Annotated in this window: 207 protein-coding genes and 10 pseudogenes (1 of these 217 running past the window's edge); 167 read left to right on the forward strand and 50 right to left on the reverse strand. The window is 44.3% G+C overall.

Annotated elements, in window-relative coordinates; translation table 11 throughout:
* The 12 genes from minC to BLV33_RS24735 form a co-directional block, all read left to right on the forward strand.
* On the forward strand, positions 1-273 hold the final stretch of the coding sequence (gene minC, locus BLV33_RS24680; protein ID WP_090797938.1) for a septum site-determining protein MinC. Its footprint begins 381 nt before the window's first position; the window shows 273 of its 654 coding nt (coding positions 382-654); its start codon lies off the left edge, out of view; the stop codon is at positions 271-273.
* A gap of 50 nt (positions 274-323) precedes the next feature.
* Positions 324-1,118, forward strand: a complete 795-nt coding sequence (gene minD / locus BLV33_RS24685; RefSeq protein WP_090797940.1) for a septum site-determining protein MinD — start codon at positions 324-326, stop codon at positions 1,116-1,118.
* A gap of 6 nt (positions 1,119-1,124) precedes the next feature.
* Positions 1,125-2,273: an FtsW/RodA/SpoVE family cell cycle protein gene (locus BLV33_RS24690; protein ID WP_090797941.1), complete on the forward strand. Its 1,149-nt coding sequence runs from the start codon at positions 1,125-1,127 to the stop codon at positions 2,271-2,273.
* 132 nt (positions 2,274-2,405) lie between these two features.
* Positions 2,406-3,185 carry a M23 family metallopeptidase gene (locus tag BLV33_RS24695; protein ID WP_090797943.1) on the forward strand — a complete coding sequence of 260 codons (780 nt, stop codon included), beginning with the start codon at positions 2,406-2,408 and terminating at the stop codon, positions 3,183-3,185.
* Positions 3,178-4,053, forward strand: a complete 876-nt coding sequence (locus tag BLV33_RS24700; protein ID WP_090797944.1) for a M50 family metallopeptidase — start codon at positions 3,178-3,180, stop codon at positions 4,051-4,053. The genes BLV33_RS24695 and BLV33_RS24700 overlap by 8 nt, the downstream gene beginning before the upstream one ends.
* Positions 4,054-4,074: 21 nt before the next feature.
* Entirely contained in the window at positions 4,075-5,241 is a 1,167-nt protein-coding gene (locus tag BLV33_RS24705) for an Rne/Rng family ribonuclease (protein ID WP_090797946.1), read from the forward strand.
* A gap of 220 nt (positions 5,242-5,461) precedes the next feature.
* Complete coding sequence (gene rplU / locus BLV33_RS24710) at positions 5,462-5,773, forward strand: 50S ribosomal protein L21 (RefSeq protein WP_090797948.1); 312 nt, start codon at positions 5,462-5,464, stop codon at positions 5,771-5,773.
* A gap of 9 nt (positions 5,774-5,782) precedes the next feature.
* Complete coding sequence (locus BLV33_RS24715; RefSeq protein WP_090797949.1) at positions 5,783-6,136, forward strand: ribosomal-processing cysteine protease Prp; 354 nt, start codon at positions 5,783-5,785, stop codon at positions 6,134-6,136.
* Between the two features lie 4 nt (positions 6,137-6,140).
* Positions 6,141-6,452 (forward strand): 50S ribosomal protein L27, encoded by a 312-nt coding sequence (gene rpmA / locus BLV33_RS24720; protein ID WP_090797950.1) that lies wholly within the window; start codon positions 6,141-6,143, stop codon positions 6,450-6,452.
* Between the two features lie 126 nt (positions 6,453-6,578).
* A complete protein-coding gene (locus tag BLV33_RS24725; RefSeq protein WP_171909288.1) occupies positions 6,579-7,334 on the forward strand; it encodes a Spo0B domain-containing protein in 756 nt (251 codons plus the stop codon).
* A gap of 12 nt (positions 7,335-7,346) precedes the next feature.
* On the forward strand, positions 7,347-8,648 hold the full coding sequence (obgE, locus tag BLV33_RS24730; RefSeq protein WP_090797953.1) for a GTPase ObgE: 1,302 nt from the start codon (positions 7,347-7,349) through the stop codon (positions 8,646-8,648).
* A 240-nt stretch (positions 8,649-8,888) separates the two neighbouring features.
* The gene (locus BLV33_RS24735) at positions 8,889-9,962 is read left to right on the forward strand and encodes an anthranilate phosphoribosyltransferase (RefSeq protein ID WP_090797955.1); all 1,074 of its coding nucleotides are present in this window, start codon (positions 8,889-8,891) and stop codon (positions 9,960-9,962) included.
* Positions 9,963-10,128: 166 nt separating this feature from the next.
* Here the strand turns inward: BLV33_RS24735 and BLV33_RS24740 are convergent, their stop codons facing one another.
* A complete protein-coding gene (locus BLV33_RS24740; protein WP_253187160.1) occupies positions 10,129-10,488 on the reverse strand; it encodes an NUDIX hydrolase in 360 nt (119 codons plus the stop codon).
* Between the two features lie 258 nt (positions 10,489-10,746).
* Here BLV33_RS24740 and BLV33_RS24745 point away from each other — a divergent pair, with 258 nt between their 5' ends.
* The 5 genes from BLV33_RS24745 (at position 10,747) to BLV33_RS24765 (ending at position 16,140) form a co-directional block, all read left to right on the forward strand.
* Positions 10,747-11,199 (forward strand): ACT domain-containing protein, encoded by a 453-nt coding sequence (locus BLV33_RS24745; RefSeq protein WP_090799196.1) that lies wholly within the window; start codon positions 10,747-10,749, stop codon positions 11,197-11,199.
* A gap of 34 nt (positions 11,200-11,233) precedes the next feature.
* Positions 11,234-12,520: a homoserine dehydrogenase gene (locus BLV33_RS24750; RefSeq protein WP_090797957.1), complete on the forward strand. Its 1,287-nt coding sequence runs from the start codon at positions 11,234-11,236 to the stop codon at positions 12,518-12,520.
* Between the two features lie 88 nt (positions 12,521-12,608).
* Positions 12,609-13,613 carry a homoserine kinase gene (gene thrB, locus BLV33_RS24755; protein ID WP_090797958.1) on the forward strand — a complete coding sequence of 335 codons (1,005 nt, stop codon included), beginning with the start codon at positions 12,609-12,611 and terminating at the stop codon, positions 13,611-13,613.
* Entirely contained in the window at positions 13,610-14,476 is an 867-nt protein-coding gene (gene pheA / locus BLV33_RS24760; RefSeq protein WP_090797960.1) for a prephenate dehydratase, read from the forward strand. The genes thrB and pheA overlap by 4 nt, the downstream gene beginning before the upstream one ends.
* A gap of 293 nt (positions 14,477-14,769) precedes the next feature.
* Positions 14,770-16,140 carry a LysM peptidoglycan-binding domain-containing protein gene (locus BLV33_RS24765; protein ID WP_090797962.1) on the forward strand — a complete coding sequence of 457 codons (1,371 nt, stop codon included), beginning with the start codon at positions 14,770-14,772 and terminating at the stop codon, positions 16,138-16,140.
* Positions 16,141-16,216: 76 nt separating this feature from the next.
* Here BLV33_RS24765 and sigW read toward each other — a convergent pair whose 3' ends face one another.
* Complete coding sequence (gene sigW / locus BLV33_RS24770; protein ID WP_090797963.1) at positions 16,217-16,828, reverse strand: RNA polymerase sigma factor SigW; 612 nt, start codon at positions 16,826-16,828, stop codon at positions 16,217-16,219.
* Between the two features lie 212 nt (positions 16,829-17,040).
* On the opposite strand from sigW, the gene BLV33_RS24775 reads away from it, so the two are divergent.
* The 8 genes from BLV33_RS24775 to yajC all read left to right on the forward strand — a co-directional run bounded on the left by BLV33_RS24775 (position 17,041) and on the right by yajC (position 24,797).
* Positions 17,041-17,670 (forward strand): BofC C-terminal domain-containing protein, encoded by a 630-nt coding sequence (locus BLV33_RS24775; protein ID WP_171909289.1) that lies wholly within the window; start codon positions 17,041-17,043, stop codon positions 17,668-17,670.
* Between the two features lie 144 nt (positions 17,671-17,814).
* Positions 17,815-18,318 (forward strand): crossover junction endodeoxyribonuclease RuvC, encoded by a 504-nt coding sequence (ruvC, locus tag BLV33_RS24780; protein ID WP_090799198.1) that lies wholly within the window; start codon positions 17,815-17,817, stop codon positions 18,316-18,318.
* The gene (ruvA, locus tag BLV33_RS24785; RefSeq protein WP_090797966.1) at positions 18,315-18,938 is read left to right on the forward strand and encodes a Holliday junction branch migration protein RuvA; all 624 of its coding nucleotides are present in this window, start codon (positions 18,315-18,317) and stop codon (positions 18,936-18,938) included. The genes ruvC and ruvA overlap by 4 nt, the downstream gene beginning before the upstream one ends.
* 12 nt (positions 18,939-18,950) lie before the next feature.
* Positions 18,951-19,958 (forward strand): Holliday junction branch migration DNA helicase RuvB, encoded by a 1,008-nt coding sequence (gene ruvB, locus BLV33_RS24790; protein WP_090797968.1) that lies wholly within the window; start codon positions 18,951-18,953, stop codon positions 19,956-19,958.
* A gap of 131 nt (positions 19,959-20,089) precedes the next feature.
* Complete coding sequence (locus BLV33_RS24795; protein WP_171909290.1) at positions 20,090-22,222, forward strand: SpoIID/LytB domain-containing protein; 2,133 nt, start codon at positions 20,090-20,092, stop codon at positions 22,220-22,222.
* A gap of 9 nt (positions 22,223-22,231) precedes the next feature.
* Positions 22,232-23,320, forward strand: coding sequence for a tRNA preQ1(34) S-adenosylmethionine ribosyltransferase-isomerase QueA (queA, locus tag BLV33_RS24800; protein ID WP_090797971.1), 1,089 nt, complete (start codon positions 22,232-22,234; stop codon positions 23,318-23,320).
* Positions 23,321-23,336: 16 nt separating this feature from the next.
* Complete coding sequence (tgt, locus tag BLV33_RS24805; protein WP_090797972.1) at positions 23,337-24,476, forward strand: tRNA guanosine(34) transglycosylase Tgt; 1,140 nt, start codon at positions 23,337-23,339, stop codon at positions 24,474-24,476.
* Between the two features lie 15 nt (positions 24,477-24,491).
* Complete coding sequence (gene yajC / locus BLV33_RS24810) at positions 24,492-24,797, forward strand: preprotein translocase subunit YajC (protein ID WP_090797974.1); 306 nt, start codon at positions 24,492-24,494, stop codon at positions 24,795-24,797.
* A 96-nt stretch (positions 24,798-24,893) separates the two neighbouring features.
* Here the strand turns inward: yajC and BLV33_RS24815 are convergent, their stop codons facing one another.
* Positions 24,894-25,289 (reverse strand): TIGR04086 family membrane protein, encoded by a 396-nt coding sequence (locus BLV33_RS24815; RefSeq protein WP_253187161.1) that lies wholly within the window; start codon positions 25,287-25,289, stop codon positions 24,894-24,896.
* Positions 25,290-25,379: 90 nt separating this feature from the next.
* Here BLV33_RS24815 and BLV33_RS24820 point away from each other — a divergent pair, with 90 nt between their 5' ends.
* Positions 25,380-26,702, forward strand: a complete 1,323-nt coding sequence (locus tag BLV33_RS24820; RefSeq protein ID WP_171909291.1) for an ArsB/NhaD family transporter — start codon at positions 25,380-25,382, stop codon at positions 26,700-26,702.
* Positions 26,703-26,795: 93 nt separating this feature from the next.
* Positions 26,796-27,443 carry a DUF421 domain-containing protein gene (locus BLV33_RS24825; RefSeq protein ID WP_090797977.1) on the forward strand — a complete coding sequence of 216 codons (648 nt, stop codon included), beginning with the start codon at positions 26,796-26,798 and terminating at the stop codon, positions 27,441-27,443.
* Here the strand turns inward: BLV33_RS24825 and spoVB are convergent.
* On the reverse strand, positions 27,407-28,984 hold the full coding sequence (gene spoVB / locus BLV33_RS24830) for a stage V sporulation protein B (protein ID WP_090797978.1): 1,578 nt from the start codon (positions 28,982-28,984) through the stop codon (positions 27,407-27,409). The two genes, BLV33_RS24825 and spoVB, sit on opposite strands and share 37 nt — an antisense overlap.
* 156 nt (positions 28,985-29,140) lie before the next feature.
* Here spoVB and BLV33_RS24835 point away from each other — a divergent pair, with 156 nt between their 5' ends.
* The 10 genes from BLV33_RS24835 (at position 29,141) to BLV33_RS24880 (ending at position 41,809) form a co-directional block, all read left to right on the forward strand.
* Entirely contained in the window at positions 29,141-29,470 is a 330-nt protein-coding gene (locus BLV33_RS24835; protein ID WP_171909292.1) for a post-transcriptional regulator, read from the forward strand.
* A gap of 215 nt (positions 29,471-29,685) precedes the next feature.
* Positions 29,686-30,939 (forward strand): protein translocase subunit SecD, encoded by a 1,254-nt coding sequence (gene secD, locus BLV33_RS24840; RefSeq protein WP_090797982.1) that lies wholly within the window; start codon positions 29,686-29,688, stop codon positions 30,937-30,939.
* The gene (gene secF / locus BLV33_RS24845; protein ID WP_090797983.1) at positions 30,929-31,861 is read left to right on the forward strand and encodes a protein translocase subunit SecF; all 933 of its coding nucleotides are present in this window, start codon (positions 30,929-30,931) and stop codon (positions 31,859-31,861) included. Before secD ends, secF begins: the two co-directional genes overlap by 11 nt.
* A gap of 3 nt (positions 31,862-31,864) precedes the next feature.
* The gene (locus tag BLV33_RS24850) at positions 31,865-32,827 is read left to right on the forward strand and encodes a cation diffusion facilitator family transporter (protein ID WP_366414837.1); all 963 of its coding nucleotides are present in this window, start codon (positions 31,865-31,867) and stop codon (positions 32,825-32,827) included.
* A 29-nt stretch (positions 32,828-32,856) separates the two neighbouring features.
* Entirely contained in the window at positions 32,857-35,301 is a 2,445-nt protein-coding gene (gene recJ, locus BLV33_RS24855) for a single-stranded-DNA-specific exonuclease RecJ (RefSeq protein WP_090797987.1), read from the forward strand.
* The gene (locus BLV33_RS24860) at positions 35,298-35,810 is read left to right on the forward strand and encodes an adenine phosphoribosyltransferase (RefSeq protein ID WP_090797988.1); all 513 of its coding nucleotides are present in this window, start codon (positions 35,298-35,300) and stop codon (positions 35,808-35,810) included. Before recJ ends, BLV33_RS24860 begins: the two co-directional genes overlap by 4 nt.
* 1,041 nt (positions 35,811-36,851) lie before the next feature.
* Entirely contained in the window at positions 36,852-39,032 is a 2,181-nt protein-coding gene (locus BLV33_RS24870) for a RelA/SpoT family protein (protein ID WP_090797992.1), read from the forward strand.
* Positions 39,033-39,047: 15 nt separating this feature from the next.
* Complete coding sequence (gene dtd, locus BLV33_RS24875; protein ID WP_090797994.1) at positions 39,048-39,488, forward strand: D-aminoacyl-tRNA deacylase; 441 nt, start codon at positions 39,048-39,050, stop codon at positions 39,486-39,488.
* A 63-nt stretch (positions 39,489-39,551) separates the two neighbouring features.
* On the forward strand, positions 39,552-39,725 hold the full coding sequence (locus BLV33_RS29540) for a hypothetical protein (protein ID WP_171909293.1): 174 nt from the start codon (positions 39,552-39,554) through the stop codon (positions 39,723-39,725).
* 128 nt (positions 39,726-39,853) lie between these two features.
* Entirely contained in the window at positions 39,854-41,809 is a 1,956-nt protein-coding gene (locus BLV33_RS24880) for an FAD-dependent oxidoreductase (protein ID WP_253187162.1), read from the forward strand.
* An 87-nt stretch (positions 41,810-41,896) separates the two neighbouring features.
* Here BLV33_RS24880 and BLV33_RS24885 read toward each other — a convergent pair whose 3' ends face one another.
* Positions 41,897-42,145, reverse strand: a complete 249-nt coding sequence (locus tag BLV33_RS24885) for a hypothetical protein (RefSeq protein ID WP_090797996.1) — start codon at positions 42,143-42,145, stop codon at positions 41,897-41,899.
* Between the two features lie 303 nt (positions 42,146-42,448).
* Here BLV33_RS24885 and BLV33_RS24890 point away from each other — a divergent pair, with 303 nt between their 5' ends.
* The 5 genes from BLV33_RS24890 (at position 42,449) to BLV33_RS24910 (ending at position 48,655) form a co-directional block, all read left to right on the forward strand.
* Positions 42,449-42,754: a winged helix-turn-helix transcriptional regulator gene (locus BLV33_RS24890; RefSeq protein WP_090797998.1), complete on the forward strand. Its 306-nt coding sequence runs from the start codon at positions 42,449-42,451 to the stop codon at positions 42,752-42,754.
* 450 nt (positions 42,755-43,204) lie between these two features.
* Positions 43,205-44,455, forward strand: a complete 1,251-nt coding sequence (gene hisS / locus BLV33_RS24895) for a histidine--tRNA ligase (RefSeq protein WP_090798000.1) — start codon at positions 43,205-43,207, stop codon at positions 44,453-44,455.
* A gap of 53 nt (positions 44,456-44,508) precedes the next feature.
* Positions 44,509-46,290 (forward strand): aspartate--tRNA ligase, encoded by a 1,782-nt coding sequence (gene aspS / locus BLV33_RS24900; RefSeq protein ID WP_090798002.1) that lies wholly within the window; start codon positions 44,509-44,511, stop codon positions 46,288-46,290.
* Between the two features lie 126 nt (positions 46,291-46,416).
* Positions 46,417-47,163, forward strand: a complete 747-nt coding sequence (locus tag BLV33_RS24905) for a tRNA threonylcarbamoyladenosine dehydratase (protein WP_090798003.1) — start codon at positions 46,417-46,419, stop codon at positions 47,161-47,163.
* 238 nt (positions 47,164-47,401) lie between these two features.
* Positions 47,402-48,655: a replication-associated recombination protein A gene (locus BLV33_RS24910; RefSeq protein WP_090798005.1), complete on the forward strand. Its 1,254-nt coding sequence runs from the start codon at positions 47,402-47,404 to the stop codon at positions 48,653-48,655.
* Between the two features lie 18 nt (positions 48,656-48,673).
* Here the strand turns inward: BLV33_RS24910 and BLV33_RS24915 are convergent, their stop codons facing one another.
* Positions 48,674-49,360 carry an AlkZ-related protein gene (locus BLV33_RS24915; RefSeq protein WP_090798006.1) on the reverse strand — a complete coding sequence of 229 codons (687 nt, stop codon included), beginning with the start codon at positions 49,358-49,360 and terminating at the stop codon, positions 48,674-48,676.
* A complete protein-coding gene (gene mnmA, locus BLV33_RS24920; protein ID WP_090798008.1) occupies positions 49,338-50,465 on the reverse strand; it encodes a tRNA 2-thiouridine(34) synthase MnmA in 1,128 nt (375 codons plus the stop codon). The genes BLV33_RS24915 and mnmA overlap by 23 nt, the downstream gene beginning before the upstream one ends.
* A 169-nt stretch (positions 50,466-50,634) precedes the next feature.
* Here mnmA and BLV33_RS24925 point away from each other — a divergent pair, with 169 nt between their 5' ends.
* The 15 genes from BLV33_RS24925 to BLV33_RS24995 all read left to right on the forward strand — a co-directional run bounded on the left by BLV33_RS24925 (position 50,635) and on the right by BLV33_RS24995 (position 66,197).
* The gene (locus BLV33_RS24925) at positions 50,635-51,054 is read left to right on the forward strand and encodes a cysteine metabolism transcriptional regulator CymR (protein WP_090799202.1); all 420 of its coding nucleotides are present in this window, start codon (positions 50,635-50,637) and stop codon (positions 51,052-51,054) included.
* Positions 51,055-51,066: 12 nt separating this feature from the next.
* Complete coding sequence (locus BLV33_RS24930) at positions 51,067-52,206, forward strand: cysteine desulfurase family protein (RefSeq protein WP_090798011.1); 1,140 nt, start codon at positions 51,067-51,069, stop codon at positions 52,204-52,206.
* A gap of 76 nt (positions 52,207-52,282) precedes the next feature.
* Positions 52,283-52,486, forward strand: coding sequence for a hypothetical protein (locus BLV33_RS24935; RefSeq protein WP_090798013.1), 204 nt, complete (start codon positions 52,283-52,285; stop codon positions 52,484-52,486).
* Between the two features lie 154 nt (positions 52,487-52,640).
* Entirely contained in the window at positions 52,641-53,711 is a 1,071-nt protein-coding gene (locus BLV33_RS24940; protein ID WP_090798015.1) for an AI-2E family transporter, read from the forward strand.
* A 440-nt stretch (positions 53,712-54,151) separates the two neighbouring features.
* Positions 54,152-54,421 (forward strand): hypothetical protein, encoded by a 270-nt coding sequence (locus BLV33_RS24945; protein ID WP_090798017.1) that lies wholly within the window; start codon positions 54,152-54,154, stop codon positions 54,419-54,421.
* Positions 54,422-54,450: 29 nt separating this feature from the next.
* The gene (alaS, locus tag BLV33_RS24950) at positions 54,451-57,081 is read left to right on the forward strand and encodes an alanine--tRNA ligase (RefSeq protein ID WP_090798019.1); all 2,631 of its coding nucleotides are present in this window, start codon (positions 54,451-54,453) and stop codon (positions 57,079-57,081) included.
* Between the two features lie 85 nt (positions 57,082-57,166).
* The gene (locus BLV33_RS24955) at positions 57,167-57,427 is read left to right on the forward strand and encodes an IreB family regulatory phosphoprotein (protein WP_090798021.1); all 261 of its coding nucleotides are present in this window, start codon (positions 57,167-57,169) and stop codon (positions 57,425-57,427) included.
* Between the two features lie 17 nt (positions 57,428-57,444).
* Positions 57,445-57,861: a Holliday junction resolvase RuvX gene (gene ruvX, locus BLV33_RS24960; RefSeq protein ID WP_090798023.1), complete on the forward strand. Its 417-nt coding sequence runs from the start codon at positions 57,445-57,447 to the stop codon at positions 57,859-57,861.
* Between the two features lie 8 nt (positions 57,862-57,869).
* Positions 57,870-58,175 carry a DUF1292 domain-containing protein gene (locus tag BLV33_RS24965; protein WP_090798027.1) on the forward strand — a complete coding sequence of 102 codons (306 nt, stop codon included), beginning with the start codon at positions 57,870-57,872 and terminating at the stop codon, positions 58,173-58,175.
* Entirely contained in the window at positions 58,172-58,471 is a 300-nt protein-coding gene (locus BLV33_RS24970; protein WP_090798029.1) for a DUF1292 domain-containing protein, read from the forward strand. The genes BLV33_RS24965 and BLV33_RS24970 overlap by 4 nt, the downstream gene beginning before the upstream one ends.
* A gap of 58 nt (positions 58,472-58,529) precedes the next feature.
* On the forward strand, positions 58,530-59,627 hold the full coding sequence (mltG, locus tag BLV33_RS24975) for an endolytic transglycosylase MltG (protein WP_253187163.1): 1,098 nt from the start codon (positions 58,530-58,532) through the stop codon (positions 59,625-59,627).
* The gene (locus BLV33_RS24980; protein WP_090798031.1) at positions 59,624-60,553 is read left to right on the forward strand and encodes a peptidase U32 family protein; all 930 of its coding nucleotides are present in this window, start codon (positions 59,624-59,626) and stop codon (positions 60,551-60,553) included. The genes mltG and BLV33_RS24980 overlap by 4 nt, the downstream gene beginning before the upstream one ends.
* Before the next feature lie 30 nt (positions 60,554-60,583).
* Positions 60,584-61,870: a peptidase U32 family protein gene (locus BLV33_RS24985; protein ID WP_090798033.1), complete on the forward strand. Its 1,287-nt coding sequence runs from the start codon at positions 60,584-60,586 to the stop codon at positions 61,868-61,870.
* A gap of 129 nt (positions 61,871-61,999) precedes the next feature.
* Positions 62,000-64,168 (forward strand): methyl-accepting chemotaxis protein, encoded by a 2,169-nt coding sequence (locus BLV33_RS24990; protein ID WP_253187164.1) that lies wholly within the window; start codon positions 62,000-62,002, stop codon positions 64,166-64,168.
* Positions 64,169-64,397: 229 nt separating this feature from the next.
* Positions 64,398-66,197 carry a peptidoglycan D,D-transpeptidase FtsI family protein gene (locus tag BLV33_RS24995; protein ID WP_090798037.1) on the forward strand — a complete coding sequence of 600 codons (1,800 nt, stop codon included), beginning with the start codon at positions 64,398-64,400 and terminating at the stop codon, positions 66,195-66,197.
* Here BLV33_RS24995 and BLV33_RS25000 read toward each other — a convergent pair whose 3' ends face one another.
* Positions 66,198-67,268 carry an ATP-binding protein gene (locus BLV33_RS25000; protein WP_171909294.1) on the reverse strand — a complete coding sequence of 357 codons (1,071 nt, stop codon included), beginning with the start codon at positions 67,266-67,268 and terminating at the stop codon, positions 66,198-66,200. It lies immediately after the preceding gene.
* A gap of 324 nt (positions 67,269-67,592) precedes the next feature.
* On the opposite strand from BLV33_RS25000, the gene BLV33_RS25005 reads away from it, so the two are divergent.
* Entirely contained in the window at positions 67,593-68,417 is an 825-nt protein-coding gene (locus BLV33_RS25005; RefSeq protein WP_090798040.1) for a lipoate--protein ligase family protein, read from the forward strand.
* Here BLV33_RS25005 and BLV33_RS25010 read toward each other — a convergent pair.
* On the reverse strand, positions 68,414-69,142 hold the full coding sequence (locus tag BLV33_RS25010) for an alpha/beta hydrolase (RefSeq protein ID WP_090798042.1): 729 nt from the start codon (positions 69,140-69,142) through the stop codon (positions 68,414-68,416). The two genes, BLV33_RS25005 and BLV33_RS25010, sit on opposite strands and share 4 nt — an antisense overlap.
* A 235-nt stretch (positions 69,143-69,377) precedes the next feature.
* Here BLV33_RS25010 and pdhA point away from each other — a divergent pair, with 235 nt between their 5' ends.
* Genes pdhA through lpdA form a run of 4 tightly spaced genes read left to right on the forward strand, consistent with a single transcriptional unit; the run spans position 69,378 to position 74,315 of the window.
* On the forward strand, positions 69,378-70,460 hold the full coding sequence (pdhA, locus tag BLV33_RS25015; RefSeq protein ID WP_090798044.1) for a pyruvate dehydrogenase (acetyl-transferring) E1 component subunit alpha: 1,083 nt from the start codon (positions 69,378-69,380) through the stop codon (positions 70,458-70,460).
* A 38-nt stretch (positions 70,461-70,498) separates the two neighbouring features.
* The gene (locus BLV33_RS25020) at positions 70,499-71,479 is read left to right on the forward strand and encodes an alpha-ketoacid dehydrogenase subunit beta (RefSeq protein WP_090798045.1); all 981 of its coding nucleotides are present in this window, start codon (positions 70,499-70,501) and stop codon (positions 71,477-71,479) included.
* Between the two features lie 51 nt (positions 71,480-71,530).
* Positions 71,531-72,895 (forward strand): dihydrolipoamide acetyltransferase family protein, encoded by a 1,365-nt coding sequence (locus BLV33_RS25025; RefSeq protein WP_090798047.1) that lies wholly within the window; start codon positions 71,531-71,533, stop codon positions 72,893-72,895.
* 4 nt (positions 72,896-72,899) lie between these two features.
* Entirely contained in the window at positions 72,900-74,315 is a 1,416-nt protein-coding gene (gene lpdA / locus BLV33_RS25030; RefSeq protein WP_090798049.1) for a dihydrolipoyl dehydrogenase, read from the forward strand.
* A 64-nt stretch (positions 74,316-74,379) separates the two neighbouring features.
* On the opposite strand, the gene BLV33_RS25035 is transcribed toward lpdA, so the two are convergent.
* The 3 genes from BLV33_RS25035 to BLV33_RS25045 form a co-directional block, all read right to left on the reverse strand.
* Entirely contained in the window at positions 74,380-75,768 is a 1,389-nt protein-coding gene (locus tag BLV33_RS25035) for an ABC transporter substrate-binding protein (RefSeq protein ID WP_171909295.1), read from the reverse strand.
* A 75-nt stretch (positions 75,769-75,843) separates the two neighbouring features.
* A complete protein-coding gene (locus BLV33_RS25040; protein WP_090798050.1) occupies positions 75,844-76,665 on the reverse strand; it encodes a carbohydrate ABC transporter permease in 822 nt (273 codons plus the stop codon).
* A complete protein-coding gene (locus tag BLV33_RS25045) occupies positions 76,662-77,612 on the reverse strand; it encodes a carbohydrate ABC transporter permease (protein ID WP_090798052.1) in 951 nt (316 codons plus the stop codon). Before BLV33_RS25045 ends, BLV33_RS25040 begins: the two co-directional genes overlap by 4 nt.
* A 256-nt stretch (positions 77,613-77,868) precedes the next feature.
* Between BLV33_RS25045 and BLV33_RS25050 the strand changes: the two genes are divergently transcribed.
* Together BLV33_RS25050 and BLV33_RS25055 are read left to right on the forward strand one after the other, a co-directional pair.
* The gene (locus BLV33_RS25050; RefSeq protein ID WP_090798054.1) at positions 77,869-78,603 is read left to right on the forward strand and encodes a glycerophosphodiester phosphodiesterase; all 735 of its coding nucleotides are present in this window, start codon (positions 77,869-77,871) and stop codon (positions 78,601-78,603) included.
* Positions 78,604-78,988: 385 nt separating this feature from the next.
* On the forward strand, positions 78,989-79,405 hold the full coding sequence (locus tag BLV33_RS25055; protein WP_253187165.1) for a DMT family transporter: 417 nt from the start codon (positions 78,989-78,991) through the stop codon (positions 79,403-79,405).
* A 71-nt stretch (positions 79,406-79,476) separates the two neighbouring features.
* On the opposite strand, the gene sda is transcribed toward BLV33_RS25055, so the two are convergent.
* Both sda and BLV33_RS25065 read right to left on the reverse strand, forming a co-directional pair.
* The gene (gene sda, locus BLV33_RS25060; protein WP_090798056.1) at positions 79,477-79,674 is read right to left on the reverse strand and encodes a sporulation histidine kinase inhibitor Sda; all 198 of its coding nucleotides are present in this window, start codon (positions 79,672-79,674) and stop codon (positions 79,477-79,479) included.
* 96 nt (positions 79,675-79,770) lie between these two features.
* Positions 79,771-80,637 carry an AraC family transcriptional regulator gene (locus tag BLV33_RS25065; RefSeq protein ID WP_171909296.1) on the reverse strand — a complete coding sequence of 289 codons (867 nt, stop codon included), beginning with the start codon at positions 80,635-80,637 and terminating at the stop codon, positions 79,771-79,773.
* 283 nt (positions 80,638-80,920) lie between these two features.
* On the opposite strand from BLV33_RS25065, the gene BLV33_RS25070 reads away from it, so the two are divergent.
* The 6 genes from BLV33_RS25070 to BLV33_RS25095 all read left to right on the forward strand — a co-directional run bounded on the left by BLV33_RS25070 (position 80,921) and on the right by BLV33_RS25095 (position 88,416).
* Entirely contained in the window at positions 80,921-82,345 is a 1,425-nt protein-coding gene (locus BLV33_RS25070; protein ID WP_253187166.1) for a transposase, read from the forward strand.
* A 421-nt stretch (positions 82,346-82,766) separates the two neighbouring features.
* Positions 82,767-84,191, forward strand: a complete 1,425-nt coding sequence (locus BLV33_RS25075; protein ID WP_253187167.1) for a transposase — start codon at positions 82,767-82,769, stop codon at positions 84,189-84,191.
* Between the two features lie 253 nt (positions 84,192-84,444).
* Complete coding sequence (gene fucU, locus BLV33_RS25080; protein WP_090798059.1) at positions 84,445-84,873, forward strand: L-fucose mutarotase; 429 nt, start codon at positions 84,445-84,447, stop codon at positions 84,871-84,873.
* On the forward strand, positions 84,873-86,396 hold the full coding sequence (locus BLV33_RS25085; RefSeq protein WP_090798061.1) for a tagaturonate reductase: 1,524 nt from the start codon (positions 84,873-84,875) through the stop codon (positions 86,394-86,396). Before fucU ends, BLV33_RS25085 begins: the two co-directional genes overlap by 1 nt.
* A gap of 177 nt (positions 86,397-86,573) precedes the next feature.
* Complete coding sequence (locus BLV33_RS25090) at positions 86,574-87,590, forward strand: zinc-binding alcohol dehydrogenase family protein (RefSeq protein ID WP_090798062.1); 1,017 nt, start codon at positions 86,574-86,576, stop codon at positions 87,588-87,590.
* Between the two features lie 61 nt (positions 87,591-87,651).
* Positions 87,652-88,416, forward strand: a complete 765-nt coding sequence (locus BLV33_RS25095) for a TIM barrel protein (protein WP_090798064.1) — start codon at positions 87,652-87,654, stop codon at positions 88,414-88,416.
* Positions 88,417-88,962: 546 nt separating this feature from the next.
* Here BLV33_RS25095 and BLV33_RS25100 read toward each other — a convergent pair.
* Both BLV33_RS25100 and BLV33_RS25105 read right to left on the reverse strand, forming a co-directional pair.
* Entirely contained in the window at positions 88,963-89,913 is a 951-nt protein-coding gene (locus BLV33_RS25100) for an aldo/keto reductase (RefSeq protein ID WP_090798066.1), read from the reverse strand.
* 66 nt (positions 89,914-89,979) lie between these two features.
* Positions 89,980-90,987 (reverse strand): Gfo/Idh/MocA family protein, encoded by a 1,008-nt coding sequence (locus BLV33_RS25105; RefSeq protein WP_090798069.1) that lies wholly within the window; start codon positions 90,985-90,987, stop codon positions 89,980-89,982.
* 133 nt (positions 90,988-91,120) lie between these two features.
* Between BLV33_RS25105 and BLV33_RS25110 the strand changes: the two genes are divergently transcribed.
* Entirely contained in the window at positions 91,121-91,960 is an 840-nt protein-coding gene (locus tag BLV33_RS25110) for a helix-turn-helix transcriptional regulator (RefSeq protein WP_090798070.1), read from the forward strand.
* Here the strand turns inward: BLV33_RS25110 and BLV33_RS25115 are convergent, their stop codons facing one another.
* Both BLV33_RS25115 and BLV33_RS25120 read right to left on the reverse strand, forming a co-directional pair.
* A complete protein-coding gene (locus tag BLV33_RS25115; RefSeq protein ID WP_090798072.1) occupies positions 91,961-92,971 on the reverse strand; it encodes a Gfo/Idh/MocA family protein in 1,011 nt (336 codons plus the stop codon).
* A 90-nt stretch (positions 92,972-93,061) separates the two neighbouring features.
* Positions 93,062-93,901, reverse strand: coding sequence for a glycosyltransferase family 2 protein (locus BLV33_RS25120; RefSeq protein WP_090798073.1), 840 nt, complete (start codon positions 93,899-93,901; stop codon positions 93,062-93,064).
* Positions 93,902-94,023: 122 nt separating this feature from the next.
* On the opposite strand from BLV33_RS25120, the gene BLV33_RS25125 reads away from it, so the two are divergent.
* Together BLV33_RS25125 and BLV33_RS25130 are read left to right on the forward strand one after the other, a co-directional pair.
* Positions 94,024-96,483 (forward strand): hypothetical protein, encoded by a 2,460-nt coding sequence (locus tag BLV33_RS25125; RefSeq protein ID WP_139305821.1) that lies wholly within the window; start codon positions 94,024-94,026, stop codon positions 96,481-96,483.
* A gap of 88 nt (positions 96,484-96,571) precedes the next feature.
* Positions 96,572-97,657, forward strand: a complete 1,086-nt coding sequence (locus BLV33_RS25130; protein WP_090798076.1) for a lactonase family protein — start codon at positions 96,572-96,574, stop codon at positions 97,655-97,657.
* Between the two features lie 52 nt (positions 97,658-97,709).
* On the opposite strand, the gene BLV33_RS25135 is transcribed toward BLV33_RS25130, so the two are convergent.
* On the reverse strand, positions 97,710-98,693 hold the full coding sequence (locus BLV33_RS25135) for an aldo/keto reductase (RefSeq protein ID WP_090798078.1): 984 nt from the start codon (positions 98,691-98,693) through the stop codon (positions 97,710-97,712).
* Positions 98,694-98,824: 131 nt separating this feature from the next.
* Between BLV33_RS25135 and BLV33_RS25140 the strand changes: the two genes are divergently transcribed.
* Both BLV33_RS25140 and BLV33_RS30265 read left to right on the forward strand, forming a co-directional pair.
* Positions 98,825-99,991, forward strand: a complete 1,167-nt coding sequence (locus BLV33_RS25140) for a metallophosphoesterase (protein ID WP_090798079.1) — start codon at positions 98,825-98,827, stop codon at positions 99,989-99,991.
* 94 nt (positions 99,992-100,085) lie between these two features.
* A pseudogene (locus BLV33_RS30265) lies at positions 100,086-100,223 on the forward strand (class II aldolase/adducin family protein); the annotation flags it as partial.
* Positions 100,224-100,305: 82 nt separating this feature from the next.
* Here BLV33_RS30265 and BLV33_RS25150 read toward each other — a convergent pair.
* Together BLV33_RS25150 and BLV33_RS25155 are read right to left on the reverse strand one after the other, a co-directional pair.
* Positions 100,306-100,680, reverse strand: coding sequence for a hypothetical protein (locus tag BLV33_RS25150; protein ID WP_090798081.1), 375 nt, complete (start codon positions 100,678-100,680; stop codon positions 100,306-100,308).
* Positions 100,681-100,801: 121 nt separating this feature from the next.
* Complete coding sequence (locus BLV33_RS25155; protein ID WP_090798083.1) at positions 100,802-102,286, reverse strand: PAS domain-containing sensor histidine kinase; 1,485 nt, start codon at positions 102,284-102,286, stop codon at positions 100,802-100,804.
* Between the two features lie 183 nt (positions 102,287-102,469).
* Here BLV33_RS25155 and sigK (BLV33_RS25160) point away from each other — a divergent pair, with 183 nt between their 5' ends.
* From sigK (BLV33_RS25160) to BLV33_RS25210, 11 genes are all read left to right on the forward strand, one after another.
* The gene (gene sigK / locus BLV33_RS25160) at positions 102,470-103,171 is read left to right on the forward strand and encodes an RNA polymerase sporulation sigma factor SigK (protein ID WP_090798085.1); all 702 of its coding nucleotides are present in this window, start codon (positions 102,470-102,472) and stop codon (positions 103,169-103,171) included.
* A gap of 1,678 nt (positions 103,172-104,849) precedes the next feature.
* Positions 104,850-106,661 (forward strand): sensor histidine kinase, encoded by a 1,812-nt coding sequence (locus BLV33_RS25165; RefSeq protein WP_171909297.1) that lies wholly within the window; start codon positions 104,850-104,852, stop codon positions 106,659-106,661.
* A 4-nt stretch (positions 106,662-106,665) separates the two neighbouring features.
* Entirely contained in the window at positions 106,666-108,309 is a 1,644-nt protein-coding gene (locus BLV33_RS25170) for a response regulator (protein WP_090798089.1), read from the forward strand.
* 113 nt (positions 108,310-108,422) lie between these two features.
* A complete protein-coding gene (locus BLV33_RS25175; RefSeq protein ID WP_253187168.1) occupies positions 108,423-109,793 on the forward strand; it encodes an ABC transporter substrate-binding protein in 1,371 nt (456 codons plus the stop codon).
* Between the two features lie 77 nt (positions 109,794-109,870).
* Entirely contained in the window at positions 109,871-110,788 is a 918-nt protein-coding gene (locus tag BLV33_RS25180) for a carbohydrate ABC transporter permease (protein ID WP_090798091.1), read from the forward strand.
* 50 nt (positions 110,789-110,838) lie between these two features.
* Complete coding sequence (locus BLV33_RS25185) at positions 110,839-111,678, forward strand: carbohydrate ABC transporter permease (RefSeq protein ID WP_253187271.1); 840 nt, start codon at positions 110,839-110,841, stop codon at positions 111,676-111,678.
* A gap of 55 nt (positions 111,679-111,733) precedes the next feature.
* Complete coding sequence (locus tag BLV33_RS25190; protein ID WP_090798095.1) at positions 111,734-113,620, forward strand: beta-L-arabinofuranosidase domain-containing protein; 1,887 nt, start codon at positions 111,734-111,736, stop codon at positions 113,618-113,620.
* 100 nt (positions 113,621-113,720) lie between these two features.
* Positions 113,721-115,550, forward strand: coding sequence for a glycoside hydrolase family 127 protein (locus tag BLV33_RS25195; RefSeq protein WP_090798097.1), 1,830 nt, complete (start codon positions 113,721-113,723; stop codon positions 115,548-115,550).
* A gap of 251 nt (positions 115,551-115,801) precedes the next feature.
* Positions 115,802-117,031, forward strand: coding sequence for an IS701 family transposase (locus BLV33_RS25200; protein WP_090798099.1), 1,230 nt, complete (start codon positions 115,802-115,804; stop codon positions 117,029-117,031).
* Positions 117,032-117,561: 530 nt separating this feature from the next.
* Positions 117,562-118,521 (forward strand): ArsR/SmtB family transcription factor, encoded by a 960-nt coding sequence (locus BLV33_RS25205; RefSeq protein ID WP_366414838.1) that lies wholly within the window; start codon positions 117,562-117,564, stop codon positions 118,519-118,521.
* A gap of 271 nt (positions 118,522-118,792) precedes the next feature.
* On the forward strand, positions 118,793-120,553 hold the full coding sequence (locus BLV33_RS25210; protein WP_090798100.1) for a glycoside hydrolase family 2 protein: 1,761 nt from the start codon (positions 118,793-118,795) through the stop codon (positions 120,551-120,553).
* A gap of 291 nt (positions 120,554-120,844) precedes the next feature.
* Here BLV33_RS25210 and BLV33_RS25215 read toward each other — a convergent pair whose 3' ends face one another.
* Positions 120,845-121,033 carry a hypothetical protein gene (locus tag BLV33_RS25215; protein ID WP_090798102.1) on the reverse strand — a complete coding sequence of 63 codons (189 nt, stop codon included), beginning with the start codon at positions 121,031-121,033 and terminating at the stop codon, positions 120,845-120,847.
* A 235-nt stretch (positions 121,034-121,268) separates the two neighbouring features.
* On the opposite strand from BLV33_RS25215, the gene BLV33_RS25220 reads away from it, so the two are divergent.
* The 17 genes and pseudogenes from BLV33_RS25220 (at position 121,269) to sigK (BLV33_RS25300) (ending at position 141,272) form a co-directional block, all read left to right on the forward strand.
* The gene (locus BLV33_RS25220) at positions 121,269-122,585 is read left to right on the forward strand and encodes an ABC transporter substrate-binding protein (protein ID WP_090798104.1); all 1,317 of its coding nucleotides are present in this window, start codon (positions 121,269-121,271) and stop codon (positions 122,583-122,585) included.
* Between the two features lie 96 nt (positions 122,586-122,681).
* On the forward strand, positions 122,682-123,602 hold the full coding sequence (locus BLV33_RS25225) for a carbohydrate ABC transporter permease (protein ID WP_090798105.1): 921 nt from the start codon (positions 122,682-122,684) through the stop codon (positions 123,600-123,602).
* 12 nt (positions 123,603-123,614) lie between these two features.
* The gene (locus tag BLV33_RS25230; protein WP_090798106.1) at positions 123,615-124,427 is read left to right on the forward strand and encodes a carbohydrate ABC transporter permease; all 813 of its coding nucleotides are present in this window, start codon (positions 123,615-123,617) and stop codon (positions 124,425-124,427) included.
* 36 nt (positions 124,428-124,463) lie between these two features.
* The gene (locus tag BLV33_RS25235) at positions 124,464-126,308 is read left to right on the forward strand and encodes a cache domain-containing sensor histidine kinase (RefSeq protein WP_090798108.1); all 1,845 of its coding nucleotides are present in this window, start codon (positions 124,464-124,466) and stop codon (positions 126,306-126,308) included.
* Between the two features lie 10 nt (positions 126,309-126,318).
* On the forward strand, positions 126,319-127,908 hold the full coding sequence (locus BLV33_RS25240) for a response regulator (protein ID WP_090798109.1): 1,590 nt from the start codon (positions 126,319-126,321) through the stop codon (positions 127,906-127,908).
* A 102-nt stretch (positions 127,909-128,010) separates the two neighbouring features.
* Positions 128,011-129,276: an ABC transporter substrate-binding protein gene (locus BLV33_RS25245; protein ID WP_253187169.1), complete on the forward strand. Its 1,266-nt coding sequence runs from the start codon at positions 128,011-128,013 to the stop codon at positions 129,274-129,276.
* Positions 129,277-129,355: 79 nt separating this feature from the next.
* A complete protein-coding gene (locus tag BLV33_RS25250) occupies positions 129,356-130,369 on the forward strand; it encodes an aldose 1-epimerase (RefSeq protein WP_090798111.1) in 1,014 nt (337 codons plus the stop codon).
* A gap of 119 nt (positions 130,370-130,488) precedes the next feature.
* A pseudogene (locus tag BLV33_RS29010) lies at positions 130,489-130,578 on the forward strand (sigma factor-like helix-turn-helix DNA-binding protein); the annotation flags it as partial.
* Positions 130,579-130,796: 218 nt separating this feature from the next.
* Complete coding sequence (locus tag BLV33_RS25255; RefSeq protein WP_139305822.1) at positions 130,797-131,036, forward strand: hypothetical protein; 240 nt, start codon at positions 130,797-130,799, stop codon at positions 131,034-131,036.
* Positions 131,037-131,223: 187 nt separating this feature from the next.
* Positions 131,224-132,495: a sugar ABC transporter substrate-binding protein gene (locus BLV33_RS25260; RefSeq protein ID WP_090798114.1), complete on the forward strand. Its 1,272-nt coding sequence runs from the start codon at positions 131,224-131,226 to the stop codon at positions 132,493-132,495.
* A gap of 83 nt (positions 132,496-132,578) precedes the next feature.
* Positions 132,579-133,478 (forward strand): carbohydrate ABC transporter permease, encoded by a 900-nt coding sequence (locus BLV33_RS25265; protein WP_090798116.1) that lies wholly within the window; start codon positions 132,579-132,581, stop codon positions 133,476-133,478.
* Between the two features lie 2 nt (positions 133,479-133,480).
* Complete coding sequence (locus BLV33_RS25270; protein WP_090798118.1) at positions 133,481-134,320, forward strand: carbohydrate ABC transporter permease; 840 nt, start codon at positions 133,481-133,483, stop codon at positions 134,318-134,320.
* A 272-nt stretch (positions 134,321-134,592) separates the two neighbouring features.
* Positions 134,593-136,593 carry an RICIN domain-containing protein gene (locus BLV33_RS25275; protein ID WP_090798120.1) on the forward strand — a complete coding sequence of 667 codons (2,001 nt, stop codon included), beginning with the start codon at positions 134,593-134,595 and terminating at the stop codon, positions 136,591-136,593.
* 162 nt (positions 136,594-136,755) lie between these two features.
* Complete coding sequence (locus tag BLV33_RS25280) at positions 136,756-138,639, forward strand: cache domain-containing sensor histidine kinase (RefSeq protein ID WP_090798121.1); 1,884 nt, start codon at positions 136,756-136,758, stop codon at positions 138,637-138,639.
* A 44-nt stretch (positions 138,640-138,683) separates the two neighbouring features.
* A complete protein-coding gene (locus tag BLV33_RS25285) occupies positions 138,684-140,231 on the forward strand; it encodes a response regulator transcription factor (protein ID WP_090798123.1) in 1,548 nt (515 codons plus the stop codon).
* A pseudogene (locus tag BLV33_RS30270) lies at positions 140,232-140,677 on the forward strand (IS6 family transposase); the annotation flags it as partial.
* Positions 140,678-140,702: 25 nt separating this feature from the next.
* Entirely contained in the window at positions 140,703-141,272 is a 570-nt protein-coding gene (gene sigK, locus BLV33_RS25300; RefSeq protein ID WP_366414864.1) for an RNA polymerase sporulation sigma factor SigK, read from the forward strand.
* Between the two features lie 194 nt (positions 141,273-141,466).
* Here sigK (BLV33_RS25300) and BLV33_RS25305 read toward each other — a convergent pair whose 3' ends face one another.
* Positions 141,467-142,159 carry a site-specific integrase gene (locus BLV33_RS25305; protein WP_090798129.1) on the reverse strand — a complete coding sequence of 231 codons (693 nt, stop codon included), beginning with the start codon at positions 142,157-142,159 and terminating at the stop codon, positions 141,467-141,469.
* Positions 142,160-142,349: 190 nt separating this feature from the next.
* Here BLV33_RS25305 and BLV33_RS25310 point away from each other — a divergent pair, with 190 nt between their 5' ends.
* From BLV33_RS25310 to BLV33_RS25320, 3 genes are all read left to right on the forward strand, one after another.
* Positions 142,350-142,562, forward strand: coding sequence for an FAD-dependent monooxygenase (locus BLV33_RS25310; protein ID WP_253187170.1), 213 nt, complete (start codon positions 142,350-142,352; stop codon positions 142,560-142,562).
* A gap of 221 nt (positions 142,563-142,783) precedes the next feature.
* Positions 142,784-143,017 (forward strand): hypothetical protein, encoded by a 234-nt coding sequence (locus BLV33_RS29015; protein WP_139305823.1) that lies wholly within the window; start codon positions 142,784-142,786, stop codon positions 143,015-143,017.
* 343 nt (positions 143,018-143,360) lie between these two features.
* The gene (locus BLV33_RS25320) at positions 143,361-144,167 is read left to right on the forward strand and encodes a phosphosulfolactate synthase (protein WP_090798134.1); all 807 of its coding nucleotides are present in this window, start codon (positions 143,361-143,363) and stop codon (positions 144,165-144,167) included.
* 58 nt (positions 144,168-144,225) lie between these two features.
* On the opposite strand, the gene BLV33_RS25325 is transcribed toward BLV33_RS25320, so the two are convergent.
* The 4 genes and pseudogenes from BLV33_RS25325 to BLV33_RS25335 form a co-directional block, all read right to left on the reverse strand.
* Entirely contained in the window at positions 144,226-144,936 is a 711-nt protein-coding gene (locus BLV33_RS25325; RefSeq protein ID WP_253187171.1) for an IS6 family transposase, read from the reverse strand.
* Between the two features lie 39 nt (positions 144,937-144,975).
* Positions 144,976-145,350 (reverse strand): lyase family protein, encoded by a 375-nt coding sequence (locus tag BLV33_RS30915; protein WP_366414839.1) that lies wholly within the window; start codon positions 145,348-145,350, stop codon positions 144,976-144,978.
* A gap of 20 nt (positions 145,351-145,370) precedes the next feature.
* Positions 145,371-145,843: pseudogene (locus tag BLV33_RS30920) on the reverse strand (lyase family protein).
* Positions 145,844-146,007: 164 nt separating this feature from the next.
* A complete protein-coding gene (locus BLV33_RS25335) occupies positions 146,008-146,871 on the reverse strand; it encodes an alpha/beta fold hydrolase (RefSeq protein WP_090798137.1) in 864 nt (287 codons plus the stop codon).
* 742 nt (positions 146,872-147,613) lie between these two features.
* On the opposite strand from BLV33_RS25335, the gene BLV33_RS25340 reads away from it, so the two are divergent.
* Complete coding sequence (locus BLV33_RS25340) at positions 147,614-148,453, forward strand: alpha/beta hydrolase (protein ID WP_090798138.1); 840 nt, start codon at positions 147,614-147,616, stop codon at positions 148,451-148,453.
* A gap of 329 nt (positions 148,454-148,782) precedes the next feature.
* Here the strand turns inward: BLV33_RS25340 and BLV33_RS25345 are convergent, their stop codons facing one another.
* The 3 genes and pseudogenes from BLV33_RS25345 to BLV33_RS29545 all read right to left on the reverse strand — a co-directional run bounded on the left by BLV33_RS25345 (position 148,783) and on the right by BLV33_RS29545 (position 149,966).
* Positions 148,783-149,331, reverse strand: coding sequence for a GNAT family N-acetyltransferase (locus BLV33_RS25345; RefSeq protein ID WP_090798139.1), 549 nt, complete (start codon positions 149,329-149,331; stop codon positions 148,783-148,785).
* 41 nt (positions 149,332-149,372) lie between these two features.
* Positions 149,373-149,603 (reverse strand): annotated as a pseudogene (locus BLV33_RS25350) (IS1595 family transposase); the annotation flags it as partial.
* 195 nt (positions 149,604-149,798) lie between these two features.
* Positions 149,799-149,966 (reverse strand): hypothetical protein, encoded by a 168-nt coding sequence (locus BLV33_RS29545; RefSeq protein ID WP_171909298.1) that lies wholly within the window; start codon positions 149,964-149,966, stop codon positions 149,799-149,801.
* A 348-nt stretch (positions 149,967-150,314) separates the two neighbouring features.
* On the opposite strand from BLV33_RS29545, the gene BLV33_RS25355 reads away from it, so the two are divergent.
* Positions 150,315-150,500, forward strand: a complete 186-nt coding sequence (locus BLV33_RS25355) for a hypothetical protein (protein ID WP_090798141.1) — start codon at positions 150,315-150,317, stop codon at positions 150,498-150,500.
* Between the two features lie 401 nt (positions 150,501-150,901).
* Here BLV33_RS25355 and BLV33_RS29020 read toward each other — a convergent pair whose 3' ends face one another.
* The 4 genes from BLV33_RS29020 to BLV33_RS25375 all read right to left on the reverse strand — a co-directional run bounded on the left by BLV33_RS29020 (position 150,902) and on the right by BLV33_RS25375 (position 153,479).
* Complete coding sequence (locus BLV33_RS29020; protein ID WP_139305824.1) at positions 150,902-151,105, reverse strand: hypothetical protein; 204 nt, start codon at positions 151,103-151,105, stop codon at positions 150,902-150,904.
* A gap of 826 nt (positions 151,106-151,931) precedes the next feature.
* Positions 151,932-152,129, reverse strand: a complete 198-nt coding sequence (locus BLV33_RS25365) for a hypothetical protein (protein ID WP_139305825.1) — start codon at positions 152,127-152,129, stop codon at positions 151,932-151,934.
* A gap of 26 nt (positions 152,130-152,155) precedes the next feature.
* On the reverse strand, positions 152,156-153,178 hold the full coding sequence (locus tag BLV33_RS25370; RefSeq protein WP_216234822.1) for a transposase: 1,023 nt from the start codon (positions 153,176-153,178) through the stop codon (positions 152,156-152,158).
* 85 nt (positions 153,179-153,263) lie between these two features.
* Positions 153,264-153,479: a hypothetical protein gene (locus tag BLV33_RS25375; RefSeq protein WP_090798146.1), complete on the reverse strand. Its 216-nt coding sequence runs from the start codon at positions 153,477-153,479 to the stop codon at positions 153,264-153,266.
* A 421-nt stretch (positions 153,480-153,900) separates the two neighbouring features.
* Between BLV33_RS25375 and BLV33_RS25380 the strand changes: the two genes are divergently transcribed.
* The 5 genes from BLV33_RS25380 to BLV33_RS25400 all read left to right on the forward strand — a co-directional run bounded on the left by BLV33_RS25380 (position 153,901) and on the right by BLV33_RS25400 (position 157,305).
* A complete protein-coding gene (locus BLV33_RS25380; RefSeq protein ID WP_090798147.1) occupies positions 153,901-154,446 on the forward strand; it encodes a glutathione peroxidase in 546 nt (181 codons plus the stop codon).
* 81 nt (positions 154,447-154,527) lie between these two features.
* Positions 154,528-155,427 carry a DMT family transporter gene (locus BLV33_RS25385; protein WP_090798149.1) on the forward strand — a complete coding sequence of 300 codons (900 nt, stop codon included), beginning with the start codon at positions 154,528-154,530 and terminating at the stop codon, positions 155,425-155,427.
* A 332-nt stretch (positions 155,428-155,759) separates the two neighbouring features.
* Entirely contained in the window at positions 155,760-156,302 is a 543-nt protein-coding gene (locus BLV33_RS25390; RefSeq protein WP_090798150.1) for an HD domain-containing protein, read from the forward strand.
* A 176-nt stretch (positions 156,303-156,478) separates the two neighbouring features.
* Positions 156,479-156,919, forward strand: a complete 441-nt coding sequence (locus tag BLV33_RS25395) for an NUDIX domain-containing protein (protein ID WP_090798152.1) — start codon at positions 156,479-156,481, stop codon at positions 156,917-156,919.
* A 101-nt stretch (positions 156,920-157,020) separates the two neighbouring features.
* The gene (locus BLV33_RS25400) at positions 157,021-157,305 is read left to right on the forward strand and encodes a hypothetical protein (RefSeq protein ID WP_090798153.1); all 285 of its coding nucleotides are present in this window, start codon (positions 157,021-157,023) and stop codon (positions 157,303-157,305) included.
* Between the two features lie 494 nt (positions 157,306-157,799).
* On the opposite strand, the gene BLV33_RS25405 is transcribed toward BLV33_RS25400, so the two are convergent.
* Positions 157,800-158,672 carry an AraC family transcriptional regulator gene (locus BLV33_RS25405; RefSeq protein ID WP_090798155.1) on the reverse strand — a complete coding sequence of 291 codons (873 nt, stop codon included), beginning with the start codon at positions 158,670-158,672 and terminating at the stop codon, positions 157,800-157,802.
* 358 nt (positions 158,673-159,030) lie between these two features.
* Between BLV33_RS25405 and BLV33_RS25410 the strand changes: the two genes are divergently transcribed.
* Positions 159,031-159,630 (forward strand): DUF2087 domain-containing protein, encoded by a 600-nt coding sequence (locus tag BLV33_RS25410; protein WP_090798156.1) that lies wholly within the window; start codon positions 159,031-159,033, stop codon positions 159,628-159,630.
* A 230-nt stretch (positions 159,631-159,860) separates the two neighbouring features.
* On the opposite strand, the gene BLV33_RS25415 is transcribed toward BLV33_RS25410, so the two are convergent.
* Positions 159,861-160,379 (reverse strand): hypothetical protein, encoded by a 519-nt coding sequence (locus BLV33_RS25415; protein WP_090798158.1) that lies wholly within the window; start codon positions 160,377-160,379, stop codon positions 159,861-159,863.
* A 512-nt stretch (positions 160,380-160,891) separates the two neighbouring features.
* Positions 160,892-162,076, reverse strand: a complete 1,185-nt coding sequence (locus BLV33_RS25420; protein WP_090798159.1) for a cytochrome P450 — start codon at positions 162,074-162,076, stop codon at positions 160,892-160,894.
* Between the two features lie 265 nt (positions 162,077-162,341).
* Here BLV33_RS25420 and BLV33_RS29550 point away from each other — a divergent pair, with 265 nt between their 5' ends.
* The 5 genes and pseudogenes from BLV33_RS29550 to BLV33_RS30925 all read left to right on the forward strand — a co-directional run bounded on the left by BLV33_RS29550 (position 162,342) and on the right by BLV33_RS30925 (position 165,422).
* Positions 162,342-162,515, forward strand: coding sequence for a hypothetical protein (locus BLV33_RS29550; RefSeq protein ID WP_171909299.1), 174 nt, complete (start codon positions 162,342-162,344; stop codon positions 162,513-162,515).
* Between the two features lie 738 nt (positions 162,516-163,253).
* A pseudogene (locus BLV33_RS25425) lies at positions 163,254-163,616 on the forward strand (GNAT family N-acetyltransferase); the annotation flags it as partial.
* 457 nt (positions 163,617-164,073) lie between these two features.
* Positions 164,074-164,754, forward strand: a complete 681-nt coding sequence (locus BLV33_RS25430; RefSeq protein WP_090798162.1) for an SDR family NAD(P)-dependent oxidoreductase — start codon at positions 164,074-164,076, stop codon at positions 164,752-164,754.
* Positions 164,755-164,901: 147 nt separating this feature from the next.
* Positions 164,902-165,282 (forward strand): DinB family protein, encoded by a 381-nt coding sequence (locus tag BLV33_RS25435; protein WP_171909301.1) that lies wholly within the window; start codon positions 164,902-164,904, stop codon positions 165,280-165,282.
* Positions 165,255-165,422 (forward strand): hypothetical protein, encoded by a 168-nt coding sequence (locus BLV33_RS30925; protein WP_366414865.1) that lies wholly within the window; start codon positions 165,255-165,257, stop codon positions 165,420-165,422. The genes BLV33_RS25435 and BLV33_RS30925 overlap by 28 nt, the downstream gene beginning before the upstream one ends.
* A 176-nt stretch (positions 165,423-165,598) precedes the next feature.
* Here BLV33_RS30925 and BLV33_RS25440 read toward each other — a convergent pair whose 3' ends face one another.
* Positions 165,599-167,062 (reverse strand): IS1182 family transposase, encoded by a 1,464-nt coding sequence (locus BLV33_RS25440; RefSeq protein WP_090798601.1) that lies wholly within the window; start codon positions 167,060-167,062, stop codon positions 165,599-165,601.
* 819 nt (positions 167,063-167,881) lie between these two features.
* The gene (locus BLV33_RS25445; protein WP_090798164.1) at positions 167,882-168,412 is read right to left on the reverse strand and encodes a hypothetical protein; all 531 of its coding nucleotides are present in this window, start codon (positions 168,410-168,412) and stop codon (positions 167,882-167,884) included.
* Positions 168,413-168,814: 402 nt separating this feature from the next.
* Between BLV33_RS25445 and BLV33_RS25450 the strand changes: the two genes are divergently transcribed.
* The 4 genes from BLV33_RS25450 to BLV33_RS25465 all read left to right on the forward strand — a co-directional run bounded on the left by BLV33_RS25450 (position 168,815) and on the right by BLV33_RS25465 (position 172,320).
* On the forward strand, positions 168,815-169,321 hold the full coding sequence (locus tag BLV33_RS25450) for a GNAT family N-acetyltransferase (protein WP_090798166.1): 507 nt from the start codon (positions 168,815-168,817) through the stop codon (positions 169,319-169,321).
* A gap of 263 nt (positions 169,322-169,584) precedes the next feature.
* On the forward strand, positions 169,585-169,803 hold the full coding sequence (locus tag BLV33_RS25455) for a tautomerase family protein (RefSeq protein WP_090798167.1): 219 nt from the start codon (positions 169,585-169,587) through the stop codon (positions 169,801-169,803).
* A 180-nt stretch (positions 169,804-169,983) separates the two neighbouring features.
* Positions 169,984-171,267 carry an IS110 family RNA-guided transposase gene (locus BLV33_RS25460; protein WP_090795324.1) on the forward strand — a complete coding sequence of 428 codons (1,284 nt, stop codon included), beginning with the start codon at positions 169,984-169,986 and terminating at the stop codon, positions 171,265-171,267.
* A 471-nt stretch (positions 171,268-171,738) separates the two neighbouring features.
* Complete coding sequence (locus BLV33_RS25465) at positions 171,739-172,320, forward strand: nucleotidyltransferase family protein (protein WP_090798169.1); 582 nt, start codon at positions 171,739-171,741, stop codon at positions 172,318-172,320.
* A gap of 760 nt (positions 172,321-173,080) precedes the next feature.
* On the opposite strand, the gene BLV33_RS25470 is transcribed toward BLV33_RS25465, so the two are convergent.
* Positions 173,081-173,614 carry a TetR/AcrR family transcriptional regulator gene (locus BLV33_RS25470; RefSeq protein ID WP_090798171.1) on the reverse strand — a complete coding sequence of 178 codons (534 nt, stop codon included), beginning with the start codon at positions 173,612-173,614 and terminating at the stop codon, positions 173,081-173,083.
* A 98-nt stretch (positions 173,615-173,712) separates the two neighbouring features.
* Between BLV33_RS25470 and BLV33_RS25475 the strand changes: the two genes are divergently transcribed.
* Positions 173,713-174,810: a hypothetical protein gene (locus BLV33_RS25475; RefSeq protein ID WP_090798173.1), complete on the forward strand. Its 1,098-nt coding sequence runs from the start codon at positions 173,713-173,715 to the stop codon at positions 174,808-174,810.
* 1,236 nt (positions 174,811-176,046) lie between these two features.
* Here the strand turns inward: BLV33_RS25475 and BLV33_RS25485 are convergent.
* On the reverse strand, positions 176,047-176,652 hold the full coding sequence (locus BLV33_RS25485) for a TetR/AcrR family transcriptional regulator (RefSeq protein ID WP_090798177.1): 606 nt from the start codon (positions 176,650-176,652) through the stop codon (positions 176,047-176,049).
* A 287-nt stretch (positions 176,653-176,939) separates the two neighbouring features.
* Here BLV33_RS25485 and BLV33_RS25490 point away from each other — a divergent pair, with 287 nt between their 5' ends.
* The 9 genes and pseudogenes from BLV33_RS25490 to BLV33_RS25525 form a co-directional block, all read left to right on the forward strand.
* Positions 176,940-177,242 carry an alcohol dehydrogenase catalytic domain-containing protein gene (locus BLV33_RS25490; RefSeq protein WP_139305826.1) on the forward strand — a complete coding sequence of 101 codons (303 nt, stop codon included), beginning with the start codon at positions 176,940-176,942 and terminating at the stop codon, positions 177,240-177,242.
* A gap of 11 nt (positions 177,243-177,253) precedes the next feature.
* Positions 177,254-178,039 carry an enoyl-CoA hydratase-related protein gene (locus BLV33_RS25495; protein ID WP_090798179.1) on the forward strand — a complete coding sequence of 262 codons (786 nt, stop codon included), beginning with the start codon at positions 177,254-177,256 and terminating at the stop codon, positions 178,037-178,039.
* A 245-nt stretch (positions 178,040-178,284) separates the two neighbouring features.
* A complete protein-coding gene (gene acsA, locus BLV33_RS25500; RefSeq protein WP_090798181.1) occupies positions 178,285-180,003 on the forward strand; it encodes an acetate--CoA ligase in 1,719 nt (572 codons plus the stop codon).
* A 177-nt stretch (positions 180,004-180,180) separates the two neighbouring features.
* Positions 180,181-180,924 (forward strand): 3-oxoacyl-ACP reductase FabG, encoded by a 744-nt coding sequence (fabG, locus tag BLV33_RS25505; RefSeq protein ID WP_090798183.1) that lies wholly within the window; start codon positions 180,181-180,183, stop codon positions 180,922-180,924.
* A gap of 37 nt (positions 180,925-180,961) precedes the next feature.
* Positions 180,962-182,146 carry an acetyl-CoA C-acetyltransferase gene (locus BLV33_RS25510; protein ID WP_090798184.1) on the forward strand — a complete coding sequence of 395 codons (1,185 nt, stop codon included), beginning with the start codon at positions 180,962-180,964 and terminating at the stop codon, positions 182,144-182,146.
* Between the two features lie 433 nt (positions 182,147-182,579).
* On the forward strand, positions 182,580-182,747 hold the full coding sequence (locus BLV33_RS29555; protein WP_171909302.1) for a hypothetical protein: 168 nt from the start codon (positions 182,580-182,582) through the stop codon (positions 182,745-182,747).
* Positions 182,748-182,791: 44 nt separating this feature from the next.
* Positions 182,792-184,075, forward strand: a complete 1,284-nt coding sequence (aceA, locus tag BLV33_RS25515; RefSeq protein ID WP_090798185.1) for an isocitrate lyase — start codon at positions 182,792-182,794, stop codon at positions 184,073-184,075.
* Between the two features lie 364 nt (positions 184,076-184,439).
* On the forward strand, positions 184,440-185,774 hold the full coding sequence (locus tag BLV33_RS25520; protein ID WP_090798189.1) for a DRTGG domain-containing protein: 1,335 nt from the start codon (positions 184,440-184,442) through the stop codon (positions 185,772-185,774).
* 566 nt (positions 185,775-186,340) lie between these two features.
* Positions 186,341-187,042 (forward strand): annotated as a pseudogene (locus BLV33_RS25525) (TIM-barrel domain-containing protein); the annotation flags it as partial.
* 393 nt (positions 187,043-187,435) lie between these two features.
* Here BLV33_RS25525 and BLV33_RS29560 read toward each other — a convergent pair.
* On the reverse strand, positions 187,436-187,606 hold the full coding sequence (locus tag BLV33_RS29560) for a hypothetical protein (RefSeq protein WP_171909303.1): 171 nt from the start codon (positions 187,604-187,606) through the stop codon (positions 187,436-187,438).
* 564 nt (positions 187,607-188,170) lie between these two features.
* Between BLV33_RS29560 and sigK (BLV33_RS25535) the strand changes: the two genes are divergently transcribed.
* Positions 188,171-188,797, forward strand: a complete 627-nt coding sequence (gene sigK / locus BLV33_RS25535) for an RNA polymerase sporulation sigma factor SigK (RefSeq protein ID WP_253187173.1) — start codon at positions 188,171-188,173, stop codon at positions 188,795-188,797.
* Positions 188,798-189,042: 245 nt separating this feature from the next.
* Here the strand turns inward: sigK (BLV33_RS25535) and BLV33_RS25540 are convergent, their stop codons facing one another.
* Positions 189,043-189,519: a site-specific integrase gene (locus tag BLV33_RS25540; RefSeq protein ID WP_090798194.1), complete on the reverse strand. Its 477-nt coding sequence runs from the start codon at positions 189,517-189,519 to the stop codon at positions 189,043-189,045.
* A gap of 505 nt (positions 189,520-190,024) precedes the next feature.
* Between BLV33_RS25540 and BLV33_RS25550 the strand changes: the two genes are divergently transcribed.
* The 16 genes and pseudogenes from BLV33_RS25550 (at position 190,025) to BLV33_RS25625 (ending at position 207,724) form a co-directional block, all read left to right on the forward strand.
* The gene (locus BLV33_RS25550; protein WP_090798198.1) at positions 190,025-192,277 is read left to right on the forward strand and encodes a helix-turn-helix domain-containing protein; all 2,253 of its coding nucleotides are present in this window, start codon (positions 190,025-190,027) and stop codon (positions 192,275-192,277) included.
* Positions 192,278-192,535: 258 nt separating this feature from the next.
* Positions 192,536-193,507, forward strand: coding sequence for a Gfo/Idh/MocA family protein (locus BLV33_RS25555; protein WP_090798200.1), 972 nt, complete (start codon positions 192,536-192,538; stop codon positions 193,505-193,507).
* Between the two features lie 22 nt (positions 193,508-193,529).
* Positions 193,530-194,558, forward strand: a complete 1,029-nt coding sequence (locus BLV33_RS25560; RefSeq protein ID WP_090799217.1) for a Gfo/Idh/MocA family protein — start codon at positions 193,530-193,532, stop codon at positions 194,556-194,558.
* A gap of 22 nt (positions 194,559-194,580) precedes the next feature.
* On the forward strand, positions 194,581-195,483 hold the full coding sequence (locus tag BLV33_RS25565; RefSeq protein WP_090798202.1) for a Gfo/Idh/MocA family protein: 903 nt from the start codon (positions 194,581-194,583) through the stop codon (positions 195,481-195,483).
* Positions 195,484-195,532: 49 nt separating this feature from the next.
* A complete protein-coding gene (locus BLV33_RS25570) occupies positions 195,533-196,354 on the forward strand; it encodes a glucosamine-6-phosphate deaminase (protein WP_090799219.1) in 822 nt (273 codons plus the stop codon).
* A gap of 13 nt (positions 196,355-196,367) precedes the next feature.
* Positions 196,368-197,288 carry an ABC transporter permease gene (locus tag BLV33_RS25575; protein ID WP_090799221.1) on the forward strand — a complete coding sequence of 307 codons (921 nt, stop codon included), beginning with the start codon at positions 196,368-196,370 and terminating at the stop codon, positions 197,286-197,288.
* 11 nt (positions 197,289-197,299) lie between these two features.
* Positions 197,300-198,163, forward strand: a complete 864-nt coding sequence (locus BLV33_RS25580; protein WP_090798204.1) for a carbohydrate ABC transporter permease — start codon at positions 197,300-197,302, stop codon at positions 198,161-198,163.
* A 40-nt stretch (positions 198,164-198,203) separates the two neighbouring features.
* A complete protein-coding gene (locus BLV33_RS25585; protein WP_090798206.1) occupies positions 198,204-199,760 on the forward strand; it encodes an extracellular solute-binding protein in 1,557 nt (518 codons plus the stop codon).
* A gap of 106 nt (positions 199,761-199,866) precedes the next feature.
* Positions 199,867-200,883 (forward strand): NAD-dependent epimerase/dehydratase family protein, encoded by a 1,017-nt coding sequence (locus tag BLV33_RS25590; RefSeq protein WP_090798207.1) that lies wholly within the window; start codon positions 199,867-199,869, stop codon positions 200,881-200,883.
* A gap of 33 nt (positions 200,884-200,916) precedes the next feature.
* Positions 200,917-201,954: a dihydrodipicolinate synthase family protein gene (locus BLV33_RS25595; protein WP_253187174.1), complete on the forward strand. Its 1,038-nt coding sequence runs from the start codon at positions 200,917-200,919 to the stop codon at positions 201,952-201,954.
* A 36-nt stretch (positions 201,955-201,990) separates the two neighbouring features.
* A complete protein-coding gene (locus BLV33_RS25600) occupies positions 201,991-203,163 on the forward strand; it encodes an N-acetylglucosamine-6-phosphate deacetylase (RefSeq protein WP_090798210.1) in 1,173 nt (390 codons plus the stop codon).
* A gap of 11 nt (positions 203,164-203,174) precedes the next feature.
* Positions 203,175-204,596, forward strand: a complete 1,422-nt coding sequence (locus BLV33_RS25605) for an MFS transporter (protein WP_171909304.1) — start codon at positions 203,175-203,177, stop codon at positions 204,594-204,596.
* Positions 204,593-205,480 (forward strand): sugar phosphate isomerase/epimerase family protein, encoded by an 888-nt coding sequence (locus tag BLV33_RS25610; RefSeq protein WP_090798214.1) that lies wholly within the window; start codon positions 204,593-204,595, stop codon positions 205,478-205,480. Before BLV33_RS25605 ends, BLV33_RS25610 begins: the two co-directional genes overlap by 4 nt.
* Positions 205,481-206,054: 574 nt before the next feature.
* Positions 206,055-206,243: pseudogene (locus tag BLV33_RS25615) on the forward strand (DDE-type integrase/transposase/recombinase); the annotation flags it as partial.
* Between the two features lie 147 nt (positions 206,244-206,390).
* Entirely contained in the window at positions 206,391-207,146 is a 756-nt protein-coding gene (locus tag BLV33_RS25620; RefSeq protein ID WP_090798218.1) for a GntR family transcriptional regulator, read from the forward strand.
* Entirely contained in the window at positions 207,143-207,724 is a 582-nt protein-coding gene (locus BLV33_RS25625; RefSeq protein WP_171909305.1) for a M81 family metallopeptidase, read from the forward strand. Before BLV33_RS25620 ends, BLV33_RS25625 begins: the two co-directional genes overlap by 4 nt.
* 35 nt (positions 207,725-207,759) lie before the next feature.
* Here the strand turns inward: BLV33_RS25625 and BLV33_RS25630 are convergent, their stop codons facing one another.
* Positions 207,760-208,482, reverse strand: a complete 723-nt coding sequence (locus tag BLV33_RS25630) for an IS6 family transposase (RefSeq protein ID WP_090798222.1) — start codon at positions 208,480-208,482, stop codon at positions 207,760-207,762.
* Positions 208,483-208,611: 129 nt separating this feature from the next.
* Between BLV33_RS25630 and BLV33_RS25635 the strand changes: the two genes are divergently transcribed.
* The 5 genes from BLV33_RS25635 (at position 208,612) to BLV33_RS25650 (ending at position 212,614) form a co-directional block, all read left to right on the forward strand.
* A complete protein-coding gene (locus BLV33_RS25635) occupies positions 208,612-208,830 on the forward strand; it encodes an OmpL47-type beta-barrel domain-containing protein (RefSeq protein WP_090798223.1) in 219 nt (72 codons plus the stop codon).
* A gap of 40 nt (positions 208,831-208,870) precedes the next feature.
* Positions 208,871-209,020 carry a paeninodin family lasso peptide gene (locus BLV33_RS29025; RefSeq protein WP_139305827.1) on the forward strand — a complete coding sequence of 50 codons (150 nt, stop codon included), beginning with the start codon at positions 208,871-208,873 and terminating at the stop codon, positions 209,018-209,020.
* A gap of 269 nt (positions 209,021-209,289) precedes the next feature.
* Positions 209,290-210,573, forward strand: a complete 1,284-nt coding sequence (locus BLV33_RS25640; protein WP_090795324.1) for an IS110 family RNA-guided transposase — start codon at positions 209,290-209,292, stop codon at positions 210,571-210,573.
* A gap of 753 nt (positions 210,574-211,326) precedes the next feature.
* Positions 211,327-212,148 carry an undecaprenyl-diphosphate phosphatase gene (locus tag BLV33_RS25645; protein ID WP_090798225.1) on the forward strand — a complete coding sequence of 274 codons (822 nt, stop codon included), beginning with the start codon at positions 211,327-211,329 and terminating at the stop codon, positions 212,146-212,148.
* A 190-nt stretch (positions 212,149-212,338) separates the two neighbouring features.
* Positions 212,339-212,614 carry a hypothetical protein gene (locus tag BLV33_RS25650; RefSeq protein ID WP_090798227.1) on the forward strand — a complete coding sequence of 92 codons (276 nt, stop codon included), beginning with the start codon at positions 212,339-212,341 and terminating at the stop codon, positions 212,612-212,614.
* 115 nt (positions 212,615-212,729) lie between these two features.
* On the opposite strand, the gene ytaF (BLV33_RS25655) is transcribed toward BLV33_RS25650, so the two are convergent.
* The gene (gene ytaF / locus BLV33_RS25655; protein WP_090798228.1) at positions 212,730-213,344 is read right to left on the reverse strand and encodes a sporulation membrane protein YtaF; all 615 of its coding nucleotides are present in this window, start codon (positions 213,342-213,344) and stop codon (positions 212,730-212,732) included.
* Positions 213,345-213,475: 131 nt separating this feature from the next.
* Between ytaF (BLV33_RS25655) and BLV33_RS25660 the strand changes: the two genes are divergently transcribed.
* Together BLV33_RS25660 and BLV33_RS25665 are read left to right on the forward strand one after the other, a co-directional pair.
* Positions 213,476-214,126: a DUF1232 domain-containing protein gene (locus BLV33_RS25660; RefSeq protein WP_090798229.1), complete on the forward strand. Its 651-nt coding sequence runs from the start codon at positions 213,476-213,478 to the stop codon at positions 214,124-214,126.
* Positions 214,127-214,543: 417 nt separating this feature from the next.
* Positions 214,544-215,332, forward strand: coding sequence for an S-layer homology domain-containing protein (locus tag BLV33_RS25665; RefSeq protein WP_090798230.1), 789 nt, complete (start codon positions 214,544-214,546; stop codon positions 215,330-215,332).
* A 235-nt stretch (positions 215,333-215,567) separates the two neighbouring features.
* On the opposite strand, the gene ftsW is transcribed toward BLV33_RS25665, so the two are convergent.
* The 3 genes and pseudogenes from ftsW to BLV33_RS25680 all read right to left on the reverse strand — a co-directional run.
* The gene (gene ftsW, locus BLV33_RS25670) at positions 215,568-216,641 is read right to left on the reverse strand and encodes a putative lipid II flippase FtsW (protein ID WP_090798232.1); all 1,074 of its coding nucleotides are present in this window, start codon (positions 216,639-216,641) and stop codon (positions 215,568-215,570) included.
* Between the two features lie 40 nt (positions 216,642-216,681).
* Positions 216,682-217,797: an FtsW/RodA/SpoVE family cell cycle protein gene (locus BLV33_RS25675; protein ID WP_366414840.1), complete on the reverse strand. Its 1,116-nt coding sequence runs from the start codon at positions 217,795-217,797 to the stop codon at positions 216,682-216,684.
* 192 nt (positions 217,798-217,989) lie between these two features.
* Positions 217,990-218,222 (reverse strand): annotated as a pseudogene (locus BLV33_RS25680) (DDE-type integrase/transposase/recombinase); the annotation flags it as partial.
* 251 nt (positions 218,223-218,473) lie between these two features.
* Here BLV33_RS25680 and BLV33_RS25685 point away from each other — a divergent pair.
* The 3 genes from BLV33_RS25685 (at position 218,474) to BLV33_RS30275 (ending at position 223,186) form a co-directional block, all read left to right on the forward strand.
* A complete protein-coding gene (locus tag BLV33_RS25685; RefSeq protein ID WP_090798237.1) occupies positions 218,474-219,064 on the forward strand; it encodes a DUF1405 domain-containing protein in 591 nt (196 codons plus the stop codon).
* A gap of 380 nt (positions 219,065-219,444) precedes the next feature.
* Positions 219,445-222,624: an FG-GAP repeat domain-containing protein gene (locus tag BLV33_RS25690; protein WP_090798238.1), complete on the forward strand. Its 3,180-nt coding sequence runs from the start codon at positions 219,445-219,447 to the stop codon at positions 222,622-222,624.
* 379 nt (positions 222,625-223,003) lie between these two features.
* Entirely contained in the window at positions 223,004-223,186 is a 183-nt protein-coding gene (locus BLV33_RS30275; RefSeq protein ID WP_253187176.1) for a hypothetical protein, read from the forward strand.
* 395 nt (positions 223,187-223,581) lie between these two features.
* Here BLV33_RS30275 and ytaF (BLV33_RS25700) read toward each other — a convergent pair whose 3' ends face one another.
* The gene (gene ytaF / locus BLV33_RS25700) at positions 223,582-224,196 is read right to left on the reverse strand and encodes a sporulation membrane protein YtaF (RefSeq protein WP_090798240.1); all 615 of its coding nucleotides are present in this window, start codon (positions 224,194-224,196) and stop codon (positions 223,582-223,584) included.
* 484 nt (positions 224,197-224,680) lie between these two features.
* Positions 224,681-224,875, reverse strand: coding sequence for a hypothetical protein (locus BLV33_RS25705; protein ID WP_090798242.1), 195 nt, complete (start codon positions 224,873-224,875; stop codon positions 224,681-224,683).
* A 207-nt stretch (positions 224,876-225,082) separates the two neighbouring features.
* Here BLV33_RS25705 and BLV33_RS25710 point away from each other — a divergent pair, with 207 nt between their 5' ends.
* The 7 genes and pseudogenes from BLV33_RS25710 (at position 225,083) to BLV33_RS30290 (ending at position 230,526) form a co-directional block, all read left to right on the forward strand.
* Entirely contained in the window at positions 225,083-225,526 is a 444-nt protein-coding gene (locus tag BLV33_RS25710; protein WP_090798244.1) for a VanZ family protein, read from the forward strand.
* A gap of 482 nt (positions 225,527-226,008) precedes the next feature.
* On the forward strand, positions 226,009-226,842 hold the full coding sequence (locus BLV33_RS25715) for a hypothetical protein (RefSeq protein WP_253187177.1): 834 nt from the start codon (positions 226,009-226,011) through the stop codon (positions 226,840-226,842).
* Between the two features lie 191 nt (positions 226,843-227,033).
* A pseudogene (locus BLV33_RS30280) lies at positions 227,034-227,271 on the forward strand (Ku protein); the annotation flags it as partial.
* A gap of 109 nt (positions 227,272-227,380) precedes the next feature.
* Positions 227,381-227,896 (forward strand): ATP-binding protein, encoded by a 516-nt coding sequence (locus BLV33_RS25725; RefSeq protein WP_090798248.1) that lies wholly within the window; start codon positions 227,381-227,383, stop codon positions 227,894-227,896.
* A 1,218-nt stretch (positions 227,897-229,114) separates the two neighbouring features.
* A complete protein-coding gene (locus tag BLV33_RS25735; protein ID WP_090798252.1) occupies positions 229,115-229,612 on the forward strand; it encodes a DinB family protein in 498 nt (165 codons plus the stop codon).
* Positions 229,613-229,862: 250 nt separating this feature from the next.
* Entirely contained in the window at positions 229,863-230,135 is a 273-nt protein-coding gene (locus tag BLV33_RS30285) for a cyclase family protein (protein WP_253187178.1), read from the forward strand.
* Positions 230,122-230,526 carry a cyclase family protein gene (locus BLV33_RS30290; RefSeq protein ID WP_253187179.1) on the forward strand — a complete coding sequence of 135 codons (405 nt, stop codon included), beginning with the start codon at positions 230,122-230,124 and terminating at the stop codon, positions 230,524-230,526. The genes BLV33_RS30285 and BLV33_RS30290 overlap by 14 nt, the downstream gene beginning before the upstream one ends.
* Positions 230,527-230,686 lie beyond the last annotated feature (160 nt).

Here is a 230,686-nt window from a genome sequence, read left to right on the forward strand (position 1 = left end):
GGTGGAACGATTATTTGTACCGGCGATATCCATATCATGGGGTCGCTTCGCGGTATGGCTCATGCCGGATCGGATGGCGATGAAACAGCTATCATTGCAGCCTCGCATATGAGGCCTACCCAGCTCCGTATAGCAGGCGTGATCAGCCGTTCACCCGATGAGTGGGGGATCGGGGAAGCGTTCATGGAGTTTGCTTATATCAAGGATGGCAAAATGGAAATTGACAAGCTGAATCACATGCATCGATTATGGCCGGATCTGCCGCAAGCTTAAGAAGAGTTCGATATCCATTTAGCAAATAATAGATCTGGGAGTTGAAGAATGTGGGAGAGGCAATCGTAGTGACTTCGGGAAAAGGCGGCGTCGGCAAGACAACGACCTCGGCAAATTTGGGCACCGCACTGGCCCTGCTGGGCAAGAAGGTTTGCATGGTGGATACGGACATCGGACTCCGTAATCTAGATGTAGTGATGGGATTGGAGAACCGGATCATCTATGATCTGGTCGATGTGGCGGAAGGGCGCTGCCGTTTGCCGCAGGCGCTCATTAAGGACAAGCGCTTTGAAGAGCTGTATCTGCTGCCTGCCGCCCAAACCAAAGACAAGCATGCGGTTTCACCCGAGAGCGTCAGAACCATCATCCTGGAACTTAAAAATGATTTTGAATACGTCATTATCGATTGTCCGGCCGGGATTGAACAGGGGTTTAAAAACGCCGTTGCCGGAGCGGATAAAGCTATCGTCGTCACGACTCCCGAGAATGCTGCGGTTCGCGACGCGGACCGGATTATCGGCCTTCTGGAAAACGAAAAGATCCACTCTCCCAAGCTCATCATTAACCGGATTCGACCCAATATGATGAAAAAAGGCGAGATGCTGGATATTGATGAGATCTGTCAAGTATTGGCGATTGATCTGCTCGGTATTGTTCCCGATGACGAATACGTGATTAAAGCAGCCAATGCCGGAGAGCCGACGGTCATGAACCCAACCTCGCGTGCAGCTATTGCCTATCGAAATATCGCCAGACGCGTTCTGGGAGATACGGTGCCGCTCATGCAGCTGGAGGACAAAGTGGGATTTTTCAAAAAAATGAAAAAGTTTATCGGGATTGGGTGATGTCCCTTGTTAGCTAAACTGAAAAGAATCGACCTTTCGATAGTTATATTGCTGTTGATTTTAATGACAATCAGTATTCTTCTCGTACACAGCGCGACGCTGAACAGTCCTAGAATCAAAATTTCCATTCAAAAAAACGTAGTGATCTACTTAATCGGCTTCATTGGATTTATATTTATGAGCATGGTCGATTACAGGGCTTTGCTTAAAATTCATTTTTACGTTTATGTGGCCGGTATTATGATGCTAATAGGCGTATATTTCCTTGGAAAGGAAATTAATGGTGCCAAAGGCTGGTTTAGATTGGGCAATCTTGATTTCCAGCCTGCGGAGCTAATGAAGGTAATACTGATTGTTACAGTTGCCGCTTGGCTGTATAGACGACGAGGAGACAGGCTTGATTTTAAGACGGATATTGTTCCGGTTGGTTTTTTTGTACTCCTGCCTTTCGTGCTTGTTTTAATTCAACCGGACCTGGGCAATGCGATTATTTATTTGATTATTTTGCTCGGTATGGTTTGGATTGGCAATATTAAATACATGCACGTACTCATAGGATTGGTCATTGTTGTCGGCGGTTTCGAGTTGTTTCTATTTTTATATACTCATTACCATGATCAAATTAAAGCATTTTTGGATGCCAATAAATCAGGCCACTGGCTCGTTAGAATCGATACCTTCATGAATCCGCAGAACGCCTCAAAGGATGCAGCCTTCCAGGTGAATAACTCGATTCACGCCATTGGTTCCGGAGGTCTTGGCGGAGAAGGATACATGAAAGGTTCTTCCATCCAAAGCCTTTTCATTCCTTATGCTTATTCGGATTCAATCTTTGTTGTAGTCGGCGAAGAGTTCGGGTTTCGGGGAACGGCGATTTTGCTGCTGCTGTATTTTATCCTGATCTATCGGATGATTCAAATTTCACTTCAAAGCGCACAGATCAGCGGATCTTATATCGTAGCCGGAGTCGTTTCGATGTTTGTGTTTCAAATTTTCGAAAATGTCGGTATGCTCATTGGCATCATGCCGCTTACCGGGATTACTCTGCCTTTTATCAGCTATGGCGGTACCTCACTATTGATCAATATGTTGTCCTTGGGCTTGGTCATGAGTGTCAAGCTCCACCAGGAGCAAGATCCTTTTTCCATCGCTTGAAATTCAATCCCGAACCTGGCGACGCCAGGTTTTTTGTTGTTGCCCGACAGCCCAATCAGCCCTCGGGTACTATTCATCTGAATGGGGTCATAAGCTTAAGTATACAAGCTCTCTGCAGTGAAGGAGGACCCCATGGAATACAAAGACCCGACGCAGCATCAAAGGGTGAATCAACCTGAATATGACCCGGAATGGACACGCAAGATGGAGGATCCGGAATTCGCATGGCGTCAAAGATACAAACAGGATCGGTCCTTAAATGGAAGCGGATCGTACATGAATGAAAAAAAAGGGTTGTATCCGCCATCCTTGAAAGCAATCTGGATCAAGCTGCTGCTCAGCGCGCTGATATTTGCCGTGATCTGGGGAATGTTTCACATCAAACAACCCTGGGCCGATAAAGGACGCCAGCTCGTAGTGGCTTCACTTACGAAACCGATGGATGTTCAAGCCATCACGGCTTGGTATGCAAAGAAATTTGGCGATTCGCCTTCATTTATTCCAAGCTTTCGAAATCGGGAGGGCAATCCTGCTGTTAAAGCGAGCACGGAAAAAAGAACTTATTTCATTCCGGTTCAAGGTAAAATCCGGGAACCGTTTGATGCATCCCATTCGGGAATTCTACTGCAAACGCAGGCTGATGCTCCTGTGTACGCGCTTGATACGGGACAAGTTATATTCGCCGGTACAAAACAAGACACAGGATTTACCGTCATTATCCGGCATCCTTTGGGCTTGCAGTCTATGTATGGAAGGCTCAGTGAAAGCCGTGTAGAAGTCAATGACTGGATCAAAGGCGGAGAGCCTATCGGTAAAGTATCCAAGGAAGATGCCTCCGCAGGAAGCTTGTTCTTTGCCATGATCAAGGAAGGCCGCTTTATCAATCCCAGGGATGTGATCCCATTTGATTAGGTGGCGGGGAACCCTGTACCGATTTCATCCTTTATTTACGCTGGTCATGCTTTTCTCGGCATTGACCGGCTATTTGGTTGAAGCGCTCACGCTGTTTGGCATTGTTTTTATACATGAGATGGGTCATACTGCAGCTGCCATGGGGCTGGGATGGAAGGTACGGGAGGTCCAGCTGCTGCCGTTTGGCGGGGTTGCCGTCGTGGACGAGCTTGGAACCGTGCCTCTTCATGAAGAGCTTATCGTTGCTCTGGCAGGTCCCTTTCAACATGCGTGGATGATTTTGTTTGCGCTGCTTATGAAGATAGTGGCTCCTTCGAGCCTCGAATGGTGGAATTATTTTATCGAGGTTAATCTTATGATTGGGTTGTTTAATCTGCTCCCTGTGCTGCCGCTCGACGGAGGGCGAGTTTTGCAATGTCTGTTTGGTTATTTTATGTCCTATTACCGTTCCCTATGGTTAACCACTTGGCTTAGTTTGACACTTAGCGCGTTTGTTATAGGCTTTGCGATATATGGATGGTTCTCGAATCAACTTCCGCTTAACCTGCTTGTGATCGGCCTTTTCTTGTTGCTGTCCAACTGGTTTTCTTACCGTCAGCTGCCTTTTCTGTTTTTTCGGTTCTTGATGAGCCGTGGGCAAAGAGTGAGCCGGTTGATGATGAGAGGCACATTAGCCCAGCCGATTGTCGTAGCCAGGCAGCAGAAAATTTCAAATATTCTGAAGCTATTTATGCGCGAAAAATACCATCTCATCTATGTTATGAATGAAAAAGGGAGGATTCAGGCCATTCTGCCTGAGCAGCAGCTGGTTTCCGGTTTTTTGGACGGCAAGAAGCCAGGGAGTGCAGTTTCCGAGCTTTTCATGTAAAATAGGCCTTGAGGTGATCGCATGAAGCAGCTTATTGTACATGGCACGCCTGAGCTTACCCAAGCGGCTCTGTTGGATGACGGCCGGTTGGTTGAATGGGATTCTCAATATTCGCTGGATAACCAAAGAGCTGGAAGTATTTATATGGGGAAGATCACCAATGTGCTTCCCGGCATGCAGGCTGCTTTTGTGGATGTTGGATTAACCAAAAATGCATTTTTATATATAGATGATATCCTCCCCGTTAACCTGGACAAGCAGCCTAAGGTAAAGCCTTCGATCACAGAGCTGGCTGAAATCGGACAAATCCTTATGGTGCAGGTGTCAAAGGAGGCAGAGGGAACGAAGGGCGCAAGGGTGACCACCCATTTTTCTATCCCTGGCCGCTGGATCGTTTATATGCCCGGCGCCGATTATATTGCCATTTCCCGAAAAATTGAAGATGACCCTGAAAGGCAGCGGTTAAAACAAATCATGGGAAGCCTGCGTCGACCGGGTGAAGGTTTGATTGTTCGTACTGGAGCTCATGGACAAACGGAGGAAGCGTTTTGGCAGGATCTGCAGGATCTGCGTGAACAGTGGCAGTCCATTTTACATAAAAGCGACGAAACTTACGAGGGGCCAGCACAGATTTATCAAGATCTCGATTTGCTGCCAAGATTGGCTCGCGATGTCATTTCCGATGATGTAACCGAGGTATGGATTGATAACATCCGAATTTATGAAGAGTTAAAAAGCCTTATACGTGATCGAAGCCCGCAGTGGCAAGGCAAGATTTCTTTGTATGAGCATAAGATGCCTGTATTCGATCATTTCCGGATAACCGAAGAGTTAAACCGCTGCTTTCGGCGTAAAATCTGGCTTCCCAGCGGCGGCTATTTAGTTCTTGATCAAACTGAAGCTCTGACTGTCATTGATGTGAATACGGGGAAGTATACGGGTGAGGTCAATCTGGAGCAAACGGTATATGAGATCAATCGAGAGGCGGCTGAAGAAATCCCAAGACTGCTCCGACTTCGTAATATCCGCGGAATCATCATCGTTGATTTTATTGATATGGAACTGGAAACGAATCGAAGCTCGATCATGGATCTGATCACGAAAGCAGCATGGAAAGATCGATCCAAAACGGTTGTGGTCGGTTGGACCAAGCTGGGTCTTCTGGAGATGACACGCAAGCGAAAGTGATTCCATAAGGAAAATAAATGAATTGCAACTGAATTTGTTATTATGCTATAATATTCGGAGTGTGTTGTTTAGGCATGCTGTAACCGCACGAATCGGGTATAAGGAACAACCGAATAATTAGACAGTTATTATTCGGTTGTTCTTAAGTACATGAGAGCTGATTTTGTTCTTGCGTCACCTTGGATTAGGCGAGTCTGAGACATGAGGAGGTGCAACAAATATGTATGCAATCATTGAAACAGGTGGAAAACAGTACAAGGTTCAAGAGGGCGATGTGCTTTTTATCGAAAAATTGAACGCTGCTGAAGGTGATGTCGTTTCGTTTGACCGTGTGCTTGCCGTTTCCAAAGAAACCGGTTTAGTGGTAGGCGCTCCATTGGTATCCGGTGCTGCAGTTTCTGCCAAGGTCGAGAGACATGGCAAAGGTGCAAAAATCATCGTTTACAAATACAAAGCGAAAAAGAACTATCGCAAAAAGCAAGGACATCGTCAACCGTATACAAAAGTTGTTGTAGAGAAAATCAACGCGTAAGAGGCCGGTATGATTTATATAACCATAGAGCGTGTCTCGCGGAAAGATGCTCATATTCAGGCTTTTGTATCCGAAGGCCATGCAGAGTATGACGTTCCCGGCAAGGATTTAGTCTGCGCCGCAGTATCGGCCATAACGGTGGGTACGGTGAATTCCATTGAAGCGTTAACGGGTGTCGTGGCGATTTCCGAGATGAAGAAGGGGCTTTTGAATATTACCCTACCGGAGCTGCCTGAATCGGAGAAAGCCAAAGCAAGCCAAGTTCAATTGCTGCTGGAATCCATGGTCGTTATGCTGCAAACGATTCAAGAAAGCTACAGTGACTATATAACGATTGATACCATCTATAGTAAAGGAGGATGACCCCATGTTACAATTAGATCTTCAGTTATTCGCTTCCAAAAAGGGAGTGGGTTCCACCAAGAACGGACGTGACAGTGAATCTAAGCGCCTTGGCGCAAAGCGTGCCGATGGTGAAACCGTTAAAGCCGGAAGTATTCTATTTCGCCAACGCGGAACGAAAATTCACCCGGGCAACAACGTAGGCATCGGTAAAGATGACACGCTGTTCGCACTGGTCCAGGGCGTTGTGAAATTCGAACGTTGGGGACGCGATCGTAAGAAAGTGAGCGTCTACCCCGTTGATGCAGCTCCAGTTGCTGCAACCGTCGAAGTATAATGAATATCATCCCCGGCGATCGATAAGGTTGCTGGGGATTTTTGTTTCTTTTCGATGAACGAAACCCGGTAACATGCTATACTGGGAGGGTAGTTCAGTAATTGGTCGAAATGGAGAGACATGGAAATGAAACGAATGAACGGGTCGCAGGTCTATTTACTTGCTTTGCTGGTAATAGGCGCGGCGGGCATGATTAGTTCTGGAGCTTTGCCTGTAAGAACCGGTTTTGCGATTATTACGGCAGTGTGCGGCTATGTTTACCTCTCCATGGAAAGAAGCAGACTTGAAAAACAGCTTCGTCAGGAGCAGAAGCTGATGAAGCAAAGCCAAGATGTTCAATTGCTGCAGATTGTCAATCGGATCCGGCACGACATTATGAATGACATCCAAGTTTTGTTTGGATATATACAATTAAAGAAGTTTGATAATTTATCTTCGCAAATGGAGAATATAAGAGCGAGCTTTCATCGGGAAAGTCTTATTTCCAGACTGGGCATTCCTTCTCTGGTTGCTTATTTGTATGCATTTCGGGTTCATGTCAATAAGATGCAGCTGGAGGTTGGACTGGAGCAGGAGCTGTCTCTTCAGGACCTGCCAATCCGGGATGAGCTTATTTACATTTTGGTTCATGATACGATTGAACTGTTTCTTGCCTACTCCGATGCGGGTCAGGAGGAAGCGGGAGTGCTCAGCCTGGAGTTTGATGAAGGGAATGATCACTTGCTGCTGGATTTTGTATACCAAGGCAGCTATGATCAGGAAGGCTTGCAGCACGCGGTTCGCGAAAGATTTTTTCGTGATTCCGGTGATTTTCAGGTAGAGACGCATGATTTTCAGGAAAAAGAAGCGGCCCTTGCTTTGCGGCTGCCGTTTCGTACATAAAGAGGTGTTCGCATGTTTGTAGATAAGGCCAAGATCTATGTAAAAGGCGGGGATGGCGGCGATGGGATCGTTGCCTTCCGCAGGGAAAAATATGTGCCGGAGGGCGGACCTGCAGGCGGCGACGGCGGTAAAGGCGGCGACGTTATTTTTCGCGTCGACGAGGGCCTCAGGACGCTGATTGATTTTCGCTATCAGCGTCATTTTAAGGCGGACCGCGGTGTCAAGGGCCGCAACAAGAGCATGCATGGCGCGAATGCGGACGACATGGTGGTTCGCGTGCCGCCCGGCACGGTAGTGATCGACGATGATACCCAGGAAATCATCGCCGATCTCGTGCGCCACGGGCAGGAAGTGATCGTTGCCCGCGGGGGACGCGGGGGACGCGGGAATACGCGCTTCGCGACGGCCCACAATACCGCGCCGGAGATTGCCGAGAACGGCGAGGAGGGCGTCGAGCGCTGGGTTGTGCTCGAGCTGAAGGTGATGGCCGACGTCGGCTTGGTGGGCTTTCCTAGCGTGGGTAAATCCACGCTGCTCTCGGTCGTTTCCGCTGCGACGCCGAAGATTGCAGCGTATCATTTTACGACACTGGCCCCGAATCTCGGGGTCGTGGATCTGGGGGAGGGCCGCAGCTTTGTGATGGCGGACCTGCCGGGCTTGATTGAAGGGGCCCACGCCGGTGTGGGGCTTGGGCACGAGTTTTTGCGGCACGTGGAGCGGACGCGTCTGATTGTCCACGTTGTGGACATCTCCGCGGCCGACGGCCGTGACCCGTACGAGGATTTCCTCAAAATCAATGAGGAAATCAAGCTCTACAATGCGAAGCTGGAACAGCGGCCGCAGGTTGTGGTCGCGAACAAGATGGACATGCCGAGTGCCGGCGACCATCTGGCCATGTTCCGCGAGAGGCTGGCTGAGGACGGCCGCGAGGTGACGATTTACCCCATCTCGGCATTGACCCGTGAGGGGGTGCAGGAGCTCTTATACAAAGTGGCCGAGATGCTTGAGGCCATTCCGGAAACACCCGAGGTGGAAGAAGTTGGGGAGATCGAGGAGCGCAAAGTGTACCGCTTTGAGAAGCAGGATGAACAGGATTTCACCATTCATCGCGAGAACGATGTTTTCGTGGTCGAGAGTCCTTCCATTGAGCGGCTGATCCGCAGGACCAACTTCAGCACTCAGGACGGGATCCAACGCTTTGCCCGTATTCTCAGGAATATCGGGATCGATAAGGAGCTTCGCAAGCTCGGAGCTGTAGACGGGCAGTCCATACGGATCGGCGAATTGGAGTTTGAGTTTGTGGAAAAAGAATAACCCATAACCGTTGTCTGAACGCCCTTTTGCGAAAGGGCGTTTTTTTTGGTTATTGATTTATGACTCAATTCTTAGGACTTCTGGATTCTTGTCTTTTCCAGCTTCTTTTATGTTATGTAACTTGACATTAATTTCAAAAAAATGTACCATTTTATAATAAAAGCATTTGATATTAACGAATTGTAAACTATATTTCATTCAAAATGTTAGATTATGTTACATATAAATGGGGGTGTAATTATGCTTCAGTGGATCAAAGCGATAGGTGCGGGCAAGAGAGGATCACGCGATTTAAGCTATGATGAAGCTGTGGAAGCAGCGCATTCGATTGCTCGCGGTGATTCTACTGAAGCTCAGTGTGCGGCTTTTTTAATGGCACTGAGGATGAAAGGAGAAGTCGATGAGGAGTTTATGGCGTTCGTCGATGTTTTTCGGACTTATTGCATACCTTACACGGCTTTTTCCGATTCACTTAATTGCGCTGGTCCATACCAGGGACGTCATTATTTTCCCATCTCTCTGACCGTCAGCCTCTTGCTCGCCTCTGTAGGTTTTCCGCAGGTGCTGCATGGCAGTGATTCCCTGTCTCTCAATCATGGGACATCGCTAAAAGAGCTGCTGGAGGGACTAAACATAAACGTGGAATTGACCGAGAAGGCTTGGGAGGCGGTTTTTTTCCATATTCACATTGGTTTTTTATGGACCGATCGCATATGTTCACCTATTGGGCGTTTGCGGGAGGTTCGTGAACAGCTTGGACTTCAAACCGTGATGAATACAGTGGAAAAGATCATCAATCCTTTACGTTCCATGAATATTCTCATCGGTGTTAATCATCGATCGGCGATGGAGCATCTGATTCCGATTTCCGTGAAATCCGGATTCCAGACGGCCTACATCATTCAGGGAATTGAGGGCTCCGAGGATTTGCCGCTGCACAAAAACAGTACGATTCGAATTGTTACTCCTTGGGGAGATGAATCGCGTCTGGTTGAGCCGAAGAAGTTCGGTTTTTCCAGCGAGCCGCTTGAACCACTTGATAAAGCTGAACAGATTTCTATGCTGCAGCGGGTTATCAGCGGGGATGATTCCCAAGAGTTAAAAAGGGAAAGAGACCATATCGTGTTCAATGCCGGACTCAGGCTGATGTGGTTTGATAAGGTTGGCAGTTATGAAGAGGGGTTTCAACTGGCGTCAGCTCTATTACAAAGAAAAGAAGCTTTAAAGGTTTTGTTAAAATGGCAGGAGCACAGCAAGCGGCTCGCAGTGTCGGAACCAAAGCTTGTCGCTAAACCAAAGCTTAAAGCTAACTAAGGCTATTTGCAGCCAGAGACAACTAAACCCATCCAATTTTGACCAGTTCGACCTTGACCTGTTCAATTTGGACGGGTTTTTTATTTGTTCTAGAGCATATAAGGATCAAGCAGAGGATTCCAATGAATCGTAGGTTGGCCGCTGACAGGGTCTATTCCTGCTGAACCTACCCAGGGATGCTCATTATGGCCATGTTGGAGATAATGCTCAAGAAGACACCGAAATATATAAGGGAGGGGGCGTTCCATCTTGAAATCCAGTGAAGCTCTCCTTCATCGGTGGCTATTACCGGATGTTTGTCCATTAAGCCGGTAAAGAAAAACTGCTGTCGGATTTCGGTTTCATTCAGTCGAATTAACACATACTGCAGATGAAGACCGCTGATTTCGCTGGCTGAAATACCGGTTTCTTCGAAAATTTCACGCTCACAGGCGGCAAGCGGATTACCGATCTCACCTGGTTCCAAATGACCGCCTACGGCTGCCCAGAGACCTGGAGAAAGTGTTCGAGACAGGGATCGCTTCATCAAAAGCAACTCGTCTTGGCTGTTCAATAAGAGTGCGCAGACATCATGCGCAAAGTAATCACAGGCAATTTCTCCTTGAGGGTGAGAAAGATTGCATAAAGCTTATCATATCCTTTGGAGCGTAAGCAAATGATTTTATAATCAAAATACCTATTGCCGGATTCCTCGCATTCCGATATAATGTCCACTATATACAAACAACAGTCTCTCCAGGGAGGACGTTAGCGGGTGCCGGACAGTAAAGGATTTTTCCAGGCTATGAAAGGCAGCGGGCAGGAGCGGTATTACTTAATCCGCGAGGATATACTGCCTGAAGGCGTACTAAAAACCGTACAGGCCAAGGAGCTTTTAGCGCGCGGCGAGGTTAAGACTATTCATGAAGCCGTGGAACAGGTAGGCCTTAGCCGCAGTGCTTTTTATAAATATAAAGACGGCATCTATCCGCTCAGCAAGCTGGAGCGCGATCGAATTGTGACGATTTCGATGGATTTGGAGCATCGTGCAGGCATTTTATCCAAGGTGCTGTCGATGATTGCCCAGTTGGAAGGAAATGTGCTGACCATCCATCAAACGATTCCCCTGCAGGGAATGGCGAACGTGGTCATTTCTGTGGAAACGTCGACCATGGTGGACGGAGTTCAGGAATTAATGAGCGAGCTTCATAAGCTGCAAGGTGTTAATCGAGCCGTGATCATCGGTCAGGGCGGCTAAGGAATAGATAGATTTTCTCAGGAGGGAAACAAACATGAATCCGATTAAGGTAGGTTTACTTGGATTAGGCACCGTAGGAACAGGCGTAGTCCGCATTATTGAAGGGCACCAGGAGGATTTGCAGCGTCAGACGGGTTCTCCCATTGAGGTTGTCAAGATTCTCGTGCAAAATATGAGTAAGCTCAGAAACATTTCTGTCGACCCGGCTAAGCTCACGGAAAATGCTTGGGAAATCATTGAAAATCCTGAGATCGATGTGATTATTGAAGTGATGGGCGGCGTGACCGGAACGAAGGAATATTTGCTATCTGCTCTGGATAAGGGCAAGCATATCGTGACAGCAAACAAGGACTTGATGGCGCTGCATGGTCCGGAAATTTTGGCAAAAGCGGCCGAAAAGGACTGTGACGTCTTTTATGAAGCGAGTGTAGCCGGCGGGATCCCGATTATTCGGACTCTGGTGGAGGGCTTCACCTCGGATCGGATTATCAAAATCATGGGCATTGTCAATGGGACAACCAATTATATCCTTACGAAAATGAGCCAGGAAGGCGCCGCTTACCTGGATGTTTTGAAGGAAGCCCAGGATCTGGGCTATGCGGAAGCCGATCCAACCTCGGATGTAGAGGGAATTGATGCTGCGCGCAAGATGACGATACTGGCTACACTCGGTTTTCACGCCAATGTCTCTCTGAGCGATGTAAGTGTCAAAGGGATATCAAAAATCAGCAAGGAAGACATTTTATATGGCAAAAAGCTCGGTTATGAGGTGAAGCTGCTCGGGATCGCCGAGAACCATAACGGCCATATTTCTGTCAGTGTAGAACCTACCATGGTCAAAAGCTCACATCCTTTGTCTTCCGTAAGCGGTGTGTTCAATGCGATTTATATCCATGGGGAAGCCGTAGGAGAAACTATGTTCTATGGTCCTGGCGCCGGAGAACTGCCCACAGCGACATCGATTGTTGCCGATCTGGTGGCGGTAGTGAGAAATTTGAAGCTGGGTGTTAACGGGCGTACGATGCTGACCGCGTATAAAGAGAAAAAGATAAAAACCGATGAACAAATTTCATCGAAAAACTTTATTCTGCTGCATGTGGAAGATAAAGCAGGGGTGCTTGCGCAAATTACCCAGGTTTTTGCCCATTATGAAGTTAGTCTGGAGTCCGTGCTGCAGCATCCGAACGCCAACAACCCGAAAGCCGAGATTATTATTATCACCCATGATGCCATTCAAGCAAGCATCAAAAAGGTGCTGATGGAGTTCGAATCGATGGATGTAATCCACGCTATTCAAAGCGTGTATCGCGTAGAAGGGTAATCCGTCTGCCGCGCAGATTTCAAATTATGGAAATGAGGCAGTTCGTAATGAGATACATGGGCTTACTGCATAAGGAAGGCAGCGCAGCATGAATAATGATCAGGCTCACGAAGTTGTTTCTAAAGAAAAACAGACCAGGGTGAGAGTCAAAGTTCCGGGCAGTACGGCTAATCTGGGTCCCGGCTTTGATGCGCTTGGCATGGCGCTTAACTTATATGCCTGGATCGATATGGCCATTGCCGACAAGACCAGCATTCATTTGATCGGCAAGCAAATGGAAGATATCCCGGCGGACAAATCGAATTTGATTTTTAAGGTGGCTCAAATGGTATTTGAGCGTGCGGGAGTCCATCACCCTGAACTCGAAATCTCGATGTACAGCGATATTCCGTTAACGCGCGGTCTGGGCAGCAGTGCCTCGGCGATTGTCGGCGCTTTGGCAGGAGCCAATGCGCTGATCGGAGGAAAGCTTTCAGATGATGAACTGTTTCAAATTTCATCCAGTCTGGAAAAGCATCCCGACAATGTCGGCGCCAGCTTGTTTGGGGGGATTGTGGTTGCTTTTTGGGACGGTGCTCGTGCTGAATTCATCCGTTTGGAGCCGCATCCTCATTTGGAGGTGCTGGTGGCGATCCCGGCGTTCCAGCTCTCAACGGAGAAAGCACGTAATGTGCTGCCGAAGCAGATTGCCTTAAACGACGCAGTCTTCAATCTGAGCCATTCTTCTTTGCTTGTTGCCGCTCTAAGCACAGGCAATCTGGATATGATTAGGCTCGCAATGAAGGACAAGCTGCATCAACCTTATCGTGCCGCGATGATTCCTGGCATGCTGCATATATTGGAGCATGCAACCGAGCATGGAGCTCTGGGAGCGGCACTTAGCGGTGCGGGTCCGACGATGCTGGCCCTTGTAGATGGGCGCAGCGAGCGGAAGCGGGAGCTGGAAGATTTCCTGCAGAGCACATTGAATAAGGAAGGCATTGAGGCTGAGACTTTGTGGCTTACACCATGTTTGGACGGCGTTACGGTTTCCAGCCTTTCTGAAGGCTCACCGAAGCTGCATCAATGGATAGACAGGGAGGACAGGGAATGAAGAGAGTGGCTTTATTGGGACCCGGAACATTTTCTGAAGCCTCTACACAGCATTTTTTGGGTAAAGATGCGTTTGAGTATGTTCCATATAAACTGATAACGGATGTATTTACCTCGGCAGCAAGCGGAGAGGTGGATTTTGGCGTGATTCCCGTCGAAAACACGATGGAGGGCTCCGTCAGTCTGCATGTGGATTGGCTTGTCCATGAAGCTGAGCTTCCCATACGCGCTGAATGGGTGTACCCCATAGACATGAACCTGTTCGGTTTTCCGCCAAGCGGCGGATTGCCGGCGTCAGGGAATCCTTTTGCCCATATTCGGAAGGTGCTGTCTTACCATGTCGTTCCGGCTCAATGTACACTGTTCATGAAAGAGTACTTGGCCGATGCCGATTTCGAGCCGGTCAGCAGCACAGCAGAAGGCGTTCGCTTGGCTTCCTTGTCTAAGGACCCATCAATCGCGGCAATTGGTCCTGCGGCAGCAGGCTTGCTGTATGATATTCCGATCTTATCCAGGGAGATTCAGAACCATAAGGATAACATGACCCGGTTCCTGCTTGTGGGCAAAGATTTTCCCGAACTGCAGCCAACTCCATTTATCAAGACGACGATCCTGGTTACACTTCCCGAGGATTATCCGGGAGCGCTGCATCAGGTGCTTTCCGCTTTTGCATGGAGAAGAATTAACTTGACGAAGATCGAATCGAGACCGACCAAAAAAAAGCTGGGTAATTATTATTTTTACATTGATATCGAAGGTTCTCTGGAGTCGCTGCTGTTGTCAGCGGCGATTCAGGAAATCGAGGTGATCGGCAGTCAGGTCCGCATTCTTGGCAGCTACCCAAGCTATTTGTATGAAGGTTAGTTATTTCTGGTTTAGGAGCATTCCCATTGACGCGAGAAATCGTGACAGTGGGAATTTTTTTGCTCAAAAGGATGTCAAAAGCCCACACCGCGCATAAACTGTAATGTCATGTTGAAGTGCACTCGGAGCGCTTACGAGGCCAGTTTGTCCACAAAACACAGATTAATTCTTACGATGCCAGTTTTTTTGGCAAAACACAGATTATGCTTACGATGCCAGTTTTTCTGGCGAAAAACTCAGATTATGCTTACGATGCCAGGTTTTTTGGCAAAAAACTTTAAGGAGGTTAGCAATTGAAAATCCATATGGTAAAGAAAAACGATACATTGTTAAATCTGGCACAAAAATACAATGTTGAGCTGGATGCCATTATTGCAATAAACCCGCAAATTCAAGACCCAAACAGCATCGATGCAGGCATGAAAGTAAAAATACCCTCACGTCCGCTGCCTGTTGAACCGCCTACTTCAGAGCATGCTCATAAGCATATCGTGAAGCAGGGGGATTCATTATGGAAGCTGGGCAAAGCCTGGAATATTCCATTGCAAGAGATGATTAAAACAAATCCACAGCTGAAAAACCCCAATGTGTTGATGACTGGGGAAATCGTTTATATTCCAAAAATGGGATCAACCCAAGTGCAAGGAGTGCAAGGCAATAAAGTTTCAAACATGCCGTTTCCGCAAGCGGCACCTATGCCATATTCACAAGCAGCTCCTATGCAGGTTCCTATGCCTGGACCGGAATATCCGATGATGCCGCAGTATCAAATGCCGTATACCATGCCGCAGTATGAAGGCCCAATGGGGGATATCTCTACTCCTGCTCCAGCCGTGCAGAGTGCGGAAGAAGTAACTCCGACTGAAAACATACCAACCGATGTGTCGAAGCCAACTACAGAAGCGCCAAGCTGGAGCATACCGCCTGCAGCGCCGCAGGATCAGACCATGGCAGAGCAGTTCTCGCCTGATCTCAGTCAGCCCTACCAGCAAGCGCAGCATCCATTCGCTCAATTTCAAATCAAAGCTGCCGAGGCTACAGCTTATACAGAGCCCATGGAGTATGCCGGCGAAAATTTGGCTTCGAAGATTCCGGAGATGCCGCCCACATACGGGGGATATCAGCCTATGTCCGATGCTTATTCCGCCTATCAGGCCCATCCAGCTTATCAGGCCCATCCTGCTTATCATGTTAAGGATTGCGGATGCGGCGGTGGTACGGCAGTGGGGTCTTATGCGGATCCATGGAACACATATCCTCCGCAGCCTCCTATGGAAATGCCTTACTCACCTTATCAAATGCAGCCCGTACCCGGTATGTTTCCATACTCCACGATGCCTGCACCTTATTATCCCATGACCGGCGGAGAATTTAATCCCGATTTTACTTATGGGACCGGGGTGCCAGGTATGGGATATGGTTATCCGACATCACCCGAGCCTTCTCATATGGCTCCTCAAGCACATATTCATCAATGGCCTGAAACACAAACTCAAGCTCAAGCTCAAGAAGAGCAGCCAAGCCGTGAAGCTTCAACGGAGAAAATCATAAGTAAATCGTCAGGAAAATCCGCGGGAGCCTCAAAAAAATCAAATTCAAAGAAACAACAGCCGCGCGAATACAAAGTGGAGCTAAAGACGAATCAGCCCTGGATCAATGTGTAATCGGATAGAACACGCAAATAAACCCAACCTTAGCGAACTTTCTGCAAGGTTGGGTTTGTTGTTGGTTGGCAAAGGCTCAGGTAAATGTCCCCAGCATGAAGAACATGAACAAATTGATGACAAAGGTTAAACCCCATTTTTTTCTCAGCAGCTCTCGTCCGCGATGAAGCCTGGTTTTGACAGTGGTGACGGGAAGGCCGAGCCTCTCACTGATTTCTTGCAGCGAAAGCTCCTGCAAATAATAAAGCGTAATGATCGATCTGTATTTGTCGGACAATTTATGAATGGATTTATGAATTTGTTCCTCTGTTTCCGATTGCAGAACCAGATGCTCCGGAGAGCTTTCATTACTGGCTATTTTGCTGTAAAAGTTATAATCATCATCCGTTTCGGAAAGCTCCGCATCCAGGGAGGCGGCGGGACGCTTTTTACGCAAAAGATCGATGCATACGTTTCTCCCGATCCGATAAATCCAGGTTGAAAATTTCTGGCTTTCGTCATAATGATTCAAGTTCATATATACCCGCATGAAGGTTTCTTGAACGATGTCTTCAGAATCGGGCTTATTATGCAGCATTCTATAGGCCAATCGATGAATTTTGCTGCTATACAGCTCGACCAGCTCAACAAATGCCCTGCGGTCACCGGTACGGGAAAGCTGGATTAAACGAAGTTCCGCGACATTCATGATTTCACCCCCAGAAAGATTAGAAAAGTCTTTTTATTTTTGACTATATCATGTTTGCGGCCACAGTCAAATTCTATCGATTAATGAGTGGCAATATTTAACATTTATCCTGCTTATCCCCATCGAGCTGCTCTTCATCCTATGGTAATTCATGTATACCCGTTCCTGCAATGGGAAACACTACGGAAAAAGCAGAATTCGAGGGGATTCCCGTGAATGTTTACAAATTCCTCAAAAATTTAAAGAAAAAGCTGAGGTGGAGGCGAAAGTGGATTGCACTGGGCCTGTTTCTGGTTGCCATTGCTGCAGGGCTGACAGCGTTCAGTTCCTATGGTTCGTATCAAAACTGGGCGAAGTCAAAGTCTGATCTTCGGACTCGAAGTGTCCTTGCTCCATCCAGCGATTCTGAAGCTATTCGATCGTTTAAAGGGAAACAAGATGTATATTTACAAACCTTATATGTATGCGGAGAAGAAACAGAACGGCTCGGGACTTGGAGCTCGTATGAGCTTCAGGAACAATACAAGAAGCACCCCGAGTGGTTGATCCGCATGAATGAGCCGGATAAGGTCACCTTTATCAAGCATGTGGAGGATCTTTCCCCTTCATGTAAAGCGCAGGCCTATATGGGCCTCGACGAGAACGGGAGCCTATCCCTTTTTAACGGCATGCCCGCCGTCGATAACGTGATTCGTACTTTTTTCCAGCTGGACATCCGCTATTTGGAAAGCAGCCTTCCCAAGGAAACGCTCAAGCAGCTGCAGGATGGTATTCGCATTACCGATATGGCGGAATACAACAGTGTACTTTCAACCTTCAGCGATTATGCCATGGGTGAATGAACGGATCATAGGGATAGACACAGGACAGATAGACCTCAGGAATTCCTCAGATAGACACAGGACTTCCTGAGTCTATCTCTTTTTTTTGTTATCTGCTATAATCGAGGAATACATATGTTCGCTTTTGGGATGGGAGAGAAGGTATTGCGCATTCTGGGAATCGATCCGGGAATCGCCATTGTCGGCTTCGGATTTATAGATAAAATCGGCAGCAAGCTCGTTCCGGTGCAATATGGCTCCATTCAAACGGAAGCCCATACCGAGCCGGGAATACGATTGAAAGAGGTTTATGATGCGGCGGTTCAGTTAATTGAAAAATACAAGCCCGATGCGATGGCAATTGAAAAGCTGTTTTTCAACCGCAATGTGACCACAGCTTTTACGGTTGGCCAAGCAAGAGGCGTCATCGTGTTGGCAGGTGTACAGGCTGGGCTGCAGGTGGCCGAGTATACCCCGCTCCAAGTGAAGCAGGCTGTAGTGGGCTACGGTAAAGCCGAAAAGCATCAGGTTCAAGAGATGGTGAAGATGCTGCTCAAACTTTCCGTTGTCCCGAAACCGGACGATGTGGCGGATGCGCTTGCCATAGCGATTTGCCATGCGCACTCTTCCGCTTTACTAACCATGATAAATGAGGCTGGAAAACGATGATTGATTTTTTAAGAGGTAAAATAGCGCTCAAAGAGCTAGATTATGCCGTGATGGATGTAAATGGGGTAGGGTACCGGGTTTTTTGCCCGAATCCTTATGCGATTACAAGCAAGGAAGACGAGGATGTCACTTTATACATCCATTATCATGTGCGTGAAGATGCTCATCTTCTGTTTGGTTTCCCGACCCGGGAGGAACAATCCTTGTTTCGCTTGCTGCTGGAGGTCAGCGGAATCGGACCAAAGGTAGCGCTTGGCGTTCTTGCCGGTGGAAGGCCTGAAGCGGTGATAGCGGCAATCAGCCAGGAAAATATCGCCTATTTGATGAAGCTGCCGGGGATCGGTAAGAAAACAGCGCAGCGAGTAATCCTCGACTTGAAGGATAAGCTGGGGACCGTTCCTGCGGCGAGCCGCATTGGCGGGGTCGCGATGGATACAGTCGGCATGCCTGCTGCCGAAGGCGGCCTCTCTTGGTCGGAAGCCAAAGAAGCGTTGATGACGCTGGGTTACACCGAAGCCGAGACAGATCGTGCATGGCATCAAGTTAAGGGCAAGGTAAATCCCGGCGATCCGGTGGATGCTGTGATGAAGCTGGCGCTGCAAGCCTTGTATCAAATGTAGGAGGGGATCCCCATGGATGACCGGATCATATCCGCCAATTTGATGATGGAGGAACAGGCAATGGAATTCAGCCTGCGGCCCCGCTATCTGGCTGAATATATCGGACAAGCGCAAGCCAAAGAGAATCTGAAGGTCTACATTGAAGCGGCAAAGCTACGTAAAGAAGCCTTGGATCACGTGCTTCTGTACGGGCCTCCGGGGCTCGGCAAAACGACCCTGTCGAACATCATCGCCAACGAGCTTGGCGTGAATATACGGACCACCTCCGGCCCTGCGATCGAGCGGCCGGGAGATCTCGCTGCCATCCTGACGAATTTGCAGGAGGGCGACGTGCTCTTCATCGACGAAATCCATCGCCTCCACCGTACGGTGGAGGAGGTGCTGTATCCGGCGATGGAGGATTATGCCCTTGACATTATCATCGGCAAGGGTCCGAGTGCGCGCTCGGTGCGGCTGGACCTGCCGACGTTTACGTTGGTCGGAGCGACCACGAGGGTCGGGCTGCTCTCCGCGCCGCTGCGGGACCGCTTCGGCGTGGTGAGCCGCCTGGAATATTACAACGTCGAGGAGCTGACGTATATTGTCAGCCGCACCGCCGATATTCTGCAGGTGCAGATCGTTGGCGAAGCCGCACGCGAGATCGGCATGCGCTCACGAGGGACGCCGCGCATCGCGAACCGGCTCTTGAAACGGGTCAGGGATTATGCCCAGGTTCGAGGGGACGGGATCATCACCCTGGATATGGCGAAGAGCTCCCTGCGGCTGCTGCAGGTGGATGATTTGGGACTGGACGAGATCGACCATAAGATGCTTCGCGCCGTCATCAGAAACTTCCAGGGAGGTCCTGTCGGGCTGGATACGATTGCCGCAACCATCGGGGAAGAAAGCCAAACGATAGAGGATGTATATGAGCCCTACCTTTTGCAAATCGGGTTTTTGCAGCGAACTCCGCGTGGACGAACGGTAACTCCGCTGGCCTATGGCCACTTGGGATTGCCGCTTCCGGATCAACGAAACTAGCGAGCTTGACAGTCTCTTTCCCGGCTTTAAGAAAGACGGAAAGGGATTTTTTTCTTGTTTCTACAAAACTTCCAGCGATTATTGGCGTCTAATTAACTAGAATGCTATCGAGAGCGAGGAACTTTGACTTCATGAGATTAAAATCGGGACTACTGCGTAAATCTGTCACTTTGCTGGCTGCAGCCATGATTGGCATAGGATCACAGCCCTTTTTTCCCAGTACTTCCTTTGCCGTTGTCCCCAAATTGGACAATATTCGCGTCGTTTTATTCATAGATTCGCCCAAATATAGTGCGGTCGAACCGGTTGTGACCTTATCCTCTGCAAGCGGTCTGGATATTGGCATTCGCACAGCTGCCGCGAGCAAAACATGGATTTCCCTTACGGGTGCAGCTTCAGTTCGAGGATCACTTGACCAATTTGCAGTCATGATACTGGAAACTCCAGATTTTACGGCTGCTAAAGCACTCTATAGCAAACTGTCTGTGATGCCGGGAGATTCATATATTATCAGCCACAAGAAACAGGGCAAAGCCGTCTTCCAAGTTTTCTACGGAAGCTATGGATCCTTGGATGCTGCGACTGCTGCCCAATTGCAAATCAGTATGGATCCTGCCGTAACGGCCTTGCTCAAAGGCGCAGTGCCTGGAATTACAGGTCCTCTGCACTGGTCTGCAGGCGGCTATGAGACGGAAGCGGAGGCTGCCGTGCAGGCGGGTGTGATCTCCCAAGCCGGTTTTAATGCGGATATAGCGATTCAGGAGGATGCTTCAGGCAAGCTCTGGTATACCGTTTGGGTCGGAAACGAGTCTACGCCGGCACAATTGAACGATATTAAGCAAAAAGTGGCAGCTCTTTTGCCCGGTGTCGTCCTTCAGCCAGCAAACGCGGGCACACCTTATTTACTCAAAAAGTGGGACGTCACTGCAGATGCTACCGGTACGGGTCAAACCGCTCACTACGCGGCTGGAGGACCTGGCATAAAAGCATGGATTCATCCCAAGCAAGCGGGCATTACGGTCAAGGAACGAGCCGCTCGAACATTTAGAGGCGACATTGAGCTTAGCAGCTACAATGGCAAAATGGCTGTAGTGAATGAGGTTCTTTTTGAACAGTATCTTTATGCTGTTGTGAGCTCCGAGCTTAGTCCAGCCTGGCCGGCCGAGGCTTTGAAGGCTCAAGCTGTCGCTGCCCGCACATATGCGCTCGCGCAAGGCTTGAAGTATGAAATCGCCCAAGTTACGGATAATACGCTGGACCAAGCCTACTACGGGATGTCCAAAGAATTCCCGGCTGCGGTTCAGGCAGTGGAGGCTACAAAAGGCGAAGTGGTGATGTATAACAACAAACTCATCACGCCGTTTTATTCCTCCAACGCCGGGGGTATGACTGCGGATCCTACGGAAGTTTGGGGGAATTCGGCAGCTTATCTCAAAAGCGTACCCAGTCCCGATAACGGGGCTGCGGCGGGCAAAGCCATTTGGTACGAGGTCAAGCTCTCCAGCGGGAAAACCGGATATATTCATTCATCCTACTTAAAGACCACAGGTCAAAAGAGCGCTGCCGATCTTGCAATATATGAAACGACAGAAGCTGTCAATCTGCGAGGCGCTCCATATGTCGATAACACAGGCAATCCACCCATCGTCATGCTGAGTGCCCAGGAAAGAGTAGAGATCCTCGGGCAAGAAACCGAGTCGAATGCTTTTTCATGGATTCGCGGCCCATATGATGCCGCTTTTCTGGAATCAAAGCTAGCTAGTACGGGTGTAAATCTTCAAGGCGGATTACAATCGCTTGAAGTGAGTAAGCTGGGACCTTCCGGACGTGTTACGGAAATCAAAGCCAATGGGCAAGTCGTCAAGGTTGCCAGTCCGGATGCGTTTCGCTCGCTTTTTGGCGGGCTTCCAAGCACCCTGTTTGAAATTCAGGTTACGGGCAGTTATACTGTAAATGGAACTCCGGTCACTACGCCTGGCGGAAAACCCCCAGTTAATTCGATGTATGTACTTAGCGGCAAGCAGACACAGCCGGTTAAAGTCGATAAAACACAAATCTTTGTCCTTGGAGGTTCGGGTGCTGCCCAGCAAATTCCGCAGGACAGGATCGAAATCTCAAACAAGAAATACGTTTTCAAAGGAAAAGGCTTCGGCCATGGTCTCGGCATGTCCCAATGGGGTGCGAAGGGGTATGCGGAGCAGGGTTACGATTACAAAAAAATACTCCAGGCTTATTACAGTGGAGTCAGCATAGTTAAGGAATGAAATCACTGAATGGATGTAAACGCGTTTGATTTTGATTTGCCGGACGATTTAATTGCTCAAACGCCGCTTGCCGTTAGAACGGCATCCCGTTTGCTTACGTTGAATAAACATACAGGTGAGGTCAAGCATCACCAGTTCGACAGCTTGGCGGATCAACTGGAAGCCGGGGATTTGCTCGTGATGAATGATACGCGAGTCATTCCAGCCCGGCTTTTTGGCGTCAAATCCGATACCGGCGCGAAAGTGGAAGTGCTGCTGCTCAAATCGTTTAGCGAGGATCGCTGGGAGGCTCTTGTGCGTCCCGGTAAGCGTCTTAAAGCAGGAGCTGTGGTGGTTTTCGGCGATAACGAGGCTTCAGGAGAAGGAGCTCCGCCCCTGCTTTCTGCCATTGTGCAGGAAGAAATGGAGATGGGAGCGAGAGTGCTGCAGTTTCGCTATGCGGGCATTTTTACCGAGATCCTGGATAGGCTGGGACAAATGCCGCTTCCTCCTTACATCAAGGAGCAACTGCCGGAAAAAGAGCGTTATCAGACCGTATATGCGAAGCATGAAGGCTCTGCAGCGGCACCTACGGCTGGACTGCATTTTACGGAAGCCTATCTGGAACGCCTGAAGCAAAAAGGGGTTCGTCTTGCGTTTGTCACCCTCCATGTCGGTTTGGGTACGTTTAGGCCTGTTTCGGTAGACAAGGTAGAGGAGCACGAAATGCATGCGGAATATTATGAATTAAGTTCAGAGACTGCGTCGATGATCAATGAAACCAGAGCTGCTGGCAAGCGGATTATTGCTGTAGGTACGACTTCTGCAAGAACACTTGAAACGGCAGCGAGGCGGAGTTTGGATGCAGCATCTTCAGATTCAAGAACGGGGATATTGAAAATTGAGCCCTGCAGCGGATGGACAAGCATCTTCATTTATCCAGGCTTTAAATTTCAAATTGTCGATGCGATGCTGACCAATTTTCATCTTCCCAAATCCACGCTGATGATGCTTATCAGTGCATTGGCGGGAAGAGAGAATGTCATGCTCGCTTACAAGGAAGCCGTCCAAGAGCGCTACCGATTTTTCAGCTTTGGTGATGCGATGTTTATCTATTAGACAGGGAGTGATCCGAATGACAGCAGCAGTTACTTACGAACACATCAAGTCATGCAAGCAAACCGGTGCCAGACTCGGACGCGTCCACACTCCCCACGGCGTGATCGATACGCCTGCATTTATGCCGGTAGGCACTCAGGCGACTGTGAAAACCATGAGTCCGGAAGAATTGAAATCGATGGATGCTCAAATCATTTTAAGCAATACCTATCACTTGTTCTTGCGCCCTGGTCACGAGCTGATCAAAGCGGCAGGAGGCTTGCATACATTTATGAACTGGGATCGTCCGATCCTCACGGACAGCGGCGGATTTCAGGTATTTAGCTTAAGCGATATCCGTAAAATCACGGAAGAAGGCGTGCAGTTCAACTCCCATTTGAATGGGGATAAGCTGTTTCTTTCACCAGAGAAAGCGATGGAAATTCAAAATGCGCTTGGCTCCGATATCATGATGGCGTTCGATGAATGTCCTCCATATCCAGCCGAGTATGACTATATTAAAAAGTCCTTAGAGCGGACAAGCCGTTGGGCCGAAAGATGCCTCAGCAGCCATGCCCGCAAACAGGATCAAGGACTTTTTGCGATCGTCCAGGGCGGCATGCATGAGGATTTGCGACGACTGAGCGCTGATCAGTTGACTTCCATGGATTTCCCGGGGTATGCTATTGGTGGACTGAGTGTAGGGGAGCCCAAGCCTATGATGTATGAGGTGTTGGATTATACCACTCCTTTACTTCCAATAGATAAGCCCCGCTATTTAATGGGGGTTGGTTCGCCGGACGCCTTGATTGAAGGCTCCATGCGGGGCATTGATATGTTTGATTGTGTCCTGCCTACCCGCATCGCGCGTAACGGTACCTGCATGACCAGTTCAGGCCGGCTGGTAGTCCGTAACGCCAAATATGCAGAAGATTTCGGACCGCTTGATCCGAAATGCAGCTGCTATACCTGCAAGAATTATAGCCGAGCCTACATCCGCCATTTAATCAAAGCGGACGAAACGTTCGGCATAAGATTAACCACATATCATAATCTTCATTTTCTGCTTCAGCTGATGCGGGAGATCAGACAAGCGATCGCGAATGACCGTTTGCTTGATTTTCGCAATGAATTTTTCGCCAGCTATGGACTAGACGACAATGAAAGAGGATTTTAAGAAAGGAGGATCACTATGTTTGAATTAGCCTCACAGCCTGCCGCTGGCGGTAACGTATTATTTACATATGGACCCTTGATCTTGATGTTTGTAGTGTTGTATTTCTTACTTATCCGCCCGCAGCAAAAGAAACAAAAAGTTCGTAATCAGATGCTGAATGCCTTGAAAAAAGGCGATAAAGTGGTAACGATCGGCGGACTTCACGGAACGATTATGGAAATTACCGACGACGTCGTTGTGCTTCGCGTCAATGACGCTACCAAGATGACATTCGATCGTTCTGCAATCAATTCCGTTTCCAAATCCGAAGTTACTGCCTAATAATCAAATGAAAAAAACGAGAGCTTGGTCATCCAAGCTCTCGTTTTTTGCTGAGCAGCAGCTCGATTTTGTTGAAGAAAAGAATCGCAACTACTTTTATTTCCTTGAGTTTACCCCTAGGATGCCTCCCAGTGCGCCAATGGCAACAAGCAGCACCAGAAGCCTGAGGGAATGAAGATTCAAGCTGGCATCATAGGCTAAGAAACCAACAATAAAAAGGATAGTGCTGTAAAATACACTCAGCATGCCGCCATGGTACCAACCGCGGCTTTCCGACCGTTTTCCGGTAACCCATCCACCTATAAACAACGAAACCGCATGCAAAATAGTCGTCAATGTGGGCAAGGAGTGCTCTTGTGTATTGGTGAAGAATAAGATAAGTGATATAAGTAATGTGCCTGCTGTCATAAAGGTTAGGGCGTAAACAAGGCCGGAAAGCAGCGGAGACGAAATTCGCGTCGGGTTAACTCTTTGAATCGGGTTCATCGGCATCGATCCCTTCTATTTGCTTGATTTCTTTACCATCATTGTATGGTCAAGCATTCTGAAATAGTACCAATCAATTTGGAAAGGAAGTTTAGTATGAATGAATTTACGCATGGTCCTGTCATGTGGCAAACTATCGCCGCTATACTCATTTTTGCTGTTGCCTATTTGCTGTTTTTAGCTGAGATTTGGAACCGTACATATGTAGCTCTTACAGGAGCTTTACTTATGCTGGCGCTTGGCATTGTCCCTTTTCAAAAAGCATTTGCACAGTATATCCATTGGAACACATTATTTTTACTCATCGGCCTTTATATCATTTCCCATTTTTTTCGAAAAACGGGTCTGTTTTCTTATCTGGCCGTTTATCTTATTGGACGCACTGCTGCCAACCCATTGTCCATGCTTTTGATTTTGGCCTTGATCGCAGGTATCGGTTCTGCGCTCTTTGACGGGCTTTTGGTAATAGCAACATTAGTTCCATTTACTCTTCATGCAGTCCGAATTTTGAAAATATCGTCGGTTCCTTTTGTGGCTGCGGAAATTATTATGGCCAATATAGGCGGAATGGCAACATTAATCGGCAATACACCCAATCGGTTGATAGGGACTTATGCGGGGTTGACTATTCTTCAGTTTTTAACTGTTATTGGACCATTGGTATTCTTGTTTATGCTAGTCACTTTGATTCTATTAGGATGGATGTACAGAAAACAATTTCAAGTTTCTTCAGATCGAAAGAAAGAACTGCTTCGCCAGCAGGCATCTGATTATTTAGTAGACGGTCTTTTGCTGTTTAGAGGAACTATCGTCTCCATGTTGATTCTTCTTGGCTTTCTGCTGCAGGGAGTTCTTGGTGTTCAGTCCGGTACAATTGCCCTAGCGGGGGCTCTTTTAATAGTTTTAGTGGATTATAAAGAAATCGGCAGGACATTCAGGCAAAGAGATTATGTAAGATGGCTGCATGGAGTCATAGATTCACAGGTTTTGTTTTTTGCGGGGTTGTTCATTATGGTTGGGGGACTCACTTATTCCGGCGTAAGTGGTTACACGGCTGCCAGAGGGGTAGAGATCACTCAAGGCAGCCTGTCGTTTGCGGCTATGATGCTGCTATGGATTACAGGTTTAGGATCAGCAGCGGTTGATTCGATTCCTTTTGTAGCGGCCATGCTCCCGGTCGTAAAAGAAACAGCGTCAGCATTTGGCCGAGTTGATGCTTTATGGTGGGCACTCGCTATGGGGGCTGGAATTGGAGGGGCCGGTACATTGCTGGGCTCTACGATGAATATGGCCGCGGCGGGAATGGCTCAGGCAGAAGGAGAGAGGCTTACTCATTGGCAGTATTTTAAAATTTCAGGCATTATCACGATCATTATGATGGCTTTAGCCTCCATTTATTTATCCGTATTTCTTCTTTAGCTGGTAACAATTGAATAGACAGGAGCGGAATGAGGAGAAGACGGAAGGGTGACAATACCACTTGAGCCTATTGCTGGATCAGGAGGTAGCCGAATGGACATCATGATCGTATTTCTTCGAACCGTACTGATCTACTTTGTCGTGTTTCTGGTGCTTCGTATTATGGGAAAAAGAGAAGTTGGCAAGCTTTCATTATTTGATCTGGTCATCTCCATCATGATTGCAGAGATTGCTGTATTCGTACTGGAGGATTCCAATAAGCCGCTTATAGAAGGGCTTGTGCCCATGGGAACTTTAGTGCTCATCCAGTTGCTGATAGCATTCCTTACGTTAAAAAGCAGGTGGATTCGCCTGTTGTTTGAAGGTAAGCCAAGCCTATTAATCGAGAAAGGGCAGTTAAATCGCGATGAAATGAAGAAGCAGCGTTACAATCTGGATGATCTCCTGCTCCAGCTTAGACAGCAAAAAGTGCGGGATGTGGCCGATGTTGAATTGGCCATACTTGAGCCTACCGGAAAGCTGAGTGTTATTGAAAAAGGCAGCAATCCTTTCCGTTTCGAAGGACTGCCGCTGCCGCTCATCCTGGATGGCAAGGTGCAGGACGATCAATTGGAGAAGCTTGGCCAAACGAGGTTTTGGCTCAAAAACCAGCTGCAGGCCAGAGGAGTTTTTGATTTTAAAGAAGTGTTTTTCTGTTCCATCGATCATCGCGGCCATATTTTCCTGAATCGAAAAAGATAACTTTTCACCCGCTGCAAATCAGCGTGATCGATAATACGCAGCAGGAGGATCATCATGATGTACAAGGTGATTCCTGTGATGCACGATGCGCAAAACCGCAAAAGGGAACTTTCTGCCCATTGTGTGTTCATGATGGCGTAGCTGCTCATGCCGGATACGGCCATAGCTGTGCCGACCTTAAGAAATTCGATGCCTTGCATTTGGAATTTCAGCAGCCGCACCACGCTGTTCCAATGCAGGAAAGTAATGAGCACAATATTTATGTTAATTGCCATAATTGCACCTAGAATGCCCATTTCCGGCTTGCTGGCTAACCAATAAATAAGCAAAAGCTTAACGCTCGAACCGATCAAGGTATTAATCAATGCGGAACCGGGCTTATTTAATGCCTGCAGGGCTGCCTGCAGAGGGGCTTGAAAGTAAATAAACAAGGCTACGGGAGCCATCATTTTTAACATAACACTTATATTGGGTTGATTATACATGATCAAGCAAAGAGGCTCAGCCAGTACAAACATGAGAACCGTGAATGGGGCTCCTGTGACTAAAGCAAGTCGCAGCGATTGGTGCAGCCTTTTATGGATGGTGTGCATATCCTTTCGCGCTGCGGCTTCGCTTAAGGAAGGCACCAAGGAAACGGACAGCGAATAAGTGAGAGCACTGGGCAGCATCAGAATTGGAATGATCATCCCTTGCAAAGCCCCGTATTGGGATGTTGCAAGCGCAGTTGAAATACCGGCTAATGATAAACTTTGCATAATAAGGATGGATTCAAGCAAGTAAGATGTGGCTCCAACAAGCTTGCTGCCCGTCACAGGAATGGAAATACGCAATATTCGACGCAGATTATTAAGCCTGCCCTTGCTTAGATTAGTGCCGATCGCGGCTTTTGCCCGTTCTGGCGAATTTCTTTTGCCCGCTCGAACATAAATCAAAAGCATCAGCATTCCGCTAAGCTCACCCACCATGACACCGATCATAGCACCTGCTGCAGCAAATTCTATTCCGTACGGCAGCATAAAGTAGGCAAATAACAGCACCATGACAATGCGTACCAGGGTTTCAACCGTTTGCGACACTGCAGTCGGAATCATGTTATGCTTGCCCTGAAAGTAACCGCGAACGACAGATCCTATGGCAACAATCATGATGATTGGACTCATGCATAAAAAGGTTAGGTACACTCTGGAATCAGTTAACAGATGCTTGGTGATCCATGTGGAGGCCAATAAACATAAAGCAGTGAAGAAAACCCCTAAAGAGATGGATAAGGTTAACGATATTTTTAAAATTCTGCGAGTCCTGGCTTCATTGTTTTCGGCTTCCGCTTCCGCAACCAGCTTGGCAACAGCTACAGGAATCCCTCCGGTGATAAAGGTCAGAATGACAATGAGAAACGGCCATCCCATCTGATACAGCCCAACCCCTTCGGCTCCAATGACACGCGGCAAGGTTATTCGAGGGATGAATCCCAAAAGTCGATTCATGATGCCTGCAGCCAAAAGAATCATGGTTCCGTGGATAAAAGATTGCTTGCTCACCCGTCATTCCTTCTTCCCTCACTGCCTATATCTGAGACTATGCGAGAGAAGGCCAAGCTCATGCTAACATTTTATGGACATGCAGCGTCATTGGGAGGAAAACGGTATATGACATCGAATACTATGATGTGGAAGAACTCTGAGGGAGGGCTAATCATGAGTGAAGAGGACGACATATTGGAGCAGCAAGAAACTTTAGATTCCATTTTGTCAGAGCGGCATTTCATAGAAAAAGAGCATCATGTGCTATCCGAAAATGAGCTAAATGAAGTTATCGAAAGCTTATGCCTGAGCAAAGTGGAAGAATTCAAACTCCTCGGCTATGATCATGTAACCGGCAAAGAGATCTGGGATTGCGTCAGCGACAGGTACCGCAAAAGCGGAATGCCCGCCTTGCATCAGATCGTGAACGATATTCTATCGCTAAAATCGACACAATTCATGAACTGGATGACTATGAGTGCTTTCAAAGGAGCCCAATTCTAAGGAAGGGCTTGTTTTTTTTGCCCGTTGATAAGAAATTATAAGTTTACTAACTTATTTTGCTTCGCATCAACCTTGACAAACGCGCTCGTCATTATGGACGGCGCAGCCGTTTATACTGGTCAACCGGGAATTATTTCTTCTCTTCGGCAAATTGACTCGATTTGGGCACGTAAGTATAATAGGAATATTGGGTATCGAAGGGAGACAAGCAATTAATGTTAGATTGGAGAAGAATATCAGCCTTTTTTTTAACCATCATTGTCGTTCTGGGCGTTGTTGCTGCAACAAGTCCTGTACTTGTGCAAAGAATCAAGCTCGGTTTGGATTTAAAGGGAGGATTTGAAATTTTATATACCGCAGAGCCTCTTAATGCTGGACAACCCCTGAACAAGGATACGTTAAAGCAGGCTGCCGATAATATCGCAAGACGAGCTGACGGCATGGGTATAACTGAGCCCGAAGTGTACCCGGAGGGAACGGACCGGATTCGTGTAAGATTGGCTGGAGTTACCAACGAAGAAGAAGTAAGAAAACAGATTTCTACGCCAGCTGTGCTCACTTTCCGTACTTATGATGGGAAGATAAAACTAGACGGCACGGATTTTGTTGAAAATGCTGCAAAGGTTGGTTTTCAGCCGAACACGAACCAGCCTCTGATTGAAATTAAAATGAAGAGTAAAGACAAGTTTAATCAAGTAACGACTGAAATTTCACAAATCCCGCCGCCCAACAATGTGCTTGCTATTTATTTAGATGATAAGCAGTTGTCCGCTCCTTCTGTCAAAGCTCCAATTAACAGTGATTCAGCGGTCATTGAAGGAAGCTATACTTTCACTGAGGCAACAAATTTAGCAAAAACCATTAATTTAGGGGCATTGCCTTTAAAACTAACGGAAAAATATATCCAGCGGGTAGATGCCACCTTGGGTCAGGCTTCACTGGCACAAACGGCAAGAGCAGGATTGATTGCTTCCATCCTCATCTTCTTGTTCATGGTATTGTACTATCGTGTGCCGGGTCTTGTTGCTGCATTCACTCTTATCAGCTACACCTGGCTGCTTCTGGCCGTGTTTGATTGGATGAACGCTACCTTAACACTGCCGGGAATTGCGGCTCTGGTGCTCGGTGTCGGCATGGCGGTTGACGCCAATATTATTACCTACGAAAGAATCAGGGAAGAAATTCGTTCTGGCAAGAGCACACTGTCGGCTTTGAAGTCAGGATCGAAGCATTCCTTCCGCACGATCATGGATGCGAACGTGACCAACCTTATTGCTGGTGCCGTTCTTTATTATGTTGGTAACGGAGCCATCCGCGGGTTTGCCGTTATTACCATGGTGAGTATTATCATCAGTATTTTAACCAACGTCTTCTTGTCCAGAGGGCTGCTGCACTTGATTATTCGCGGCAATATGCTGAAAAAACCGGTTTATTTCGGCGTTAAGGAGGCAGAGATTCGTGATTTATAAGAATAAATATGACTTTGTAAAGAACCGTCGGATCTTTTATGCCATCTCCGCTTTGATTCTTGTTATCGGCTTGGCGGTAACCTTGATAGCCGGCATGAACTTCGGCGTCGATTTTAAAGCGGGAACGAATGTCGACTTGGTTGTCGGCAAAACACTGGATAGAGCGAAAGTGGATCAAATTTTGGCGGAATTGACGGCTAGCGGAGATTTGAAATCGAAGCATACAGAGCCTACGATCGGCGGCAACAATAAAGACCGGGTTTCGATCCGTTTTGAAGAAGTGTTGAACGACGCCGCCACGCAAAAGTTGCAGGATGCCTTTAAATCGGCTTATGGAACCGATGTTTCCAAAGAAATTAACACAGTTGATCCGCAGCTCGCCAAGGAGCTTTTGGTGAAAGCGGTATATGCGGTAGCGATTGCGAGTGTGCTGATTTGTATATATGTCAGCATCCGTTTTGAATGGCGCTTTGCGATCGCAGCGATTATTGCCATTTTGCATGATGCTTTAATGGTTATTGCTGTGTTTGCGATTTTCCGTTTTGAAGTCAATTTACCGTTTTTGGCTGCTATTTTGACGACAATCGGTTATTCGATCAATGATAAAATTGTTATTTTTGACCGGATTCGCGAAAATCTTCGTTTTACGAAATTAAAAACCGACAATGACTTGATCCAAATGGTTAACGATAGTATTTGGCAGACCATGGCTCGGAACATCAATACGGTATTAGTGGTTTTAGTTGCAGCAGGCTGTTTGTATATATTTGGAAGTCAATCTATCAAGCTGTTTGCCCTTGCCAAGCTCATCGGTTTAACAAGCGGAGCATACTCCTCCATCTTTATCGCTTGTTCGTTATGGTATGTTCTCAAAAGAAAGTCACTTGGCACTAAAAAGAAGGTTGCCGCAAGCAATTCATAGGGAGTGGCCGTATTGACAGAAGAACGCTTTAAAAAAGCGGAAATTGCTGCCTGGGTGGGTATTGCGGGCAATATTGCTGTTTCCGTACTTAAGGGAATTGTTGGGATCAAGGCGAGCAGTCAAGCATTGATAGCCGATGCCGTCCATTCGGCATCGGATGCTGCAGGGTCATTTGCTGTGCTGATCGGTCTTCGTGCTGCCAAACTGCCCCATGACGAGAACCATCCTTATGCAAGCGGAAAAGCAAGGTCCATCGCTTCCATCATTGTTTCTGTTATATTACTGTTCGCTGGCATCGAGATGGGCATTTCCGCCTTTAAATCACTTCTTCATGGTGTGGATGCCGCACCCAAAAGCTACGCCTTCATCGCTATTGGGATTTCTATCATCGTCAAAGAACTCATCTTTCGATATAAATTTAATTTAGGCAGCAAACTGGGCTCAGGGGCGTTGAACGCGAACGCCTTGGAGCATCGGTCGGATATCTATTCCTCTATTGCAGCTTTAATGGGTGTGCTTGGAGCCATACTTGGCACTTATTGGGGTCTGCCATTTTTTTATTATTTTGATCCTGCCGCCGGACTTTTTATCTCACTGCTGGTGCTCAAAATGGGCTATAATTTGGTTATTGAAGCGATTCACCATACACTTGATGATGAATTTGATCAGGAAGATGCAGTCGATTTGATCAGTACAGTTCAAAGAGTCAAGGGCGTTATCGCGGTTGATGATCTGCGAGCCAAAGTACTTGGCAATGATATCATCGTCGATGTAAAAATCAGTGTTCATCCCAAAATATCAGTGCAAGAAGGTCACGAAATCGCAAAAGTGACAAAGCAGCAGTTGATGAAGCGTTTTCTCCATGTATCCGATGTTTTTGTACAGGTGAGTCCATATCATCCAGGACTGCCCTACAAGTATAATGTAGATCCGGATCAAGATGAGTTTCCAACGCTTATTCATTAATAAGCTGGTTGTTGAAGGGGGGCATGCTGGTGTTAAGCTCCAAAGCAAGATGGGATATCGGCCATGCTGAGGAATCCCAAGTTGAGGAATTATGTTCGAAGCTGGGTTTGGAGCCTCTCATTGCCAGACTTCTTGTGCTTCGCAACGTTCAAACCGTGGAGGAAGCCGAGCTATTCCTCAATGGCGGCAAAGACCACTTTCATGATCCGTTTTTGCTGGATGGCCTTCGGGCCGCCGTTGATCGTATAAAGCAGGCCATAACCAATCAAGAGCTTATCCGGATCTATGGAGATTACGATGCCGACGGTGTTAGCAGTACGTCCTTGATGGCCCATCTTCTGCAAGGCTTGAATGCACGTTACGATACATATATCCCGCATCGCGTGCGAGAAGGATATGGACTTAACCGAAACGCCATCGATCTGGCCAAGGATCAGGGCGTTTCCTTACTGATTACCGTTGATACGGGAATCAGTGCCTGGGAAGAAGTCCAGTACATACATGAGCTTGGGATGGATGTCATTGTTACGGATCATCATGAACCGCCGGAACGATTACCCGATGCTGTAGCTGTGATCAACCCAAAAAAGCCAGGATGTCCTTACCCGTTCAAGCAGCTGGCTGGAGTTGGGGTCGCCCTTAAGCTGGCACATGCCTTGCTTGGCAGGCTGCCGGATGAATTGCTGGAGATCGCAGCGATAGGGACTGTGGCCGATTTAATGCCGCTTATCGGAGAGAATCGTCTTATTGTCAAGCTGGGGCTTGAGCGCATGCAAACATCAGCCTACCCCGGGATCCGCGCGCTGTTAAGCATTGCCGGTGTTGATCGAAAAGAGGTATCGGCCTATCATATCGGTTTTGCTTTGGCACCGCGAATTAACGCGAGCGGCAGGCTGGAATGCGCCGATGATGCCGTGAAGCTGCTGCTGACGAAGGATCCTGAGGAAGCAGAGCGGATTGCCAGAGAGCTGGACGATTTAAATAAAGAACGGCAGCGGCTTGTAGAGGAAATGACCCAGGAAGCTTTAGTGATGGCCGAAGAAAAGCGGGCTAATGGGCAAGATAAAGTCATTGTGGTGGCAAAAGAAAACTGGAACGTTGGCGTTGTAGGCATTGTCGCTTCCAAAATTGTAGATGCGTTCTATCGGCCTGCATTAGTTCTCAGCATTGATCCTCAGACCGGATGGGCAAAGGGATCCGCCCGCTCGATAGCCGGTTTTGACATGTACAAAGCACTGACGAGCTGCCAAGAATATCTGGATCATTTTGGAGGACATCGAGCAGCAGCAGGCATGACACTGAAACGTGAGGATTTGGAAATATTTACGATTAAACTTAATGATTTGGCTGAGGAATGGCTGGAAGAAGAAGATTTTATTCCCATTCTTAAGGCAGATGCAGCATGCAGCTTATCGGATGTTCCTATTTCCTGTATTGAAGGCTTGGGAAAGCTGGCCCCATTTGGAATGAGTAATCCGACTCCAAAGTTTGTTTTTACTGACATGATGCTCGAGGATAATCGTATAATGGGTAAAGAAAAGCAGCACTTAAAGCTGGTTTTGTCTCAAACGCAAAATGAGTTGAAGAGCTCTGTGGAGGCAGTGGGCTTTAGCAAAGGCGACCTGACCGACTTTATTGCGCCAGCTTCGCGACTTCGGGTTCTTGGGGAGCTTTCCATTAATGAATGGAATGGGACACGCAAGCCGCAGATTATCATGCATGATCTGCACATTCCGCATCTTCAGGTATTCGACTGGAGGGGAACTCCAAAGCCTGTCGCGAGAATTCAAGCGTTAATGGACGGCACTGCCAGTCGCAAAGAATTGGGAGGCAAGCCACCTGCAATCGTACTTTTTGAGGAAAAGGATGCTAAACCCTATTTTGCAGAAAATGCTTTGGCTGACAGCTGTCCAATCTGGTTTGTACATACAGAAGGCAACTTGGAACCTGGCAATGAGTTGGCTAATCATCTGGATTTTGAAGAAGTTCATGATATGGTACTGTATACGGCTCCAAGGAGCTTAAGCAGTCTGCAATCGGTTTTAAGGCAAGCCTCGGGGCTTATGCGATGTTATGCTGTTTTTGCTGAAGCAGGCGGGGAAAGCGGCGGGGCGATTCCATCCCGAGACATGTTTAAACAGATGTATTCGCTGCTCCTCCAGCAGGGTGAGTGGGATCTGCAGAACCGCGGCGTGCTCCAGGCTTTCAGCAAGCGTTCGGGGCTTTCACCCGCCATGATTGAATTTATGATTCGTGTATTTGAAGAGCTTGAGTTCGTGGAGAGGCAGGAAAACCGCATCATATTATGCAAAACTCCGGTCAAGAGGGATTTAGGCACATCTCGAATCTTGCAGCAGCGTGAGCAGCGGCAGGAAGTCGAAGCTATCAGCATGTACTCGACAAGCAAAGAATTAGTTGAATGGATTACTAAGCAATTGGAGCAACCCATCTATAAATTGGAGGAAATGAAATGAATTTCAAAGATTACATCCGTGTCATTCCGGATTATCCTCAGCCCGGCATTCGCTTCAAGGATATTACGACCTTGCTCAAAAATGGACCGGTTTATCAAGAAGCCATTAATCAATTGAAACTTTTGGTCAAAGAAATGCAAGTGGAAGTTATTGCCGGACCTGAAGCCCGGGGCTTCGTTATTGGAGCTCCTCTGGCCTACTCGCTGGGTGTTGGGTTTATTCCCATCCGCAAAACGGGCAAATTGCCAGGAGAAACCATTGAAGCGGACTATGCTTTGGAATATGGAAAAGATAGGCTGGCCATGCACAAAGACAGCATCAAACCGGGGCAAAAGGTGCTGATCGCTGATGACCTGTTGGCTACCGGCGGAACAATTCAAACCTCGATCAACTTGATCAATCAGCTTGGCGGAGACATTGTGGGGGCGGCCTTTTTGATAGAGCTCTCCTACCTGGATGGCCGATCCAAATTGGGCGAGTTGGATGTTGTCTCATTGATTCAATTTTGACAAATGTCACCCCCTAAATCCCCAACTACACCCCCTAAATCCCCCTTGAAGGGGGACTCCAAGGGTAACGCCCCTTGGATGACTTTTAGGGCTGGATAGGGAGTATGGTTTGAGCGTGCAAGGTTCCAGAGTGGTTGGAGCGCTTTAGTCCCCATAAGAAATGTTGCACAGCAACATTTCTTATGGGGACACGCTTTAAGCTAGTGCAATAATAAGAGCCTCTGTTCCTTCGCGGACAGGGGCTCTTAAGCTTAGCGGAACGGTCCTTCGCTTTCGTGATAAGCCGTAATATACGGACTAATCACTCGATTCTAAATTTTTATCACTCATTAGGACGTAATATACGGACTAAATTGCTGTTTTATTTCTTTAATCTCGAAAACTTGCTGTAAGACGTAAAATACAACTTATTTCGAGAGACTTTTTTTAAATCCCCGCATTAAGACGTAAAATAAGTCTTATCACATTCTGGCTACCATTACCATGATAAACTCCATTAACCACCTTCTCTCACTATACAGCGTCATCCATTTGTGCAGATTGCTGACTTGAACTTCCTGATGTCCTTCTCGTGATTGAGTCGGCGGATATGTACTCTGGTTTTGTTGCAACAACCGTAAAGCGTGTCCAAACCAGAAATGTTGCTGTGCAATATTTCTGGTTTGGACTAAAGCGCTCATCCACCAAAACTCCGTTTAACATTTCTAATCCTTCTCCCTCCTCCAGCACTAAAGTCATCCAAGGGGCGTTACCCTTGGGGTCCCCCTTCAAGGGGGATTTAGGGGGTGTAGATTTTAAAGTTAGAGAAATCAATTGGATTGTGGAGGTTTAGAAGTTAGGGGGATTTGGGGATTAACTACCAATTGTTGTAAATGGGAGATTACCGTGAATTTATTTTGAACATAAGGGAATAAACGGATAGTGATTTGTAAATGGGAATTTACTCCGATTATTGTCGGATAGGAGGAGCCGAGCAGTTGACGTAGGGCCTGCCTTGCAGGCATAATGAATTAAAATCGACTAAAGGAATGGATAGAGTTCATGGGTATCGAGCAGTTGCTGGAGAAAGCTTCAGTATATATCAAAGAAAATGACTTGCTCAAGATCCGGGAAGCGTTTGAATTTGCAGAAGAGGCACATCATGGTCAAATGCGTAAGTCGGGGGAGCCCTATATTTTGCACCCTCTGGCCGTGGCCGAGATTCTTGTCAATATGCAAATGGACACTACCTCGATTATTGCTGCACTGCTTCATGATGTCGTAGAAGATACTACGGTTTCCTTGGAAACTGTGAATGATAAATTCGGCAAAACCTGTGCGATGCTTGTCGACGGATTAACGAAGCTGGAGCGTATTCAGTTTAAATCCAAGGAAGAGCAGCAAAATGAAAATTATCGGAAAATGTTTGTGGCGATGGCGCAGGATATTCGCGTTATTTTGATTAAACTCGCGGATCGGCTGCATAATATGCGGACGCTTAAATACCAATCGGAGGAAAGCCAGCGGCGCATTGCTGAAGAAACAATTGAGATATTTTGTCCGATTGCGCATCGGCTCGGGATTTCCACGATCAAATGGGAGATGGAGGATATTGCCCTCCGTTACTTGAATCCCCAGCAGTACTACCGAATCGTTAATTTGATGCAAAAAAAACGGGCGGAGCGCGAACAATATATTCAAGATGTCATCGACAGCATCAAAGATAAACTAGACGAAATGGGGATCCAGGGCGATATTTCCGGCAGGCCTAAACACATCTACAGCATCTACAAAAAAATGAGTTCCAGAGGCAAACAGTTCAATGAGATTTATGATTTGATGGCGCTGCGTGTCATCGTGGACGGGATTAAAGATTGCTATGCAACCCTCGGTATTATTCATACTCTGTGGAAACCGATGCCGGGAAGATTCAAGGACTACGTGGCCATGCCCAAGCCGAATATGTATCAGTCCCTGCATACAACGGTCATTGGACCGTTAGGCGAGCCGCTGGAGGTGCAGATTCGAACCTGGGATATGCACAGAACCTCAGAGTACGGGATCGCGGCGCACTGGGCTTACAAGGAAGGCTCCATGGTGCCGTCAGGAACCTTTGAGGATAAGATGAATTGGTTCCGCGAGATTCTCGAGCTGCAGCAAGAAACTAATGATGCTTCCGAGTTTATGGAATCTATGAAAATGGATTTTTTCTCGGATCTCGTCTTTGTGTTTACGCCTAAAGGTGAAGTGATTGAGCTGCCGGCAGGGTCTGTCCCGCTTGATTTTGCTTATAGGATTCATACCGAGGTTGGAAATCGAACTATCGGTTCAAAGGTCAATGGTAGAATCGTACCGCTGGATCATAAGCTCAAGACGGGTGACATTGTTGAAATTCTAACCTCGAAGCATTCTTACGGTCCAAGTCAGGACTGGGTGAAAATCGCACAATCTTCTCATGCCAAAAGTAAAATCAGGCAGTTCTTCAAAAAAGAAAAACGCGAGGAGAACGTTGAAAAAGGTAAGGAAGCGATTGAACGCGAATTGAAGCGGCTCGCCATTGATCCTCCGATGTTAATGACCAATGAAAACTTGCTGGAAGCAGCTCGCAAATATAATTTTAACGATATTGAGGATATGATGTCTGCAGTAGGATTTGGCGGAATTACGGCTGCTCAAATCTGCACCAAGCTGACGGAAAAGATGCGCAAGGATGCGGAAGACGCTCAAGTGCTGCAGCTGACGAATGAAGTTAAAGAGGTTAAAGCGGGAGCGGTTGAGCCTAAGAGTCGGCCGACCAATGGAGTAAGAGTCAAAGGCGTAGATAATCTCTTGGTACGTTTTGCCCGATGTTGTAATCCTGTACCGGGGGATCCTATCATTGGGTACATCACTCGAGGTCGAGGCGTTTCCGTTCATCGATCGGATTGTACCAATATTCCAACCGGTGATGGCGAAGAGCAGCGAGTTATTGAAGTGGAATGGGCGGAGGTTGTTGAATCCAATTTCAATGTCGAGATTGAGATTACCGGCCATGACCGTCGCGGATTGCTAAATGAGGTGCTGCAGGCTGTCTCTGAGAGTAAAACAACCATGTCTGCTGTGTCCGGGCGTTCGGATAAAAACAAGATGGCTATGATCCATATCACGATTTTGATCAAAAATATCGATCACCTGCACTCTGTTGTTGAAAAAATTAAGCGTGTCAAGGATGTATACTCGGTGCAGCGCATCATGCAAAGCTAGGAGCGAAACATATTCATGCGAGTAGTTGTACAAAGATGTAAACAAGCTGAAGTATCGGCAGCTGGAAGGGTCATTGGCCGAATTGGACAAGGCTTGATGCTATTGGTCGGTGTTACCCATGACGATAAGGAGCAGGACGCTAAGTACCTGGCGGAAAAGATCGCCGGACTTCGTATTTTTGAAGATGAGCTTGGCAAAATGAACCTGTCGATCCAGGATATAGGCGGACAGATATTGTCCGTATCTCAATTCACGCTGTATGGCGATTGCCGCAAAGGAAAACGCCCGAATTTTATGGCTGCTGCCAGGCCGGAGCTTGCTGCTCCGCTGTATGAGAGGTTTAACGATCTTATGCGTTCTCAGGGCTTGCAGGTAGAAACGGGAGCATTCGGGGAAATGATGGATGTGTCCTTGATCAATTGGGGACCGGTCACACTAGTCATAGATAGCAAATGAAGAATATGATGGGCTGCATTGGATCAGACTAAGGGCATCATGAAATCGTAAGGAGCCCGAGGTATGCGTCAATCTCTCAAACATAAGATGATCGTTTCACCCGAAAATCAAATGCAGCACGCTTCTTACTCGGAAGTTCTCGGCCGATCCCCGAATTTTTGTGATGTAGAGATGAGCAGTGAATTTGCCTCGATGCAGGAAAAGCTGAAGAATACAGTTAAAAAGTCTTTTCGGTAAAACAGCCTTCATCAGGCTTTTTTTTGTGTTTTCAAGCTGCTGAGCTTTTCCAGCCATTTCTCACACAAGTCGAAATGTGATAGACTATGATTTGATGCATGAAGATGTTTATCTTGGAGGGCTTAATTTTGAACAAACGTTTAGACTATTCCATGAACACGAATCCTAGATGGAAGCTTTGGATGTCGGCGCTTATCGTAATATCCATCTTTTCCGCTCTCGGCGCGCTCTTTTATCAACATCAACATAAACATTCGAACGCTAAAGCTCACCTAAAGGGCACGAACACATTGGAACAAGTCAAAACGACTGGAAAAATAAAAGACAATTATGATGTGATCGTCGTTGGGACGGATCCTGAGGGAATCGCGGCGGCGCTATCGGCGGCGAGAAACGGCCTTTCCACATTGCTTATAGATGGCAAGAATCGAGAAATACTAGGCGGTCTTATGACTTTGGGCTGGCTGAATACAATCGATATGAACCGTACATCGGATCAACATAGTGTGTTCAATAAAGGAATTTTTTCCGAGTGGTTCAGCAAAATTGAAGGCGATTCTTTTGATGTCATCACGGCAGCGAATGCTTTTAAAGATTTGGTGAAGAATGAAAAAAATATAGATCTGCTTTTGAAAGCAAGAGAAATTAATCCGCTGACTGCAAGCAGCGGCAATGGAAATGGCAGCATGGTCATGCAGGGCATACAGATTGTAAAAGAGGATGGCAGCAAGCAAACGATTAAAGCGAAATCGGTTATTGATGCTACTCAAGATGCAGATCTGGCTGCAGCAGCAGGAGTTCCCTTTACATATGGCCGCGAGGATTTGGGAGATCCGGGAGCAAAGATGGCTGTAACTCTCGTGTTTCGTTTGAAGAATATCACACCCGAGGTATGGAAACAGATTCAAAGCCGTCTCAATGGCGACAATGATCCGGACACTGGAGCTAATGAAGTGTCTGCTTGGGGTTACGGTGAAATGTACAGCTATCCTGAAGTGAATAAAGGCAAAGCCAAAATGCGCGGACTGAACATCGGTCGGCAAAGCAATAACACCATGCTCATAAACGCCCTGCAGATTTTTGGCATAGACGGTTTGGATCCGAAAAGCCGTGAGGAAGCGATGACCATCGGGAAGAATGAAATTGTTCATGTGGTTGAATATATGAAAAAGCATTTCCCCGAATTCGCCAATGTGGAGCTGGACTCGGCTGCTCCTGAGCTGTATGTTCGCGAAACACGACATATTCAGGGAGAATACAGACTGCATATTATGGATGTGTTGGAAAATAAAGACCAATGGGATCGAATCGCTTTTGGTTCATATCCGGTAGATATCCAGCGGCTTGCCGCTACCGATAGCGGAGCCGTGATGGGCAAACCCGTGCAATATGCTGTACCCTTTCGCAGCATAGTGCCATTGAAAGTAGATCGCTTGCTCGTAGTAGGAAGATCGGCGAGCTATGATACGCTTCCGCATGGAAGCGCGCGTGTCATCCCTACGGGCATGGCTGAAGGTGAAGCTGCCGGTGCTGCAGCCAAGCTGGCTCAGGAAAAGAACATCACCTTCAGGCAGCTTGCGGAGTCCAGGGATGATGTTGCCCTGCTGCAGGAACGGCTGAATCAACAAGGCATGGAGCTGAAGCCTTTCTCCATCAAGCCGCAGCCATTTATGCTGCATAAAGAATATGCCGGGCTCAAAACGGCGATTAGCCTGGCTTTGACGGCCGGCGGCCATAAAAATGAATTTCATCTGGATGATCCTGCGAACCCGAAAAGCATGGCAAATTTGGTTCGCTCGGCACATATTATGATGCCGTCCGCATTTAAGGGAGAAGCGGATGCCGCAATTGCAGATCTGCCGGATCCGGCTAAAGCTGCCCTAACTTTGGAACAAGCCAGCTACACGATTACGCAGGCTTTAGGAATCCAGGCTTTGCCGGCTCAGGCGACAGACTTGCTGGTTAAGCAAAAGCTGCTCACTCATGAATCGCTCGATCTAATCTCCAACAAGCAGAAGCTGACGTATGGAGATACTTATATGATGATCAAGGATTTAAAAATCGGGCTAACAGGTAATCCCTAGCTGACGTGACAAAAAAGAGCCACTCTATCGAAAATTCGATGAAGGTGGCTCTATGTTTGGTAGAAGGAAGTGAAGCGATTACAAGGATTAATCGGCCTCGGACTCTTCAGATTCATCGCTGGCTGAGGCTTCATCCGCTTCATCTACTGCTTCTATATCCTCGTCTGATGCTGCATCTTCCTCTTCCAACGCTTCGGCTTCCTCATCAGTCTCGTCATCAGCGGCTTCTTCTACTGCTTCCGAAGATTCTTCATCGATCTCTTCAGAGGATGCTTCTTCTTCGGCTAGAATTAATTCATCTTGAATCTCTTCTTGAAAATCTCCTGTTTGAGTCATAGCCTTCAGCCTCCCATAAAATAGTTCAAGGATGTTTTCCTTGTGCTTCATTATATGTGTGAAATGCTAGAATAGACTTTCCGGCAGCAGGGAATTTACATGAAATATGTTGTCCGTGATTTGTCATGCAACTGTAATCTGGGCTTCATCTGGCTTTAATCAAAGCGGGCTATAATAGAACTCGACCCCCTTTAAAATATATTTACCTTGACGGCCTGCAAATTCGTTTGCAGGCCGCTTTTTTTTCGTCCACTTACTTTTATCAAGCGACTATGGTAATATGAATTTAAGGAGATGATTCGAATGGAAGGCTTTCATTTATGTCCGAAGTTTGAGCATGCGTTCGAGCTGCTGGGAAAGCGTTGGACGGGATTAATCATAAGAGTGCTGTTAACAGGACCTAAACGATTTAAAGATATTTCAGATGAGATTCCCAGCATGAGCGATCGAATGCTGTCAGAAAGATTCAAAGAGCTTGAAGCTGCGGGGATGATTACTCGGCATGTTTATCCGGAAACGCCGGTTCGGATTGAGTACGAGCTGACGGACAAAGGAAGAGCGCTCGAGCCTGCGATGAATGAAGTTCAGAAATGGGCCGATAAATGGTAGGAGTAACTATCGAAGGCTTGACTTTGCAGATTCCTCCGATTAAAATAGTCATTATTGCAATTCGATAGTTCTGTGATCCATTGATGGGATAAAGTAATTCACCACCACATAAGCAGAGAGGGAAGCCAGGGCTGCAAGCTTCCTTATGATGAGTGAATGAACAGACCTCCTGGAGGACTTTCGGGGAACCGCCTGGAAAGCTTCTAATTTCGAAGCGATTAAAGGGCAAAGTAGCCGACAAGCGTTTAGCGGGCGTTAGCCGTAAAGAGTGAGATTTCTTTATTCATGCGAAGCGTGCCGCATGCTGATCTCGAATGTGGGTGGTACCACGGGTGAATTTGTTGATCAAATCTCTCGTCCCTGACAAACGTCAGGGGTGGGGGATTTTTTATTTACCTCATAAGAAAGTAGAAGTTTTTCCGTAAAAAAATCTAAGGAGGGTAAATAGCCATGAGCATACAAAAGCCAAAAGGCACTCAGGATCTGCTCCCTGGAGAGATCGAGAAATGGCAATATCTCGAGAATAAAGCTCGAGACTTGTGTCAACGCTTCAATTACAAAGAAATCCGATCGCCGATTTTTGAGCACACCGAGCTATTCTCTCGGGGAGTAGGGGAAACGACGGATATTGTGGAAAAAGAAATGTATACGTTTCTTGATAAAGGAAACCGCAGCATCTCTCTTCGCCCGGAAGGGACAGCCGGCGTTGTTCGTGCTTATGTCGAGAATAAGCTTTACGGAGAGCCGGATGTGAGCAAGCTGTACTACATTGGGCCAATGTTCCGCTACGAGCAGCCGCAAGCCGGCCGTTACCGCCAATTTCACCAATTCGGCGTGGAAGCATTCGGTTCCGTTGATCCTAGTATCGATGCTGAAGTCATCGCGCTGGGGTACGCCTTTTACAAAGAAATCGGATTAAAGAACGTCAGTGTCGAAATTAACTCAGTTGGCACTCCTGAAATCAGATCCACCTTCCGGGTTAAGCTTCAAGAATTTTTTGCTCCAGTCAAGGATAATCTTTGTAAGGATTGTAAGTCTAGATATGAGCGTAATCCATTGCGGATTCTCGATTGTAAAATCGATCAAAAATATGGGGAAGGCGCTCCAAATATTTTGGATTATTTGGATGAGGCGTGTACGACTCATTTCCAAGCCGTTCAGAATGATTTGACCGGCATGGGAATTCCTTACATCATTAACCCGAGGCTGGTGCGGGGACTTGACTATTACACTCATACGGCTTTTGAGTACAAGGCAGCTGGTATTGGCTCAATTGATACGATTGGCGGAGGCGGAAGGTACAACGGGCTTGTTGAACAAATCGGCGGCAATGATCAGCCTGGCGTTGGGCTTGGACTGGGTTTGGAGCGCATTTTACTTGTGCTGCAAGCACAGGGTGTAGAAATTCCGCGCCCTAAGCCATTGGATGTGTACTTGATTGGACTTGGTGAAGCTGCTGAAAAAGAAGTCACCCAGCTGCTGTATCAGCTTCGACTTCATGGGGTCAATGCAGAAAAAGATTATCTGGGTCGTAAAATGAAGGCACAAATGAAATCAGCGGATCGGTTCCAAGCGAAGTATGTGGCTATTCTCGGAGATGATGAGTTAAGCCGCGGGGAGATTACTCTGAAAACTATGGCAACAGGCGAACAGGTTACCGTTACTCTTGTAAACTTTCCATTACATGTTAAGACATTATAAGGCGGACGCTTAGGAAGTAATTTTTCTGCAAAAATACGAAGGAGGAAATAGTAATGATGCTCAAAACACATCACTGCGGACAGTTAACGAAGGCTAACATTGGAGAAACCGTTATTTTAAACGGTTGGGTGCAAAGAAGGCGCGATCTTGGAGGGGTTTTATTCATTGATCTGCGTGACCGCAGCGGAATTGTGCAAACGGTGTTCAACCCTGACTTTTCAGGGGATGCTTTAGCGATTGCTGATCGTGCCCGAAATGAATATGTGCTCGCGATAAAAGGTAAAGTCGTAGAGCGCGATGCGGATACCGTGAACAAAAACATTGCGACTGGGGAAATTGAAATTCAGGTTACTGAAATTGAAATTATGAATGCTGCCAAAACGCCTCCATTTTTTATTGAAGACGGTATTGAAGTGGATGAGTCGGTGAGGCTGAAGTACCGCTACTTGGATCTTCGTCGTCCGGAAATGCAAAGAACGCTTATGCTCCGCTCCAAGGCTGCCAAGGTATTCCGGGACTTTCTGGATGAGCAAGGCTTTATTGATGTAGAAACTCCGATTTTGACCAAAAGCACTCCGGAAGGCGCACGCGATTATTTGGTGCCCAGCCGTGTGCATCCAGGTGAATTTTTTGCATTGCCGCAATCGCCGCAAATTTTCAAGCAATTGTTGATGGTCAGCGGCCTGGAGCGTTATTATCAAATCGCTCGCTGCTTCCGCGATGAGGATCTTCGCGCTGATCGCCAGCCTGAGTTTACACAGGTCGACATTGAAACTTCCTTCCTCTCCCAGGATCAACTGCTGGAGCTGATGGAACAGCTTATCATCAAGCTTATGAAGGAAACCTCGAACATAGACATTCAGCGTCCGTTTCAGCGCCTCAGCTACGCCGACGCCATGAGTAAATACGGATCGGATAAGCCGGACCTTCGCTTTGGATTAGAGCTGCAGGATGTTTCGGATATCGTTGCTGCATCAGGTGTTCAGGTTTTCGCCAATGTGGTTAAGGGCGGCGGCCAAGTCAAAGCCTTAAATGCCAAAGGCTGTGGAACCTGGAGCCGTAAGGAAATTGACGATTTACTGCCGTTCGCAGCCAGATATGGAGCGAAAGGACTTGCCTGGATTCAAGTGAAGGATGGAGAATTCAAGGGACCTATCGTTAAATTCTTCTCAGAAGCAGAGATTGCCTCCTTGACGGAGCGACTAGGCGCAGAAGAAGGGGACTTGCTGCTGTTCTCAGCAGATAAGAAAAAAGTAGTTGCCGATGTGCTTGGTAACCTTCGTCTCAAAATTGGCCGTCAGCTCGGACTTATCGACGATTCCGTATTCAAGTTCGCGTGGGTAGTAGACTTCCCGCTGCTTGGTTATGATGAAGAAGATCAGCGCTGGGTAGCGGAGCATCATCCGTTCACTCGCCCGAAAGAGGAGGATCTTGCTTTCTTCGACACAGATCCGGGTCAAATCCGCGCCCAGGCCTATGACCTTGTGCTTAACGGCTACGAGGTAGGCGGCGGCTCGATGCGGATCTACAAGCGTGAAGTGCAGGAGAAGATGTTCGCAGCACTTGGCTTCTCCAAGGAAGAGGCCAACGAGAAATTCGGCTTTCTGCTTGAAGCTTTCGAATACGGAACACCTCCGCACGGCGGGATCGCTTTTGGCTTTGACCGCTTGGTGATGTTGATTTCGGGACGCACCAATCTGCGTGAAACCATCGCATTCCCAAAAACTGCAAGTGCTACAGACCTGTTAACCGATGCGCCAGGAACCGTAGACGACAAGCAGCTTGAGCAATTGTCGATTCGTATTGCGTTGAAGCAGCCTGCTGTGAAAGCCTGACAATAAGCATGTTTTGCTAAAGCAAAACTCAGCTTATGTTATGATGTAAGTTTTGCTGAAGCAAAACTAAGCTTATGCTTACGAAGTAAGTTTTGCTAAAGCAAAACTCTAAGGAGGGAATATACCATGCTTCATCAATTTTCCCGTACCGAACTGGCGATTGGACCCGAAGGATTGGAAATCATGAAAAACAGCACCGTTGCAGTGCTGGGTATAGGCGGCGTCGGCTCTATTGCAGCGGAAGCCCTTGCAAGGACCGGTATTGGCCGTATTATTTTGATTGATAAAGATGTTGTCGATATCACGAATATAAACAGGCAGATTCATGCGCTTACTACGACCGTTGGACAGCCAAAGGCTGAATTGATGCGGGACCGTATCAAGCTAATCAACCCGGAATGCGATGCTATTGCATTGCGTATGTTTTACACAGAAGAAACCTATGAAAAGCTGTTCGAGTATAAGCTTGATTATGTTTTGGATGCAAGCGACACGATCATCTATAAGATCCATTTGATCAAGCAATGCCTGGAACGTAAAATCCCATTGATCTCAAGCATGGGAGCAGCGAATAAAATGGATCCGACCCAGTTTCAAGTCGCCGACATCTCCAAAACCTCAATGGATCCGATAGCCAGGGTCATTCGCCAGAAGCTGCGAAAAGAGGGGATCAAGAAAGGCGTAAAGGTTGTTTTCTCCAAGGAACAGCCTGCCAAGCCGCGGGAAGATGTCACACAGAAAATCGTTCCCGAAAACGCGCCAGAAATTCGCAAAGCCAAAATGCCTCCGTCCAGCAACGCATTCGTTCCTCCAGTTGCAGGACTTATTATGGTCAGTGTTGCTGTCAAGGATCTCCTTGAGCAAGCTAAATAGATTTGCAAAAAATAAGGGAGCTGTATCAAAAGCGAATCATTCACTTTTGATACAGCTCTTTGTCCGTTGATCATAATGTATAAGTTTTTCTAAACTTATCTTGCTTCGCATCAACCTTGACAAACGCACTCGTCATTTAGGACGGCGTAACCGTTTATCCTTGTATGTGAAAGTTGCAAATGATCCCCTCTATGGTACAGTAAAGCTATAATTTTATATCTTATGAGGGTGAGATGCATTGGACTTATTCGATTTGAACCAAACAACCGACCATCAACCGCTTGCTGAGAGAATGCGTCCCCAGACGCTTGATCAATATTTTGGACAATCCCATATCCTGGGCCAAGGAAAAGTACTGCGCAAGATTATTGAAACCGATAAAGTCACCAGCATGATTTTACAGGGTCCGCCAAGCAGCGGAAAAACGAGTCTTGCGTATATAATCAGCCAGTCCACAAAAGCCGATTTTGTGCGCCTCAATGCTGTTTCTTTAACGGTAGCCGAGCTTCGGGAAACGATTCAAACAGCAAGAGACAATCAAAAAATGTATGGTAAAAAAACAATTGTGATGATAGATGAAATCCATGCCATGAAAAGTAATGTTCAAATGGCGCTTCTGCCGTCCGTGGAGGAAGGAATCATTACATTAATAGGTCTCACCACGGAATCTATTGCCCACGACTTGATTCCTCCGCTTGTTTCCCGCTGTCGAACTTTTACGTTAAAAGCTCTGGACTATAATGATCTTAAAGAAATCATCCTCAGGGCGCTGCAAAGTGATAAAGGACTGGCAAATAAATTTGTGATGACGGACGAAGCATTGGAATATTTGGTCGATATTTGCAACGGGGATGTTCGGAGTGCCTTCAATGCTTTGGAAATGGCTGCATTCTCCTTGTATGAAGGAAATGTCATTGAGCTGCAGCATATTCGTGAGGCCTACGACTCCAGAGTGAACAGTATCACGACGAGCGATTTTTATGATATTGTTTCTGCCTTTTGCAAGTCGCTGCGGGGTTCCCAAACGGATTCGGCTCTTTACTGGTTAGCTCGTATGCTGGACAGCGGTGTCGACCCGCTTTATATTGTGCGCAGGCTTGTTGTGCATTCAAGTGAAGATGTAGGCATGGCCAATCCAAATGCTTTGCAGATTGCCATAGCGGCACAGCAAACCGTGGAATTTGTGGGAATGCCTGAAGGGCGATTAGCCCTTGCTCACGCAACGGTATATATTTGTGAAAGCCCTAAATCCAACAGCGTCTATAAAGGGCTCGCCAAGGCGTTTGAAATGGTGAGGAACCATCGAGCTTATCCGGTTCCCGAAAATATAAGAGACAGCTCCAAGAGTTACGTGAACCCCATAGACAATCCGAACAGCAAGATGCAGTACCTGCCGCCTGAAATCGAGAATCAACGATTTTACTTTCCGCAAAACAGCGGCACCGAAGCGAAGATTTTTGCCCGTCATCAGGAGAGAGAGAAGAAGGAGTAAAATTGAGAGAAAAACCCATTACAATCCGAAAACCTTGTAAAAAAATGCAAGAGCTTTGGCTTCGCATCTTTCCTGGAGCAGCTGTCTCAGCTTCGCTTTGGCATGAAGAGAGGGCAGATCATTCTTCTCGATGCCATGCAGCTCCATCCAGTGCGCTGCCGTCATATAGCATGTGCTGTTCCAGCCGCTTTTGACGCCGTTTGCACCAATTCGATCGGAAATTCCGGCGATGACGATATCCGCCGTGCTTTGCAGCTCGATTAATGCCCGATCGAATTCACTCTTGGACTCTTTGCTGCCCAGCCCCGTATTAGAGCGAAGAAGCCTCACATCAATGCCTTCCAGATTTGCAATGGCTTGAAAAACATCGATGGTGGCTTTGGAAACCGTTCCATCTTCATAGCGCTCCGCAACGGTGTAAGGGTCATCCAATATATTTTTGATCAGTGGGAATAGCTCTGCACTTATGAGAAGCGGCTTTTTGGCAAAAAATCTTCCATACGCGGCCAAACCCTCGCCTGCAAAACGGTCCCTCCACAGCCAGGGATCGGAGTCTGACCCTGTATGCCACTGGCTGGGAGTGGTCTCCGAATCCAGTGAAGGATAATCAGGAATAAATGAAGATAAAGGAAGAATCCCGATCTTCCGGACAAAAGCTGTCGCCTGCTCAAAAGTTTGAAGCTTACTTTCCGACTGAATATTCACGATTCTCGCTCCCTTGAACTTTGTGAACTTTATCGATAACAGCCCCGCCTAAACAGACATCTCCATCGTAAAAAACGACCGACTGGCCTGGAGTTACCGCTTTTTGCGGCTTATCGAACACAACCTCGCAAGTCCCATTGCCGCCAATCGTAACTGTCACGCCTTGATCAGGCTGGCGATAACGGAATTTAGCTGTACAATTGAATGTGGCTTGCGGCGGTTGCGGGCTTATCCAGTTCATGTCAGAAGCGCTGAGTCCAGTGGAATAGAGGCTGGGATGCTGATCTCCTTGAATAACAAGAAGTTCATTTGTTTCCAAATCCTTGTCGGCTACAAACCAGGGTTCGCCTGATCCCGACCCTCCGATGCCGAGACCTTGCCTCTGCCCCAGGGTATAGTACATAAGGCCATCATGCCTGCCTTTGATTTCATTGGTACGAATATCCTTCATGTTACCAGGCTGAGCCGGCAAATACTGGCTGAGGAATTGTTTGAAATCCCGCTCTCCAATAAAGCAGATACCCGTGCTGTCTTTTTTCTTTGCTGTTGCAAGGCCTGCAGCTTCCGCTATTTCCCGTACTCGCGGTTTGGGCAGATCTCCGATGGGGAACATTGCTCTGGATAGTTGATACTGATTCAATGCATTCAAGAAATAGGTCTGATCCTTGCTCGCATCCACACCGCGAAGCAAGCGATATTCGCCGTCCAAATGTTCCAATCGGGCATAATGTCCGGTTGCGATATAGTCTCCGCCCAGATCACTAACCTTTTGCAGCAGTTCACCGAACTTGATTTCGCGGTTGCACATGACATCCGGATTTGGCGTGCGACCCTTGCGATACTCGTCCAGGAAATAGGCAAACACTTTATCGTAATATTGCTTTTCAAAATTAACTGTATAAAAAGGAATGTCGAGCTGAGCGCAAACTCTGCGAACATCCTCTGCGTCTTCTTCGGCGGTGCAATGGCCAAACTCATCGGTATCGTCCCAATTTTTCATGAATATTCCGATGACTTCATAGCCTTGCTCTTTCAGCAGCAATGCAGCAACGGATGAATCTACGCCGCCTGACATACCGAGCACAACCCTTGCTTTTTTACTCATCTATATAACCTCTTTTCTTGATTCCAGACATCATATCATTATACATCTTTTGTGCCTGAATTTAAAAATATTTCAAGAGAATGTCATAGTTTTACTCCCCAAGATCAGGGAATTATGTTACGATAAGTTGGATATACTCCGAATGAATAGACTCAAACGAGGTGCTGATTTGAAGATTTCTACAAAGGGCCGATATGGACTCACGATTATGATGGAGCTTGCGACCAAATTCGGCGAGGGTCCGACTTCTTTAAAAAGCATAGCGGAGAAGCATCAGCTTTCCGAGCATTATCTGGAACAACTTGTCGCGCCCCTGCGTAATGCCGGTTTGGTCAAAAGCATTCGCGGAGCCTACGGTGGATATATACTTTCTAAATCTCCGGAGCAAATTACATCGGGTGATGTGATCCGGGTGCTTGAGGGACCTATCAGTCCGGTGGATTTTACGGAAGAAGATGATCCTGCGAAGCGCGACCTATGGATCCGGATTCGTGACAGCATTGCTGAGGTGCTCGATTCAACGAGTCTTGCCAGTTTGATTTCCTTTCAGGATTCGGGCGGTACTGACAATTACATGTTTTATATTTGAAGGCGGTACAATATGGAACCCATATATTTGGATCATGCTGCTACCACACCGCTTCATCCAGACGTTCTGGAGGTCATGCAGCCTTACTATAAAGAGTTTTTTGGCAACCCCTCAAGCATTCATAGCTTTGGACGAGCTGCCAAGACAGCGATTAACGGTTCGCGTGATTTCATAGCCGGGAAACTCGGCTGCCTGCCCAATGAGCTTATTTTCACAAGCGGAGGCACTGAGAGCAATAATATGGCTATCTATGGATTGCTCCAAACTAACACGGAGAAGAAACATATCATAACAACCCGCATTGAGCATCATGCTGTACTTCATCCCTGCGAATGGCTGGAGAATCTCGGGATTGATGTGACTTATATTCCTGTAGACCAGAGCGGTCTTGTACTTGCCGATGATATTGAGTCTGCTATCCGCCCGGACACGGCTCTTATCAGCATGATGTTTGGGAATAATGAAGTAGGTACGCTGCAGCCTGTCGAAGAGGTAGGCCGGATCGCCCAAGCCCATGGAATTGCTTTTCATGTGGACGCTGTTCAAGCCCTGGGCAAGGTTGACTTTGATTTAGCGGCACTTCCTGTAGATCTCATGAGCTTTTCGGCACATAAAATCAACGGACCCAAAGGGATAGGGGCTTTATACATCTCCAGGGCTAAACGAGTGGCTCCAGTTTTTTACGGAGGATCCCAGGAAAGAAAGCGTCGTCCTGGCACTGAAAATGTCGCGGGCATTGTTGGCTTTGCCAAAGCGGTGGAAATCATCTTTAGCTCAGATATAGAGCATCGTTCCCATCAGCTTCGTCAGAAAATGGTAGATTGTCTGCAGCAAGAATTAGGCAAGGATGGTTTTATCTTGAACGGCCATCAGACGAAGTGCCTGCCGCATATTGTAAACATCAGTTTTCCGGGTGTAGGCACGGAAAGCTTGCTGATGAATCTGGATCTAGAAGGTATTGCCGCAGCAAGCGGTTCTGCCTGTACATCCGGTTCGCTGGAGATCTCGCATGTATTAAAGGCGATGGATCTGCCCGACGATGTCACATCATCAGCGATTCGTTTCAGCTTCGGCATGGGTAACACTATGGAACAGATTGAATATGCTGCTCAGAAAACTGCAACCATAGTGAATCGATTACGTAAGAGATAATACCGGGCCGACCGAGGTTTATTTTATAAAAAAATGGGTAAAACAAATAGTAGGCTAAGAGGAATAGGGTGATATAATGATGCGTTGTCCAAATTGCAGTTCGAAGGATATCGGGAAAATCGGTTCCCACCAATTTTATTGCTGGGGCTGCTTTATTGAGTTAAGTGTAAACGGTGAAAAAATGTCCGTGTTTCAGGTTGAAGAAGACGGTACGTTAAGTTCCCTTGATGATTTGTTCTTTGAGGAAGATATGGGTGAAATCCAGGTTCATGCTAATTAACACTGGTTTCGTTTTTTATTGACAAAGCGCTCTTCATAATGTGCATTCCTTGTACATGGATGAAGGGCTTTTTTTTGTGCGGATTAATTGAGGAGGTTGTACATATACTTTAAAAATCGATTCTGTATCAAGGATTCAAGCCGGGGTGAGGAATTTGGAACGATTTTGGAAAAATAAATGGTTTGCGGCATTGGTCTATATTCTTATGTCCCTTTTTGTTGTGTATTTGCTTTTTCTAATGAAGCCGATGCTCCTTGGCATCTTTCAGTTTTTAAAAGCCGTGCTGATGCCATTTCTTATAGCCATGATGATCTCCTACCTCTTAAACCCCATCGTGGTGCTGCTCAATCAGCGAAAGGTGCCCAGAACTATAGCCGTTTTGTTGATTTACAGCGTGTTTATTGTTTGTGTGTCTGTAATTATTATCAATGTCATCCCTATGCTTATGAATCAGCTGGTGGAGCTCAACGAGCACCTGCCGCAGCTTGCGATGCAAGGGCAATCCTTTATTGAAAGTGTTAACCAAAGTCAACTGCTTCCGTTCAGTGTGCGAGAGGGGATTAATCATTCGTTGGTTAAACTCGAGTCCGGCATTTCTGCAGCCATTTCCGACTATATGAATCAAATCGGCACGACGATCAATGTGCTGTTTATTGCTTTCATCATTCCGTTTCTGGCCTTCTACATGCTGAAGGATTTTCAAATGATCGAAAAAACAGCTATAGCTATCGTACCCCAAGCTCATCGTAAGCCAACTATCAAGCTGCTTGTCGATATCGATACCGCCTTGGGAAATTATATCAGAGGCCAATTGATCGTATGTGTGATCGTTGGGGTGCTTGCGTATATTGGTTATTGGATTATCAAAATGCCCTATCCGTTATTGCTGGCCAGTATTGTGGCTGTTTTCAATATTATTCCGTACTTGGGCCCTTTTTTTGGCGCTGCTCCTGCTGTGATCATGGCCTCAACCGTTTCCGTAAAAATGATGATCATCGTTGCCATTCTGAATCTTATTATCCAGGTGCTCGAAGGCAATGTGATTTCTCCTCAAGTGGTTGGCCGCACGCTTCATATGCATCCGCTCTTTATTATTTTTGCTTTGCTGGTGGGCGGCGAAATCGCAGGAATTCCGGGCTTGATTTTGGCTGTGCCTTTTTTTGCCGCTTTGAAAGTCGTTGTTCAGCATTTGTTTCAGCACTATATCAACCGCTCAGCCCAATAGACCTTGGTTTAGTTGACATCAATGTGTCCTATCGTTATAATTTGCCTTAACTGCAATTATGCAAAAAATCGTTGATGATGCTTAAGTAGGTCATTGTCCATCTCCAGAGAGAAGATTTCAGGCGCCGATGAAAAAGGGTGCTTGGCTGGGAAAATCTTCAGATGTTAGCATGGCCGAATGCTGGCTTCGGAGTGTGGATGAACTCCACCGTTTAGACCCGTTATCGTCTGCACAAGGAGATTGCACGAAATCTGTTCTTTTTACAGTTGGAGTCAATAACCAGGGTGGTACCGCGATGATTCGTCCCTGTATGTTATAGGGGCGTATTTTTTATTTCAAAATGTTTCACCCCCTAAATCCCCCTTGAAGGGGGACCCCAAGGGTAACGCCCCTTGGATGACTTTTAAAGCTGGTGAGCAAGTGGGGCAGGAGCGTTTGAGGTGCGTGAGTGCTGGGAGCGCTTTAGTCCGAGCCAGAAATATTGCTCAGCAACATTTCTGGCTCGGACACGCTTGACGGTTGAGCGAAAGATCAAGAGAGAAGATCAAGAGCCAAGATCAAGAGCGAAGATCAAGAGCGAAGATCAAGAGCGAAGGTCAAGAGACAGCGTCGAGCGAAAGGATATCCGCTCGGGCATAGGGAAAGAGAGAGCAACGAGCAACAAGAGACAAGCGACAAGCGAAATTGAGATTCGCTCGGGCATAGATTAATTACTGTTATAGATGGAGGCAAGAGGGATATGAAGGCAAGTGTGATACGGTCAAAGTGGTTGGAGTTTTTTGCGAGTAAGGGACATAAGATTGAACATAGCGCGCCACTGGTTCCGCATAATGATCCGTCGCTATTATGGATCAATGCGGGGATGACGCCTCTCAAGGCTTATTTTGACGGCCGCGTTGTGCCCGAGAATCCTCGAATTGCGAATGCGCAGAAATGTATACGGACTAATGATATCGAGAATGTAGGGAAGACTCGCCGCCATCAGACGTTTTTTGAGATGCTGGGGAATTTTTCGATTGGGGATTATTTTAAGGAAGAAGCGATTACCTGGGCCTGGGAGTTTTTGACGGATCCGAAATGGATCGGATTTGATCCCGACCGTCTGTCGGTGACGGTTTATGAGGAAGATGAGGAAGCATACCAGTTATGGAACAAAAAGATCGGGATTCCCGCTGAGCGAATTTATAAGCTGAAGGATGATAATTTTTGGGATATCGGTGAGGGGCCGTGCGGGCCTTGTACGGAGATATTCTATGACCGCGGCGATGCATATGGAGATCTGTCGGATCCGGAGTGCTGGCCGGGGGGAGAGAATGAGCGGTTCCTGGAAGTCTGGAATTTGGTGTTCTCCCAGTTCAATCATAATAAAGATGGCAGCTATACGCCGCTTCCGAATAAGAATATTGATACAGGTGCAGGCCTCGAGCGGCTTTCCTCGATTTTGCAGGATGTAGATTCCAACTTTGACACGGATTTATTCAAACCGATCATCGATAAAACTTGCGAATTGGCCGGTGTAACCTACCATACCAGTGAAGAGCAGGATATCGCTTTGAAGGTGATTGCCGACCATGTAAGAACGGTCAGCTTCTCTGTCGGTGACGGCGTATTGCCGTCCAATGAAGGACGGGGCTATGTCATTCGACGTTTGCTTCGCCGGGCCGTACGTTATGGAAAGGTGCTTGGTCTGGATAAGCCATTCCTTTACAAACTGATCCCGGTTGTGGGTGATATTATGGGCAGCCACTATACGGAAGTTGTAAACAAGCAGGAGTTTATCGAAAAGGTCATTCGCACGGAAGAAGAGCGTTTCCATGAAACGTTAAGCGACGGCTTGGCTATATTGGCCGAAATGGTGGACAAGACTCGTCAATCGGGCCAAACAGAGATAAGCGGACCGGATGCATTCAAGCTGTATGATACCTACGGATTCCCCTTCGATTTGACGGAGGATTTTGCCGGAGAACAAGGATTGGCTGTGAATCGGGCAGGTTTTGATGCGGCGATGCAAGAGCAGCGTGAGCGTGCCAGAGGGGCTCGTCAGGAGTCCGAAAGCATGAAGGTGCAGGGCGGACCACTGGCTGATTTTACGACTAAAAGCGAATTTATAGGGTATAATGATTTGGTAGTTCCTGCTAGCATCATCGCGATTGTTCATGAGAATCAATTCGTGGATATTGTCGGTGTTGGCGAGACCTGTCAGGTTGTGCTGGACCGCACTCCTTTCTATGCGGAAAGCGGCGGACAAGTCAGCGACCATGGATGGATTCGCAGCCATCATGTAACGCTGCAAGTAGAAGATGTAACGAAAGCTCCGCACGGACAACACGTGCACACCGTTATAGTAGAATCAGGCGTTCTCCGCAAAGGAGAGACTGTAGAAGCATCTGTAAGCCGAAGCTTTCGTGAGGATACCATTAAAAATCATACGGCAACCCATCTTCTTCATAAAGCGCTCAAGGAAGTGCTCGGTGAACATGTGAACCAAGCCGGTTCCTTGGTTGAGCCTGATCGGCTGCGATTTGACTTCTCACACTTTGGCAGCATTAGCCCGGAAGAGCTTCAGGATGTGGAACTGCGTGTCAACCGTCAAATATGGACGAATACGCAGATGGACATATCTCTCAAAGCTATTGCCGATGCAAAAGCGATGGGAGCAATGGCGCTGTTCGGTGAAAAATATGGTGACATCGTGCGCGTTGTGAAGGTGGGGGATTACAGTCTGGAGCTTTGCGGCGGCTGCCATGTGCAAAGCACCGGACAAATCGGACTATTCAAAATCACCAGCGAATCGGGAATCGGTTCCGGAATTCGGCGTATTGAAGCCGTTACCGGCAGAGGCGCTTATGCCTATTTGGAACAGCAGCTGCAGCTGTTAAAAGATGCTGCCAGCCATCTCAAGTCAAATGTACAGGATGTGCCAAAACGAATAGAGAGCACCATGCAGCAAATCAGGGAGCTTTCGCGAGAGAATGAATCCTTGCGCGGGAAACTCGATCGGATTGAAGCCGGAGCTCTCACTGATCAAGTGAAGCATGTGGCTGGAGTTCCGGTATTGGCTGCGGAAGTCCATGCAAGCGATATGGATTCCCTGCGTAATATTGTCGATGAGATGAAAGGAAAGCTGGGCTCCGCTGTTATTGTTTTGGCTGCGGCTGCAGATGATAAAATCAACCTGGTAGCAGCAGTGTCGCCCGATCTTGTCACAATAGGCTTTCACGCAGGCAAGATCATTAAAGAGATTGCTTCTTTAGTTGGCGGAAGCGGCGGCGGCAGGCCGGATATGGCTCAGGCCGGGGGCAAGGATGCAGCCAAACTGAAAGCGGCATTAGCGGCAGTCGAAGCTTTGATTGCTCAGCAGCATGTATAAAATTTTTTCCTGCTGACAGGAATTTTTAATCGGATAGAGAATATATGACAATATACATCTTTAAAAGAAAGCGGGGATGTTCCAGATGAGTTCCATGGATAAAACGATGAAGTTCAACGTCAAAGCGGAGGAAATCGAGACATCGCCAAAAGAAGTGCTGCTTTCGGTGTATGACGCTTTGGAAGAAAAAGGCTATAATCCGATCAATCAAATAGTGGGGTATTTGCTTTCCGGGGATCCTGCCTACATTCCTAGACACAACAACGCAAGAAGCTTGATTCGCAAGCGGGAGCGGGATGAGTTGATCGAGGAATTGGTTCGCTCTTATTTGGCTCAGAACAAATAAACGAAAAGAGATCCGGCATGAGATGGATGGGTTTGGATTACGGGGATAAAACAATTGGTGTCGCGATCAGCGATGAGCTTGGCCTAACAGCACAAGGATTGGAAACCATAAAACGCCATGGTCCAGACAAGGATGCAGCTCGTATCGAAGAAATCCTGAACCAGTATGAGGTCACTGAAATCGTAGTGGGACTTCCGAAGAATATGAACAATACCATAGGTCCCCGCGGGGACCTATGCATTGCGTTTTCTCAAGACTTACAGCGAAGATTAAAGGTACCCGTACATTTGTGGGATGAAAGGCTTACCACAGTTTCAGCAACACGTATTCTGCTTGAAGCGGATGTAAGCCGGAAAAAGCGCAAAGAGGTCATTGACAAAATGGCTGCTGCGATTATCCTTCAGGGTTACATGGATTCTAATAAGAAGAGGTGACGTGAGCAATGTCCAAAGATGAACTGCAGGATGAGCCGGAAATTATTTATATCCCGGACGATGAAGGCAACGAGGAAGAGTTCGAGGTTATCATGAAATTTGAAGTTGACGGATCTGATAAAAAGTATATGATGGTCGTTCCTATGGAAGGCGACGATGAAACCGATGAGGTCTATGCGTTCCGCTATGAAGAAGATGATAATGGCGACGATCTGAAGCTGTTTACCATAGAAGATGAAGAAGAGTGGAACATCGTTGAAGAAACCTTCAATACACTCATGGCCGAGTATGAAGAGGAAGACGAAAAAGCATGAAAAAGCCTCAAGAGGGTTTGTTGCGAAATGCCTACGGGGATGATATCATTTTATACGATGAGCAGGGCGGGTCCACGGTGTATCAGCTGTTAGCCGAATTTGTATACGGCAATTATACTTATGCAGTACTGCAATCCGAGGAACTGAAAAAGGAAGACGTCGATGTCGCCATATTTCGGGTTGTGGAGCATGCAGAACAGCAGTATGAGCTGGAAACCATCGAAGATGATGACGAATGGGAAACCGTCTCCGAGCTCTATGATGAAATGATGTTTCCGGTGAAGGAAATCTTGTAAATCTTAACCCGAGCGGAGCGTTTCCGCTCTTTTTTTATGCTTAGAAAGGGGAATATTCTTGGAAGAAGATGAAGTCATAACGAAACCCAAAAGAAGCAAGCTTCGAATTATGTGGCTTACGATTTCCTTGGTTCTTCTTGTATTGATTGGAGCGGGTGTTGGAACTGCGCTTTATGCAGCGAATGCCCTGCAGCCCGTGGCCGCCTCTGATCAAGAGGTGAGGATAAACGTACCTCTTGGGACGGGTGCTGTGCAAATTGCCAATTTGCTGAAGGAGCAAGGCTTGATTAAAAGTCCATTCATCTTTGCCGCTTATCTAAAATGGAAAAATCAAGGTTCCCATTTCCAGGCCGGCGAATACGCGATGAAGCCAGGGATGACCTTGGATCAAATGATTGAGCAGCTGAACAACGGTCAAACGGTCAAAAAGGAAGTGTTCCGCGTGACGATTCCGGAAGGATTTACCGTCCGGCAAATCGCAGAAAAGCTAAGTGCGGAGACGCCTCTGAAAGCGGATGTATTTTTGCAAGTCATTGAGAAACCGGAACAATTTCAAGCCGCTGCATTGGAAGGGCTTCCTAATGACAAAGCTATCAAGTATCGATTGGAAGGTTATTTATTTCCTGAGACTTATGAGTTCAAGAAAGGCTCGAATGAGCAGGATTTTGTCCTGCGTTCGCTGCAGGAGCTGGATAAGAAATTGGCGACTCTTCCTTCAGATTGGAAGATCAAGCTTCAGGAAAAGAAGCTGACGCTTCATCAAGTTTTGACGATAGCTTCGCTTATAGAACGTGAAGTTGTGGTTGAGGAGGAACGGCCGTTAGTTGCCAGTGTCATTTATAACAGGCTGAACCAGAATATGCCGCTGCAGATTGATGCCACGATACAATATTTGCTCGATAAGCCGAAAGAGCGTTTGTTTGAGAAGGATCTGCAAGTGGACAGCCCCTACAATACGTACAAAAATCCAGGGCTGCCTCCAGGACCGATCGCAAGTCCAAGTCTAGCCTCCATCAAGGCGGCATTATATCCGGCTGAGACGAAATTTATGTTTTATGTAACCAAGAAAGACGGTTCGCAAGGCCATCTTTTTGCCGAAACCTTCGAAGAGCATAAGAAAAATATTGCAGCAAGCAAAAAAGGAACAAACGGATGAAAAAACCAGAATTGTTAGTAAGCGTCGGATCTGTCGACGAGATGAAGAGGCTCATTGCAGCCGGTGCAGACGGCGTCATCATGGGCGAGGATAAATACGGTCTGCGTATGCCCGGCGAGGTTAAGGAAGATGAACTTCATTACGCAATTGCATGGGCACACGAACATGGCGCGAAAGCCTATATCGCGGTTAATCGTATTTTTGCTAATGAGGATCTTGAAGAGCTTGCTGCTTATCTGTCCAAGCTGCAGATATTCGGGACGGATGCCATCGCATTCGGTGACCCGGCGGTTTACATGATTGCAAAAGATTTGCCGCAGCCTTTGAAGCTTCATTGGAATGCGGAAATGACTGCTACCAATTATGCGACGGCCAACTTTTGGGCATCGAAAGGCGCTGCGCGGTCTGTTTTGGCGAGGGAGCTTAATATGGAACAGGTGCTGGAGTTTACGCGCCGCGCCAAAATGGAAGTGGAGGTGCAAGTACACGGCATCACCAATATTTATCATTCCAAGCGTGAATTGGTCAAAAACTATATGAACCATCAAGGCCACGATGCATCTATCCAAAACCGTTCCATGGAGAGAGGTTTATATCTCATTGAGCAGGAACGCCAGGATCAGCGTTATCCTGTGTATGAAGACAGGAACGGCACGCATATCATGAGCTCCGAGGATATTTGCATGCTCGAGAATCTGTCAGAGCTCATCGAGGGAGGAGTAGACAGCCTGAAGATAGAGGGGCTGTTGAAGTCTGTCGAATACAACGAGACAGTTGTACGCAGCTATAGAGCAGCAATCGACGCCATCATCTCGGACCCGTCCGGGAATTCTTTTAATCCAAAGTGGCTGGACAATATCCAGCAGCTCCAAGACCCTGAACGTGAATTGTCTTTTGGCTTCTTCTATAAGGAACAGGTTTATTGAATTATTTTTTAAAGGTGAGGTGAAACCACAATGACAGCCACAATCCGGGAAGCTCGCACGCGCGGTAAACGGGTTCGTTTGGATAAACCGGAGCTTCTTGCACCGGCCGGCAGCTTAGAAAAGCTTAAATTCGCAGTTCATTACGGAGCGGATGCCGTCTATATCGGCGGACAAAAATACGGCCTGCGCTCGAATGCGGATAATTTTACGCTGGATGAAATGCGCGAAGCTGTCGAATTTGCCAGCCGTTACGGTGCCAAAGTATTCGTTGCTACCAACATTTATGCCCATAATGAAGACATAGAAGGTCTCGAAGATTACCTCATGGGTCTGCAGGAGGTTGGAATCGCTGCGATCATAGCAGCTGATCCCATAATTATGGAAACGGCCAGGCGCGTCGCGCCGAAGCTTGAAGTGCATGTGAGTACCCAGCAGTCCACAATGAACTGGCGAGCGGTGCAGTTTTGGAAGGAGCTTGGGATCGAGCGTGTTGTGCTGGCCCGGGAAGCGAGCATGGATGAAATCGACGAGATTAAACGCCATGTGGATGTGGAGATAGAGGCTTTCATTCATGGAGCCATGTGCAGCTCTTATTCAGGGAGATGTGTATTATCCAACCATTTCACGGACCGGGACTCGAATCGCGGTGGCTGCTCACAATCTTGCCGCTGGAAATATGATTTGTATGCCAAGGGTGTGCCATTATCATCGCCTCTGGCTGCCGGGCTGCCTTTGTTTAACGAAATGGACGATCCCTTTACGATGGGCTCCAAGGATTTAAGCATGATCGAGCACATCGCGGATATGATCGAATCCGGCGTAGACAGCTTCAAGATTGAAGGCAGAATGAAAAGCATTCATTATGTGGCAACGGTGGTTAATAGCTACCGGCAAGCGATTGATGCTTATTTTGCTGACCCTGAGCACTATACCCTTAATCCATTGTGGCGGGATGAAATCCTTAAAGCAGCCAACCGTCCGCTGAACACAGGTTTTTTCTATGAGGCGCCGGACCATGAGGACCACATCTATGAGCCGGAAGAGAAAGCATCAGGCTTTGATTTCATCGGTTTGGTCGTTGGATATGAGGCAGATACCGGATTCGCGCTCATCGAGCAGAGGAACTATTTCAAACCCGGACAGGAAGTAGAGTTCTTCGGACCGAACGGAACCCATTTTAAGCAAAAAATTACAGAGATTCGAGATGAAGGCGGCAGCCTGCTTGATGCGGCCAGACATCCGCTGCAGCTCATAAAACTGGCTGTAAATCATCCAGTTAATAAATGGGACATGATGCGAAAGATTACATTAAGATAGCTAGTTTAGGAAAAGTTTTCTAATTATTTTTGGAAATCGTGTCCTTTTATAAAGGAGATTGTTGGAATATGTCGAACATATATTCAATCGATTTTTATGATTTCCAAGTAAATGATGGTGGTGGGTTTATTGAAAGAAAAGCTGAGAAACCTCTTTTCTTCTTTATCGAGATCGGTGAAGTCAGGAAAGACTGCTTTTGACAAAATGGGTACCAATCAAGAGGGGGACAATAAGCAATCACAAATTTTTAAGCAAGTCCGTTTTGAAAATCCAGTTAAATCCGTGGGAATGAAGCTGTTTCTAATGTTTTTTATAAGTATTTTACTGTTTGTGCTGGTCGTAGGCATGGTATCTTACCAGCTTTCGAAAGGTGTAATTAAGGAGAAAGTATCGGTTGGCAGCCAACAAACGATCACACAAGCTGGTAAAAAACTGGACTTTGTCTTTCAAACACTTGAGGACACTACACTGCAAATTATGCTTGATAAGGAAATTCAGGATCTTCTCGCCGCAGTTCCAAATATCAAGTCAGGTTCATACGAGAGCTTGGAATCCTCGCGTAAAATAACTGACAAGCTTAATGTGTTCTTGTTTGCCAACAAGAATATTAAATCGCTGCAGCTCTACGAGACTGGCGGAAAGTTAATCAATATGGTCGGCAACAGCACTTCCCTTTCAGGAGCGAATGTGTCAGGTGAAGCATGGTTTAAACAAACTATGGAAAATAACGGGAAAGCCTCGTGGTTGGATACCAAGGAAAAAGGCTATTCCGGCGGTACTGCCAGCTCTTTTGCCATTGGTCGAGTTCTAAAGAATACCACAACAAGCAATAATTCCGGCATTTTGCTAATAGAATTTGGGACGGAAGTATTGGTTAATGAAATTGGCGCCATCAATTTAGGCCCCGAGAGTGAAGTGGGGATCACCAATGCGACAAATAAGTACATAGCAACAGCTAATAATGCCAATCTGGAAAAAGCAGCTAAAATTCAATTAACCAAAGAGGAATTGGCCCTCGCTCCGGGTACATCGGGTTCCTTTGAAAATGCGGACCGCCGGATGGTCGCCTATTATAAAACCAAAATATCCGGATGGAACCTGGTTGCTCATATGCCGGTCAGCTCGCTGGTTAAGGATGCGGACAAAATCTTTAATTTCACGCTTATCATCGCTCTTGTCGCATCTTTGATTGCTACTTTGATTGGATTATTCGTAGCTCGTTCGATTGGACGTCCTCTCGTGCTGCTCCGCAATTTGATGCAGCAAGGCGCCAAAGGGAACTTGACGGTCCGAGCTAACTATCAATCCCAGGACGAAATCGGACAGCTTGGCAAGAGCTTTGATGTGATGATGCAGCAAATTACCGGGCTTGTCCAGCAAACGAGATTATCCGCTCAGCTAGTGTTGGAGACGGCCGGAGAGCTTACTAACTCATCCAAAACAACGGCGATCGCAGCCCGGGAAATTGCAACAGCGACCGATGAAATTTCTAACGGTGCGGCTGGTCTTGCCACCGAATCGGAGCGCGGCAATGAGCTCACCCAACATATTGGGGCTCGGATGAAAAAAGTGATAGAGGCCAACCTGGAAATGGGGACATCGGCTGCGGACGTACAGAGCTCCAGTGAACAAGGAACCAGGTACATGTCTGAATTGATCAGCAAAACGAACCTGACGGAAGAAATGATTCGATCCATGGTAGAAAAGGTCGATAATCTCAAGGAAAGCACAAGATCGATCCGTAAAATTCTTGATATGCTGAATAACATGACCAAGCAAACCAATATTTTATCCTTGAATGCGACCATCGAAGCGGCTCGTGCAGGGGCAGCAGGCAAAGGGTTCATGGTTGTAGCCGATGAAATCCGCAAGCTCGCAGACCAATCTCGCCAATCGATTGATATCGTCGGCCAGATTACGGAAACGATTCAAAAAGAAATTGATGAAACCGTCAAGGTATTATCCAATGCAACTCCGATTTTCCAGGAACAAATCCAATCCGTGAAGGAAGCGGATACAATCTTCAAGCAGGTGACCACTCATATGAGTGGATTTATCGAACAGTTAAGCACTGTGAGTGATTCTATCAGTACGTTGGATCAATCGCAGATTGTATTGTCAGATGCTATGACCAATGTCAGTGCAGTTGCGGAACAATCACTGGCTACCTCGGAGGAAGTCGCCTCTCTCAGTTCCGAGCAGCTCAGCATCAGCGACGGCTTGGTGAAATTATCGGATCAGCTCGAGCATTTATCCAATTCCCTGAAAGATACTTTATCCAAGTTCGAAGTGGAATAACTGTTAAGCGAGCCAGCCGCCTTCCGATCATCGGAGGGCGGCTTTTATGGTTGAACAAAAAGTATAAGTTATTCTAAACTTATCTTGCTTCGCATCAACCTTGACAAACGCGATCGTCATTAAGGACGACGCAGCCGTTTATCCTCGCATGTTTCCAATGTTTGAGTACAACTGAAACTGCTCATAATGGAAGATGTAAGTAAGACATGTTTAAGAAAGGGTGGGTGCCATGGACAAGTATAATCGTACTTCAGCAACTGTGAAGCGAAGAATGTTCATGATCCTGCTTGTTTTTATGGCGCTGCTCGCAAGTATCGCAGGAAGGCTGCTTTGGATCCAACTGGTGCGAACAGGCGGATCTTCGATACATACCGTGGATCTCGTGAAGAACTCCGTCTCCCAGAGGCAAAGCTCTTTGGTGCTGCACACGGGACGTGGAGATTTTTATGACTGGAAGCTTCGTCCCATGACCGGAGAGACCTCTAAAGCGCTAGTCATCTTTCCTGTCCAGAAGAAAATTCATAGCGAAGATCAGCAAAATGAAAATATCGCCCGGATTCTGGGAGTTAGTACAGCTGAATGGAAGACATTCTCCGATCATGTCAAAGAGCCGCGTTTGTGGTCGACCAAACCGGATGGTCAGCCGAATCATTTAAACGCAAAGCAAGAAGAACTAATTGATCTATTACAGCTTCCAAATGTGCGGGTTGTTGCCTATGAAAAGCGTTATCCGCAGAGTATGGCAGCTAAACAGCTCATAGGGTTTATTGGTGAGAATCCGGAAAGAATCAAGACAGTATTCGGTAAGCAGCTGGCCCATGGAGATGTTTCGTTAACAAGTAAAATCGGAGGATCCGGCCTGGAGAAGAGCTTTGAGCCCTTGATCGAGGGCATAGGCCAAACGTCCATTTCTTATTTTACCGATAATGAAAAGAGACCTTTGACTGGATTGGGAACACGCTTGATAGAGCCGACCAATCCCTATTATCCGCTGAAGGTAATTACAACAATCGATCTGGATCTGCAAAAAAAAGTTGAAGCGCTTATGGATTCCATGAATATTCGGGAAGGTGCTGCCGTTGTTCTGAATGCTGCCGATGCCGATATCAGGGTCATGGCCAGCAAACCCGATTACAACCCGGAGGATGTTGACCCATCGCAAAGCAATTGGAGCAATCATGCCCTAAAAGCGATAGCTCCAGGCTCTATTTTCAAAACAGCAGTAGCGGTTGCCGCTCTCGAGGAAGGAGTGGTGAAGCCCGGTGAAACCTTTGATTGTCAGGGGGCTCTGGGAAAGTACGGGTTTACCTGCTGGAAAAAGGAAGGCCATGGCCGCTTGACGCTGCAGGAAGGGTTTGCAGAGTCCTGCAATATTGTATTTGCGAAAGTGATGCAGCGCCTCAGCTCTGTACAGCTGGAGAAGTATGCCGGGGCATTGGGTCTGACTCATAAAGCGGGCTGGCAGGGCACTGCCGGGCAGCAGAATGTTCAGCAGTTGGACAGTGAGGATGAGGGCCAATTATTCGCAGCCGGAACCCCACGTGAGGATGAGGGAGTACGCATGCAAACGGCTATAGGCCAGCGCGATGTCCTTCTTTCTCCACTTCAGTCAGCGAATATGATTGTTACTCTGCTTCACGGCGGAGAGCGTTTTTCACCGAGGGCCGCCTCGGAAATTCGTTACCAAACAGATAGAATCATGTCGAGTTTTACGGTTCAAAAAAGCCATACGGCCATCTCCCGAGCAACCAGCCGAGAATTGCTGAAGTGGATGGAGACGGTGGTTACAGAGGGAACAGGCAAAGCGCTGCAAGGTACTAAGTGGCAGCTTGCCGGAAAATCGGGAACTGCACAAGTTCTAACAGGGAAACAGGAAAAGGTCAATCAATGGTTCATTGGATATGGTCCGGTACATGCTCCCAAGTACGCTGTTTCCGTCTCTGTCGCCAATGTTGGTCCAATGGAGCCCAATAAAGCAATCCCTTTATTTAAAGGAATCATGCAGATTTTAGCTGAATCCGAGCAGTAATCAGGACGCTCCGGGCAGCGTGACGACAAAGCAGGTGCCTTTGTTCAATTGACTGGTTACATCGATAGTGCCGCCAAATGTCTTGATGATGCGGTAAGAAACCATCATGCCAAGGCCGGTACCTTTTTGCTTTGTGGAGTAGAAAGGGGTGCCTAGACGCTCGAGCTGTTCATGGGTCATACCAATTCCGTTGTCCCTGATTTCGATCCTCACGAGATCTTTCTCTTTATAGCCTCTAATTTGCAGGGTTCCACCATCAGGCATGGCTTCGATTCCGTTTTTGGTCAGGTTGACCAAGCACTGCATCAGCTTCTCCCCGTTGGCTAGGATCCACAAATAAGACTCCATTTCAAAGGCGATTTGTACATTGAGTAATGAAGCATAAGGATTAATCAGGTTAGCCAGTTTTTGTGAAAGAGTGGATGCATCGAGTTTTTCCAGCTTTTCTGCTTGGGGCTTGGCGAGGGATAAGTAATCGCTGATGATGTTTTGGGCTCTATCGATTTCTTCGATGACCATTGCCGTATACATGCGTTTTTTTTCTTCGGACACCTGGGATTGGTTTAGAATTTGCATAAAGCCCCGAGCTACCGTCATAGGGTTTCTGATTTCATGAGCCACAGAGGCAGCCAGTTCGCTGAGTACATTCAGTTTTTCCGATTTTTGAAATTCCTGGCGCAGGGCCAGATTTTCTTTGATATGCTCAATCAAAAAGGTGATCATCGACATCGTCAGCATATGAATGACGCAATAGCCTAAACCTATTAGAATAGAGGATAATGTGAAGGGAATTTCATTCGTGAACGAGTCGAAGAGAGAAACGCAGAAAGTAGCGAAAGCACAGATCAAAGCGAGCAGCGCAGGGAACATGATCTTGGGTGATTTGTGCTTCCAATTGCTAAGATAAATGAAAGAAAGGATAAAGGGTATAAGGAAAACAGTAATAAGCGCAACCCATTCCACCTCGGGACCATGAAAGTAATAGCTAAAGACAATTTCAACAGCGGACACTATTAAACCGGATCCAATGCCCCCATATAAAAAAGCGGCAAGAAGTGGAATGAGACTCAAATCATATGAAATTTCTCCTGCGGAAAATAAGGGGTGGGAAATACAAAAGACAGCCAATGGACTGCAATATGCAAACACCCATTTGGGGTTGAAAATAGATGGCTCCTGATAGGGTTTATCCATTCGCAATTTAGAATAGATTAAGATTGGTAATGTTAAAACCAAAATATTCAGCAGTAAATCATCGAACGCCTTCAATGTTCTCGCCCACTTATCCATTAACATATTTTTCTATATATATATTCGACATTGGATTGAATAATCCTACTGGACTATATTAGTATAATGGAAATAGGTAATTATAACTGAATTAGGTGATATATTATGACATTTTCTATTGAATTATCAGACAAGACGATTTTGCTTGACAGAACCCATGTAACTGATGCGTACAATATTTTATACCCATTTGCCCTGGAAGAAACCCTTTGCCGTAAGATGACTACAAGCATGACGCCTATTGTGCATCTTTGGAGGCATCCGAAAGCTTTTGTTATGGGTCTTCGAGACAGCAGGCTTCCTCATGCTGCTAATGCGGATATTTGGCTGAAGAGTCAAGGTTATGAAACCGGCGTCAGAAATTCAGGAGGAGCTGCAGTCCCATTGGATTTGGGGGTCATCAATGTTTCCCTGCTGCTTCCGAAGCCTGCAGGGAGCATGGAACATCGCAAGGACTTTGAGCTGATGGCGCAGCTAATCCGTGAAACCCTGATGAAGCTGACGGATGATGTGCAAAAAGGAGAAGTAGCCGGGTCCTTTTGTCCAGGTGAGTTCGATTTAAGCATCGGCGGCAAAAAGTTTTGCGGGATTGCCCAAAGGCGGCAGCTCCATGCCATTTCCGTTCAGGCCTTCGTGATTGTTGAAGGTCAAGGAGAACAAAAAGCTGCAGTGGCGAGAGCTTTCTATGACCGTGCCGCAGCTGGGGCCGAAGCTGCCGATTATCCAGTTGTACTTCCCGGCAGCATGGCGAGTTTAGCCGAATGTGTGGGCAAACCGCTGACTGCCGTGGATTTTATCCAAAGTATGAAGGAGCTTCTGGAAGCCGGGGAAATAACGGCTCAGATATGGAGCGAAGAGCTTGCCGGTGAAAATGAAATTCAAGAAATGGTAAAGCTGATGGAAAATCGCTATGGCATCAATAGAAATTAACCGAGAAAATAGTGGAGTGCCGCAGGCAGCTCAAGCTGCCAAAAGCCCCAAATGTGCGTACCGGGTTTCTCTGTATAGAGAAGCGCGGTTTTTTTCTGTACCAGGATGTCTCGTGTCTTCCGATTTTCCTCAAGAAAATTAAAAGTTCCGCGCTCGGTTGTCACTTCAGTCTCTTCCGTGCCAATAAGCATAAACAGCTCTAACCATGACAGATCATCCTCCTTTGCCAAGCGTTCTCTCGTTTTGCCAAAAAATGCACCGGATAAGGATATAACTTTGCAAAAAAGGCTAGGATAATCTAGAGCGAGGTGCAGTGAAACCGTGCCGCCCAGGGAATCTCCTGCCAACAACCGCTGCATACGATCCGATCGAACGGGATACCGCGACTCGACAAACGGCAGCAATTCCTCGGTCAAGAAACGGCAGTACGCGACAAAATTGCCGCCCTCAGGCGAATACTCGGATGTGCGGACTGTTGTGACTACATCAATACCGACCACAATGGCAGGCTCCAGTCCCTCATCCAGAATAGAGCGGGTAAGGATGGTTGCGATTCTTCCAAAGTTGAAAAACTGTTCTCCATCCTGGCAGTATATGACCGGATAAGACAACAGCTCATTATAGCCGGGCGGCAAATATATACGCAGATTGCGCGCAGCTCCGAGCAGGGTGGATGAGAGTTCTTCCTTAATGATCGTTCTTTTATAATAACGCGCGTCATCCATGCTAAGGTTCCTCCGGGTCGTTTTTGGGTAATTACTTCTATGGTGTATTATAGCAGATTTGAAAATTTGATTAATCTGTATCAGTCAAAATATAAAACTGTACTAATCAAAATAAATAAAAAAGACTATATTTTATAGGCATTGCTGTGTACTTTTCAATAAAACAGGTTTATAATAATACTATAACAGAAACAAATATAGCAGGCAGTAAATTCATAGATGAGGTGAATGGATAATGAGCAAGCAAGCTGTCAAACAGATTAATTATGAAGTGTCCACAGAGCAAATCGAGCCGTTAACGGTTCTTGGACCGGATGGCACGATCGTCAATGAAGACAAAATGCCGAAGCTTTCCGATGATCAATTGAAAGAATTAATGAGAAGAATGGTCTTTACCCGTGTTTGGGATGAAAGAGCGGTAAATCTGGGACGTCAGGGACGTCTGGGCTTCTATGCACCCGTATCGGGACAAGAGGCTTCCATGATCGGCAGTGAGTTTGCCTTAAATAGAGATGATTTCATCTGCCCGGGTTATCGCGATATGCCGCAAATCGTGTGGCATGGCCTTCCGTTGTACCAGGCTTTTCTTTATTCCCGCGGTCACCAGCATGGCGGACAAATCCCGCAGGATGTTCATGTGTTGATGCCGCAAATTATTATTGGCGCACAAATTCTTCATGCTACAGGCGTAGCGATGGCGTTCAAAAAACGCAATGAGAAGCGTGTAGCGATAACGTATACCGGCGACGGAGGAAGCTCCGAAGGCGATTTCTATGAAGGCATGAACTTTGCAGGATCCTTTAAGCTTCCTGTGATTTATTTTGTGCAAAATAACGGCTACGCCATTACGACACCATTTTCCAAACAAACAGCAGCTTATTCCATTGCCCATAAGGCAATTGCCGCCGGAATCAAAGGTGTTCAAGTGGACGGCATGGATGTGCTGGCGGTGTATCAAGCTGTTGCCGAAGCTGCCGAGCGAGGCCGCAAAGGAGAAGGCGCAACCTTGATCGAAGCGTTGACTTACCGTTACCGTCCGCATTCCATGGCCGACGACACAACCAAATACCGCACCAAGGATGAGGAGCTGGATTGGGAACCTCGCGATCCGCTGACCCGCATGCGTATTTTCTTGACTAAAAAAGGCCTCTGGAGCGAAGATGCCGAAGCGGCTGTCAAAGAAGAAGCAAAAGCGGCTGTTGCCGAGCATATCAAGAAAGCGGAAGCCACTGAAAAAATGACCGTTGGCGGACTGATCGATTCGATGTTTGAAGCGACTCCGCAGCATCTGGCCGAGCAAAAGGAACTTTATAAATAAGAAATCAGCCTATTTACTGAGGAGGAAAGTTAATCGTCATGGCACAAATGACTATGATTCAAGCGATAAAGGACGCGATGCGCGTTGAACTGGAGAGAGATAAAGACGTTGTTCTTTTTGGAGAAGACGTAGGTCACGTAGGCGGAGTTTTCCGTGCTACCGAAGGACTGCAAGCCGAATTCGGGGAAGATCGCGTGTTCGATACACCGCTTGCCGAATCCGCTATCGGCGGGCTGGCTGTAGGTCTTGGTATTCAAGGGTTTCGCCCGATTGCCGAAATTCAATTTGTCGGCTTCATTTATGAGGCTTTGGATCAAATATGCGTTCAAGCTGCTCGCATGCGGTATCGTTCCGGCGGCAGATATAATGCTCCTATCGTGTTCCGTACCCCTTTTGGCGGCGGAGTTAAAGCGGCTGAGCTTCATACCGATTCTCTGGAAGGCTTGCTCGTGCAAACACCAGGAATTAAAGTCGTCATTCCTTCTAACCCTTATGATGCCAAAGGCTTGCTGATTGCGGCCATTCGCGATAATGATCCCGTATTTTTCATGGAGCATTTGAACTTATACCGTTCTTTTCGTGCAGAGGTGCCGGAGGGCGAATATACCGTCGAGCTTGGAAAAGCCAATGTCGTTCGTGAAGGATCAGATGTAACGATCATCACTTATGGAGCTATGGTTCATGCCTCGGTTAAAGCCGCCGAAGAATTGGAAGCTTCCAAAGGCATCAAAGTTGAAGTCATTGATCTTCGTACTATTATGCCGCTCGATATCGATACGGTTGTAGCGTCTATCAAGAAAACAAACCGCGCCATCGTGGTGCAAGAAGCGCAAAAAACCTCCGGTATAGCCGCCGAAGTCATTGCCCAGATTAATGAAAAAGCGATTCTCCATCTGGAAGCGCCAGTTCTTCGCGTATCGCCTCCGGACACCGTATATCCTTTCGCACAAGTGGAAGATGCATGGCTGCCCAATACAGAGCGTATTCTTGCGGGAATTCAAAAGGTTCTGGAATTTTAAGGTTCTCAGCATAGATATAGGTATATTTTCTCATATAGGAGGTAATTGCTCGTGGCTGTTTTTGAATATAAATTTCCTGAGCTTGGCGAAGGGATTCATGAAGGCGAGATCGTAAAGCTTCTCATCAAGGCTGGAGACGCCGTAACCGACGAATCTATTTTGATGGAAGTGCAAAACGATAAGGCCGTGGTCGAAGTCCCTTCCCCGGTCGAAGGTAAAATCATAGAGGTCAAGGTGAAGGAAGGGCAAGTCTGCCATGTGGGCGAGCTTGTCGCCACGATTGAAGTGGAAGGCGACGTGCCGGCTTCCGCCGATCCCGGCCAGCCCGAGCCGGCGAAACAAGCGCCGGCTTCCGTGCCTACACCGGCTGCGCCCGTTGCAGGCGCTGAAACCGGAGCAGCGGCGCCCGCTGCTGCGAAAACCGCAGCGCCAGAGAATGGCGCTGGCGATAAACCAGCCGCGCTTGCAGGCGGCGCGGGCAAAGAAGTGCTTGCGACGCCCAGCGTGCGCAAGCTGGCCCGTGAAGAAGGCGTCTCCCTCGCAGAGGTGACGCCAACAGGGCCGCACGGCCGCGTGACACGCGAGGACGTGCTTGGCTTTAAAGCCGGCGGCGGGGCTGCGGCACCGGCTGCTTCAGGCAAGGCGGCAGCACCGGATGCGGCTGCCGATCAAGCGGCTGCGGCTCCTGCCGCGCAGCCGGTGAGCGCGGGCGATCGCGTCGAGGAGCGGATCCCGTTCAAGGGGATCCGCAAGATTATCGCGAACGCGATGGTCAAATCCGTCTACACGGCTCCGCATGTGACGCTGATGGACGAGATCGACGTATCGGCACTCGTCGCGCTGCGTGAAAGAACGAAGCCGCTCGCCGAGAAAAAAGGAGTGAAGCTGACGTACCTGCCATTTATCGTCAAGGCCTTAATCGCAGCGTCTCGCCAGTTCCCGGTCATGAATGCCATGATCGATGAAGAAAACCAGGAAATCGTCTACAAAAAATACTACAATATCGGGATTGCGACCGATACGGATAACGGCCTTTTGGTACCGGTCATTCATGACGCCGACCGCAAAAACGTCTGGTCCATCGCGGCTGCCATCAAGGATTTGGCCGTTCGTGCACGCGAAGGCAAGCTGGCCCCCAATGAAATGAAGGGCAGCACCATTTCGATCACAAACATTGGTTCCGTTGGCGGTATGTTCTTCACTCCGGTCATCAATTTCCCTGAGGTTGCGATCCTCGGTGCAGGCCGGATCACAGAAAAACCAATCGTGAAGGACGGTCAAATTGTCATTGGCTCCGTTATGGCCTTATCGCTTAGCTTTGATCATCGCATTGTCGACGGGGCTGCCGCGCAAAACTTTTTGAATTACATCAAACAGCTGCTGGCTGATCCCGAGCTTCTAGTTTTGGAGGTGTAACGCTATGGTAGTTGGAGATGCTTCTTTAGATATTGATGTTCTGGTCATCGGCGCTGGTCCCGGGGGTTATGTCGCGGCCATTCGGGCGGCTCAGCTGGGCAAAAGCGTGCTCATCGTGGACAAATCCGAATGGGGCGGCGTATGTTTGAATCGCGGCTGTATTCCTTCCAAAGCGCTGATTTCCGCGGCGCACCAGTATGAGCATATGCAGCATGCGGACGCTATGGGCATTACGGCCGGCGATGTAAAAATCGATTTTTCCAAAGTTCAGGCATGGAAAAACTCGATCATCGCCAAGCAAACCGGCGGCGTCGGCACCTTGCTGAAAGGGAACAAGATTCAAATGTTTCAAGGCGAAGTGATGTTCATCAACGATCATGAAGCGCGTGTATTTAATGATCAGGAAGCGCCGCGTTATCGTTTCCAGCATTGCATCATTGCAACGGGCTCTCGCCCCATTGAATTAAAGGCATTCCCATTCGGCAAACGCATAATTTCTTCCACGGAAGCGTTAAGCTTGCCGGAAATCCCAAAAAGCATGATCGTCATCGGCGGCGGCTATATCGGGATTGAGCTTGGGCAAACCTATGCCAAATTCGGCACCAAAGTAACTGTCCTCGAAGGATCGGATACCGTATTGCCGGGCTTTGAGAAGGAAATGTCCCAGCTGGTTGCCCGCAACCTGCAAAAGGCCGGGGTGGAAGTGTTCACAGAAGCCATGGCGCAAAGCAGCAAGCAAACGGATAAAAGCGTGTCTGTAACCTTTACGGTAAAAGGGGAAGAAAAAGAGCTCAAAGCCGACTATGTACTGGTTACCGTTGGCCGACGTCCGAATACGGATGGAGAGCTCGGTCTTGATCTGATCAACCTGAAGCTGTCGGATCGCGGATTGGTGGAAATCGATAATCAATGCAGAACGAGCATTCCCCATATTTTTGCCATTGGCGATATCGTAGCTGGTCCTGCTCTGGCTCACAAAGCTTCTTACGAAGCTAAGGTCGCTGCAGAAGTGATTGCAGGACAAAAGAGCGTTATTGATTATAAAGCCCTTCCTGCTGTTGTTTTCTCCGACCCGGAGATCGCCAGTGTGGGTTTAAATGAAACCGAAGCAAAAGCCAAGGGCGTGAATGTGGCTACTGGGAAATTCCCTTACGCAGCCAACGGACGTGCCAACTCGCTAGGCGCTACACAAGGCTTCGTGAAGCTTGTAGGTGACAAGGACAACGGTATTCTGCTCGGCGCTCAGATCGTCGGGCCGGAAGCCTCGAACCTCATCGGCGAGCTTGGCTTAGCAGTAGAAATGGGAGCTACTTTGGAAGATATCGCACTGACGATTCACGCTCATCCAACGTTGACTGAAATGGTCATGGATGCAGCGGAAGGTGCTTTGGGGCATCCCATTCATCAGCTTTCGAAATAAACAATATAATAAAAAAACAGCCCCGGGAGATTTTGAATCCTCCTGGGGCTGTTTTTTATTAGTCTTATTTCATTGTTTTATTGTATTGCACAAGCTTGTCTGTAATACTTTTTGCAGCACCGTCAAGCGCGTCTTTTGGCGACTTTTTGCCGTTCAACGCTTCCTCGATGGCTCCTTCGACGATTTGTCTGGCTTCAGGGAATACTCCCATTACCGCACCTTGAGTAGCTGTGTTCGCTTTGGTATTGTGAAGCTGATCTATTGCTGTTTTAAATTGTGGATACTTAGCTAGGTTATCTTTTACGATCTGCTCATCATATGCTTTTTTCGTGATGGGGAAGTACCCTGTGTTGACATGCCAGTAGGCTTGAACCTGAGGGCTAGTCAAGTATTTGATGAATTCCCAGGCAGCTTTTTGCTCTTCCTGCGGTTTGTTGTTAAGGATGTACAGACTGGCTCCGCCTACGACAACGCCGCCTTCTTTGGCACCAGCTGGTTTAGGCAGTGGGGCAGTTCCTACCTGGAATTTACCTTCAGTCGAGGCTACGATTCCGCGAAGGGAAGCTGTTGAGTCAAGTGTCATGGCGATTTGGCCTGCTGCGAATGCTTTTTTCGTATCATCGGTTTTACGTCCGAGGTTTGTTAATGTTTTGGCATCTATCATATCCTTCCACCATGTCAAGGTTTGCACCCCGGCGTCGGAATTGACTAAAGATTGAGTAGCAGGGGACGTTCTTCCATTACCGTTGTTCAAATAGTCAGCGCCCTGATTGGCGAAGAACTGCTCCATGAACCAACCGTAAATCGCGAAGGAAGATCCGAATTTACCATCTTTTGACAAGGCTTGAGCAGCTTTTTTAATGTCTTCATACGTAGTTGGCGGTTTTTCAGGATCAAGTCCCGCTGCTTTAAACATGTCCTTATTGTAGTAAAGGATCGGGTTGGATGTATTAAAAGGCATGGAATTAAGCTTGTTGTCTATTTTATAGTAGTTGGTGATGTTTTCTTCCAATTGAGAAAGGTCAAATTTGTCTGCGTCAATGAAATTTTGCATTGGCGTAATCGCTTTGGAATCGATCATGAAACGGCTGCCGATCTCATACACCTGAATGAGCGAAGGACCGCTTTTGGTATCCATCGAAGCTTTCATTTTGTTTAAGCTTTCATCGTAGGTACCTTGGAATATGGCTTCTACCTGAACATTCTTTTGCGAGGCGTTGAAATCTGCGACAATCTTGTCCACTGCTTTGCCAAGCTCACCGCTCATCGAATGCCACCAAATGACTTTAACTGGTGCCTTGCTTGCCGCAGCTGTAGGACTCGCGGATGAGGATGCTTTGGCGGTATCTGCTGCAGTCCCGTTAGTGGAACCTGCATTACCGCAAGCGCTGGTAATTAGTAGCGAGAATACTGCTGTAAGGGCTAAAAGGCCTTTCAGGTTGAACATTTTCATTACTTCGTTTCTCTCCCTTAAATCTATATTTTTATGGAAACCGCATGTTTGAAAAACAGCGGGGAACCAACCTGTTCAACCTTTTACTGCTCCTGCGGTTAACCCGCGTACAAGCTGTTTAAGCCCAAGTGCGAGAAGCAGTAATGAAGGCAGAAGTACTAATGCTACGCCGGCAAGGACAAGACTCCAGACGGTAAACTCTTCGAATTGAAGCATGGCGATACCGATTTGGACGGTTCGCATGCCCTCGCTGTTTGTGATCAGCAGAGGCCATAAGTACATGTTCCATGCGCTCAAAAAGGAATAAACAGCAAGAGTGGCCAAAGCCGGACGCGATAAAGGCAAAACTATTTGCACAAAAGTGCGGATATGGCCGCAGCCGTCCATTCTGGCTGCTTCGAATAATTCACCGGGCAGCTGTAGAAAAAATTGGCGAAGCAAGAAGGTGCCGAAAGCCGAAGCCAGGAAAGGAATGGTCATTCCCTGATAGCTGTCGAGCCAATTGAGCTGCTTTATGGTCAAATAATTGGGAATGATCGTGACTTCCCAAGGGATCATCATTGTAGCCATAAATATGGCGAAAATGAGGTTTTTTCCTTTAAATGAAATCAGTGCAAATGCATATGCCGCCATACTCGCGGTTATCAGTTGACCAATCATAATAATTACAGATACAAGAACACTGTTGCTGATGAATTTTTGAATCGGCACAAGATGGAGCACGGTAAGAAAACTTCCCAAGTAAAAGCTTTTTGGCAAAAAAGCAGGGGGGTAGGAGTTCGCTTCCGCGGGTGTCATAAAAGCAGCAGCATAGGTATAAAAAATCGGGTATATCATGATAGCTGCCAAAATGGTCAAAAGCACGTACAGGAAGGTTTGCTGCCAGCGATTCGTCATTGGTAATGAACCTTCCTTTCGAATACCCGGAATTGGATGATAGTCATAATCAAAATCAGAGCAAACAGAACGAGAGCTTGCGCACTGCCTGTACCAAATCTGTAGTTGATAAATGCGTCCTGGTAAATGGCATATACCATGACATCCGTTGAATCCATAGGTCCTCCTCTGGTGAGGATATGGATTTGACCGAATGATTGAAAAGCGCTGATGATTGAAACAATGGTCACGAAAAAAACAGTAGGCGATAAAAGCGGCAGAATGATTTGCACAAATGTGCGGATCGGACCGGATCCATCGATTTTGGCACTGTCATAGATATCTTCAGATATGCCCTGCAAACCGCTCTGCAGCACAATATAGTTAAAGCCTACATTCATCCAAACGGTCATGGCGGATACTGAAAGCAGCGCCCATTTGGGATCGGTCAGCCAAAAGATCGGTTTGAGGTGAATCAAGCTGAGTAAGTAATTGAGCATGCCTACACTGGGATGATACATCATCATCCAGATGACGGAGGATGTGCTCACGGAGAGGGCAACCGGTAAGGAAAAGATGAATTGAAATAATTTCATTCCTCTTAATCGGTTATGGGTTAGTGCAGCAAGCAGCAAAGCCAACAAGATGCAGGTAGGTACCGTAAGAACTGTAAAGAGACCGGTAACCTCAAGACTTTGATAGAAACGGGCAGATGTAAAAATTTCTTTGAAATTATCCCATCCTGCAAAGTCGACAACTTTGCCACGAGGATTGGTCGTTTGAAAGCTAAGATAGAAGGTTTGAATTAATGGGTAAAAAAGGAAAATGGTGAAAACGATGAGGGAGGGAAGCAGGAAAAGATATCCTAGCAGGTTGTCCTTCCATTTCAGAGAGTTTAGGATTTTTCTCCGTTTCAATGTCTTTCGTCTTGCTTTTATAAGTTGTAATTCACTTTCCAAGGCAGTCATATCGATCCTCCCAATAGGAATACAAGCGGCTAGCAATTTCAATAAGGACCTTCTTAATTGATTCTTATTTTATAGCATCGGTATTTGAACTATGTTAAGTAGAAGTAAAGGAATTGTAAATAATATATGAATGCCTGGAAAGTTCAGGAAGTTTACATAAGATTTAAACAGCATGCTGGTGAAAATGATCTCAGTCGCCTATAATTTAATTAGAAATAGAAATATGATGCGGTTAATTGGAAAGGGAGAGATTCATATGGAACAACGTAGACCCATGATCATCGGACATCGCGGAGCCAAGGGGGAAGCACCGGAAAATACGCTGGCTTCCTTTCAAATGGCCTTACTGCAAGAAGCACAGGGCATTGAATTGGATGTGCATCTGACAAAAAACGGTGACATCGCTGTTTGCCACGACGAAACGATTGACCGAACTACAGACGGCTCCGGTTTTATTCATGAAATGACGACTTCGGAAATGAAGAGCTTCGATGCTGGATCCTGGTTCTCCAGCTCTTTTCAGGGTCAGCAAATCCCTTTGCTGGGAGAAGTGTTTGATCTTGTTCCGGACAGTATCATGATCAATGTGGAGATTAAAGCTTCTTATGACGGGAAAATGGAAGAGCGGTTGTTGGATTTTTTGAGGGAAAGAGAAAGATTGGAAAACGTGGTTATTTCTTCATTCGACCATAAATGCGTTAGAAGGGTCAAACAGCTGGAGCCCGATGCCAAAGTAGGTTTGTTGTATTCAACTAATCTGATCGATCATGCCGAATATGCTAAGATGGTGGGGGTTGAAATTTATTCTCTGCACCCTCATTACCAATCGTTCGATAAAGCGGATGTGGACAAAGCCATTGCAGCAGAATTGGCTGTTTACTGCTTCACTGTGAATCATATTGAAGATATGCGAAATATGATCCGCTGCGGGGTGTCCGGAATCATTACCGATTTTCCGGCGCGATTGGCTCAGCTTCTGAAGCAAATGTAGTTGACATTATCTTTAATTCATTGTATATTTAAATGTATTGATCGAAATGATATTCAATTAACATCGTACAAAGACCTCGATTACCCTTCAGGAACGTTTAGTGAAATGAAATTTCCCCTTCCATTGTTTCTTTTCTCCAGGTGTAAGAAGACAGGTAAACTGAGGCAAAGTCCGGTGTTCCGGCAGCATTTGCCGCAAGTTGGTAGACCAATTCTCACTGGCGCGGTCAAGGAACCGCAAGGATGGAAGAGAGGCAGGGCTTTCATTGTTTTGTTTGAACATCCAGCAATATAGTATCATTCCTATCAAAACTAACTTGAAAGCTGTTTCTTCTAAGCAATAGAAGAGACGGCTTTTTTCACGGAAAGCAGAGAGGGTGTAAGTCATGAACTGGAATATGAGCTGGACTTTTTTACTGCTGGCCATTATTTTTGAAACCATCGGCACTTCTGCGATGAAAATGTCCCAAGGATTTTCCAAGACGGGACCGGCCATCATCATGGTCGTGTGTTACATATTATGTTTTTCGCTTTTGACATTGGCGATTAAGCAGTTGGATGTCAGCCTGGCGTATGCCATTTGGTCCGGGCTGGGAACCGCGCTGATCACGATCATCGGTGTTTATTATTTCCACGAAAAAGTAGGCGCGGTAAAAATCATTTCAATTCTGCTGATTATTATCGGCGTGATTGGACTTCATCTTAGCGCAAGCGCCCAAAGCTCACTAAGCAGTCCGCAAGTAGAACCGGATAGCACGCTCAACCGTCATGCTCAATCATCCACACCCGTTTCCGAAGATTGAAAGAGGCTGGCCTTGAAGTAGATTTAGCTACTTTTGGGCCAGCCTCTTTATTTTGTTAATGCAATTATGATTTAGATTCTTGCTGCCTGCGGATCATATGTATGCTCATTAAATTGAAGCTTTGAGGTTATTTGGCGATGGTCGATCTCGGATTTAAGCTGATTAATAAAATCTGTGTCAAGCTCCAATTGTGTGGCTAATCGGTAACATTCTATGAGATGTTCATCGGATAGCGTCAGGAGAGATTTTGAAGAAACTGCCATGGTCATCACTAACTTTCTAAGTATGATACAAGTATTGTATAAGATAATTTCGGAAGATTAAATGCATATTATTTGCGTACGAGCGCAAAAAAGCGCAAGATATCAGCGCTGAGATTCCTTGCGAAAGGCTGCAGGAGTTTGTCCTGTATATTTCTTGAAGGTTCGATGAAAATGCGGCAAGCTTTCAAAGCCGCAATGCTCGGCGACAATGGGAATAGCGAGTGTGGTTTCGATTAACAGGTTTCTGGCTTTGATGATGCGTTTGGTATGGATGTAAGCTGTCAGATTCATACCGGTCATTTGCTTGAAAACCCGGCTAAAATGCTCAGGGCTGACCAAAGCTTCATGAGCAAGCGCAGATAACGTTAAATGGCCGCTCAGGTTGTTTTCCATGTGAAGCAATATTTCCTTAAGCCACGGCGCTCCATTCGGCATAGACGCTTCTGTGACTGTAAAGTCCATAATACCCATTCGTGAGATCTCCAGTATAATCCTATGCAAGGTTAATCGGGCAGCGAAGCGGTATCCCTGCTTGCTTTGTGCAAGCTCCTCGCGGATGGTTTCAATATGTCTCCGAAGCATGGTTTGATTGTGCCGATCAAGCGGGGGCCTATACAGTTTGCCTTTTCTTACGCTTTCGAAAAATGCCGGCAAATCGAACGCTTCCCCGAGCGGGACGTTCTGGATCACCAGAGGACTGAAAAAAAGAATGGATGAAGTGACCGGATCATGCTTGTCCGGCATGGCTCTGTGAATCGTATCCTTTGGAATAAGGAATACATCTCCCGCCTTCATCTCGTAAAAAGCGGTGTCTATGAAAAACATTCCTTTACCGCTGTATACATACACAATCTCATACCAATCATGAAAATGATTTGGAAGCTCGCTTTGCGGGCTTTTCGTGTCTTTATAAATCAATTGAAAAGGGAAAAGCTCTGAATTCGGAAATAGCTTGCGCATCGCTTTCATTTTCATCACCTCAAATGTATTATATAGCTTCTCGGAATAACAAAATCCCTTACTGGTTCTAGCCTCACGGCTAGGGCTTTTTTTCGTTTCACCTCAAAAAATAGGGGCGGACGAAAATTTCCCTTGACATTTCCAAATCACCTTAATAATCGCCAGGAAGGCATCTTTTTTCGCCTATCTTACTGAGAATTGGGTGATTTTATTGCTTCCAGTCCCGCGATCCCATTCAGCATTTATTCGTTTTGCCGTCGAGCATTTGAAAAAGGAGTACAGTCCCGAATTTATGCAGCAATTCTACTCAGATCTCATCAACTGGGTGTCGGCAATCGATTTGTCCCAAACGACTTCTCTCTTGAAACACAGATACTCAGCAAGTCCCAAAGGCCGTAAACCTCGCGACCCCGCGGATCTTCTTCGCAGCTTGCTTCTCATGCACAAGCTTCAGGTGGTAAGCATCGACGATTGGGTCTACAAGCTGCGAACTCTTCCTGTCTACGCCATCCTTAGCGGCTTTATCAAAGATGACACGCCTGGCGTGGGAACCTTCTATGATTTCTTCCGTCGTCTTTGGCTCTCGGATGGCGCTCACAAAACCGGCCGAAACAAAAGGCCGCTTCGCAAGCCGCGCGAGAAAGGCAAGAAGAACGAAAAACTCGACCCTAGAAATCCGAAGATTACCGACAAGCTTGTCGCTCGTGTGCTGCGTTCTGCAGGTTCCATTCATTACGCTTCAAAAGAGCATGATCTTCTTCAGCGATTGTTTCAATCCCAATTCGTCCTACCCTCTGCCACCATAGGATTGCTTGGTGATACGAACGCGCTTAGTGTCATTGGTGATGGTTCTGCGGTTGAAACAGGCGCCCGTTCCTTCGGCAAATTCCTTTGTGACTGCCGCAAAGGCGGAAACTGGAAGTGCGGCTGTAAGCGGCAGTTCTCAGATCCCGACGCCAATTGGGGCTGGGACAGCTACCGTGAAAAGTACTACTTCGGCCGAACGCTTTACGTGTTTTGCGCCGCGGACAGCCCTCATGATTTACCCATCTATTTGCGCTATTTCCGCGCAAGTCAGCACGACTCGGTGTCTTGGATATGCGGGTACCAAGAGCTACGCCACTGGTACCCACATTGGAAGCTCGGAGAGGCAATTCTGGATTCCGCCCACGACTCGCTCCCCATATATACCATGCTCGAACACGATGATGTTTGCACCATCATCGACCTGAATCTCAGGCGTTGGAGCAAGCTGGTACAAGATGATTTTACCATTGGAAAGGACGGTGTGCCTATCTGTCCAATCGGTCGAAAGATGGTTCATTGGGGTAAGCTTGCCAAGACCCATCGCCGGAAGTGGCGTTGCCCTGCGAAGTGCGGCAACTGGTTCTGTGAGACCCCGTGCTCACCCTCCAAATACGGAAGAACATTTTATACGTCCACATCCGATAACCCTCGGCTCTTTCCCCGCATTCGCCGAGATAGTAAGGAGTGGCGTATCCGGTATGCCAAGCGTACTGCTGTGGAACGATGCAATAAGCGTCAAAAGATTGATTACAAGCTGGAAAATTCTAAGGGCAGAAGCTCCCGCCACTGGACCATACGCACAACGTTAATCGCCATGTGCCAACATGCGGACGCTTGGTTTGAAGTGACTAAGAAGAACAAACAGATCTTCGCCGTTAAAGAATGGCTCGAAGCAGCAAGTGCCGCTTAAAGTCTGCCTAACTATACCTTTTGAAAAACCCGACTTTCTCGGTTTGTTTGCCATGCCGATTTCTGAAAACCATTTTCATGAACGAGTCTGTCATGCCTTTCTGGCTCACTCACCCCTCATTTAGGCTCAAAATTGTTTGTTAATTCCGAGCTCCTTCATTATATAGCTTCTCGGAATAACAAAATCCCTTACTGGTTCTAGCCTCACGGCTAGGGCTTTTTTCGTTTCACCTCAAAAAATAGGGGCGGACGAAAATTTCCCTTGACATTTCTAAATCACCTTAATAATCGCCAGGAAGGCATCTTTTTTCGCCTATCTTACTGAGAATTGGGTGTTTTTATTGCTTCCAGTCCCGCGATCCCATTCAGCATTTATTCGTTTTGCCGTCGAGCATTTGAAAAAGGAGTACAGTCCCGAATTTATGCAGCAATTCTACTCAGATCTCATCAACTGGGTGTCGGCAATCGATTTGTCCCAAACGACTTCTCTCTTGAAACACAGATACTCAGCAAGTCCCAAAGGCCGTAAACCTCGCGACCCCGCGGATCTTCTTCGCAGCTTGCTTCTCATGCACAAGCTTCAGGTGGTAAGCATCGACGATTGGGTCTACAAGCTGCGAACTCTTCCTGTCTACGCCATCCTTAGCGGCTTTATCAAAGATGACACGCCTGGCGTGGGAACCTTCTATGATTTCTTCCGTCGTCTTTGGCTCTCGGAGGGCGCTCACAAAACCGGCCGAAACAAAAGGCCGCTTCGCAAGCCGCGCGAGAAAGGCAAGAAGAACGAAAAACTCGACCCTAGAAATCCGAAGATTACCGACAAGCTTGTCGCTCGTGTGCTGCGTTCTGCAGGTTCCATTCATTACGCTTCAAAAGAGCATGATCTTCTTCAGCGATTGTTTCAATCCCAATTCGTCCTACCCTCTGCCACCATAGGATTGCTTGGTGATACGAACGCGCTTAGTGTCATTGGTGATGGTTCTGCGGTTGAAACAGGCGCCCGTTCCTTCGGCAAATTCCTTTGTGACTGCCGCAAAGGCGGAAACTGGAAGTGCGGCTGTAAGCGGCAGTTCTCAGATCCCGACGCCAATTGGGGCTGGGACAGCTACCGTGAAAAGTACTACTTCGGCCGAACGCTTTACGTGTTTTGCGCCGCGGACAGCCCTCATGATTTACCCATCTATTTGCGCTATTTCCGCGCAAGTCAGCACGACTCGGTGTCTTGGATATGCGGGTACCAAGAGCTACGCCACTGGTACCCACATTGGAAGTTCGGAGAGGCAATTCTGGATTCCGCCCACGACTCGCTCCCCATATATACCATGCTCGAACACGATGATGTTTGCACCATCATCGACCTGAATCTCAGGCGTTGGAGCAAGCTGGTACAAGATGATTTTACCATTGGAAAGGACGGTGTGCCTATCTGTCCAATCGGTCGAAAGATGGTTCATTGGGGTAAGCTTGCCAAGACCCATCGCCGGAAGTGGCGTTGCCCTGCGAAGTGCGGCAACTGGTTCTGTGAGACCCCGTGCTCACCCTCCAAATACGGAAGAACATTTTATACGTCCACATCCGATAACCCTCGGCTCTTTCCCCGCATTCGCCGAGATAGTAAGGAGTGGCGTATCCGGTATGCCAAGCGTACTGCTGTGGAACGATGCAATAAGCGTCAAAAGATTGATTACAAGCTGGAAAATTCTAAGGGCAGAAGCTCCCGCCACTGGACCATACGCACAACGTTAATCGCCATGTGCCAACATGCGGACGCTTGGTTTGAAGTGACTAAGAAGAACAAACAGATCTTCGCCGTTAAAGAATGGCTCGAAGCAGCAAGTGCCGCTTAAAGTCTGCCTAACTATACCTTTTGAAAAACCCGACTTTCTCGGTTTGTTTGCCATGCCGATTTCTGAAAACCATTTTCATGAACGAGTCTGTCATGCCTTTCTGGCTCACTCACCCCTCATTTAGGCTCAAAATTGTTTGTTAATTCCGAGCTCCTTCATTATAGATCAAAATAGAGTACTTTTACATCAATATATGAAATTTATTATGCTTTTAAGACTGCTATAATAAGGATTAAAAAAGGGAGTGTTCTTTATGTTGAAAGGGATTTCAAAGCTGATCTCGCCAGAATTGATCAAAATATTAATGGAAATGGGCCATGGTGATGAAATCGTCATAGCTGACGGTAATTTTCCCGCTGCCAGTCATGCAGCGCGTCTGGTTCGCGCAGATGGACATGATATTTCCGAGCTGCTGAAAGCCATCTTACAATTACTCCCGCTGGATACCTATAGTGAACATCCTGTCGGGTTGATGGCTGTTGTAGCGGGTGATCCGGTGGAGACACCGATCTGGGAGGTCTATCAATCGATCGTGGATGAGAGTGCGGAAAGAAGCATTTCCATTGAACAGATAGAGCGTTTTGCTTTTTATGAGAGAGCCAGGAAGGCATACGCGGTTATAGCTACAGGTGAAGGCGCGTTGTATGCAAATATTATTTTAAAAAAAGGTGTCATCGCTTGATGAAAACACATCATGAGATCAAACAATCAATTTTGCCGATACTTAACCATTCTTTGCTGAATGCTGAACAAACCTCGCAATATGAACAGATGCTGATGTATCCGGTGAAGGTTTTGCAAATCGGAGAAGGTAATTTTCTGCGTGCTTTTGCAGATTGGATGATTCAGGCCTGCAATCGTCAGGGATTGTTTAAAGGGAGTATCACTGTTATTCAGCCTCGCCCGACAGGCAAAGCGAAGATCGAGGAGCTTCAGCGGCAGGACGGGTTGTATACGTTGATCGTGCGCGGCTTTCGTGGAGGCAGGCAGGTAGAAGAGAAGGAAATCATTACGGTCTTCTCTCAAGCTTTGGATCCTTACGGGCATTGGGAGGAATTTCTCAAGCTAGCCGAAAATCCCGAACTGGATATTGTTTTGTCCAATACGACAGAAGCGGGTTTGACTTACCATCCCGTCGATTGGGAGCAAGGTCAGCCCATCGCATCCTTCCCGGGGAAGCTTACGGCATTTTTATATCGGCGCTTCACCCGATTTGCCGGTGATCCAGGAAAAGGGCTTATGCTTCTGCCCTGTGAGCTTCTGGAAAGCAACGGCGATTTATTGAAAGAAATCGTGCTAAAGCACGCTGTGGATTGGAAGTTCCCCCAAGAGTTTCAAATTTGGATCCATCAGCATAATCATTTTCTCAATTCCTTAGTGGACCGGATTGCAACCGGATATCCGGCTTCCGAAGCGGAGAGCTTGTTCACCGAGTGGGGCTATGAAGACAAGCTGCTGAACACCACTGAGCCATATTATTTATGGGCTATTGAAGGAAAACCCGAGTTAGATGCCAGGTTTCCATTGCAGCAAGCCGGGCTAAATGTGCATTGGGTCGATGATCTAAGGCCTTTTCAGCTTAGAAAAGTGCGGATTCTTAATGGCGCTCATACATTCCTGACTTCAATAGGGCTTCTGCATGGATTGAACGAGGTGCGGGAAGTTGTGGAGCATCCGGTTTACGGCATATGGGTGCGGGAAGCCATTATGCATGAAATCGTTCCTTCCCTGCCTCTGCCGCAAGACGAGCTGCAGATCTATGCGGAAGAAGTGCTGGAGAGATTCTTGAATCCGTTTATCCGGCATCGATTGACCGATATTGCAATGAACAGCCTATCCAAGTTCAAGGTTCGGCTTTTGCCGACTCTGGAGAACTATCTGGAGCGTGAAGGCAAGCTTCCCCATTTGATCACGGAGGCATTCGCCTCGCTGCTGCTGCTCTACCATGTAAGCAAGGATGAAGATGATAAGTTCATCGGCAGCAGGTTAAACGGAGAAATCGTTGTGTTAAAAGACGATCTGGAGGCGCTGCAATTCCTAGCTGACGCTTGGCAGCAATTTGATCAAAACAGTATGACCCTGCAGGAGTTGATTTGTGGAATTTTAGCTAATAGTGGGTTGTGGGGCAAAGACCTGAACGAACTGCCAGGACTGGCAGAATCGCTTCGGGATACAATGACAAACTTGAGGGGGAACTTACCATGAACGATACAGTCATACTTCATCCGAATGATCATGTGGCCATCGCATTAAAACCGCTAAACGAAGAGCTTTCGCAGCAGGTTCTGCAGATTCTGGAACCCATTCATAATAAATCCTGACCAAGCGGAAGACCGAGTACAATCACAATATTCTTGTCTAAAGAGAAGGTGGGATTGCATATTGAAGGAGATAGTATGTCAGCAGGCAGATGAATTTAAAATGATCGATGTAGCTGAACCTGTTGCTGGGACCGGCGAAGCTTTGGTGCGAATTCGGCGAATTGGCATTTGCGGTACGGATTATCATGCGTTTAAAGGGAATCAGCCTTTTTTCAGTTATCCGCGTGTGCTTGGGCACGAGCTTGCGGGAGTCATTGAGGCCATGGGTGAAGGTGGACCTGACTCATTGGCGGTGGGCGACCAGGTGTCTATCATTCCTTATTTGCAATGCGGAACTTGTATTGCTTGCCGCAACGGCAAAAGCAACTGCTGCACAAATATGCGTGTACTGGGCGTGCATACGGATGGAGGAATGCGTGAGGTGATAGCAGTTCCTGCTGATCATCTAATAAATACAAATGGTATCACTTTGGATCAGGCTGCGATTTTGGAGCCGCTCAGCATAGGTGCCCATGCCGTGAGACGATCCGGTCTAGCGGCGGGAGAGCTGGCGCTTGTGATTGGCGGCGGGCCGATTGGTCTCGGTGTAATGGCATTTGCCAAGCAGCGGGGTGCAGCGGTAATCGCCATGGACGTAAACGAGAAGCGGTTGAACTTTTGCCGCGATTGGGCTAAGGTGGATGAAACGGTGCATGTGAAAAATAACCCTTTGCAGCAGCTGATGAAGCTGTCGAATGGTGATTTGCCGACGGTGGTCTTTGATGCGACCGGGAGTGCCAAATCCATGACCGATGCTTTTCAATATGTTTCGCATGGCGGCCGATTGGTATATGTGGGTCTGGTGAAAGTGGACATTACGTTCTCCGATCCAGAATTTCACAAGAAGGAGCTCACCTTGATGGGCAGCCGCAATGCGACGCTAGAAGATTTTGATGTTGTGCTGTATGCTGTGCGCGGCGGTTCAATTGATACTGATCGCTACATTACGCACCGTGCAGGCTTCGATCAAATGATCGATGAGTTCAAGAACTGGTTGAATCCCGAATCCGGCGTGATTAAAGCTATAATTGAAGTATAACCAGAAGAATGAGCATTTCTTAATAAGCAAATAAATCAGTCATTGGAAGGCAGGCTCATACATGAAATATTCATTGTGTATCGGTGCGTATCCGGGAAAAGATGCTGTGTATCATTTGGAAAAGGTGAAAGAGCATGGTTTTGACGGATTGGAGTACTATGCTTGGTGGGAGCTTGGAGATCTGGAGCTTTTTACTGCGGAGCAGAAGAGAATTGGAGTCGGTATTATCGGGACTTGTACCAGAGAATTTAATCTCGTGGATCCAGCGTATAGGGAGAAGTATTTGAATGGCATCGAACAAACGATAAAAGCTTGCCAAAAGCTTGGCATCCCTTCGATCATCACCCAAACAGGAAAGGAAATAGATGGAGTTCCGCGAGAATTGCAGCGGCAAGCGATGATTGAAACCCTGAAGCTGTGCACACCGCTGTTGGAAGGCACAGGTATCGTGCTGGAAGTGGAGCCGCTCAATGGGCTGGTCAATCATCCCGGCCATTATTTGCAGCGATCGGACGAAGCCGTTCAGGTGATGGATGCGGTGGATCATCCGCAGGTGAAGCTGGTCTTTGATGTGTACCACCAGCAGATCACCGAGGGAAATGTCATCCGCAACGCGACAGCCTATGTGGATCGCATCCATCACTATCACATCGCGGATAATCCGGGACGCCATCAACCGGGAACCGGGGAGCTGAATTATCTTAGCATCCTCAGAGCTATTCAGGGAACCGGTTTTGACGGCTTTGTTGGACTCGAATGCGGGTTCAAAGGCGATACCGATGAAGCCATTCAGGCATTCAAAAGCACGATATTGGACCAATTGTGAAATGGAAAGTAAAAGAGGAGCTCTTTTGTAAAGGAGCTCCTCTTTTGTGAATTTAGTCGTTAAATCAAACAAGCGCATGAGCTTTCATGCGATTATTTGTATGGTTTGAAGGTTATAAGGTGCTGAAGCTGACTTGGCTTAGATGGGATTGGGCCGGATTGGGATAAGATAGGATCGGATCGGGAGCTCAGATGTATTTCATACATCTAATTTCTTGAAGCAGCCGATTTTCGGACAAATGAGATGTAATTCCTACATCTAAAACAGCCTTTTTAATCGATTCCAGCTTGCTTAAGGAAAAATAGATGCAGGTTTTGCATCTAACTGTCTCAAAACGAAGCATATCGAAATTCCGGATGTACTTTCTGCATTTGGATCATCAGACATCGCTGATTTGGATCTCGAAACGAAGCAAACCGAAATTCCTACATTTATCTCCCGCCCTTTCCCCACGATCTAAAACCCCAAGGGTGTTGCGAGACGGTGTATCTACATTCTGCAGCTCGATGACCCAGCAACGCCGATACCGGCTTTACCTGGCTGTTTCTAGCTCCGCGAAGGCTTGCCTTCTGCTGATAAATCAAGCCATGCCATTTCATCGGCGGTCAGCTTGATTTGTGCGCCTTCCTGGCAGGAACGCATTTCCGCTTCGCTGCGCGGGCCGATCAAGGCGCAGGAGGGGAAAGGCTGGTTCAGCACGTAGGCCAACGCGATCTGTATGGCCGTGGCTCCTTTTTCCTGCCCGAGCTGCTGTGCCCGGCGCAGCCGTTCCCAGTTCGCATCGCTGTAGAATACGCGGACCAGATCGGCATGCTCCCGGTTGTCCGGTGTGAAACGGCCGCTGAAGAAACCTCGCGCTTGTGAAGACCAAGACAGCAATGGCATTTGATGAGCCTCATGCCAATGGAGGGTCTCTTCATCAGCGGAAACGCAGCCCGCCCAAAATGGCTCATTGGCTTTAGCCAAGCTGAGATTGGGGCTGCTGAAGCTAAAGCCGACGAGGCCATGCTGTCTGGCATAGTCAGCAGCTTCTTGAAGCCGCGAATAGGTCCAGTTCGATGCGCCGATGGACTCGATCCTGCCGGCTTCGATATGCTCATTTAACGCTTCGAGAATAGGACCGACAGGGACTTGAGGGTCATCCCTATGCAGAGCGTACATCTCCACTGAGCTGACACACAGCCGATCCAGGCTTGTCATTAAATCACTGCGAATAGCATCGGCATTCACACGCGGCCCACTTGAGTCATGGTGCGCGCCTTTAGTGAGGATGTTAATGTCCGTACGCTTGCCGGTTTCCTCCAGCCATCTGCCAATGGCTTGCTCACTCTCGCCGCCGCAATAAACAAATGCGGTATCCAAAGTATTCCCGCCAATCTGCAAATAATGGTCCATGATGGCGCTGACTTCATCCGGATTGTTCAATTTGAAAAAGTCGGTTCCCATTATCAATTGGGATACAGGCTTCGATAAACCTTTTATCGATATTGTTTTCATAGTTTATGAGTCTCCTTTCTTGAGTCAGGTTTAGGTAATTCATGAATTATTGGTTCTAAGTTTCGACTAGTTAGGAATCACTATACGAGCATGCTCCCGAGCTGATTGCAAGCAAGCATCGATCACGCGCATGTTGCGAACAGCATCCATAGATTCGAAGCGCAGTGGCTTTTTCCCCCAAACCGCATAGGCCATATCATCCGCTTGCAAAGCATACTGATTCACATCAGGTACAGCAACTTCTCTGCGGCCTTCCTTGGTGATGACAAAGAAATTACTGCCAGGGCTCGGAGGAGTTACAAAAGCGGATGGAAGCTCAATTCGCCCTAGATCTCCAAGCACTTCCAACGTATTTCTGCCAGCTGCCCACATCCCGCAATCAAAGGTAAGAGCCACGCCGCCAGTAAACTCAAGCAGCCCGGAGGCCATCATATCCACATCATCATGCTCAGGCGAAAAGAAAGCGTGCATCGTGGCCGCATTTGGCTCCTGCTCCAAAAGATAACGCGCTGCGCTGATCGGATAGCATCCCACATCGTACAGGGAGCCGCCGCCCATGAAGCGGTGAAAGCGGACATTGCTGCCGGAAGCCGCATTATTAAAAGTAAAAGCACCGTGGATGCCGCGAATCGATCCGATTTCTCCAGAGCGAATAATCTCCTTGATCCCATCATATCGCGGGTGATGCCTATACATGAACGCTTCAGCCAACTGTACGCCTGCTTGCTCGCAAGCCGTGACCATCTTTTCTGCCTGTGCAGCATCGAGGGCAATAGGCTTCTCGCAAAGTACATGTTTTCCAGCTTGAGCAGCGCGCAGGGTCCATTCCATATGCAGGTGATTGGGCAGCGGAATGTAAACGGCATCAATTTCGCTGTCGGCCAAAAGCTCCTCGTAGCTTCCGTAAGCTTTGTCGATGTTTAATTGGGCAGCCATCTCTTTGGACTTGGCCAAATCCCGACTGGCAATAGCCGCCACAACTCCGGTTTCCGATGCTCGGATACCTGGAATCACAGCGCGTACGGCAATCCCTGCACAGCCGAGAATCCCCCATCTTAATTGATTTGCACCCATGAAAAATTACACATCCTTCAACAAATTATAGTATGATATTGTTATTATAATATTTTAAAAAATGGATTTATATAATAATATATTATTCTTGATACAAGAAAATTGTTATTGCGAGAGGAAAGGAGATGAAAACATGTTTCGTCAAATCATGCTGCCTACCCTGCAGCCGTCTCCTTATTTCATTTTTCCGGAATCAATTGGCTTCTATTGGGATAACCCCCAGCACTCCGTGGACCGGGCAGAGGGACAATGGTCAACGTTCAGCCTTCATTTTATTATCGAAGGAAAGGGATTTGTGGAAAAAGACGGAGAATTGTTCCCGCTGCAAAAAGGTGACGCTTTTTTGTATGTTCCGTTTCAAAAGCAGCGGTACTACAGCAGCAAGGAAGATCCCTGGGATATCAGGTGGGTGCACTTTTATGGAGGTAAAATCAAGGAATTTCTCTACGAAAGGGGATTCCACAGCAATCTGTGGACGCTTCACCGTTGGAGTGAGCTGGATGAAGCTTTTGAGGCTTTGTTGCAGGAAGCGGAGATCCATGGAATCCTTCGTCCTGCCAAGCTGTCTTCACTTACTTATGCGATATTGGCCGAGTTTATGAGCTATGCCCTGCCGCTGGCTCCAAATCGCGGCATTGAATCGATGGACCGCATCCTGAAACTGCTTCCCTTGATGCAAAAAAAAGCCTGTGAGCCCTTCCTATTGGAGGAATGGGCAATGCAGATCGGGGTCAGCACGCATTATTTTTGTAAGCTGTTTCGCAAATCGACCTCCATGACTCCATTATCCTTTATCACGTTATGCCGCATGCAATTCGCCAAGCAATGGCTGATTGAACAAACAATGGTAAACATTAAGGATATTGCCGAGCGGGCCGGATATCCGAGCGCCAGTTATTTTAACCAGCGCTTCCTTGAGCATGAGGGCATGACCCCCAGCGAGTATCGCAGCTTATATACCAAAAACGCCTGATTACTCGGACTCAATAGATACGCGGATATTTTCACGGGCTGACTTGAGGCAAGCATCGATCACCCGCATGCTGCGAACAGAGTCCATCGGTTCAAAGCGGGGAGGCTTAACACCCCATACTCCGTAGGCAAAATCGTCCGCCTGCAAAGCGTACGGATTCTCATAAGGCACAACCATCTCGCGCATTTCTTTCACATTGATGATAAAGAAATGGCTGCTCGGGTTGGGTCGACTGACAAATGCGGAATGGGCTTGAATGCGCCCTGTTGTCCCCAGAATTTCCAAAGTATTTCGCGGAGAAGCCCACATCGAGCAGTCGAAGGACAGCGCCACATTGTTCGGAAATTCAATCAGGCCGGTCGCCATCATATCCACATCATCATGATCTGGCGAGAAGAATGCTTGCACTGTTGCCGCGACCGGTTCCTGGCCTAATATGAAACGAGCTGCGTTGATCGGATAGCAGCCGATATCATAGATAGAGCCGCCGCCCATCGCGCGTTTGAAGCGTACATTTCCTTTCTTATCGGCGTGATTATAAGTATAGGTCCCGTGAATATTGCGGAGCTCGCCGATTTCCCCGGATTCAATAAGCTCTTTCATGATCTGATAGCGGGGATGATGACGAAACATAAAGGCTTCGGCCAAACAAACCTTCGCTTTTTCGCATTCCTCGACCATTCTCAACGCTTCTGCAGCATTAAGGGCAATCGGCTTTTCACAAAGGACATGCTTACCTGCCGCTGCTGCCCGAATGGTCCATTCCGTGTGAAGGTGATTCGGCAAGGGAATGTAGACAGCATCAATGTCTTTATCCTCCAGAAGCTCGGCATAACTGCCGTAATAAGTAGGTATATCAAAGGCTTTGGCGGTTTCCTTGGCTTTATCGAAATTTCGACTGGCAATCGCCTGGATAAAACCGGTTCGCGACAGTCGAACGCCTGGGATGAAAGACCCTTTGGCAATAGCGGCACAACCTAGAATTCCCCATCGCAGCTTGGACGTTGTCATCGAAATCCCTCCTAAGAGTTTTCGTCAGAAAACTTACATCGTAAGCATCTGCCGAGTTTTCGTCAGAAAACTTACATCGTAAGTATCCGCTTATTTCTTATTTAAACTTGATTTCTGTGCGCTAACCAGCCTGGAGGGAAAAGGCTTCCCATCCCAAAGGAGCTCGGTGGCTGCTTTCCTGCTCATGACTTCGGGCTCCTGCAGCAGGAGAAAGAAATTTTTAGTGGGCAGCGTTCCGAGTTGGTGCTTGTCTGATAGCTTATCCAAATAAGGCCGCATAGAATCCAATTGTCCTGACATATTCGTATTCCCTTGATTCGCGAAGGCGTATAAAGCGCTGGCCACAGGCACCCTGCGGACGCGGAAGCTTTGAGAAACCCTTAAATAAAAGTCCCAATCCCAATAATGGTACATATCCGTATCAAAGGGTCCAAGCTCCTGAACAATTTTACGCCGGAATAAACAGCCTGAAGAGAAAAAAGTAGAAAATTTGCGCATGTCGGCAGGGTTGTCATCATAAGCAAACACAAATCGGTTGGTCGGGATTCTTACACCATTTTCGATCACATAATCAAAAATTTCCACATCGGGATAAACCAAATCCCAACCTTCAATCGCTTGAAGCATTCGTTCCAGATGCGTCGGCAGCAGCAGGTCATCATCATCACAAAGCATGATATAGTCTCCTTTTGCCTCGAGAAGTCCTCTGTTTCTGGCGTGTACATGCTTCATATTTGTTTCCATGGTGATAACCTGGATGGCAAGCTCGGGATACAGCTCCTTGACAAAATCAACAGAAGCCCCGCAATCATTGACGACGATAATTTGCATATGGTTGTAGGTCTGCAGCAATAAGGAATCAAGAAGCTCGCATAGCTCCAGCTGACGATTGTAGGTTGGGATGATAACAGATACTAATGCTGGATTCAAGAAGTTCCCCTCCAGTCAGATTATGTACTTATGACTTCTTTCATTATAATTCATTTAATTCTCCAAATGCCAATCATGCTATACTAGGGAATGAATCATTCGAGAATGAGTTGGAGGGTATTATGATGGATCCGCGCCCCGGGGCCGTGCATCCCAAGCAGTTGGAGTTATGGAAGACGGATGCTTATTTGCGTAAAATAGAGCCTATGCTGCCAGCCGTAAAGCTGGTCAGTTTTGATATTTTTGACACTTTGCTTTTTCGCGCATGCACCATGCCGACGGATGTGTTTGTCCTGGCGGCTGAAAAAGCTGTCAAAGAAGGAGGAGTTCTGCGGCAGTCGGTTCATCCGGAGCAGTTTCGTGACATCCGTATAAAAGCAGAGACAGAGGCTCGGAACAAGCAATTTGAATCGAATGAATCAGCAGCTTCAGAGGCAATAACCGGACGCAAGCCAGCTCCCAATTCGTACGCGGAAGTAACCTTGGAGCTTATTTACGCAGAAATTCCCGCTTCCCTATGTGACAGAGACCGGATGCTCGAGATTGAGCTTGTTGTGGAGCGGGAGATTTGCTACCTCAATCCGCACGCGGCTTCCCTGATGTATTGGTGCAAAGAAAACCAGAAGGCAGTGGCGCTGTTATCCGACATGTATCTTTCCACGCCGCAGCTTTCCGGAATCCTGCAAGCAGCAGGACTCGATCTCTCTCTAATTGACGCTTTACTCATCTCCAATGAACACCACTCAGGGAAAGTGTCTGGCGAGCTTTTTGACTGCCTTTCTGCAAGATTTCCATATTTGGAAAGCAAGGATATTTTGCACATAGGAGATAATCTGGCGGCTGATGTCCAGGGTGCAGCTCTCAGAAAGATTCCTTCCATTCATTATGAGGTGATTCCTGAGCATTTTGACAGCCCCTTTCATTGGGAAAGCATCAGACATGCCGTCACGCTGCCTCAGCTTAAATCCCTTCGCAAGCTGGCTGTCATATCCATGACAGAAGAAGCAGTGGATGAGGCGGAGCGATTCTTTTATCAGTTCGGAGCAGCTGTCATTGGACCATTCCTGCACGGCTGGTGCGAGTGGATTATCGACGAATGCATCCGTGAAAATCGCAGCGAGCTGCATCCGTTGATGCGAGAGGCGTACCTGCTTGGCCCTATGCTTGAGCAAGCGGCTCGTATGCGTGGAATGGCGCTCACCATTAAGCCGGTCTATGTTTCGAGACAAGCCGTCTATCTGGCATCGATGGAAAATTGGAACCATGAAGCTTTGAATCATCTTTTTGAACAAAATTGGACGACTGTAGCCGATCTGTTCTTTTTGCTGGATATAGTGGAGGAATCCGCACCCTTTCAGCTTTACATGCAGACAAAGTTGACGGATTGCCAACTGATAGCGGATGAATCAGGGAAGTCAACGATTGCTCAGCAGGTTCGTGAATATTTGCTGAGCGAACGGATGAAGCAGAAGATCCAGTCGTCGATCCTGAGGAATCGCAAGCTGTTTGTCGATTATATGAAGCAGGAATTCGGAGCCGTCGACCGGATGGTGACCGTTGATATAGGTTTTAACGGTACGATGCAAAAAGCGATTGAGTCTGCATTCAGGCTGTCGGAACAGCCTCACCGGATCATTCATCTGCTGGCTGTGGGGACTGACAGAATTGGAACGCTGCTGCTGGAAGGTATGGACATCCGCTGTTTTCTAGGCAGCTGCGGTGAGAACGGTGATCTGGGACAGAGGATCGTGCGCTCCCCGGCATTTTTGGAGGAGCTGATGATGGGCGAGTTTGGTTCGACGCTTCGATACGAAGTGGACACGCTGGGGGTCATTAAGCCAGTTATGGCTGAGCTGTTGTCACATTCACCCCAAGAGCATCGACTCAAAAAAGCATCTCATGCAGGGGCGCTGGCGTTCCAACGTTATTATGGCTACTTGGCTGGCCTCAAGCCTGATTTGTTTGCCGCATTATCCGATCAACCGCGTGAGTGGAGCAAGACTCTGCATCGGGCTATTGATATGCCTACCCCTGCGGAAGCCAGTCTGCTCGGAAATTTGACGCATCAGGATAATTATTGCGGTGTACAAATATCTCCGATCAGCAATCCGGTAGAGGATCGATGGCTCAATCAGGGCGAGGAAGCTTTCATCGATTATTGCAACTATGGACCGTCAACGTTTAACGCTTTTTGGCCCCAAGGCATGGTCACACGAAAGTCTCCTTATTATTTGTATCGTTATTATTTGCGGCAAAAGGACCTTTTTGGCAATCAGATCCTTGTTTTTGAACTGGTTCGCAGAGTGAAGGAAGATAAGCTTGCCGCTGTGCATGTTTATGGTTCGGGTGCATTTGCCCAAGCGGTCAGGAATACAGTCTTGTTTCACGGGATAGAAGTTAAGAGCTTTACGACTTCGCGTGCGGAACAGAGCGCTTTAGCCAAAACCGCTGAGGCCGGGGACAAACATGCGTATATAATTGCTTCATTAAGCGACATTTTAACCTTCAGGCAGGACATTGAACGGGTGTATTTGAATTCAGGAATTTCACCAACGATTTACGATCTGTTCCCCGGGGAATAAGCAGGCGCCTCCAACTATTTTGTTCCCATCAATTGGCATGGTATGCTTAAAGAGTGGGTACATTGTATAACGGAGGGGAAGTTGTTTAATGGAGCAAATTATGAAAGAAATTCTCGTCTACATTAGTTCTTATACGCAAGAAAATCCGGTCGGTATTCGACTGTATGCTCTGGAGCTGGCTACCGGGAAACTCCATTCACTTGGACACGGGATTCAGTTAAGTCAAGCGTCTTACATGGCTATAGACTCCAATAGGATGAAGCTGTACGCGGTAAGCGAGACCGGGGAGTATGAAGGAAAAGCGGGAGGTTCCGTCGCAGCGTACGATATCGATGCCAAGACGGGACATTTGACATGGTTGAATCAAAAACCGACTTATGGCGGAGCGCCTTGCTTCGTAAGTCTGGATCAGACGGGCAGTTGTTTGTATGTTTCCAATTATAGCAAGGGAAACGTTTGTGCATTTCCAATAGTAGAAGACGGCAAGCTTGGCGAAGCCAGCGATATTCATCAGCATGAAGGCGAAGGTCCGAATGTATCGAGGCAGGACGGACCTCATGCGCATTCGATCACGCCGGACTACAATAATCGCTTTGCGATAGCTGCCGATCTGGGAATCGACCAATTGGTGATCTACGACATGGACATCGCAGGGCGAAAATTGAAACAGCATAGCGAGGTTCATCTCCAGGCAGGAGCGGGACCAAGGCATATCGCTTTTCGTCTTAAAGCAAGCTGTCTTTATGTGCTGAATGAACTGAACTCAACAGTAACAGCCATGAGATATGATCAAGCAGAAGGGAAAGCTTCACCCATGCAGACGATTTCTACACTGCCCAGAGAATTTAAGAGTGAAAACACAGGCGCAGACATTCATATATCTCCAGATGAAAGGTTTCTCTATGCATCGAATCGCGGGCATAACAGCATAGCTGCTTTTGCCATTGAAGAGAAAAGCGGAATGCTGACCGCTATCGGCCATTATTCGACTCTTGGAGAGACACCGCGAAACTTTGCCATCACGCCGGACGGAGAATACCTGTTAGCGGCGAATCAAAATTCGGGCGATGTGCGGGTATGGAAAATCGATCGAGCCAGCGGTGAGTTGATCGATACAGGGCATGCTGTGGAGGTGCCGCAGCCTGTATGTATCAAGATGCTGGCATTAGTTTAAGCATAAAAAAGAGCCAACTCCCGAGAGTTGTCGGGAGTTGGCTCTTTGCCGTTTAATATGCGCCGCGGATGCTGGGGTGCACCTCGCTTGCGTACCAATCGCGCAGCCGCTGCTGCTCTTGCTCGGTGAATGGCGGAACCTGCGCTGCGCGCAGATTGTCGAGCACCTGAGCTTCATTCCTGAAGCCCGGTATGACACAGCTGACCCCGGCTTGATCGAGCAGCCAGCGCAATGAGGCGCGCGTCATGCTCTCTCTTGCTTCGGCGATCCAGCCAAGCTGGCGGCTAAACTCCAGCCCTTTGGCAAAGCCAAGGCCGCCAAACGTTTCGCCGACATTGAACTGCTCGCCATTTTCATTAAAGCTGCGGTGGTCATTGGCTGCGAACCGGGTATCGTCCTTGAATTTGCCGGTCAGCAGCCCGCTCGCCAGCGGTAAACGGACCAGGATGCCCATGTTCCTGGACTGGGCAGCCGGAAGGAGTTCATCCAGCGGCTTTTGCCTAAGCAGGTTGAAAATAATTTGCAGCGCGCTGACATTCGGCTGCTCCATGCAGAACATTCCTTCTTCCATGGTTTCTACACTAACGCCATAATAACGAATTTTGCCTTCGGCCTTCAATTTATCCAAAACCTCAAAAACAAGCCCCTGCTTCAAAATCTCAAAGGGAGGGCAGTGGATTTGATACAAGTCAATGGCTTCCCGCTCGAGCCGCTTCAAGCTGGCTTCGCAAAAGGCGCGCACCGATTTTTCCGTATATACCTCAGGATTATGAATATCAGCACTTCGGCAAAATTTAGTAGCAATATGGATATCATATTCTTTGCCTTTTGTAGCTTGAGCAAGCAGCTTTTCACTGTGACCATCGCCGTATACATCAGCCGTATCGAAGAAATTAACCCCCTGGTCGATGGCCGTTTGCAAAGCTCGAAGCGAATCGCTGTCTGAAACATTTCCCCATGAGCCGCCAATGGCCCAAGTCCCAAAACTAATCTCGCTCACTTGTAAATCTGTTCGTCCAAGCGATCTGTACTTCATTATTCTTTCCTCCTTCTTTCAAATAGAAAAGCTGCCTCAAGGTGCACACTATGATCATACGGTTCAGGGCTGCCTTGAGTCAATCGTCACTACTAAGCTATAATGGAGTCTGGAGATAAGGCGGGTGCGGAATGAGAAGAAGAGGATTTGTCGTCATCATAATGATCTTTGTTGGTATTTTTGGCCTGATCAATGGATATGCGGGTTTGAGGATCTGGGAATGGCTTCATGCCCTTGCGCCTAATTTGAACGGCTGGTTTTTTTGGACCCTGCTGTGGCTGATTGGATATTCATTTGTCATTGGGCGTTTTACTGCGGCTTATCTTCCAAGGCCAATAGTGAGTTTGTTTACGATAGTGGGGGCATACTGGTTTGCTATTTTACAGTACACCATTCCCTTTCTCCTTTTTATCGATCTGATTCGGATTCTCAACCAATGGATCGGCATTTTGCCGAATTCCTTTATGCAAGATCCTCAAACGGTAACCTATACAGGAACAGCCGTTTTTATACTTGTGCTTATCATTCTGCTATATGGAGTATGGAGGGCACGAAATCCAATTGTGGTTCGTTATGAAGTGGACATCCCGAAACATGGGGGAACGCATAAGGAGCTTCATATTGCTGCGGTATCGGATACACATGTGGGAACCATAAACGGGAATCGCAGGCTGAGGCACATGGTGAATATGGTCAATGAGCTTAAACCGGACATGGTGCTTATCGTGGGAGATCTGATTGACGATGACTTTCATCCTTTTGTCAAACAGAAGATGCCAGATCAATTGAAGTCGTTAAAATCAAATCTGGGGACTTACTCCGTACTGGGCAATCACGAATATATAGCAGGCCATTTGGATGAATATGCTGCCGAGTTGGAGAAAGCCGGTGTTCGTCTGCTGGTTGACGAGGCGGTGCAAATCAACGACAGCTTTTATATAATCGGAAGAGATGACATATCGGGAAAAGCTCATCATGGCCGTCCTCGGAAGCCGCTAAGTGAGCTTGTTAAGGAGCTCGATCCTCAAAAGCCGCTCATTATGATGGATCATCAGCCTTACCGATTGGATGAAGGATTAAAGGCAGGGATTGATCTGCAGTTATCCGGACACACACATCGAGGCCAGATGTATCCGTATCATTTTATTACCCGTAGAACCTATGAGCTGGACTGGGGATACTTATATAAAGAATCGATGCATGTCATCGTTTCTTCAGGCTTTGGCACTTGGGGTCCACCAATACGAGTCGGCAACATTCCGGAGGTTGTCAGTGTGAAAGTACGCTTTACTGATTAGAACAGTTCAGCTTATTTTGAGCTGTTTTTTCTTGTGAGTTATCGATAACTCTACTATAATAATCATCATCAAGCTTATTAAAAAATGAGGAGGATTATTGGAGGAGAGCGCCAAAATTTACTTGATTGCCAAAGCCGTAGGCACCCCAAGAGTGTTGACCGATGAAGAATACAAGGAAATTCAATCGCTGGAAAGTGAAGCGTACCGTGTTCAATTGCTGCAGCAAATGAAGTTGTCTGGGGCACAAAACAAAGAAAAGACCCGGCTGAGTGGGAGCTGTCAACGTCCCAACGGCCGGGTCTTAATTTTGTTTATTATTTTAAAGTATCCTCTACGCTGCGTTCGAATTGGTCGTGTTTCAAAAATCCCTTGAGTTGGTTCTGCCTTAGCTTCGTAATCGATACCGATTTGGTATCCTCATTCTTAGGTCCAAAGTAGACACGATTGTCTTGAATCATCTGAACCTTCTTGAGATTGGCGAAGCAATCCGTATTCACCTTGAAAAAATCAGTGCTCGACATCATGCTGCCAAGTTCATCGGACGACACTCTCCGTTTAACATTAAAATTTTTGCCGTGAAAGCTGACGAGCCCCCGATCCTTAATGCGAAAATACAGGATGTCTGTTTCCAATATGAAATCTTCATAGCTATTACGTCCTTCAAACGTGTCTTCAAGCGTTACATTCATATGAATTCCTCCTTGATTAAATGTTAACGCAAAATTTGAAGCGCTTTCATTTTAACATATTCCAGATATAATATAAAGGATAAATATACCAGTTCTTGTACAATTAAACGATGCATGTGCCTTATTTCATCGATGCGGATAAGCGTGCTGTTTTGTTCAAAGGCAATAAGATATTGACGGTGGTGCCCTGGTTGAGCTCACTTTCAAAGAACATGGTTCCTCTATGAGCTTCGACGATGTTGTAGCTTACCATCAAGCCCAAACCAATTCCTTTTTCTTTTGTTGTGAGAAAGGGTTCCCCCAGTCTTGGGATTTGATCCTTTGGAATACCGCAGCCTTGGTCTATGAACTGTAAAACTACATGGTTGTTTTGAACATTAGCTTGAATCCTTAGTGTTCCACCATTCGGCATGGCTTCTATCGCATTTTTAATAATATTCAAAAAAACCTGTTTTAACTGAGGCTCATCCCCATAAATCGGTGTCAGGTCTGCATCCAAAGACATGTTGATTTGGACCTTATTAATAATAGCCTGAGTATCAAGAATGGATATGATGGTTTCCAATATAGTTTTCAAATGATGTTCTTTAAACTCCACAACTTGCGGTTTTGCCAGCTGCATAAATTCATTCACAATAAAATTGATACGCTCTAATTCATCCAACATAATGTCAAGATACAGCTTGCTTTCCTCATGTCTTTTCATGAGCAGCTGAGTAAAGCCTTTAAGCGAGGTGAGTGGATTACGGACCTCGTGGGCTACCCCGGCAGCCAATTGTCCGATGGCCGAAAGCTTGTCGGTTTTTCTAAGAAATTCATCATTTCTTTTTCTGGCCGACAAGTCACGTATAACGCTCTGAATGACAGAGTTTCCCAAGTAATTAAACACGACCGCGCTGGAAATTTCTGTTTCGATCAATTGTCCATCGAGGCGTACTAAATTGTAATATATGTATTCCACTTGAATTTCATCGTTATCGAATTGTAAGAGACGGTTTTTTAATATTTCATGTTGATCAGGATGTATAAAGTCAAATATGGAGCTTCCTATCAAGTCATCCTGCTTGTTTGCGCCAAACAATTCCTTGGCGGAGTCATTCAGATAAACGAGAATTCCATTGCTGTGGACAACAATGGGTTCAGGCGACATTTTTATTAGATGCCGATAACGTTGTTCATTTTCAAGCAAGGCATGATCGGTTTCATTTTTTTCAGTAACATCCCTGCATAACAGCGCTAAGGCTAAATTCCCGAGATAAGTTATGGGCACAAATTTCACCTCGACCGTGATGATCTTGCCATCCAGTCGAATAAGCTTGATCTCAATGAGTTCAGAGGGTTTCCCTTGTTTGAAAAGCAAGGTATTCCGGATTTCGTTTTGTTCGAGATCATCGGGATGAATAAAATCAACTAATTGCTGGTCAATCAGTTGTTCTTGATTTTCCGCACCGATCATTTTTACGGCAGAGGGATTTGCATAAATAATCAAACCATTGCTTTGAACGATAATGGGCTCAGGGGAAAGCTCAACAATTTCTCGGTATTGTACATTTGAAAGATGAATGTTTCTTTTGCGCTGAATTCTGGCGTTTGGATTTTCTCCCATTTTTACCTCAAGCAATTTGGAATTATGATATAAAAATTATACTTTTAATTGTAATGAATTGGAAGGTATTAATTTAAATCCGCAGCTTTCCAGCCATATAGAGAATTAGATAATTTCGTACTTGCACTTCTAGGCACTTACCCACATATATATAATACCAATATCATCGTGGGGGTGGCTGCATTGCCTGGTCTTTTTTCAGCAATTGCATTATTTATCAAAGAAGTAACATTGCTTGTTTCTTACGTGAAAAACAACGCTTTTCCCCAACCTCTTGCTGAAGATGAAGAAGAAAAACACTTGCGGCTCATGTCCGAAGGAAATCAGTATTCGCGAAATTTGTTGATTGAGCATAATTTAAGATTGGTTGCTCACATCGTCAAAAAATTCGACAATACGGGGGAAGATCTGGAGGATTTGATCTCGATCGGGACCATCGGGCTGATCAAAGCGATCGAATCGTTCTCGCCGAATAAGGGCACCAAATTGGCTACGTTTGCAGCGCGTTGTATCGAGAATGAGATCCTGATGCACCTAAGGTCATTGAAAAAAACTCGGAAGGATGTATCGCTGCACGACCCTATTGGGACAGACAAAGAAGGAAACGAAATCACCTTGATCGATATTCTTGGAACAGAAGCCGATGATGTCGTAGACAAGGTGCAGCTTAAAATTGAGAAAAGCAAAATATATAAAAATTTAGATATATTGGATGACCGGGAAAAGGAAGTCGTGATGGGGCGGTTTGGCCTTGAGCACGGTGGAGAGGAAAGGACGCAGCGGGAAATTGCGAAGGAGCTGGGGATTTCGCGCAGCTATGTGTCAAGGATTGAGAAGCGAGCGCTCATGAAGCTTTATCATGAGTTTTATAAGGCGAAGCGATAAGGGAGGGGGATAGAATTTGATCGAAGCGCATATTGCCTTGATGGCAATATGCGCTTTTTTGGCGCGCCAAGCATAGGCGCTAGCCTGGGTTTAAGTCATAATTGGCGAAGGCAGTTATAGCTGTCCATAAAACTGACGGTAACACATGAGATCATGAGGAGCCAGCCTCGAGCTCGATAAATGGGAGGAATTTTATTGCTAGAACTATGTCCGGCTCGAGGTCACGACTCACAAAAAACTTTTTTGTTACTTTTTAAAAGAAGATTGGGCTTTAGGTTGGCCTTTAGCCATAAAAATCCCCTCCGGTCTACAGTGTATTAAGCCCATGATATGAACTCTTTTTTGACGTCTACCGAAAGAGGCTATGACCAAGACAGGTTGTTTTTCTTTTTCAAAAACAAGTTCAAGAAAATTTTTCTTACATAAAATACGGACGGTGGGTGAAGATGTAATGGGGCGTACAAGAGATCCAAATCGAGATAAATAATTTGAAATTTAAAAAGCTTCCAACGGTGACACGGTCCAAGCCCGGACGGAAAAAAGCTGATGTAGGTGTACAGACTACAGTTGAAGGTTTGATCGTTTCCTATAAGGTAAACGGAGAAAGCATATGTGATCTGGTGCCATGCCATAATGGAGGAAACCGTCCATGGTTGCGTTGTCCAAAATGTCATCGTCATGTAGGGAAGGTTCATTTAAACAGTTAACACTTCCTCTGCCGCTATTGCAATAACCTGGCTTATCAATCGCAACGGGAGAATACCTCAAGCTGTCATCTAAACAGGTTTAAATCCATTGGCAAGCGGTTAGATGGCTCCATAAATATAATAAAACCATTGCCGGTAAAGCCGAAGGGAATGCATCGAAACACCTATATTCGGTTGCTAACCCAATCACACATTATGCTCTTGAGTGTGAGTCAAGCGATCTCTAAACACTATAAATCACACGGGAGACGCTAATTCCCACTATTCCAGCTCTAACCTAAGGGGTCGGCGTTATTTTCGCTAAAAGGATGGGGCTGGACCCTTTCGTGCGACGAGAAGATTCGATTGATCCTCTTACATCCAATATATTTTGGGCGAAATGCCGTTCGACTGACCTGAACGAGCAGGTCTCAATCAAATCAGGGAAAAGCAATCCGTCAGCAGGCTTGTCATAAAATGTTCGTGGAGGTTTACAAGATTCGACGCCATTTTTAGCGCGGAAGAAGTATGATCTTCCTAACAATCTATTGTAGTATTGGGGCATCTTAGATAATAATTGGTGTTTAGATATAGTTGATTATTGTAGAAATCCCCAAAAATTGATGAGTTTACAGTTGCATTTTTATTATAAAAGCCAAATAAATAAAAACGTCGGTACTTGCAAATCGTTTCTTCGGAAGTAACAAAAAAATGGGAGTAATAATCAATTTTGCAGCGCTTCAAGAACACTTATGTCAAGCCCTCGGAGTTATTCGAGGGCTTAATAATTTATTTGGAACTTGAAGAGAATCTATGAAGATTTTTGTCATTTGTCGGTCGGGAGGCTTAATTTCCGGAAAAATAGTTGCAAGGACGTTCTCGAAATAAATATGGATAACAGCGATATTGTTGATAATTTGTCCTTATTAATCATATACATGGCCTCTATTCTATTTTTTCAAACCAAAGGAGCCAACCGGGAGGGATTTCTATTGAAAGTTTTTTTTGAATTGTTTAGCCTGAAAAAAATCCGGGGGAAATTTTTCATTCTGACAACGATTCTTACAGTCATCCCCATGCTTTGCCTAAGCTTTGCAGTGTACAAAATATCGGCCAACAAGTTGGTAAATAATGCTGAATTACATGCTTTTTCATCACTTGATATGGGTGAGCATTATCTAGACCGCCTAATTGTGGATGAAAATGACCTTTTCAATGTGATTATCGGCAATATGCAAATCCAATGCTCATTAACCGGAGCGATTGATCAGGTTTGTTCTTCCGTCAACATCGAAGACAACATTGAATACAGCTACATCCGCAATTCCAATAAAATAAACAATGCCATGAACACTATAACCGTTACAAAGTCGTATATCGTAAGTTATATGATTTATGACATGACGGCTCCGCCAGACATGCGGATATACGGTTCTTACATACGTCCGGAAAAAGCGCAAAAATGGTACGATGAATTGCTCTTAGTCGGATCGAGCATCATCAAAAACAGCGAATCGCTTGACCCAAATGATGATGCAAACGATCGGATGGTTATCGGTAAAATTTTGAGAAAGACGCATGGTGACAACGGAGTCATCGGCTTTGTTCTTCTGGAATTAGATAAAACGAAATTTTTCGAAGGGCTCTCCTTTCTTAATCCTACGAAAGAGTCACGGTTTTTTATATCCGGAAAATCAGGAGAGATCCTCTATATTCTGCCCGGAATAAAAGAACATGGTGATGATGAAGTCATGCGAAAGTTGTACGAATCCGCACAGTCGGTTGAGCATCGGAACCGTGAGTTTGTTCCAGTTGGAAGTAAATATATTGCTGCCTCCGTAAATAATGAACGTGTTGATTGGTCGATAACCAACGTGATTGAAGCTTCGAATTTATACAAAGATGCAGGACTGATTCGCATCATATTTATCCGTTTTTTTCTTGGCACGATTGTCATCGGCCTCATACTAGCCAATTGGATCAGCGGCACGATCAGACGACCCTTGAACCGCTTGGCACTTTTAATCAAATTGAATACCAACCGAAAGAAAATCCATCTGGTCAAGTTTGACCCAACGGATGAGGTCGGCCAGATCGGCCAAAGCTTTCTGCGGATGATAGAAGAAAACAAGGAGCTCCATGAACAAGTGTATAGTGCTTTACTTAAAGGGAAGAAGGCAGAGATCCAGGCACTGCAGGCGCAGATCAATCCTCATTTTCTATATAATACGCTTGAATCGCTCAATTGGCTGGCAATCTCCCGTAAACAGTTTGAGATAAGTGAGGTCATCAGTTCTTTGGGCAAATTTTTTCGGAATACGATCAACAGAGGCAATGAGCTGATTACAGTGAGAGAAGAATTAGAGCATGTCCAATCCTACATACGGATACAAAAATTTCGCTATGTGAATAAGTTCGATTTCTTCCTCAATTTCGAGGAAGACCTGTCTGCCTATTATGTACCCAAATTCATTCTTCAACCTATCGTTGAGAACTGTATTTATCACGGATTAAAGCAATTAGAGAGAGAGGGAACGATCGTCATTTCGGGGGAAGAGGTCGGACGGACGCTTGTTTTCAACATTACCGACGATGGGAAAGGGGTTCAACCAGAGCAACTGGAGGAAATTAACCGAGCGCTGGATAAAGAAGAAACCGGTCTTATCTATGGATTAAAGAACGTGCATGACCGCTTGAAACTTCGCTTCGGCGAAGGATATGGTGTACATATTTACAGTGAGCAGGACACTTATACGACGGTTTCTTTGAATATCCCGATGATTACCGATCCTAAGGAGGAATAGCACCATGCCGCAGGCAATTAAAGTTTTTATCGTTGATGACGAATTTCATATTAGAAACGGTATCCAGGAATCTGTGCCCTGGAGGGAAATGTACATGGAAGTGATAGGCGAGGCGGAAGACGGCAACAGGGCAATCAAGCTGTACGAAGAGCATCTGCCGGATATAGTGCTGCTGGATATTAATATTCCTGGAAAAAATGGACTGGAATTCGCCCGATTGATCAGAGAACGGAATGAAAATACGCAAATCATCTTTTTGACCGGATACGATGATTTTCATAAAGTCAAAGAGGCTGTTTCGTTGCAGGCTTCCGATTATTTGCTTAAGCCGGTATCTTACGGCGAATTGATACAGGCTCTCGAAAAAGCCGCAGGTCAGATTAACGCTGAACGGGAACAACTCTTCTTCATGGATGAACTGAAACAAAAAGTCAGTTTGTACAAGCAGGCAGCATCGGAACAAATTCTGCTCGATTTTTTGCATCGAGGTGCAAACACGGAAATCATGAAACAATTGCATGAAATGGGTTTGATAACTGATACAAAGGCGTGCTATGGAGTTCTTTGTATCGATATTGACCATTTTTACGATACTATGAGGAACGTTTCCCAAGGCGACCGCCAACTGTATCTTTATGCATACCGAAAGCTGGCACTGGAGGTTCTGGAAGAGGAAAACAATACAGTGGATAACGGAGGTATTACGTACGGGCATGTACTCAGCTTGAGTGTAAGCCGACTTGTCTTGTTAGTTCAAACCAAGGGTAATCCTCTTACGGCAGCTGAAAAAGCACCAGATCGTGACCTGATAGATTTAGCCAAACGTCTACAGGAAACTTATAGAGCTTATTTGAAAATTTCAGTAAGTATCGGGCTAAGCGGCACTGTAATGGATGCCCATGTACTTGATAATGCTTTTCGTGAAGCCCTTGAGGCTGTGGAGCATCGCACGATAATCGGAAGCGGCAATATCATTCCTTATCGACAGATCGACCCGTCGGTAAGTAGAGGCAAGCAGCTTCTTAACAAGGAATTATTTTTTCTTAGCGAAATCCGTGCCGGTTCCGATATCCTGAACATTGACATTCTAAAGGAATGGTTTTCTGAAATCCGCTCCATGCCGCTTATCGATGCGAAGGTGATCGCCTCCCAACTTGTCGTATTTGTTCTGAGGATACAGGAGGAATCGAGAACTAGGAATACAATTTGGACCAACGACCCGTTTGTGAAAATATCCGAAATTGAAACGGTAGACAGCCTTCTTGAATTTTTATCCGAATTCTTGATTATAGTCGTCAATTCCATTCGAACATCTAAGGAAACACCTTCAGTCAAAATTATAGAACAGGCCAAACAATGGATTCGCGATCACTCGTTGGATGAAACCAGTCTAACGGCGCTTGCTTCCCATCTCCATTTGAGTCCCAATTATTTATGCTCTTTGTTTAAGCAGACCACTGGCGAAACCTATATGGAGTTAACTACACGTATACGATTTGAAAGAGCACGTGAGCTTTTGGCCAACACATCGTTAAAAATGCATGATATCGCCGCAAGCATTGGTTTTTCCGATGCCAACTATTTCAGCATAGCCTTTAAGAAGCATCAAGGTGTCAGCCCTAGCGAGTTCAGAAAACGCAATCTGTAAATGAAAAAATCTTCGTAATATATTGAAGACAATCTTAATTTATTCTATAGTTCAACTGATCCCATTTGAGGATAATGAAAGCGTAAACAAAAAATATGAAAGGGGCACTACAAATGAAGGCACAAAGATCGTGGTTCATTCTCCTTCTCGTTTTCGCTCTCATGTTAGTAACAACAGCTTGTTCAACCACTGGGGACAGCACAAAATCGAAGGATGGCGGGGGTTCTAGTAGTGGACCAGTAACGTTAAAATTCATGTTCTGGGGCAGTGCATTTGAAAAACAGGCAGTTGACAAAATGGTAAAGGCATTCGAAAGTTCCCACCCGAATATAAAGATCGATGCACAGCAGGTAACCGGCGATTACAACACTAAAATTAATACGTTAATGGCAACGAATGAGCTTCCTGATGTCGCTTATCTCGGGGAACCACTGGCACTTAAATGGGGCGAAGAAGGCAAAGTACTCGATATGTCGCCTTATTTGAAAGCATACCCTCAGCTTGGCAATCGGATTCCACAAACCTACTACTACTTCGCTCCCGGCAAGACGGTGGGCACAAATACGGCAGCAGAAATAATAACCATGTACTACAACAAAGACTTGTTTAAAGAGGCGGGAGTTCAATTACCCCCAAGCAAAGCAAGCGAAGCTTGGACGTGGGATCAGTTTGTCGAAACTGCAAAGAAGCTGACTAAGGACAAAAACGGTAAAACTCCGTTGGATGCAGGATTCGATCCGAAAAATATCGTGCAGTACGGCGTGTCGGTCCCTACTTGGTCTGCCGGTTGGTATCCGTTCCTCCTAAGTAACGGGGCGGACATTACCAACGAAGACGGAACCAAATACACGATGAACAGCCCCGAAGCGGTTGAGGTATTCCAGAAGCTGCAGGATTTGATGTATAAGCACTTTGTTGCCCCTACGGCAACTCAACAGCAAAACATGCCAGCAACCAACGTTCGTTTGCAGACGAAGAAAGTTGCCATGGCGATTGACGGGCAATGGTCACTGCTTGACTTTGCATCCACTAAAATGAATTTCGGTATGGGTGTTCTACCCAAGTTTAAAACAGCCAAAACGATGCTTTTGGGAGCACCGACCGTTATTTTCGCAAATACAAAGCATCAGAAGGAAGCGATGGAATTTTATTTGTATCATAACGATCCGGAGCAGGTTGATTTGTACGCCAAAGGTTTGTGGATGCCTCTCGAGATGAAGTACTACGATCAGCAGGAATACATCGATAAATGGACTAAAAATGACGTGCACCCGACGGAATTCAAAGATGCCATTATTGATTATACTTTGAAAAATGCTGAAGGGTCGCCGTCATATTCTCTTAAGAACTTCGCAGAAATTGACCCGAAGATTACCGCAGGTTTGGATAAAATATGGACGAATTCCGCTCCGGCAAAGCAAGTGCTCGATGATCTACAAAAAACTATCGAACCCTTGTTGAAAGGCAAATATTCAAGGAAATAATCAATTTATTCCCAAAAGAGAGAGTCCTTATTCTTTCAAAGGACTCTTCTCTATCATGTTAAGTAGGAGGAATTATCATGAATAGTACCGCCAGTCGCCGTGCATCAGGAATTGAACGTATGGAAAGGAAATGGGGAATCATTTTAGCTTTGCCGGCGATACTGGGCTTCTTCATTTTTACCGTTGGCCCTATGCTTGCTTCACTTCTGTTCAGCATGACCAACTGGAATATCGGCGGTGAATTCCGCTTTATCGGCATAAACAATTACAAACATATGGTGACGGAAGATGAATTGTTCAGCAAATCGTTGTTTGTCACTGTCTATTATACGCTGGGCAGTGTGCCGCTGGGTATTTTAGGTTCGTTTATCGTTGCGCTGTTACTCAACCAGAAGGTGAAAGCTCTACCTATTTTTAGAACAATCTTTTATTTGCCTGTTCTAGTACCGAGTATTGCCAATACGATGCTGTGGTTGTGGATCTTTAATCCCGATTTCGGATTACTAAATTCTTTGTTAAAAAGCATAGGACTTCCCGTATCACAGTGGATTTATGGTGAAAGTACCGCGATTCCGTCGCTAATTCTCATGAGTACATGGGGTGTTGGCAATGCTGCAGTTATTTTCCTGGCGGGGCTTCAGGGGGTGCCGAGTCATTTATACGAAGCTGTCGAGGTTGACGGAGGCGGTATGCTAAGAAAATTTTGGCATATTACGCTGCCATCGATGACGCCGACAATTTTCTTCAATGTCATCATGGCAATGATAGGTACTTTCCAAGTGTTCAATGAGGCCTATGTCATGACAAACGGTGGTCCCAACAACTCGACGCTGTTCTATATTTTTTACTTGTACCGTACGGCGTTCACTGAAACGAAGATGGGCTATGCCTGCGCGCTGGCATGGGTGCTTTTTTTAATCATTATGGCTATGACCGCATTGGTATTCCGCTCGTCGAAGTTTTGGGTTTATTATGAGGGGGAGGGGAAAATATGAACGTTCACGAGACGGCACTCTCCGATATGGAAATGGGACTACGTCTAAGGATGAGGGGTAGAAAAAGGAAATCGTTAAGTTTATTTGTGAGTTATACCATACTCATTCTCGGTAGCATCGTCATGCTGTTCCCCTTCGCCTGGCTTCTGCGCAGCTCCGTAATGACGACCAACCAAATCTTCGTTTTTCCACCCGAATGGATTCCGAGTCCTTTTGCCTGGAGTAATTATAAAGAATCTCTCACTATCGTCCCGTTCAATCTTTTCTTCCTCAATACGATGACAATTGAATTGTTTGCCGTATCAGGTATCGTCATAACCAGCGCCATGGCGGGTTACAGCTTCTCTCGTTTGCGCTGGCCGGGTCGTAATTTAATGTTTGCGCTACTGCTCAGCACGCTGATGCTGCCATATGCGGTTACGCTCATTCCAACGTTCATGTTCTGGAAAACAGTTGGAGCCATTAACACATTTTTGCCGCTAATCGTCCCCGCCTGGTTCGGGGGAGGGGCATTCAACATCTTTTTGCTGCGCCAGTTCTTTATGAACATTCCAAAAGATTTGGACGAGGCCGCATATATGGACGGGGCCAATCCGTTCACCGTATTATGGCGAGTCATTTTGCCTTTATCCAAACCAGCTCTTATAGTAGTCGTTATTTTTTCATTCATAGGTATTTGGAACGATTTTCTCGGTCCACTCATCTATCTGAGCGATGACCATAAATTTACACTTGCTATCGGGCTTGCCTCCTTCAAAGGCTTATACAACGCGCAATGGGGTTATCTCATGGCGGCGTCGTCAGTCATTGTCGCGCCTATCATTGCCTTGTTCTTCATCGGACAGCGATACTTTGTTGAAGGGATTACCTTGACAGGCATTAAAGGTTAACTTACGGAAATTAGTATCAAGTTATGAGAGAAGAGAAACGTTTAGGAGGACGACGATGAATCTATATCAAACGGCATTTGAAGCGCTCCCACTTGGGAGCATTAAGCCTAACGGATGGTTAAAAAACCAGCTCCACATTCAAGCTGACGGACTTACGGGGCATTTAGAGGAGCATTGGGCAGATGTAGGACCGAAAAACGGGTGGATTGGAGGAAACGGTGAAAGCTGGGAAAGAGGACCGTATTATTTGGACGGATTGATACCTCTGGCTTATCTTCTGGAAGACGAACGGTTAATCTCCAAAGCGAACCGTTGGATAGAGTGGAGCCTTAAAAGTCAACAAGAAAACGGAAATTTCGGCCCTGTACGCATTGAAACTGTCAATAACGATGTCGACAAGAGTCAAGACTGGTGGCACTACATGATCATGTTGAAAGTGCTGACTCAGCATGAAGAAGCCACAGGCGATGAGCGGGTCATACCGTTTTTAACAAAATACTTCCATTATGTCAAAAGTATGATTGCTGAGCGGCCTCTAAGTGGTTGGGCGGAAACGCGAGGTGCTGAGATGCTGCTGAGCATCTTGTGGCTGCATAAGCGCACAAAAGAAAGCTTTTTGCTCGAGCTGGCTCAAATTATAGCGAAACAAACGACCGACTGGACCGATATTTTCCATGACTTCCCCTTCTGGCGTAAAGTTGAGCAGTGGGATTGGAGGACGCATGTCGTCAATGTGGCTATGGGATTGAAAACCCCGGGTATAAAGTTTCAACTGAGCGGTGATTTGAAAGAGAAGGAAGCGGTTCATCGCGGAATTGACAGCCTGATGACCTACCATGGGCAAGCGCATGGGATGTTTTCGGGGGATGAATGGCTGTCCGGCACCCATCCGAGCCAGGGAGTAGAGCTATGTGCCGTTGTGGAATACATGTTCACAATGGAAAATTTGGTTCGTATTTTCGGTGAAGGACGATTCGGCGACATTTTAGAAAAAGTCGCTTTTAATGCTCTGCCTGCAGCCATTTCTGTGGATTGGACTTCACATCAGTACGATCAGCAGGTAAACCAGATTGTTTGCAATGTCGCACCGCGTAATTGGAGCAACGGAGTGGATGCGAACCTTTTTGGCTTGGAACCAAACTTTGGATGCTGTACGGCGAATATGCATCAAGGCTGGCCGAAACTGACTTCCAATCTATGGATGACGGACGGAAAAGGCGGTCTGGCGGCGGTTTCCTACGCACCTTGCACCGTGTTGACGCAAGTTGGTTCTGGCGCAACAGCCCGCCTGCTGGTTAGTGGGGAGTATCCGTTTCGCGAAGAAGTAATGATGACCCTGTCGCTGGATCGTCAGGAGCGGTTCGCTATTTCGTTTCGAGTGCCACAGTGGTGCAGTTCTCCAAGTTTATCGATAAATGGGGTGAGTATCTCTTTAGATATTGTGGACGGTTACGCGAAAATCGATCGAGAATGGTTTAACGGAGACGATATCCATCTTAAATTGCCAATGGAAGTATATATTGCCTCCCATAACTTGTATGCCGTCAGCGTGGAGCGAGGGCCTCTCGTCTATGCACTTCCAGTGAAAGAGAATTGGCAACGTATAGTAGAGCGTGAAAAGTTCCATGATTGGGAAATATACCCAGTATCTCCATGGAAATACGGCCTGATATCAGATGCTGTTTTTGAAGTGGTAACGGCTGAAGTACCTTATCAACCGTTTGATGCAGCGCATACTCCCTGTCGCTTGAAGACAATCGGCAAACTGGTCCGCGACTGGAGAATGGAGGGAAACAATGCGGGTACCCCGCCGTTGAATCCGAAGACGGATGGGCAGCCGGTAAACGAGTTGGAACTCGTACCTTACGGAAGTGCGAAGTTACGGATCGGTGAATTCCCGTTAATAGGCAAACGTACAGCAGTTAAACAAGTGCAAAAATGAGCGAAATTTACAACGATGAACATATGCCACAGGCTGATAGTTGCAGCCTGTGGAATTAAAAGCGAGTTTCATTTTCAGATTGAGAGGAGTTTTGCATTTTATGTTAAATGGCAAAAATGCTTACCAAACGTTTGGTCATATCCCTTTTACCAACGTTTCACTTGAAGATTCATTCTGGGCACCGCGATTGCGGGTGTATAAGGACATCACGCTTCCGGTTTGTTTGGACCAATGCGAACGTACAGGGAGAATTACCAACTTTGCGAAAGCGGCGGGATTAATGGAAGGAGAATTTGAAGGAATATATTTCAACGATTCTGATCTATACAAAGTGCTGGAAGGCGCCGCATATTCCTTGATGACGCATCCCGATCCCGCAATTGAGGCACGCATTGACACCATTATTGATCTTATTGTTGCAGCGCAAGAGGAAGACGGTTATTTGATGACATATTTCAGCCTGAAGGCTCCCGACAAGAAGTGGTCAGACATGGAAAAGCATGAAATGTACTGCGGCGGTCATTTGATCGAGGCTGCAATCGCATATAAGCAGGCGACCAATAAAACCAAGTTGTTGAATGTGGCTTGCAAGCTTGCCGATCATTACGATACAACTTTCGGACCCGGTAAGCGGCATTGGGTTGATGGGCACGAGGAGATCGAGCTTGCGCTCGTAAAGCTATTTAATGAGACGGGGGAAGAGCGTTACTGGCAGCTTGCGCAGTGGCTGCTTGAGGAAAGAGGTCACGGACACGGTGTAGGTATGATCTGGGAAAAGGAAGAATGGGGACCGAAGTACTGCCAGGACGACAAACCGGTACGAAATATGTCGGATGTGGGAGGACACGCCGTTCGCGCGATGTACCTGTATACCGCTATGGCGGATGTAGCCTCGATGAATGGGGATGCCGGTTACTTGGCTGCATTGGACCGACTTTGGGACAGCGTTGTGCGTCGTAACATGTATATAACAGGCGGTATAGGTCCGTCCAGGCATAACGAAGGGTTTACTGAGGATTACGACTTGCCAAACGCATCGGCTTATTGCGAAACATGCGCGTCAGTTGGTATGGTGCTCTGGAATCACCGGATGAACCTGCTTCATGGTGACAGCAAGTATGTGGATATAGTTGAAAGGGCTATGTACAACGGGGCAATCGCCGGTGTCTCACTGAGCGGCGACAAATTCTTTTATGTGAATCCCTTGGCATCTGACGGTCATCATCACCGTGTCGAATGGTTCGACTGTTCCTGCTGCCCAACACAGATCGCCAGATTTTTGCCATCAGTCGGGAACTACGTCTATGCTGCATCGGAGACGGGAGTTGTAATCAATCTGTACATACAGGGCTCCGGAATGATTGCACTTGGAACCAACTCTGTTGAATTGACACAGAAAACCGAATACCCATGGGATGGCCGAATTGACATAACGGTAAATCCGAAGCAAATCCGCGAATTTGATATTCGCCTTAGATACCCAGGTTGGTGTCAGGGAGCGAGTGTTCGTATTAATGGTGAGTTGCTTGAAAACCCAGTAATGGAAAAAGGCTATATTAAGGTTTCCCGGGAGTGGACGACCGGCGATACGGTTAAACTTGATCTGGAAATGCCAGTTAATCGGGTCAAGTCCCATCTGAAGGTCAAAGAGAATGAAGGAAAGGTGGCCTTACAGCGTGGCCCTCTCGTTTACTGTTTGGAGGCAGTCGATCAACAGGTACCGATCAACGACATATCGATTGGTCCGGAAATGAACTTTTTTAAAGAGAGGATGAAAGAATTGCTCAATGGAGGATGGATTATTCGTGGAAAATGCGGTTACGAGCAGAGTGAATTAACTGCAATTCCCTATTACGCCTGGGATAACCGGGAATCGGGTCCTATGGCCGTATGGCTTCCGGAGATCTTAAAGGATAAGCTATATGTCTAAAATCATTTTATCTAGGGGCAAGTTTGGAACTGGTAAATCAAACATTAAGAGACTTAAACAAGTTGTTCTACACAAGAATTAACTTAATAACTTGAGTGTTGTGAAAATATTGCCGTCGACGATCGCAGATTAAGATTAGAAATTTAGAAACTTCGTCGAATGAATAAACAGAAGAAGGACATCGCCATTGAATAGAGAAATTGTCGTTTACCACAACCACAATTTCCAAGAAAAGGAGATGTCCCAATCTCATGGTATCCCTCTACTTGCCTATCGTCAAGTTCATTTTAGCCTTGAAGCTGGAATTTTCTAAACCACAGCTTGGTCATCTGTTTACCCTCGTTCACGGCATCATTCTTTGTGCCGGACGTAAAAATATTACACAAATTCAGCAAGCTGCCAGAGGAGATCGTCACCTCAGCAATGTCACGAATTTTTTGAATCATTCGCCATGGTGCGTCAATCGCATGCAGCGCCGACGCATGCATTTCGTAATGGATAAGATTCGCGCGAAACGAGCAAAGAGTGGTGACGCTCGGCAACTTATATTCTTTATCGTTGATGATACTTGCTGTAAGAAGGAAACCTCAACGAAGAAAATGGAAGCCCTCAGCTTTCAATATTCACACGAAGCTGGAAAATCGGTCTGGTGCCACTGCGTTGTTACGGCTCATGTTGTAAGCGAAAGCAGTTCCTATGCTTGGGATTTTCGTCCTTATTACCGTGAAGAATATTGCAAGGAACACCACCTACCATTCAAAAGCAAGAACGATCTTGCCCTTGAAATGATCGAATCATTTTCGGCTATGCCAGATGAACAGGTTTATGTTCTCATGGATAGCTGGTACACCAGTGAGAAGGTCATCAACGCATGCAATATCAAAGGTTTTCATGTCATCGCCGCTGTAAAGACAAACCGACTGATCTGCGTAAGCGGCGTAACGATTTCCATGGCTGATTTCGCTGTCCAGTACCTTCGCAAGTCTGACCTACGCTCCGTTACGGTGGAAAGTCAGGGAACGTTCTGGATTTATGAATATGAAGGTCCGTTAAGTGAAATGGAAAACGTCAAAGCTTTGCTGTCTTGGAAAGATGAATATGTCAATTCGAGCAAACCTCAGGTTTGTCTCCTGTGCACGGATTTAAGCTTGGATCTCGTTACAATCCAACGCTATTATCACGTGCGCTGGAACATCGAAACCGGCTATCGCTATTTCAAAGAACTGCTAGGCTTTGATCAATATCAGTTGCTATCATTTGAAGGCATTCAGCGGTTTTGGGCGATTCAGTTTCTGACGCAGAACTTTTTGGAATCTCAGCGTCAGGACTGGATGAAGAGCGACAAGCATCTTACGCTTGGAGATGTCGTTTACCGAATTCGGCAGGAATATTTCGGGCAAATCATCGTTTACGTGTACCAGCAAGCCCTAGAGAAGAGGCCGTTATTCGACATTCTTAAGCACCTCAAGATACCTGCCTGAGCAACCGAGTTACTCGTCCCGCTACAAATCTGCCCATTTTCGAAAGTTTCGTAGGAAATCGCAACACTCAAGTTAATAATGTCGGGAGACAAGAACATAGTCCGAATGAAGTCTGAGTAAACCGCGGAGTTTATCGGACCAAGTTCTTGTCAATTGGCGTTGACAAGAGCTTGGTCCGATTCCCGGCGATTTAAAGCCAATTGCAGAATGAATCAATATTTACTTCTGATGGAGATTTATCAAAGATAATACATTAAGTAATTTCGAACTGCAGAGCAAACGATAACAGGAATTGAAACGATACATATGATCAAAAAGGGGCAAGTCGAATGTAATCATTCGTCGCCCCTTTTTGTCGTTCAACTCTTCCATCAGTTGTTCGGTTTAATTGTATAAAATTTAGTTTGACCGAACAGATCGTCTGGACTTTTTTAATTCTTGCAACAGAACCAATTTTTGCGACACAACCGAAAATTTTATTAACCAATTTGAAAAGCTTGACAAGCATTAGTTGATTTCGTATATGATAGATGGATTATTACAAAATATTTGGAGTGATTGCTATTCTAAGGCTTTCGATCAATAATCCGGATGAGCTCATAAGAGTAACACATGCGCTTTCAACCGACCTGCGAATTAAAATGATTCAACTTTTGAACAGCAAGAGAATGAATGTGAATGAAATTGCTGAAGCACTGGATATTCCAGTATCTACAGCGGCATCCAATGTTAAGGTATTGGAACAGGCCAAACTTATTGAAACTGAGTTTCTCCCTGCCTCGAGAGGTGCCATGAAGGTGTGCAGCCGAACGTATGACGACATTAATATTAAACTGAATTCACTAATCTATGAGCGTGTTGATGGGAAGCATTGCTACGAAATCGAAATGCCCATTGGAAGCTTTACGTCTTGCGAAGTCTCTCCAACTTGTGGGATGATTAATGACGAGAAGGCCATCATACCTGAGGATTCACCCGCAGGCTTTTTCCATCCTAATCGATTCACAGCGCAGCTGATCTGGCTTCGTAAAGGGTATTTGGAATACCGATATCCCCTTGATCTTCCCTCTCATGTACGCATACAATCGATTCAGTTCTCGATGGAGATTTGCTCGGAAGCCCCTAATTATGATAATAATTGGCCTTCAGACATTACATTATGGATAAATGGCGTTGAGATTGGAACATGGACATCGCCGGGCGACTTTGGTGGTCGGCGAGGAAAACTTAATCCGGCGTGGTGGCTGGAAACGGGCACGCAGTTTGGCTCACTCAAGACATGGAGTGTAGATGAGATCAGAAGCACCTTGGATAATATTGAGCTATCGGACACCAATCTTCTACAATTGTCACTCCTCAGCAACAGCTTCGTCGATTTGAGGATTGGTGTTAAAGAAGAAGCGCGCTACAAAGGTGGGTTGAATCTTTTCGGAAAACATTTTGGAGACTATGAGCAGGATATTGTCATGAAAATTTATTATACGTTCTGAAAATCTGTTGTCTTCTGGCAACAGATTTTTAACCACATAAGAAAGAAAAAATTAAGGATCTCCGAAATAGACTTTCTTATTGCGAATAAACCTACCTTTAAACGCGGTCGCTCATCTTCGAATGATCTCGATAGAGGTTTATTTCATTTAAATCGAGAAGTACTGAAATAATTATTGACATTTTGACAGGGAAACCATAAATTGAATTCATTGATACAATAATTATGGAATAAAACAAATTTTTAGTTTCAAAAGGAGTGTTTACATAAAGATGGCTACTCACAAGTATGTCAAAGATTATCCAAGACCCCAATTTGTCCGCGAGAAATGGCTGAGCTTGAACGGAGAATGGGATTTCAAGTTTGATGATGAAAATAGGGGTGAGGGGGAGAAATGGTATGAGCAGTTTAACGGAGCACTGAAAATCAAAGTTCCGTATACGTATGAAACCAAGATGAGCGGCATTGGGGAGGAAGCGTTCCACCCTTATGTATGGTATCAAAGAATGCTAGAGGTTCCCAAAGAGAATGCGGATCAGCGGGCTATTCTAAATTTCCAGGCTGTCGATTACATTGCGAAGTTGTGGGTTAACGGTGTCTATGTCGGGGAGCACCAAGGCGGATACACCGCATTTTCTTTTGACATAACACCGTACCTTCAATTGGATGCGCCGAATACGCTGGTCGTGAAAGCGGAGGACAGCCAAAGCTGCACGCAGCCTCGAGGCAAGCAGCGATGGGTTGATGATAATTTTGAGTGTTTCTACGTGCAAACAACAGGGATATGGCAAAGCGTATGGCTGGAGTATGTGTCCCCATCCCATCTCAAAGCGGTGAAAATCACACCTGATCTAGACGCTAGGTCTGTGCGCTTTGAGTACCAAACGCAGGCCGTTTCAAAGTTGAATCAACTTCGTCTGGAAACGCGTATTCGGATCCATAACAAGATGATTAAACAGACAAGTCTAGTGATCGATCGCCCGTGGCTGCAGCTGGATGTTGATTTGTCCCACGAAGCAAACGGGCCTTGGAAAATCGTTACCTGGTCTCCACACCAGCCGAACTTATATGAGGTGGAATTTATTTTGTATCAAGATAATGTCGTAGTTGATCATGTGTATTCCTATTTCGGCATAAGAAAAATTTCGATCGAAAAAGGCAAGGTTCTGCTGAATAATACACCGTTTTATCAACGACTTATTTTGGATCAGGGCTATTGGCCAGAGAGTCATTTGACACCGCAATCCGAAGAGGCGTTGATTGAGGACATTGATGCGATTATTGCCATGGGCTACAACGGGGTCAGGAAGCATATGAAAATTGAGGATGCCAGATTTCTGTACTGGTGTGATGTGAAAGGATTGTTGGTTTGGTCTGAGATGGCTGCCACCTTTGAGTTTAATGACGAGGCCGTGGAGAACTTCACGAAAGAATGGATGGAGATCGTAAGACAGCAATACAATCATCCATCTATTGTAACGTGGGTGCCTTTCAATGAGTCCTGGGGTATCCCGCAAGTGTTGACCGACGGCAAGCAGCAAAAATTCACGGAAAGTATATATCATTTAACCAAATCGTTTGATCCCCATCGTCCTGTTATTGTGAATGACGGCTGGGAGCACACCGTTTCTGACATTTTGACCTTACACGATTATGAGGAGACAGGAGCGAAGCTGCTCAAAAGGTATGCGGACAAAGATGCTTTGGTGAACGGAGAAATCTCCTTCAATAATTGGAAATATGCAATAGCTCAGGGGTATGCTTATAACGGTCAACCGGTCATAGTAAGCGAATTTGGCGGCATTGCTTTTAACACGGGGACTGGTTGGGGGTACGGCAACCAAGTAGATAGCGAAGAGGAATTTATCGAGCGATTCCGCAGCATTACGCAAGCGATCAAAGATACGGATTACATCTGTGGTTATTGTTATACGCAATTATCGGATGTTCAGCAGGAAGTGAACGGATTGCTGACTGCGGATCGCAAGCCTAAAGTTCCTCTCGAGATTATTAAAGAAATTAACTTGGCATAAATTGCAATCCGTGAGAGAGCTTGACCTGTAGGTACAGGTCAGGCTTTTTTTAGTTCTGGTTTTGAAATTTGTCCATAAGATTGTGCGCTCAGCGTAAAATCTCCACCTTTTCGCAAGCAAAGGCCGGGGAACCACATGAAAACGTAACATTGGTAGAGGTTTTGGCGCAGAATAAGGAGCGTTACAATAAAATTGTAAGCACTTACATTAATCGCAAGATATCGGTCGGGAGGAGGGACCATCAGTAGAGACCGTAGATAAAAGTCTGCTCGTTTATATACTTTTATTACCCTAGGAGGGAAATGAAATGTTCAAAAAGTCCTTAGCAACCATGGCAGCTCTAATTTGTTTTGTTATCTTGGCTGGCTCAGTTCCGGCTTTCGCACGATTGGCGTTCGAGGCGGATTCAATAATAGTTTGAGCTTCGATAATATCAAGGTAAATTAACTTCATTATATCAGCGGAGCCTTCGGGCTCCATTTTTATTTGAACTGCTCGAGCAAACCAGTCTTACTTTTCACCCCCTATCGTAAGATCGTCTACATTGATACCATCCGTACCTCGCATCACCTTAAATTTGTTCCCCTAAGATGCGTCTTTTATCAGTTTAGAGATTGTGACAAACACTGTAATCTAATAACCAAGGAATCCTTACAAAAACTTTGTAAAGGCTTTCGTAAACCATAAATCAGCAAGAAAGAGGGTTGTATCGACAATGAAAAAGAAGTTTACAAGCATGCTAACAGCAAGTGTAGCGCTTGCCTTGGTCGTATCGGGCTGTTCGACCGCAACAAAAGAAAGCGGTACCAAACCAACGGGTACATCGGCTGCGGAAACACCCAAAGCCACGGAGACCAAAGCGACAAGTCCAGTTGAAATCACGTTCTGGAATATGTTTGGCGGCGGAGAGGGAGATTTCGTTGATCAAATTATTAAAGGATACAACGATTCTCAAAAAGAGGTTATTGTTAAGCAGCTTCGTCTGGAGTCCAATGAGTATTACACGAAGTTTAGCACAGCGTTATCTTCATCCAAAGGACCGGATGTTGCTGTTGCACACGTTGACCGTATCTCTCCGTTCGTGAAGGCAAAGCAAATTGTACCTGTCGATCAATTGGCTGCCAAGGTTGGCTTTGATCTGAAACAGATTTCCGACTCTAACCTCAAGAGTGTCACTTATGACAGTAAACCTTACGCGATACCATTAGATACGCACTTTCATATGTTTTACTACAACAAAGACTTGCTGAAAAAGGCAGACCTATTGAACGAGGACGGTACGCCTAAACTAGGAGAACTTACGCCGGACGGATTCAAAAAGACACTCGCCCAAATTCACGCCAAAGTGCCGGATGTCCAAGCGCTCGCTGTGAACACGCCATATTTCCAAGAGCCATTCTTGAACCTTTATTATGAAGCAGGCGGCGAACTGTTGAATGCGGATATGAGCAAAGCCACGATAAACAATGACAAGGCACTAAGCGTCTTAAAGTTTTATAAGGACTTGTACAGCAACAAATACAGTGATTTGAACGACAAAACACCTTGGGATTCGTTCCATAGCGGCAAAGCGGCTCTTTGGTTCGGCGGCGTGTGGGAGGCTGGAATTTTACTGAATGATAAATCACTCAACATTGGCGCTATGCCTCTTCCTGCCATCTTTGGTAGCCAAACACACTGGGGCAGTTCGCACTTGCTTGTCGTTCCAACTTATGTGACTCCTGAGAAACAAGAAGCGGCAGCGAAGTTCATGAAGTATTTCTCGGAAGTAGGAGGCAAAACATGGGGGCAAGCGGGACATGTACCGGCGAACAGTATGGTTACCACAAGTGATGAATACAAGAAGCTGCCCTACCGCAATTTCTTTATTGAGGCTCAAAAAACGGTGAAATTCGCACCGAAGACAGATAAGTACACAACCATCATTACGACGGTTTCCGAATCGCTCCAAAACATCATTTTCAGCAAACAGACACCTGAAGAAGGCTTGAAAAACATGGAAAAACAAATCAACGATATTTTGGCAAACTAATGCACCAGGCAAGGAGCGGGCGAAACTTCCGGGCTTAAGAAGACGGTGGTTTCGCCTATGTTTTTCAGACAGATTTAGTCCTAAGGAGAATAAGCAATGGAGACTATAATTAGAGAAAGCGAGAGGGCATTAGTCCACCGCAGACCATACCTATTACGCATGATTACTGAATTGAGGGCGATTGTCTATCTGCTGCCGTTCTTGATCCCCTTCGCCATCTTCTATCTCTGGCCAGTAGGGCGGGGAGCCTGGATGAGTTTACACGTCTGGGGCATTCAGGGAATGCAAAAGTATGTCGGTCTTGCCAACTATAAAAAGATTTTCACAGATCAAGACTTTTACTTGTATGTCTGGCATTCTTTTTATTTTGTCATCATTTGTGCGCCGACAGTCATAGTGCTTGGCCTCATATTGGCCCTTCTTATTAACCAAAACATCAAGTTTCGCACAGTGATTCGTTCTATGTTCTTTCTACCCTATGTGTTGTCTGTTTCCGTCATCAGTTTTATTTGGCTGCGGTTGCTCGATTCCAAATATGGTCCGATTAACGCGCTGCTGAAGCTTGTGGGTCTTCCTGGGGAAATTCACTGGCTTACAGACAAGAACTTTGCCTGGTGGGCAATCACACTAACGACCGATTGGTGGACTGTCGGGTTCGTGATGGTCTTGTTTCTAGCTGGTTTGCAAGAAATTCCAACGGATCATTATGAAGCTGCGAAAATAGATGGCGCTGGCGCTTGGAAGCAATTTTGGCATATCACGTTGCCAGGTTTGTCGAGAGTCATGCGAATACAAGTGTTTTATCAAATCATCTCCTGTTTGAAATTGTTCGGACAAGTGCAGATCATGACTGGCGGCGGTCCCGGGGACTCCACGAACACGATGATTCGCTACATTTATGTGACTGGTTTTAAAAAGGATATGTTCGGCCTCGCTTCCGCACAGTCAATTGTATTTTGCGCCATCATGCTGCTGATCGCAGTCATCCAGTTCAAATTGACAGATAGAAAAGACTGACGGAGGTTGAACATGAAACAAATCACGCTTAACGTCATCGCTGTGATTCTTGCCCTTCTTTTTATTTTTCCACTTATCTGGATGCTGCTGGTATCTCTCAAGCCCAATGGTGTCAATGTCTATTTGCTCGGAGACTGGTTGAAATTTTCAGATCTGAATGTGAACAATTACGTGAAAGTTATCAAGGATTCGCAAATTTTGAGATGGACTTGGAACAGTGTGGTCATAGGTGTGCTCACTACGATTTTTTCGTTATTTTTCAGCTCACTGGCGGCGTTCTCTTTCTCCAAATTGGCTTTTAAATCTAGAGGCTTGTTTTATTTATTAATTGTTTCGGGGCTGCTTATTCCAACAGAAGCGATTCTCATTCCGCTGTATGAGACTACGCTGCATCTTAAGTTGATCGATAACATTTGGGCGATTATACTCCCAGGACTGACGAATCCGATTGGTATCCTATTGCTGAAACAGTTCATGGATGGCGTGCCCAATGATTACATGAATGCTGCGCAGATTGACGGTTGCAGAAATTTCAGTCTTTGGTGGCGTATCTGTTTGCCGCTAACGAGATCGGCTATGGTTTCCGTTGGTATTTTTTATTTCATTTTATCGTGGAATAACTTTTTGTGGCCTTACTTATCGATTACTTCGCAAGAGAACATGATCTTATCGGCAGGACTGCCAACATTTTTGTCGAATAATACGATGTCCCTAAATCTCATTATGGCAGCGAGCGCGCTGGCAGCGATTCCAACGATTTTGGTGTTCGCTGTATTACAGCGGCATATTGTTCAAGGCGTAGCGATGACAGGGATTAAAGGTTAATCCGTAGATTCTTCCTATAAAGAAAGGGTTGTCATTATGACCCAGACACCAGGAAAGCCCCGCAAATCATATGGGAATCGATTCTGCCCATGGATGAATAGATGGACGAGCAGCATACGCTACAAATGGATGCTGCTTTTATTTCTATTTTCTTTAACTCCTTTGCTTGCCATGGGGTTTATTTCATTTTCGATCTCGAAATCGACCATTAACAATAAGGTGACGGAATACTCTGTGCAGTTGCTGAAGCAAACAGCTGATAACATTGACACACGATTAGGGATTTACAAAGATATGATGATGCAGGTCGTCAATAACAATGAAATTGTCTCCATGCTTCGCACACTGGATCGAACAGACGCAGCGCAGTACGAATTGGACAGTTTGTCTCTTACTACGAAGCTTTCTACAATAATTGCTATCAATCAAGATTTCCAGTCGATCTCGTTTTTATCGCAAAAGCATTATATCAAAGGGATCTACCGCTGGAGTGATCGCTCGAACGGTAAAGTGTCCCCGTTCCTCCTAACGTTGGAGGATGGGAGTAATTATCGTTGGTTTCCAACCCGATTAGGTACATATGTAGACAGCTTGAATTCGCAAAACGTCCTGGTGTTCTCTTTAGCTAAGCAGATTTACAAGGCTTCGGATGACAGTCCAGTTGGCATAGTTGCTGTGTTAGATGTTCGTGAGGATGTGCTAAAAGAAATTGGCACAAAAACGACCAAAAGCAATTTGGAGATCCAAAGCTTTGTCATCGACGGTAGTGGACAAATCATTTCCTATCCCGATAATAACTTACTGGGGAAAAGTGTAAAGCAGGTTTTAGGAGAAAGCGGTTACACACAAATTTTTCGCTCCCCCTCGAAGGAGTTTGGTTTTCCACTCGAACATGACGGTCATCGTCTGATCGTGAACTATAAAAAATTGTATACGAATGATTGGATCGTGGTGAATGTCATCTCGGAATCGGCTCTCTACAAAGACTCCAATCGGCTTTTGCAAATTATTATGATTATTGCGCTGATTTGTATAGTTTTTTCAATCTTGACCGCGATGTTGTTGTCAAATTCCATTTCGATGCCCATCTTAAAAATGATTCGACTGATGCGACAAGTGATGTCTGGTGATTTGAGCGTCCGATTCAAGGCGAAGCGGCGTCATGATGAATTTGATATTCTAGGTGAAAATTTCAACTACATGGTGGCGAGAATCGATGAATTGCTTAAAACGGTGTATGAGGAGCAGAATCATAAGCGTGTAGCGGAGCTAAAGGCGCTGCAAGCGCAAATTAATCCTCATTTTCTGTATAACACCTTGGATATAATTAAATGGACAGCTCTGTTGCAGAAGGCCAACAATGCGGCTGAGATGGTCAGTTTGCTGTCGAGATTGCTCCGTATCAGTCTGGGGAAGGGAGAAGAAACTGTTACTGTGGAGGAAGAAATGGAGCATGTACAGTGTTACCTGGGTATTCAAAAATTCAGATTTAATTTCAACATTGAAACGTTCGTGCATCTCGATGAGGATGTGCGAATGTTGCGGACACCGAAGCTGATTCTGCAGCCTATTGTAGAGAATGCGATTCTCCATGCTTTCACAGGTCGTGAATCAGGAGGGGAAATTCATATAAGCTGCACTTTGCATCCTGAGGGTGGCATCAAGTTTGAAGTTGCGGATAATGGACGAGGGATGGAACCAACCGTCGCCCAGCACCTCAAAGAGCATCAGGAACAATCCGGAGAGAAAATGGGCGGCATCGGCTTAGCGAATGTGGATGAACGCATTAAGCTGATTTGCGGGAAGCCTTATGGCATAGACATTCAGAGTGAAATCGGTATCGGTACTCGCATCGGTATCCGGCTTCCTATTATGAAATAGGGGGAAAGTTATGTTCCGTGTTTTGATTGTAGAAGATGAATATATCGTCAGGTTCGGAATTCGATCGATGATCGATTGGGAGAAGGTTGGAATGACGGTGATCGGTGAAGCGGCCAATGGACAGGAGGCACTGGATTTAATTGGTCAGGAACTGCCCGATATCTTAATTACAGACATTAAGATGCCCATCTTGGATGGCATTGCATTAATAACTCAAGTTCGTAAAATAAGCCCTCAGATGAAAATTTTGATCCTCAGCAATTTGGAGGACTTTCAATATGCCAAGGAAGCGATCCGCCATGGTGTTTCAGAATATTTAATTAAGTCCGATATGATGCCGCGAGATTTTGAACAAGCTTTGCTGAAGGTGAAGGAAGCTATTGAAGAATCTTCTCATAGTAAGGAGGAGAAACGGGATACCAGGATTGAGCCGATGTGGAAAGAAAAGTTTTTTCTGGATCTTGCACAGGGAACACAGACACAGACGGATTCCCAACATATTAAAAGTACGATCGAAAGCATGGGACTGCTGGATGTCCATTTACCGCTATACGCGATGCATATCAGCAATAATGCTTTGGAGCAGGGAGTCTCGGAAGGGCAAACCTATATTCGTAAAGCGTTAGAAAGTTTGCTATCTACGGGGCTCCTTAGCTATGAAGTATTTCCGGATAAGCAGGGGGAAATGAATGTACTGTTATTTCCAGATATGCCGGCAGTTCAAGGGCAGAAAATGGTGCGGGAGATTGCGCAATCGCTCATAATTCATCTCATAGATACTTATTCAATGCGATGTACCATTGGAATCAGCAGTGGCATCCATGCTTGGTCTGAATTGCATCTTGCGTACCAACAAGCCGTGATCGCTGCCAAATACAAGATGTTCGTAGGCAGCGGTAAGGTTATTGTCTATGGCGTGGATTATGAGCCTATGGTCAGCGATCAAATTGAGAATATGAAAGTGAGTACGAGCCACATTCACTCGATGGTTTACGCTTTTCAATCCAAGGAACTGCAGACGTATTTAGAAACATTATTCGAGCAACTGGCTTCTGGTAAAGACTATGACATGGTGCAGATCATTTCATTAGAACTTTTAATTATGTTGACAACACTTTGGTCAGATGTGTCTTGTGATCAGCAAAGTGTTCTTCATTTAAAGAAGCAATACTTTGATCAATTATCCAAATTGGAAACGATTGACCAAAGCAAAGCTTGGTTTATGAGGGCCTTTGACGAATTAGTGAAGCATATGATTCAGGTTTATAACAGCGATCGCAATAGTATCATTAAAGCGACGCAATATGTTCAGCAGCACTATCATTTAGAAATATCGTTGCAATCGATCAGCAGCTTTGTGCATTTGAGCAAAAATTATTTTGCCAACTTGTTCAAAAAGGAAATGGGAGAAAGCTTCCTAGAGCATTTAACCCGTATTCGAATTGAGAAGGCTAAGACATTGCTAACGGGCGAGCTGAAGACGGCTGATATCGGTAATTTGGTTGGTATCCCGGATCCAAAATATTTCTCCAAAGTATTTAAAAAAATAACAGGCATCTCGCCTTCTGAATACCGGAGTCGGGTAAGAGGAGAAGTTTAGCAGATACTTAATTTTAACAAGCAATATGCAAACGTTTACCATTTAAATTGTAGATTTGTCAGAGATGGGGTCATGGTTTTGAAGTTCAGGAAATGTGTAGGTTTGTTATTGCCAGTTCTCTTCATACTGGCGCTAGCTCAATCAGGGTGTTCGAAAAACCTAGAGGGTGACGGCAGTAAAACAGCAACACCGGTAAATGAAGTTCTTACTGAGATCTCGTTTTGGAATCCTTTCGGCGGAGGCGAAGGGGATTTCGTCGAGCAGATCGTTCAAAGCTTTAATGCATCCCAGAAGGGTATTTTCGTCAAACAGCTACGATTGGAATCCAATGAGTACTATGTGAAGCTGAGTACGGCACTTTCTTCCGGTAAAGGACCGGATGTTGCTGTCGCGCATGGGGATCGGATCTCTCCGTTTGTGAAGGCGAAGCAGATTATGCCGCTTGATGTATTGGCAGTTGATGCAGGGTTTGATTTCAAAGAAATTGATGATTCCAGTGTACAGAACGCGACCTTTAGCGGCAAGCCGTATGCGGTTCCACTCGACACCCATTTTCACGTACTCTATTACAACAAGGATATTCTGCAAAAAGCCGGTCTGCTGAATGTGGATGACACACCGAAGCTAGGCGAAGCGACTCCGAATGGATTTATCCAGTTGCTGAAGCAAATTCAGGCTAAGGTACCGGATGTACAGCCTTTCGCTGTAAATACGCCCTACTTTCAAGAACCGTTTCTGAACCTTTATTATGAAGCGGGCGGTGAACTGCTGAGTAGTGATAAGACGAAAGCTGCGATTCATAACGATAAGGCGCTTAGCGTGCTAAAGTTCTATCAGCAAATCTATGCGAGCCATTTAGCCGATTTAAACGACAAGACGCCTTGGGACTCCTTTCATAACGGTAAAGCTGCATTATGGTTCGGAGGAGTTTGGGAGGCAGGCCATCATCTCAGCGAGAAAACCTTGCCTGTTGGAATCATGCCTCTTCCACCGATATTCGGCAGCTCAGTACACTGGGGCAGCTCACATATGTTGGTTGTTCCAACCTATGTGGCTCAGGAGAAGCAAAGAGCCGCAATGACTTTCATGAAATATTTCTCGGAAGTTGGCGGAGTGACGTGGGGCCAAGCAGGGCATGTGCCAGCTAATCGAGCGGTCGTGCAGAGCGCAGCATACCAGCAGCAGCCTTACCACAAGCTTTTCATCGAAGCGCAGCGTCAGGTTAAGTTCGCTCCGCAGACTAACAAATACTCCGCGATTTTCACGACCCTTTCTGAAGATCTCCAAAGCATCGTTTTAGGTGGACTTGACCCTGAAGCTGGACTGGCTGCGCTTGAGAAGAAGCTCAATGATATTCTAGCGAACTAAATATCTCCTAGTAAATATCATTAAGTAAGCTATGATACAAGTGGTGGTTTCAATATTTGAATGGAAAGTAGGTTGTACAATGTCAGGAGCATACGCAATACAAGGACAGTTTCATGGTGAAGATGCAATCTGGCTTTCTGCGGGAGCTTATGAGGCCGCTGTATTGCCGCAAATAGGGGGGAACTTAATTGCATTTCGCGACAAAGTGAGGGGATTTAGATTTTTGCATGAACCTGACAAGGATGAAATGGAAGCATTTATGGCAAGACCAATGATTCACGGCATTCCAGTTCTATTTCCTCCAAATCGGTACGAGGATGGACGGTTTCCATGGAACGGCCAAACCTACACATTTCCTGTCAATGAGGAAAGTACGGGCAATCATCTTCACGGATTTCTGTATAACATCCCTTGGGAAGTGGAGGAGTACGGGAATAAAGGAGCCGAAGCTTCCTATGTCCGCCTGAAGACAAGCATCGATAACTCAAGTAAGATGTATCGTTATTTCCCACATACCTTTACTTTTTGGCTTGAATATACGATAAGCGAGAAAGGGCTGCAACAGCAGGTTCTTATCCGAAATGAAGGTGACGAGCCGATGCCATGCCTGTTGGCTTTCCATACTTCGCTTAACGCGCCATTTTGTAAGACTAGCCGACCCGAGGATTACCGGTTCCATATGACTCTGGGGCAGCGATGGGAGTTAAATGCTAGAATGCTCCCAACAGGAAAGCACCAGATCCTAACGGAGCAGGAGGAGGCGATGAAGGGTGCGGGAGTATATCCGTTCTTTGAGGCCATGGACAATCATTATACGGCACAATCCCAGAATGGCAGAAATCGCGCTGTTCTCACAGATCTTCGCCAGCATGTATCCTTGGTGTACGACGTAGGCTCCTCCTACAAGCAGTGGATGATTTGGAACAACAATGCGAATCCGGGATTTTTCTGTCCAGAGCCTCAGGTCAACCTGGTTAATGCCTCGAATATCGAGATGCCTCCTGAGGACATCGGTTTATTCGCTCTGGCTCCCGGGGAACTGTGGGAAGAAACAAGTCTTTTGTACACAATTCCTTCTATGCTGCATAGTTAAACAAACAACTCAATCCCCCCTCTTCAATGAGAGAGGGGATTTTTCGGCTCTGGTGCAAATAAATTTGGACCCACAATATATAGTATTTTTTGAATTTGACACCGCATATGGTATGCAAAAAGGAGCTGGGGATTTCTCGATCGTTTGTTTCCCGGATTGAGAAGAGGGCGCTTATGAAGCTTTATCATGAGTTCGTGATTCTGCACTAAGATGCAGAAACATTAGGGATAAAGAAATGAAAGGGAGAAGGGTCAGGCGGATTTTTTCTAGTCTTATAAAGAGGTAAAACTCAGGTTGTGTGGGAAGCAGCGGGATTAGGATTGTGACTTCAATGCAACCCGGTGCTCCGGAAGTAAAATGAAGGTCAAAAACTTCATCTTAGAAAAGGGAGATTCGTTCCTGTTCTTTTTTAATGACGAAGAAAACATTGACAAAAGGGTATTCTACAGAATTTATTAAGGGGATAGTTGATAGATTATTTGAAGAAGGTTTTATTCATGAACAAGCAAAACAAAGTGATATAGCAAAGTTTGAAAGAGAAAAGTTAAATTATTCAAAAATCATATATCAGCATTTTACAAGAGATGAAAATGTCATGGACTATATTGATGAAATAAACAATGCTATTTCCATTGGTGTTGGCAGGGTAATATTTCGTATACAGTAAGACTTTTTTTGTCTCTGCGGGATTAATGAAGGATCAATATCTATCAGTTATAATTAATGCTATATTAATTTTTTACACCTCCTTTTATATTTTGGAGTTTTATAGACTGCTTTATTACTTTATTATTTAATTATTGAGACGCGTCAATACATAATAAATCTTTTTTGATATGAAAGGATGAAAACTTTTGAAAAGAGGAATTGTTTTTCTCGTGGCTTGTTTATTACTTGTGAGCGTTTTAGCAGGTTGTGGTTCAAATAACACTACTAAAGAAACTTCACAGGTAGCTAGTGCTGCACCTGCAGAAACCAAGAACACGACGGTTGATACAGCAAATACTAAAAAAGTTAAATTAACATTATGGCACTATTATGAAAAAGACATCCAAGATTACATTAAAAAATTTAACGAGTCACAGAATGAAGTTGAAGTCACACCAAAATTTGTTCCATTTAATGATTTTAAGAAACAGTTGACCATAGGTTTGTCTGCAGGAAATCTTCCGGATTTGGTTTTGATGGATAACCCGGATGTAGCGGCTTTTGCGGCCATGGGCCTTTTTGAGGATATTACCGATAAAGTTTCAACATGGGCTGAAAAAGACCAGTTCTTTGAAGGTCCAATGAAATCCGGTGTATACCAGGGTAAAAACTATGCATTACCTTTCGTAAGCAACTGCCTAGCAATGTTTTATAATACTGAGCTCTTAGATAAAGCAGGTGTTAAGCCGCCACAAACTTGGGATGAATTAAAGGCTACTGCAAAGCAGCTTACAAAAGGTGGAGTATATGGTTTTGCTACTTCCCTTGCAAAAGGCGAAGAAGGTACATTTAATTTCTATCCCTGGTTGATAGCTGCAGGTGGAGATCCAAACAAACTGGATAGTGCAGAAGTAGCAAATGCAGTTAATTTTCTTTCCGGCTTGATGAAGGATGGATCGATGAGCAGGGAAGTCATTAATGTGGGTATGTCCGATATTGAAAAGCAATTCGCGGCAGGTAAGGTTGCCATGATGATTAATGGGCCTTGGCAGACTCCGTCTATCCAAAAGGATAATCCAAACCTTAAGTTTGGTATAGCTTTAATCCCTAAAGGGCAAAAAGGCGGATCTGTTCTCGGTGGAGAAAATATTGGCATAGTAAAAGGTAAGAATAAGGAAGCTGCTTGGAAGTTCCTTTCATGGGCAGGCAGTGCAGATGCAATAAGGGCGTATACTAAGGCTTCCGGTGCTTTCCCTCCAAGAAAAGACGTTGCAGCTGACAAGAATTATACGGATGACCCTGCACTCAAGGTTTGGATGGAACAGATGCAGTATGCTATGCCTAGAGGACCTCATCCAAAATGGCCTGAGTTGTCTACAGCTTTATCAACTTCAGTGCAGGCAGTAGTTACAGGTACGAAATCAACTGAGGATGCACTGAAAGAAGCACAGGCGACAGTGGATAAGTTGATGAAATAATTCGAAAGAAAAATTGAGCTGTATTATGGGAGTATATGGTATGAACATATACTCCCATTTATTAATAAAAGGTGGTTTTTGTTATGAGGCTGATAAGTAAATTATTTCGAGGAGATAATATTGGTTTTATCTTTGTGTTACCTGCTACTATTTTTATGCTGGTATTTACCGGATACCCGATAATCAATAACATAGTCATGAGCTTTCAAGATGTCAATGTAATGACCGCAAACTTACCTCATAAAGAATTTGTAGGAATGGCCAATTACATTAACCTTACAAAAGAGTCAATTTTGAGAGTGTCACTTTTTAATACGCTATATTACACAGTAGCCAGTATATTTATTCAGTTTGTTTTAGGTTTTTTACTTGCTTTATTTTTTTATAAGAATTTTGGACTTTCAAAAAATATCAGGGGTTTGATTCTCATACCATGGATGATTCCCGCCACTATCACTGCCCTTGTATTTAAGTATATGTTCAGTGCTACAGGCGGAATTATAGATCAAATTCTAATGAACCTACATATCACCAGCAAGCCTGTAGAATGGCTGATTCACCCAACAAGTGCAATGTGGTCGTTGATTATTACAAACTCCTGGATCGGTATTCCCTTTACAATGATCATGCTTTTAACCGGTTTAACTACTATTCCTCATGAAATCTATGAAAGTACGGATATTGATGGAGCAAATTGGTGGAATAAACTGATACATATTACTCTTCCAATGTTAAAGCCGGCAATCGAAGCTGTCCTGATTTTGGGATTCATTGCAACCTTTAAGGTGTTCGATTTAGTTTATGTTATGACAAAAGGAGGGCCTGTTGATTCAACAGAAACTCTCTCAACTCTTTCCTACAGATTATCTTTTACAGAGTTTAATTTTAGCAAAGGCGCCGCTGTTGCTAATATTCTTTTTGTGATCTTATTTTTAGTCAGTTTGGGTTATCTGAAGCTGATCAAGGAAGATGAGGTGATGTAAAAATGAATGAAATGGTAAGCAATAAGAAAAATACCTTATTCAATATAGTTGCAGTTATAATATGTATCATTTTTCTTTTCCCTCTGTATTGGATGATTATTTCGTCTCTTAAGACCGAATTGGAAATATTCAAGACGCCTATTTCCTTTATCCCTCAAGATATAACATTCAAAGCATATTTTGAACAAGTAAGAGATGATTACAACATATTCAGAAACTTCTTAAACAGTATTATTATTTCTCTGAGTTCGATGATAATCTCTATTATTTTAAGCATTCCAGCAGCATATGCCTTGGCAAGATTCAAATTTAAAGGAAGAAAGGTGTTCATTCTATCCTTTTTAATTACCCAGATGCTGCCTACATCCCTCATACTGACTCCACTATTTATCATTTTTAAAAGTTTGAATCTTTACAATACTTATATGGCACCTGCCATAGCTGATGCTACAATTGCAATACCTTTTTCTGTGCTGATCCTGAGGACATATTTTATTACAATACCTAAGGAACTGGATGATGCTTCAAGAATAGATGGCTGTAATCCATTTACTTCCTTCCTAAAAATAATGGTTCCAATTGCTCTTCCAGGTGTAATTGTAAGTACTGTTTTTTCTCTATTATTTGCATGGTCAGATTTGATCTTTGCTCTTACATTCATAAATAACCAGGATATGTGGCCGGTAACTTCCGGGGTTTTTAATTTTATGCAGCGCTATGGAACCCAATGGAATAATGTGATGGCTTTTGGTGTTGTTTCAGTAATACCTGTTATTCTCCTATTTGCTTTCTTGCAGAGATATATTATCAGTGGGTTGACTAACGGCGCAGTGAAGGGTTAATGAAATAGTGATAAAAAGTGGCTTTTCGCCGCTAACATTGGCATAAATTAGCTCTATGAATTTCCAGATATTGTTCAACCGACTAGCTCAGTGTTGCGTTTTGTCAGATACCTTAACCTATCCTGAGTTAGTTGGATAATCAAAATTCTTAATTTAAAACTTTCATAAAAATTTACACCTATATTAATTTATTCGAGTTGTACAAGGAAATATTCAAATTTATAGTGTAAGTGCTTACATAATTAATAAACAAATCAATAGGAGGTAAGCTTATGAAGTATGCTAAAAGAATAGCGTTATTATCATTTGTTTCAATTTTTCTATTCTTCTGTCTTGTTACCAGTACGTATGCTTTTGGTCCGATTACGGTATGGTCGAGCACATCATCAGTAAGTGCAAGTTATGCTCGTGCTTTAATGCTTCAGTACAATGGTGCTAACAATGGAAAGATGTATGCAACACATGAAGTATGGACAGATAAACAAACTCCACATCCAGCCGGACCAACTTTTCCGATTTATGAAAGTACAAATGGAGGACAATCATGGAGCAAGATTGCAGATGTTGCCGATGTACACTCAGGTGAGGGTTTAAGGGAACAGGGTTTTTTGTTTGAACTTCCGCAGCAGATAGGAAATATGCCGGCGGGAACTATGCTTTTTGCTGTTAATGCGTTTCCGGGTGGTGAGCTGGTACACCATATTAAACTATTTAAAAGTAATGATTTGGGCAGGAATTGGACTTATGTATCTACTATCGCAACAGGGGGGCCATACGTACCAGGTTGGAGTTGGCCTAGTAACCCAGATAAGGGAATATGGGAACCGTTCCTGTTAGTTACTAATAATAAGTTGATTTGCTACTATTCGGATGAAACGGATCCTAACAATAACCAGATGGTAGTACATAGGACCTCTGCAGATGGGATTAATTGGAGCAATATAACAGTAGATGTGGCTCTGGGTGCATTAAGGCCGGGTATGCCTATTGTTACTAAAATGGGTAACGGAAAGTATATGCTTGTTTATGAAATGGTTGGTATGCAAGATGATCAAATACACTATAAAATATCTTCAGATCCTGAGAACTGGGGAAACGTTTCAGATCCGGGAAGCAAGGTGAATTATTATCAGGGACAAACTCCGGGATCACAACCATATGTAACTTGGGTTCCTGGCGGTAGTCCAAATGGAACTGTTATAATTTCTGGCGGACGGTCTGATAAATTATTCTTGAATTATAATTTTGGTCAAGGTCATTGGACGGTCCAAGACTGTGTTATACCTACAGGTTACAGTAGAGCTTTAGTTCCTACGGGAAACTCTACAATATTTGTAATTGCTTCAGTAATGAATTCTTCAACTGGTAAAAAGGATGTTAAAGGTGGGACCACTGACATTCTTTCCTCCAACAACATGTATAGTGGCAATCTTTTCATGCTGGTCAATAAAAATGGAAAATCAATGGATTTGATAGGTGGAAATCAAAATGAAGGTGCGGTTATTAACCAGTGGTCCTATGACTATAACGGACCAAATCAGAGATGGTCCTTTATTCCCACAGGGAATGGACATTATAGGATCGTTAATGTCGTAAGCGGCAAATATGCTTCCATTCAAGGGGATTCGCTTGCAAACGGTGCGCAGCTTTTGAGTTCTTCCTATCAAGAAGAAAACACATCTCAACAATGGGATTTTGTAGATGTTGGAAATGGATGGTTTAAGATTGTTAATGTCAGAAGCGGTAAATTCCTTGATGTAGATCAAAATTCTTTAATGGACAATGCAAAAATGCAACAGTGGGATTGGACAGGCGTAAACGGTCAATATTGGAGACTACAACCCCAAGGTGATTATTATATACAGGCAAAACACAGCGGTAAATATATAAATGGCGGTGGTGGCGGTACTGTGAATGATACTTCGGTGATTCAATGGTCCTTTGAGACAAATAGTTGGTTCAAATGGCGTTTCGATAGCGTTGGAGACGGGTGGTACAAGGTAACCTATCTGAATGCTCCTTCCAAGGTAATCGACTTGGCGGATGTCGCCATGGACGCAGGTCATAGAACTCATCTGTGGGACTATGTAAGCGGTGACAACCAAAAAGTAAGACTTGTTCCACAGCAGGATGGAAGCTTCAAGATGTACTTCAAGCATTCAGGAATGGCATGGGATATTGAAGGGGTTTCTATTAATAATTCAGCAAGATTGACTCAGTACACCGAGGCGAGCGGCGATAACCAAAGGTTCTATTTGGAAAGAATCAACTAGAGTTTTACATTGATGAAGTAAATGGACTATGTGCATAACGCCGTTATATGTACATAGTCCTATCATAAAAACTTACAATCTTGTTATCTTAATTGTAATGGGGTATATTTTTTATATTGATAGTTATATGATTGGAGCAATTATATTACATGGGTGCAATATATGGATACAGAATCTAGAAAAGCAACTAAAATATTTGGAATATTTAGAGGATTGTTTAAATCAAACAATCATAAAATGAGTTTAAAGGTGAGACTCATTTTTTCTTTTCTTTTTGCGGCTATAATCCCTTTAATACTTGTACAATTCGTCCTCTATTTGAACATGACAGTATCAATGCAGAATAAGGTGGACGATCTGCTGAAGATTAATCTATTACAGACTGCTAAAAATGTGAATATGAAAATTGAATCATATAATGATTTGTTATTTCAAATATTTTCTGATAACGAAATTGTTGAACTGACAAAAAAATTGAACAAGGGTTCCGATGATGAACAAATATCTGCTTTTGGAAGGCTTAGAGAAAAGCTTGGTACTCTGGCTAATTCAAAAGAAGGAATATCGGGCATCTCGATTTTATGTCCAAATGGACTGGTTGTAAGCTATGACAAAGTTACAGGTTTGGCAACTCAACACTTCTGGATAAAATATAAAGATATTACAAAAACAAATTTTTATATGGAGGCAGAAAAAACGGATCACACTGTACTGATTCCAACCTCATTTGCAGATCAGTACGGAGATAAGGGGCTTTACTTATTTCATATGGCAAAAAGGATGTTTGATATAGAAAGACTGGATAAAACGACTCTCGGTGTCATTGTTTTAAGTTTAAAAGAACAGCTTTTATCGGATGCGTGCAATGGGGTCTATGGTACTATAGAGAATGGCAAACAGAAAAATGGATTCAATTTTATAATTGATCAAAATCAAAAGATCATTTCTTTTCCTGAAAAGGCTTACATTGGTGAGCGTGAAGAAGAGATTCTAACAGGAAATTCAATGAACTTTACAAGGGATATGAGTATGTTAAACGGCTGGATTAAGGACTTAAGTCAGAAGTCTGTTTTGATTAATAAGTATGAAGATAGGAATCTAGGGTGGACCTTTATAAATATTACAGATAAGGATAGGATGTTTTCAGAAGTTTACTCGCTTCAAAGGCTTTTTACCTTAATTGGCCTAGCTGCGGTACTTTTTTCAATCATTCTGGTTATTTATTTTTCAGGAAGGTTTTCAAAGTCCGTAAGAAAAATCGTACAAGCCATGACAACAGCCAAAAGCGGGGAACTGAATGTACATGTTGACCTTAACACAAAGGATGAAATATCTATCATTGCCACAACTTTTAATAGTATGATGGTTCAGATAAAAAAACTGATTGAAGATGTAAAGCGTGCGGCCAGACACCAAAAAGATGCTGAAATAAAAGCGCTTGAGGCTCAAATAAATCCACATTTTCTTTATAATACGTTAGATACTATAAATTGGGTAGCAATAGAAAATGAGCAGTATAAAATAAGTAATATGCTTAAGAATCTTGCGCAGATTTTGAGGTATAGCATAAATCAAAGCAATGAAATTGTCACTTTTAAACAAGAAATAGAATGGCTTAGACAATACATATATTTGCAGCAGATACGCTTTGACTATTCCTTCCATTGTGAAGTGGAAATTGATGAAAATGTGCTGGATTGTAAAATCCATAAACTTTTAATACAACCGCTTATTGAGAATGCGATTATTCACGGATTTGATGGATACACCTCCGGAGGATTGATCAGCGTAAGCGTAAAAATATTTGAGGTTAATCATATAGTAATATCAATAAAAGATAATGGAAGAGGAATAAATGAGTCAAAACTTGCAGATCTTTTAAAAGAAGATGGGAATGAAACAATTAGTACCGGAAGAGGGTTTGGCGTGAAAAACGTATTTAATCGATTGAAACTGTACTATGGTGAAGATTGCAAATGGAATATTACAAGTGAACCGGGTAATGGAACAGAAATAGTATTAAAAATACCTAGACAGTCTGAATAGATTATCAATGGATGATATGAAAGTTAGTGTTGGAGGAGAGTTTTATGAAAATTGTTGTGGTTGAGGATGAAATGAGGACCCGTAAAGGAATTGTTCAATTAATAAACCAAATAAGCAGCAATTATCAGATTGTGGGAGAGGCAAGCAATGGGATTGAAGGAGAAAAAATTGTTGCAGAGAAAAAACCCGACCTCATCATTACGGACATCAAAATGCCTGACATGAGTGGATTGGAAATGTTGGATAACCTAAAAAGGTATAATTTGAAGCATAAGTCTATTATATTAAGTGGGTATTCGGAATTTGAGTATGCAAAAAAAGCTATAAAAGTTGGTGTTTATGAATATTTACTTAAGCCTTTTACTGTAGATGACCTTCACAGAGTATTAATTGACATAGAAAAGCTAATCAAACTGGAAAAGTCACTTGAAGAAAGTAAAACATCAGAATCTGTTTCTTTAGATTTTATTCTAAATAGCATTTTTCTAGGAAACGATCTTGACATTAAAGGATTAGCGGGAAAAATGAAATCGGAATATGATCTGGATATAACAAAAAACTTTTATGTTGGAGTCGTTTATTTGGATAGTGATAGCGAAAATGCTTCAAAGAAAGTAATAGGATTGGTTGAAGAATATTTGAGCACGTATTTGGCAAATCAACATTATTTATATAAAATCAGAGTTGAAAATACTTATGTAATTATTTTACCTGATAATAAAAAAACTTATGATTTTAAAAGGGCCATACAGAATCAACTGCTTAAAGAAATCTATCAAACGCAGTATGGAAACGCTATCTTTGGATTTATTGAATGTGAGAATATCAATAACTTTACAAACAGTCTTTCTACTTTAAAGAGGGAGTTACAATGGTCAATTGTACTTGGGGAAGATGTGCTGATCGACCATACTAAAATTCAACATATCGTTACAAAGATAGTCAAATATCCTATAGAGATAGAACGCAGGATGATATTGGCTGTTCACTCTATGGATTTAGAAAAGATAGAAGCCTGTTGTTATGAGTTCCTGAAATGCTGGAGAATAGACGTGCATCAACCGGATGATGTAATAAATGCATTTGTACAGTTTTCTTCTGCTATGATAAATACTGCAAAGAAAGTATGCAGTGAATGGGAAAACAGCTTGAATCTGAAAGAAACATATCAAAAAATGATAAATTCATTTACGTGGAGGGAATTAAGTGGTTCACTTATGGATTTGGTAGCAAAACTGTCTTTATCAATCAAAAATCAAAACAATGATTACAGTCTGGTTATAAAGAAAGCCCTAAACAATATTGATTTGCATCTGCATGAAAGAATAACACAAGTGGAAGTCGCAGATAAACTTAATGTGACCCCGGAATACTTGAGTTTTCTTTTTGCAAAAGAAGTGGGAAGAAATTTCAATACTTACATAAAGGAGATAAAGATCAATAAAGCAAAGGAGTTATTGCTGAAAGGAGATATGAATACATTCACAATTTCTGAAAAATTAGGATTTACTGACTCCAAATATTTCTATAAGGTGTTCAAAGAAGTCACAGGCTTATCTACAAGTGATTTTATTAAAATATATAGAAATTAAATTTCTCATACAACGATCATGAGATGGGTACATCAATATGCCCCTGAAATAGCAATCAGAGTTCGACCCTTTCTCAAACATTTGAATGACTCATGGCGTTGTGACGAAACCTATATCAAAGTAAAAGGTCAATGGACTTATCTTTATCGTGCTGTGATAAGAACCCGGCTTACCCGGTTGCAATCGAGAAGCTGAAGGAGAATGATAAACTACCTCAGGAAACGTAAATCAGACAGACAAAGTATCTCAATAACATCATAGAACAGAATCATCGATTCATTAAGAAACGAACGAACCCGATGCTTGGGTTTAATAGAACTGCAGAGCAAACGATAACAGGAATTGAAACGATACATATGATCAAAAAGGGGCAAGTCGAATGTAATCATTCGTCGCCCCTTTTTGTCGTTCGACTCATCCATCAGTTGTTCGGTTTAATTGCATAAAAATTAGTTTGACCGAACAGATCGTCTGGACTTTTTTAATTTTTGCAACAGAACCCAAAACATTTTTACATCGTTTCGTGTTCATATTGTCAAAAAATTCGACAATACCGGAGAAGATCTGGAGGATTTGATCTCGATCGGGACCATCGGGCTGATCAAAGCGATCGAATCTTTTTCTCCTAACAAGGGTACGAAATTGGCAACGTTTGCAGCTCGTTGTATCGAGAACGAGATCCTGATGCATCTGCGCTCGCTGAAGAAAACGCGCAAAGACGTATCGCTGCATGATCCCATAGGTACGGATAAAGAGGGCAACGAGATTACACTGATCGACATCCTTGGAACAGAAGCTGACGATGTTATAGATAAGGTACAGTTAAAGATTGAGAAATCGAAGATATACAAGAATTTAGATATATTGGATGACCGAGAAAAGGAAGTAGTGATGGGTAGGTTTGGCTTGGAGCTTGGCGGCGAGGAGCGCACACAGCGGGAGATAGCGAAGGAGCTTGGGATTAGCCGCTCGTATGTATCGCGTATTGAGAAGCGGGCGCTGATGAAACTTTATCATGAGTTTTATAAGGCGAAACGGTAATTTAATGAGGAAATTAAAACACACTATCTTGAGGGGGTGGCGCTCACAAGGCGTGCGGGTTCAAATCCCGCCGACCGCATCAAAGCAAGGGGATCTTGATTATCAAGGTTCCTTTGCTTTTTTACTGGGATTTTTAATATCCAAAACAAATCTAAATTTATATACTTGGGGACGAATTGGGGACGAAAATTATATTAATTATTGTTGGGGTTCAGACCATCGAATTTATTAGCTGCCTCGCGACTGACCTTCTGGGTGACATGGGTATAAATATTTGCAGTCGTGGTAAAATTAGAATGTCTAAGTCGTTCTTGGATGGTTTTTAGATTAGTTTGTTTCTCAAGCAAAATGGTTGCTGTTGTATGTCTTAAACCGTGTAATGAAATACGTTTAAAGTTGTGCTTTTCAGTAAACCTTCGCCACCACTCCGAAGGGTAAGTGAAATACAAAGGTTTTCCGAAACCACCGTGAAAAACATAATTATGATCTGCTCCTAACCATAAATCTTGAATGTTCTTTTTATTCGCTTCCCATTCATTTTGATACTGTTTCAATAATTCCATAAACCATTCCGGCATATCCACTTTTCCAATTGAGCTCTTGCTTTTAGGTTTCCCTACAACGGCCTGGCTGTTTTCAGTAAGTGAAATACTTTTGTTAATAAAAATAGATTGTTCTTCATAGTTAATATCAGACCATTCCAAAGCAACCAACTCTCCTCTTCTGAAACCACCGACTAACGCGGCAATGCAATAAATCCTCCACATTAAAGACTCATGAGTTAGAGCGGAAATTACTGCTTGTGCTTCCATTTCTGAATAGTATTCAATATCTTTTGAAACGACTTTTGGTTTTTTGATCCCAGCCATCGGATGTGTTTTTAACAATTTCCAATTAACTGCTTGATTAAAAACGTTTTTAATCACTCGGTAGATGTATTGAATAGTTCCGCTGGATAATGTTTGATGTCAGTTCAATATTTTCCAGAGTGTGGCGAACGACCAGAGGACTTCAATGAGAAGCATGTCTTGAGCTGATTCACAAGGGGGCGGGGCGATAAGATGTCCAAGATAGATTGTGGACGCACGGCATTGGGAAGCGGCGGCCTATGTAGCTGACCACTACACCGTAAGGCGAGCGTTTCTAGTCGGCGACGAGGCTCACGTGATGCCGCCTACGGGCGGATTCGGCGGCAACACCGGCATTCATGACGCCCACAATATCGCTTGGAAATTGGATGCAGTTTTGAGGGGCGTAACGGGCCCACGCCTGCTGGACACATACAACTAGCGAGTGCAGACCGGTTGCTGAACACACTATGGCTCACTCCCTCGCGCGACTTCAAGCATGGCTTAAGGACCCGAGCAAGAAACTGCCGCCAGCCGAGAAGATCGTCGATGATAACGCCGTCGTCTTGGGGCGCTCATTCCCGAAGATGGGTTTTCGGCGGATGAAAAATTTGAATCCGCAAACGCCGTCGGGACGACCCGGCTCACGCGCGGTGCACGTGCTTGTCGAGCCCCAAGGCGAGTGACTCTCCACATAACGGCCAATGGGTGCTGTTTGCCGGGCCAGGTGGAGGTACGTGGCTTGAACCAGCCGGTCGAATGAATTCGGCATCCGCTCTCGGTCTGCAATGTTATCAGTTCGGCCCCAAAGGCGAGCTGCGGGATATCGAAAATCGCTGGTCTTCCGCATACGGTGTGACCGAGGATGGCGCGGTCTTAATTCGGCCGGATGGCTGATATCCTCGATAACTTCGTTGTAGCAATAAATATACAACAGGATCAATCAGATCTTGCTCATTAAATAAAATCGTTTTGCTTCTAAGTTCTTTTATCAGAAAGCTGGCTTCGTAAGCATTTACCCCAAATCTTACTTCTGACGCCTATACTTAAGAACGTACTCAGTCCTTTTTTCACACGGAACTCACGTGACGCAGCAGTCGATCACCCTGGCTCAAAAGCTTTTTACCCTACCTTATGCAGGCTCGTCAGAATTTAGGCATGTTGGGCACCCTCTCCAGAAAAAATACATATGATAAACTCAGAAAAACATAAATCAAGGTACAGTGAGGAGATTTAACCTATGAAAGTGACCTCTCATCTGGATTGGAATCCTATGCTGGTTGACCCTACCGGGCGCAGACAAAATAAGCCAAGAACGCTGGGCAAGACCATGGTCATCGACAAAGGGCTCGGCCTAAATGGCTTTGAAGATTTGCTGGATACCTCAGGCGCGCATCTGGACATGATCAAAATCGGATTTGGCACATCACCGCTCTACCCGCAGCAGCTTTTAAGAAAAAAAATTGAAATGGCCCACGCTTATGGCATTTTGATTTATCCCGGCGGCACTTTTTTGGAGGTAGCCATCACACAAAACGCAGTTTCTTCTTTTTATGCGATGATTGTAAACCTGGGTTTCACGGGGGTGGAGGTTTCCGACGGTTCTATCGAGATGGATCGAAAACTTCGTAACAAGCTAATTGAAACAGGGCTGGAAGAAGGGCTCTCGGTGATTACCGAGTACGGTAAAAAATGCTGGGGCTCCTCCATCGAGGTGGAGGAATTAATCGAAACGGTGACGCTGGATACCGAATACGGAGCGGAGCTCGTTACGATTGAAGCGCGTGAATCCGGTTTGGGAGTGGGGATTTTTGATGAACAGGGGAACTGTAAGGATGAGGAGCTAAGCAGAGTGCTCTCAGCCATTCCGGGTCAGGAGATCCTCTTGTGGGAAGCGCCTCTTAAGAACCAGCAGGTTCATCTGCTGCAGCTCTTGGGCCCCGATATTCATCTGGGCAATATTTCACCGCATGAAATCATTTCTCTGGAAGCTTTGCGCAGAGGGCTGCGCTCCGATACGCTTTCATTCGGAAATGCAAGAAGCTAGGAGAGTTCTGGTGCAACAATTACAAATGATCAAAGATATCCGCGATTTTGTGGTTTGATTATGCTGTCAAACCAAACAATTTATTGATTAATTTAATTGTAGAGAGGGCAGACGAATGAATGCATTCGACCTGCCCTTTCCTTATCATGTGCATGACTTCGATTCCTGCGATTGTTTTCTCGGCAGTTTTGAAGGACTTGAATCCCAGCATAGGTTTAATGATTTTCTTTATGAATCGATGATCTTGTTCAATAATATTGTTAAGATATTTTTGTTGTCGTAGCAATGTTTCTTGATTGATAGCATTCTCGTCTTTCAATTGCTGAACTGCGGTAGGGTAAGCTGGATTTTTATGGATAGTAATAACGCGCGGCAATTGATTGTGTGGTGAAGTCAATGCTTTCTCGAAAAATCGTTTGGCAGCAGGAGCGTCGCGATTTTCAGATAACATAAAATCAATGGTGTTGCCTCTTGAATCCACTGCTCTGTAAAGATATTTCCATTCTCCTTTGACTTTAATATAGGTCTCATCTGTTCTGAACGAATCGTTAGTCGGCTTTAAATAAGGACGAATTCGTTTATCTAATTCCGGTCCAAACTGGTGAATCCAACGCATGATGGTTGTATGAGCCATATGTAGTCCTCGTTCTCCCATCATCTCTGCTAGATTACGATAACTAAGACTGTATTTTAAATACCATCTTACCGTTAGCAAGATAATTTCTGATTCATATTGCTTGAACTTAAACAAATCTAATTTCGTTTCCAAAATATCTGCCCCACCCATGACTTTTTTTCAATCATGGTATCAAGGATTAGAGCTTGCACCACAACCCTGCTCAAGGTAATTCTTAATGACCGCCTCGTTGGGCTCGATCCCGACGGCACATTTCTCATTGAAAGAATGCAGTCCGTCGGCCAGCAGTCTTATTGACTGCAGGAAATTAAGAATAAGTACGGGCTTGAACACGTTCAGTTCAAAATTCCCTTGACTTGCGGCAAATCCGATCACTGCTTCGTTTCCCATCACCTGGCAGACAATCATGGTCAATGCCTCGCTTTGGGTCGGATTCACTTTTCCGGGCATGATCGAGCTTCCCGGTTCGTTCGCGGGAATCGCAATTTCTCCTATGCCGGAACATGGACCACTAGCCAGCCACCGTACATCGTTGGCGATTTTCATCAGGTCGGCGGCCAGCGCCTTCAACGCTCCATGGGCAAAAACGATTTGATCGTGGCTGAAACCAATGCGCGAAATTTATTCGCTGCTGAGACGAAGCGTTTCCCCGTCTCCTTGCTGATCTCATCGGCCACCATGTTCCCGAATTCGGGATGCGCATTCAGCCCTGTGCCGACGGCAGTTCCACCTATGGCAAGTTCTTTCATAGCGTCGGTGCTAACCTGAATCATCCGCTGCGTCTTGTCCAGCATCGACCACCAGCGCTGATTTCCTGGCCCAACGTCAAGGGGGTGGCATCCTGCAGGTGCGTGCGCCCGATTTTCACAAGGTCGGCATACAATTCAATTTTCTTCTCCAATGTTTCTTTTAACGCTTGCAGCTTCGGCAGAAGCCGGTCCTCCCCTGCGATAACGCAGGCCACGTGCATGGCCGAAGGAAACGTGTCGTTGGAACTCTGCGATTTATTCACGTCATCGTTCGGGTGAAGCCGGTTCATACTTCCGCGCAAGTATTTCGCTGCCTCTTCGGGCGATCACTTCATTGACATTCATATTCGTTTGCGTGCCGCTGCCGGTCTGCCAAACCACAAGGGGAAGCAGCCCTTACCAGAGGTCACTCTTCTTACCTAAGTAATGTCCAAAAGATTTGATACGTTCTCTATTACTGCTGAAACTGTTCATCATGGGTGGACGCCGGTTCAGATGCGAGGACGGGTATGTCTTGATACATGTAAGTGGAGGGAAGTTTCTTCACAAACTGCTGTTCCTCGAACCATTGGCGAATCAGCTCATTCATCGGGCCTGACCATTTGGTAGGCAACTGGTGCTTAGCGTTTTTAATGAAGTATAGAGTAGAGAACGGCAGATGGTTTTTCAGGATTTTGGCGTACTTGTGAAACCCGGAATCTTTTTCACCGTAAAGTAGCAGCATGGGTACGCGTATATACTTCAAGCTTTGCGTGCAGTTATAAGTCATGCCGCGTCTGTAATATTGCTTATGGTTACGAATGTCACCTTTTATGGATGCGCTGTAGAGCTTTTTAAATGTTTGAAACGAGTTTGCATTCCCCCAGGTGATGGCTGCCGTCAGAAATCTCTTGGCCTGAAATTCAGACGCATAAATTAATGCCCAAAACTTGCTTTTTAATACAGGATCGCTGACCTCTGACATAGCGCTTAAGAGAATTCCCCCATAAAACCGGTCCGGATAGGAAAGTATTGTCTCCAACGCTACCGAACCTCCGGTCGAATAGCCGCAAATGCAGGCTTTTTTAATCTTGAGAAACTCAAGCAGCGTACAGATATCCTGGGCCAGAAGTTGGAACGTGATGGGAAGCTCGGAATAGCGGCTCTGTCCGTGACCCCGGATGTCGAAGGTGATAATTTGATAGCTATCGGACAACTGCTCCAGCTGGTAGATGAAGCTGTTGCCCTCCAGTAAGGGTGGATGGACGAAAATGATCGGCAAACCCGAACCCTTAATGTGATAATGCATCGTAGTCCCGTTGATTTGTGCAAATGGCATGATCTTTTTCGGCCTTTCCGTTATGAATTGAGAGATTGAACTGGAATTATTATTTCCAAATTAGGCGATTTGATGCATGTTTACAGTATGTTTAAAATTGGAAAACCGCAGGGTGGAGGACATAACAGCACAGGGAGCTGCCAGCTACACAGCTTTCTCCAACCGGACACGGTTGTCTCTCGGTCTTACTTAGTCAATCCACTTGAATCATTGCGCTATTTTTACTACAAATAAAACAGGTCTACTTAAGTCGGGTTTATTGGGAATGTCGGTTTGGCAGTACATCACCAGAATGGATGCGATGAATTTTTACCACACTAGGATTGTCCCAATGGGCAAATCTTTAGGACAAAAGGTGGTGAAATCATGCAGTGGATTACTTCCTTCTTGAGAAGGTTGAATTACAGAAGAAACTTCTTATCTTTACTTGCTTTAGGGGCTTGTGGCGCCATCTTCGGAATGACAAGGAGGCGCGGAAACGGGAATAGGTGGAGACAAATAATGCGGCCCTTGATTAGGACAAAGTGAAATGAACTAATTAATCAATGATAATTGAACGAAAAGCTCCAGAATTATGAGTCTGGAGCTTTTAAATTTACAAATTCAAGGTGCCAACGCATCAAATCGCTTAATTTTAGAAAAAATAATTCCTGTTCAATTGCTGTAAGGGTCGTAGATTAAGTTTAATTTCGGGAGTTCAATTAAGTAATGAGCCTTTCAGACTCGGGGAAGGTAATTGTTGATGAGATATGTGGAGTTCGCGTGGCGAAGCAAAGACGGAACCCGAATGTTCGGGTGCGAATGGAAACCGTCCGACAAAAAGCAGATTAAAGCGGTTATAGGCATTGTGCATGGTATGGGAGAGCATACTGGATTTTACACGCATGTCGCGGAATCTTTCACAGCCGAAGGATATGCCGTGCTCTCTTTCGATCAGCGCGGTCATGGGCTTTCGGAAGGTAAACGCGGAGATAGTCCGCATTACGGAGCGCTCCTCGAAAGTGTGGGTTTACTTCTCGCAGAAATGAATCGACGGCACCCGGAATTGCCAAAGTTTCTCTACGGACACAGTATGGGAGGGAACGTCACGCTCAATCATATATTGAGGCAAAAACCGGAGTTAACTGGTGCAGTTGTTGTGGGACCATGGCTCAAGCTTGTATTTAAGCCACCACCACTGTCGGATTTGATTGGCTGGATCGTAGAGCGAACTTCTCCCAGAGACACCAATGTCTATCCACTGGCAGCCAAACGAGGGACGTCTGATCCGGAAATGATCCGCCGATTTGTGGAAGATCCTCTCAGGCACGGACGGATTACGTCTAGATTCTTACTCGGTGTACAGCTAGCAGGTTTGTGGGCGCTTGCCCACGCGGGGGAGTTGACGGTTCCGCTTCTCCTTCTTCATGGGGGTGACGATCGAATTACCTCTATTAAAGCGAGTAGGCAATTTGCCATACGTGCAGGTACGCTATGCACTTTCAGGGAGTGGCCGGGTTTTCGGCACGATCTGCATAACGAGCTTGGTCGGAAGGAAGTGTTGGAATTCGTTCTCCGGTGGCTGAATGACCTAAGTACCTGACCATCGCTCCTGCTCCTATGACAATATTTTCAAAAGATTATCGGGTTCTCATTCCCATTGAATCTTCCAATTGAATAGCATGTTTACTTTCAGCATTCCAACAGCCGCGGGCAATCTGCTTGATTGCTGTGCCCACCTTCGGAATGCTGTGATTTTGGCAGTTCTTCAAGTCGATTCTAATAATGGACGGCCGCATTGCTTACTACTTAAAAAGTAAATTCACAGCACCCAACTCGGGTGCTTTTTCTTTTTTAATGGCTGAGTTAAATCATAATGTTGATTTTCGGCAAAAGGAAAACCGCCCACTGAAAGGGCGGTTAATTTAACTCCTATCGTATACCATTAGCAGAATTTTGATTTATATGAAATAATACATGTTTGTTTAAAGGACTACTTTTTTCAACTTTCGGGTGATTGAAAGTTTTAACAAAGCTCATACCGATTTTTATCATTACGTTTTTCGAAGGGTTATTAACATCGGCTGTAAAACTATAAACGTCAATAAAACCCAATTTGTTAAATCCATATTGTAAACAAGCTTCCGCTCCCTCAGTTGCATATCCTTTTCCCCAAGCCTCTTTTTTCAGTCGCCATCCAATTTCAATACACGGTGTAAAATCAGCCTCGAATGTTGCCCTATGAAATCCAATAAACCCTATAAACACTTTACTTTCTTTTACTTCTACGGCATATAACCCAAATCCACATTCTTTAAACTCGGATACAATTGATTTATAGAACACATTTGTTTCTTCGGTTGATAAGGTTTTAGGAAAATACGTCATAACCTTTTCGTCCGCATTTAGTCGACTAAATGGCTCTAAGTCCGTTTCTTCCCAGTCGCGTAATTGCAATCTCGATGTCTCTAAATATATCATTCTACACCTCCAAAGGACAGCTTATCATACTATCCTGCCAGTTAATTCAATAAAGAATAAGCTGTACGTCGAAGTTTAATGTTCGTGTCCGTTACAGTAAACAGGCAAGAGTTGACCAACATATGTTTCTTATTCGACGCCGTATTCTCATATTCCTTGCTGTCTAAATAGCGGAACCAAGCCAGATAATGATGCAAATACTTTGTCGCAACACCATTAAAGCGGTCAATCCATTTTTTCAGGCGGTTGTGGTAACTGTTGACGTTTTGGATTTTTTTGACCATATAAAAAAAGAACGGCCTACACCGCCGCTCCTTTATTGCTAAAAAGAAAATTGCTCAATAATTTGAATTAAAAAAAGGCTCTCTATCCTGTAATGGGATTGAGGGCTTTTTCGTGTTTTGGTGCTAAGAGAGGTTTCCTTACCTCGTTAGCTTCATCTGACAGGGATTCATCTTTTAATAATTTTAATAAATCGTGATGTCACCATTTTTTAAGCCTACTTCTTCAGACTCAATTTGAATGTTATCGTCATTGTTGTCCTTTGGATATGAACCAGATTGCTCGATCTCATCACTTTTTACTTGTTCATTTATCGGAGCACCAGATTTAGAGAAATATGGATTTTCTTTCACTTTTATCCCCCCCTCGTAACAGATATCTTTTCCCAAACTTTCTTTTCTATTCACATATTCCCGTCGCACTTAGTTGTGAATAAATATTCCCACTATTTGGGATTATTTATACTAATGTTTATTGAAGTCCGTATTGGAGGGGTAACTAGTGCAAGAAATTAAAGCTAAACAACCGAGAAAATGTGTGAATTGTATTTGGGGAAACTGGGATGGAATGAAGCAATTTTGTTCCAAACAAACATGCGTGAAAAAATAATAAAACATAGGCAACTACCGTGTTGTCACTTTAACCCTCTACATAGACTAATGTTGGATAGACAATAGCACAAAAAAATAGGAGGTAATTGAATGTATAGTCAGATGCCAATGTATAACAGAAATCATGAAGCTTATTTTAAACAAATGTATGAATGGCACAATCAAATGTCTCAGTATCAAGAGCAATTAAGGAAATTTCATGAAGATAGAGCCAATCAATTTCGAGGAATGGTTAATGAGAAAGAGACAGTTACAATGGGCAACGGCACCACATAACTCCGATGAAATAACTTGGAGTGAGGTGATAAATTGGGACAAATCAGACTAATGGCTTTTGAATGGTATATTGATCATCGTGACAGACTAAAACCAGAGATTCCCTTTTGCCAATTTTGGGATGATTTTCTTATAAATTATATGATATGGCAAGAAGTACCGATCGAAGAAACTTTTCAAAAAACTTGTGACAAATTGGAACTTGAACATGAACACAAGTAAGTATCAAAGGATTGACTGATCTACCACTACACCACTGGCTATTTGGCTGGTGGTATTTTTTATTCCATTTCGTTAACATTTTCATTATCGTTTATATCATACTGGAAAAAGTTGATCAAACGAGTAGACGATGAGTCGGGATATCTGTGCAGCTTACTGAAAATAGGGGTCAGACATCTTCACAAGACATCTTCACAAAAGCCCCCGGAGCACTTGATGCCGTTTCCGCCGGATCGATCGATAATCTCGTCAAAGTCATAACGCATGCCGGAATCCCTCCAATACTCCATTATACACGTTTTCCGGCTGCGGTTTCTTCCCGCTTGATCCTTCAGACTGGCAAAGGCAGTTATTTCGTTCCGCGGGCATATCGACGCTAGCATGAATATGTCCCCCGTCGGGAATACGATTGGGGGAGACGTTACGTCTAAGCATTGATGAACATGACCGACCTCTATAGAAGTGTACTCCACCGAACCGTGGTTGTGTTCGGGAACGAACCCGGGGACGAAACTGTTTTTAGTAATAGCCTATCCACACCTGCCTATATCGTTTTTCATCGTAATCGGCAGGGCAATTTTTGCTTATGCGAATGCCTATTGGTAACCTATAAGCATGTAGATCGTTGAGCTCTTTAACCGTGTTTAAAATGGGGTAGTACCAGCGAAGCTGACACAGCCCGCTAATATATGGTGAATGTCTAACAAACGCTGTAACCACAACAATTTGAACTATGTTCCGAATTTATTTTGGAATTGGAACTTGACGATTCAGCATGTCACAAGTCCACTCAATCAGGCGGAGAAGACCAATGATAACATGGCGTCATGTATTTTCTAGTGTTTTACAGACGTTTGCGGGTGGTGACACTACGCTGGTATTACCCCAAAAATATTTTCTTTTCTTGGTCGATTAGTGCAACGGTAAAGGTAAAGTGGTAAAATAGGGCCTTTCTGTTTGTTTAAAACGTTTGGCAGGCTACCACAGTAACATCCTCACAAAATAAGCAATTTTATATATGTCCAGCAGACCGATTCTCAAATTCAGCCTGGAGACGAGGGAGCCCAAACAAATCAGAGATTATGGAATAATGTAATTAGGAATCACCCCATTCCCCCTCGTTTCACAAAAGCATCCTATACTGGAGTAGGGTGCTTTTTAATGTTCATTTCCCTCTTCCAAGACTCTATTGCCGCTACCCTCCTAGAGTTAAACCCGGAACTCTTCATTATCCCGAGAATAATACATTTTACTCCCATCGACGCATCGTATTCTCGCGCTAACCGGCATAATCTGCTCGATGATTGCACCTTTATCAAGTGGAATGTCGCCGTAACTATCGCCAAGGCCGCGATGGAGCCAGACGGTAACTGGTCGCTGGAATAAAGCAGCCATTAGTAATTCCACATCGGTCCTTAACTCCTTAATCATAGCTACCAACCGTTAAGAAGATGTAATATCTCCGGTCGAAAGCTGCCGTCATCTCCGTCTTCCAGAAGTAAAGCGCGGACAGCGGCGACATAACCTTTCGCTACCTGAGCTTCCGTGGATGCTGCTTCTGGCGTATCGCTCGAAGAATGGCGTTTCGCTGCAGCGTTTGCTTGTACAGCATTGGTTGTCATTTTCTCGGCTTGCTCGATTTTGCGTTCTACATCCCGCAAGCCGCGCATGCTCTTTTTCAGTTCCATTTTGAGCTTTCGATCCGCATCTACGACGGGCTTGGCAATGTCTTTCAGATAATGGTACTGGCAGTACTGATACGGCACATCAGGCAGGAGTGATTCGAAAGCTTGCCGGATAGAAACCTGTCCGTCGCTGACAATGCCTACGATGGGATAACCCATTTCGATAATGGGATCGATCAGCGTGCGCAGTTCGGCAGCGGCTCCGCTCTTCATGTTCTGAGCCGCGAGAATCGTCCCGCTGAAAACTTCGAGAATGACATATAGCATCTCGTTTCCCTTTTCGGGTTGGACGCCGTCCATGGAAAGGATAATGCCGCCGTTCTGAGCCGTAGTCTCCGCCAAGCTTTGTCTGACGTGATCGCCGAGGCTTGCGGCCAGTAGCGTTTGATACCGCTCATATAGCGTTTGCGCGTATCGTTCGCTGGTCACAACACCGCGTTCATTCAGCGCATCTGCAATTTCTTTGCAGGTACGATGCTGCTTGAAGCGCAGTTCGCCAACGAGGCAGAGAACATCGTAGCCATATGAAGAATGCTTCATGCTGAGCGCTTCCGCTTCTGCAGATTTATAAGCGACGCCAGCGTGCGAACAGCTTTCGTTGGAGCAAGCGTAAGCCATGCTCCATGCGTGAATGACGCCGGTTAGCATGGAAATCTTTTTGTTCCATGCGTTGTGGGAACGTTTTAGTTTGATCCCGCAATGCGGGCAGTTTTGCAGTTCGGGTCTGAAGTAAACTTTCGGCACAGTGCCGAGGCGATTTTTTGAAAGCATAAGGGGCCAACTCCTAATAAAATTCTTCCCTTATACATTCGACAAAAGATAGGAAAATCCTGTTAGATAAATGTGCCGTCGTAGTTTAAAAAATCGGAATTCGATACGCTTCTTCTTGGCCTGAATAAATAAGGGCCTCAGTTCCATAGAGTTCAACATGGGATGGTGGTTGTCGCATCCTTCCTAACGTGATCTTATTATTCTTCAATGCAGAAAGCAATGAGGGAATTTGCTTCTCGTCCGAGCCATGGAATCGTACAAGAATGGGACGCTCGTTAAATAACACGACAGTTTGATGCATAATATGTGTTCCCTCCCCACCAGAAATGAATTGCCCCCCTTACGGGGCGTTGGAGTGATTTTATCTAGGAGTCATTATTATGGTTATTGGAACTAGGTCCAAAATATTCACTTACCTTGATTTTGAAGTTTGGGTACAGCAAGTTCCGCGGCTATATGTTCACAAAATGGGGGTTTTTGTACATATGTCCTGCTGGGCGTTGAGCTAACGGGCAGAAGAGTGGAACAATTTAGGAATAAAGCTGGGTTCCAGTCTTAGTATTTCGAGGCGCCGAATAATTTGGATAATATAGTTTATACCTATTAAGATTATTAACATTATATATTAGACCAATAGAGGATTTAGCCTTATTATGTAATTAAACTACGGACTACCAAATTTCGGTTTTGAAGAAGCAACATAACAGAGGAGGAACGATATCATGTCGATTTATGATTTTCAAGTCACCTCAATTAACGGGAAGCCGGTTGAACTGTCAGCCTACCAAGGGAAAGTTCTCCTTATTATCAACACAGCCAGTAGGTGCAGCTATTCTCGCCAATTCGCTGGTCTTCAAAAGCTTTACGAAAGTCACCATGAGCAGGGGTTTGAAATACTCGGGTTTCCTTGTAACCAATTCAACGAGAAAGAGCCAGGGAGCAACTCGGAAGTACAGGAATATTGTGAAATCAACTTTGGAGTGACGTTTCCGTTATTTGAGAAAATAGAGGTTAGAGGGCCATCTGCGCATCCTTTATTTCAATATCTGATGCAACAAGCACCTTTTCAAGGTTTCGACACTCAAACCTTGGACGGTCAGCGGATGCATGACTTCCTTCAGGAGAAGTATCCGGAAATATACGCTGGCGACGGGATCAAGTGGAATTTCTCCAAGTTTTTGATCGATCGTGACGGCCATGTAAAAGCTAGATTCGAAACGACGACGGAGCCCCTTGACATAGAGCCAGCCATCGAATCACTGCTGTAAGATTGTTGCCATCTGCCGTCTGCCCTTGTTTCTTTATTCATTTACCGTTTAAAGTAAAGCTGAAAGGAGAAGTTAATCATTTTGAACCGACTATCGCAGATGCGAACGGTACTTCTCATCTTATTTCTTGTAATCATTTGGGGCGTTAATTGGCCGATGACCAAATTGGCTCTCCACTTCACACCGCCATTGTTGTTCTCAGGAATGCGAACCTTGTTAGGCGGGCTTCTGCTGCTCATCGTCGCTCTACCGCGACTGAATCGCCTGCGTCTTAAGGAAGCATGGAGTTTCTATTTGATCTCTTCGTTGTTCAACATTATATTATACTACGGTCTTCAAACGATCGGGCTCAGCTACTTGCCTTCGGGTTTATTCTCGGTGCTTGTGTTTTTGCAACCGGTTCTGATCGGCATTTTCTCCTGGTTGTGGTTGGGGGAATCGATGTATGTGGTCAAAATATTCGGACTGCTTCTCGGCTTTGCGGGTGTCGCGATCATTAGCGCCGGCAGCCTGTCTGGGCACATCTCGTACGTAGGTATTATGCTCGCACTCGGCAGTGCTCTAAGTTGGGCATTAGGTACGGTGTATGTTAAGAAGATCGGGGATGCCGTCGATAAGATTTGGCTCGTGACAAGTCAATTATTGATCGGTGGGCTGCTGATGACGGGGGCCGGTTCCGCTTTGGAGAGCTGGTCGAGCATCGAGTGGTCACGGACTTTGATCTCGTGCCTGCTTTTCATCTCAGTCTTCGTAATCGCCATCGGCTGGTTAGTCTTCTTCACCTTGATCGGGGCAGGCGAGGCGAGCAAGGTGGCATCATATACATTCATCATTCCTCTGGTTGCCGTCATGACCGGGACGCTGTTCCTGCATGAGCCTTTCACGCTGTATTTGCTAGCCGGACTTATTTGCATTGTGCTCAGTATTTATTTGGTCAATCGCAAGCCACTATCGCTCAAGCAGAAGGATGCAGCAAACTAATGGAAGTTTTCGTTTTAGCGGTAGGGATTAGTTCAAATGTTATCAGCAAATGTAACCAGGTTTGTCTAAATTGACTGGTCTTTTGTTTATTAGGATCGTATGTCTCAAACTTATTTTTGAAACAAACGATTTTCCCGCGTAAACAGCGCGTCAATTCAACATTGTCAGTCTAATACTTTATTTTCTCCGAACATTTGTTACGCTAACGGAAACGATAGCGGAGGAGTTTGCTTGATGCAGCTCCTTTTTCGTTTGTTGAAGTAACGGGCAGAATTCTTTAATAACAAATACCCATAAGAATATGGTAAAATATGTATTGATGGAGGGGTTACATGATTAATTTAGCTGGTCTTGTTGAATTTGTCAGTCCATTCTATACAAATAAGGACATTATGCACGATTTGAGCCATATCGAAAGGATAATCAATTCAACAAATAAACTGTTAAAATACTATCCATATATTACGGACTCAGATTTGATTTATTATGGATGTTATTTTCATGGTTTTATTTATTTGCGGGAAGATTTAATAAGAGATTATTTAGAGAAGCTAGGATTGGGCGAGGATAAAATCGAAAAAATAGTCAAAACCTCTTGGGAATCTCAGAAGGATGAGATTCCAGAAACGCTAGAAGGAAAGCTCCTACATGATGCTCACATGATTGAGGGGGGAAAGACGTATCTAATCGTAAAATCATTATGTACAGGTACCGCAAGGGGGCAAAGCTTGGAACGGACACTTGATTACTTCGAGAATTATGTGCTTGGGCAAGGTAAGTGTTACTTACCAGAAGCCCAGGCGGTATACTCAGAGATGCAAGAATTTGCTGGTGCTTTTATAAGAGATTTAAGGAAAGGATTACAAATAATTTAATTACGCTAACGGAGAACGATAGTTGTAACACCGAAAGGGGTGCCGTGGGGCACCCCCTCGCTGCAATAACTGGCAGGATAGTGGAAAAATTATTCAGAAAAATGTTACCCAATTTAGTTGGCAAAATGGGATAATATAACAAGCAAGAACTTACATGGTGTGAGGGAGTGTATTTCATGGGACATAAGCTCGCCGCTGGTGTAGTTGTTTTAAAGGACGGAAAGCTATTGTTAGTAAAAGACAAGTCAGGTTGGAGTTTGCCGAAAGGATCAACAGAAATTGGTGAAACATTTTTAAAAGCAGCTGAAAGAGAAGGATATGAGGAAACGGGATTTAAAATAGCTGTTGAAGAAGTGGCTTTCGTTACTGAATTTACTTCTGAAAAATACGGACAGCATCTACAAGTTTATTATTCAGGAGAACTTATATCAAATTTTGCAGAAACTGAAGACCCTGACCAAGATATATCTGAGGTTAAATTCGTGGAAATAAAAAATCTGCGTAATATGATTAAATTTCGCCCATGGATATTGCCTTTGGAATGTTGGATTAAAGATAGGAAATTAAATTACCATTCATTTGATTTAGACTTTGAAGGTTTTGAAATTAAAGATTAACGATCCATAGCCTCGTTACGCTATTGGGCAGGATAACGCAACTTCCAAGTAATGGAATCGTATACAGTATAACGACGGCGGAACTGCAATGGGGGTATTTCGTGGGCAAAGGCAAATTACTTTCTCATATTATAGTGGGGCTTTTATTTTCTGTTTTATGGATAATGGGTGGAATTCCCATCTATATTAATTCACTAGTAACACTTCATATCTTCAACAACTTTGGAATGAAATACTTGATCTTTTTCTTATGGGGCATACCTGCTATATCAGTTATTTTTGTTGCAATCTTTAGGAAAAACCTCGGTTACTGGGCTTCGTCAATTTCATTTTTGATTGGGACTATATTTTTTTCTTTAATGATTCCAGTTCTTTTAGATCCATAATTTAGCCGAGGGACGGATAACGATAGCTCAATGAGACCTATAGATACATGTATGTAAAAAGTACTTCAAAACTTATTTGTAAATCAGTATTTTTAGCTAGAAAAACCACTTCAAAACTTTATTTGTAAATCACTTTTATAAGAAAAACCAGCAAACCCTTGAATTTGCTGGTTTCTTGCACTTCAAAACTTTATTGTCTCCCAACATTTGTTGTGTTGAAGGACAATAAAGTTTTGAAGTAGACAATAATGTCTTGAAGTGAACAATAAAGTCTTGAAGTAGACAATAAAGTTTTGAAGTATGAAAAATAAAAATGGAGCTGGCGATAGATATTAAATTCTATCTCTGCTCCTTTTTTATTCAAAGATCGCTAGTGTCCAGCAAAATAAAGTATTAAACTGGGTGGTGGGGCGTTAAGTTAAACGGGCAGAATAGTTCAAAGCGAATGAGGAAAGCAACACGTTGTGGTAAGCACTCGTGTTGCTCTCCGTGTTCTAAGATCCAAATTTCTTAACGACAGGGATCCAAACTTCCATTTCATACATGTTGTTTCCCCTATCGTAAGTCATTTCAAACTCGGGGGCATTTGCGAGTTCGTAATTACAGGTCGGAAACCATTCCCCCCAAATACGCTTCCACAATTCATGGATACCACTCTGTCCGTCGGGGTAGAGGCCGGTTGAGAAAATCGCGTAGGTTTGAGGGGGGATATGAAGCTTTTCAAACCCTCCCGGCAGGCCACTCTGGGGTAAAATATAGCCGATCATGTAGGAAAAATTCTCGCCTTGCTTGTTGTATAATATCCCATGAATCTGACCGTTTTCACCCAATCCCGCGGCAGTACGAATTCGATCAACGGTTCCGTCGGAAATACACTTAGTCCAAAAAGCAGGTATTTCAATAAACGGATTCTGGCCATCGGCATTGACCACAGTCGATATGCCGAACATTTCAAAAGCTTGTTTTTCCTCGATTTTGTAATTCATCTCCACATCTCCTCGAATTGAAATATGAAAGGATAACCGAGGATAGGCCTTTAGTGACACGCCTTTGTCGCGCGCTGACTTTGGCATCACACCGTGCATTTTTTTGAACGCTCTAGAAAATGCCTCAGGCGATTCGTAACCATACTTCAAAGCGATGTCGATGACCTTTGCACCGCTTTGTTGCAGTTCAAATGCGGCAAGGGTCAGCCGCCTGCGCCTAATATACTCTGAAAGCGGCACATTGGTTATGAACGAAAACATCCGCTGAAAATGGTAAGTTGAGCAACAGGAAATTCTCGCCACTTGGTCGTAATCAGTTGCTTCAGATAGGTGTGTTTCTACATATTCCATTGCGTTGTTCATGCGATCCAGCCAATCCATACAGACCATCCTTTCAAGATTGATTATAGGGGATAATGAAAATTGAAACCTTGCAATCCATGCACCGAAATATCATGTTCGAGATTATATTAATAAATCCTCTATTGTTGGTTACTCACATGTAGTCTGCCTAGATGTTCAACTAACGGGTACGATAGCTCCATAACAAAGATCAAGCAGGCTGCCGGTGATAATCTCGGTGGCCTGCTGTGCTAGCAGGCAGCATACTTCAATGAACAATGTGTTTTTTCAAAATTGAATTTTCTTGACAATCCTGTCCTTTAACAGTACCATCTAATTTAATGATTTTCTAATTAGATGTTATTCAAATTACTTTTGAAAAGGTGGTCGTAACCCAGTGCAGTTAGACAAGGTGGTCAATTATCATAAGGCTCTTGCAGATCCTACAAGAATAAAAATTTTAATACTGCTTGCAGACGGAGAGCTTAATGGACAAATTTTGGCAGAAAAGCTATGTGTAACGCCTGCGACAATAACCCACCATGCTGCGAAACTGCGAGTAGCTAGCTTAATTAATGAACGACGGGATAAAAATACAATTTATTTTTCATTAAATCATTATTTCATTAAGAATAACTCCAGTGCTACGGAAAAACTAATTTACCGAAAAGACAAGGGAGGTTTGGCAATTTTGGAAGACGAACAGAAGCGATTAAAGGAATCCGTCATTAAGAACTTTTTTACAAACGAAGGGAAATTGAAAAGTATGCCCGTTCAACTCAAGAAGAAGCTTATTGTGTTGGAACTACTTGTTTCTAAATTGGAAAAGGGGCGGAAGTATTGCGAGAGAGAAATCAACGAATTTATAAAAAATTTCCATGGTGATTTTGCTACGATAAGAAGGGAATTTATCATGCATCAATTTATGTTTAGGGAGAACCAAATTTATGAGCTAAACCCGCCGGAAATGTGGGCGAAATGGGAGGTTCTTTCATGACAACGGTAGGTATCTTGGGGGTAGTCCATGACGCTTATGTTTGTGTTGCTGCCGAAGAACAATTTTTGTCCGACGACACAAACATTAGAGTGTTTTTATTTTAAAACGCCAATGTTCGTGTCGCGGCGCCGAAACGAGGTAGGCGATGCTTTTTTTATCGGCGTTTGCCGGGAATGGGTACAAGTTCTTGTCATCCGACAACGCCCATTACCTCATTTACAAATATGCACCTAATCTATCGCGAACAATTGCCACTCATTGTTTTTTTCTTTAAAGTAAAAACTTGATGACTGAACTTTCGTTTCTTTCGTATTTTTTAAATAGAGGGTTCGCAAAAGAGTCACGGAATATTCTCCACTGCCATTAGCAGCTGGATTAAATTCAATATTATCCATCTTAGTAATGATCTCATTTTCATTATCCACCATATAAGTATAGAGACTCTCTAAATGTTTTGTGTCCTCAGAAGTATTTTTAGTGAACGTTAATAGAAATTTAATTTTGTTGCGATCATTGATTGCCATTGTGTTTTCATTAATGATTTTGATTAAATACTTTTGAATGGAATCATTGTATTGTCTATCGTTAATATAGGAAATGACTGGATTTGGAGTATCAATAGCATTCGATTTGGGGGAGGATGAAGGTAAGGGTGTTGTATTTTCATTTTTTATTGTTGGATTACTTTGACTGCATCCTGTAAATATCAACATCATAGAAATCAGGATAAATATTTTTTCAATTTTCACTCACCTCATAACCATTATAACAATGTTCCTAATTGACGGAGGATTTTATGAAGAAAATTAGTTGTACGTTCTTATTTATACTCTTACTTATCATTGTGAGTGGATGTGGAATCGAGGGAAGCACTACTAAACCTAATGTTGCAACACCTTCTATAGTCTCACAGGAAACCACTTCTCCAATTGTCACAGCATCAACTAACCCCTCAACAGAAGAATCCATACAATGAGGTTTTTATGTGCCTCGGGTTCAGGAGCATCGACTCTTGGGAGAGAGCTATCTTTGATACTACCTCATGTTAATTTAGATGGTGATGATTATTATTGGATTGAGAAATTCTCGAAAAAGTAAAAAGTAATGGACGTTTGTTAGAAAACCTTAAGAAAACGGAGAACGGCTCTGTCGCAAATGATGCGAACAGAGCCGTTTTATTGTATGGTGTCATTTATTGTTGGCCAGCTGCGATAATTTGAAAGGTTACACCGAACTTGTCCGTTACAGTGTCGAAAGCATACTAATTCTGGGAGGTGAAACGCAGCGGCAAGCTTTTGACACCGTGTACGATAAATCCGCGCGCTGGCTCCAGCGGCTCAGCGTTTCGTCTGGCAAGCTCAGGCAATCGATTCATGACCGCCGTTAGTGCGACTTTGGCCTCCAAACGGGCGAGCGGTGCACCGAGACAGAAGTGGATACCTTGGCCGAAGGCCAAGTGCGGGTTAAATTCCCTGTAGATATCAAAGCGAGCAGGGTCGTCAAACTTCGCTTCGTCCCGGTTGGCAGAGCCGATCCATGCAACGACCCGGGTGCCTTGCGGAATCGCTTGACCTCCGATCTGTACATCCTGTTTGGCGGTACGGAACATGGCCTGCACAGGAGAACGAAAACGGAGCACTTCTTCAATGGCAGTAGAGAGCATTTCCGGCCGGGCTAGAAGCTTGTTCCACTCAGCCGGATGCTCCAGAAAAGCAAGGATGGCATTGCCGATGAGATTAGTGGTTGTCTCATTTCCGGCTACCAGAAGCAGCCGACAAAATGACAATATGTCCGATTCCGTAAGATGAGAAGATCCTTCTTCCGTCGATAGCAACGCTCTGACCAGATCGTTCTGGGGACGGATCCGGCGCTGTGCGATAATGTCTTTGAAGTATTCGTTCATCTCCATATGAGCCTGATGAGATGCTGCTCGGCCCCCCCCGATTACGGCGTCGGCGCCCGCAACGATTTCATCGGACCATTCCTTGAAGCGATCACGGTCGGCAGCAGGCACCCCAAGCAATTCCGCAATCACAATAACCGGAAGCGGATAAGCAAAATCCTTGATCAGATCGAGCTCGCCAGTACTGGCGATTCCTTCCAGCAGTTCGTCCGCAATCTGTTCAATTCTCGGCTGAAGAGCGGAGACGGCTTTTGGAGTAAATGCACGATTTACTAAAGAACGCAAGTCGGTATGCTTTGGAGGATCGGTAGTAATCAAGCTGAACCCCTCTAGCTGCTGTTCCGGTGGTTGAGAATCCTTAGCAGGTACGATCGGTCTTGAGGAGAAACGGGCATGGTCGGACAGGACTGTTTTGACATGCTCATACGTAAACACAGACCATAATTGAAGCGGCTCCATGTACGCTACGGGCTGATTTTTTCTGAACATTTCATAAACGGGATAAGGATTTAATAAAAACTCAGGAGACAGCAGATTGATCATAATCGAACACCACCCTTTGAGAAATGATTCACTATTATTATACAACGATTGTAATGGAATATACAGGAAAGTACCAACACTTCCATATATTTGCATGGGAGAGCTAAGAGGTGGTTCCAATACATTATTCCCACTGAAAACCTAATTGTCGACAAAACAAGTGTTGTACTTACCATATAGTATGACAAGCTTTTTTCCTAAACCAGCTTATAATGTAGGTATGTCAGAGATCCTTTATTAATCTGACACTTGGGAGGATGGTAACATGGACGAGCAATTCATAAAGAGGTTACATGCACTAAATCGTCGCGATGGATTGAGATCCAGACTACTGATTGACGGTGTTAAACTTACTCTCAAACGCAAACAGGAAATGGGTTTACTGGACAGGATTTTTAAAAACAAAAAGAAATCGGTTATCGCTAAAGGATGGAATTGAAGTTATTTTCTCTATTAAAAACATGGATCGGGACAATGTTTGCCGCTCTTTTTTGTGTTTATTGATTAGTGAAAATAAAGTATTAGACTGACAAAATATAGTTGAAGTTATAAAGATTTAGACCACCAGTAAACATTAAGCTCATGAAAATTAAAAAGCTCTAAATGTTAAAAAAGAGCAAATTAAAGTAGACCCAGAAAAAACAATTTTTAAAAAAAGGCTGAGCCTTTGATTGATCCTTATGGAGTTGGGAGGTCGTTAAGCAACTTTCTACAAAAAAAAGGTAAGGCTGGTGCAACCAGTCAAAAAGGATTAATCTCCCATAAGTGCTACCCATATAGGGTGCGACAGTCTGTGATGCACCGTGATGGTTGGAGTCAGACTAATGGTTTTGCTCTACTGGCACCATAGCTTATAGACCTTCTTCTCCCAGCCATAGTAGAAGTATTGTCAGATTTATCCATTTTCATCCTCTGTGGTGCAGCGCTGATTTTGCGCTGCATGGATGGCTAACGGGCAGTTTAGTTGAAGAAGGAATGGGTGAAGAATTGCCGAATAATGTTAGGAAATACCTGATTTAAAGGGGATCTTCTAATGACAGAAATACGATGGGCTAGGTTAGAAGATGCAAGGAACTTGGGGTTTGTACATTCAGAATCTTACCGAAATACGTATAAAGGCATAATACCTGATGAGTTTCTCAATTAGTATACACCCGTCGCTAGAGAGAGGTACTTTTATAATACTCTTATTCAAGGTGCGGAACGAATAGCAATCATGTTAGTTGACAATAAAGTTGTTGGCTGTTTGATACTAAAAGCTTGCAGTGACAAGGATTTGGAAAAATGTAGCGGTGAAATTTCTGCAATATATCTTGTTCAAAACTTTAGGGCTATCGGGCTTGGAAAACAGTTGTTGAACTGGGGCTTAGAGAAATTAAAAGATCTTGGATATACTACGGCAATATTATGGGTACTTAAAGAAAATAAAAATGCTATTAGCTTTTATGAGAAACAAGGGTTTTGGCACGACGGAATAGAAAGGAAAATCTTTAGAGGTATAGAACTAAGTCAAATCAGATATCAAAAGGCACTTATATAATCACCCCTTCATTACGCTAACGGAAACGATAGTTCAATCACAACGGGCTGCCGGGCAGCCTGTTCAGCTCCCTCGGTATGATTTAATTTTCTCACTCAAGCTCGTGTATTCGCAGGATTTCATCCTCCATAGAATCGGATGACGAAAGAAAGAGAGTTCATTTGGTAAGCTTATTCGTTAGAAGGTGTGCGGGAACAGAGGTGGAGGTAGTCTCACCCAATTCATTCCATATGCTGCACGTATTCTCCACGATGCCCTTAGCGATTTTCACTCCCATGTCTCAACGGGTCAAACGCCCTTTCATTCCTTCGTCACATCTATCTAAGGGGTGGAGGTCGGTCTTTCTAACGGAACGGGTCGGAGCCCTTTTGCGTAACATATCCCGATACTCCGTGCTTTCTTTGTCCTCCTGCGAATACGCCAACTTAAGTGAGATATGGCCTAGTTTTAAGCTGCTATTGCAAAGGAGCTTCCTCCACTTCATGTCATTGTCTGCAATGCCGGTACTCAATTTGTGCAAGGTACACAAATGACTAACGATGGTATTGAAGCCACTTTTGGCGTGAATCATCTGGGTCACTTCATGCTTGTGCGGTTATTGCTAAATCATCTTCAAGAAAACGGACGTATCGTCGTCGTAAGCAGCGATACTCATGATTTCAGCAAGAAAACCGGAATGCCAGCTCCTCGTTACGCAAGTCCCACCATATTGGCTGACCCTGTTGAATCCGAACGTCTGCTAGGTAATCTGTCTGATTTAGCAAAAGGTCAGGTTCGCTACACCACTTCTAAGCTCTGCAATCTGTACTTTGCTTATGAGCTGTCCCGACAAATTCAGCAATCCAAACGTTCCATCTCGGTGGCAGCATTTAATCCCGGTATGATGCCTGGCAAAGGCTCAGCCCTTACGAGGGATTATAGTCCTCTGTTACGATTTATGTGGAATAATATCATGCCGCTTTTGAGTTTCGTTCGCTCCAGTGTTCGGACAAACAAACAATCCGGAAATGATCTTGCAAACCTTGTTCTTAGGGGCTCTGTACAGAGTGGAACATATTGGGACGGACCTAAAGAGGCTTGCTTTGCTGCGGCTCCATTTTCACTTGTTCTTAATACGAACGGGAGGATAGTGGAATAATTTATGTTATAATGTATTTGGATTCTCGATTTCCTGGTCCTTTACTGGTAGCAATTCCACTTTTAATATACGAAGTCGCTATTGAACCCAACAGATCATTATGGTAATATGGAAATATAAGGAAAATCTATGTATGGGGTGATTTTCTTGCTTACAAAAAGACCACAACAAGAGGATTATAAAAGTTTTTTTGATAGCTATGTAAAACTGCTGGATAACGGCGATCTCATTGAAATTTACAGCCAGCAAGAAGAAGTAGTTACCAAAATAATTGAAAAATTATCTGAAAGTGATGCAGATTTTCGTTATGAGAAAGATAAGTGGAGTATTAAAGAAGTATTAGGTCACTTATGTGATGCAGAAAGAATGTTTAACTACTGGATGTTTTGTATAGCAAGAAACGAGTCCAACCCAATTGCGCCTATTCATATCGCAGATTATGTTGCACAAGCTAATTTGCAAAACGCCCCATATCAGAGATACTTGAAGATTGGAAAAGCATCAGAAAATCCAGTCTTACTCTTTTAAAGAGTTTGCAACCGGAAGACCTTCAGAAAAAAGCTATCTTTCGCGATTATCCAACTACCGTGTTAGCAATAGCTTGTATTATCCCAGGACACGTCCAACATCATATTCATGTTTTGCGTGAACGATATCATATTAATTAACGAAAAACCTCCGACACAATTGTGAAATGGTACCCTCTATGTAGACACGGTTAATAAAAACCGAAAAAGTCTATATAGAGAGCACTGCAAAAAGCTTGTTTTTAGCTTTCTTGGGAATTCGGATTTAAGTAATAGGAGCAAATAAGATTTTTACCTAAAAAATGCAGCTATTCTCTTTATGAGACTGGCTGCATTTTGTTTATTAGCTTTATCATTCTTTTGACGTTTACCACAAATATCGTGAGCAGGGTCTGTATTCGCATTCGGAATAGACCACGGTATTTCGCCTTGGTCAGTCCATGATGTCTCTTTAATTCGGCATTTTTATGTTCAATAATCGGTCGTCGTTTCATTCGTTCTTTAAACGATTCACTCTTCTCGAATGCCATGTGATCCTTGTATTGATCTGCGACGATCCGAATGGAATACGTCTTGCTCTTTGATTCAGGTTTGTAACAACCTTCTCGGAGCGGACATGTCTTGCACTTTTCTATGTCGAAGTAGAATACCAATGAACGACTATGTCCTGATTTCTTACTTCCCTGAATAGCTTTTCGGGTGCTATGTTCTCCTGCTGGACAAAGGACGAAGTCAGCGTCTTTGTTATACTCAAATCCTTCTTGCTTTAAGCCACCCGTATGTACAATTGGATTAAGTGGAATAATCGCTTGAATCTCTTTTTCTTTTAACTCAGACAAATTTTCTTTCCCGGAATAGGCCGTATCTGCAAGGATTTCTTTCACTTCCAATCCTGCTTCTAAGGATTGCTTAATTAAATTTGACAATTGTTTTCCATCATCGTTACTCCCACCTGTCACTTCAACGGCTGTAATTATCTCTTCTTCTGTCATAGCAATGTGGTTCTTGTAGCCAAAAAAAGATTTTGTATTGCTCTTCCATCCGAATCGTGCTTCTGGATCAATGGCGGACATAATCCCTTTGTTTGCAAGTAGGCGTTCATCCTCAACAATTTGTTTAGCTATCTGTAGTTTTTCGGAAATGGCACCCTCATGATCAGGAAGAAACGTTTCGACCGATTCACCGAGTTGAGCCAGATAATGCAGCATCACCTTTTCAGCATCTGGTTGGTCTTTTTGAAGCTCGGGTTTACGCGGTAGTTTTTTCTCGAGCTTGGGATGCTTTTTGATGACGGTTCGTAATAGTCGCTTCGCCGCATCTCGTAAAACATCTAATGCTCTTTGTTTTTGACTCGCTGCTAGGGAATGGGTGGAGTCCACGATTAACGACTTGGATTTAATCAATCCTTTTTCAATGCATTGTTTTACGATCACCTTCAACAATTCGTCGATTTGACTTGCCCCTAAGCGATGATTGCGAAACCGAGAAAGCTGCGAGGAATCCGGAAGAGCCTCCTCGGGATTCAAACCAACGAACCATTTGTAAGCCAGATTCACTTGCGCGTCTTGTATCATCCGTTCATCAGATAATCCATAGAGAATCTGCAGAAACAATAAACGAAACAACAATTCGGGTTCGTTTGCAGGTCTTCCATAATATTCGCAATAGGAGGATCGAACAAGTTCATGGACAAAAGAAAAATCCACAACCTCATGAATCTTACGAAGCAAGTGGGCTTCTGGAATGAGTTTATATAATTCTGCATGAAACGAGGCAGTCATTTGTTTGGCAGAGTGTAGCATGCTTTTCACTCTTTCTTTTTTCTTTTATTATACCAAAATGCAGAAAACCCAGCACCTATACGGCACTGGGTTCCACTTTACAAATATTGTATTCGTTTTGCAGTGCTCTCTATATAGGGGGTATTTTTATGGCCAAGAAAGGTTCACGTTTCCGAAAGCACTCCTCGGAATTTAAGTTGGACATTGTTAAAAAGCATCTGAGGACGGGATTTCCGTTGTTGGACAGAAGTATAATCTCTTGTTTACAACCTCTTAAAGTATATGCTAATATGCTTTATTGCTAGAAGCGTCAAAGCACAAAAACAACCTCTTTTTTCCGCAGTTCACAACCGCAAAACAACTAGCAACATCCCCCTTAGAGATTGCTGTTATCTTCTTTGTGGGGAACACATTGTGGTATGCTCCCATTCTTTATGTGATTGGAGTTCGCATTATTCGCAACTTCGTGCAACGCATACAGAAAGGTTTGGATATTGCATTTGGTGCAATTTACATCGGATACGGATTTAAAATTCTGTGGAATGAGTTAAGATTAAGATCATCATAAAATCATAAACAGGAGCCACCTCAAAACGGAGGCGGCATTTGTTTTATACTTAAAAAATCGGCTTTGAAAGAAGAGTAAATATAAGAAATTCAAGAGCCTTATTAACTCCCTCGGTACGTTAGTCTAGGAGTTTGCTATGAGGCAGTAATCTTAAATCCCGATTAACTCAAAAACACGGTTTACGCGACATTAAGATTGGCACATAAAAAACCGACTGCCAAGGATTCAGCAGCCGGGTTTATAACCCCACTCTAATCTATCTCTATTTGAGCAAAGTCATTTGGGTTATTTCGAATAAACACACCTATTTTTTTATGTGTCATCGATGCGGCTTCTTGAAGGTTATCGTACAGAGGGCTTACAGAAGACCTCAATTCTAGATCATTATTCAGATCAGTAGCTGAAACGTCGAAATTTTCTAAACTCCTTTGGTGATTTCTTTTTTCAAGAATCTCTTCCAAACTCTCTAAGACTTGTATTGTGGCACGATCACCGAAAAAACGCAACCCACTTTTTAGCCCGGTCCATCTCTTTGGTTGTGCTATAAAATAGGCACTCCACCAATAAAAATCAGCATCAGATTTCATTGCATGATTGTAATATGCACGAAACACGAATAATGCTTGTTGTCCTCTTGATAGTTCTTTAAAAAGCCCTGTGCTGAAATCGTCTCCTCGAGTCTGAATCTCCTTATAAGCTTTGATGATCGGGTCGACACAAGCAGCCTCGAGTGCTTCATCGTCTAATGCGTTGAACACCTCTCGCCTCATTTTAACCAACAATATTGAATCACTCCTTCTACCTAATTATACAATAAATGGGTTATTGGGGGAAAGTGTTATGTTTTTCAACTAAAGATTCACGGCATCGCGAGTAAACCGTTCAATTGTTGAATTAACGGAGTGTAGGGGCTTGCTTAAGACGGCAGGATTGTGTAGTAAAGAATTAAAAGTTTGTTATTGATCACATTAAGACAATGCCCTACAATGAAAATTGATATTCTTAGAAAAAGTGAATGATGATGGATGCCTAATAAGATTATCATATTGAAACGCAATTCCGAGAAACAGCCTGAATTCAATAAATTTTTGCAATGTTTTATTATCTAAAAGAGAGCGTAGAATAAAAACAGAGGTGGTCGAAACTTTTCAACGGACTTCTGTAGAAAAGAGTTGGTAAATTTCATGGAACTAGTTATTCCAAATGTAGAGACAGAGGAAGAAGTCGCGTTCTTAGCTCAATTGGCATCAGAAATTTGGTGTGAATATTTTGTATGCATCATATCAAATGAACAAATCGACTATATGGTGGAAAAATTTCAATCAGTTCATGCTATTACTGTCCAAATTAAAAATCAGGGTTATGAATATTATTTTATGAATGTGAATGGCAAAACCATTGGCTATTTGGGTATAAAACAAGAAGAAGGCAAGCTGTTTCTAAGCAAATTTTATATACAAAAAGAGCATCGAGGAAAAGGTTATGCAAGCCAGGCTATGGAGTTCTTGGTAGAGATATGCAAAGATCGAAGGTTAGGTATTATATGGCTTACGGTAAATCGATATAATGATGCCACTATCGCTGTTTATGAGAAAAAAGGATTTAGAACAGTACGTACTCAGGTGGCGGATATAGGGAATGGTTTTGTGATGGACGATAATATAATGGAAAAAGAAATTGTGTTGGAATGAAAAGTGATTTTGTGACCCGTGAGAGGAACACTTTGTGAAAAATGACCCTCCTGCGGGTCATTTGTGTTTTAAACAAGTGATAATGTCGTCTTTTGCTACCTAATTAAGTTGAAATATCATGAATACTTCATAAGGTATTTAGTTGCTACACCATTAAACCGTTCAATCCACTTCTTTAATCGTTAGTGATAGGCATTGACGTATTGAATGTGATAAACTCACTATCAATCAATTCAAAACCGTGTAAAGGGAGCGATATTTGTATGCCAATTATCAATGTGAAAATTGCAAAAGGGCGAACTGTAGAGCAAAAACAGCAGTTTGTTGAAGCTATAACACAAACGGCGGCTCAAATTTTAAACGTTAAAGAAGAATGGGTTACAGTAGTCTTTGATGAGTACGAACGGGAGAACTGGGCGACTGGCGGAACCCTTCACTCAATAAAATTTGGTGAAGGCTTTGGTAAAATGGGGGTTGAATAACACCTCCAATCATATGAACAAAGAAGAAAGCAGGCTGCCGGTAACACAATCGGTAGAACAGTTGTGCTAAACATTCCTGTAAGGGCTAAGAAATGACCTTTGTCAAAAAAGGAGCACCTCGGTATGATGGGTTTGTACACGGGTTCATAACCCAACCCCATCAAAGGAGGCGCTCTTACTATGAAGTTTAAGCAATCAGACGGACAAAATCAACGCATTGAACGAATCTCCACATCTCACCTTGTTGTAGGTATCGACATTGCAAAGGAAACTCATGTAGCACAAGCGACTAATTTTCGTGGCATCGTACTTACTAAGCGACATCTTACATTCCCAAATACACGTGAGGGTTTCGAAAAATTAGATCGATGGATGGATGGATTACAACAGAAACATCGATTAAAGGGACTCATCATCGGCATGGAGCCGACCGGACACTACGGGTTTAATCTGGCTAATTGGCTTGCCGACAAGGGCAAGCACGTTGTCATGGTGAATCCGGCCACCACCAAACGAAACAAGGAGAACCGCGATAATTCTCCCTCCAAAAGTGATCCGAAAGATGCGCTTGTCATCGCAGATGTGGTCAGCCGAGGCTACTACTATGAATACTCGCGACAGGCTACTGTCTTTCAAAGGTTGCGCACAATTATGAGTGACCGGGAATTTTGGGTGACGAATAGTGTACGGCTGCAGAACCGGATCATCCGCTGGTTAGACATTCGGTTCCCCGAGTATTTCTCGGTGTTTAAAAACTGGACCTACAAACGTTCCTTGACTACGCTTAAAGAATTCCCTTCTCCGCGGGATATAGAATCTCTGTCCGTCTCCGAGGTGATCACAGGATGGAAAAAGCATATGAAGCGAGCCGGTGGCTCCACTGGCATGCAGAAGGCTGCGCAGCTCATCGCTCAAGCTAAGCGAAGTGTAGGCGAAACGACTGCCCTCGATGAAGCGAAGCAGGATTTAGAGCGGCTATTACAAGAGTTCGAACGGATTGTTGAAATGCTAGATAGAATTGAACAGGATATAGAAGTGTTGCTCAGTGAAATTCCTATGGCCGATCATCTTCGATCCATCGGCCTAGGCACTATCTGCATTGCAGCCATTCTATCAGGTGCTGGCGACCTAACACAGTATGCCCATGGACGTCAGTTATTGCGTAAAGCAGGCTTAAACCTGGCTGAAAAAATGTCAGGAAAATATAAGGGTCAAATCATGCTCTCAAAAAGGGGCGATGCTACACTGCGGAAATATCTGTATCTGGCCACGCTCCAACTCGTTGGAAATCATGCTGTGTTCCGACAGCTGCATGAGCATAATGTTCAAGTCAAGAAAATGAAGAAGCAACAGTCGGTATTTAAACTGCTTGGAAAACTGGCACGAATCATCATTGGCATTGTTGGGCGGGGAGAAACTTTTTCTCCTGAAAAAGCGGCCCCTACTTGCACTCAAGCTGCTTAAGACTGAATAAACGATCACGTAAATTGACTCATTCGCAGGATTTTACAAAGAAAGCACGGAGGACCGAGTTACTGCCCGATAAGGGCTCAGACCCGTCAGCTAAACGTTATCGGTCTCCACGCCTTGGTCAGGTGTAACGAAGGAATGTAAGGGCAATGACCCGTTGAGCCATGGGATGGTGAACCGCCAAGGAAATTGTGGAGGATGCGTGCAGAAGAATATCACTTGGAGAAATGTTCCACACGCTTCTTCTGTTCCCGCATGCCCAAAACCGAAACAATGGTGTCTAATAAGCTTGCTTTCCGAACGACAACTGTTTTCCAAGGCGACGAAATCCTGCGAATGAGTGAGCATACGTGAGAAAATCCCTTAAAACCGAGGGACGGGCAGTAATGCGAAAAAGATATGGCTTACTAAATTTATATATTTTGACATACTGGGAACATACATTCTATAATCGGGGTGGGAGATATGAAATTAAAAAATGAAGATGACATAATTCGGGTAGTTCAAGAAGATGAATGGATGATGAACATATTAAAGGCTGCAAAGTCCTTAGATTTACCTGATTGGTGGGTGTGTGCAGGATTTGTTCGTTCAAAAATTTGGGATGTTCTTCATGGAGTAACGGTAAGAACACCTCTTCCAGATATTGACGTTGTTTATTTTGACAATTCCAATATTGATGAGATAGAAGAAAAAAAATTAGAAGTGAAATTGAGAAACATTATCCCTAACCTTCCTTGGTCAGTCAAAAATGAGGCGAGAATGCACATAGTCAATGAAATCCCGCCGTACTCTTCAGCAGTAGATGCTATTTCAAAGTTTCCAGAGACCGTAACAGCCTTGGGGCTAAAACTCGACGAAAATAACAAAGTAGATTTAACTGCACCATGCGGAGTACATGATGTGATAAATTTGAAGGTAAAACCCACACCATTTTTTTGTGAAACGAAGGAGAAAGCTGAAATTTATGAAGAAAGAATAGTTAAGAAAAACTGGAAAGCTATTTGGACTAAAATAAACATTGTTCATATTGAAAAAGATTATTAAGCTAAACGGATATGTTAGGTGAATGAGTTCTAATTAATAAATACGAGACAACCGGACTCCTTTGTAAAATGAAGAGTCCGGTTTTTTTGAGGTTATGACAATTACTTTAATGTACGATTTTTTCCGTTTCGTGAAGTGACTCCTACAAGATCTGCTTCAGCTAGCCAGAGCAACATCCTAAAGTATAAAATACTCCAATGCGGAAACTTTGGTTTACTGTACACCAAATATAAAATTTCTGGCATCATCGGTATCCTTCTGAACGGAGAACGATAGCGTAACAAGCAACCGATCGTAATTAAGCGCGATCGGTTACTTTTGGGTGGAACACTGGATCCGCGGCAATCGGAACAAGTTCTTGTCGTCCGACGCCTGGTGTGGGATGACAAGAACATTATCCCATTACAAGCCGCTCTCTTTCCCGACAAGATCATGTTAAATACAAAAGTGTTGCTTCTTATGGTAGCCCTTCGCTCAGCTACCATGAAAATTAACTTCGGTTACTCGGTAAAAAGACAATACTGAAGAAGACGCGGCTCATTCATTTTTTAAAAAGAAAGGTGCAGCGCCTAGGATATTGATGATCCGTAGATCAGGAGACTTCTGAAATGCTAAAGTTATAACCTAAGTTTTCTAGTCTTCGAACTGAATTTCGCGCCAAAATGCTGCTGCAGGTGGTCCTTTTTGGATACTCTCAAAGTAATAAAGTGACAACAACCCCATAGTCCTATTTGGCAACGTGTTATAAACAACTTTTATTTTATAGTAAAAAAATAAGTGTCATTTGGGCCATTTCTTCTGGAGATTCAGTACAACCACGAACAACCCACTTTTTCAACATACTCCATAATCCCCCAGCCACCATCGTTCGCATGTAATCCCTTTCCAATTCGCTTAGATCCATTATCTTGCTTCCTATGATATGGTCCATCGCCTCCAGGTAAAGAACGTACTGGTCATTTAGAAGCGAAAATAATTGATTTTCGATCAAAATGTCCAGGAAAAACTTATGTTGCTCCCAATATGTGAAATAGGCCAGAGGCATTTGAAGAGGCCCAATGTTTTGATCATGAATATATTCATTAAACTCAACAAACATTAAATCAATGACAGCTATGATTACCGATGCTTTGGATATAAAGTGACGATAAAAGGTTTTCCTAACAAGTCCGGCTTTATTACATAGCTCTATAATGGTGATATTGTTATATGGCTTGTCCTGTAAGAGTTCAAGCATTGCGTTGCATAACCATTTCTTCGAACGTTCCTCAATAGGATTAACACGAGTAGACATGTCATAAATTACCTCGAATGTGTAACCTCTGTCACACTAATTGACTGCCTGATATCCATAAACAAGTGTGACACTTAGAGCAAGAGGAGGACATTAAGATGAACAATAGTGTGATTATCGCTAATAATAAGGAAGATTACAAAAGATTAGGCATCACTAATGAACCGGCCATATGGGAAGATGGAATGAGAACACATGGTCGAGAGGGGACTTACGAATGGTGGTATTTTGACGCCGAGTATACAGACGGTAACAAAATCGTAGTAATTTTCTACACAAAGTATCAGTTCGACGTAAAGGGCGAGGCTTGCCCAACTATCCGGTTTGATCTGACGTTTCCGGATGGAAGGAGCGTTACAAAACTAATATCGGAAGAGAAAGGCAGCACAATCCGCGCTTCCAAAGAAAAATGTGATGTAAAAATTGATAGAAGTAGCATCAAATATTCAGAAGGCAATTACTTGATACATTTTGTAGACGATTCCATTGATTATCGTTGTACAATGAAATCTACCGTTCCCATGTGGCGGCCCAAAACAGGACACTGGCTCTTTGGGAAGGAACAAAAGGACTTCTTTGCTTGGTTCGTTGCCCAGCCTTCTGCTGACCTAGAGGCAGTGCTTACCATGGATGGAGAACGGCGTGAATTAATCGGTAGCGGATATCACGATCATAATTGGGGCAATGCAGAAATGAACCGGTTAATGAACCACTGGTACTGGTGCCGTGTAAATATTGGACCATATACTGTTATATCGTGCGATATCATTGCGGAAAAAAAATATGATTATACACGCCTACCTGTTATCATGATCGCAAAGAACGGTAAAATCCTGGAAGATCATGAAGAGAACACAAAGATAGAACGAATTGATACTTTGTATCATCCTGTTACAAAAAAATTCATTGATAACAAGTTGAGGTTTACCCAAACCTCGGGTAGTAATGGTTCTTATCAAATCGAGTATAATCGAAGAGGCGATTTACTCGCGGTTTCCTTGTTAAGTGCAATGAAACTTTCCTTACCCCAGCGGATAGCAGCAAAAGTTATGAGTATAAATCCAACGTATGTTCGTTGTGTTGGGACAGTCACTTTGATAGTCAACGACAATGGAAACCAAGAGGTTTATGAGCAGGAAGGACTATGGGAGCAGATGTTCTTTGGTAACAACAGAGATGCAATTATTCAAGAATAATGCTCCTTACGAAAATCAGTTCAACTGATGAATCCGACCATCGTCTGTTTGTTTTGCATTATTGATACAATTAATACCATACTGTTTTTTTGTATATAGATTAACTCATGCATAGCTTCATCCGGGTATGAATGAACCTCTCTCATCCGGAAATACCAAGAGGGGTTATAATTTCGGGTTATGCCGATTGTAACCCTTTTATACTTCAGGAATCGCTCAGCTAACGGAAACGATAGCTGAATAAAGGATTCTATGCAAACAAATGACAGAGCTGCGCGGCAGCTCCTTTTGCTTCTTCATAAAAATCGCGTATCATATGTCCATTGATCGGAAACATATTTTATAAAGAACCGTCTAACTTAACATCAGGTTCAAAGGTGAGGAGATGGTGGTCATGTATTGGTGGTTTATTATTATGATTGTAATTGCATATGTACCGGTTTTCTACAGGATGAATAATAGAATCAGAATACTTGAAGATAAAATAAAGGAACTTGAAAAAAGGATATAGCGAAGGGGCTGCCGTTATTGCGTTAAGGATAGCATGGAGATAAGGACGGTACCACGTGCTAATGTAACGATCATTCCGCTAACGGGGTACAGCCGACATACGTGTAAAAATAGCTCATAGGCTGGATGTTGTTTCCAATTGTCAATATTATCATGTGACACGACCATCCGAATCACACAAAATGCTATTAAGTGTGATTCGGATGAACCCAAGCACACTTGTCGCTATTGGGTTTATCCGAAAAAATGGCCGTCGAATGATTTTAACTATCGATTCAATCACACAGAAGACATTAAATTAAGTCAATTATGTTTGTTTGGAATTATTAACCATCTAGTGGCCTATTTTTACACGTACTTCGGCTGTACCCGTATTGAGAAGCGGGCGCTGATGAAGCTTTATCATGAGTTTTATAAGGCGAAACGGTAGTTTAAAGAGGAAATTGATACACACTATCTTGAGGGGGTGGCGCTCACAAGGCGTGAGGGTTCAAATCCCTCCGACCGCATCCGATGCTTGGATTCAAATCATTTCGAACGGCAGAGCAAACGATACAAGGAATTGAAACGATCCATATGATCAAAAAGGGGCAGGTCGAATTTAAATATTCGTCGCCCCCTTTTGTTGATCAACTCATCAATCAGTTGTTCGGTTTAATCGTAAAAAAAATTTTGACTCAACAGCTAGTCTGGACTTATTCATTACTTGCACCAGAACCATAAAATCTATAAATCATTTTCGTGTTTATTTGTTAAATAGTTCACAAGTGTATCATAACAAGTATCCCGATAATACTCATGAAGCTCATCTTTGTCTCTCATTAACCACTGGATAAGGCATCCATCGATGAGAGCCCGAATGGTAATAGCCGCTTTATTAATGTCAACCTCAGAAAAAATACCTTCGCTTTTCCCAACAGACACAATCTCTGTCCCCAAAGACCAACAGTTTTCATAAAAATGATCATTAATCTGTCGGTATCGGGGATTTCGGCTCGCTTTTGCAAGGAATTCTAGATAGACCCGATAAAATCGTTTGTTCTCATCGGGGGTAGTAAATGCTGCATTGACACAGGCTTTTAATTTTTGTAAGGCAGTAGTCTGCATTTGAATGGCCGCATATTCATGCTGGTATATTCGTTCTGTAACCCATTCAAGCAAGTGACAAAGTACATCTTCTTTATTATTAAAATAATAACTTGTAACTCCCTTACTGACTTCCGCATAATCAGCAATGTCCTGTAATGTGACGGAATCAAAACCTTTATCTGAAACAGCTTGCAAAGCCGCCCGAAGTATCTGATTTCGTCGTTTGGCTGCTAATTCACTCATAAAAGACCTCCAACAATTATATTGGGTTTATTATACAAGAAAAAAATTGATTGGACAAAATAAACCAATAGAAATTATATCCCCACCAGGTTTTATTCTGTCCGATCAAAATATTTTGACCGGACAGAATAAAACTGGTATAATCAATGGAGTGGGATGGTGTTTACAATGGAACCATTTCGTGCACTAGTCGTTAATAAAGAGGAATACTTTTCAGTAGATATCAAAGAATTATCGTTCCATGATTTCTGTAAGGTGATGTAACTATACGAGTGGCCTATTCGAGTGTGAATTACAAAGATGGACTAGTATCTATTCCAAATGGTCGTATTGTGAAGTCCTATCCTTTTGTGCCAGGTATTGATTTGGCAGGAACAGTTGTCTCATCGGATGATACCCGTTTCCGTGAAGGGGACGAGGTAGTCGTAACGAGTTATGGGCTCGGAGTTTCTCATTATGGTGGATTTAGCCAATATGTCCGTGTTCCAACCAATTGGGTGGTTCCTCTCCCAAAGGGACTTACGATGAAAGTTTGTTTGAAAGCCGGCTGGCTGGGCGTAAAAGTGGGGCAGTTTCTTACATACAACTAAAGGAGGATTCTATGGACAAATTTAAACATCTCATTTATACCGTTGAAGACCAAATAGCGATCATTACCTTCAATCGGCCGAAGTATTTGAACGCACTCAATTCTGAGATGTTAAAAGAGCTGTCCGACGTTACGGATCATATCGGTGCGGATGCATCGATCCGTGCGGTTATCCTGACCGGTGCAGGCGAAAAGGCATTTGTAGCTGGAGCGGATATCGCTGAAATGAGAAGCAAAAATGCTATGGAAGGTCGGAAATTTTCCCAGTTTGGCAACTGGGTGTTATCCAAGCTGGAAAATTTGCCACAGCCGGTCATTGCCGCTATTAACGGATTTGCGCTTGGAGGCGGATGTGAGTTGGCTTTAGCATGCGACATCCGGATTGCCAGCACGCGGGCAAAGCTCGGCCAACCTGAAGTCATATTGGGAATTATGCCGGGCTTCGGCGGCTCCCAGCGGTTGCCTCGGCTTGTCGGCCTGGGCATCGCTAAAGAATTGTTGTTTACAGGCGATATGATCACAGCCGATCGTGCCCGTGAAATCGGCCTGATTAATCATGTAGTGGAACCATCCGAGTTATTAACAAAGGCGAAAGAAATCGCCGGAAACATTGCGGCTAAATCGCCACTTGGAGTTCAATTCAGCAAGAAAGCGGTGAATGAGGGTTTTGACCTTGATCTTGAACGCTCTTTGTCCTTAGAAACGGAAATGTTTGGAATGCTTTTTTCGACTGAAGACCAAAAAGAAGGCATGACTGCATTCCTGGAAAAGCGCAAGCCTGTCTATCAAGGAAAATAATCTATTTTTTAGGATGATCGTCCTTCCTATTTCCCCCAGTGAACTTCGGAATTAATGAAGCGGTCCTGAACTATGTTTCTGACATCCTGTCGTTCCTTTTGCAAGAAAGAAGCAATGATTGTAATAATGGAAGCGGTTTCGTGTATGGGTGAAGATGATTACTTTTACTGGGAACCCATGTGTCCTGTTGTTGGACGGCTGTATGAAAAGTCACTATATCCATTTAAGTTGAAGGGGAAATTCAGATGAAAACAAAAATAATTGATGCTATTTCCGGCGGAAAACACAATTTGGTGAATTACGAGGAGACATATCAAAATTTTGATTGGAGTGAAGTGGAAAAGAACTTCACTTGGTATGAAACCGGAAAAGTCAACTTGGCATACGAGGTTGTTGACCGACATTGTGAGTCAGCTCATAAAAACAAAGTTGCGTTGTATTATAGTGATGCCAATCGTGATGAGAAATTTACGTTTTTGGAAATGAAAAAGCTTTCAAATAGATTTGGTAATGGTTTAAGAGATTTGGGTATTGGTAAGGGTGACAGAGTATTCATTTTTATGCCACGCAGTCCGGAATTATATGTATCAATCATGGGTATCATTAAAATTGGTGCAATAGTAGGTCCTTTATTTGAGGCCTTCATGGAAGGTGCTGTTCGTGACCGTTTAGAGGATAGTGGTGCGATTGCCATTGTTACTACACCCGAATTATTGAAAAGGATTCCGGTTGCCGATTTACCAGCTTTAAAGCACATCATTCTGGTTGGAGATACAAAAGAAATTCAGGATGGTCAAGTTCGCTATACTGATTTGATGAGTAAATCAAGCGATAAGCTAGAGATTGAATGGGTGGATTTTTCAGATGGACTGATTTTAAATTATACCTCCGGATCCACTGGAAAGCCAAAGGGAGTTCTACATGTTCACAATGCTATGATCCAACAATATCAAGCTGCGAAATGGGTATTAGATTTACAAGAGGAAGACATTTATTGGTGTACGGCAGATCCAGGGTGGCTTACAGGTACCGCTATGGGTATCTTTGGACCTTGGCTCCATGGTGTATCCACTGTCATTCGCGGGGGGCGCTTTAGTCCGGAAGATTGGTATTCTACTATTGAAAAATATAATGTAACCGTATGGTACAGTGCCCCAACTGCATTCCGAATGTTAATGGGTGCGGGGGATGAACTGGTTCAGAAATATGACCTGTCCACTTTACGTCATATTCTTAGTGTAGGGGAACCTTTAAATCCTGAAGTAGTTTATTGGGGATGGAGGGTATTGAATAAACGAATTCATGATACTTGGTGGATGACGGAAACCGGAGCACAAATCATCTGTAACTTCCCTACTATGGAAATTAGACCAGGGTCTATGGGGAAACCTGTTCCAGGTATTGTAATTGCGATTCTGGATGATGAAGGAAATGAATTGCCGCCTAACCATATGGGAAGCTTAGCCATTAAAGCAGGTTGGCCATCCATGATGAGTACAATTTGGAATAACCCTCAAAAGTACGAGGAATATTTTAAACTCAAACCTTGGTATATTTCTGGTGATTCTGCCTATAAAGATGAGGATGGATATTTTTGGTTCCAAGGTCGTATTGATGATATCATTATGACAGCTGGTGAACGGGTAGGTCCTTTCGAGGTCGAAAGTAAATTAATAGAACATCCAGCTGTGGCAGAAGCTGGGGTTATAGGGAAGCCGGACTCTATTAGAGGAGAAATTATCAAAGCCTTTATTTCTTTAAGAGAAGGTTACGTAGTAACAGATGAACTATTAGAAGAGATACGCAGGTTTGTAAAAGAAGGATTAGCAGCGCATGCCGCACCAAGAGAAATAGAAATTAAAGATAAGCTGCCAAAGACACGCTCTGGAAAAATTATGCGCCGTGTGTTAAAAGCTTGGGAACTTGGCTTACCCACAGGTGATTTATCTACGATGGAAGATTAAATGACCAAGAGGAGGAAGGAGAAGCTCACAGAAGATGATTCTGTGAGCTTCACTGTCACTTAACATACAAAGAGGAGACACGACTGGTATGAAAAGAGTAATGGCCTCGTTTGAAGAAGCAGTACAGGATACGACAGTATCTAGCTTTCCTACGGAAAGCTTTAAGGGGGAGCGGAAATGAGACTGCAGGGTAAAGTTGCGATAATTACAGGCGGAGGCAACGGGATCGGACGTGAAACGGCTGCTTTGTTCGTCAAGGAGGGTGCCAAGGTGTGCGTCGCCGACTACGACGAAACGGCTGGCCGGAAAACGGCCGAGGAGCTGCGGGCCATCTCCGAGGAAAGCGCGATGTCCGTCAAAGTCGACGTATCGAGCGCCGAGAGCGTCGAGCGGATGGTCGCCACCGTCCTGGAACGGTGGGGAACGCCGGATATTTTGATCAACAACGCGGGGATCACCCAAGACAGCATGCTGACCAAAATGTCCATCGAGCAGTGGCAGCGGGTCATCGACGTCAATTTGAACGGGGTATTCTACTGTACCCGTTTTGTCGCCCCGCATATGGTGCAGAAAGGAAATGGGAAAATCATCAACACCTCGTCGATCGTCGGCGTGCACGGCAACATCGGGCAGACGAACTATGCCGCGTCGAAAGCGGGTGTCATCGGCATGACGAAGTCATGGGCCAAGGAGCTCGGGCATAAAGGCATCAACGTGAACGCGGTGGCTCCCGGTTTTATCGAGACGGGCATGGTGTCGAAAATGCCGGAAAAGGTGTTGCAGAACCTGCTGGACAAGGTGCCGCTGCACCGGCTGGGCAAGCCTTCGGATATCGCTCACGCCTACTTGTATTTGGCCTCGGACGAATCCGACTACGTGAACGGGACGGTGCTGGAGGTCAACGGCGGGCTGGTCATTTGACCGGCTCAGAAATAAGGGTTAAGGAGGGATGCTAAGCATGAGAACAGAAGCTGTTATTGTTAGTGCTGTACGTACAGCGGTAGGTAATTTTATGGGAGCTCTCTCGGGAGTCAACGCACCCGAGCTCGGCAGTATTGTCATCCGGGAGGCGTTAAAGCGGGCCAAAGTTAAAGACGATCAAGTGAATGAAGTGATCATGGGCAATGTGCTTCAAGCTGGATTAGGCCAAAATCCGGCGAGACAAGCCTGGCTGAAAGCCGGCTTCAATGAATTTGTTCCCGCAATGACTATTAACAAAGTCTGCGGATCAGGGCTGAAAGCGGTCATGTTGGCGGCACAAGCTGTAAGGCTGGGGGATGCCGACATCGTCGTGGCTGGCGGCATGGAGAACATGAGCCAAGCGCCCTATCTTCTTCAAGGTGCACGAGCCGGCCTCCGTATGGGCGTTGCTCCCATGGTAGACTCGATGATTCGCGATGGGTTATGGTGCGCGATGTGCGACATCCATATGGGCATTACCGCTGAAAATGTGGCGGAACGCTATGGAATTACACGTGCGAAGCAGGACGAATTCGCCGCATGGAGCCAGGATAAAGCGCAGCAGGCGCTGAATTCGGGTCGTTTCGGCGATGAAATCGTGCCGGTTTCTATTCCGCAGCGTAAAGGTGAACCGCTGCTCATTGCCCAAGACGAGTCCCCGCGTGTGGGAACTACGGTGGAAATTCTGGGCAAGCTGCGGCCAGCCTTCAAGCAAGACGGGACTGTCACAGCGGGCAATGCCTCAGGCATCAACGACGGATCCGCCGCGCTCGTGGTGATGTCCGCAGAGAGGGCGGTGGAGCTCGGGTTGAAACCGCTGGCTCGAATCCGCGGATATGCCAGTTCCGCACTTGAACCATCCTTGATGGGTCTCGGACCCATAGAAGCTGCTCGCTTGCTATTCAAGAAAACGGGTGTATCCTTGGGCGATATCGACCTGTTTGAAATGAATGAAGCTTTCGCGGCCCAATCTCTGGCCGTCGGGCATGACCTCGGCATTCCGTCGGAGAAGCTGAATGTCAACGGTGGTGCTATAGCTCTGGGGCATCCAATCGGAGCAAGTGGAGCTCGTATCTTGGTTACCCTGCTTCATGAGTTGGAGAAGCGGGATGGCAAATTGGGTTTGGCTGCTCTTTGCATTGGCGGCGGTCAAGGGGTGGCCATGCTGGTTGAAAGAGATTAGAGCCAATTGGGCTATCCCAAAGGACAGAAAAAACTTTAGGGACAGCTCCTTTTGATGATATGTAGGGTGAGAGTATGCTCGAAACTGGTGGTGGGGAGAACATTGCATTTAGTGCAATAGAAATGAGACACATCTTCAATGTCCTTAACAACAGTATATAAAGTGCAATCAAATATGAAGAAGTCAGTGAATACGGGCTTCTCCGAAGAAAGCAGCAATCAACAAAAACAAGAAAAATGGTTGAGCAGGAAAGCATCTGCTCAACCATTTTTCTGTTTAATATCTCATTTTTTATGTTAGGGAACTTTAAATGTTATATAACAGATAAAATTATTTAAACAGTATTGCACAGTTTTGTTTTATGATATATAATAACAAATAAATAACAAACTGTACTAATACAGATGAATGTCATTAATGAGGAGGTGTTGATATGGATTGTCCAACATGTAAGGGTCATGGCGACTTGGATTGGACGAATTTCATGAGTGAGGAGTCATCTAACAAAAAGGAAACGGAAAAGGGGGATAAACCATACGTGGTTACACCGATCCATCTCTGTCATCGATGCGGCGGAAGCGGCTTTTTGGAACAATATTAGTTGAAGTTAATCCATGATTAAGAACATTGAGAGGGGAAATAAGAATGAAAAGTGACAAACAACAATCCATTGAGCAATTGAAAACAAGTTGGAACTCTGGACGGTTTGAAGGTATAACAAGAACGTACTCCCCGGAAGATGTGCTTCGACTGCGCGGGTCGCTGCTTGTGGAACAAACGCTGGCTCAATGCGGTGCCAAAAAGCTTTGGGAGCTTTTGCACTCGGAGAACTATGTGAATTCGCTTGGTGCTTTGACTGGCAATCAAGCTGTACAGCAAGCAAAGGCGGGTTTAAAGGCAATTTATTTAAGTGGATGGCAGGTTGCCGCTGATGCAAACTTATCGGGGCATATGTACCCAGACCAAAGCTTATATCCATCAAACAGTGTTCCTAGTGTTGTAAAACGGGTTAATCAAGCACTGCAGCGTGCTGATCAAATCCAGCATTCGGAAGGCAATGACCAAATTGATTTTCTTCTGCCGATTATAGCTGATGCGGAAGCGGGATTCGGAGGGCCGCTCAATGTGTTTGAATTAATGAAATCGATGATTGAAGCCGGTGCAGCAGCTGTACATTTCGAGGATCAGCTTTCATCGGAAAAGAAATGCGGCCATTTGGGCGGGAAAGTTCTGCTGCCTACCCAACAAGCGGTCCGAAACCTGATTTCGGCAAGACTTGCAGCAGATGTGATGGGCGTTGAAACGGTTTTGATTGCAAGAACAGATGCCAATGGAGCAAGGTTACTTACCAGTGATATTGATGAATATGATCATCGATTTGTTACCGGTGAACGCTCGCCAGAAGGATTCTTTTATGTAAAGGAAGGACTGGAACAAGCTATTGCACGTGGTCTTGCTTACGCTCCATACGCCGACATGGTGTGGTGCGAGACATCTGAACCTAATCTTGAAGAAGCTAGAAGATTTGCAAAAGCGATTCATACTCAATATCCGGGGAAATTACTTGCTTACAATTGTTCGCCCTCATTTAATTGGAAGAAAAAGCTGAGTGAAAGTGAGATTGCTTCTTTTCAACATGAGCTAGGCAAAATGGGTTACAAATTTCAATTTGTTACTCTAGCCGGGTTCCATGCTTTAAACCACAGTATGTTCGTACTCGCAAACGAGTATAAGAGCCGCGGAATGGCTGCTTATTCTGAGTTTCAACAGGCGGAGTTTGCGAGTGAGGCGTTGGGATATGAAGCTACACGCCATCAGCGCGAGGTAGGCACTGGTTATTTTGACGAGGTGACGCAAGTGATATCCGGAGGTACCTCTACAACAACAGCATTGGCAGGCTCTACTGAAGAAGATCAGTTTTCGTACTGAGATCAACATTGAGAGTATGAGCCCTATGGGAGGAAGCAAGACTAAGAAAGCCAAATAAAACAATGAGGGTGAAATGATGATAACACTAACAAAAGAAGGATCTAATTCACATCGGATGGATGATTATTGTATGTATTGTGAAAGTCAGCCAGATGAAACTCATCAAAGAGTTGCTTGCGTCAATTGTGCAGAGACGATGCTTTATCCGTTATCGCCCTTGTTTCTTACCTTATTTCATTCATGCTTACAGGAATGATTCACTAGCTCGAATGCAGCTGCTCTCTATACAGAGTGGCTGTATTTTTATTGTGCTGTATTATATAATTATCCAAATAAGTATCCAGGATTGGGTGAGGTGTCGGACATGATAGAAAGCTCTCCGGAAATGACCAAACATGGGCAAATTCTGCGTTATATCGAATCGTTAAGTATAGGGGCGCGTTTATCTGTTCGGAAAATTGCCCAAGAGCTGGAAGTGAGTGAAGGAACCGCTTACCGGGCCATTAAAGAAGCGGAAAACTTGGGAACCGTCAGCACAAAAGGGCGAACCGGAACTATACGTGTAGAGAAAAAAGAAGTTCACCCCATGGATAAACTGACGTTCGCGGAGGTTGTCAATATCGTCGATGGAGAAGTGTTGGGCGGTACTGGCGGACTCCATAAAACTCTGAGTAAATTTGTTATTGGCGCTATGGAACTGGAAGATATGCTGCGATATATTGAGCCTGGTGATTTGCTTATCGTGGGGAATCGAAACAAAGCTCATTTACGCGCTCTCGGCCAAGGGTCCGCAGTCTTGATTACAGGCGGCTTTGGTACTGGAGATGAAGTTAGAAGGATGGCAGATGACCTGAACCTGCCAATAATCAGCAGCACCTATGATACCTACACGGTAGCTACACTGATTAACCGCGCCATTGATGATCACTTGATCAAAAAAAAGATCATTCTTGTCGAAGACATCATTCGCACGGATACACCCGTTGTTTTCTTGAGAGGAACGAACAAGGTTCGGGAAATGCAGCAGATCATTGAAGATACGAAGCATACCCGATTTCCGGTTCTCGATGATCACAATAAACCAATCGGGATTATTACAACCAAAGATTTGATGGGTGCGCAGCAGGATCAAACGATTGATAAGTTAATGACCGGGAATCCCCTTACCATAAACGCGAAAGCCTCCGTCTCGACAGCAGGCCATATGATGATTTGGGAAGGTATTGAATTACTTCCGGTAGTGAATGCCAACCGAAAAATGATGGGGGTCATCAGCCGAAAAGATGTAATGAAAGCTATGCAGATCATTCAGAAACAGCCACAAAACGGCGAAACCTTCGAGGACCAGATTTGGGCAGGTTTTGAGGAATTGCGAAACAAGGACGGCAGCTTATACTTCCGAGGTTCCATCTCACCGCAAATGACGAATTATGCAGGTATGGTTTCGGAGGGAGTGCTCACAACCTTAATGAATCGGGCTGCTAATCGTACGGTAAAAGAAAACAAAAAAGGTGATTTGATATTGGACAGCTCTTCCAATTTTTTCTTGCATCCGGTTCACATGGATAGAATTATTGAGATCATACCCAGCGTCTTCGAACTAAGCCGACGTTTTTGCAAAATCGAAATCGAGATTCACAGTGAGGATATTTTAATAGCTAAATCCATGATAACTGCACGAATTATCAATCAAACTTAATTGGTTGAGAAAGTCTCAATAGTGTTTGGTGGGGTTGGTGATCCATCGTCTTCTTGGAAGATAGTGGCGTACGTACCAATAGAAATTATTCATGTGTATCACCCTTCTTTACTGGTTTAGTTGGTCTTAAGATAAGGATTCAACAATGGCCTTGTTTTAGCTTTTATACTTTGAGGTAGCTGTACATTTCAAAACCATTAATTATTTAGTTTACTTGGAATAATTCCGTGACGGCTTACGTATATTTCACATGAATTCTTTGGATTTGGATGTGAATAACATTTTAATTTTCTGCTCTAATTGTTGGATACGCTATTAGCGGGTACAGCCGAAGTACGTGTAAAATTAGGTCACTAGATGGATAATACTCCCAAACAAACACATTCACTTTATACTAATTATTTTGTGTGATTGGATTGGTAGTATAAATCATTTAAAACCCTGAATTTCAGATAAACCCAATAACGATAAGGGTTCATGGGTAGCTCTGCTGAATGTGAGTCCATCCTTCACATATTTCCCGTACAAAATCAAAATAACTGCCGATATAAGCATTCGGATATTCAGGGGTTCCCTTTTGGGGCTGGGATTTGGGCGGTTTCCACGGCGATATTCCTACTGCGGAGTTGTTTATCCGCTCCACACAAATGGCGGCCTTTTGTCCGATCATGCAGTATCATGCCGAGTCCAAGGGTGAGTTCAATCAGGATCGAACCCCGTGGAACATCGCAGAAAGAACGGGGATGCCGCTGGTGCTTGACTTGTACAAAAAATTCGCAGATATGCGCATGAACCTGCTGCCCTATATTTACGAGCAAGCCGTGATTAGCAGCACAGAAGGAATTCCCATGATGCAGGCGATGTTTGCCGCATTTCCCGAAGATCCAAGCTGTGCTGAACTCACTGAGCAATACATGTTCGGAGACAGCATGCTTGTAGCGCCCGTTACCCGAGAGAGCGAGGTTACGAAAGAGATATATTTTCCAAATGGGAAATGGATTTCCTTGTTTGAAAATGTTGAGATTACCGGAAGCTGTACGCGAAAAAGTGCAGCAGCCCTCCCAGACATCCCTGTGTTCATTAAGGGAGATCGTATCATTCCGCTTAATCTGTCGAAAACGTATAAGCTTGGTTCCTACGTAGGGAATCAAACAGACTGCTACGATCAGCTAACCTTTATGATCTATGTGACTGATTTGATCCAGTATCGATTTTCCGATGATCTTTGGGCATGTAGTCGAGATTCGCGTGGAAAAAAAGCCCTATAAGCTTCAAGTTGATGTCTCGATGCTAGGCGATTCAGTGATTACTCTCATTTTTAGAAATGTTCAAGAGGTTTCTGAGGTTTTTACAGGCAGTGATAAGTTAGTTAGAGCGGTCGGTCCTTCGAGTCTTAAGGTTGATACGTATTGCATAGAGAACGGAGATCTTTATATCAAGGCGGATAAACAACAAGAATGGCAGATTGATTTCCCCAATTAATCCGTATTTTGCTTTGGTGATCGTGAAGTTGGAGCAGAACAATATTTCCCGGGATAGTTATTCTTATCTGCGTGCTTAGCATTTTTTTAGCATTAATTAATCAGTAACTTTAATGGCAAAAAACCGCTTTTCTATATTTAATGTGTTCAAAGTTAAGTTGTTAAGGCGGGAGATTGAATTTAAGGTTCATCTACGTATTCTTCTTTATCAGTAAGTTCAATGATGTCACCATCTTCTAGAAATTCACCATCAGTAATTATTGTTACATTTCCAAAGCTATCGTTTAAATCCACCGTCGATTCGACGTCTAATTCATCATTGTTTATATATTCCTTATTTTCATCACGCATAAGTAAGTATCCTCCTTTCATCGAAAATAGGTTTACCAAATTCAAGAAATATATTCAGTCCTCAAGCCTAGTGATTCATCCATATGGTCGGGAACTTTCTAAATTACTAATTGCACATATAGAATATTCACGTATAAATGGTACCGATCGTACTATGGGGAGAAACTTTATTCTTAATTCATTAGTCAGGATTTAATCGATGTGAAAGTTGTAATTCAAACAAGCGATTATTTAATGAAAAATAGAAGCGACGAGGAAATGCCAATCTTAATTAAATTCGCATTAGGAAACGATGAAGGACGACGATTTGTACAAGCTGGTTTAATAACAGAGAAAGAACAAGATGATTTGGTAAATGTTATCATTCCATCATTTTGTGGTGATCCATACCGATATGAATCGTGTTCCTTTACGTACTCATTCGGGAAAAAACACTGAACGCTAACGGAGAACGTTTGTTCAATGAGGTAAGCATTCAGTGGCTGTAGAGAAAAAGTCTTTGAAGGCCAAGGACTTTTTCATTTTGGAAGCATATGTTTGCCGCGGTAATTTGGAAGCATAAGCATGCCAAAGCGGCAAACTTATGGGTTAAGTGACAACATGGGTCGACAAACTTATGGGTTAAGTTACAAAGGTGGCCCATCACGGCACCAAAACATATTTACATCGGTTTGTGTTCACAATGTCAAAAAATTCGACAATACCGGAGAAGATCTGGAGGATTTGATCTCGATCGGGACCATCGGGCTGATCAAAGCGATCGAGTCGTTCTCGCCGAATAAGGGCACCAAATTGGCTACGTTTGCAGCGCGATGTATCGAGAACGAGATCCTGATGCATCTGCGCTCGCTGAAGAAAACGCGAAAAGACGTATCGCTGCATGATCCCATTGGTACGGATAAAGAGGGCAACGAGATTACACTGATCGACATCCTTGGAACAGAAGCTGACGATGTTATAGATAAGGTACAGTTAAAGATTGAGAAATCGAAGATATACAAGAATTTAGATATATTGGATGACCGGGAAAAGGAAGTTGTGATGGGTAGGTTTGGCTTGGAGCTTGGCGGAGAGGAACGCACGCAGCGGGAGATAGCGAAGGAGCTGGGGATTAGCCGCTCGTATGTGTCACGGATTGAGAAGCGGGCGCTGATGAAGCTTTACCATGAGTTTTATAAGGCGAAGAGGTAATTTGTAGAGGAAAATAATATACACTATCTTGACAGGGTAGGGGTCACTGGTTCGAGCCCAGTACAGGTCATACATTCTAACAACAGCGAAAAGTCTTGCCTAGCAAGGCTTTTTTGCTTTGTATGAAGGTTCTTCCCCACACTCTCAACATGAACTCTCGACGTACTTGGCAACATTTTGGCAACCTTTATTAAACTAAAGTGATTTTTCATTCTATACGCATCATCCTTTAAAATTGAGAGTAGTTAAAACAATAATTTGCCGACTAATTGAGCTGTTTCTTTTTGCATACTTGGTAAGACATGACTGTAAGTGTCTAAGGTTATCCTTACATCGGCATGTCCTAACCTTTCTGAAACAATTTTAGGACTAATGTTTTCTTTTAAAAGCATAGTAGCGTGTGTGTGACGCAAATCGTGAAACCTGATTTTTGGAACATTTGAATTTTTAATAATGATATTTAAAACTCTACGAATGTTACTTGAATCTGTGGGTGTTCCGTATTCAGAACAAACAACAAGATCATAGTCTTTATATATGTCTGCATTTGTACTTTTCTCTAAATCAATTCTTTGTTTATGTTTTGTAAGTCCATCAATTATTTCCTCAGGAAAATCTATATTTCTTGAACCTGCCTTCGTTTTTGTATCAATAAGAAGTACAGGGGGGGGGTCATGGGGATCATTTTGGGCAAAAGGTACATTTAGGATGCCCGAAATCACGAATCAGCTAGGTAAGCTAGCTCCTCTTCTCGAGTCAGCTGGAGTCATTCTAGTACTGGAATTCGACCCGAGTGTGTATGCAACCAACACTGGTAAAACGTCTGCTATTTTGAACTTTGAAATCGTCAAATATTCGGGCTCTGTACGATCGGGAACGATTTGTGGGACCCTGATGGAGAGATCCCGTATCCGGACGGCTACCATCTTATTAAGGAGCATATTTGTCATGTTCATCTGAAGGATGCCCGCCGTTCTTCGGACGGGGTCGAAGGCGAAGTAGCGGTTTAGTAAGGTTATCTTATGCGATTATATTTCATAGACTAATCTAATAAAAACACATAAAATATTCGTTTTAGTAATGTTATATATGTGATATTATAATTAACATAAAAAAGTATTTAATGAATTTGTTTAAATGAATGATATATATGATAATTAATATAACATAAGTTTGAGATCAGGCCGATTGAGGAACGAATACGAATAGAAGGAGTGCGTTCCGTCTATGAAGCCAATCCTAAAGCTTAAAGACAAAACCAACTCGTTATTTATTCGGTTGTTTGCGAGCTTTTTGATCGTGATCATCATGTTAGTGTCTTTCAATTACTTTTCGATCGGTTTCTCGCAAAATCATCTCCGTAACGAAGTCATCAATTATAATAACTTGAATCTGAAAAACACCACAGAGAACTATGAAAAAGAATTCGAGTTGATTAAAAATCAGCTGCTTAATTTTTATTACAACGAAAACGTCCAATCGCTCTATCTCAATCAAAGTCAGTACAATTTTGAGATCTCTTCCAAAGTTATGCAGGACATTAAGCAGTTGACACTAAATCCGCTTTTGTATCTCAATAATGTCATTCTTTACAATAAAAACACCTCGCTTGTATTCGATAAAAGCACGATTAGCATGGACCGAATATTTTTCTCCAAGTTTTATTTCAATGAGGACTTTCCGTTGTCATTCTGGCAAAATCAATTTACCAACAAATCGAATTTCCAGATTTATCCCGCGACATCCTTTTACGAAAAACCGTTTTTCAATGATTCCAACACAGTTGGCATCTTTTTTCCGCTAATTGTAAAAAACAATTGGTACCATGATTTTTACATGGCTGCTTTTCTGGATGTCAATAAAATTTTTCATGCACATCATCTTTCTATCAATAATAACTTTTTTATTTTGGACGACCAGGGAAACCGTTTGTTTTCCTCCTCCAGTGACTTAGGGATTAGCAGTTTACCTCGATTAGATGAATCCGTAAACTATTTAAAAAAGGATAAGTATTACTACTTCTATAAAAGGGGGTCTGTATCCGGTCTAACCTATGTAAACGTTGTGCCCGATGAGTATGTGTCATCACAAGTCAGTTTAAATGTATCCTTGGTGTCTCTATTCGTCCTGTCCGTTGTGATTAGTATCATTACTTCGTTCCTATTAAGCAAAAGCTTTCATATTCCGGTTAGAAAACTTCTTGATTCAATTCAGCAATTGAAGGGCTTCGTCCCTGTGCAAAGCCGTATAAACGAATTCAATTTGATTGGCAGGCAAATAAACCAAATATTAGAAATCAATCAAGACATCCATGAGGATTTAAGCCACAAAAACTCCTTGCTGAAAACTTACACCTACATCAGCAGCTTGAAGAAAATCCGCAACAATGTACAATTGAATTTCATCAACAAGCCTTTTGTGTTTATCCTATTTGAATTAACTTATAAAAACCGTCATAACGACCTTATGGATACGGAACAAAATTGGTTTTATTACATTAAAGAATTCATTGATTTACAATTTACTGAGCATTCTTCGGAGACGCTTACCTTCCAAATTGAAGAGAAACAAATTCTGACTTTTTTCTTTACGGATGAAACGGAAAAAGTGCCGGTTAAGATCATTTTGGACAGGATGGAGCGGGTATTTGCCAATCACCAAGAAGGTTTTGTCACAATCGCGGTCAGTTCAATCTACGCACATTCATCCGAATTGACCAAAGCGTATGAAGAGGCTTTAAACTTGATTAAACTGCGCCGTCTCGGTGACGATACGCAAATTATCGATAGCTCACAAGCAGATAGCATTCAGGCGACTGAAAATAATCCATTGATGCTATCTCCTCAACAGGAGCATGAATTTTATGTCAACCTGCAAGCAGGGAATGTAACGGAAGCTGTAAAGATCGTGCAGCGTGGACTGGCCCAACTAATGAAGAGGGAAGCGGTACTCGTCCAATATCACAAGTTCGCTAAGGAAATCATCAACAAAACCACCAATACCATGACCGCTATGCAGGTAGATTATCAAAAGATGAATATCCTGGTTCCGGTTCAGGAGCAAATCCTTAATTGTTGTACATTCCAGCAAATCTCCGGGTTTTTAGAGGGATTTTTGACTAATTCGGCAAGTATGATTAGAGATAAGAAGGAAGAGCGCGATTATATTACTCATTTTGTTGTAGAATTTTTAAAGGAAAATTACGCCCAAGACATATCTTTGGACTTAATGGCCGAGAAATTAAATATTACAGGCGGTTATTTATCTACTTATTTTAAAGATAAGACAGGCACTAACTTTATTGATTATCTTAATGAGGTTCGGATCACCAAGGCACAGGAAATGCTACTTCATTCCAACCGCAAAATTCAGGAGGTAGCCAAACGCTCCGGGTATCAAAATATGAACTCCTTTAATCGAATGTTCAAAAAGTTCTCGGGCATAACTCCCAGTGAGTTTCGAAAACAAGATCATAATTAGTTACAAAATAAGGATATAAACGAGGACATGAGGAGCTTAATGCCAATGTGCCATACCGTTTGTTCCTCTTTTTTTTCTAAAATTATCTTCACGGTTTATTGAAAGCTTCATTGTTTTACAGGTTTCCATAATTCGATGAATATAAAGGAATATAGATGATTTTCAAAAGAAGCCATGTCGCATACAATCGGTTTAACATCATAGCTGCCCAATACAAATTTGTAATCAGTCAAAACAACAATAAAGGGGGGATACGAGATGCTCCGGGTTGCCATCATTGGCGCAGGAACGATCGTCGGCCAACATATCGAAGCGATTGCACAAATAGACCGGTTGATAACCGTAGCAGTTGCCGACGTTAGGAAGGAAAGGGCACAGGAGGTTGCCAATCGCTATGGAGTCAAGGCTTATACCGATTATAAGGTCATGCTGGACAAAGAAAAAGTAGATATAGCCATCGTGGCCTTGCCGCATTTTTTGCACAAGGAAGTGTCCATTTATTGCGCTAACATGAAATGCCACATTCTTATGGAGAAACCGATGGCTCTCGATGTCGAGGAATGTGAAGAAATGATCCTCTCGGCACAACGCAACCATATTCAACTTATGGTAGGGCTAACCCAGCATTATTTCAAAGAGAACCGGAAAGCGAAAGAACTGATCCGGCAGGGCGACATGGGTGAGCTTGTAATGATTAATGACGCACGTCACCAAAATTATTTTGTTGATACGAGACCCGAATGGTTTTTCCACAAAAGTCAGGCCGGCGGCGGTATATTAACCAATCTCGGCGCCCACTCCGTTGATAAAATACAATGGCTGCTGGATTGCCGTGTACGTAAAGTAAGTGCGCACCTATCCCATCATGGCAATCGGGGGGATATTGAAGGAAGCGGCTCTGTTTATTTGGTAACGGAAAGCGGAATTCCTGCCACCATCGTCCAATCCGGATATGAGGGTGTTCCTCGACATGAGACTCACTTGATTTTCACGAAAGGAATGCTCCTACTGGAAACGGGAAGAGGGCTTTGGATCAGCGAAAAGGGAAGCTATAAGGAAGTTCCGATTCAGGAAACTTCGGGTCCTTATATACTGCAGCTGTTGGATTTGCTGGACGCAATCGATGGAGTTCGACCGCTTGAATGCTCAGGCGAGTATGCCAAAACCGTCAACTCGGTAATTGAAGGAATCTATCGTTCACACGAATTGGGGACAGAGGTTGTCATTTAAAACATTTAACGAGGTGATTGATATGTCAAATAAAATACGATTTGCCATTGTAGGAGCTGGAGTTATTTCGGTTTATCATGCAAGAGCGATAGCCCACCACGCTGAAGCGGAACTGGTGGCAGTATCCGACGTCGAGGTCGAAAAAGCAAATAAGTTAAGCAAGGATTATCATATTCCGGCTGTATATTCCAACTATGAGGAAATGCTGCAAAGGGACGATATCGATGTGGTATCTGTTTGTGTACCAAGCGGTTTGCATGGCGAGGTGACGATTGCAGCGGCTAAAGCGGGAAAACATATTCTTTGCGAAAAGCCATTGGAGATCACTTCCGAGAAGATGACGAAGATGATAGAAGCGGCGCGTCAATATCATGTAAAGCTTGGCTGTGTATTTCAACGCAGGACAATGCCTGCTGCGCTTGCGGTTCAAAAGGTCATAAGTGAAGGCAAGCTCGGTAAATTGGTGCTCGGTGACGCATACCTCAAGTACTACCGCAGCCCGGAATATTACAAAAGTGCCGGATGGAGAGGTACTTGGGAATGGGACGGGGGAGGTGCTTTGATGAATCAGGGAGTGCACGGAGTAGACGTTATTCAATACCTGATGGGCGGGGTCGCTTCGGTATTCGCTTATTCGGCCCCATTAATTCGGGATATCGAAGTAGAGGACACAGCAGTAGCTGTCTTAAAATATAAAAACGGAGCTTTCGGTGTTATTCAAGGTACGACATCCGTATATCCTAATCAGGAAACTCGGTTTGAGCTGCATGGAGAGAATGGCACCGTTGTGATAAGTGACAGCGGCATTCAGCAATGGAAATTCATCGATTCCGACGAAGAAGCCCCACAGGTAGGCTCGCTTGCCACAATGGGGTCAGTGAAATCGGAGAATATGGACTCTGACGGGCATTACATATTTGTGAACGATATGATTCAAGCCGTAAAGGAAAATAGGGAACCACTCGTTAACGGTGAAGAGGCGAGAAAATCAGTGGAGTTGGTTCTGGCTATTTATGAATCGGCCAGAACCGGAAAAGAAGTATTTTTGTAAGCGGGAGAGGATGTATGAGGTGATGAAACAATTGACCATTGGCATGATTGGTCTTGATACGTCGCATGTGCCGGCGTTTACCAAGCTGTTAAACGATCCTGAGCAAGAGTTTCATGTTCCTGGCGGAAAGGTATGCGTCGCATATCCCGGAGGATCACATGATTTTGAAATGAGCATATCCAGAATGCCGCGCTTTCGTGATGAACTGACCCAAGATTATGGCGTACAACTGGTCGACTCGCCCGAAGCGGTTGCCGAGCAGAGCGACGTGGTTTTACTTTTATCTGTGGATGGACGTGTTCATTTGGAGCAGTTGGAACGTATCGCGCCGATTGGGCGTCCGGTTTTCGTCGACAAGCCTTTTGCTGTTAACTCCGCTGATGCCCAGCGCATGGCCGAGCTTGCCCAAACGCATCAATTTCCGTTAATGAGCTGCTCAGCTCTAAGATACGCTGAAGCGTTAACCCATACTTTGGGGGATCAAGAGCTTGGAAAAATTATCGGTGCGGATTTTTACGGCCCATTAGAGATCCAACCTACGCAGCCCGGGTTTTACTGGTATGGTATCCATACTGCGGAAATGCTGTATCGTACGCTTGGAACCGGTTGCGTTAAAGTTACGGTAACCACCAATGAGGATTATGACCTCGCTATCGGTGTTTGGTCGGATGGACGGGTGGGAACGATACGAGGTAACCGCAAAGGAAATAAAAGCTTCGGCGGTTTAGTTCATCGCGAGAAAGGAACGTCATTCGTCGATAACAACGCCTATAATAAGCCTTATTATGCTGGACTTCTCGAGCAAGTCATGGAGATGTTTATAAGCGGTAAGCCCAACATCGATATAGCGGAAACGCTGGAAGTCATACGTTTTCTTGAAGCGGCCAACGAGAGCCGTACGTCGGGAAGAACTGTACTCTTATAAATCGCAATCGTTATTCGAATCATAAGGAGAATGAAATTCATTGGCGCTTATGAAAAATCCCATCCACACTGCCACTGTCGACCAATTGAACATAAAGGTCTATGCTGACCGCCCATCGCTTGGGAATGCTGCTGCTGAACAGGTGGCCATAAAGATTAAGGAAATGCTCGCGCAAAAAGGAGAGCTTCGGATGGTTTTTGCGGCGGCTCCTTCGCAGAATGAGTTTCTGGAAGCACTTGTTCAAACGGCTGGAATCGATTGGTCCAAAATCACCGCCTTGCATATGGACGAATATATCGGACTTCCGGCGGATGCCTCTCAATCGTTTGGTGCGTATTTGCGCCAACATCTATTTGACAAAGTAACGTTCGGAAAGGTGCATTTCATTGACAGTACCAATGAAATTGAAGCAGAATGCGTACGTTATACCGGATTGTTAAGAGAGAAGCCGATTGATATCGTATGTCTCGGTATAGGTGAAAACGGGCATATTGCCTTTAACGACCCACCGGTCGCCGATTTTCAAGACAAGGCTTGGGTCAAACCGGTGGAGCTGGATAGAGCGTGCCGCTTGCAGCAGGTCAACGATGGCTGTTTTCCAACCTTGGATGACGTTCCAACGCATGCCATCACTTTGACGATTCCTGCATTAATGTCTGGGAGGCTGCTGTTTTGCATGGTGCCTGGCATCTCCAAACGGCATGCGGTGAGGAAAACGTTAAACGAACCGATTTCTACGTCATGTCCATCCTCGGTTTTACGTGAACACCCTGCCTGTATCCTGTTTACGGATAAGGATTCCTACAAATTGGAGGTCGACGAAAGGGGAGCCGCGTATGGACCAAGTCCAAAAAAACGAACAAGGCACTGAACTGACGTTGGCTATGCCCAGAACTGGAAAAAGCGCGTTTTTTAAAAAGTTTAGACAGAGCAAAGACCTTTTGATTTTATTCCTTCCATGTCTGGTCTATTATGTATTGTTTAAATATTTACCTATGTTTGGACTCGTAATTTCGTTTAAAGATTACAACTTGTTTAAGGGGGTTTGGGCTAGCAATTGGGTGGGTCTCAAATATTATTGGATGTTTATTGAAAGTCCGGATTTCATCAAATTAATCAGTAATACGTTTATGCTCGGGCTCGCCAAATTAGTATTCGGTTTTCCGGCACCTATTATATTGGCGCTCTTGATGAACGAAGTGAAGAATGTTTTATTCAAAAAGTTCGTGCAGACGGTCAGTTATTTACCGCATTTTATTTCCAATGTCGTCGTAGCCGGAATGATCATCATGTTTCTCTCTCCCTCGCTAGGCTTGGCGGCTCATTTCTTCAAAATGTTTGGGATTGAGCCGATTAACTTTATGGTTTTGCCCCAATGGTTCAGGCCGATTTATGTTCTTTCCGATATTTGGCAGCATATGGGCTGGGAGTCGATTATATATTTGGCTGCTTTAACCGGTATCGATCCCCTGCTGTACGAAGCAGCGGAAATCGATGGAGCCAGCCGTTGGAAGCAGCTGTGGAACGTGACCCTACCCGGTATTGCTCCGGCAATGATTATTCTGCTGCTTTTAAATGTCGGTCATGTTATTGAAATCGGCTTTGAGAAGGTATATCTGTTGATGAATCCGGCGATTTATGATACAGCCGACATATTCAGCACTTTTGTGTACCGAATGGGGTTGACTTTAGGGAATTACAGCTTCGGAACCGCAGTCGATCTGTTTACGGGTGTTGTCAGTTTGATTTTCATCTATTCTGCCAATTATTTTAGCCGCAAGGTCAGTGAGACGAGTCTTTGGTAGGGGGGAGCTACATGAAAAGAAAATTTACTTTTTCCAGTTTAGTCATCATCTTGCTCCTTCTTGGTATGGCAGCTGTGACGGTCTACCCCTTCGTATATATGTTATCCGTATCCTTGAGCAGTGATGTGTACGTATTGAAAAATCAAATTACTTTAATGCCGATGGGATTGAACTTCCGGGCATATAATGTGGTCTTTAAGGACCCGAGGATTTGGTCGGCCTATTCCAACACGATACTTTATCTCTTAATAGGGACACCGATATCATTGATCATCACAGCGGCTGGGGCTTTCGCACTTTCCAAAAAAGACATGTTGTTCAACAAACCGTTTACTTTACTGATCGTGTTTACCATGTTTTTTAACGGCGGAATGATTCCAACTTTCCTGATCGTAAAAAGCTTGGGGCTTGTCGATACGATCTGGGCGATGGTCATACCTACAGCAGTGAGCACATGGAATTTGATCATCATGCGCACTTTTTTCTCAGCAATCCCCAAAGAATTAGAGGAATCCGGTAAGCTGGACGGTTTGACCAACATCGGTATTTTCATCAGAATCGCGCTTCCGCTCTCCACAGCTGCTTTAGCGACAATAGGTTTATTTTATGCGGTTGGGATATGGAACAATTTTTATTCGGCGCTGCTTTACTTGCGAACTGAATCCCTTTATCCGATGCAGGTTGTGCTCCGCAATATTGTAATGGGATCGCAGATGATCAACAACGGAGCTTCCAATGTCGGAGACGATCAAGTGTTAGATGAACCGTTAAAATACGCTACAATTATGGTTTCAACCATTCCCATTCTTTTGATTTATCCTTTTCTACAGAAATATTTTGTTAAAGGAGCCTTAATCGGATCAGTCAAGGGTTAAAATAACAACCAAAATAGAATTAAAAGGGAGCATGCTCGGTATGAAAAAAGCGATTACATGGTTACTACCCGGAACCCTCGTCTTAACTGCACTTACAGGTTGTACACAAAGCAGCCCCGCCGGAGGGCCTTCAGCCACTGCTCCGTCAGCGGGGCAGACTGCTGCGCCCAAGCCGCTAACTTTTACTTTCCTGGACTATTCCCACCCGAGCTGGCCTATGAATAAAGAATGGCCGGTTTGGAACTACATCAAGGAAAAGACCGGAGTTACGTTAAATATTCAAGTCCCTCCCGGTTCGGCGGAGGACCAACTGGATACCGCATTGAATTTGACTGTGGCATCCGGGAATATGCCCGATTTGTTGTACACGCATAACAAGAAAACAGCTGACAAATTCGGCCAGCAAGGCGCGCTCGTCAACGTAATGGATTATGTCAATGAGATGCCTAACTTTAAAAAATGGATGGAGAAGTACCCCACCGAAACACAAAATGCGATGGCATCAGACGGCAAAATGTATCTTTTACCCAACCAGGGAATCGGTGAAACAAACCGTATGAACTGGATGTACCGCGAAGATATCTTCAAGAAAAACGGAATAGCCGCACCAAGCACATGGGATGAGCTTTACAGCGCGTTGAAGAAGCTAAAGCAAGTTTACCCAGATACCTACCCGCTGTCATTTCGAAACGGTTTGTCCTATCTGCGTAACTTGGCCCCTGGATTTGGAACCAGCAGCGACAATAGCGCAAACGACGTCTATTTCGATTTTGACAAAAAAGAATGGCGCTATGGCCCAACTGAAGATAACTTCAAAACGATGATCGCGTTTCTGAATAAATTTTATAAAGAAGGATTGATACCACCCGACTTTATGACGATAGACACGAAGCAATGGCAAGATTTGATGTCGACCAATCGTTCATTTGTGACAGTGGATTATATCAGCCGGGTTGATTTCTTCAATTTGCCTATGCGTAAGCAGGATCCTGGGTTTAATCTTCTTTATATGCCAGCTCCAGCTGGTTGGTCCGGTGGACCGCAAAAGAACGCTTTTACGCAGTTTGTTGAAGCCGGCTTCATGGTAACTTCCACTTCCAAGCAAATTAAGGACATTATGCATTTCCTTGATTTCTTCTACTCCGAACAAGGAAAGAATTTTGTCAGCTGGGGGATAGAAGGAGTAACTTACAAAAACGATAATGGCAAAAAGCAGCTTATAGGCGGGTATGCGGATGTCTCCGATTTCCGTAAGAAAACCGGATTTTCGACAGACGGTACGTATATTTGGTTGGACTATGACGTTCACTTGTCCCTTTCTTCACCTGAATTGCAGGAAGCTTACAAGATAGCTCCGAAGTATGATAGCGTTCAGCAGCCTAGACCAGCTTTTACGCAGCAAGAACTGGAGGTCATATCGACAACTGGCCAGACACTTCAAAAGACCCGCGACCAAAACCTAGCAAAATTCATTACAGGTGAAAGGGATTTGGCCGAATGGAGCAAGTACGTGGATGAACTGAAAAAGATAGGTTCCGATAAGATCGTTGGCGTCTATAAAGCAGGATATGACCGGACCTTACAGGCCAAGAAATAAGGAACAGCATGAAAAATGAAAATGTATTAAAGACCCAGCGCCGCTTCGGTGCTGGGTTCTCTTACAAACAACCTCAATTTTCCACAAAAGGAGAGGGAATAAATATATGAAAACTATTGAAGAGTTGGAAGCACGATTGGCTAAGCCATCGAACGAATTAGTAGAGGATATTGCTTCAATCGACGGGGATATTATGCTGCTTGGCGTCGGTGGAAAAATGGGGCCGAGTTTGGCGAGACTCGCTCTCAATGCTATCAAGCTGGCTGGAGTGAGTAAAAAGGTAATCGGTGTGTCACGATTTTCAGACCCGGGGTTAAAGGCCGATTTAGAACACGATGGTGTGGAAACGTTAACTGTCGACCTCTTGGATGATCAAGCGCTTCAGCAGATTGCGGAAGTGAAGAATATTATTTATATGGCGGGCACCAAGTTCGGTACAACCGGCAACGAGCATTTCACATGGGCCATGAATGCATATTTGCCAGGCCGTGTCGCGGAGAAGTTCTGCCATTCGCGAATGGTCGTTTTTTCCACCGGTAACGTGTATCCCTTTACGCCGGTCATCTCCGGTGGAGCAACCGAGGAAACAGATCCGGGTGCCAATGGTGAATACGGTATGTCCTGTTTGGGACGTGAGCGCTTGTTTGAATATTTTTCGCGAAAATACGAAATTCCTATGGTCATTTACAGGCTTAACTATGCGATTGATCTGCGATATGGCGTGCTGCTGGAAATCGCAAAAGCTGTTAAAAGTGGTACACCCATCAATGTTACGATGGGACATGCCAACGTGATTTGGCAGGGGGATGCCAACGAGAGGGCTTTGCGTTGTTTGAAGGTGTGCAGTACGCCCCCCGCCGTTTATAATATATCCGGACCTGAAACTATCTCTTTGCGCTGGGCGGCTCAGGAATTCGCCAAAAGGTTGAACACCGAGGCTAATGTTGTTGGTGAAGAAGCCCCTACAGCGCTGCTTAGCAATTGCAGCAAATCGTTTCAAGCATTTGGGTACCCGCAAGTTTCCCTAATTCAGATGATAGATTGGGTTGCAGATTGGGTCTTGTCCGAACAAGGAACCTGGAACAAGCCGACACATTTTAACGAAAGAGATGGTAAATTTTAAGCTATGGCTACTATGAAGGAGATAAGTCCGCGAATGAAAGAGGCTCTGTTCGAGGGATTGGTCATTCCTGCCCATCCTCTCGCTCTCCATGAATCGAGAACATTGGATGAACGGCAACAAAGAGCACTAACCCGCTATTATTTGGCCTCCGGTGCAGGTGGAGTTGCTGTCGGCGTCCATACCACACAATTTGAAATTCGAGATAAGAGCATTAATCTGTTTGAACCTGTCCTGAAATTGGCATCGGAGGAAGTTGATAAGGCTGCCTTGGAAAGGCCATTTATCAAAATTGCCGGCATTTGCGGTAATACAGAGCAAGCTCTGGCGGAGGCGGAAATAGCCACAGGCTACGGGTACGACGCCGGATTGGTCAGTATGGGCGGACTGGTGGATTGGACAGAAGCGAAGCATTTGAAACGGATCAACCAAATTGCCGAACAAATTCCAGTGTTCGGATTTTATTTGCAACCTTCCGTTGGCGGGAAAGTGTTCAGCTATGAATTTTGGAAACAATTTGTCGAGATTCCAGGAGTCATAGCTATCAAAATAGCGCCATTTAACCGTTACCAGACTATAGATGTAGTGCGCGCTGTATGTCATTCTTCAAGAAGAGATGATATCGCCTTATACACAGGAAATGACGATAATATTATTAATGATTTGTTGACCGTTTACCGTTTTCAGGTGGAGGGAAGACCCGTTGAGAAACGCATTGTTGGCGGATTGCTTGGCCATTGGGCCGTATGGACGCGCAGAGCTGTGGAGCTTCTGGAAGAGATCAAAAGTATTCGCCAAGACGAAAGCCTCGTCTCAAGCTGGCTGACTCGAAACGTCGAAGTGACGGACTCCAACGCCGCCTTTTTCGATCCAGCGCATTATTTTCAAGGCTGCATAGCAGGTATTCACGAGGTGCTGCGGAGGCAGGGTCTGCTTAAAGGCCGCTGGTGCATCAACCCGCAAGAGGAGTTATCACCCGGACAAATGGAGGAAATTGATAGGGTATATATAGATTATCCTCATTTGAACGACGATGAATTCGTTAAGCGGCATTTACATAAATGGCTGGACTGACCATAAAACAATCAGCGAAAGGCAGTGACAGACAGAATGTCGTATCATCCTATTATTCAAGGGCTCCATTACCAAACCGGCCAACCTGTACAAATTAAGATTAAAGATGGTTGGATCTTAAGTGTAGATCCGTTAAACCCGTCCGAGAAGTTAAAGGACGAATTGCCGTGGGTAGGCCCCGGATTAATCGACTTACAGCTTAATGGTTTTCAAGGCATGGATTTTAATGCACTGCCGATTCCTTCAGGAATGGTGGGGAAAATGCCCCGCCTTTTGTGGAAGGAAGGGATTACGTCTTACTACCCGACTGTGATTACGAATAGCGAACAAGCGATTGAAGAAGCAGTGGGTGCGATTGCCAGGGAATGTGCAGAAGATTCGGTGTCACAAGAAGCTGTAGCAGGGATTCATTTGGAGGGGCCTTTCATTTCCCCTGAGGATGGGGCCCGTGGAGCGCATCCTCAAGCTTTTGTTAAACCGCCCGATTGGGAATTATTTGAGCGCTGGCAGGAAGCGGCACAGGGAAGAATACGCATTATCACTTTATCACCGGAATGGCCAGAGGTGGAAATCTTCATTCGACGCTGTGTTGAAACAGGGGTCATTGTCTCGATTGGACATACTGCCGCAACAGCGGAACAAATATCCCGTGCAGTTGAGGCTGGAGCTTCCATGTCAACCCATTTCGGCAATGGCGCACATTCCATGCTGCCTCGCCATCCCAATTACCTATGGGAGCAGCTAGCAAACGATAAACTTTGGGCCAGTCTAATCGCAGACGGATATCACCTTCCTGATTCAGTCCTTAAAGTAGCCATGAAAGTAAAAGGAGAGAGGGCTATACTTGTCAGCGACGCAGTTATGCTAAGCGGTATGCCAGCAGGGATTTATAATTTGCACATAGGCGGCAAGGTCGAGCTTACGCCCCTTGGGAGGCTTCAATTAGCGGACAATCCGCAGCTTCTGGCCGGTTCGGCACAAATGCTGCTCTGGGGTATTTTCCATCTGGTGAAATATGATTTATGCAGTCTTGGAGAGGCTTGGGATATGGCTTCCACGCGGCCTGCTACCAAAATGGGCCTCCCCGCCAAAGCAGGTTTGCGTATAGGAGCACCTGCAGATCTGACGTTATTGAAATTGGACTATGAAAAAGCCCATGTCGTGGGAACGTACAAAAACGGCAATCAGGTTTTTGATTCCATATCATGAAAGAAGTGAAGATGATCGCTAAAAGAGTACATGCAGGGAAATGGGGCATTCTGCAAATCATCAACATGGGTACGCTCATGGCGACATTGGATGTTGGAATAGTTAATGTCTCCTTACCCACGATCGCCGGACAATTTTCCAGTTCGTTGGCCCAAATTCAATGGATAACTACAGCTTATTTATTAACTATGGTTGCGCTTCTTCCATTTCTAGGAAAGCTTTCGGATGTCTGGGACCGTCGGAAAATATACAGCTATGGTTTTGTGGTATTCAGTTTAGGCTCTCTTTGCATCGCTTTGTCACAGGGAATGGCCAGTATCATCCTATCAAGATGCCTGCAGGGGATAGGGGCCACCATGATTATGGCCAACAGCCAGGCGATGGTCCGCCAGGTGTTTCCTGATCATGAAAGGGGACGCGCGCTTGGAATGAATGCCATTTTTATTTCGGTAGGGACGCTTTCCGGTCCGGCAATTGGCGGCCTTCTCCTGGAATTCATCAGTTGGCCTTGGCTATTCTGGATCAATGTGCCGATCGGTTTAGCTGCTTTCGTACTCGGCATTCGTTGGTTTCCAGGGTCAGAGAGCAGAGGCGTGAAAACAAAGATCGATATCATCGGTTCCTTTCTGCTTGCATTGGCTGTCTGTTTGCTCATGCTTGCGGCCGAGTCGAGTAAAGGGGAAGCCGGCCTTACTCCGGCCATTTTGTTTGAAGGCATATCGGGGCTCTCTTTGATTGTGATCCTTTGGCTCTACGAGCGCCACATTGCGTACGGCATCCTTGACCGGGAATTATTTAGCCATCGCGACATATTACTTGGAAACATGAGCTCTTTTTTGATTAACTTGGCGCAGATGGCAACGATGATTCCGATCACCTTCTATCTTCAGAGAGAACTGAGCTTGTCCACATGGGTGACCGGAGCGCTTTTAGTCCTTCAACCGCTGCTAATGGGATTTGTCGCTCCGTTTGCAGGTGCGTTCCGGGATAGGTACGGGGCATTTTTTCCGATTACGATTGGTCCCTTATTCTGTGCTCTTTCGATGTTGTCCGTAGCTTGTTTCCATCAGGTTTCCGCTTTCTCTATAAGCCTCCAGCTTGCTCTGTTCGGAGTTGGTATTGGCTTGTTCCATGCAACGAATAATGCTGAAATTATGAGCTCCGCACCCGAGTCAAAAAGCAGCTTGGCCGGCAGCTTACTGGCACTGATCCGTTACCTCGGGCAAATAGCCGGCATCGGACTTGCTACTGCATTGGTTGGCTCCATGGGATTTCATCCGGGGGCAGAAGCATCAAGTAGTATACCGCTAAGGATATTGTTCTGGATTTGTTTTCTGTGTTGTCTTGGCGTGGCCACGATGGGATGGTTCCGCAGGCAATCAAAGCGCGTTATCAAGGAAAATAAATACACAAATAGGAGTGCAAAGTTATGAAACGGTTCAAGTTAGGTATTATAACGGATGAAGTGTCCCAGGATATCGTTGAAGTGATCGAATTCGCACGGCTCCATGGTCTTGAAGCTATAGAAATCCGCTCGGTATATAATAAAGGCGTGCATCAATTAAGCAATGCAGAAATAGATGAGATAGGGCACCTAGCTGAACAGAACGGGTTAATCGTTTCAGGTATTGCGGGTCCGCTTTTCAAATGCGACTTGGACAATCCCGATGAGATCGTGGAGCATCTAAAAATGGCCGAGCGATTAATTGAAGTCGCTGTAAGGCTTCAAACCCAAATCATTCGTGGATTCAGCTTTTGGGCAAAAGGTACATTTAGGGATGCACTTCCCGAAATCACGAATCAGCTAGGTAAGCTAGCTCCTCTTCTCGAGTCAGCCGGAGTCATTCTGGCACTGGAATTCGACCCGAGTGTGTATGCAACCAACGCTGGTAAAACGTCTGCTATTTTGAACACTTTGAAATCGCCAAATATTCGGGCTCTGTACGATCCGGGGAACGATTTGTGGGACCCTGATGGAGAGATCCCGTATCCGGACGGCTACGAGCTTATTAACGAGCATATTTGTCATGTTCATCTGAAGGATGCCCTCCGTTCTTCGGACGGGGTCAAAGCTGTCGCGATCGGAACGGGGGAGGTTGATTATCGCGGTATATTTGCTAGACTCGACCAAGACGGATATGACGGCTTTCTGATTATTGAGACTCATTATCGAATGAAAACGCAGCTTACTGAGGAACAGCTTAAACGACCGGCCGGGAACGTATTCTCAGAGGGGGGACGTGAGGCATCAGCGCATTGCATGGAGCATTTAAGTCGACTGCTACACGAAATGGGTTTAGATGAAATTGGGAATTGAACATAAATGACGAGATGGAGGTTGATGGAATTTGAAACTCTGGGTGCAGAATGTGGCTAAGTTGCATTTGTACGTTTGACTATGCAATAAATATGGCAATGCTGCACTGAGCTGAGCAAGAGTATAACTAAGTAGGGTTGTTGTGCAAACAATGAATAAACACAAATTTCCATCGTAAGTTAGAAGAGTAAGCTTAAAGAAAATGGTAACATATAGGTTAAGTTTTGTCCGTCCCAATGGGATCGTGAAGCGATACATCCTTCCGAGTTTTTTTCAATGACCTCAGGTGCGCTATCCCGAAGGATAAAGCCCGCAACTGTTTTTATTAATTCTGGTATCGACCAGTTTCCGTCAAGATCATGCAAGCTTATGTTTTCGGATCATGGCCAGAGAGGTGCTTCCTCATGTTCATAATATTCTTCTGTAACCAACGAGAACCAAAGATGCCAAGTCGTTCAAGGGTTTTAACAAACTTTTTGCCCAACCATAACCAATGAAGATCATTGAAAGACAAGCTTCAATAATATCCATCGTGGGCAAAATGTGGGCCCTTTTTTGCGTAACATCATAGAACAGGGACCATCGATTCATTAAGAAGCGAACGAACCCGATGCTGGGGTTTAAATCATTTCGAACTGCAGAGCAAACGGTAATAGGAATTGAAACGATACATATGATCAAAAAGGGGCAAGTCGAATGTAATCATTCGTCGCCCCTTTTTGTCGTTCAACTCATCCATCAGTTGTTCGGTTTAATTGCATAAAAATAAGTTTGACCAAACAGATCGTCTGGACTTTTTTAATTCTTGCAACAGAACCTATGAAAGGTTCTCTACAAGGATAATTCAAAAACTGGAAAAAATAATTGACGAAATGAATAAATAAAGACTAGAATTAAAGTAACATTTAACATGTTAGTTTTAATAAAGGAGGGTCTGATTATACTCAATAAGAATAAAAATTTCAATGAGCAAGTCTATGAAATTATAAAAAACTCGATCATTGAAGATAAATTCAAGCCTGGGGAGAAGCTAAGTGTGGAAAGAATCAGCAAGCAGCTTGGTGTAAGCCGAACTCCTGTTTCCAATGCTTTGCAATCGCTTGAACGGGATGGCTATGTTGAAATTGTTTCACAAAGTGGGACATATGTAAAAGAACTCAGTCTTGAAGAAATTAAAAGTATTTATGAACTTCGCGAAGAGATTGAAGGATTAGTGGTAAGGACAGCATTCGTTAAATCGGATAAAGTTCAACTTGAATTTTTTCTTAAAAAATTCAATCAGTTTTTGGAAAGGAACGAAGACAGAAAACTGTTGCTGGAATATTTTCAACTTGACTTGGAATTTCATGAGTATTTGGTCGGTCTTTGTCCCCCAATTATTCGGAAAGAGACGCGAAATATCATTGAACTAACAAAGCGCAGTAGAAGGCTCAATCTGCTACATGAACTGGAAGAAAAAGGATTTAAGGATATTATGGAAAAGGAAATTGAAAATCATACAAAAATAGTGATTGCTTTGTTAGGCAACGACGTAGAAAAAGCTGTGTTTTTCGCGAAACACGATGTGCGGGAAACAATGGAACAAGTACTGCAATATCTATATTCTGTAAAGAAAGAAGTCGATACGGAACAAAAGAATGATAAATTGGAAGGTGGCATGATTTGAAAATTTACATTGCCAGTGTCATCCAAGAAACGAATACATGGTGTCCGCAATTGACGGATCTTATAAATTTTGAGCGAGGATATTATTTGGAGGGTCATGAAATCAGGGAGAAACTGTACAATACCAACACAGAGATTTCCGGATTCTTTGAATACCTGGAACAATATGATGATTTAACATTGGTGCCTGGTCTAGCTGCTTGGGCGGTTGCGTCCGGAAAAATGAAAGAGGAATCTTTCCAATTACTGGTAGATAGGCTTATTGGCGAACTAGAAAAGCATTTGCCCGTAGATGGTGTCTTATTAGCGTTGCATGGCGCTTTGGTATCAGAATGTTCGGACGATTGTGAGGGATATCTATTAGAACGACTCCGCGAAGTGGTAGGTCCACAAACCAAGATTGTGAGCACTCTAGATTATCACGCAGCGGTTTCTAAAAAAATGGTGAAAATGTCCGATCTCCTTGTTGGTTTCCGTACGTATCCCCATGTTGATTTTAAAGAAACGGGTTTGAAGGCCGCAAAACATCTCAAACAATTATTAGAGGGATACCCGAATCGGTTGTGGTGCAAGAATTAAAAAAAGATAGCAATTACCTAATAAATTGCAATTAGCTATGCCACAATACCAAATATTTTATTGAGCCATTCAACAGCAGAGAGGACAGACGAATTATTTTCGGCCTGCCCTTTCCTAATCATATGAATGGCCTCGATTCCCTTTAACGTCTGTTCTGCAGTTAGAAATGATTTGAAACCAAGCATCGGTTTTGTGATTTTTTTAATGAACCGATGATCTTGCTCCACAATGTTGTTTAGATATTTTGTCTGTCTAATCAAGGTTTCTTTTGGTAAGGCTTTTTCATGTATTAATTCTTGTATTGCTGGTGGATACGCCGGGTTTTTATCCAAAGTGATCACACGAGGTAATTGATTATGCGGTGAGGACAATGCCTTTGTAAAGAATCGCTTAGCTGCCGGCATATCACGATTTTCAGATAACATGAAATCAATCGTTTTCCCTGTAGAATCAACTGCCCGATATAAATAATTCCATTGACCTTTGACTTTGATGTAGGTTTCGTCCGTTCGCCACGAATCGTTTGAGGGTTTCAAATAGCTGCGGATTCGTTTATCTATTTCGGGCCCAAACTCATGGACCCATCTCATGATTGTTGTATGGGAAATCTTTAAACCCCGCTCGCTCATCATTTCTACGATGTCTCGATAGCTTAAACTATATTTTAAATACCATCTCACGGTTAGTAAAATGATTGCCGATTCATATTGCTTCCATTTAAATAAATCCAATTTGGTTTCCAAAGTAAGTTGCTCCATCCCATGAAGTCATTATCAACTACGTTATCATGTATTAGAGCCTTGCACCACAACCCAAAATATCACTTTGATCCCATTTACGAGACATCCAGTAGTGGAAAACGGTATATAAAAGGTTATACAACAACCTTGAGAGCCACCGATAATGTACCCGGATCCGGAGTAAAAACCACACAATATCGGATTAATGGCAGCACTTGGATAACGTACACGACCCCGTTCACTTTCTATGCAGGAGTTACTCATATTGTAGAATACTTCAGTACAGACAATGCTGGTAACATCGAGAATCCGATGAATGTGATGGACTTTGATAAAGGCAAATTCACTGGAGCAGGGAAATTTTAAGGCTTTCAAGGAAAAATAATCGGTGAAAGGAGGTACAGACATGGACAATTTTGAAAAGGTCAAGGATGAACAAAGGAAAAAAGTATGGGTAACGCCGGAGCTGGAAATTCTCGAAGTGAAAAACACACTATATTGGAGTTTTGACGACAGCGGTGAATTCCCAAGAAATGTATGGGTGGATGAGAGTTAACCCATATACACACTTTTGTGCACACTTTTAACTAGGTCATTCTGAAGGGGCTACCGAAAGGCACTCCTTCATTACGCTAACGAAGAACAGTATCTATAACAAATATAACAAAGAACAAGCAGGCTGCCGGTAACACAATCGGTAGAACAGTTGTGCTAAACATTCCTGTAAGGGCTAAGAAATGACCTTTGTCAAAAAAGGAGCACCTCGGTATGATGGGTTTGTACACGGGTTCATAACCCAACCCCATCAAAGGAGGCGCTCTTACTATGAAGTTTAAGCAATCAGACGGACAAAATCAACGCATTGAACGAATCTCCACATCTCACCTTGTTGTAGGTATCGACATTGCAAAGGAAACTCATGTAGCACAAGCGACTAATTTTCGTGGCATCGTACTTACTAAGCGACATCTTACATTCCCAAATACACGTGAGGGTTTCGAAAAATTAGATCGATGGATGGATGGATTACAACAGAAACATCGATTAAAGGGACTCATCATCGGCATGGAGCCGACCGGACACTACGGGTTTAATCTGGCTAATTGGCTTGCCGACAAGGGCAAGCACGTTGTCATGGTGAATCCGGCCACCACCAAACGAAACAAGGAGAACCGCGATAATTCTCCCTCCAAAAGTGATCCGAAAGATGCGCTTGTCATCGCAGATGTGGTCAGCCGAGGCTACTACTATGAATACTCGCGACAGGCTACTGTCTTTCAAAGGTTGCGCACAATTATGAGTGACCGGGAATTTTGGGTGACGAATAGTGTACGGCTGCAGAACCGGATCATCCGCTGGTTAGACATTCGGTTCCCCGAGTATTTCTCGGTGTTTAAAAACTGGACCTACAAACGTTCCTTGACTACGCTTAAAGAATTCCCTTCTCCGCGGGATATAGAATCTCTGTCCGTCTCCGAGGTGATCACAGGATGGAAAAAGCATATGAAGCGAGCCGGTGGCTCCACTGGCATGCAGAAGGCTGCGCAGCTCATCGCTCAAGCTAAGCGAAGTGTAGGCGAAACGACTGCCCTCGATGAAGCGAAGCAGGATTTAGAGCGGCTATTACAAGAGTTCGAACGGATTGTTGAAATGCTAGATAGAATTGAACAGGATATAGAAGTGTTGCTCAGTGAAATTCCTATGGCCGATCATCTTCGATCCATCGGCCTAGGCACTATCTGCATTGCAGCCATTCTATCAGGTGCTGGCGACCTAACACAGTATGCCCATGGACGTCAGTTATTGCGTAAAGCAGGCTTAAACCTGGCTGAAAAAATGTCAGGAAAATATAAGGGTCAAATCATGCTCTCAAAAAGGGGCGATGCTACACTGCGGAAATATCTGTATCTGGCCACGCTCCAACTCGTTGGAAATCATGCTGTGTTCCGACAGCTGCATGAGCATAATGTTCAAGTCAAGAAAATGAAGAAGCAACAGTCGGTATTTAAACTGCTTGGAAAACTGGCACGAATCATCATTGGCATTGTTGGGCGGGGAGAAACTTTTTCTCCTGAAAAAGCGGCCCCTACTTGCACTCAAGCTGCTTAAGACTGAATAAACGATCACGTAAATTGACTCATTCGCAGGATTTTACAAAGAAAGCACGGAGGACCGAGTTACTGCCCGATAAGGGCTCAGACCCGTCAGCTAAACGTTATCGGTCTCCACGCCTTGGTCAGGTGTAACGAAGGAATGTAAGGGCAATGACCCGTTGAGCCATGGGATGGTGAACCGCCAAGGAAATTGTGGAGGATGCGTGCAGAAGAATATCACTTGGAGAAATGTTCCACACGCTTCTTCTGTTCCCGCATGCCCAAAACCGAAACAATGGTGTCTAATAAGCTTGCTTTCCGAACGACAACTGTTTTCCAAGGCGACGAAATCCTGCGAATGAGTGAGCATACGTGAGAAAATCCCTTAAAACCGAGGGAACATTCCTGTAATGGCTAAGAAATGACTTTTGTCAAAAAAGGAGCGCCTCGCGGATAACGTTGTTTGGGGCTTTTTTGTTTTCTAAAGAAGGTATGAGAAATTGATTCCTCGCACATTTACCCCATAATACCTCATATTCATAATTTAAATTTTTCAAACTCATCTAATTCAATGAAAATGACCAATGCAAAATAGCTGCATAATCGTGGTGAAATCAACAATCGGGGCAGATATTCAAATCTCGGTTTCGATTACGTTTTTCAATAGTCCAAAACTCCGTTGGCTTCGACTTCACAATTTCTAATTTCTCATTAAAAATTAATAATTAGATGCTATGATAAAAAAAAAATTTGAAAGGAATTGTAATCTATGAATTTTTTACAAACGATTATTTTTGCCATTATTCAAGGAATTACAGAATTATTTCCCATCAGTAGTGTTGCACATGGAGTTCTTACTCCCTATTTCTTTCACTGGAACCTCGATGACAAGTTCCTAAAAGAGCATTTCCTTCCCTATGTCGTCATGCTTCATTTAGGGACAGCCCTTGCTTTACTTGTTTATTTTCGTAAAGAATGGATAGAAATACTGCGTTCGTTATTGGATCAAAAGCGTAAAGATAGCCGGAGGCTACTCGTTTATCTCATCATCGCAACAATCCCAGCTGCGTTGATCGGATTAGTGCTTGAAAAATCTCTTCGCAACATTTTTAGCAATGTTGCATTATGCGCAGTGTTTTTGATCTTGAACGGTTTTTTGCTTTTTTTCGGGGAAAAGTCATCTGGCAAGGGCACAAAAGATATAAATGATCTGAGTTTGCGGCAGGTGTTCATTATCGGTTTGTTCCAGTCATTAGCTCTGATTCCTGGCTTTTCACGTTCGGGTGCAAGCATGACAGCTGGGTTCTGGATGGGCCTGAAACATGAAGCAGCAGCACGCTTTTCCATGCTAATGGCGACACCTATTATTATCGGAGCCGGCATTGTAGAGGTTCCCAAATTAATGAAACATGGTACTAGCGGATTGCTCAGCATGTCACTATTGGGAGGACTGTTTGCCGGGATATTCGCCTTTCTTAGCGTATGGATTTTAATGAAATGGTTTCATAAGCATGAATTTCGGGCCATGCGTCCATTTGCAATTTACTGCTGGCTCATTGGTATCATTGTTTTGATTACATACTGGATTTAAAAATAAAAAAGTTAAATGCCTTACCAATGCAAATTTAGTGATAATCACAAACTCTGCAGATGTTGTATATGGATAGTAGACAATAAAAAAGTTCGTTTCGGCCTTATTAGAAGGTATGAAACGATCGTTTTTAAAATTAAGGTTGGTTTAATAAATAGACTTTTTAACTAGGAGTTGGGAGGTAAAATAGATGGAATGGAAAGATAAATCATCATACAGAGATGACAAGGAAAGGATTCCCTGTCACTGGGTTGTACAGTTAGATAATGTCGATGTATCAATTCATAGACATATTCATTACGGGAAAGGAAATTGGCTGACTAGTTCAAGATATTTGCAGATTGAGAAGAAAGTTTTAAAGAACAAGGATGTTGAAGCTGCTAAAAATGAAGCACTAACAATAGCAAAAGAAAAAATAATAAAAAAGCTGAATGAATTAGAAGCTGCGTTAAAGGTGATGAAATAATTGTTTCAAGGGCTGTGGTGGCTTATATCTTAGAGCCTTTAGCAGCATAGGCACCTTTTTTCTCATTGTTATATACAAATCTATCTTACCAGAACATAAACTATTTGGGGAGGAATTAGCTTAATACTTGATGCAAACCCACAAGAATAAGAAGAACTCCAGAGACAGCATTCGCCTGTTTTCCTAACTTATCAGCAGCAAACCTTGCCCCCAAATAAGCACATAAACCAACACAAAAGAAGCTTAACGCTCCAGAAATAAATGAAGTTGCCCAAATATTTAGATGAGTAATCCCGGCATCAAATCCCCCAGCTAAATTATTTATGGATAAAGTGATCCCAAGTATGATGGATTCAATAAAACCAACTGACTTTGATCCATCCATGTCTGCCTCCTCAGGATTTCGCAAAATTCGGGATAGAAGATTACGATTAGTTGGTTGTTGTTTTAATTTTTTATCAAGCAATGGTTGAATTAATACCCAAATCCCGATGGTAACCAATACAATCATGCCAATGACATTGCAGATAAAGGGTGGTAGCCAGAGAGAAATCCAATCTCCAAAAAGACCCCCTACAAGTGCAAGCAGAAATCCCATCATGGCAATGACGATATTAGCCATAAATGGAACCCTAATTTTCTTTACTCCATATGCAACGCCAACCCCAGCATTATCAAGATTTGATGCTACACCGATTGCTATCATTGGTATCAAGCTACCTATATCCATGCAAATCACTCCTTAACCATATTTATCACATCATATTGAGAATGTTGAGGAAATGTGCTTATCCCTTACATATACTGTTGATAGAACTTCAACAAGTCATCTATTTAAACAAATGAAGGGATTGAACTGGCATGTCTGAGGACAAAAGAGACCTAACCCTTGGTTTACTGTTAAAGTCATTGTTAGAGAAACATTCGCTGTCGATGCGTAAGCTTAGTACACTCACAGGAATCGATACAGCAACAATCTCACGAATTATAAATGGAAAGCAACAAGCAAAGCTTAATCACTTAAAACAATTTGCTTGCCACCTTAACATTCCGATAGAGAGGTTGATTAAAGCAGCTGGTTTTGAAGTTGGAAGACACCGAGAAGACATTCATTTAGATATTCATAATTCAGTTGATACCATTCAAGAAGTCCTTGGTAATTTATTCGATCAACAGTTTACTACAGCCCGTGTTGAACAGGAATTAGATAAATATCAGCAATACGCGCAAACTGAGGAAGGTCATCAAATCATTTATCAGGATTTTAAAACAAAAGTTGAGCAAGTAAGTGGTGCAGGCCCATTTATTGAACAGTTGAAACACATGCATACTGAATATTGCAAGGATACTACTTCAACGGCCAAACGTGCCGTGCTTGGAAGTGCACTGTTATATTTCATTTTATCTGCAGACATTATTCCGGATTACGTCTTCCCAATTGGCTATTTAGATGATGCTATGGCTGTTCAGATTGTATTAAACCGACTTTCAAAAATCAACAATACTGGATGATAATAAGCGGGGGTGACTGTCGGATTGCGGGGCAATTACCTTCGGGCTGAGACATCTGAACAATTTTGAAGATGTGAAGCGGCATTTGTAATCAAAATGAAATAAGCCGTTGACACTGCGTTAATGAACCAAGCCTATAATAAAAGACGACCCCCTTTAAAATATATAAAATTAAGATCCACAGTTTGTTGCTGTGGATCTCTTTCTGTCTGCAGATATATTCATAAAATAAGGTATTTTATACATATGTCTGAACAAATCGCCTAATACAATACCAAAGATTTATGTCAAAATTATGTCAAATGGGTCCTAAAAAAATAAAAATTTCATACCATCGAACTACCCCCAAATATCAATCTAGTTCTTCCGAATGAGTAGGTGTAAGAACAAAAAAACCAGAAAAAGGATGATGAAACTATGAAAAAAACGTTGGCAATTTTATCCGTGTTCTCGATGCTGTCTCTCTCCGCTGTACCGGCATTCGCTGCAGAAAACAATGGTAACATCAACATCAATGGAAACCAGAACATCATCCAAGTTAAGAACAACACTGAAGTAAATAACGTCAACATCAATTTGGTTGATATTAACGGACACTGGGCAGAAAAATACATAAAGGACCTCGTTTCAAAAGGAATCCTCGAAGGCGATGACAAACACCATTTCAATCCTGACCAGCACGTAACACGAGAACAATTCGCCGCAATGGTGGCAAGAATGTTTCATTTGAAAAACATGTCCAGCACGCAGGATTTTGTTGACGTACCACAAAAACGTTGGTCGTACAATGTAGTGGAAGCCACTAAAGATTATTTCGACGCTTACAAAGATCTGAACGGTGGTTATGACTTCCTTCCTGCGGAAGGGGCAAAAAGACAAGACGTGACGGTTACCCTCGTCAAAGTGATCATGAAATTGAATGCGTCCATTCAATTGATGGATGCTAATTCTTCAGATCAACTCCTTCAAAGTAAGTTCAAGGATGCAAGCGATATTGCTGTCGTACTTCGTCCTTATGTAGCTACGGCTGTTCAAAACAATCTGATCCAAGGGGACGACCAAGGCCGATTCAATCCAGATCGTACGCTTACCCGTGCAGAGGCATCGACACTACTGGATCGTTTGTCCGATCTCAATATCGTTGTTGGGGTTCCTTCTGGTTCCACGACGGTTACTGGAAGCACGTATGGCACTACTTCTAAATAGGGGTTGAGCTAGCATGTAACACTACTGTAAATGGAAAACACATAAATATAACAAATAAGATTGTAGATCCTTCAAGGGATTGCAGTCTTATTTGTTATTACATATTCGTATTAGCCGTAGCAACATCGTAAAAAATAGTGTTTTTTTTGTACATGTTGCTTGATAAGCACAACGATAACTTGGACATTGTGGTAAATGCAGACACTCAGTCGAGATTACATTGAAGGAAAAATAATTACATATCGCTAAAAAGCTCGGACGTTTTATTGGCTTGAAATTGATCTCCGTAGCTTATGAATGGAAGGGGTACTCCCGTTATAGGAATACTGCCGGTGACTCCCCCTAAATTAACCAGAGCCTGGAACCCTATTAGAGAAATAATCCCTATTCCGGCTAAACTTCCAAATACATTCTCACATCGAACTGCAATTAGAAGGCCTCTCCATAAAAACAATACATAAATGAGTAAAAAAATGGCATCTCCTATAAAGCCAAATTCTTCTCCAATTACTGAAAAAATAAAATCAGTATGCGCTTCGGGTAGATAAAAATTCTTTTCTATACCTAGTCCAAATCCTGTTCCAGTGATTCCACCATGTCCAAAAGCATACAAGGATTGAACAAGCTGATAAGAGGTTCCTTGTGGATCGACCCACGGATGCAAAAAAGAAGTAAATCGTTGTATTCGATAGCTTTTAGCTAAAACGATTATCAAGGCTATTGGGGAAACACATAATAATATGGCTAGCAAATGCTTGAAATTAGCCCCGCCTACAATAATAACTACCGAAGCACCGAGAAGTATGACAATAACAGAGCCAATATCAGGCTGCAGCATGATGAGCCCAACTACTAAACCCATAAGGAGAATAACGGGTAAAAGTCCCTTTTTAAATTGCTGAAATTTTTCGCCTTTTTTATGGATTAAGGCAGCTATATAAAGCACTAAAGCAATTTTAGCCAATTCAGTTGGTTGGATCCCAAAGGATCCTATACCGAACCAGCTTTTATGTCCATTAATATTAATACCCACGATCACGACGAGTAATAAAAGAATAAGACTAACCAAAAATAAGATTTTGCCCCATTTTTCGAATTTTTTATAAGGAATATTCATAAAAATGAACATCGAAATCACTCCGATAATGGCCCAAACGGACTGTCTTTTTTCAAAGTACCAAGCACTGTGGTACCTCATGATGGATGTTGCTGCACTTGCACTAAATACCATGACTAATCCAAAAGATACCAGCAAAAAGGTCAGAAAAAGAAAGAGAAAGTCAGGTTTTCCTCTCTTTGCGGCAGTCATTCCGTTTCCCCCTTCGTCTTATTTTTGGCCAATCTCCGAACTAAAGTGGTTTCTTTCCATGAATCTTAATACTTAGGACTAAACCAATGGAAATCATGTTCGTCATGAGTGAGCTTCCTCCGTAGCTGATAAAAGGCAAAGCAATCCCCGTTAGCGGCATCAGCCCGGTATGCATGGCTATGTTTTCGAATATTTGCAGGGTGAACATAGATATGACCCCAATCACAACATAAGTCCCGGACAAATCGTCGCAGTCCATTGCGATTTTGATTAATTGATAGATGAGAATAAAGTATAAGAGAATAAGGACCGTCGAACCCGCAAATCCAAACTCCTCTCCAATGACGACAAAAATAGAATCTGCATAGTCGTATGGAATGAAACCAGCTTGTACGAACTTCCCGTGTTTGAATCCCTCGCCTAAAAACTGTCCTGTGCCCACAGCTTTGATTGAATTCAATACGTGCCAACTTTGATTGGGATCAGTCGCTGGATTCAAGAATGTTTGGATACGGTGCAGCTGATGAGGCTTTACAATTTTTGAAAACAGACTGAAATTATAAAAATATAAAGCTGTGATCCCCGCGATCATACTAGCTAATCCAGCAAGTCCTATGATCGAATGGGTTATTCGTACATTCCCAATCCATAGCATCCCTAAAAAAATACAAACAAACACAATGGAGGTTCCGAGATCGGGTTGGGTAAGCACAATAAAAAAGGGCACTGCTATAAGCAGCCCAATGGGAAGGATATCTTTAAATAAATGCAAAGTATCCCCGTTTCTTTTTTCGAGTAATTTAGCTACCAAGAGGATCACAAAAACTTTTGCCAATTCAGACGGTTGAAATTGCATGATCCCCAGATTGATCCATCGTCGGGAGCCATTGATGGTCATCCCTTTAAACATGACATACACGAGGAGAAGGATGGATATTCCATATAAAATCCAAGATAAGTGACGGACAATTATTCTATAATCCATGCATGCTATAAAAAGCATGGGTATGAGTAAAACTAGAAACATTACAGCATTGTTGATGTGCAAACCCTGATATTTGGTTCCATAGGTCGCACTGTATATGACAAATGTACTGATGACCAGGAAGCAGGCTAATATGAATAAAATAAGGACATCCAGGTTTTTCAATTTCACTAGCAACTTTCTCACCACTTTACTAGGTTTACTATCCTCTAATCTTATACGTGAAAGTTAGAGGTAACATTAAAATAAGATTAAAAACTTATCCAAAGTGTTTCAACTAGCACCTAAGGAGTTTTTGCTTGACAACCCGGGAATTGCGGGAGTACTATTCTTTTGGTGCAAGAAATATTTTGAAATAAACTTTTACGCCAACAAACCGAATAACTGCTGGAAGAGTTGAACGTTATTAGGGACAGACAAATTTTTCAATTTGACCTGCCCCTTTTTGATTTTATGCATCGTTTCAATACCTTGAATTGTGCTCTTTGCCGATTCAAACGATTTAAATCCGAGCATTGGATGTATTCTTTTCTTTATAAATCGTCGATGATCCTGTCGATCATATTATTCAAATATTTGGTTTGTCTCATTAAGATGTCTTGGGGAGTTCTTTGTTTTTCTTTAGAATTTCAATAGCTGCAGGAAGCAACAAACACATGCACTATAGGAGCACCAGGGGTATGGGTTCTGGTATCAAAGGAAAGTTTCTCAGAGATAACGTCGTGAATTAATTTGAGCTTTGCACCACAACCGCAGAAAGCGTCGTTTAAGTCATAATTTTAACGCTTTGGCGACGGTACTCCTGCTAGGATAGATTGAAGTGTTGGACTTTGGAGGTGGCAAGGCCATGTGGAAATGGATACAGTACGCGTTATCGACCCGAATTATTGTGACCATTGCTTTTTTATGCAATCTGCTCGGATCGATTTACGGATTCTATTGGTATAAAGACCAGCTCTTCGCCACACCCTGGTACTTTTGGCCATTTGTACCGGATTCGCCGGTATCTTCATCGTTATTTACCCTAGTGCTGGCAAGTTGGCTATGGAAGAAAGAGGTCAGTCCCTGGCTAGTAATGATGGCATTTGTCTGCTGTTTGCAATATGGTTTTTGGTGTGTGGTTGTGTTGGGAATGTACGGGATCCGGGATGGAGGGATGGTGGCTGAGAATGGGATGCTGGTAGTTTCCCATACTGCCATGGCGGTGGAAGTGTTGATTTACTCCTTTTTGTTCAGGTTTCAGCCGAAACAGTTGTGGTTGGGAGCCAGTTGGTTATTGGTTAATGACTTCATGGATTATGTATACGGAGTGCACCCCTACTTGGAAGATGACGGGTTGCTTGGGAAAGTTAAAATTTTTACCCTTTGTTTGTCGGTTTGTACAATTGGCATCGCTTATTGGGTTAGCCGTAAGAATGAGGTTTCCATTGATCAATGATTTGCTTGCAAATTGATTTAACAAGGCATCCTACACCCTTAGTTAAAAAATGCTTGGACTTTGAGGGTGAAAACCTTCAAAGAACTAGGGGCAAAAGTGTTAACGACGAAGAAGCTACCGTATTTATTAACATCAGGACGCTATACATATTACTAACATTTTAACCCTTCGATATGCTGTTGAATTAGTTGCTTAATACTTGATGCAAACACCATAAGAATAAGAAGAACACAGAGATAGTATTCGCCTGTTCACACAATAGATTCAATTATTGATAAGACATTCTTTTGATACACTTGTAATGTCGTGCTTCTATTACTTTTTAGTTATAGTTATCTTAGGCTCTAACTACTACACCATCGCAAATTGAGGGGATTTCGATGAAATATACCAAGATGGCAGGGATAGCCGTTATCCTAATCCTTATTATCCTTCTTTCTTTGTTGCAGAAAAAAGATGAACTCCGTGTGTTATACGCCGTTCCATCTTCATTAGAAACCGCATATGATCATTCGGCTTACGCCAATTTAAAACAGACGCTTGAGGCCAATGTTAACATCACAAAAGAAACGCTACAAGGTTTTAGCGCCAAACAACTACATATGTATGATGTTGTTTATTTAGACATCAATATGAAGCAATCTGACACGCTTCGCTCTGAGATACCCCAATTAATCGAATATGTGAGCCGCGGTGGTCATTTGTTTTTGGAGAACGGTTTCGCCGCAGACTTCCCAAGCGGCTTTCTTGGTATACAACGTTTGGTGGATCTACCGGATACCGCTTCTCCCCAGTTTGCCTATCCGGAAGTGGATCTTAATTTAACCGGTGTACAAAAAACGTACCGTTTATTTGCTGACAATTTCCTAAATCATAGTAATATGAACCAGCTGCCGGGTTTCCATTTTGGAAAAGGAGTGACTCCTACCACAGCCGATCCGATCGTCACACTGAACGGAACGACATTGATGTGCCGAAATCATGTTGGTAAAGGAACCGTGCTCCTTTTAAGTGATTTCCTGCCTAACCGTTATTTTATCACCGGTTTTGATATGAAAAGTGGACAAGATCCTTCGAAAGGATTCGCAAAGCTGGCGGATCTTTACGATAGATCTAAACAAAAAGGCAATCCGTATTTCGATTTCAAGACGGGTGTACCACTTGAACCTTATTTCAATTTCTCCTTTGCAACAGCTAATTACCAGCTGCGAGACGAATTACTTGCCTATGCCTCAAAAGAGCGATTTGGATACAGCGTCAAAAAGGTGCTTGGGCCTAATGGTCGTCCTGCCATGGCTTTCCAAAATCACTATGAAGCACTTCCTGCCTTTCAGCATCAGGCGGCTCAACATTGGTCAGAGATTACGAAGTCCTACAACGAAATTCCATCTTTTTCGCTCGTTCGATCCACGTTTTCTTGGGGGAAATGGTACGAAAGTGCCACCGTTCATTTAAATGTCGGGACACAAGAAAAGCCTGTATTTGTAGGTCAGTTTGATAATTCTTTTTATACGAGCGGTGTTCAATTGGTCTCTGGAGGGCAGCCGATGAAGGGAGCCGATTATCCAGACTACCGTAGTTATGAGGATTCCATTGATCTGCCTTATCGATTGTATCCGGCGATTGCCGATATGTACGGAGATGGTAGGAAGGATCTACTTGCGGGAAGTGCAGATGGCTCTATTGTTCTTTATCGCAATTTGGGTATGAAACCAGAGTTGTACGCTAATCAGCCGCTACCCGCTAAGCTAGGAATACCAGATGCTTTCGATCGACCAATTCGATTAAAAACTACTACTGGTGTCGATTTAAAGGCACCTGGTGGTTATGCTGCGATCTCCACATTTAATGGCAAAGGCGATAGTCTATCCGACCTATTGATTGGTGATCGTAACGGCAATGTATATTATAGCTTGAACCGTGGAAATGGTGTATTTGAGATACCACAGCCAGTTATGGTAAACGGAAAACCGATCAATGTCGGCAGCTTCGCAGCGCCCACTTTCGGAGATGTTGAAGGAAATGGCATACCCGACCTCGTCGTTGGAACTGGAGACGGCCGAATCTTGCTCTATCGTGGAATCAAAGGAAGAACCCTGGAATTTGATAGCCCCCAGCTTCTTGTTACACTGGATTCCAAGTTCGCAGCCCCGTCTCTTCATGATTTGAACGCAGATGGAAAACTGGACTTAGCAGTAGGAAGCAGCCGTGGCGACATCGTAGTTTTTTTTCATCAGGGAAACGAGTGGGTGAATCAAGGTCCAATCGAAGGACAAACAAAAAATCAAATGGGGACATACGCACTGGTCGGTGGACATAATTCTGTTCCCCTTTGGTACGATCTCAACCATGACGGGAAAGATGATTTGATCGTTGGACAATTAGAGTTTGGCATGCCGTATGCTGTAGACGATCCTACCTCGCCGATTGCAAAAGATGTAAAATCTTTTGTGCAATATGCCAAGGATCACTTTTTACAGTTGTATCCTCATGTTTTTGTACACAGCTACTTAAGTGATACGCAGGAGCAACAGGAATTACGTCTACAACATGAATCGTTTGATAAGCTGGGCATTCCGTGGAAGAATCTAGGGACGAATCAGCATACTTGGCGGGTCAACAATCCGGGTCGGATACAAACAATGAAGAATGAAAATTCGCAAGGACTTTGGTTTAATTTTGGCTTTCGTCCCTCGTACGATCCCCTTGATCCTCGTGATGGGATCTCCGATTATATGTGGGGGATACCCTTTATACTAGAGGACTCGGGATTCAAGAATCCGATGTTGCTCTATACACCGGTTCCAAACATTGGATTCGGTCCCGGCTATGCCAATGAAGATGTATTTCAAGCCTATATAAAACAAGATATGCCGATTGACTATTTCGAACATATCGATTACATGAACCAGGAAAACATGAAGCGCTTAGCAGAATATTGGGATAAGGTCCGGACGGTATACGATTATAATTTTGTTTCAGAGCAGCAGATGGCCGCTTCTTTTCTGACAACATTAACCGCAAAAGTTCAGGTGAGTCAGTCTTGGCTTTCATACTATTGGAATTGGATTAAAGACAAGTTGGGTAGAGGTGCTCATTTGTCGCTTACTTTTAAACCGGATTACAGCGGTGTACCCAGCCAAGCTGGTGAATATCGAAGGACGCTCGGCGTCGCTGTTGAACCTGGCGTGCGTTACGCATCTCATCCGTTCAGAACGAATGCTGATGTCTACCTAAACAACAGAAGCAGCAGTATCTATTTTGGATTAGCGAATGTCGCCAAGCTATGGACGAGCTGGAATAAGGAACAATTTCACCTATTGCGGGTAAATGTTCCGTATACTCTCTCACAGCGAACAACGAATGACTCTCGTACTTTAACATTGGATGCAGATGGCATGCAGCAGGTAAAACTTTATAGCCCCGATCCCATAACAGTGGAAGGTGCAGATTTACACATCGATTCCAATCTGAAGGAAGGCACGTATACCATAACTCATTTTGGGGCTAGGACAACAGTGGTAATCAAGACAAAGGGATTTGGTGCAAGAAATGAATAAGTCCAGACTATTTGTTCATTCAAAATAATTTCGGTTTTGGTGCAACAATTAAACTGATTTCTATGGTTTGATTATGCTGTTCTGGTGCAAAAAATAAATAAAAACCAACAACATGTATCGTAAAATTATTTTTTAAGCTATCATACAGAATAACTGGTTGAAGAGTTGCCTCAAAAGAGGGTTATAGGAAAGGATATATAACTATAACCCAGCATTTAAACAAACAATAACTCAACTCAGCAAGACCGCTATTTTCACCAGTGGTCTTTTTATTACCGAATAAATCAGCAATGAAAGAAAACAAAGCTAAAAAAATAGGCGAATATCGTAGTTCACTTTATTCCATACCCCATATGTTATTGCGAAGGGGGTGTGAAACATGGCGCAACCGATAACTATCGGAGCAAATAGTATTGCGAAGATTGGTAACCGCTTTTTCCTGATAGTTGAGGTAGAGGCAAAAACAACTGGAGTCGAAATCGACCCTGTATTTTCGCGTACGGACGACAGCACAACAAGCAGCAGCTCTCCTACGTGCAGGTGTGAGGCGTACGAAATTTGAAGACTCAGATCCGAAACCGAGTCGCACAACGAAAGTTGAGTTGAAAGGCGTATTGTTTGCCAACGGCCGAATTTTTAAGGTTTTCGACGTTGAGAATGCAACGAGCGACATATCCGTTCTAGTGCGGATCAACCTAACACAGGCGCAAAGGCTTATCCGAAACGGTACACGTATCATCAAAGTTTATAGAAAACCTTTCTGAAACAGTGAAGGAGCTGCGTTTGCAGCTCCTTTTGACATGCTCATAAAATGGGAGATTTTGTACACTTATCTATTTATCACAGCTTTAATAAAGCTTCGATAATGATCCAGAATCCAAGTAAACCTAATACGATTCCTGCAACCTTTTCGGACCATTCGCTTAAAAAGCGTTTGAATCGAGAAGTGGAGAGAACTTAGCTTAATACTTGGTGCAAACCCACAAGAATAAGAAGAACACCAGAGACAGCATTCGCCTGTTTTCCTAATTTATCAGCAGCAAACCTTGCCCCCAAATAAGCACATAAACCAACACATAAGAAGCTCAATGCTCCAGAAATAAATGAAGTTGCCCAAATATTAAGATGCGTGATCCCGGCATCAAATCCCCCAGCTAAATTATTTATGGATAAAGTGATCCCAAGTATGATGGACTCAATGAAGCCTACTGACTTTGAACCATCCATATCGGCCTCCTCAGGATTTCGCAAAATTCGGGATAAAAGGTTACGATTGGTCGATTGTTGTTTTGATTTTTTATCAAGCAATGGTTGAATTAATACCCAAATCCCGATGGTAACAAGTACAATCATGCCAATGAGATTGCAGATAAAGGGTGGTAGCCAGAGAGAAATCCAATCTCCAAAAAGACCCCCTACAAGTGCAAGCAGAAATCCCATCAATGCAATGACGGTATTGGCCATAAATGGAACCCTAATTTTCTTTACTCCATATGCAACGCCAACCCCAGCATTATCGAGATTCGATGCTACACCGATTGCTATCATCGGTATTAAGCTTCCTATATCCATGCTAATCACTCCTCAACAATATTTATCACATAATATTGAGAATGTTGAGGAAATGTGCTTATCCCTTACATATACTGTTGATAAAACTTCAACAAGTCATCTATTTAAACAAATGAAGGGATTGAACGGGCATGTCTGAGGACAAAAGAGACCTAACCCTTGGTTTACTGCTAAAGTCATTGTTAGAGAAACAATTTCTGGTTAAAGGGGCTGCCGAGGCGTAGAAATGAGTGAGTAAATCTTCTTTTTATCATCTGGGGACATATGTTGCTTTATTTCCACTTACCTCTCAGGGGTTATGAATTCTTTGTCTGTGCTTGATTGTTTACCTGTTATTTGTGAAAAAGTAGGAATGCTTGTGATTTCATATGGGTTATATGAAGCAGCTTCTGGTTAATATACATTACCCGTAACTCCAAAAAAATGGGTGGAATTAGACCAAACAACCAATGTTGTTTTGATAACGTATCCACTCTTGTATATCTCACACCTTCTCAACAAAAGGGGGATAATCAGCTTTTAAAAGTTCGATTGACTCATATTTAGCAGTTTCGAATACAAGTAAAGCGGGTGCCTTATCTGTCCTGCTTTTGATAATATGGCCATAATACTTTCCGAATTTCTCAAATACAAACATTGTTTTACCCAATTCTTCCCGCAAAGGATATCTTTCTAACATAATGCACCTCCGATTATAACGATTCTACACATAGAAGTGAATTCCTTCATTAATGTCGAATAGCAGTGGTCAGGTTTGATTAAGCATGTATTCCAACCTCTCGGATCGATTCTTTGCGGACAAACCTGTGTAGCTATGATTGCTGGTATAACACTGGAGGAATCGATATAGACATTCGGAGGGAAAATAGGAAGCACCCCATACATCTTGTATTTATGTAAAGTTAATTTTATTGGAACTTTAATTACTCTGCCAAATGGCGTTCTTACTACGTCAAAGGCTTTTTATCATTTCAGAGGACTGGATCTGATTCCAATGAATAAAACCTTGAATTATATCGTAAATCGTGATCACTATAACTTTAACATTTGGTTCGAAAATACGTTTGGAAATGTGCTGCTTTTTATACCATTAGGATTTTTACTTCCAGCGTTATTTCGGAAATTCCAAGGTTGGAAAGCTGTCATTATCGCTGCAATGGTTATTACTATTATTATAGAGGTAGCCAAATACCTCTCAGGCATCGGTGTTGCATCGACTGACAATGTTATGTTGCGAACTTTAGGCGCTATGTTAGGATGGGTAATTTTTTTATTTGGGAGACATGCAGCTGCATTTACTCAAAAAAAATTAAACGCAACGACCCATTAGATTATCTAGGTGAGGACCTAAGTGTTAATCTTATTATCTTATTGAGCTCGGGGATCAATACCGGAATAGACATCAACGAACAGGACGCCGTGGCAACCTGCTCGTTTTGTTGAGCTCCCTAACGGGTACGATAGCTCCATAACAAAGATCAAGCAGGCTGCCGGTGATAAACTCGGTGGCCTGCTGTGCTAACGGGCAGATTTGTTTAAAACAACGTTTACAGGCAGAAGGAAACACTCTGTCTTTTTCCTTTAATTTGGGAATGATAAAATAAATATTATAACTAGGAGGAATCCACTCTGAGTGTTAACTGGAACTCACTAATTCGAATCAATAATCCGTTGGAACTCGACCGTAATCAGATCGAGGAAGAATTGCGTCGAGGAAAACATGTTATCGTACAGTTTTCTCATCCATCATTTTACGGATCAATGCTACCCGAATTAGACGAATTATGCGCCAATTGGGACGAGAACTTGGGAGTGCGCTTTTATGGGCATTACTCATTATCATTTGATTGCAATACTATTCTACAGATTCCGAACGTCAAAACCTTGTATGTTGATTGTCTAGTCCATGCGCATAATACCGAGGCACTGACCCGGCTTGAGAATTTGTATTATTTGAATTTGAATATATTCGAGTTGGATGATACAGAAATTCTAAGAGCCGAACCTCTGCAAACCCTGCGCATGCTTACGGTTTTCTCTGAGAAAAAGACCGTGAATTTGGCACATCTAAAAGGCTATGCCCGTTTGCATACTTTGGGCGCAGGTGGTAAGGTCAAGAACCTGGACAATATTGGACATTTAGTCAATCTCGAAATTCTCTCCTTAAATTCGATCAGCAAAACACCCGTGCATTTTATCAACAAGCTGGGTAAGTTGAAAACCCTTAAGTTCATTCTAGGGGGGAGAGAAAATGTCCAGGAGATTGAAGAAAATGAAATCGAGACGTTAGAAATCATAAGGGTCAGAGGGTTTAGTGACATTCAAAACATAACCAAATTCCGGAATCTTCGGAGACTTCTCATCGAAGATCAAATCCAGCTAAATCAGATCAACTTCAAAGTGCCGATAAAGGAATTAGAGGAAATCTCGGTCTTAAATTGCAAAAATTTAACTTCCTTGACCGGTCTTGATGAACTGCCTTCGTTACAATTGCTGCGTATCTTCAAAACATCAATTGATTTTGATTCCTTTATAAGGCAGAAGTTACCAAAATCTTTATCTACGTTATACTTTGCAACTTCGAAAAGTAAGGTGGATCACGAGATTCAAAAGTCGTTGTTTAAGATGGGACTTCAAAAGGATTGAAGTCGGTAATGCCGGACAGTAAGAATGGCATTAATTAAGCTAACGGATTACGAATTTCCATGAAATGCCAGATAGCATAGAACATTTTTTTTGATGGTCCATGATGCTGCACATTAGTTTCTGATTTAGAAGGTATATTCTTCTGCTTTTAGTTAACACTGAGAATAAAAGATGTTCTCGAGGTGATAGAGTTGCACACACTATGGAAAGGTGCAATCTCATTTGGAATGGTAAACATTTCAGTAAAGATGCAAGCTGCTACTGAAGATAAAGATATTTCCATGAAACAAATTCATAAGTTGTGGAACCCATATTTCATATATCAAAACATGTTTAACTTGTGAAAAGGAAGTTGAATTGGTAAGTATTATTAAAGGTTATGAGTACGAAAAAGGGAAACACGTTTTATTCGAAAAAGAGGAATTGGATTCAGAAACTCTCTCAGACGATTATTTTTATACAACAAAATATTAAGGTTTATATCTTCAATAGACTGGAAATACTTGATAGTGTAACGAGTTATGAGGGAGTGTAAAAAATGATTAATCGAGAACAATTGAATAAGTTTAAAACTGAAATTGAGAAATTTATTATTGATGGTGAACATTCTTTTTTATTTCTTCAAGGTGATTCTGGATCAGGAAAAACAACTGCGATTAAAGAATTGATTAAAGAGGTTAGACAGCGTGAATCACGTAATTTTATTACCTACCTACATGCCCCACTCCCAGCCACTGAACGAAACATTTATCAGGCACTCTTGTTGTCCTTGCAGTTGAATTTTACAGTCAAGCGAACTCAATTCGAAATGTTCAAGATTGTAGAAAATGTCATTTCTGTCACTTTTGGAGAAACTGGAGTACCCACTGTGTTCGTGATTGACGATGCTGAAAACCTGAAGTTCGGCAACTGGTCACAATCAATCGAATCTTTTAAACAATTGGCAGAAATCGCCGGTGCAAAATTCATTTTCTGCAGTGCGAAAGATTTGGTCCCTTCAACTCCGATAAGCATCTTAAGAAAAAGCTGCACACATCGGCTTGAAACTGCCTGACATCACATTTAAAAATAGACCGTCGCCAAAGCGCGATGGTCTATTTTTTTTTGCTTAGCTTTAAAGGCGCCATTTTATCTTACGGAAAAGCCTAAAAGCGACAATTCATATTACAGAGTACGCCATTTATATTGTACAAAAAGAACTGTTTTGGCGCATCAAAAATGACAAAACTAATTACAGTTATCAAAAAACATGGGTACAAGCAACTCAATGGAGCTTGTTCTATTGAGATTTTTTACATAGAAGAAGCAGAAGAAGAGAAAGTTGAGCTATTAATACCTGTCGAATAACATTCCAGTTATGAAGAGAAAAAAGAAAGTCTTATATTCTCTTATTCGCTAACGGAGAACGATAGCTTCATAACAAAGATCAAGCAGGCTGCCGGTGATAAAACGGTGGCCTGCTGTGCAAACGGGCAAGATAGTTCATATGACGGTAGAAATTTTCATAAAGTATTTAATGTCCAACAGCATTATTTAACTTGTAAGAAGTGTTTGAAATTTTTAAAGAAGTATTAAATGGTAAAATTGAACAAAGATATCGTGGACAGTATCAGTAAAAAGGAAGGAGACTGTATTTGAGAAACATACTCAACTTACTGGTTACATTTTTTGTTTTTTGGTTTGGGAGTCAATACTTCAATCAGTATATATCCATATCGGATACAAAAACATTGATACTTGCAACAGTGCTTATGTTTGTTATCAGTTTCATTTACGGTTTTTTATTAACAGTTTCAATGATTTCCATTGTAATTGGGATTGGTTGTTTAACGACTCCATTGTTAGTCGTAGCTTCTCTTGTGTTGACACCAATAAAGTTATGGCTTCTTAATAAGTATTTAACGGGATTTGAAATTCATGGTTTTTGGACATATGTGATTCTTACCATTGTATTGAGCATCTTTACAGTAAAAGTAAAAAGCAAAAAGGATTGAAGGGTTAAGATTTTATCAGGAGAAGAAAACAGGCTAACGGAGAACGTGTATTATGAAAATAAAGTATTAGACTGAATTGGTGTTGTGATGAACCGAGAATTAAGAGCAAGCAGCATCTCCAAATATTTGAACAGGGCGACGATTTTTATCAGATTGGGTCGTCATTTGAAAAAAAAAGCTTGAATTACTGACATAACGTTGTCAGTAGCCCCAGGCTATACTGAATCTTGCAGATGAGCTCAGCTCATTCAATCCATCCTTAAAAGGAGGCTTTTCCCATGTTCGTCACCGTGGAAAATTTTATCGAAGAATACCGGGAAGAAACGAAATTGACGCAAAAACTGCTGGATTCCCTGACGGATGATTCCTTGAAGCAAGAGGTCGCCCCGGGCTATCGCACGCTTGGGTTTCTCGCTTGGCATCTCGTGCCGTCGGGCGGCATTTTGCATCAAGTCGATCTGAGATTCGACACCCCAACGAAGAGCGCGGAAGCTCCGGAATCCGCCGTTGCCATCGCTCGCGCTTACCGTTCGGCTGCCCAAGCTGTTATGGACACCGTACGGTCCCAGTGGACGGATGAAAAACTGCAGGAACCCGTAAGCATATTTGGCCAACAATGGAAGAATGGATTTGTACTGGACATGTTCCTTCGGCATGAAGTGCATCATCGCGGTCAGCTCACCCTTTTGATGCGCCAGGCGGGACTGCCCATTACGGGCGTATATGGACCGTCCAAGGAAGAATGGGAGCAAATGGGGATGAAAGCTCCGGTTTAAAAGGCGTTTCGTACGTCGGCAATTTGCTGAATGCAGGGATAGTATAGATCTGAGTGATTGGCGGGTAGGCCAAGCCGCGTTTACGGCCCCAACCTTGATTTAAGTAACGGAAATTATAGTTGAGTTAACTATGAAGGCTGCCGCGTGCAGCCTTTTCTCAACTAACGGGCAGGATTTTTGAATGACTTTCACGAATATCCTGAATTCATGCTATATATTAATAATTAAAACCGATAAGTGAGGGGATTTCATGGAGAAGAACTTTATTGATTTAAGTCATACCATTGAAGATGGATTAATTACTTATAAGGGCCTCCCTGCACCGCTTATTTGCGACTACTTGAGTAGAGAAGCATCGAAAGAAATTTATGAAGAAGGTACTGAATTTCAAATCGGAAAGATTGAAATGGTTGCCAATACAGGGACATATATGGATACACCGTTTCACAGATATCGCGATGGAAAGGATTTATCGGAAGTAGATTTTCATTCTTTTGCAGGTGTTGAGAGTGAAAGTCATTAGAATAGATGACATGAATATAAAAGTGATTGATGAAACTTTTTTTAAAGGAATTGAATTAGTGGGGAAAGCAGTATTAGTGCATACGGGATGGGACAAACATTGGAATACGGATCAATATTTTGAAGATCATCCTCATCTAACAAGGGGTGCGGCAGAGTATTTAGCAGAACGAAAAGTGGCTATCGTGGGCATTGATTCCATGAATATTGATTGTACAAGAGGCAAGTCTAGGCCAGTCCATTCGATTTTGCTTGGAGCGGATATCCCAATAGTAGAACATCTATGCAATTTGCATTTACTTCCTGAAAGAGGCTTTCGCTTTTATGCAGTTCCGCCAAAAATAAAAAAAATGGGGTCATTTCCAGTAAGAGCATTTGGAGAGCTATTGTGATAATTTCAAGAGTTATTGGGCTATTCCAGCAGATGCCAGCAGGAAGCTTGCCGTACACAACCAAAATGCCCTCAATCCCATTATAGGAAAGAGTGCTTTAATGTAATTCAATTATTGAGAAAATTTCTTTTTTAGCAAATAAGGAGCGGCTGCAGGCCGT

Origin of the sequence: Paenibacillus sp. GP183 (assembly GCF_900104695.1) — a bacterium.
Lineage (GTDB): Bacteria > Bacillota > Bacilli > Paenibacillales > NBRC-103111 > Paenibacillus_AI.

Bases quoted from the DNA above. Each gene is read 5' to 3' on its own strand.
- BLV33_RS24695 (WP_090797943.1), top strand. From the start codon at position 2,406: ATGGAATACAAAGACCCGACGCAGCATCAAAGGGTGAATCAACCTGAA.
- BLV33_RS24705 (WP_090797946.1), top strand. From the start codon at position 4,075: ATGAAGCAGCTTATTGTACATGGCACGCCTGAGCTTACCCAAGCGGCT.
- rplU (WP_090797948.1), top strand. From the start codon at position 5,462: ATGTATGCAATCATTGAAACAGGTGGAAAACAGTACAAGGTTCAAGAG.
- BLV33_RS24715 (WP_090797949.1), top strand. From the start codon at position 5,783: ATGATTTATATAACCATAGAGCGTGTCTCGCGGAAAGATGCTCATATT.
- rpmA (WP_090797950.1), top strand. From the start codon at position 6,141: ATGTTACAATTAGATCTTCAGTTATTCGCTTCCAAAAAGGGAGTGGGT.
- BLV33_RS24725 (WP_171909288.1), top strand. From the start codon at position 6,579: ATGAAACGAATGAACGGGTCGCAGGTCTATTTACTTGCTTTGCTGGTA.
- obgE (WP_090797953.1), top strand. From the start codon at position 7,347: ATGTTTGTAGATAAGGCCAAGATCTATGTAAAAGGCGGGGATGGCGGC.
- BLV33_RS24735 (WP_090797955.1), top strand. From the start codon at position 8,889: ATGCTTCAGTGGATCAAAGCGATAGGTGCGGGCAAGAGAGGATCACGC.
- BLV33_RS24740 (WP_253187160.1), bottom strand. From the start codon at position 10,488: ATGAAGCGATCCCTGTCTCGAACACTTTCTCCAGGTCTCTGGGCAGCC.
- BLV33_RS24745 (WP_090799196.1), top strand. From the start codon at position 10,747: ATGAAAGGCAGCGGGCAGGAGCGGTATTACTTAATCCGCGAGGATATA.
- BLV33_RS24750 (WP_090797957.1), top strand. From the start codon at position 11,234: ATGAATCCGATTAAGGTAGGTTTACTTGGATTAGGCACCGTAGGAACA.
- thrB (WP_090797958.1), top strand. From the start codon at position 12,609: ATGAATAATGATCAGGCTCACGAAGTTGTTTCTAAAGAAAAACAGACC.
- pheA (WP_090797960.1), top strand. From the start codon at position 13,610: ATGAAGAGAGTGGCTTTATTGGGACCCGGAACATTTTCTGAAGCCTCT.
- sigW (WP_090797963.1), bottom strand. From the start codon at position 16,828: ATGAATGTCGCGGAACTTCGTTTAATCCAGCTTTCCCGTACCGGTGAC.
- ruvA (WP_090797966.1), top strand. From the start codon at position 18,315: ATGATTGATTTTTTAAGAGGTAAAATAGCGCTCAAAGAGCTAGATTAT.
- ruvB (WP_090797968.1), top strand. From the start codon at position 18,951: ATGGATGACCGGATCATATCCGCCAATTTGATGATGGAGGAACAGGCA.
- BLV33_RS24795 (WP_171909290.1), top strand. From the start codon at position 20,090: ATGAGATTAAAATCGGGACTACTGCGTAAATCTGTCACTTTGCTGGCT.
- queA (WP_090797971.1), top strand. From the start codon at position 22,232: ATGGATGTAAACGCGTTTGATTTTGATTTGCCGGACGATTTAATTGCT.
- tgt (WP_090797972.1), top strand. From the start codon at position 23,337: ATGACAGCAGCAGTTACTTACGAACACATCAAGTCATGCAAGCAAACC.
- yajC (WP_090797974.1), top strand. From the start codon at position 24,492: ATGTTTGAATTAGCCTCACAGCCTGCCGCTGGCGGTAACGTATTATTT.
- BLV33_RS24815 (WP_253187161.1), bottom strand. From the start codon at position 25,289: ATGCCGATGAACCCGATTCAAAGAGTTAACCCGACGCGAATTTCGTCT.
- BLV33_RS24820 (WP_171909291.1), top strand. From the start codon at position 25,380: ATGAATGAATTTACGCATGGTCCTGTCATGTGGCAAACTATCGCCGCT.
- BLV33_RS24825 (WP_090797977.1), top strand. From the start codon at position 26,796: ATGGACATCATGATCGTATTTCTTCGAACCGTACTGATCTACTTTGTC.
- BLV33_RS24835 (WP_171909292.1), top strand. From the start codon at position 29,141: ATGAGTGAAGAGGACGACATATTGGAGCAGCAAGAAACTTTAGATTCC.
- secD (WP_090797982.1), top strand. From the start codon at position 29,686: ATGTTAGATTGGAGAAGAATATCAGCCTTTTTTTTAACCATCATTGTC.
- BLV33_RS24860 (WP_090797988.1), top strand. From the start codon at position 35,298: ATGAATTTCAAAGATTACATCCGTGTCATTCCGGATTATCCTCAGCCC.
- BLV33_RS24870 (WP_090797992.1), top strand. From the start codon at position 36,852: ATGGGTATCGAGCAGTTGCTGGAGAAAGCTTCAGTATATATCAAAGAA.
- dtd (WP_090797994.1), top strand. From the start codon at position 39,048: ATGCGAGTAGTTGTACAAAGATGTAAACAAGCTGAAGTATCGGCAGCT.
- BLV33_RS29540 (WP_171909293.1), top strand. From the start codon at position 39,552: ATGCGTCAATCTCTCAAACATAAGATGATCGTTTCACCCGAAAATCAA.
- BLV33_RS24885 (WP_090797996.1), bottom strand. From the start codon at position 42,145: ATGACTCAAACAGGAGATTTTCAAGAAGAGATTCAAGATGAATTAATT.
- BLV33_RS24890 (WP_090797998.1), top strand. From the start codon at position 42,449: ATGGAAGGCTTTCATTTATGTCCGAAGTTTGAGCATGCGTTCGAGCTG.
- hisS (WP_090798000.1), top strand. From the start codon at position 43,205: ATGAGCATACAAAAGCCAAAAGGCACTCAGGATCTGCTCCCTGGAGAG.
- aspS (WP_090798002.1), top strand. From the start codon at position 44,509: ATGATGCTCAAAACACATCACTGCGGACAGTTAACGAAGGCTAACATT.
- BLV33_RS24905 (WP_090798003.1), top strand. From the start codon at position 46,417: ATGCTTCATCAATTTTCCCGTACCGAACTGGCGATTGGACCCGAAGGA.
- mnmA (WP_090798008.1), bottom strand. From the start codon at position 50,465: ATGAGTAAAAAAGCAAGGGTTGTGCTCGGTATGTCAGGCGGCGTAGAT.
- BLV33_RS24930 (WP_090798011.1), top strand. From the start codon at position 51,067: ATGGAACCCATATATTTGGATCATGCTGCTACCACACCGCTTCATCCA.
- BLV33_RS24935 (WP_090798013.1), top strand. From the start codon at position 52,283: ATGATGCGTTGTCCAAATTGCAGTTCGAAGGATATCGGGAAAATCGGT.
- alaS (WP_090798019.1), top strand. From the start codon at position 54,451: ATGAAGGCAAGTGTGATACGGTCAAAGTGGTTGGAGTTTTTTGCGAGT.
- BLV33_RS24955 (WP_090798021.1), top strand. From the start codon at position 57,167: ATGAGTTCCATGGATAAAACGATGAAGTTCAACGTCAAAGCGGAGGAA.
- ruvX (WP_090798023.1), top strand. From the start codon at position 57,445: ATGAGATGGATGGGTTTGGATTACGGGGATAAAACAATTGGTGTCGCG.
- BLV33_RS24965 (WP_090798027.1), top strand. From the start codon at position 57,870: ATGTCCAAAGATGAACTGCAGGATGAGCCGGAAATTATTTATATCCCG.
- BLV33_RS24970 (WP_090798029.1), top strand. From the start codon at position 58,172: ATGAAAAAGCCTCAAGAGGGTTTGTTGCGAAATGCCTACGGGGATGAT.
- BLV33_RS24980 (WP_090798031.1), top strand. From the start codon at position 59,624: ATGAAAAAACCAGAATTGTTAGTAAGCGTCGGATCTGTCGACGAGATG.
- BLV33_RS24985 (WP_090798033.1), top strand. From the start codon at position 60,584: ATGACAGCCACAATCCGGGAAGCTCGCACGCGCGGTAAACGGGTTCGT.
- BLV33_RS24995 (WP_090798037.1), top strand. From the start codon at position 64,398: ATGGACAAGTATAATCGTACTTCAGCAACTGTGAAGCGAAGAATGTTC.
- BLV33_RS25005 (WP_090798040.1), top strand. From the start codon at position 67,593: ATGACATTTTCTATTGAATTATCAGACAAGACGATTTTGCTTGACAGA.
- BLV33_RS25010 (WP_090798042.1), bottom strand. From the start codon at position 69,142: ATGGATGACGCGCGTTATTATAAAAGAACGATCATTAAGGAAGAACTC.
- pdhA (WP_090798044.1), top strand. From the start codon at position 69,378: ATGAGCAAGCAAGCTGTCAAACAGATTAATTATGAAGTGTCCACAGAG.
- BLV33_RS25020 (WP_090798045.1), top strand. From the start codon at position 70,499: ATGGCACAAATGACTATGATTCAAGCGATAAAGGACGCGATGCGCGTT.
- lpdA (WP_090798049.1), top strand. From the start codon at position 72,900: ATGGTAGTTGGAGATGCTTCTTTAGATATTGATGTTCTGGTCATCGGC.
- BLV33_RS25035 (WP_171909295.1), bottom strand. From the start codon at position 75,768: ATGAAAATGTTCAACCTGAAAGGCCTTTTAGCCCTTACAGCAGTATTC.
- BLV33_RS25040 (WP_090798050.1), bottom strand. From the start codon at position 76,665: ATGACGAATCGCTGGCAGCAAACCTTCCTGTACGTGCTTTTGACCATT.
- BLV33_RS25045 (WP_090798052.1), bottom strand. From the start codon at position 77,612: ATGACTGCCTTGGAAAGTGAATTACAACTTATAAAAGCAAGACGAAAG.
- BLV33_RS25050 (WP_090798054.1), top strand. From the start codon at position 77,869: ATGGAACAACGTAGACCCATGATCATCGGACATCGCGGAGCCAAGGGG.
- BLV33_RS25055 (WP_253187165.1), top strand. From the start codon at position 78,989: ATGAACTGGAATATGAGCTGGACTTTTTTACTGCTGGCCATTATTTTT.
- sda (WP_090798056.1), bottom strand. From the start codon at position 79,674: ATGACCATGGCAGTTTCTTCAAAATCTCTCCTGACGCTATCCGATGAA.
- BLV33_RS25065 (WP_171909296.1), bottom strand. From the start codon at position 80,637: ATGAAAGCGATGCGCAAGCTATTTCCGAATTCAGAGCTTTTCCCTTTT.
- BLV33_RS25070 (WP_253187166.1), top strand. From the start codon at position 80,921: ATGCAGCAATTCTACTCAGATCTCATCAACTGGGTGTCGGCAATCGAT.
- BLV33_RS25075 (WP_253187167.1), top strand. From the start codon at position 82,767: ATGCAGCAATTCTACTCAGATCTCATCAACTGGGTGTCGGCAATCGAT.
- fucU (WP_090798059.1), top strand. From the start codon at position 84,445: ATGTTGAAAGGGATTTCAAAGCTGATCTCGCCAGAATTGATCAAAATA.
- BLV33_RS25085 (WP_090798061.1), top strand. From the start codon at position 84,873: ATGAAAACACATCATGAGATCAAACAATCAATTTTGCCGATACTTAAC.
- BLV33_RS25095 (WP_090798064.1), top strand. From the start codon at position 87,652: ATGAAATATTCATTGTGTATCGGTGCGTATCCGGGAAAAGATGCTGTG.
- BLV33_RS25100 (WP_090798066.1), bottom strand. From the start codon at position 89,913: ATGAAAACAATATCGATAAAAGGTTTATCGAAGCCTGTATCCCAATTG.
- BLV33_RS25105 (WP_090798069.1), bottom strand. From the start codon at position 90,987: ATGGGTGCAAATCAATTAAGATGGGGGATTCTCGGCTGTGCAGGGATT.
- BLV33_RS25110 (WP_090798070.1), top strand. From the start codon at position 91,121: ATGTTTCGTCAAATCATGCTGCCTACCCTGCAGCCGTCTCCTTATTTC.
- BLV33_RS25115 (WP_090798072.1), bottom strand. From the start codon at position 92,971: ATGACAACGTCCAAGCTGCGATGGGGAATTCTAGGTTGTGCCGCTATT.
- BLV33_RS25125 (WP_139305821.1), top strand. From the start codon at position 94,024: ATGATGGATCCGCGCCCCGGGGCCGTGCATCCCAAGCAGTTGGAGTTA.
- BLV33_RS25130 (WP_090798076.1), top strand. From the start codon at position 96,572: ATGGAGCAAATTATGAAAGAAATTCTCGTCTACATTAGTTCTTATACG.
- BLV33_RS25135 (WP_090798078.1), bottom strand. From the start codon at position 98,693: ATGAAGTACAGATCGCTTGGACGAACAGATTTACAAGTGAGCGAGATT.
- BLV33_RS25140 (WP_090798079.1), top strand. From the start codon at position 98,825: ATGAGAAGAAGAGGATTTGTCGTCATCATAATGATCTTTGTTGGTATT.
- BLV33_RS25150 (WP_090798081.1), bottom strand. From the start codon at position 100,680: ATGAATGTAACGCTTGAAGACACGTTTGAAGGACGTAATAGCTATGAA.
- BLV33_RS25155 (WP_090798083.1), bottom strand. From the start codon at position 102,286: ATGGGAGAAAATCCAAACGCCAGAATTCAGCGCAAAAGAAACATTCAT.
- BLV33_RS25170 (WP_090798089.1), top strand. From the start codon at position 106,666: ATGCCGCAGGCAATTAAAGTTTTTATCGTTGATGACGAATTTCATATT.
- BLV33_RS25175 (WP_253187168.1), top strand. From the start codon at position 108,423: ATGAAGGCACAAAGATCGTGGTTCATTCTCCTTCTCGTTTTCGCTCTC.
- BLV33_RS25180 (WP_090798091.1), top strand. From the start codon at position 109,871: ATGAATAGTACCGCCAGTCGCCGTGCATCAGGAATTGAACGTATGGAA.
- BLV33_RS25185 (WP_253187271.1), top strand. From the start codon at position 110,839: ATGAGGGGTAGAAAAAGGAAATCGTTAAGTTTATTTGTGAGTTATACC.
- BLV33_RS25190 (WP_090798095.1), top strand. From the start codon at position 111,734: ATGAATCTATATCAAACGGCATTTGAAGCGCTCCCACTTGGGAGCATT.
- BLV33_RS25195 (WP_090798097.1), top strand. From the start codon at position 113,721: ATGTTAAATGGCAAAAATGCTTACCAAACGTTTGGTCATATCCCTTTT.
- BLV33_RS25200 (WP_090798099.1), top strand. From the start codon at position 115,802: ATGGTATCCCTCTACTTGCCTATCGTCAAGTTCATTTTAGCCTTGAAG.
- BLV33_RS25205 (WP_366414838.1), top strand. From the start codon at position 117,562: ATGGATTATTACAAAATATTTGGAGTGATTGCTATTCTAAGGCTTTCG.
- BLV33_RS25210 (WP_090798100.1), top strand. From the start codon at position 118,793: ATGGCTACTCACAAGTATGTCAAAGATTATCCAAGACCCCAATTTGTC.
- BLV33_RS25215 (WP_090798102.1), bottom strand. From the start codon at position 121,033: ATGGAGCCCGAAGGCTCCGCTGATATAATGAAGTTAATTTACCTTGAT.
- BLV33_RS25220 (WP_090798104.1), top strand. From the start codon at position 121,269: ATGAAAAAGAAGTTTACAAGCATGCTAACAGCAAGTGTAGCGCTTGCC.
- BLV33_RS25225 (WP_090798105.1), top strand. From the start codon at position 122,682: ATGGAGACTATAATTAGAGAAAGCGAGAGGGCATTAGTCCACCGCAGA.
- BLV33_RS25230 (WP_090798106.1), top strand. From the start codon at position 123,615: ATGAAACAAATCACGCTTAACGTCATCGCTGTGATTCTTGCCCTTCTT.
- BLV33_RS25235 (WP_090798108.1), top strand. From the start codon at position 124,464: ATGACCCAGACACCAGGAAAGCCCCGCAAATCATATGGGAATCGATTC.
- BLV33_RS25240 (WP_090798109.1), top strand. From the start codon at position 126,319: ATGTTCCGTGTTTTGATTGTAGAAGATGAATATATCGTCAGGTTCGGA.
- BLV33_RS25250 (WP_090798111.1), top strand. From the start codon at position 129,356: ATGTCAGGAGCATACGCAATACAAGGACAGTTTCATGGTGAAGATGCA.
- BLV33_RS25265 (WP_090798116.1), top strand. From the start codon at position 132,579: ATGAGGCTGATAAGTAAATTATTTCGAGGAGATAATATTGGTTTTATC.
- BLV33_RS25270 (WP_090798118.1), top strand. From the start codon at position 133,481: ATGAATGAAATGGTAAGCAATAAGAAAAATACCTTATTCAATATAGTT.
- BLV33_RS25275 (WP_090798120.1), top strand. From the start codon at position 134,593: ATGAAGTATGCTAAAAGAATAGCGTTATTATCATTTGTTTCAATTTTT.
- BLV33_RS25280 (WP_090798121.1), top strand. From the start codon at position 136,756: ATGGATACAGAATCTAGAAAAGCAACTAAAATATTTGGAATATTTAGA.
- BLV33_RS25285 (WP_090798123.1), top strand. From the start codon at position 138,684: ATGAAAATTGTTGTGGTTGAGGATGAAATGAGGACCCGTAAAGGAATT.
- BLV33_RS25320 (WP_090798134.1), top strand. From the start codon at position 143,361: ATGAAAGTGACCTCTCATCTGGATTGGAATCCTATGCTGGTTGACCCT.
- BLV33_RS30915 (WP_366414839.1), bottom strand. From the start codon at position 145,350: ATGAAAATCGCCAACGATGTACGGTGGCTGGCTAGTGGTCCATGTTCC.
- BLV33_RS25335 (WP_090798137.1), bottom strand. From the start codon at position 146,871: ATGCCATTTGCACAAATCAACGGGACTACGATGCATTATCACATTAAG.
- BLV33_RS25340 (WP_090798138.1), top strand. From the start codon at position 147,614: ATGAGATATGTGGAGTTCGCGTGGCGAAGCAAAGACGGAACCCGAATG.
- BLV33_RS25345 (WP_090798139.1), bottom strand. From the start codon at position 149,331: ATGATATATTTAGAGACATCGAGATTGCAATTACGCGACTGGGAAGAA.
- BLV33_RS25355 (WP_090798141.1), top strand. From the start codon at position 150,315: ATGTATAGTCAGATGCCAATGTATAACAGAAATCATGAAGCTTATTTT.
- BLV33_RS29020 (WP_139305824.1), bottom strand. From the start codon at position 151,105: ATGCTAGCGTCGATATGCCCGCGGAACGAAATAACTGCCTTTGCCAGT.
- BLV33_RS25370 (WP_216234822.1), bottom strand. From the start codon at position 153,178: ATGCTTTCAAAAAATCGCCTCGGCACTGTGCCGAAAGTTTACTTCAGA.
- BLV33_RS25375 (WP_090798146.1), bottom strand. From the start codon at position 153,479: ATGCATCAAACTGTCGTGTTATTTAACGAGCGTCCCATTCTTGTACGA.
- BLV33_RS25380 (WP_090798147.1), top strand. From the start codon at position 153,901: ATGTCGATTTATGATTTTCAAGTCACCTCAATTAACGGGAAGCCGGTT.
- BLV33_RS25390 (WP_090798150.1), top strand. From the start codon at position 155,760: ATGATTAATTTAGCTGGTCTTGTTGAATTTGTCAGTCCATTCTATACA.
- BLV33_RS25395 (WP_090798152.1), top strand. From the start codon at position 156,479: ATGGGACATAAGCTCGCCGCTGGTGTAGTTGTTTTAAAGGACGGAAAG.
- BLV33_RS25405 (WP_090798155.1), bottom strand. From the start codon at position 158,672: ATGGATTGGCTGGATCGCATGAACAACGCAATGGAATATGTAGAAACA.
- BLV33_RS25420 (WP_090798159.1), bottom strand. From the start codon at position 162,076: ATGATCAATCTGCTGTCTCCTGAGTTTTTATTAAATCCTTATCCCGTT.
- BLV33_RS29550 (WP_171909299.1), top strand. From the start codon at position 162,342: ATGGACGAGCAATTCATAAAGAGGTTACATGCACTAAATCGTCGCGAT.
- BLV33_RS25440 (WP_090798601.1), bottom strand. From the start codon at position 167,062: ATGACTGCCTCGTTTCATGCAGAATTATATAAACTCATTCCAGAAGCC.
- BLV33_RS25450 (WP_090798166.1), top strand. From the start codon at position 168,815: ATGGAACTAGTTATTCCAAATGTAGAGACAGAGGAAGAAGTCGCGTTC.
- BLV33_RS25455 (WP_090798167.1), top strand. From the start codon at position 169,585: ATGCCAATTATCAATGTGAAAATTGCAAAAGGGCGAACTGTAGAGCAA.
- BLV33_RS25460 (WP_090795324.1), top strand. From the start codon at position 169,984: ATGAAGTTTAAGCAATCAGACGGACAAAATCAACGCATTGAACGAATC.
- BLV33_RS25465 (WP_090798169.1), top strand. From the start codon at position 171,739: ATGAAATTAAAAAATGAAGATGACATAATTCGGGTAGTTCAAGAAGAT.
- BLV33_RS25470 (WP_090798171.1), bottom strand. From the start codon at position 173,614: ATGTCTACTCGTGTTAATCCTATTGAGGAACGTTCGAAGAAATGGTTA.
- BLV33_RS25475 (WP_090798173.1), top strand. From the start codon at position 173,713: ATGAACAATAGTGTGATTATCGCTAATAATAAGGAAGATTACAAAAGA.
- BLV33_RS25485 (WP_090798177.1), bottom strand. From the start codon at position 176,652: ATGAGTGAATTAGCAGCCAAACGACGAAATCAGATACTTCGGGCGGCT.
- BLV33_RS25495 (WP_090798179.1), top strand. From the start codon at position 177,254: ATGGACAAATTTAAACATCTCATTTATACCGTTGAAGACCAAATAGCG.
- acsA (WP_090798181.1), top strand. From the start codon at position 178,285: ATGAAAACAAAAATAATTGATGCTATTTCCGGCGGAAAACACAATTTG.
- fabG (WP_090798183.1), top strand. From the start codon at position 180,181: ATGAGACTGCAGGGTAAAGTTGCGATAATTACAGGCGGAGGCAACGGG.
- BLV33_RS25510 (WP_090798184.1), top strand. From the start codon at position 180,962: ATGAGAACAGAAGCTGTTATTGTTAGTGCTGTACGTACAGCGGTAGGT.
- BLV33_RS29555 (WP_171909302.1), top strand. From the start codon at position 182,580: ATGGATTGTCCAACATGTAAGGGTCATGGCGACTTGGATTGGACGAAT.
- aceA (WP_090798185.1), top strand. From the start codon at position 182,792: ATGAAAAGTGACAAACAACAATCCATTGAGCAATTGAAAACAAGTTGG.
- BLV33_RS25520 (WP_090798189.1), top strand. From the start codon at position 184,440: ATGATAGAAAGCTCTCCGGAAATGACCAAACATGGGCAAATTCTGCGT.
- BLV33_RS29560 (WP_171909303.1), bottom strand. From the start codon at position 187,606: ATGCGTGATGAAAATAAGGAATATATAAACAATGATGAATTAGACGTC.
- sigK (WP_253187173.1), top strand. From the start codon at position 188,171: ATGCCAAAGCGGCAAACTTATGGGTTAAGTGACAACATGGGTCGACAA.
- BLV33_RS25550 (WP_090798198.1), top strand. From the start codon at position 190,025: ATGAAGCCAATCCTAAAGCTTAAAGACAAAACCAACTCGTTATTTATT.
- BLV33_RS25555 (WP_090798200.1), top strand. From the start codon at position 192,536: ATGCTCCGGGTTGCCATCATTGGCGCAGGAACGATCGTCGGCCAACAT.
- BLV33_RS25560 (WP_090799217.1), top strand. From the start codon at position 193,530: ATGTCAAATAAAATACGATTTGCCATTGTAGGAGCTGGAGTTATTTCG.
- BLV33_RS25565 (WP_090798202.1), top strand. From the start codon at position 194,581: ATGAAACAATTGACCATTGGCATGATTGGTCTTGATACGTCGCATGTG.
- BLV33_RS25570 (WP_090799219.1), top strand. From the start codon at position 195,533: ATGAAAAATCCCATCCACACTGCCACTGTCGACCAATTGAACATAAAG.
- BLV33_RS25575 (WP_090799221.1), top strand. From the start codon at position 196,368: ATGCCCAGAACTGGAAAAAGCGCGTTTTTTAAAAAGTTTAGACAGAGC.
- BLV33_RS25580 (WP_090798204.1), top strand. From the start codon at position 197,300: ATGAAAAGAAAATTTACTTTTTCCAGTTTAGTCATCATCTTGCTCCTT.
- BLV33_RS25585 (WP_090798206.1), top strand. From the start codon at position 198,204: ATGAAAAAAGCGATTACATGGTTACTACCCGGAACCCTCGTCTTAACT.
- BLV33_RS25590 (WP_090798207.1), top strand. From the start codon at position 199,867: ATGAAAACTATTGAAGAGTTGGAAGCACGATTGGCTAAGCCATCGAAC.
- BLV33_RS25595 (WP_253187174.1), top strand. From the start codon at position 200,917: ATGAAAGAGGCTCTGTTCGAGGGATTGGTCATTCCTGCCCATCCTCTC.
- BLV33_RS25600 (WP_090798210.1), top strand. From the start codon at position 201,991: ATGTCGTATCATCCTATTATTCAAGGGCTCCATTACCAAACCGGCCAA.
- BLV33_RS25605 (WP_171909304.1), top strand. From the start codon at position 203,175: ATGATCGCTAAAAGAGTACATGCAGGGAAATGGGGCATTCTGCAAATC.
- BLV33_RS25610 (WP_090798214.1), top strand. From the start codon at position 204,593: ATGAAACGGTTCAAGTTAGGTATTATAACGGATGAAGTGTCCCAGGAT.
- BLV33_RS25620 (WP_090798218.1), top strand. From the start codon at position 206,391: ATGTTAGTTTTAATAAAGGAGGGTCTGATTATACTCAATAAGAATAAA.
- BLV33_RS25630 (WP_090798222.1), bottom strand. From the start codon at position 208,482: ATGGAGCAACTTACTTTGGAAACCAAATTGGATTTATTTAAATGGAAG.
- BLV33_RS29025 (WP_139305827.1), top strand. From the start codon at position 208,871: ATGGACAATTTTGAAAAGGTCAAGGATGAACAAAGGAAAAAAGTATGG.
- BLV33_RS25640 (WP_090795324.1), top strand. From the start codon at position 209,290: ATGAAGTTTAAGCAATCAGACGGACAAAATCAACGCATTGAACGAATC.
- BLV33_RS25645 (WP_090798225.1), top strand. From the start codon at position 211,327: ATGAATTTTTTACAAACGATTATTTTTGCCATTATTCAAGGAATTACA.
- BLV33_RS25650 (WP_090798227.1), top strand. From the start codon at position 212,339: ATGGAATGGAAAGATAAATCATCATACAGAGATGACAAGGAAAGGATT.
- ytaF (WP_090798228.1), bottom strand. From the start codon at position 213,344: ATGGATATAGGTAGCTTGATACCAATGATAGCAATCGGTGTAGCATCA.
- BLV33_RS25660 (WP_090798229.1), top strand. From the start codon at position 213,476: ATGTCTGAGGACAAAAGAGACCTAACCCTTGGTTTACTGTTAAAGTCA.
- BLV33_RS25665 (WP_090798230.1), top strand. From the start codon at position 214,544: ATGAAAAAAACGTTGGCAATTTTATCCGTGTTCTCGATGCTGTCTCTC.
- ftsW (WP_090798232.1), bottom strand. From the start codon at position 216,641: ATGACTGCCGCAAAGAGAGGAAAACCTGACTTTCTCTTTCTTTTTCTG.
- BLV33_RS25685 (WP_090798237.1), top strand. From the start codon at position 218,474: ATGTGGAAATGGATACAGTACGCGTTATCGACCCGAATTATTGTGACC.
- BLV33_RS25690 (WP_090798238.1), top strand. From the start codon at position 219,445: ATGAAATATACCAAGATGGCAGGGATAGCCGTTATCCTAATCCTTATT.
- BLV33_RS30275 (WP_253187176.1), top strand. From the start codon at position 223,004: ATGGCGCAACCGATAACTATCGGAGCAAATAGTATTGCGAAGATTGGT.
- ytaF (WP_090798240.1), bottom strand. From the start codon at position 224,196: ATGGATATAGGAAGCTTAATACCGATGATAGCAATCGGTGTAGCATCG.
- BLV33_RS25705 (WP_090798242.1), bottom strand. From the start codon at position 224,875: ATGTTAGAAAGATATCCTTTGCGGGAAGAATTGGGTAAAACAATGTTT.
- BLV33_RS25725 (WP_090798248.1), top strand. From the start codon at position 227,381: ATGATTAATCGAGAACAATTGAATAAGTTTAAAACTGAAATTGAGAAA.
- BLV33_RS25735 (WP_090798252.1), top strand. From the start codon at position 229,115: ATGTTCGTCACCGTGGAAAATTTTATCGAAGAATACCGGGAAGAAACG.
- BLV33_RS30285 (WP_253187178.1), top strand. From the start codon at position 229,863: ATGGAGAAGAACTTTATTGATTTAAGTCATACCATTGAAGATGGATTA.